Genomic DNA, 178,800 nt, shown 5'->3' with positions numbered 1-178,800 from the left:
CTTCAGCAATAGATGAAAAGGTTCAGATTGCTGCTTGACAGACATAGAAGAGTCCTCGCGTGCACGGAGCTGGCCATCTACCTCGTCGGCGGTTTCGGTGGCTGCCGCCGTTCTTTGCGACTCTTCTTGCCATACATCTTCGAGATCGGCGGAAAGTTCAGCCTCTTGTTCCTGAATGTTGGGGTCCATTTTGTCCGTGTTCATGAGGCCGGTGTAAGGATTAAGAGCACGCTTTGGAAGGGTTACGAAAAGTTTCAATTCCGATAAACGCCTAATCAATAGCTATTTTTGAGTAACCTGCAAGAGAAAGTGCAAAGTTTTCGAGAAAACTGGTTGACGGTTCAACTTATTTAGTGCCATACTGAATACAACGAAACAAATTGATGCATCAACTAAATGACTGATGCAAAAGAAAGGACTCGATCATGACTGCAACTGCAACTTCACCACTGACCGCCGGCGTTTGGAACCTGGATGCATCGCACTCCGAGGTTGGGTTCTCGGTTCGCCACGCAGGCATCTCCAAGGTCCGCGGCAACTTCACCGAATTCGACGCAACCCTGACCGTGGGCGAGACCTTGGCAGAATCCGGCGTTGAGGCAACCATCCAGATCGCTTCGGTCAGCACCAAGGATGCAAACCGCGATGGTCACCTGAAGAGCGCCGACTTCTTCGACGCTGAGCAGTTCCCAACCATGACCTTCAAGTCCACCGGCGTCCAGGGCGATGCAGGAGAGTTCGTCCTCGTCGGCGACCTGACCATCCGCGGCACCACCAAGCAGGTTGAACTGGACGCCGAGCTGGGCGGCCAGGCAGTTGACGCCTTCGGTGCAACCCGCGCAGGTTTCTACGCATCGACCACCATTTCCCGCAAGGAATTCGGCATCACCTGGAACGCAGCCCTCGAAGCCGGCGGCGTGCTGGTCAGCGACAAGGTCAAGATCGAAATCGACGCTTCCTTCGTACTGCCAACCGCAGAGTAATTTTCCTTTGACCGCCTGATGGGAGGCGGGCAGGACCGATACAAACAAAACCTCCAGACCTATGGTCTGGAGGTTTTGTTTTTGCATCGTTTTAAAGAGCGCGGAATTAGAAGCTCTCGTAAGAAGCGGCGCCGACCGAGAGGGAAATGATCACAAAGAAAATGAACAACAGCACCGTGATGCCAGCGAGGATCGTACCAATCCATCCGGTGACCTTGCCGACGGTGGCGGAGGTGTTGAATTCGCGCTCAGCGCGGTTGGCCTTCACGATGGCGATCGGTCCAAAGATCAGGCCGAGCATGAACAGTGAGAGGATGCCGAAGATCAGCGAGGTTTGCGCCAGCTGCGCGCCCTCGGGATTCATCATCGGATAGCCAGGGTAGCCGTAGCCCGGCTGCTGCTGGCCATACTGCTGACCATATTGCTGGTTCTGTCCCTGATACTGCGGTGCCTGATACGCAGGGTTCTGCCGATAAGAATCTTGGCGATCCGAAGAATAAGGATTGTTTGGTTCATTGTTTGGCGTCGACACCGGTTGGGTCCCATCGTTTGAAGGCCGTTGAAGATTCTGTTGAATCAACATTATCTGCCACAATCTCGCAGAAAGGTGAACTAAATGATGATTTTGTCTAGGGCTGGTCTGCGTATTTTCGGGCCCAGGCCGCATGTGCAGCGCAAGCGAGAATAACCAAGAGGATGCTGATGACCATGCCGATGCCGAAGATCTGGTTGTAGTCTGCGTTGGCGGCAAGATCGGCAGTCAGATAGGTCATTACCGAGGCGCCGAAAAACAGGGAAAAGACGAAGAATGAAACGGTGGTTGCTCGGGCCTCGGGAGCGATGTCGGTGGCCCATCCCTGCATTGATGAATGCATGATCGCGTTGGCAAATCCGAAGAGCAGGGCAGTGATGGTTAATGATGAGGGTGAGAAGAAAAAGGTTGAAGGGATGAAGCTGAATATCAGGATCGCCCCGCCGATGCCGATCAACCAAGTGCGGCTGAATTGCCCGACCAACCTGCGCATCAATCGCGCACCGATGATAATTCCCGCGGCAAGTGCGCAGCCGAGCACGCCAGCTAGTCCAATGCCTACTCCGGACTGTTGAAGTGCAGGGACTATATATTTGGGCAATCCCATGAGCAAGGCGCCCTCGATGAAGACAATGGCGTAGAGCCCAAGATTTCTCGGCCGCAGGGCAACCGAGAAATTAATTCCCTTCCTGCCATGGGCTGGTTCATCTACGCCGCGCAGCATGAGCAATGCAGTAACGGTTCCCAATGCGGGCAGTACAAAAACAATGCGCCAGTCCACCGTGGCTGCAAGGATGCCGGCGCTCAACGTCGCGAAGGTCGTGCCCAGCGAGGAATAGACTTGCAGATCCGAAAGGCCCTTAGCTTTTTCGACACCTGTCCTAGTGTCGCCCAAGAGGGTCAGCAGGGTTGGATACATTGCACCAAACATTAATCCACAAAGCGAGCGGGCCAGTAGCAAGGGGAGGAAGCTGATGAACATGACGCTTGCCAGGGAGCCGAGCAGCGCCCCGAGTAGTGAACTGCGCAGCACGAAGAGGCGCCCGAATCTGTCGCTGATCAAGCCCCACAGCGGTTGGCCGACGGCGTAGCACAGTGAATAGGCAGCGACCAGTTCCACCGCCTGCGCGAAGCTCAACTCGGTGCCAGCGACGAGCAGCAGCAACATCGGGGGCATGCAGTAGTGGTCGAAGAATGAAATGAAACCTATGAATCGCAGGGCTCGATCACTGATCATCCGGGTTTCTTGGCCCACTTTTTCCACCCGGCGTACTCCTGCGCGTCTTCGATAGGCAACGTATTCCAAACTTAGCTTAACGAAGCCTCGAACCATTCTGTCCTTGGCTCAAGGGGGAGCGGGCGGCTGATATAAAAACGCAGCCGGTTCCCCCGGAGGTTAAGGTGGGGAACCGGCTGCGATGATGAGGGCGGCTAGATGCCGCGCACCAGCAATACGTCCAGGGTGCGCGGACCGTGCACACCCTCAACGCGTTCAAGCTCGATATCGCTGGTCGCCGATGGACCGGAGATCCAGGTCAGCGGGCGGGTGACCGTCAGGCGAGGCATGGCCTCGGGCAGCAGCTGCACCACGGTGGACACCGGAACCACGCAGACATGATGGTCGGGAACCAGGGAGATGGCGCGGCGGCCCTGATCCGGTTCCCCGTCCAGGATGATCGTTCCGGACTCGGCGATGGACACCGCCGAGCTGGTGACTACGGCGCTGGTGGCGTCGAGTTCGGCAACGCTCAAGCGGGCGCCGGGGGCATCGGCAAGCTGGGCAACCTCGGATGGCAGGGCGGAGAGCCACTGCTGATTGAGGCCGTGCGGGTAGACCACGGAGGAGGCCTGCTCAAGCTTGGCCGCGACGGACTGCGGAATCTGGGCCTCGTCAATGACGTCGACCCCTGCCTTGTAGTCCACCAGACGGTCGACCAGCAGCTCGATCAGCGCGGCCTCATCGAGCTGGGAACTGGTACGGTAGCCGCGTGGAACTTCCGGTGCCTGCGGGGCGTCGGCCAGGGCCGAACGGATGCGTCCCAGGATTTCTTCTTTCGCGCTCACTTGGACTCCTTCTCTTCGCTCCACCAGTCGCGGAAGGACTGGGATGGAGGGGCGGGGATATCGCGGGACTGGGTCCAGCCCGCGGCGATGCCCGGCAGCTTCTTGATCTTCTTGTCCCTGCCCGATGCCAGGCGGCCCAGCGGCAGCGCCTTTTCCACCAGTTTCATGTTCTTGCCTCGGCCCAGCGCCCAGGATCCGCCCTTCATCAGCAGGTCCATCTGGGTGGGCAGCTTGTGCTTGCCGCGCTTGGAATCCACGTCCTCGCCGCGCAGGTGCACCAGGATCTCCGGGATGTTGATCTTCACCGGGCAGGCGTCATAGCAGGCGCCGCACAGCGAGGAGGCATAGGGAAGGGAGTTGTTCTCTTCCACCTCGATGCCAGTCATCAGCGGGGAGAGGATTGCGCCGATTGGGCCCGGGTAGGTGGAGCCGTAGGCGTGGCCGCCGGTGCGCTCGTAGACCGGGCACACGTTCATGCAGGCCGAGCAGCGGATGCAGTTCAGCGCGGAGCGGCCGAAGGAATCGGAGAGCACGCGGGAGCGTCCGTTGTCCAGCAGCACGATGTGCACGTTCTGCGGCCCGTCGTCCTCGGTGACACCGGTCCACATGGAGGTGTAGGGGTTCATGCGCTCGCCGGTGGAGGAACGCGGCAGCAGCTGCATCATCACCTCGATGTCATCGCTGTGCGGCAGCACCTTCTCGATGCCCATGACGGTGATCAGGGTTTCGGGCAGGGTTAGGCACATGCGGCCGTTGCCCTCAGACTCCACCACGCCCAGGGTGCCGGTGTCCGCCAGGGCGAAGTTCGCCCCGGAGATGGCGACCTTGGCCGAAAGGAATTTGGCGCGCAGGTGTTTGCGGGCGGCCTCTGCCAGCTTGGCCGGCTCATCGGTGAGCTCCGGGTCCACATCCTCCATTTGACTCAGGAAGATGTCGCGCACCTCGGTGCGGTTCTTGTGAATCGCGGGGACCAGGATGTGGCTGGGCTTGTCGTGGCCCAGCTGGACGATGAGCTCGGCAAGGTCGGTCTCGAAGGCTTCGATGCCCTGGGTTTCCAGGTACTCGTTGAGCCCGATCTCCTGGGTGGCCATGGACTTGACCTTCACGACCTCGGTGGATCCGGTTTCGCGGATCAAATCGCGCACGATGGTGTTGGCCTCATCGGCGTCGCGGGCCCAGTGGACTACGCCGCCGCGGGCGCTGAAGTTCTTCTCGAATTGAAGTAGCCGCTCTTCGAGGTTGAACATTGCGGAGTTCTTGATGGCGCTGCCGGCGTCACGCAGTTCTTCCCAGTCGGGAAGTTCGCCGACCACGCGCAGCCGCTTGTCGCGGATGGTGTGGGTTGCATGGCGCAGGTTCTTGCGCAGCTGGGTGTTGCCCAGTTCGCGGTGCGCGGCGGCCGGGAATGGTTCGGTTTCAACGAGGTTGCCAAGGCCTCCGGCTGGCATGCCGAGAAATACCTGAGTCACAGTGCCACCGTCTCTTCCATGGTGCTTGCAAGGATGTCTGCCAGGTGCAGGGTCTTGGGCTTGGCGCCGGTGCGGGACAGGCCGCCGCCGATGTGCATCAGGCAGGAGGCGTCGCCTCCGGCGCAGGCCGAGGCGCCGGTGGAGCAGATGTTGTTCATCTTGTCTTCCAGCATCGCGGAGGAGACGTCCGCGTTCTTGAGGGAGAAGGTGCCGCCGAAGCCGCAGCACTGGTCGGCATCCGGCAGCTCGTTGACGGTGATGCCGCCGACGGTCTTGAGCAGATCCAGCTGGCGGTCGCCGAGCTTGAGCAGACGCATGCCGTGGCAGGAGGGATGGTAGGTGATGGTCTCGGGGAAGTAGCTGCCCAGCTGCTCGGCGGCGTTGGTGATGCCCAAAACGTCCACCAGTAGCTGAGAGAGTTCGTAGGTGCGCTTCCCGACGGCGGTGGCGCGTTCCTTGAGCTCGGGCTTGCCCAAGCGGTCTGCCAGGAACGCGTGCTGGTGCTTGACCGAGGCGACGCAGGATCCGGACGGGGCCACGGCGAGGTCGTAGTCGTCGGTGTCGAAGGCCTTCACGTGGTTTTCAACCACCGGCAGCGCCTCGGGCATGTAGCCGGAGTTCATGTGCATCTGACCACAGCATGCTTGCCCCGCGGGGAAGATGACCTCATGGCCTAGGCGTTCCAGAATTTTGACGGTGGACTTGGCTGTTTGGGGGTACATGGCATCGACGATGCATGTGGCAAAGAGTGCAATGCGCATACTTATAACTCTTTCATGGTGTGGTCAGACCATACTACGTAGAAAAATTCCCAATAGCAAGACTTGTTTGTGATCGCTCTCACCTTGTACCGTTAGTGGTCGGACCACGTATGGTCAGACCATCACAAGTAAGGACGCCCACACCGTGTTTACCCCAACAACAGATCCCATAGCGGGCAGCGTCGCCGTTTCGGCGCTCGTTGCCCTGGTGCCTCTGCTCACCTTCTTCATCCTGCTGGCAGTCGTGAAAGTCAAGGCCCACTGGGCAGGACTCGGCTCGCTAGCGGTGGCAATCATCGTTGCAATCATCGGCTGGAAGATGCCGGTCGGCCTCGCGGTCAACTCGGGCGTGATGGGCATGGTCTTCGGAGCATTCCCGATCGTGTGGATCGTGGTCATGGCGATCTTCCTCTATCAGGTCACGGTGGTCTCGGGGCGCTTTGAGGATCTGCGAAGGGTATTCGACGTGATCGGCGGCGGCGATGTGCGCATCCAAACCGTGCTGATCGCCTTCTGCTTCGGCGGCCTGCTAGAAGCGCTGGCGGGATTCGGCGCACCGGTGGCGATCACCGCCACGATGCTGCTGTCCCTGGGGCTTTCGCCGCTGCGCGCCGCCTGCTCGGTGCTGATCGCCAACACCGCTCCGGTGGCCTTCGGCGCGATGGCCATCCCCATCACCACCGCCGGTGCGCTCACCGGCATCCCCGCCGCTGAAATCGGCGCGGTGGTCGGCCACCAGTCGCCGGTGCTGGCGCTGTTCGTCCCCACCATCCTGGTATTGGTCATCGACGGCTGGCGCGGCATGCGCCAGACGCTACCCGCGACGCTGATCATCGGCCTGGCTTTCGGCATCGCCCAGTGGTCCTGCGCCACCTACTTCTCCTATGAGCTCACCGACGTGGTCGCCTCCCTGGTGGGCCTTGCCACCGCGGTCATCCTGCTGCGCTTCTGGACTCCTAAGGGCGCCGAAGAGGCACGGGCCCGGGTGCTGACGCCGGAGGCCGCCGCGAAGCCCATCGACCACAGCAAGAAACTGAATCCTGCCAACACCTGGATGGCGCTATTCCCTTACCTGCTGGTAATCGTGGTCTTCGGGATTGCCAAGCTGTGGCGCTGGGGACTGGATGTTCCGGCATGGCTTGCCAGCACCGACATCAAGTTCGGCTGGCCGGGACTGCACGGGGTAGTGGTCAACGATGCGGGCGAAGCAATTTCCGCCACCATGTACAGCTTCTCCTGGCTTTCCTCGCCGGGCACGCTGCTGTTCATCACCGGTACCATCGTGGCGCTGGTCTACTCGCTGAACGACTCCAACGGCAAGTACAAGATGACCTTCGGGCAGGGTATGGCCCAGGTCGGCGCGACCATCTACAACATGCGCTGGGCGGCGCTGACCATCCTGTCGGTCCTCGGCCTTGCCTATGTCATGAACCTGTCCGGGCAGACCATCACCATCGGCACCTGGCTTGCCGGGGCCGGCGGAGCCTTCGCCTTCCTCTCGCCGATCCTCGGCTGGATCGGCACCGCGGTGACCGGCTCGGATACCTCGGCCAACGCACTGTTCGCCAAGCTGCAGCAGACCGCCGGCATCAACGCGGGCATCGACCCGACCCTGCTGGTGGCCGCCAACACCTCTGGCGGCGTCGTCGGCAAGCTGATCTCCCCGCAGAACCTCGCCATTGCCGCCACCGCGGTCAATATGGAGGGCAAGGAATCGGTGATCCTGAAGAAGGTTGCCGGCTGGTCCGTGGGCATGCTGCTGGTGCTGTGCTGCTTGGTGTACCTGCAGTCCACCCCGGTGCTCTCCTGGATGCTTCCCTAGCACGGCGACACGGTAAAATTGAGTTCCGATGCCTATAAACCCAGCTCCGCGTGCCTACCAGATCGTTCTTGAATCTGTAGAGGCTGATCTTCGCAACGGGAAGTTGTCCCTGGGGGATCAGCTGCCCGGTGAGCGGGCACTCGCGGAGCAGCATGGGATTTCGCGGGCCTCAGTGCGCGACGCTATCCGCATCCTGGACGTCATGGGCATCATCCGCACCTCCACCGGATCCGGACCGAATTCCGGGGCGGTGATTATCTCCAACCCCGCCTCGGGAATCTCGCAGGCGCTGCGGCTGCACGTGGCGGCCAAGGGCATCAACGTGCGGGAGATCGTGGAAGCCCGTGTGCTGCTGGAAACCTGGGCGGCGCAGATGAATCCACGCGATCCGATTTATGCGCAGCAGGTCATCGACCGTACCGCGGTGCTGATCATGCGCATGGACGACCCGCAGCTCTCACGCGATGCATTCCACCGCATCGACGCCGAGTTCCATGTGCTGCTGGCATCCATGGCCGGAAACTCGGTCGTCGAGGCAATGATGGAATCGCTGCGTCATTCGATCAGCGACTACGTCGCCGACTCGATTCCCAGCGATGAAGCCTGGCAGCCGGTGGTCAAGGTGCTGCGCCGCCAGCACAAGGCAATCCACCATGCGTTTGCCACCAACCAGCGAGAGCGGGCAGCCCAGCTGCTCGAAGAGCACATCAGCTGGTTCTACGCGCAGACGCGGTAGCCAAGATTAAGGCCCCATCATGTGAGGGGTCTTTCTTGGTTAATCGGCCCAGACCAGTGGTTCTTCGCCGCCGAAGCAGGTCTCGCATTCGCGGCAGGAATACTCTGGCATGCCCTCGTCGGGTATACAGCAACCTCCGATGACGTACTCGTCTTCGTCCGGTGGGAACGCCGGCATACCCCAAATGTACTTCTTCGGATTGCGGGCTCCGCACTGTGGACAGGCGATTAAGGTTCCCTGAAACTGCTTGAGCGTCGGCGCATGAAGAAGCTGGTGACAGTCATTGCAGAGTAGTCCGATATCATCCACATGCTCTTGGATGTCCCAGGTGCTGTCGGCTTGCTGATCGCGGAAGAAGTGAACTGAGGTGGCGTCGACTTCCCGTTGGCAGCCATCGCACATGCGGGTCTCATAGTCTTTGCGCTGAATTAGTGCCAAGGTGTGGATGGCGGTGGTGGCTTCGGTTTCCGAGTCCATGCGGCATGTCCCGGCAGTGAGCATCAACGGGCGAGGATCTTGGAGCAGTGTGCCCAGAGCGTCGAGGATGCTGATTCCGTCGGCAGGCTTGAGCCATTGGGAAGCACGGGGCAGGTGCGCTCCGGTGAGCTCTTCAACGTCGTTCAGGGAGATCGGTACGGTGAACAGCACATCGCGGGCAACATCAATCTCCCGGTTCTCATGCGAGTTGACACTCTCTAAGCAGGCCACCATCGGTGGAGTGGTGGCTAAAACTGTAAGGATCTTGGTCCCAGCAGGAAGGATGGTCTTGATGTTCCACTTGCGCTGGCCCATCTTGCCTTCATCGAGGAACCAGGCTGCTTCAATAGGGTCTGATTCCCAACTGAAGTAGATCCGTTGCCCTTCTGAGATTTCAAAGGGAAGTTCGAAGTCGGATGCGCTAAGAGTCCGGTGCACCGCCAGCGGAAGCTGACTGCCGAAGTGCTGTTCCTGGGCTTCTAGCTGCTTGATCTGCTCAATGAGTTCTTTCCGACTCAAACTTGAACCCCAAGACTTGTCCTGTGAGGAAGTCAGTTGGCAAAAACGGGCGATCAGCTGCGAACGGTCGAAAGAGCGGTAGTCAGTCATTGGGCCCGACCTCCTGTGCGGTGTGCTGGATGATGCATAGAAGATATCGTGTGCATCCGACGATTTGGCGCGCGCTAGCCCAAACAACTTCGGGGCCCGAAGTGTGCGTCTGGATCGTTCGACTCGTGCAATTTAGGTCCTTTGCAAATTCCGGTTCCAACTCATCGATGTTCGGGAAACGTTTTTCTGCGGAAAGGCATTGTTCCCAGTCAGCTACATGCTCGCTACTGGGTGCCAGGTCTTGCACTGCAACGGGCTGAATACAGGTTCGTTAATGCGATCGTTTGCGCAGTTGGGTTTCGGGATGGTGCACGCAGTGAATGAGCGACCATACATCGGAAAACGGGATTCTGGCATGCTCAGCGCGCACAGATATGTCTGAGGTATTCCACGATAATGTGACGTGATGCCACCTCGGCAATTGTGCAAGTGGTTCTTGCACAATTACGGCGAGGTTGATGTTCCTTGGCATGATCTATCACGTGCATGAAGGCGGCGACCGTGGAGGAAGAGGCTGCGCCCGGGCGGGCTCTCTACATGGGGGAAGAGAATCCGCCCGGGTTTTTCATCTTGGTGCGCCGCCCGCTAGAGGACGCTGCGGGCTAGGGCCGCCAGCAGGTCCTTGGCCCGGCGGTCGCGGTCCTCTGACTGCATTTCGTTTATCAACAGTGAGAATCCGAGGTTCTTCTGCGGCCACGCGCCGTGCAGCCCGCCGCCGGCTCCCGAATGCCCGAAGGCTGGCGCCACCGGCCCGTAGGTGCCCAGCGGGTCGGCGAGCTCGAAGCCCAGACCAAAGCGCAGCGGCCTGTCGTTGACGGCGTCGACCCCTTCGGAGAAGGTACTGGTGCTTTGCTGCAGCGTCGCCCGGGAGACGATCGGTTCCTCGGGACTGACCAACAGGGAATAGAGCTTGGCCATCGCGTCCGCGCTGCCGATGCCGCCGCCGGCTGCCATCTGCGCCCGACGCATCGGCACCGAGTTGAAGGGATCTTCTCCCGCCAGCAGGGTGTCGCCGTACATGCGCTCAACGATCTTGCGGCGTTCCGGGTCGGTCAGGAACGTGGAGATCGTGTAGTTCTGTGCACGGAAGATCGTGGCCAACCGGTGATCTTCGGTTTCCGGCAAGCCGAGGAACAGGTCCAGTGAGTAAGGTTCGGCCAGCAGCTCGCGTACCAGCTGGCCGGGCTGCTTTCCGGTCACCCGGAAGAACAGCTCCGCCACGAGGTATCCGTAGGTGATCGCATGGTAGGCCACCTGGGTCCCTGGTTCCCACAGCGGCGCCTGGGCCGCCAAGATCTGAGCCACCACGCGGTTGTTGTAACGGTCTTCACCGGCAGGTGCTGGGTCGGGGTAGACCAGACCCACGCTGTGCGAGAGCACCTGGGCCACGGTGACCCGTTCCTTGCCAGCGGCAGCGAACTCGGGCCAGTAGGCGCACACCGGGGCCTGCGGATCCAGCAGCCCGCGCTCAATCAGGATCGCGGCGATGACCGCCATGATCCCTTTGGTTCCGGAGAAGAGCACTGCCAGGGTGGAGCTGTCCCAGGCATGGGCGGTGTCGGTGCCCTGCGCCGGTTCCCCTCCAGCCGGCACGCTCATCCCGCCGTAGCACTGTAGCAGCGGCAGCCCCTCGCGGTAGACGCAGAAAGCCATGCCGCCGGCGCCCGCCTGCACATGGTCGGCGAAGATGCCGCGGATCCGAGCGAAGTCTTCCTCTGGCACAGCAGAGCTGGCGCGGGCGGTGATCGTTGATGCGGTAGTCATGAGCGTGCTTCCTAGAAAGAGGGGATATGGGCGAGCAGCTGCTGGGTGTACTCGTGCTTCGGGTTCTCCAACACGTCATCGGTGTGGCCGTAGTCCACGATCTTGCCCTGCTGCAGCACCGCGATGCGCTGGGAGATGTGCCGGGCCAGTGCGATGTTGTGCGTGACGAACAGCAGCGACATCTGGCGTTCGGCCTGGATGGTGCGCAGCAGATCCAGGATCGAGGCCTGCACCGACACGTCCAGGGCGCTGGTGATTTCATCGCAGACCAGCAGGGAGGGTGCGTTGACCAGTGCGCGGGCGATGGCGGCGCGCTGGCGTTCGCCGCCGCTCAGGTCCCCTGGGCGGCGGTCCATATAGGACTTGCCCAGCCTCACCTGATCCAGGGCCTCGAGGACGCGGTCGCGGCGGTGCGACTTGCTGCGCACCCCGGCCATGATCAGCGGAACCTCCACCGACTCTAAGATGGTGCGCCGCGGATTCAGCGAGGAGAACGGGGATTGGAAGATGTATTGGATGTGCTGACGCTGCGAGGCAGAACGCCGGCGGGTTCCGTTGGCCAGGGGCACACCGTCCAGGCTCACCGTCCCTGTGTAGTCGTCGTTCAACCCTGCGACGCAGCGTGAGAGCGTGGTTTTCCCAGAGCCGGATTCGCCCAGCAGCATCATCGACTCGCCCGGATCCAGGCTCAGGTTGATGCCGTTGAGGATCCGCGCCTCACCATAGCGCAGCGCCAGATTCTCCACCTGCAGCAGCGGGGGAGCATCGGCGGGCTGCTTGAGCTCCTGGCGGATCTGGTGCGCCTGCACCTGAACCTGCTCCGAGGTGATGGCCTGCACCTGGCCCACCTGGTGACAGCCCGCCAGGTCCGGGACTGCATCCAGCAGGGCCCGGGTGTACTCGTGCTGCGGGTTATAGAGCACCGCGCGGGCTTCACCGCGCTCCACGATGCGTCCGCGCAGCATCACCGCCACTTCGTCGGCCAGCTCCGCGACCACCGCCAGGTCGTGGGTGATATAGAGGCCCGCGACCTGATGGCGTTCGGACAGCTCCTTGATGGTTTCCAGCACCAGCGCCTGGGTGCTGACATCCAGTCCGGTGGTGGGTTCGTCGAGCACGATCACCGAGGGCCTGCAGGCAAAGGCCATGGCAATGCCCACGCGCTGCTGCTGGCCGCCGGAGAGCTGGTGCGGGTAGCGGCGCTGGTAGGTTGGATCATTCTTCAACCCGACCTCGGCCAGGACCTGGGTGACCCTTTCGCGGCGTTCCTCGGCGCTGTCGCCGTAGCCGTGGATCTGCAGCACCTCCAGGATCTGCGCCCCGATGCGCTGGGCCGGATTCAACGACAACGCAGGATCCTGCGGCACATAGGCGATGTGCCGCCCGCGCAGTGCGCGCAGTTCCTGCTCCGGCATCTCAAGCACGTTCTGGGTGCCGCTGCGTCCCAGGGTGATGGCACCGGTGCCGCGGGCCAGACCCTTCCTGAAATGCCCCATGCAGGCAAGCCCTGCAGTGGTTTTGCCGGAGCCGGACTCGCCGACCAGGGCCAGGATCTTTCCCGGCTGCAGGTCGAAGTCCACGTCGAAGAGCACCTGGCGGCCCTGGTCGGTGAAGATATCAAGACCCCGCACGCTCAGTGCCGAGGTGATGACGCTTGATTCGGTGGTGGTGGCAGTCATGTTAGTTCCCCACGTTGATGTTGGCGGAGGCGCGTGCCAGCGAGTCGGTGAGCAGGTTGGTTCCCACGGTGAGCACCGCGATGGCTAGCACCGGCAGGATCACTCCCCAGGGCTGGATGACCAGGGCGATGCGGTTCTCGTTGATCATCAGGCCCCAGTCGGCGTTCGGCGGCTGCATGCCCATGCCCAGGAATGACAGCGCGGCGACGAAGCCGATGGAGTAGGTCATGCGCAGCCCCAGCTCCACCATCAGCGGGCCGGTGATATTCGGCAGCACCTCGGTGAGCAGGATCTTCCAGCGCGGCACCGCGTACATTTCACTGGCCCGGATGTAGTCCTCGGTGATCACCGAGACCGCGGCGGAACGGGTCACACGGGCCACGCGCGGGGCGTGGGTGATGCCGATGACCAGCACCAGCACCCAGCCCTGCGGGCCGAGCACGGTGATCGCCAGCATTGCGAAGACCAGCTGCGGCAGGGCCAGCAGCACGTCGTTGCCGCGCATCAGCAACCCGTCGATCCGGCCCCCGGAGTAGGCGGCGACCAGACCCAGCGCCACGCCCAGCACCATGCCGATCGCGGTGGCCAGCGCCGCATACACCAGCAGCTTCAGCCCGCCGGCAAGGAAGCGGGAGAACACGTCGCGGCCCAGGTTGTCGGTGCCGAACAGCCCCGTGGAGGTAAACGGGCGGCCGGTGAACTCGGTGCTGGTGGCACCCGTCAGCCAGGGCAGCAGCAGCGGCCCGAACAGCGCGATGACCAGCACGATCACGGTCAGCGCCAGGCCGACCTTCGCCTGCCTTTGGCGCAGGGTGCGCACCAGCAGGTTGGGCTTCTTCTGTACCTTTGCGGGTACTTCAAGTACTTCCACCGCTGCATTCATGCCGCACTCTCCGTCCGTAGCTTCGGGTTGGTTGCCATGCCCACCAGGTCGGCTAGCAGGTTGACCACCACATAGGCGGCGGCGATGATGATCGAGATCGCCTGGACCACCTGCACATCGCGGTTGGTCACCGCGTCCACCAGCGCCTGCCCGATGCCGGGGTAGCGGAAGAGGAATTCGATGACCACCACGCCGCCGGCCATCCAGGCCAGCTGGATGGCGATGACCTGGGCCACCGGACCCAGCGCATGCGGGATGGCGTGACGGGTGATGACCTGGCGTTCGGGCACGCCCTTGAGCCTTGCCATTTCCACATACCCCGAATCGAGCACCTCAAGCATCGTGGCGCGCATCATGCGGATGATGTAGGGGATGACCACCAGTGCCAGGGTGAGCGTGGGCAGCACCAACTGCAGCGGATAGTTCCAGACCGCCTCTCCCGGGGGCGCCATGGTCACCGAGGGCAGCAGCTTGAAGACCGTGGTGGACAACAGCGCAATCAGCACCACGCCGATCACGAATTCCGGCAGCGAGGCGAGCACCAGCGAAATGCCGGTGGCCGCGCGGTCAAAGCCCCTGTCGCGGCGCAGCGCCGAATACGTGCCGACGATGATGCCCACGGGGATGGCGATCAGCGCCGCCAGGAGCAGCAGCACCAGCGAGGCGGAGATCCGTTCGCCCAACAGCGCCGACACCGGGCCGCCCGTCGCCGCGGAAATGCCCAGGTTTCCGGTGAAGATCCCGCCGAGCCAGGTCAGGTAGCGCTGCCACCACGGGTCGTTGAGGTTCATCTGTTCGCGCAGCGCCGCCAGCCGTTCCTCGGTGGCCTGCTGGCCCAGGATCGCCTGGGCCGGGTCGCCGGGCAGCAGTAGGGTTGCAAAGAACACCAGCAGCGAGACCACCAGCAGTATCCCCAGGCTGACCAGCAGCCTGCGCAGGATCATTCGAGACATCATTGGGACACTCCAATCCACGCGCGGCGGAACTCGAACCCCGACAGCGCCAGTCCGGTCTTGTTCGGGACCAGCCCCGCCACATATTTCTGATAGGCGTCGGCCTGGTCGGGGAAGCCCCAGATGATGTAGCCGCCCTGCTCGTATTCAATTTCCTGGGCCCGGGCAATCAGCTGGTTGCGCTTGGCCTCGTCGACCTCTTGGGTTGCCTGCTGCACCAGGGCCGCAAACTCCTCGTTGTCCCAGTGGGTTTCGTTAAAGGGGCTGTCGGCCAGGGAGCTGGAATTGACCTGGGGCAGGAAGTTGCGGGTGTACCAGAAGTCCTGGGCGAAGTTCCATTTCAGGTAGTTGTCGCCGAAGAAGGTAGTGCTTTCCACCTGCTTGATCTTCACCCTGATGCCCGCCGAGGCCGCCTGGTGGGCGAAGACCTGGGCGGCCTCCACGGCACCTGCCTGGATGGGGGCGGTGACCAGCTCGATGTCCAGCCCCTGAGGGTAGCCGGCCTCCGACAACAGCGCCTTGGCCTGGGCAAGGTCCTGGGTGCGCTGCGGCAGCGCGGCGGCGAAGCCCGGGTCGAAGGGCGCGTAGAGGTCGTTGCCCACGGTGCCGTGCCCGCTGAGCACCTGTTGAATCATCTGATCGCGGTCCACTGCCAGCCGGAAAGCCTGGCGCACCCGCACGTCGTCGAAGGGCTTCTGATCGATGCGCATGGTGAAAGGCATCCAGGCCCCGGTGGGAGACTTGAGTATTGAAATGCGCGGATCTGCGCCGATGACCTCCAGCAGCGCCAGCGGGATCTGCCCGATGGCGTCCACCTGGCTGGAGAGCAGCGAGTTGATCAGCGCGTCCTGGTCGGTGAAGTTCAGGATGACCAGTTCGTCCAAATACGGCTCGTTCTCCCGCCAGTAGTCGTTGTTGCGCACGAACACTGACTGGCGCCCCGCATCGAAGCTCTTGGCCTTGAACGGGCCGGTGCCCACCGGGTGCTTCACATCGAAGTCCTTCGGAACGATGCCCAGCGCGTACTGTCCCAGCGAATCGTCGAAGGTCGCCGAGGCGGTGTTGAGCCGGAACTCCACGGTGCGTGGGCCCAGGGCCACCACCCTGTCCAGGATCGTGAGAGATGCCGCGCCGCTCTTGGGGTCCTTCGGGTTGGTGATGCGTGCGAAGGTCGCCACCACATCCTGCGCGGTGAGCGGAGACCCGTCGTGGAACTTCACCCCTTCGCGCAGCCGCGCGGTCCACACCGTGGCATCGGCATTCGGCGTGACCTCCACCGCCAGCAGCGGCTTCAGCTCGAAGTTCTCATCGCGGTAGAGCAGCGACTCGTAGAGATTGACCACGCGGGCGATGTCGGTGGTGCTCACCGGGGAATGCGGATCCAGGGAGTCGGCGGCCCCGCCGCCGGTCAGCCCCACCCGCAGCGTGCCGCCGCGACGCGGGGCCCCGGTCGGCGCTTCGAGCACGGAGGCTCCCGCGCTGGAACAGGCGGAGAGCAGCAGGCCGAGGCCCAGTGCCATGCCGCCGCCCAGGACCGCACGGCGGCTGGGCAACCCGAATGGTTCAGTGCTCAATGTTCTCTACTTTCCTAGGCGGGTGCTGCTAACTGGCGATGGCCCGGCCGCTCCACTCGGGGCGGTGCTGGGAGTACCCGGCGATGGCCTGCGCGATGTCTTCTGGAAACGGCGAGGTGGAGCTGGAGGACTGGTCTACATGCAGGGTCATGACCTCTTCGGTGGCGATCAGCTCTTCCCCGCGGTACATCTCGTGGCACAGGTGCAGCTTCTTCGCCCCGTGCCCGGCGATGGTGGAGCGGATGCGCAGTTCCTGGCCCAGCGAGGCTTCTAAGAGGTAGCGCACGTGCGCCTCCACTGTGTACAGCGAGCTGCCCGAGGCTTCCCGGTAGGCGGCGTCCATGCCCAGCTGATCCATGACCGCGGTGGTGGCGTCGCCGAAGGCCAGCACGTAGTAGGCCTCGGACATGTGCCCGTTGTAGTCGATCCATTCGGGCAGCACCTGCGCCCGATAGTCGCTCAGTTCCACGGTGTTCACGGCTGGCCCACCGAGGTGCTGCGGATGGAATCAACAATCTTGCGGATCGCGATGATCGCCTTGTCGCGCTCGGCCACCAGGTCATTGATGCTGCGCGTACCTGATTCGCGCTCGCAGCCTGCCACTACGTCGTTGCGCAGCGTATCGGTCAGCTCTGGGGCCTCAAGCCGGGTCCACGGGGACTTCAGCGAGGGGCCGAAGTGGTCCAGCATGTGGGCCATGCCGCCGGGTCCGCCGGCCAGGTGGAAGGTGAGCATCGGGCCCTGCAGTGCCCAGCGCAGCCCCGGGCCCTCGGTGATGGAGGCGTCGATCTGCTCCACGGTGGCCTCGCCGTTGTCGATCATGTGCAGCGCCTCGCGCCATAGGGCTTCCTGCAGCCGGTTGGCGATGAAGCCGGGGACCTCGCGGTCCATGGTGATCACCGACTTGCCGATGTATTCGTACCAGCCCGAGGCCCACTTGGTGGCTTCCGGATCGGTGCCCTCGCCCCCGACCACCTCGACCAGCGGGATCAGATAGGGAGGGTTGAAGGGGTGGCCGACCACCAGTCGGGTGGGGTCCTGCGCCTCGACAGCCATCTCGGTCATCGAGTAGCCGGAGGTGGAGGAGCCGATGATGACGTCATCCGCGCTGGCGGCGGCCAGCTGGGCCAGCAGGTCGCGCTTGAGCTCCAGGTTCTCCGGGGCGCTTTCCTGCACGAATCCAACCCCTGCCACGGCTTCGGCCAGATCGGTGTGCACGGTGAAGTTGTGCGGATCGGCCCCCGGTTCAAGGCCCAGTTCGGTCAGTGCGGGCCAGGCGGTGTCGATCAGCACCTGGAGGCGGTCCTTGGCATCCGGGGCCGGGTCCCAGACCTTGACCTTCAGGCCGCGGGCCAGGAAGTAGGCGGCCCAGCCGCCGCCGATGGTGCCGGCGCCGATGCAGGCGACGGTGCTGATGGAGTCGTACTGTGGGTAGTTGCTCATCGGTGGATTACCTTTCCAGCTTCAGGATTTCGCGGGCTTCATCAGGCGTGGCGACACTGTGGCCCAGGGAGTTGACGATGTCGAGGGCGCGCTCGGTCAGCTGCGCGTTGGTGGCCAACACGCCCTTGGACAGGTAGAGGTTGTCTTCCAGGCCCACGCGCACGTGTCCGCCCAGGGCCACGGACTGCTCGACCCACTCCAACTGGTGGCGGCCGATGGCGAAGGAGGTGAATTCCGCTCGCTCGGGAAGCATTTGCACCATGGCCTTGAGCAGGCCGGCGTTCACCGGGGCGCCGTAGGGGATGCCCATGCACAGCTGGTACAGCGGCGGCGGGTCCAGCAATCCTTCTTCGGCCATGACGTTGGCGAACCAGAGGTTGCCGGTGTCGAAGATTTCAAGTTCGGGCTTTACTCCCAGATCGCGGATGCGGGCCGCTCCTTCGCGCAGCATGTCCGGGGTGCTGATGTACAGCTGCGAGCCTTCGCCGAAGTTCAGGGAACCGCAGTCAAGGGTGCATACCTCAGGGCGGATCTTCTCCACATGGCTCAACCGTTCCAGGCCGGAGACCAGGTCGGTGCCTTCCACGTGGGTGGTGGGGTTCGCTGGGTCGATGAACAGGTCCCCGCCCATGCCTGCGGTCAGGTTGATGACCGGGTCCACATCCGATTCGGCGACGATCCGCACCACTTCTTCGTAGTACGCGTCTTCGCGGGATCCCTGGCCGGTCTTCGGGTCTCGGACATGGATGTGTACCACCGATGCGCCGGCGCGGGCCGCCTCGATGGCGTTGGCGGCGATCTGCTCGGGGGTCACCGGGACGTGCTCGCTTTTGCCAACGGTGTCTCCGGCTCCGGTCAGTGCACAGGTGACGATGACCTTTCGGCTCATGAACCTTCTCCTTGCTGAGTTGAAATATTGCGGTCGATATAGCGGCAGATGTGTTCGTACATTGCCGAAACGCTGAGCAGTCCGGTGAGCACCTTGATGCCCATCCCGTCGATCAGCGCCGTGAGTTCGGTAGTGAGAATGTCGAGATCCTCGGCGACGATGTGGCCGCTGGCCTGACCTGCAGCGATGGTGTCTCGCACGGTTTTTCCCCAGCGCTGGTAGCCGGGGGTGTAGGGGCTCAGGCCTTCTTCGCCGACGGCGAGCTTCACCCAGGTCTGCATCCAGATGGACCATTCGGCTCGTCCCTGTTCGCCGTTGGGCAGCTGCAGTTCGATGAGCCGCTTGAGCCGGAGCACCGGGTGGGAAATGCCTTCCAACTCGGCGACCTGTCGGTCATAGGCAAGCTTTATGGAGTAGCGCAGCACCTCGGCGAATAGTTCCTGTTTGCTGGCGAAGTAGTAGTGCACGGTGGGTGTGCTCAGCGAGCAGCGCCGGGCAATGTCGGCGATCCGCACCGAGTCGAAGCCGCGCTCGGCGAAAAGCCACCAGGCGCTTTCCACCAGGGTGCGGCGGCGCATTGCATGCCGATCGTTGCCCTCATTGCGCGCCGGCAGGAGGTTGTCCGCTGGGGCCGCGCTGGTGGAGGGGCCCGCATTGGAACCGGTCATCAGCCAGCTGGCAGTCACGCCGGTGACCGTGGCCAATTGGATGATTTCCAGCGTGGTGAACTTCCTGGTTCCGCGTAAGGACTTGGAAAGTTTGCTTTCCTCGATGTCGGTGAGGCGTGAGATTTCCCGCTGCACCAACCCCGAGTTCATGATGGCCATGCGTGCCCGAGCTGCTATCTCGGCCACGACGGTCTGGGTGTTCGACATGACATTCACGCTAAGCAGAACTTGCGATAAGTGCAATCATTTTTGATTGGAACTCAGAAAATTGCGATAGTGCAAAATCTTGTGAACCGTGTCACTGGCGAGCGCGGGAAGGGTTTGACGGGGTTGGTATCTCTCGCAGATTGCTTAAGTTGACTCTTGATAAATAGCTAGTGATATATCACGAAGATATTATTATCGATGATGTTCGGCTGCGCTGAAATGGGCTCTGGTGCCCGGAGGAGCCGGCGAAAAATTTACTGGACAGGGTGCAGGGTAGCTTCGGCTTAACACGCAACTACCGCACCGCCGATGGGCAGTTCAGAACCCAGGGCGGTGCGGTAGTTAAAGGCAGTTCGAGCGATGTGCAGCTAGTTGTATTCGACCACGGTGACGGCTGTGGTGACGGGGACCGGATTGGCGAAGAGATCGAGCACCGGGCAGTGTGCATCCACCGCCTGGCGCAGCTCGTCATAGCGCTGCGGGGACTCGGGGCCGGTGATCTGCACGTCAAGGTCCACCGAGGTGAATCCCGGGCGGATTGACGCGTCGATTCCGAACAGCCCGCGTACATCCAGGTGGCCATCGGCAGCGATCTTCACATCGTCCACCTGGATGCCCAGCTGCTGCGCGTAGAGGCGGTAGACCACCACCTGGCAGGAGATCAACGCGCCCAGCGCATATTCGACGGGGCTTGCCGCCAGGTCGTCGCCGCCCAGCGCGGCGGGTTCATCCACGGTGAAGGTGTGCTTTCCCGCGCGGATATTGCTCGCCACGGCGCCGAAGCCTTCGCCTTGGACGGTGAAGGTCAGCTTGGCGTTCTCAGCGGATGCGGAAATCCTCTCGCCCCAGCCGGTTCCGGCGGATTGCAGGCGGGCGGTGCGGACTTCGGCCTCGGACAGGGTTGAAGCTGGCGTAGACATGGGGGATTCATCCCCTTTCTGGCGCAGGGGGCGCCATTCTCTTACGGACCTGGCCTTCAGGTCCGTCGAATCTTCACCTGGGGCACCCCGCACAATGACGTAAGGAGGGTTGCCGTCCAATCAGCCAGGGCCTGAACGATTGGAACTCGTGATTCAGTGCTTCATTTCTAACGGTTCGCCCGGATGGCTGTAAACCCTGCGCTTCATGTTTCGTCACAGCCTGCACGCCTGTCCCGTCGATAGAATGGGGGCGAACTCTGCGGCGGCGAAGCGCCGGAGCCGATCAACGAAAATGTGAGCATGGAATATCAGCTGACTCCAGTAGCCGCCCAAACCCTGGTGACCGAGGCCGAATACAACCAGGGCTGGATGATCGCGAATTCCGGCCAGGTGTCCATCGCGGATAAGAAGCGCACCGTGGGCCGCACGGTGGTTTCCGGATGGGTGATCCAGGCGTTCGTCACGCTGCAGCTGGACCTGGTGGATTCAAGCGTGCGCTTCGCCAGCCACTGCGACGCACACCCCGATGACTATTCATGCCATGACGTGGCGGCCCTGCTCGTGGAAGCCACACAGCTGGGGGACGGTGGATTCGTCGTTTCGGATGTTCCGACGGCGGCGCCCACCTGGAGCAAGCCGCAGCTGCCGCAGTGGGCTAGGACGCTGACCCGCCTGATGCCGGAGATCAAGGACGAGGTCGATGAGTACGCGGTGGAGGAAGAACCGCTGGGGCTGATCCTGAAGATGACCAGTTCCAAGGCCTATGGCGGACGGAATACCCTGCAGCTCGGCGCCCGTCCGGCGCGCCCCGGAAGCCGCAGCCCCTGGGTGCAGACCGGTGTGTCCTGGCGCGCTCTGCCCTTCGACCTGCGATTTTCCAAGGAGCAGCGGCGCGCGGTCAACGAGTTGAAGATGCTCTCCGAACGCCAGCAGTACCTGAACTACGGGCACGTGTGGGATGTCCAGGATTGGCTGAACCTGAACACGCTGCCGGGCAGGGACCTGCGCGAAGCCTTCGAGGCGATGCGTGATGCCGGTGTGGCCATCGTCAACGGCAATTCGCAGGCGCGCAACGAGGTTGTCTTTGAACAGGAACCCGCCACGGCATTCCTGAATTTTCACAAGGACAACAACCACGTCACCATCGAGCCGACCCTGCAGGCGCCGGACGGGCAAACGGTGAATGTGCTGGCCCTGGGCGAGCCGCCGACGCTGCTTGCCTACTCCTCGGGCCACCTGGAACGCACCAAAAAACTGCGCCTTGCCGCCTTCAAGGAATCTCCTTCCGCACAGATCAACAACTTCATCAGTTCCGGGCCCATGGCGGTGCCGCTGTCCGAGCTTCACACCTTTGAAGACGAATACCTGCCGATGATGCGCCACATGGCGCCGCTGCGCAGCACGGACTCCAGCTACAAGATTCCGCGTGAACCGCGGCCGGTCCTGTATCTCGACCTTGCGATGCGTCACCGTGAGGACGCGAAGAACGCGGCACTGACCTCAAGTTTCACGTGGAACTACCCGCCCAAGGCGCCGCGTCAGCACGCGGTGGAGCTGGAAATTATCGACAGCGTGGATGCGAAGCTGGGCGGCGAACATCCGCTGGGCAAACCCACGGCCAAGGGCGTGTACCCGGACCGCAACCTCACCCAGAGCGAAACCATCGACTTCCTGCTCTACACGCTGCCCATGCTTGAAGAGCATCCCGATGTCCACGTGCTCGACGGCGGCACGCTGCCCGACTACAGGCTGAACGCGGAACCGGCCAAGGTCAAGGTGCAGGTCGGCGAGGGCGGCAGCGACTGGTTCGACCTGTCGGTAGACGTCGCCATCGACGGGGCGAGCATTCCGTTCGCCCAGCTGTTGGCCGCGCTCACCGCGGGGGAGGACTACCTAGTGCTGGATGACTACACGGTCATCCCGATCGCCGGGGAGGAATTCACCGCACTGCGCCAACTGGTGCAGGAAGCGGGGGAGCTGGGCACCGTCGGCGCCAACAGCATCAGGATACACAAGTTGAGCATCGACTGGTGGCAGGAGCTGGTGGACCTCGGCATAATCGAGGCCCAGGAAAACCAATGGCTTGAAGCCATGCGGAAGCTGACCAGCACCGACGCGCTCACAGTCCCTGCCCTGCCCGAAAGCTTCACCGCGCGGCTGCGCCCCTACCAGGAGCACGGCACCGGATGGCTGAACTTCCTGCGCACCCACAACCTTGGCGGTGTGCTGGCAGATGATATGGGTCTGGGCAAGACGGTGCAGCTGCTGGCCTGCCTGGAACAGGCCCGCTTGGAAAATCCCGAACAGAAGTTCCTGGTTTTGGCGCCGACCTCCGTGGTGGGCAACTGGGGCAACGAGGCCGCCCGCTTCGCCCCGCAGATGCGGGTGCGTTCAATCACCGCCACCGCCAAGAAGGCGGGGGCAGGCATCATCGAACAGATGGGTGACGCGCAGCTGGTGGTCACCAGCTACACGATCTTCCGACTGGCCTTCGAGGAGTTTGAACGGGCGGGATTCTCCGTGATGATTCTGGATGAGGCTCAGCAGATCAAGAACCATGCGTCCAAGGGGTACAAGCAGGCGCGCCAGATCGAGGTACCCTGCAAGCTGGTGGTCACCGGCACGCCCATGGAAAACAACCTGATGGAGCTGTGGGCGCTGGTGTCGCTGGCCGCCCCCGGACTGCTGGGCGGGCAGAAGGCGTTCAAGGAGAATTACGACAAGCCGATCGCCGAAGGCGACGCGGCACGGCTGACGCGCCTGAAGAAACGGCTGCGGCCCTTCGTGCTGCGCCGCACCAAGGAGCAGGTGGTCCCGGAACTCCCCGCCAAGACCGAGCAGGTGCTGGAGGTGGAGCTGGAACCGGCGCATCGCAAGGCCTATGACCGCCGCTTCCAGCGGGTGCGCCAGGAAGTCCTTGGCCTGGTGGAAGACGTCGACTCGAACCGCTTCAAGATCCTGCAGTCATTGACCCTGCTGCGCCAGCTGGCGCTGGACCCGTCGCTGGTGGATGAGGGGCATGGCCCCAGCGCCAAGCTCGAGTTGCTGCGCGAGATGATCATCGACGCGGTGGCGGAGGGGCACAAGGTACTGATCTTCAGCCAGTTCACCAGCTTCCTGAGCAAGGCGCGGGAGGTGGCCGAGGAGCTGGGCATCGAGCACGGCTACCTTGACGGCGGCACCTCCGGACCCAAGCGCAAGGCGTTGATCGACGGGTTCAGCGGCGGGGAATTCCCGCTGTTCTTCATCTCGCTGAAGTCCGGCGGGTTCGGCATCAACCTCACCGCCGCGGACTACTGCATCCTGCTGGATCCGTGGTGGAACCCCGCCGCGGAGGCTCAGGCCATCGACCGCGCGCACCGCATCGGGCAGGAGAATCCGGTGTATGTCTACCGGCTGGTCGCCAAGGACACCATTGAATCGAAGGTGCTGGCGCTGCAGGCCAAGAAGACAGCCCTGTTCAACGATGTGCTGGGCGAAGACGGAGAGGCGGGTGCCTCCACCGTGCTCGGGGCCGAGGATTTCCTGGCGCTGATGGAGTAGTCGGGGCCAAGGATGTTCACTGGGTGCAGCTCAGCCGAGGACCAACGTAATAAGGAGAATGACCGGCAAAGTCAGCAGCGTGCTGAGCAAGATGATCTCGCGCGGCACATCAACTGGAAGTTTGAACTGCTGAGAAAACAGCAGGACGTTCTGGGCGGTGGGCAGGGCGGCCATCATCACCACGCCGAGCAGATCCACTCCCTGAAGATGGAAAAGCACCGACCCCGCGACCCACGCAATGGCCGGGGCAACAAAAAGTTTGAACGCGGTGCCAACATAGACCTCAGCTCTTATCGAGGGGTTGGCAAGTGGCTTTTGCCCGTAGAGAGCTAGGCCGAAGGCCACCAGGAGCAACGGGACGGATGCGTCACCCAGCATCTGCAGCGGAGCATGCAGCACCCCAGGAAGCCGCCATCCCGCAAATGAGAACAGGGCACCCAGAAACGCCATTGTGGTCAATGGATTGGCAATCGAGCGAAGGATGGTCCGTCCAATGTTCCCCTGCGAATCGGCCCCTTGACGTCGTTTGGCGATGAGCGCAAAGAGGCACAAATAGAACGGGGCGATCAAGAGCAGCTGGGCCAGGAGCACCGAAACGACCGGGACCGTGCTGCCCACCGCATAGAGCGCCAGCGGAACGCCGATATTTCCAGCGTTGACGTAGCTTGTGGACATTGCCGCCGAAGGCAGGTTCGACCACCGAGTTTTGAATGCCAACCGTGAGACCAAGGCATACAACCCAGCGGTCAGGACAGCAACGAGCAAAGCTATGGGGGTGAAGACGCCCGCAACCTGCCGCAGGTCGGTTTCCGAAAGCAGGATGAACATCAACGCCGGGTTGGTGAGGTAATAAATCAGGGGGGTCATGCCCCTGGCTAATGCGTCGCGTTTGGAGGGCAGTAGAACAGCTGCTGCGAGGCCGGCTCCAATCAATAGCAGGATGATGGCGAATCCCTGCAATACGCCTTGCATGTAGTCTCCAAAGGTTGCCGTCAGGCAGTGTTAAGTGAACCGTGGGGCTCACGTAATGTGAGCCCCACGGTGGTTCTGCACCTGTCAGATGCTGGATCGGGCCGAAAGGTCAGCGCACCAGGGCAGGGCTCTTGGAATCAAATTCCCACCCTGGGATCAGGTACTGCATGGAGACCGCGTCGTCTCGCGAACCCAAACCATGTTCCTTGTACAGCTCGTGGGCCTCGTTCACTCGGTCCATGTTCAGCGTGACGCCTAGACCGGCGGCCTCTGGAACCTTCACTTCGCCATCCACAATCTTCGGAGCGTTCTGCGTCAGATCCTGACCGTCCTGCCAAATCCAGTGGGTGTCCAGTGCGGTGATTTTTCCCGGAGCCGCGGCACCTGCCTGGGTGAACATGGCCAGTGAAATATCGAAGTGGTTGTTCGAATGCGATCCCCAGGTCAGGCCGAACTCGTTGCACAACTGGGCCACGCGCACCGAGCCGGACATGGTCCAGAAGTGCGGGTCAGCCAAGGGAATGTCAACGGCATTGGTGCGCACCGCGTGCGCCATTTCGCGCCAGTCGGTGGCAATCATGTTGGTAGCGGTCTGCAGTCCGGTGGCCCGGCGGAATTCGCTCATGACCTCGCGGCCGGAGAAACGACCTTCGGGGCCGCACGGATCCTCCGCATAGGCCACGATGCCATTCATGCGTTTGCCCAGGCGGATTGCGTCCTCAAGTAGCCAGCCGCCATTAGGGTCCAAGGTGATGCGGGCTTCGGGGAAGCGCTGCTTCAATGTGGTGACAGCATCAACTTCTAGGTCGCCTGCCTGCACGCCGCCCTTGAGCTTGAAGTCCTTGAACCCGTAGCGGGCCTGTGCGGCTTCGGCCAGACGAACGACACCATCGGGGGTCATGGCCTCTTCGCGGCGTACACGTTCCCAGTCATCTGCACCCTGCGGTTCGCGCAGGTAGGGTAGGTCTGTGCGATCGGGGTTGCCAACGTAGAAGAGGTAACCGAGCATCGGCACCGCGTCACGCTGCTGGCCATCGCCAAGCAGTTCGGCCACCGGCACGCCCAGGAATTGTCCGTGCAGGTCTAGGAGCGCGGATTCCAGGGCGGTGACGGCGTGCACTGTAGTGCGCAGATCAAAGGTCTGCGCGCCTCGACCACCCGCATCGCGGTCTGCGAAACGGGAGGACACCTTACGCAGCAGCGAACGGTAGGTCGCTACCGGAGCTCCGGTAATCAGGGCTCCGGCTTCTTCAATGGTTGAACGAATGGCTTCGCCGCCGGGCACCTCACCGAGTCCCGTGCGGCCGTCGCTGTCGGTGAGAACGGCGATATTTCGGGTGAAGAACGGGCCGTGGGCGCCGGAGAGGTTCAGCAGCATAGAATCATGCCCTGCAACCGGGATGACCTGAACCTTTGTGATAGTCGGCTGTGCACTCATGAGTTATTCTCCTGCAATCTTTAAGGTGCCGTCGACGCGCCGGGTGAGGTTCCATTCGTTGGCATCGGCAATCGGCCGGGGCAGCAGCTGCTGCGGGAAGTTCTGGTAGGCGACCGGACGCAGGAATCTTTCGATGGCAAGAGAGCCGACGGAAGTGGTCTGCGGTGCCGACGTGGCTGGGAACGGGCCTCCGTGGATCATGGCATGCCCCACTTCGACTCCGGTGGGCCACCCATTGATCAGGATGCGTCCGACCTTTAATTCCAGGGTAGGGATTACTTCAGCCGCGAGGGCATAATCGGACTCCGTCAACTGCAGCGTCGCAGTGAGCTGTCCCTCGAGCGCTGCCAGCGCCGAGCTGAGTTCCTGGGCGCTGGAGTAGCGGATGACCAGCGATGCAGCTCCGAAGATTTCTTCCTGAAGCAGCGGATTGGCCAGGAGATTTTCCACGTCGGTGGCGAAGATGCTGGGTGCCGGAGCATTTTCCCCTGCTCCCTGTTCACCACGGCCCAGCAGCTGCACGCCGTCTTGAGCGCTCAGCTGGTTGACCCCGTTGACCCAGGATTTGTAGATGCCGGGCGTCAACATGGTCTGACCGTTGGTCCCTGGTGCCAACCCATTGATGGCGGAGGCCAAGGCGTCGCCGGCGGCACCGCGGGGGACGAAAACCAAACCAGGTGCGGTGCACAGCTGGCCAGAAGAGCCGGTCACTGAAGCGATATAGGCCTGCGCCTGAGCCTGCGGGTCGTCAAGCGCTCCCTCGAAGAAGATCACCGGATTGATGGATGACATTTCGGCATAAACCGGGATTGGTTCTGGACGATTGGCTGCCGTTTCCATCAATGCCACGCCGCCGGCCCGCGAACCGGTGAAGCCTACGGCCTTGATCGATGGGTCGCTCACCAATGCCTGGCCGATGGACGAACCCGGACCGTAGATCAGTGAGAAGACGCCTGGATGCAGGCCTAGATCGGTGATTGCCTGTGTGATGGCGCGTCCAACGATCTCGCTGGTCCCCGGGTGCGCATTGTGCGCTTTGAACACCACAGGGCAACCTGCTGCCAAGGCGCTGGCAGTGTCGCCGCCCGCCGTGGAGAAGGCCAGCGGGAAGTTCGACGCTCCGAAAACTGCCACCGGACCCAGGGGAAGTTTGCGCTGTCGGATATCGACGCGTGGGGCTGGAACTCGCTGCGGCAGTGCCGGATCGATGCGTGCACCGTGGTAGTCGCCCTGACGCACCACCTGCGCGAAGAGGCGCAGCTGATTCGCTGTTCGGGCGGTTTCTCCATTCAAGCGTGCCTCGGGCAGTCCTGTCTCGGCCATTGCGCGAGCGACCAGCGGCTCCCGAACTGCCTCGATATTCTGCGCGATGGCTTCCAGAAAGTCCGCGCGGAGCTGCGGTTCCACAGCACGGAACGAGGCAAATGCTTCGTTTGCCGCTGCGGTGGCAGTGCGCAACTGATCGCCGTCGATGAGGCTGTAGACCGGTTCAAGAGGCTCATTGGTCGCCGGGTTGACTGCGAAAGTTTCTCGACCGGTACCCTGGGTGCTGACACCCGCGATGATGGATTGTCCATTTAGTGTTGTGCTGGTGGTGTTCAAGTGTTCTCCCAATTTGCGGTGGTTAGACTCGGGGTCGACGAACTAGATGCTGGCGCCGGCCGGAACGACTCCGGCGGTCTTGATCAGCGCAGCGAGATCGGAGAGGTCCGACTCGGTCATGTCCTGCAGTGGTGTGCGTACCGAACCGCAGTCTCGGCCGATGGCCTTCATGCCGCCCTTGACGATAGAGACTCCGTACCCCTTAACCCGGTCGCGGATCTCGATGTAGGGAAGCACAAAGCGGTTGAGCTTTTCATTGACCGCTGCACGGTCGAGGTTGCGGACGTCCTTGTAGAATTCCAGAGCAAACTCGGGGGCGAAGTTATACATTGCCGATGAATAGGTGCTCATGCCCAGCTGAAGCAGTGGCAAGGCGAAGGTTTCTGCGGTGGGAAGTCCGCCCAGGTAGAACAGGCGATCGCCGTTCTTGGCGTAGACCTTCGTATTGTGCTCGATGTCGCCGATGGCGTCCTTGAAACCAATGAAATTTTCATGTTCATCAGCCAATCGAGCCACCGTATCGGCAGAGTAGACAGCGTTGGCACGGTTGTACACGATGATGCCGACATCGGTGGCGCGTGCGACGGCTGAGGCATGCTGATACAGGCCTTCTTGATCGCATTCGGTCAGGTAAGGGGGCAGGAGCAGCAGCCCCTCGGCCCCGGCTTCCTGAGCATTGCGGGCGTTTTCAATTGCCTGCGCCGTGGAGCCGCCTGCAGAAGCAAGTACTGGAACGCGGTCTCCTGCCTCCTCTACTGCCATGCGCACAACGTTCAGTGACTCTTCGGCGGTAAGCGAAAAACCTTCACCGGTTCCTCCAGCAGCAAACAATCCTGCCACGTCAAAACTTGACTGCCAATCCAGGTGCTTGCGGTAGGTGTCTTCGTCTACCTGCATCTGCGCGTCGAATGCGGTGACCGGGAAAGAAAGCAACCCGTCCTTGAGCTTGTCGGCAAGTTCAGTTGGGGTGTACTGAGTCATGAGAAATCCTTAGTGAAATCTGCACAGGTGCAGGATGAGTTCCGATGACTACACACTAGAAAATCTACTTATGCCTGTCTAAGCCTTTTATTGTATTGATTGATACCTTTGGTGCATTGATGGGGTGACGTGAGCGGATTAGTCCGGCTGACTGGCCTTAATGATCTGAATGAGTCGGGCTAGCGCAGGATTACGCGACTTCCGATTCCATATTGCATGCAACTGCACCGGATGCTCGATAGGGCCGCTCAGCCGCAGATAGCTGACTCCCTCCACACCTAGAACCTTGGCGCTTTCGGGGACGAAGGCAATGCCGCGTCCCGCCGCGACCAAAGAGATCATTGTCAGAATTTGGCTTACCGTGTGCCGTACGTTGTTGTGTTCAATGGGGATTTGGCGGACTACCAGGTCGTAGAAGTAGCGGGCCTTGGTGGGTGAATGCATGACCAGCGGTTCATCAGCCAGATCGGAGACCTGCAGGTCGCGTTGAAGAGATTCAAGGCGATGGCCGCTGGGAACCGCCACGAATAGGCCTTCGGAGAGAAGGAGGACTGATTCAAAGAGATTCTCATCGAAGGGCGGACGTGCAAGGCCGATGTCCAGATCGCCGTCGATCAGTGCAGTAATTTGCTCGTTCGTCACCAATTCGGTCAGTTCAAGATGAACGTTGGGGAGCTTGGTGCCGATCTGCTCCAGAAAAGGACCCAACATGCTAAAGCCTGTGGCGGCGGTAAAGCCGATGCGCAAGGCACCGAGCTGCCCGCTGGCAATGAGGCGCGCATTTTCCGGGGCTCGCTCGGCGGCGATAACCAGGCGTCGTGCTTCGAGGAGGAATGCCTCGCCGGCTGCTGTGAGGGTAACGCTTCGATTATCGCGTTCCAGTAGTTCAACGCCAACAATGCGTTCGAGTTTTTGAATCTGACGACTCAGCGGCGGCTGAGTCATATTCAGCCTTTCGGCGGCGCGGCCAAAATGCAGTTCTTCGGCTACCGCGACAAAGCTGCGGGCCTGATCCAAAGTGAACACGTATTACCTTCCGGGCATGATGCCATATAAATAAGGTCTTGGACATGTATCGTACCGAGTTTCTAGTGTTGAGCATGCCTAGCTTGGTGACCCCATTCACATCCTTATGAGATGTGGATCACAAGCAAATTCACAACACTCAGGAGCCACTCCCGTGAAAACTCGCATCCTTCGACGGACGATGTTGTCCGTTTCCGCTGTAGCCGCTACTTTGTCCCTCGCCGCCTGTGGCGGCAATCTCGGCGGTGGATCCGCCGAGGGTTCGTTCCCCAACGGCCCCGTCACCATGACCGTCGGCCAGGCGCCCGGTGGCTCGACGGACCTCATCGCCCGTTCCGTGGCTGAGGGAATGTCGGAATCTCTGGGTGTAGCCATGCCTGTGGAGAACAAACCGGGCGCTAACGGCGCGGTGGCTACCAAAGAAGTCGAAGGCAAACCCGCGGACGGACAAAACCTTGTTCTCTTGAACGCGTCGCTGATCACGATTACCCCCATGACTGTACCGGAAGATGAAGCAGTCACCCTCGATGATCTTGATGTGCTGATGGGGCTATCTCAAGACGACTACGTCATGGTCGCGAGCAAGGATTCGGGCCTCAAGTCCTTTGACGATGTCAAGAATAGTAAAGAAAAATTGTCATTCGGCACCACTGGCGTCGGCACCGGTTCCCAACTGGCACAAGCCTTGGTGCTGGCCCAAGCCGATTTGGATGGAACTTTCGTTCCGTTCGATTCAGGGTCTCCCGCGTTGACTGCAGCGATGGGTAATCAGGTCCAGGTGACTACGGTACAGCTTGGCGAAGCAAAGCCACAGATTGACGCTGGAACCGTGGTTCCACTGATGGTCTTTTCTGACAAGCGCAACGAGTTCATGCCTGATGTGCAGACTGCCAAGGAAGCTGGCTATGACGCACCGGTCGCCCAGTATCGTGCGGTAGCCGCGCCCAAGGGGCTGAGCGAAGACGTCAAGAACAAACTCGTTGATTCCATCGAAGCCGCGGTAAAGACGGAACAGTATCTGGCAATGAATGAGAAGAGCCTGCTGACTCCGCACGAAATTTCAGGCGAGGAAGTCGTTACCGAATGGAACGGACTCGCAAAGAAATATGAAGACCTCACCAACGAATACGACATTGACATGGGTGGCGAGTAGCGACACCGAACTGCCGGATACGGATTAATTGTCAAAGGAATACGTCATGGAAACGAAGAGCACACAGCCTTTTTCAATCAATGAGCAACGTGAAGCTGAGACCCCAGAGGAGCTGGTGGCGCAGTGGGAGGCAGAAGCGCCAGAAAAAGCCGGACCAGTTGCGAATTTGATGTCTTCGCTGGTGATTCTAGGTCTGGGAATTTTCGGCATGGTGCTCTCGCTGAAGCTGGGTCTTGGAACCCCTGACCAGCCGGATTCGGGAACTTGGCCATTCGTCATATCGCTGATTGCCTCGGTCATGGCGGTGGTGCAGTTATTGGTCGGCCGCCGCGGCGGGCAGGACGGTGAACGATTCAGCGTCTTGAGCTGGTACTCGCTGGTCGGTTTTGGAACCTTGATTCTTATGGTGGTCTTGACGCCGTTGATCGGGTTCGAGATTCCCTCGCTGTTGCTGTGCTTCATCTGGATGCGCTGGCTCGGAGGCGAGACCTGGCGTTCGGCAGTGGTGTATTCGGTGATGGTGGTTGTCGTCTTCTACCTCCTGTTCATCCTTGCTTTCGGCACATCGATTCCCCGGCTCTTTTAGCCGTAAATAAAGGTTTATCCTCATGGATTTTTTTGCTCCGGTTTTGGACGGTTTCGGAACCGTTCTTGACCCTATGAATCTTCTGTTTTGCCTGCTGGGTGTTGTCGTGGGCATGCTAATCGGCGTATTGCCCGGACTTGGGCCTGCAGCTACCATTGCCATCCTCTTGCCGATGACCTATGGCGTAGAACCGGTGACTGCGATCATCATGCTCGCGGGTATTTTCTACGGCGCGCAGTACGGCGGCACCATTACCTCGGTGCTGCTGCGATTGCCCGGCGAGGCCAGTTCGGTGGTGACCGTTTTTGACGGCTATGTGATGGCCAAGCAAGGAAGGGCCGGCACCGCGCTGGGTATTGCGGCCATTGGCTCCTTCGCCGGTGCCACTATTTCCATCATCGGTCTGACATTCCTGGCTCCACTGGTAGCTAGTTTTGCCCTGGATTTTGGTCCTCCGGAATACACCGCACTGGCGATGCTGGGCATCTTGTTGGTGGCAACGATATCCGGTGGATCGAGAATTAAGGCGATCATCGCCGCAGCGGTCGGTCTATTTTTGGCGACCATGGGGCGCGACGGTTTCACCGGTGTTGAGCGCTTCACCTTCGGCAACTTATCCTTGGCGGACGGCATTGATTTTGTGCCAATAGCAATGGGCCTTTTCGGCGTCGGTGAAATCCTTTACAATCTTGAAGAACGCCACCGGGCGTCCGCCGAACCGGTCAAGGTCAGCAAGGTGTGGCCCTCCGGAAAAGAGATTAAGCAAGCAACCCCAGCGATGGCCCGCGGTTCGATCCTCGGATTCTTCCTCGGTATTCTTCCCGGCGGCGGTGCGACCATCGCATCACTGGCGTCCTATGGGGTTGAGAAGAAGACCGCAAAGGATCCATCGCGCTTCGGAAAAGGTGCCATTGAAGGTGTGGCTGGCCCCGAAACTGCAAACAACGCGGCTGCGACCAGCTCATTCATTCCTCTGTTGACGCTTGGCATCCCGGCCAACGCCACCATGGCGATTATTTTTGGCGCATTGCTGATTCAAGGAGTCACTCCAGGACCGCAGCTGATCAACGATGATCCTGAGTTGTTCTGGGGCGTGGTCAATTCGATGTACGTCGGCAACATCCTGTTGCTCTTGATGTCGATTCCATTGGTTGGCGTTTTCATCCGCATTCTGCGCATCCGTGCTGCGATTCTTGCACCGATTACCGCACTGATTACGATGCTCGGCGCCTACACCATTCGCAACTCGATGTTCGACGTATTGATGGTCGTGATTTTTGGTGCCATTGGGTACCTGATGAAGAAGTTTGGTTTCGAACCGGGGCCAATGGTTTTGGCTTTCGTGCTGGGCAGCCTGTTGGAGTCCAACCTCAGGCGTTCTCTGTTGGTGCTCAATGGGGATCTAGGCGGGTTCGTCGATCGTCCAATTACAGCAGTACTGCTAGTCGTTTTTGTTGTCGTTGCGCTGTGGCCGATCATCAAGTCCGCGGTCGACCGCCGAAAGAAGGCTCCAGCAACTTCGGACAATGAAATGGATAAGGAGAAAGTATGAGCATCATCGTCGGATACGTTCCTACGGACGTAGGTAGAGCTGCACTTCATGCTGCGATTGCCGAGGCTCAGCTGCGCAGCGACAAGCTATTGATCGTCAACTCGTCGCGTGAGGGTGCCTTGGTGGACAAGAACACGGCATCGGCTCAAGACTGGGTAGAAGTCGAACAGGCTGTTGCTCAAGCTGGAATTCAGTCTGAGGTCGTCGAATCTACTTATCGCGACGATCTAGCGGAAGAGTTTTTACGATTGGCGGTGGAGCATGATGCTTCGCTGATCGTCATCGGACTGCGCCACCGGACCCAGGTTGGTAAATTCATCATGGGTTCACATGCACAACGGATCCTGCTTCAAGCCGACCGTCCAGTGCTGGCTGTCAAGGCAGGCCAAGGGTAGGAGAACTGTAAACAAGGCAGGCTGCCTAGGATATCTTTCCGGATATTCTCGGCGGCCTGTTTTGTGCGTCTGGGAGTAATTCCTAAAGTGCATCCACCCCTCATAATCATCCGTGATCTTCTTCACTTTCGGGTGGGCTTGGCATGATTGAGATGGGCCATTCCCTGTTTTCCCTAGACAAATCAGGGGGTGTTCCAACACTCTCCAACTCATGCATGTTGGGCATCATGATATGCCCGGGAAGTCTTGGACGTAGGGGTTGAATCAAAACTACTGTGATCACTGGCACAGAAGTAAGTGATCTGTGCCAGTGTCCCGGCGCGGAGCGGTGACACCCTAGTTTTGAAGAATAGATCGGAACCGCCTCATGCCTTTGGTTGTTGTTGGCCTCTCAGTGATCGTGCTGTTGGTCCTTATGATGAAGTTCAAGCTCAATGGCTTCATATCCCTACTCGTAGTTTCAGTGCTTGTTGCGTTTTGGGCTGTCGCCACCGGAAGCTTTTCCGTGGACGGGCAGAGCGCTGGCCTTGGATCTATACCAGAAGTGATCAAAGACGGTATCGGCAGCCAGATGGGCGGTACCGCGATCGTCGTAGGCTTAGGCGCAATGATCGGCCGTGTGATGGGTGATGCCGGCGCCGCGCAGCGCATCGCAGGCAAGATCCTCGGGGTGTTCGGTGAGCGTGGCGTTCAGTGGGCCATGATCGTGTCGGCCATGCTCATTGGCGTCACAATGTTCTACGAGGTAGCTTTCGTAATTTTGGTTCCCGTGGCATTTACCTTGGTTCGTGCGACTAAGGTGAATTTGCTTTGGGTTGGGCTGCCGATGTCGATTTCGTTGTCCACGATGCATTCCTTTTTGCCTCCGCATCCTGGGCCTACGGCCGTCGCCGGGCTGTATGAAGCATCGGTCGGCCTGACGCTAGCCTATGGTCTGCTGGTTGCAGTGCCGGTGGGTGCGGCTTTGGCTATGATCTGGCCGCGCCTTCCGTTCGTGCGCCGCATTAATCCGACCATGCCTCAGGGCGTTTTGGCTGAACGTGAGTTTGCCGAATCTGAACTGCCTTCGGGGATTCTCTCATTTTTGGTTGCGGCGTTGCCGATCATCTTCATTGCCGGATCTGAAATTACGTTGATGTCGATCGGCGAATCCGAAGGCCTTGGTTATCAGGCGCTCAAGTTCATCGGATCCCCGGAGATCGCATTGTTGGCAGCTCTGATTGTTGCCACCATTGCTTTTGGCCCAATGCACGGGCGCACGATGTCGCAGGTAGGCAAGTCGATGAGCGAGGGAGCTCGTGCGATGGCCATGATCATGCTGGTCATCGGCGCTGGCGGCGTGTTCAAAGAAGTACTGGTTTCCGCGGGCATTTCGGACTACATTGCGCAGGCGGCCGGCAGTTGGAATCTGAATCCAATCATTTTGGCCTGGTTGATTGCTGTAATTCTTCGCATTGCGTTGGGTTCGGCAACGGTGGCGGTATCTACTGCGGCTGGTATTGCGGCGCCGTTGGTGGCGGCATCTGGCATCTCTCCAGAGCTGATGGTATTGGCTACATCCTGTGGTTCCTTGGCTTTCAGCCATGTCAATGATCCTGGTTTCTGGATGTTCAAGGAGTATTTCAACCTCAATGTAGGTCAGGCGTTGGCGGTGCGCACGTCATATACGACGGTGCTATCTGTGCTCGGGCTAGGTGGAGTCTTGCTGCTGAGTTTGTTCATCGGATAGGTGGCACATGGTGTCGATCGGGGCGGAAAGATTCCGCCCCGATTTTTCGTGCATGCAGACCAAGAAAACACTTGTTCTACAAGTTTCTAACTTGTACTATAAGTAATGAAGGACATGAACCATCCGCACAATCGAAGGATCCTTTCGTGAGCTACATTCCCGACAGCATTCGCCATGTCAAGTTCTCTACGGCACGCCTGCCATTGGCAACTCCCATCTCTGACGCGAAGGTGTTCACCGGCCGTCAGAAGCCTATGACCGAAGTAGTCTTTCTTTTCGCCGAGATCACCACCGAGCAGGGCTTTGAGGGACTGGGATTCTCTTACTCAAAGCGCGGAGGCGGTCCGGCCCAATACGCACATGTGAAGGAAATTGGCGAGAACATCATCGGCGAGGATCCCAGCGATATTGCAAAGCTGTACACGAAGTTGCTTTGGGCGGGCGCTTCAGTGGGACGTTCCGGTGTTGCTACTCAAGCTCTGGCTGCCATTGACAATGCCCTCTACGACCTGAAGGCAAGGCGTGCAGGACTGCCACTGGCGAAGTTCTTGGGCTCGCACCGCGATTCGGTGCGCACCTATAACACCTCCGGAGGATTCCTGAATGCCTCCATTGAAGAGGTCAAGGACCGAGCCACTCAGTCCATCGAAGAAGGCATCGGCGGCATCAAGATCAAGGTGGGGCTGCCGGACAGCGCCGAGGACCTGCGCCGCGTAGCAGCGGTACGAGAACATATCGGCCCAGATGTCCCGCTCATGGTGGATGCCAATCAGCAGTGGGATAGGGCCACGGCCCTGCGTATGGGGCGTCGTTTAGAGGAATTCGATCTGGTCTGGATCGAAGAACCACTGGACGCCTATGACGCAGAAGGCCACGCTCAATTGGCGTCCGCCTTGGATACTCCTATCGCTACCGGCGAGATGTTGGCATCGGTGGCCGAACACGAGCGGCTAATTCAGGCTCGTGCCTGCGACATCATTCAGCCAGACGCTCCGCGCGTTGGCGGAATCACCCAATTTATGCGTCTGGCGACCTTGGCAGACCAAGCGGGATTGGATTTGGCCCCGCACTTCGCAATGGAAATTCACCTTCATCTGGCCGCTACCTATCCTCGTGAACCATGGGTGGAGCACTTTGACTGGCTGGATCCATTGTTCAATGAACGTCTGGAGACCGAAGGCGGACGCATGCTGCTGCCGAACCGTCCTGGACTCGGATTCTCGCTGAGTGATCAGGCGCGTGCCTGGACTACCGAATCCGTCGAATTCGGGCGAGCCTAGCCTGAAAAGAAGATGCGTTGGTGCTCACCGGGAACGAGGCACCAACGCATATTCTTATAACTATGCAACAAACTAAGACGAATCTGACCACTGCGCTGGTCGACTTCCTGCGCGAACAGATTAGCTCGGGCGAGATTGCACCAGGGGACAAGCTGCCCAGCGAAAACTCGCTGATGACAAGCCGCTCGGTGTCGCGCACAGTGGTTCGCGAGGCGATCTTGAGGCTTCAGGCTGAGGGCTTGGTGCACACCCGCCGAGGAGCTGGCAGCTTCGCGTTGACTCCGCCGCGCGATGACAGCGAGTCTCCATCGGGGCATGTGCCCCGTACCTTGCAGGAACGCAGGCACCTGCTGGAATTCCGTATGGGCTTCGAATCTCAGTCAGCGGCGAAGGCGGCGGAAAACCTGCCTCCGGGGGCCCTTGCGGATATGGATTTTGCCCTCAATGCCTTTCGAGCTTCGGGCGGAAACGCATCTGAAACGATGAACTGCGACTACGAGTTCCACCTTGCGGTGGCCCGAGCCAGCGGCAACCCCTACGCGGTTCAGACTTTGCAGTCCTTCGGTCCGGCTATGATCGCCATGCCTCGCCAGAGGTTCGACATGCCAACCGATGAGCTGTCGCCGAGGCTGGCCCGTGTCGCAGAGGAACACGAAGCAATTCGAGAAGCAATAGCGACAGGCGACCAGGTGTTGGCGGCGGCATTCATGCGTGCACACCTGTCCAATTCAATTCGACGCCTGGAACACGAATCGGGTCTGACCCCAAAGACCTTTGGTTAAACTAAGAATGCTTCAAGCAATCGCTGGTGCAGAACGATTGCTTGAAGCATTCAGCCGCTCATCGCTAAATAGGTGTGACCAGCGTGCGGTCGGCTAGATACGAGCGCAAATTAGCAAGTGTCAGGCTGGCCATGTCTGCACGGGTTTCAACTGTGCCGCTGCCAAGGTGAGGCAGGAGGACTACGTTATCCAGTTCCAACAGCCCAGCAGGGATATGCGGCTCGTGGGCAAAAACGTCAAGACCGGCTCCCGCAATGACGCCTCGCTGCAAGGCCTTGATTAGTGCAGGTTCGTCGATCACCGAACCGCGCGCAATATTGATGATGAAACCGTCCGGGCCTACGGCTTTCAGCACTTCTGCATCCACCAACCCCGCGGTTTCAGGACCACCTGCCGCAGCGACGATGAGCACATCGGTGGCCTCAGCCAGCTCAACGGCTGAAGCATGATAAGCAAAGCCGCTCGAATTTTTGGGAGCTCGCGAGTGATAGTGGATCTCGCAGCCGAAGCCTAAGAGGCGTGAGGCGATGGCTTGGCCAATGCGGCCCAACCCCAAGATGCCCACCTTCCTTCCCGAGGCTCTAGTGGTCAACTTGAAGTTCTCACCGGCAGCCCACGAACCTGCACGGACGAATCTCTCTGCATCGCTGAGCCGGCGCAGGGTGTTGAGGTAGAGACCCAACGCGGTGTCGGCGACGCAATCGGTGAGCACATCCGGGGTATTACTCATCGGGATGCCGCGTTCCTGGGCCTGGGCGACATCTGTTGCATCGTAGCCAACGCCGAAATTAATGATAGCTTCCAAATTCGGCAGCGCTTGCATCAGTTCGGAGTCCACTCCGATTTTTCCTGAACAGACGGCGATGCGAATCTGATCGCCGACTTCATTCAAGAATTTTTGGCGCTGCTCTGCCAGCGGAAGGACGCGAGCGTTGAATTCATCGTCCAAGACGTGAGCGACTGCTGGATTGACGGGGCCGACGCGCAGGATCTGGTCTCCGGCTATGGGAATCTTATTGCTCATATCTGAATGGTAGGAAGTCGAATCAATTCACGTCCAACACGCAGATTGAATCATTCAATGCTGTCCGGGTATTGACTCACTTAATGTCTGTGAACCGCGAGGAAATCGGCTGACGTCAACGTTCAATGAGTATAGAGTCGCGCAACGATGTTCACAGTTCATCTATCGCATTTGAACTATCCACTAACGATGCGAGCTCAGAGGATCTCTTCGAAGCTGTGGTTCAACCGGTGAAGCAGCTGGCTGAAGTCCTTCAGCTCGGACTCTTCCCATTCGCTGAGGTGATGGCGGAGCTCTTGGCGCAGGGTGTTGCCGCTGCTGCGCCATTTCTCGCGGGCCTCGTCGGTGGCGGACACCAGCTGGGCCCGTCCGTCGCGTGGATCGGGGGTTCGTGAAACGAGGTTCAGCGATTCAAGATGCTGCACCAGTCGTGAAATGGTCGCCTTGTCCAGGCGGAGCCGTTCGGCCAGCGCGCCCTGCTGCTGGCCTTCTTCACGGATGACCACTGCCAGCAGACGGTAGCCGGGGTCCTGGAGATCTGGATGAATGATCTTGGCTCGGCGAATGAGCATTTGTCTGGCGCGCAAAAGCAAAGCGGTGAATTCTTCTTCTACGCTCTGCATCAGTTGGTCGTCGTGCATGCTTTCCATTCTAGTGAGGAATCAAGAATTCTTAGTCGTTAACGACGTTATTGTGCACGTACGTTCAACGGCATTTCGGAATTTTTCGGATACGTGAAAAACAGCTGTCTCGAATCGGCGAGGAGCCGATTCGAGACAGCTGTGGGTGAGGGCTGTTTAGACGTGGATGACGAACTGGGCCAGGATAACCGCGCCGGCGAAGCTGGCGGTGAAGGTAATCATCGCAACGATGACGATCTTCCAGTTCAATGACTTCAGTGCATTGACGTCGCGTCCCAGGTTCAGGCCCAGCAGGGCGATGGAGCCCAGACCGACGAACAGCGCATCGAGGTGTTCGGTCAGCGTGGTGACCAGGGGAGCCGTAGGCATGAAGGGTGCGGAGACCAGTGTGCCAAGGGCCAGAACCCATACGCTGGGTGGAACCGAAGGGATCAGCTTGGAGATCAGGAACGCAATGGCGGTCAGCGCACCGAGGATGAGCACACCGTAGATCTCGTTGGTGCCAGCATGCTTGGTGCCCAGCGCGTTGAGGAAGAAGCCTGCAACAAGGCTTGCGGCGAAGGCGATGATCCACGCCGAAGGCTTCATCCGCACCGCAGGGTCGACGGTTACGCCGTCCACGTTCAAAGTCTTGGTGGTCTTCTTGCTTGCCTTGGTCGGCTTGATGGAACCATCGGAGGCCAGCTTGAGGCCGTCGTCGTTGCGGCGGAAGAGGCGCGACCAGAACTTGTAGAGGCGCTGCGAAAGCGGCAGCGACAGGAAGACACCGGCGTAGAAGCCTACGAGGTTGGTCACCAGGTTCGACAGCGCTGCCAGCGCCATGATCTCACCGGCCTGGTCAGGGTAGATCACCGACAGGGCGGCGACGCCGCCGAGCATCATTGAGCCGGAACCCAGGCCGAGGCCAAGGGCCAGGGCGCGGGCGTCGAAGATGCCCATGCCACCCATGAGGCCTGCGAGCAGGGAGATGAAGACCGCGCCGAAGACGCTGCCCAGCAGCCATACGGAGAAGACGCCGCGGTAGATCGGCGACTTTACACCGAAGCGCTGCAGTGCGTAGGCAAGGTAGGACTCGCGGTCGATGGCCCAGGTGGCGCCGATGGCCATCTTGCCCATGCCCAAGGCCACGCCGACCGGCAGCGCCAGGATTACGGTGCCGAAGATGTGGCCGACTTCCTGCAGAACGATCGCCGGGCCGATGTTGGTCAACTCGGAGAGTGCCGGGCCGACGCTGACGCCCAGGGCTGCCAGGAAGAGCACGATGCTGACATCGAGCAGTACGGAGGACACCGCACGGCTCTGCCCGGAGATCGGCTTGATCTTCTGCACGCCGATCACTGCGCCCATCAATACCGCCCAAAGCACCGGCATCAGGACGATGGCGGCGTTGCCCAGCGGAATCTTGTGGGTGCCGAGCAAAATCGCTACGGCGCAGATACCGGTGGAAAGGAGGATCATCGATCCCCACTGCCAAGCATTGGGGGTGAAGAGCTGAGTCTTCGCCTGCTTGATTTCACCTCCGGCGGGTGCAGCGGTCGATGCTGTTGAATCTTGAGCCATGGCGTCATTCCCTGGGTAGCTATTGCCGGGAAGAGACCCCCGACACATGTTTTGGTATACAGAAAAATGTAAGGGGCATCACCCGATAATGCAATACGTGAGCGAAAACTAAATAATGGCATGTCAGACACTTTTTAGGCGCACCCCCCTTGGTATTCCGCAAATTATGTCTTTGAGTTGGGATCCTTAATGACAGCTTCACGACTTCACATCGTGTAAGGCGCGGAAAGTGCAGAAAAATTTTTGGCCCCGTGCAGGTGCTTGGCTGGAGAATGGAGTCGGGCGGAAGGTGTTAACGATCGAATCAACGGAAGGGCGAGAACATATGGCGCAGCACGGGATACTCGCGGTGGACGGCGGACAGAGCGAACTGCGGCTGCGGGTCAGCGGTGCCGGGCCCGAGCCGCTGATCCTGCCCGGCGTAATGACCAGCCGGCCGGTGCTGCCTCAACTTGCTGCGGCGATCGAAACGGCGGTTGAGCGCTGTGGGCAGAGCTTTGAGGGAATCGCGATCGGGACCACCGGGCTCACCGCCGTCGAACACGACGCCGCGGCCCTGAAGCGGCTGCTGAAACCGGGAGTGTGCCAGCGGATCTACCTTGCCCACGATTCGGTATCCAGTTATCTCGGGGCCCTCGGCGAGCGACACGGGGTCGTCATCGCGGCCGGAACCGGTGTCGTGGTGCTCGGGGTGGGCGCACGGCGGGTGGCCCGGGTCGACGGCTGGGGCAACATCATGGGTGATGCCGGCAGCGGCTACTGGATCGGCCAGAAGGCATTGGACGCAGTGATGCGCGCCCATGACGGACGAGGTCCAAACACGGCGCTGACGAGGATCGTCGAGCAGCGCTGGCCGGATCTGGAACAGGCATACATTCAGCTGCAATCCGATCCCGACCGCATCGCTGTCGTCGCCTCCTTCGCCCAGCAGGTGGCGCAGCTTGCCGACCGGGACGCGGTCAGCGCACGGATCATCGAGCAGGCGGCCGGAGAGCTGGCCCACAGCACTGCCACCGCCCTGAAGCGCTGCAGCCTGGACGGGGTGCGGCCGGCGCAGGTCGCCTGCCTCGGGGGAGTGCTGCAGGGAGCAGCGATGCGCCGGGCCTATCGCAACGCCCTGGAACGGCTGGCACCCCAGGCCGTCATCGTCGCCTCCCGCGGGCAGGGGTTGGACGGAATTGAACTGATGCCGCAGCTGCCCGACGGCCACCCGTTGCACCAAATGATCTCCCAAGCGTGACCCACCAGCTAGGTGCTACCGATAAATAGGTGACAGAATGGTTGCAGAAGTAATCGCGCATCAAAGGAGTTACCGTGAGCTACCGGGTCGGTCCCGCAGATCAGCTGCCAGAAGGAGAAGGACTGCTGGTCGAGGCGAAGGACAGTGGGGCCGGTGAGGACATCGCCGTATTCCACGCCGAAGACGGCAACTTCTACGCACTGCAGGACGAATGCACCCACGAGGTAGCCTCGCTCTCCGAAGGCTGGGTTGAAGGCTGCGAAATCGAATGCCCAATGCACGCCGCCAGCTTCGATCTGCGCAGCGGCAAGGCGATGTGCCTTCCTGCCACGGTGGACGCGCGCACCTACAAAGTCAGCGTCGTGGATGGCAACCTGGAACTCGACGTCTAAATGCCGTCGGTACATATCATCGGGGCAGGGGTCGCCGGACACACCCTGGCCAGGGAACTGGTGCGCCAGAATTACACAGGAACCATCACGATCTCCGACGCCCAGGGGCTGCCCTATGACAGGCCGCCGCTGAGTAAGTCCCTGCAGGTCGAGCCCTTCGCTCCGGTCTCCTGGTATCAGGAGCACCGCATCAACCTGATTCAGGAAGAGATTACCGAGCTGCCGACGCCGGAGGCCGAGGATGACTACATCGTGCTTGCCACCGGTACCACCCCGCGCCAACTGCAGGTTCCCGGGGCCCACTTCGCCCGCACCCTGCACACCGCCGCGGATGCTGTGGCGTTGTCCCAGGAACTGGATACCGGCATGTTCGGCCAGCGCGTGCTGATCATCGGCGCGGGACTGGTGGGCGCAGAATTCGCCTCCACCGCCAAGATGCTCGGAGCCCAGGTCACCCTGGTCTCCAGCTCCAATGCGCCACTGGCTTCCATCATGGGCATCGACCTGGCGCAGCAGCTGCATGCCGAACATGCGGTCCACGGCATCAGAACCCTCACCGGCGCCGTCACCGAGCTGGGCCCGAACCACGCGATGGTTTCCGGCCAGCGGCTGGAGGCGGAGATCATCGTGGCGGCCATCGGTGTGGACCCGGAAACCGCGCTCGCCGAACGTGCGGGACTGCGCTGCGATGACGGGATCATCGTCGACGCGCTACAGCGCTGCCTGGGCCGGAAACAGATCCTCGCCATCGGCGACGCTGCCCGTGTGGAGGGCCAACGCCGCGCCGTGCACTGGGAGGCTGCCATGGAAGACGCTGCCATCGCCGCGGCGACGATCCTGGGCGCCGATGCCCCTGCGCATACCGTGCCGTGGTTCTGGTCGGACCGCCACGAGGCCCATGTGGAAAGTGTGGGAGATTTCTCCGCGGTGGATTCGGTGGTCAAACGCTACAATCGGCGTGGAAAAATCCAGGTGGTCTTCGGCCTAGATGCCGGGGGAGAGCTGGTGGCCGCATCGATGATCGACGGCGGGCTCATGGCCAAGGCAGTGAAGAAGCTGATCGCCAAGGGTAAGACCCCGCCGCGCGAGCAACTTGAAGATCCAGGGGTCACCGCCCGCGAGTTGGGAAGGTAGCGGCCAATGAGCGCAGCAACACCCGAAGTACCTGCAGCGCTGCAGGTTCCCACCCGCCGGGTGGGCGCAGCGTGGATCACCGCGCTGGTCATCGTCCACATCGGCATCAATATCGGCTTCTTCGCTCCCATCCAGGTGCTGCTCGGGCTGCATGCGCAGCAGCTGGACGCCAGCCAGAAGAACGCGATCCTTTCGCTGGTCACCGGTGTCGGTGCGGCGGTCTCGCTGGTAGCCAACCCGCTGTTCGGCGCCCTCAGCGACCGTAGCACCTCCAAATTCGGCCGGCGCATCCCTTGGGTATTCTTCGGTACCATCTGCGCAGCGCTGGCGCTGCTGCTGATGTCCACCGCGCAGACTGTCAGCATGCTGGTGCTCGGTTGGGCGCTGATGCAGGCTGCGGGCAATGCCGCCCTGGCGGCGATCTTTGCCGCGATCCCCGACAAGGTTCCGGTGGATCAGCGCGGCATGGTCGGCGGCCTGGTGGCCCTGGGCCAGACCATGGGCGCACTGGTCGGTGCCGTCATCGGTATGGTTGCGGCGCAGAATCTGGTCTTCGGCTACGCCATCGTGGCCACCGCGGTGGCGCTGTGTTCCATTCCCTATGTGATGATGCGCCAAGATGTTCCGCTGCCCAAGGGTGCGCTTGAACCTCTGACAGTCCTTGATTTCCTGAAGAGCTTTTGGATCAATCCGCTCAAGCACAAGGACTTCGGCTGGGCCTGGCTGACGCGCTTCATGCTGTATCTGGGCTGCCAGCTGTGCCTTGTCTACCTGCTGTACTTCCTGCAGGACGCCGTGCGCTACCCCGATCCAGCGCAGGGAGTTTTGATCCTGACGGCGGTATATGCGATTTGCGTTATATTTTCTTCGGTGATTTCAGGCAAGCTTTCCGATAAGGACGGCAAGCGCAAAAAGTACGTCATCATCTCCTCTCTCATCGTTGCGGCAGCGGCGCTGACCATGTCCGTGGCAAGCACCTTCCCGATGGCTATCGCCGCGGCGGCGCTGCTGGGCATCGGGTTCGGCTCGTATCTGGCGGTCGACTTGGCACTGCTGACCCAGGTGCTCCCGTTCGCTGATTCCCGCGGCAAGGACCTTGGCATGATCAATATCGCCAACTCGCTGCCGCAGGTGGTTGCCCCGCTGATCGCCTGGCTCTCGGTAACCTGGTTTGGCGGCTACCCGACGCTATTCATTACCTCGGCGGTCATCTCATTGATCGGTGCGGTGTTGGTGCGCCTGATCAAGAACGTTCCCTAGTCATGGACACCATCACCTGGCTGATCGATGACGCACCCTTTGTGGTGACCTACGTGTTCTTCTTCCTCGGCGCGTTCGTCCGCGGCAATACCACCTACTGGCTGGGGCGCGGCATCGCCAAGGGGGTAGAGCACACGCGCTTTGAGCGCCACCTGCGCGGTGCCGTATATCAGCGCGCCCAGCGATTCATCGCCCGTTGGGGAATGCTTGCGGTGCCGTTGAGCTTCCTCACCGTGGGTATCCAATCTGCGGTGAATGCCTCGGCGGGCATGAGTCGAATGCCGCTGCGCCGCTACCTTCCAGCGGTGACCGTAGGGGCTCTGGCCTGGGCTTTGATCTACACGACCATCGGTATGGCGGTCTTTTATGCATGGATCGCCCTTGACTGGCCGTGGATTGTTGCAGGAGTCATCGTCATCGCCGTGGTTCTCTGGTTCATCCTGCGCGCACGAAAGCGCACACCTCAGCCGTAGATGCGGCCGGCGGCACCGTAAGATGTTCCCAAGCATGAAGTACTGCTGAAAGCAGGTGTATCTGGATGCTGAACAGCACCAATTCCCGTGACGCCACCACGGCGCAGCTTGACGAGCTTGATCGAAGGCTGCTGCAGCTGCTGTCAAAGAACTCGCGGCGAACCAATAATTCACTGGCCGAAGAACTCGGCATTGCCGCCTCAACCTGTCTTGCACGCCTGAATGCCCTGCGGGATTCCGGGGTGATCTCCCGTTTCACCATCGAAGTGGATCCTCAGGTGCTCGGACAGGAGCTTGAGGCGTTGATCTTCGTGCGCATCAGGCCCGGAGCAAGGCACCTGATGTCGAACTTCGCGGATGAAATACGCAGCAAGCCGGGGGTCCGCCAGCTGTTCTTCCTCGGTGGCGCAGACGACTTCGTGCTCCACGTGGCGGTACGCAATTCCTCCGACGTGCGCCAATTCGTTCTGGACAACCTCTCGGCCAACCCAGCGGTAGCCACCACCCAGACCTCGCTCGTTTTCGAGCACAGCCACGGCACCGGCGATTTCTAAGCATCCAAAGGCACCGCGGAATTGGTGTGGTGGTGCTGGTCCAATGAAACGAAAGTGACAGGACCGAACTCGGCTCATTCGAATAAAACTGCTAAACTTGTTGTTCTTCTCTATATAGAGGATGATGCGCCGGCATGTTCAAGACACGAACACGGCTGATAGCCGATCGGCCGGCTGCCCCATTCTTGACTTTGATGTTAGGGGGTCGAGAAGACAATGAATATGGAAGCAACGATGATCACTGCCCTGATCACCCTGCTGGTGTTGACGCTCGTGACCGTAGTGATGGTCCGTAAGTACAACCGAACTCATCGAGCCGAGGTCCGCGCCCGATTGCTGAAGAAGGCAGAAAAATACGATATTGAGGCGCCCGAGAAGCTTGATACCGATCAGCTGACAGCGCAGGTTCGTGCAGCAAAGCAGGAACAGAAACAGCGCAATTTGAAAACTGCATAGTTTCAAAAATTTGTACAAAGCGGAGGTAGCAATACCTCCGCTTTGTACTGTTAAGCCCGAGTATTGGGCAGGCTTCACCGCTGAGATGCAAATCACTGTTGGCAGTGGGTCATTCTAGGAGTACTGTTTTCCATTCGTAGGGCTGTTCTACATGATGTAGACAGATGGCTTAAGCGATATGAAGACCAAATGAACAAACTCCGCAGGAAACATAAATTCCATGTTTCCGGATCAAATGTTGTGGCGCGACCGGCCCGCACCGTCGCCGTTGGATTCGCAGCAACGATCCTCTTGGGCGGATTACTCCTCGCATCCCCGCTGTCCTCAAGCACCGGTGAATTCACTTCCTTGATCGACGCGATCTTCACCGCAACCTCGGCGGTCTGCGTAACGGGCCTCGCGGTGCTCGATACGGCAACCCAATTCAGCGTCTTCGGCAAGGTAGTCATCATCGTGCTGATTCAGCTCGGCGGGCTTGGGATCATGCTGGTGGCATCGCTCTTCTCCCTGAGCATTCTGGGCAAGCTCAGCCTGAAGGTAAAGCTCACGACCCAGTCCGAGGCCAAGGCGGTCGAGGGGCAGGACGTCAAAAACGCGTCACTGTCCATCGTGAAGGTCACCTTCCTGATCGAGGGGATCATCGCACTGCTGCTCACCCTGCGCTTTTTCTTCGGCTACGACTACTCGGTGGGCAAGGCGCTGTCCTATGGTGCGTTCCATGCGATTTCAGCGTTCAACAACGCTGGCTTCGCACTGTTCTCCGACAACCTCATGGGCTTTGCCGCCGACCCATGGATCTGCCTTCCGATCAGCGCAGCAATCATTCTGGGCGGACTGGGCTTCCCTGTCATCTTGCAAATCCGACGCTATGCGCGCAACCGGCTGAAATGGTCGATGAACACCAAGATCGTATTGGCGGGCACCGCGGCCCTGCTGCTGGTGGGCACCGTGTTCATCACCGCGATGGAATGGGCCAACCCAGACACTCTGGGCCCGATGCCGGTGCAGGAAAAGGTGCTTGCAGGCTTCTTCCAATCGGTGCAGACCCGTACCGCCGGATTCAATTCGATCGATATCGGCGGCATGCACGCGGCGACATGGCTCGGCATGGACGTGCTGATGTTCGTCGGCGCCGGACCGGCAGGTACCGGCGGCGGCATTAAGATCACCACCTTCGCAGTGCTGCTGTTTATTCTCTTCACCGAGCTGCGCGGCGAATCGGCGGTCAACATCTTCGGCAAACGCCTCTCGCGGTCCGTGCACCGTCAGGCGATTTCGGTGGTGCTCATGGCGGTTGCCGCGGTCTTCACCGGCACCATGATCCTGCTGGTCGTCACCGACTTCACACTGGATGAATGCCTGTTTGAAGCGGTGTCGGCATTCGCGACGGTCGGCCTGTCCACCGGCATCACCCCTGATATTCCCCCAACAGGGGAGTGGGTGCTGATTGCGCTGATGTATCTGGGACGCGTGGGCGTCCTCTCCCTTGGCTCGGCACTCGCCCTGCGCGACAAGAAAGCAGTTTTCGAACTTCCAAAGGAAAGGCCAGCAATTGGTTAACTTCACCTCCGGCCGTAATACGGCTAAGAAAATCGCCCAGGCGGACTCCGTGGCGGTGATTGGGCTTGGGCGCTTCGGAGCATCGCTGGCCCTGGAACTGATGGACTCCGGCACCAATGTGCTGGGTATTGACCTGGACTCGGAGATTGTCCAGGAGCTCAACGGCGAACTGACTCAGGTGGTCCGCGCCGACGCAACCAAGCGCGAGGCGCTTGAGCAGCTGTCGATCAATGAGTTCGACCGCGTGGTCGTCGCCATCGGCACGCACCTGCAGGCCTCGATCCTCGCCTGTTCCAAGCTGCTAAGCATGGGGGTTCCAAATGTCTGGGCCAAGGCGCTGGATGACCAGCATGGCCTGATCCTTGAACAGCTGGGGGTGCACCACATCATCTACCCGGAAAAGGAGATGGGCAAACGCGTGGCCCACCTGGTTCGCGGCGCGATGATGGACTACCTGGAAATCGACAGCGGCTTTGCCATGGTGAAGATGAACTCTCCGAAGGTGCTGCACGGACTGCGCCTGGGCGACAGCAAGCTGCGCAAACACTATGGCGTGACGGTAGCGGCGAGGGCCAACGCGGAAGGCAAATGGCAGAACGCTGATGCCGATACCGTGCTGAAGCCTGGGGATCGCATTTTGGTGCTCGGTCCGATCGAGGACACCGAGGCCTTTGGCCAGCTGCCCGAATAGCGGTTCCACGGTGAGCTGAAGCTATGCTCCAGCTCACTGAAAACCTCGATTTTTCCCCGGAATCATGCGGATTGCATCACATGTCACTGTGTGGTTGTCGACAAAACGGCGCTTTCTCTACAAGTTGTCAAAAACCTGCGCTTTACTGGAAGTACGGTGATTGAAACAGCGAAGGAGAAGCGGTAATGGGAACCATCCCACTGGGCGAAGATATTTTGTTGGCACGACATGGTGCGAACATTGTGAAGCTGCGCCAGAACCGCAAGCAGCGCACCACCATCGCCTACCTGCGCGACGGTGAAACCGACTCCGCATCGAATGTCATTACCCTGACTTCCGTCACCACCCCGGCTGCAAACATCAGCCGCTCTGCTGAAAAGTACTTGAACGACGAAGCTGAGATCAGCCGCGCTGAAGTACGTTCATTGGTAAAGATTTCATTGGGCTTCAGCGCAGTTCTGGGAACCATCTTCGGAGGCCTGCTCTTGGCCCTCTACAAGATCGGTGGACCCGAAGCGATGAACTCGCTGGCAAATCTGCCAATGCAGTAATACAGAATTTCACCGTGAAAGACGAGGTCCTATGGACCTCGTCTTTCGCTTTAATCCAGACATTTCTTCCTTAGCGAAATCTTGCTAAACAATCCCTTGTCAAGTCTCGTATTTCAGAATACCGAGGAATAGTATTACGGCAACCGAACGGATTGGAGCACATCATGCGCTTTGTTATGGAAGTCAATTTCGAGACTGAAAATATGCAGCTTAAGCCACTTGAAGAGCTGCAGAAAATCTTGCGTGATTGGTCTGAAAAAATCACCATGTATCCGATTACCGCCGGTGCGCAGGAAGATGTATTTGACTCCGATAACGAAGAAGTTGGGGAGTGGGCCATCCTCGAAGATTAGCCCGAAGAACCCCGGGATCCGTCAAGGATCCCGGGGTTCTCTGCGTGGGCGATGCGTCCTATGCGGCGCTGCCTGCCGCCAGCAGGCCTGAAACCATGGCGCGCAGCCCGCGCTGGAAAGAATCGTCGCTGGTGTTGCGGCCGGTGGCGCGTTGGTCGGCTACCGCCTGCGTGAAGTTCGGGGTGGCATCCTTGTGGTCCTTGGTTTCAAAGATGTCATGGGGTGCCGCGGTGTCCATGGCGGAGCCGAAGATGAAGGATTCAAGCGCGACGATGCTTGGGATGATGACCTCGTCGTCCATCCCGTAGTCGCGCAGCGCCTCGGCCACGCGCTCATACATGTTCAAGGTTCGCGGAGAATCTGCCACCGGCAGCACGGCGATCACCGGGATTAGCGGGATGTGCCGGGCGAAGGTGTCGCGGTAGCTGGTGGCCCACTGCACCAGCGCCTGCTCGATGTCCAGGGTGTCGAAGACCGTGGCGTCGATCTCCGCCATGACCAGTTCCTGGATCCACTGCAGCAGGTCGTGCTTTGAGGACACGTGGTTGTACAGTGCCGAGGCGGCGACCCCCAGGGACTTGGCTAGGCGGCTCATGGTCAACGCCTCGTAGCCGTCGGTGGAGACCAGGCTCAGTGCGTGCTCGGTGATTCGGTCCTTATTTAGGACTGCTTTCCGGGGTCGTCCAGCACGCCGCTGCGCCTGTTCGCTCATTATTTACCACCTAGCTGACGTGGGTTGCTTCACAAGATCAAGTTCGTACCCTATGCTATAGGAAAGATAAATGAACGAAATTCATTTTGTTGTTCAGGGAGAGTAGAAATGAAACATCTGGAACGCGACGTCGTTGTCATCGGTGCCGGCCCATCGGGTCTGACCGCAGCCTACGAGCTGAGCAAGGCAGGCAAGTCCGTGGCGGTGCTTGAGGCCCGTGACCGCGTTGGCGGCCGCACCTGGACCGAGCAGATGAACGGCGCCACCATCGAAATCGGCGGCCAGTGGATCAGCCCGGATCAGACCGGCCTGTACTCGCTGATCGAAGAGCTGGGCATCGAGACCTTCGAACGCTACAAGCAGGGCAAGAGCGTCTACCGCACCGAAGCCGGCGAAGCCATCATCTACGAGGGCGACGACTTCCCAGTGGCAGAATCCACCGTGGCTGAGATGAACAAGCTGATCGAGCTGATGAACCAGCTGGCAGCACAGATGAACCCGGACAAGCCATGGGACCACCCGCGCGCTGCAGAGCTGGACACCATCTCCTTCCACCACTTCCTGCGCAACAACTCGGATGACGAGACCGCCTGCAACAACATCGGCCTGTTCATCGCCGGCGGCATGCTCACCAAGCCAGCCCACGCTTTCTCCGCACTGCAGGCTGTCCTCATGGCATCCTCCGCAGGTTCCTTCGACAATCTGGTTGACGAAGACTTCATCCTTGACCGCCGCATGAAGACCTCCATGCAGGGCGTCTCCATCGCAGTCTCCGAGCGCCTGCCGGAAGAAACCCTGTTCCTGAACAACCCGGTGCTGAAGCTGGAATGGAGCGACGAAGGCGTCGTCGCCCACGGCGCAGACGTCACCGTCAAGGCCAAGAAGGTTGTGCTGGCGGTGCCGCCAAACCTGTACAGCCGCATCAGCTACTTCCCGCCGCTGCCTCGCTGGCAGCAGGTCACCCACCAGCACCAGTCCATGGGCCTGGTCATCAAGGTGCACGCGGTCTACGAGACCCCGTTCTGGCGTGAAGAGGGCCTGTCCGGCACCTGCTTCGGCCCGAACCACCTGGTTCAGGAAATCTACGACAACACCTTCGACGGCGAATCCACCGGCACCCTGGTCGGCTTCATCTCCGATGTCGAGGCAGACAAGGTCTGGTCGCTGGACACCGACGAAGAGCGCAAGGAAGTTGTGCTCAAGGCCATGGCCGAATTCCTGGGCGAGAAGACCCTGGATCCAAAGGTCTTCTACCTTTCGGACTTCGGCTCCGAAGAGTGGACCCGCGGCGCCTACGCCACCAGCTACGACCTGGGCGGCCTGCACCGCTTCGGCCCGACCCAGAACGACAACGTCGGCCCGATCTACTTCAGCTCCTCGGATCTGGCAGGCGAAGGCTTCCAGCACGTGGACGGCGCAGTGCGCATGGGCCGCCGTTCGGCAGCACGCATCCTGGCTGAACTGGACGGCACCAGCTACGACGAGTCCTACGACGGTGTCGCAACCCTGACCGAAAAGGCCAACGCCTAAGTTATGAAACTGCTCGTAGGTTATACCGCCGACGAACGCGGCGCCGAGGCCATTGAATTGGCCAGCGCAGTGGTGGCCGGAACCAAGAACGCATCTTTGCAGATCGCGATCGTGCTTCCGGCCGCCGCACCCTTCAGCGCCATCTACCCGGGCGGGGACCATGGATATGAATCCATCCTCTCCGCCCAGGTGGATGCCTGGGCCGCCGAAGCGCTGGCGCTGGTTCCTGCTGGAATCAACGCCTCCGTGGTGGCCCGCTCGGTGTCATCCATCGCTGAAGGCCTGATCGAACTCGGTCAGGAATTCGAAGCCCACGGCATCGTCCTTGGTGGACGCAAACGCCACATGGGCGGCTTCTTCATGCCAGGAAACATCACCAATGCGCTGCTGCACTCCTCGCCGCTGGCGGTGTTCATGTCCTCGCCGACCTCGCTGCAGTCGCTGCGCAGCGCCGGTTCGCAGATCACCCGGCTCACCTGCTTCGTGGGCGACCGCCCCGGAGCGCGTGCAGTCATCGACCTGTCGGCCCGCATCGCAGAGGCTCGCAAGGTCAAGCTGCGCGTGGCAACGCTGGTCTCCCACAGGGAGATCGCCAATGCTGAGGCAGACCTGGAGGCCCACGTGGACAGCACGCGCCAGTACCTGGCGCAGCTAACCAATGAGCTGGGGATCGAGGCAGAGATCGACGTCGTCGCCGGCGGCACCATCGACGCTGCGTCCTCCCAGCTGTCATGGCAGCCAGGAGACCTGGCGCTGCTCGGATCTTCCCGCCTGGCGGCCAACCGGCGCCTGTTCATCGGCCCCAAGGCCCAGCGCATCCTGAGCAATCTGAATGTGCCGATCGGCGTCATTCCCACCCTAGAATCGACCCGGTAGAAAGAACTGGTCAAAATTCGTACCCTCGCGATTTTGTTAACCGCGCACACTCCATTCCTAACGCTCCCGCCCACCTGACCACCGTCAGCGTGGTGCGGGCTGCGTTGGCTCAGCGTTGAGCCGCACTAGCCAAAAGGTTTCTTACTATGTCACAAGAATTGAGGCAGGATAACCCTCCCGAACGCAACGATTCGGGACTGCATGAAAAGGGTCTGTCCAAGGGCACCGTCGGTGTCATGGGCCTAGTCGTCATCGGTATCTCCTGCATTGCCCCGGCCTACACTCTCACCGCCGGCCTGGGAGCCACCGTGGCAGAGGTGGGCACCAGCCTACCGGCCATTCTGATCGCCGGCTTTATTCCGATGCTGCTCGTAGCCCTTGGCTACCGCGAGCTGAACAATGCCATGCCGGACTCCGGCACCTCCTTCACCTGGGCAACCCGCGCCTTCGGCCCGATGATCGGCTGGATGGGCGGCTGGGGCCTGATCGCCGCAACGGTGATCGTGCTTTCAAACCTGGCGGCGGTGGCGGTGGACTTCTTCTACATCCTCATCGCCCAGCTCACCGGGCAGCAGTGGATTGCAGATCTGACGGACAACCTGTGGATCAACATCCCCACCACCCTGGTCTTCATCGCGGTGGCGGCCTACATCTCCTACCGTGGCATGAACGCCACCAAGGTCTTCCAGTATGTGCTGGTCGGCTTCCAGGTGGGCGTGCTGCTGCTCTTTGCGATCATGGCCTTCACCTCCAGCGCACCGTTCGACCGCACCCCGATCACCCTTGAGATGTTCAACCCTGCGGGCGTCGAGTCCTTCACCGCCTTCGCCGCCGGCATCTCGCTGTCGATCTTCGTGTTCTGGGGCTGGGACGTCACCCTGACCATGAACGAAGAAACCACCGATCCGAACAAGGTCCCCGGCCGCGGAGCGACCTGGACCGTGCTGATCATCATCGCCCTGTACCTGGCAGTCGCCACCGGCGTGATCTACTGGGCCGGCGTGGGCACCACCGGCCTGGGCGCAGGAAACCCGGAGAACCAGGAATCCATCTTCGCCGTGCTGTCCGGCCCGGTGATGGGTCCGCTGGCCATCTTGATGTCCCTGGCGATCCTTTCCTCCTCTGCCGCCTCGCTGCAGTCGACGATGGTTTCACCTGCCCGCACACTGCTGGCCATGGGCTACTACAAGGCGCTGCCATCGAGCTTCGCCAAGATCTCCCCGCGCTACATGTCCCCGTCGGTGGCAACCTTCGCCTCCGCTGCAGCTGCCGCGATCTTCTACGTGGTCACCCGGCTGATCTCCGAGAACGCGCTGTGGGACACCATCACGGCGCTGGGCCTGATGATCTGCTTCTACTACGGTCTGACCGCGCTGGCCTGCGTCTGGTACTTCCGCGACGAGCTGTTCTCCAGCTTCCGCAATATCATCTTCAAGTTCCTCGCCCCGCTGATCGGCGGCGTGATCCTGCTGGTGATGTTCTTCGCTACCGCCATTGAGTCGATGAACCCGGACTACGGTTCCGGCTCTAGCATCGGCGGGGTGGGCATGGTATTCATCCTGGGCATCGGCGTGCTGCTGCTCGGCGTGATCATCATGCTGTACATGCGCTTCAAGCACCCTGCCTTCTTCAAGGGAGAGACCATCAAGACCGGAAAGAATCAGGCCCAGAAGAACCTGATCGTCTAGGACTTTCCTGCCAAAAGTCACGCAGCATCATTGAACCACCCAAAGTCCGCTTTGGGTGGTTCAATTGTGTCTATGACAAAACCATCAGTCCTGTTCATTTGCTCCCGCAATGCTGGCAAGTCTCAGATGGCAGCCGCCCTGATGGACTTCGTCTCCGAGGGCGCGGTGCAAAGCTACTCCGCCGGCACCAATCCTGGTTCGGAGATCAACCACGGGGCCGTTGCCTCGCTGGCGGCCAGCGGCGCAGACATGGCCGAGGGCACGCCCAAGCCCATCGATGCAAAGCTAGCCCACGAGGTGGACCGCGTGATCATCCTCGGCACCGACGCGAACCCGCAGTTCGATCCTCAGATCGCCACCGAACGCTGGGTCACCTATGAACCCAGCGAAGACGGCGTCACCGGGGCCGAACGCATGAACATGATCCGCGATGAGATCGCCGACCGCGTGCGCGGCCTCTTCCACGAACTTACGGAGTAGTTATTTCCCTGCACGAGACGAGGCAAACGGCCACCGCGTGGTGGCTTCCGGGAATCTGTTTGATCCTCACCGGCTGGTGCGCCAACCAGTACGTGTCGTTGATCAGCTGGTATCAGCAGCACCGCGAACTGAGCGAATTCGAAGCAATGCTGGTGATGGGAAGCTACCTGCTGGGGATGATCCCGGCACTGGCCTACGGCGGGCCGCTGGCCGACCGCTTTGGCCGCAAGCCCTTCACCCTGGCGGCCCTCGGCTTTTCCATCCTCGGATCGCTCGCCCTGATGACGGGACTGTTCGCCGAGGCTGGACTCTATGCGGGCCGCGTCTTCACCGGCCTGGGCATGGGACTGGCCATGGTTGCCGTCACCAGCTGGGTCAAGGTCATCAGCCTGGGACCTGCCGGAGCGACACGGGCGGCGCTGTGCACCTCCGCAGGCTTCGCCATCGGCCCGGCAATTTCAGGTGCCATCGTCGGCGGGACACAGAGCCCCGAAGTTGCCTACGCCGTGCACGCGCTGGCCACCCTTGCCTGGCTGCTGTTGATGCTCACCGCGAAGGAAGACCGCCCGCTCCCAGCGACGCAGCTGTCCAAAGATTCTGCGCCGGTGCAGCAGCAGATGCACACCAGCGCAGCCAACATGAAACGATTCACGCGACTGGTGCTTCCGGCCGCCCCATGGGTCTTCGGCATGGCGGCCACCGGCTTCGCCGTGGTTCCGGCGCTCAGCTCGCCTCCGGGCCAGTCGACCTTGCTCTACACCACCACGGCGGTGGTGGTCACCATGGGCATGGGCGCAGGGATTCAGCCGCTGATCAAACGTTTCAACGATGTCAGCCGGATCATGTTGCTGATGGTAGGTCTTGCGGTGGCGCTACTGGCGCTGTTGAGCATGATTGCCGTAGCACTGACAGGATCGTTGGTCTTGGGTGCCGTGGCATTCGTGCTTTCTGGCTCGGCCAACGGCATCCTCTTGGTTGCCGGGCTCAGCCAGGTATTGGATCTGGCAGGGCCGGCGGACATCGGCAAGCTGACGGGTCGCTTCTACATGTGCTGCTTCATCGGTTTTACCTTCCCCACCTTCTTTGCGTTGTGGCGCATGGTGGCCGACCCTGTGTGGTTCATCGTCCTGCTAGTCCTGCTGTGCTCTGCATCGATGATTCAGGTGTACCGAGCCCGCAAGTATCTTCCGGGCAAGAATCTTGAGGCGGTCATCACCGCATAGTGTTTCCTGACTGAAATGTCTTTATCGGCAATAAATGAATTCTGGCTCCGTTGCTGTGCAACGGAGCCAGAATCACATCATCATCACTCGCACCTTGAAGAAGGTAATAACTACTCTAGGCACGCAAGCTATGTGCTGGCTTGGTCGCTCCCCAATAGCGGCATAGAGATATCGGGGCAGAGCCTGGTAGGCCGACTTTTACGTGTCTAGAGCAGACAACTTAGGCACGATCGCTCCCTCGGTACATATGACAAGAATAGAAATTAGTGCTTGTCGCCGCCGAGCTTCTTGAGCAATTCGGTGGTGCGGTAGGGAATGACATCGCGCAGGATCATCGAGGTTGAGGTGCGGGTGATGCCGGGGCAGAGACGGATCTCTTCGCTGACTCGGTACAGGTCGTCGGGGTCGGTGGCGGCTACACGAAGCAGCAGATCTGTGTCGCCTGCCGGGGCGACGCATTCAAGCACCTCAGGGATCTGGCGCAGGCCGGCAATGGCTTCGTTCAATCGGGCCTGGTCAAGTTCTGCGCTGACAAATGCGCTGACGCCGCGGCCCATGGAGGCAGGAAGAATCCTTGCGGTGTTAGAACGCAGTGCACCCGAATTGGCCAGCCGCTCAAGACGAGTCTGGACGGTGCCGCGTGCAAGACCGAGCTGCTGGGCCAGCATCATGATGGGCACTCGCGGGTCGGCATCTAGTGCCAAGAGGATACGTCGATCGGTTTCGTCGAGCTGATACGTATCCGAAGTCATGTGTGAAGTCTCCTGTGACGGCGTGTGCGCGATGAACGCGAGTTCCAGTACTAAACTTTAGTCAAAATGACCAGTAGAGCCCAACTGTATTGCACGGACTGACCGGTTTTGTTGCAATCTCACCGGCCGACAGCGGCAAATTCGTCGTGACGGCCAGAAGAAGCGAGTTTTCCACAAATCGTTCCGAAATGAATTAAACAGTGGCAAACGACAGTAATCTAAATTCATGAGGTTTCTACGGTTGGAAGACGTCGCAGAAGAGTTGAACGTGAAGCTCCCGCAAGTTCGGGCGCTGGTCAAAAGCGGCGAGCTCAAAGCGATCCAGATCGGCGGCCGTGGAATGTGGCGCGTTGAACGCGAGGCCTTGGAAGAATACATTCAGGGGCGCTATGCCCAAGCCCGCGAAGATCTGGCTCAGGGTTCCGACCTTGACTAGTTCTAATTGATCTTTGCGAGGCAGAGGAAAATAATGTCGAAGTCTCTGGGTCTGAGTCCTGCCATCAGTATGGTCAGTTGTGGACTGCTTGCTTCGCTCGTGCTTTCTTCCTGTGCATTAAGCTCTCACTCGGAGTCAACTTCTCAATCCAAGGAGCAGTCGGTGTTCTCGGGAACGGGCGATGCCTATTGGATCAACGTCGAAGACCCTGCCTCGGTAGTGGGCGACGCTGACTATGTTTTCGTCGCCAAGGTCGTTTCACAGGGGGACGCCGAATACGACGGGCAGGTAACCCTTGAGACGTCAACGGGAACGTCGACTATTGCTGCTCCCTTTACCAACTACACGATCTTGGTGCAGCAGAATCTCAAGGGAAGTCTGTTGACCAACGATTCTGTGCCGGTGCAGATCTCCGGCGGGTTCAGCAGGGAACTGAACACAACGGTGACGCCTGACGACACCATGCTTCCTGAGGTGGGCCGCAGCTACGTCTTCAACGCAATCGCTCAACCGGATGGATCTCTTTTGGTGCAGGGCGGAAATTCGGTGGTACCTGTCGATGATGGTTACGCAGTCGTGGACAGCTACGTCGAAGCCGTAAAAAATCAGATTCCCACCCCGCGTGAGCGATTTTCATCGAAATTTGAACAGGACTAGCCGTCCCATCAAAATCAGCTCAGTCAGCGAGGTGGGAATCGAAAAGAGCTACCCTTCTTCGCTGAGCTGGGCGACAAAGATTTTGAGTGCATCGCGGACCAGCGGAGCATGACCCCGGTAATTCTTGGCGAAGCGCTCGTCGGCGACATACATGTCCGCCAGGCCCAAAACATACATTTTCAGTTCTTCCGGGTCACCCGAGGAAGCGGGAGTGCCGGGAACGCTGCGCAGCCATTGAACATGACGGGCCGCAAGTTCCTGGGCGATGGTATCCCCGGGAGCGGCTCCGCTGTCGCCGGCGGCGGACCAATCGTGATTGAGTTCCTTGACGAGCTCCATGAAGTTCGAACGTTCCGCAGCGGTTTTGGAGCGCCACCAGTCATTTGATTTCTTGTAGGCCTCGGCGCCCCAGCGCTCGGTGACCTCATCTTTGTATTGATCGTTAAAGCCTTCAAAGGCTGAATCGAGATTCATTGTTTCTCCCGTTGCTAGTACGTCGATGGTGTGGTGAAGGGCGTTGATCTGTCGATCAAGTTTTTCCCGCTGCCGTTGTAGATCTTGAACGTGCGTTTCAAGTGCCCGCGCCTGATCTTGCTTGGAATCGAGAACCTCCCCGATGGTGTCCAGCGCTAAACCCAGTTGCCTCAGAAGGAGTATTCGTTGAAGCCTGATGAGTTCTTCCTGTCCGTAAAAGCGGTAGCCGTTCTGGGCGACATATGCCGGGGGCAGGAGGCCTATATGGTCGTAGTGCCTCAAGGTCCTGCTGGTGACGCCGGCCGCCTTCGCGACCTCAGCAATGCTGAAGGCTTCATCATCGTGGTGCACCGCAGACAAGTTCTTCATGACATTCACGCTAATGGTTGACGTTGCGTCAAGGTCAATGGGTCATTCATGGTGTTCCAAGTCACGATGGGCAGAGCATTCAGCAAAATGGCCGGTTATGACGGATTGTTTCAGTAGAAATTAGTCGGATTGATCAATGCTGGGAGTGCCAATTGCACACTATGACTAATTTGATATTTACTGGATCTAGTTAAAGCCGCGGCGGCTATCGCCGAAAGCGGCTTTCACCGACAGGATGCTTGACCAAAGTTATCTCGTATCGTGTTCGAGGGCATCGACCATCCGCATCGACGCTGAGGTGAGAAGCGAACGGCCCGTATGCATTCCACAGGGTATGGAATGGATACGGGCCGTTCGCTGCTTTAAGGTCGGCCTACGCGATGAAACACCAGTTGAATGTCCGTGGTCGACGCCTAGGCTCTGACAGAATGAGCGCGTAGGAACACAAAGGAGCAACTTTGAGATCGACTGCACGCGTCTGGCAAAACTGGTGGATGCAACTCGTTGCAGGTCTATTGATGACGGTAGTGATTGTCCTGCCGTGGTTGTGGATCGGCAAGGATGACAGCGCCATCTTCCCGCATGCCTCCAACGACATGCTGGGTCTGCTGGTGGTGTTCTCGGTGCTGACGCTGCTCTCGGCATATTTTGTGCGCAGGATGGGGCGCGGGGTTACCAAGTTCGCAGTGATGACCGATCTTGGAGTGGTTTTGGCGCTGCTGGGATTCGTACTCCAGGGGCTCTATGCATTTAACCCGCAGATTTTCTCCGGTAAGATTTCGGCCTCGTCGGAACATCAACTGTGGGTTGTCGGCAGCATCTTTGTGGTGTGCCAGGTCCTGTATTACCTCATTGCAAAACTTCCGCTGCTCGCCGCGGTGCCATTGGTAGCGCTGTTGACCACAGCTATCAGTTATTGGCTGCAGATCATCGCATCGTTGATCGGGGCGGTGGGGGAGTATGCCGCCTACCTGAGCTATGCGGGACCGGTGGTTCTGGGTTTGGTGCTTGGGTCCTTGGGATTCCTGCGGGCCGCAAATTTGCTGATCTGGCTGTTGGCTCTGGCGATCCAATGGATTATGCCTGCCGTATTCACCGCCTTGGCGGGGCTGGGTTCCTCCAAAAAGGCTGGCTTCGGTGCGGGGCTTGAAAGCTTCACCGATCAGGTGGCGTCGAACCTGAGCTTCAGCGGACTGCAGGGGCCGTCTTTGGCGACCCTGGCTGTGGCCATGCTCAGCAGCGTTGTCCTGCTGATCGTGCACAAGGTTAAAAGGCGCAGCCACTGAAATTGCCGGCGGTCCACCGCATGGCATGATGGCAAGTGAGATGTACCCAAGGGCAAGGGGATGCGACGTGGAGCCAAAAGACACCGGGACCAGTGCCGATGCGCAGCTGATCGCAAACAGCTTGGCAGACTACGGCCAAGGAAATCCCATCAAGTCCGGTAAATACGCCGCCAAGCGCATCTTTTCCGGCGAGAAGGCGCAGATCACCGAGATTGCCTTCGACGCCGGCGTGGAGCTTGCCGACCATATGGCGCGCACGCCGATTCTCGTCAACGTGATCGAAGGAGAAGTTGATTTCCGGGTCGGCGGCGACACCCATCGGTTGAGTACGGGCGGGTCCGTATTCGTTGAAGCAAACGTCATGCATGCTGTCCTGGCGCGGCAGCGGGCGCGCATTACCGTCACCTTCCTCAGCTCCTAGTGCTGTCCCGCTGCGGTGCGAGTCGAGCGGAGGGGCATCGCTGCGAAGCTGAATAGACTGGTGACTATGAGTGAACTTCGCGAACGTGATCCCGGCGAGCTGGTACAGCCGATTATCCTGCGCATCGACAAGGAGGATCCGTCCACCGAGGACGAGGGGCTCAGCGCCGTGGCGCGGGCGGCGGTCATCGCCTACCTCAAAGACCCGCACCTTCCCGACTGGCAGACCTGGGCGGAGCAGGCATTTGCCAAGTCCGTGCGCCGCGCTAATCCGAAGATGTTCGCCAAGGTGCTGGAACTGTTCCCCGAGGCGATGGTCAGCGAGGTCGGCAAGGCGCAGGCAGTCGGCCTGCCCCCGCTGCCGGCCGATGATCTGCCAAAGTTGATTGCCAAGCTGCAGGTCTCCGGAACGCAGTTGCCCAAAAGCGATGAGGTCCTGAATTCGGTCATCAATATCGCCCTCAATGATTCACTTGAAATGTCTACGGGCAAGGCGGCGGCGCAGGGTGCCCATGCGCTGTTCGCCTGGTTGACCCAGGCCGACCCGGCGCGGATCGAGCAGTGGCTCTCGGCGCATGCACCGGTGGGGATTCGGCACCTGTCCAAGGGTGAATTCCAGCAGCTCGCTTCACGCGCGGCAGGTCCCGTGATCCAAGATGCCGGACGCACGGAGATCGAGCCGGGGTCGATGACCGCCTTTGTTTTCGAGTCGGTTCTGTAGTTTCTACGCCGTTCGCCCCGTTCTGTCTGTAATTACAGACGTACAATGCGTCAAGCGCTGGTAAACACCCTGGTGATCTGTTGTTCTGGAAGTATGGATGAATCTTCCAATCAAACGAACGTCAAGGTCGACCGCAAGGCTCCGCAGTGGGATGGACGAATCGACGGCACCGAGGACGTGCATCTGCGCTGGCACCAGCAGGTCCAATCCGGAGCCGAAGCGGGACTCGAGGGCAGTGTTGCGCTGCTGGGCTTCGCCTCGGATGCCGGGGTGCTGCGCAACAAAGGCCGGGTGGGTGCCGCTGAAGGCCCCTCGGCGCTGCGCAAGGCGCTGGCCCCCTTGGCCATTCACGAGCAGCGCAAGCTCATAGACCTCGGCGACATCGTGGTGACGGGCGATGAATTGGAGCAGGGCCAGGCGCGGCTCGCTGCAGCGGTGGATGCTGCGCTGAGCGGTGGAAGCCTTCCGATCATCCTCGGCGGCGGACATGAAACCGCCTTTGGCACCGGCAGCGGGATCTACCATTTCTATGACCAGAATCCCGATGTGCGCGTGGGCATCCTCAACCTTGATGCGCACTTTGACCTGCGCCGCGCCGACCGCCGCAGCAGCGGCACCCCCTTCCTGAACCTGGCTGAGAACCTGCAGAACACCGGCCGCGGATTCCACTATGCGGTGCTGGGCATCAGCGAACCGAACAATACCAAGGTGCTGTTCAACGCGGCCGATGCGCTCGGCGCAAAGTACCTTCTCGACGAGGATTGCAGCGAGCAGGGTGCGGCGGAGTTTGTTGCAGACTTCCTCGAAGGCATCGACGTACTCTATTTGACCATCGACCTGGACGTGCTGCCTGCCAGCGTGGCACCAGGGGTCAGCGCCCCGGCGGGCCTAGGCGTGCCGATGAAGATCATCTCGCAGGTCTGCAAGCAGGTGGCATCCAGCGGAAAGCTCAAGGTCGCCGACGTGGTGGAGCTCAATCCCAAATACGACGTCGATTCACGCACTGCACGCAGCGCTGCTCGGTTGATCTACGCACTGGCAACCACAAAGTCGACCCCTGCGAATTGAAAGTTTGACCCCACAAACATTATCCTGTGATGAGACGAAACCATTCGTCTCATTGCGGGATTTTGTTTTAAGGGCAGTTGATTGGGAACGCGGGAACGAAGAACTTGGCGGGCGCTGGCGGCCGCCGCATCCATTCTGGTGCTGGGGCTGGCGGGCTGTTCCACCGCGCCAGAACCTGCGCAGCAGGACGGCGCGGACGAACGGCCGGTGGTGTTGACCACCTTTACGGTGCTGGCTGACATCGCCGAGAACGTTGCGGGAGATCACCTGCGCGTCGAATCGCTAACCAAACTGGGCGCCGAAATCCACGGCTATGAGCCCACCCCGGATGACCTGCGCCGCGCGGCGGACGCGGATCTGATCATCGACAACGGGCTGAACCTCGAAGCCTGGTTCGCCCAGTTCACCGCCGACAGCTCAGCTCCCCACGTCACCGTCAGCGGAGACGTCGACGTCATCGACATCGCCGAAGAAGAGGGCGCGGGAAAGCCCAACCCGCACGCTTGGATGAGCCCCTTGAACGTGCAGAAGTACGTGGCGCGAATGGCGGACGCCTTCAGCGAATTGGATCCGGCCCACGCACAGGACTACCGCTCCAACGCCCGGACCTATCAACAGCAGCTGCAGGCGGTGCATGATGAACTCACCGCGAAGCTAGAAAAGATCCCGGCAGCCCAGCGGGTGCTGGTCAGCTGCGAGGGCGCGTTCAGCTACCTCGCCCGGGACGTGGGCCTGAAGGAAAAATACCTCTGGGCCGTCAACGCCGAATCGCAGGCCACCCCGCGCAAGGTCGCCTCGGCCATCGACTACGTGCGCGAGCATCAGGTGCCGGCCGTGTTCTGCGAATCCACAGTCTCCGACGCCGCCATGCAGCGCGTGGTCGAATCCACCGACGCACACTACGGCGGGACGCTGTACGTCGACTCGCTGTCCGCGCCCGACGGGCCGGTGCCGACCTACCTCGACTTGATCACCAAAGATACCGAACTGATCGCCAACGCCTTGACGGGAGACCCACGATGAATGCAGCAAGTTCCGCCACCCGGGCGGTGGACGTCACCGGGGTCTCGGTGCACTACGGCAGCGTCTGCGCGCTGGAAGACGCCACCGTGCAGTTGGGCCGTGGCAAGGTCTGCGGCCTGGTGGGCATGAATGGTTCGGGCAAATCCACGCTCTTCAAAACCATCATGGGCCAGATCAAACCCGATTCCGGACAGGTGCTGGTCAACGGGCGCAGCCCTGCCCAGGCACGCAAGGACAAGCTGATCGGCTACGTACCGCAGGCCGAGGCGGTGGACTGGGACTTCCCGATCTCGGTGCGCGAGGTGGTGATGACGGGCCGCTACGGCCACATGGGATTCACCCGCCGGGTGCGGGCGGCAGACAAGCGGGCGGTAGACAAGGCGCTGGAACGCGTGGAACTCACCGACTTTGCCGACCGGCAGATCGGACAGCTCTCCGGCGGACAAAAGAAGCGCGCGTTCGTTGCCCGCGCTATCGCGCAGGAGGCATCCATCATGCTGCTCGACGAGCCCTTCGCCGGGGTGGACAAACGCAGCGAGGGCACCATCACCAGGCTGCTGCGCGAGGTAGCCGATGCCGGGGGCAGCGTGCTGGTCTCCACCCACGACCTGCACGCACTTCCCGAACTGGCCGATGAGGCGATCCTGCTGATGCGACGGGTGCTGATGCACGGCTCCCCGGAAGAAATCCTGAAACCCGAAAACCTTGCCCTGGCATTTGGGCTCGACCCGATGAACCGAGGCGCACTGTGAATCTGTTCGAACTGCTCGCCGAGCCGCTGAGCTACACCTTCATGGTCCGCGCGCTCGCCGTGACGATCATCGCTGCGGTGCTGTGTGCGCTGCTGTCCTGTTGGCTGGTGCTGATCGGCTGGTCGCTGATGGGAGATGCGGTCTCCCATGCAGTGCTGCCCGGGGTGGTACTTGCCTACATCGTCGGTGCACCCTTCGCCCTGGGCGCCCTGGTCTTCGGGTTCCTGGCGGTGGCTCTGATCGGCGGGGTGCGCGACACCTCCAGGTTGAAGGAGGACGCGGCCATCGGCATCGTATTTACCACGCTGTTCTCCTTCGGGCTCGTGCTGATCTCCATCACCCCCAGCCAGGTGGATCTGAACCACATCATTTTCGGCAACCTGCTGGGCGTCTCTGCAGCCGACCTGTGGCAGGTGCTGGCACTGGGCGCGATCACCTTCACCATCTTGATGCTCAAGCGCAAGGACTTCACCCTCTACGCCTTCGACCCGACCCACGCGCACGCCCTCGGGGTGAACCCGCGGCTGCTTGGCGCGTTGCTGCTGGACCTGCTGGCCATGACCTCGGTGGTGGCGCTGCAGGCGGTGGGCGTCATCCTGGTGGTGGCGATGCTGATCATCCCGGGTGCCACCGCCTACCTGCTCACCGACAAGTTCTCCTCCATGCTGGTGATCGCCCCGGTGCTGGCGGCCCTGGGCGGCGTGGTCGGCGTGTATATCAGTTACTACCTGGATGCCTCAACCGGCGGCGTGGTGGTGCTGGCTCAGGGGATCATCTTCGCGTTCGTGTACTTCTTCAGCCCGCGCCACGGGTTGATCGCCGCACGGCTGGCGGCCAAGAACCGGCGCAAGGCGGTAGCCGTAGCAAACTAGGGTGTCCCACCCCCTTTAACCGCCGGCCAATTGAGCGTAGGATGTGTGCCACGCGTGGGCAAGCTGGGGAGCACACCCACGCAGGTTGCTCCACCGGCGCCGCACGGTTCGCCGGTGGACAGCTCGAAGGTTGGGCCCGGTGGTGCGCTTGCCTCGCCGACCAAGGAACTACCGCAGACGGCCTCGGGATCGACTTCACCATGCTCGCCCTGCGCAATGTCAGGTTGCTTGCTGGAACTAGCGGCGAGGCAATTCTCGTGTTCAACCTGCAGGTGCGAGCCGGTGGACATCCTTGAAACCTGCGTCGGCATCCGCTCCTTCAAATGCCTGGGCTGGATCCTCGACGAGGAGGGGCGGCCTACGGGAGAAGTCGTCGCCTAAGCTGCGCTCGCCGTGCCGGTGCTATGGACTGTTCTTCCGAATGGCCGCCCGCAGGCAGAAGAATGTTAGGGCCGTGCTGAGCACCGCAAAGACTGCAGTCATCCAGGCGATCGACTGCGGAGGCGTGGTAATGAGGTGGCCCGAGGCGCCGCGCCACAGCTGAACATGCTGTCCTACCTGCAGTTCCCCGCCCGTGGCGCACAGTGGGAACGACTCGGTGACTTCCCGCCCTTCAAACATGTAGTCAACCGTGTATTCGCGGGCTTTGACGCAGCGTCCGAGATCGACATCGGTTGACTCTGCGGTCACCGTGGCCTCGTAGGGCGCCCGATCTTCCGCAAGGGATGAGACGATGACTCCGACGCAAGCAAGGGTCACCAAGAGCGCACCGCCTCCGAGCAATGCCAAGACGATGCGCGCTAGCGGCCCATTGCCCCGACGCAGCGACGGGTGATTAGCAGATTGTGCCGACATAGGGCTCCTCGGATCCGGTGGTGGAATTCGCAAGCTGCAGTCATCAACGCTACAGCCCGGGTACGGACGTGAAGAAGTCCGGCAGGCCGAACCCTGCAGGGGTTCCGTCCACCGGACCTTCTCGGGAAGCTGCTAGACGGCCAACTTGCGGCGGATGAAGCCGGAGGCCTGATCCACGAGAATGATCAGCAGCAGCACGATGATGATCAGCGTGAGCATCGTGTCGAACTGGAATGACTTGATCGCCTGGTTGATCAGCAGGCCTATGCCTCCGGCGCCGACCAAGCCGAGGACCAGCGACGAACGCACGTTCACGTCGAAGCGGTACAGCAGCAGGCCGACGAACTGCGGGATCACCAGCGGCAGCGAGCCGTGGGCGATCTGCTGCAGCCGGGACGCGCCGGCGGTGGCCAAGGCCTCCTGCGGACCCTGATCGGTCTCTTCCAAAGACTCGGCCCAGAGCTTGCCCATCACACCGGTGTTGTGACAGATCAGCGCCAGCACGCCGGCGAAGGGGCCCAGCCCCACCGCGGTGACGAAGATCAGGGCGAAGACGATGTCCGGCACCGCGCGGAAGAATGAAAGGATTGCCCGCGATGCCTGATAGGCCAGCGGGTGCGGGGTGGTGGTGCGGGAGGCGAATACCGCCAATAGCAGGGCACTGGGGATGGACAGCGTGGTGCCCAGCAGGCCGATCCACAGGGTGACAAGGGTTGCCTCAAGACCCGGCTTGATCACCGTTTCCCAGTCGAGGTTCGGCGGGAAGGCATCGGCCATGAAGGCAGCCATGCCCTGCCAGCCCTCGACCAGCAGGGCGGGGTCGAAGTCGGTGCCGGCAAATGCCAGGAGATGCAGCACCACGATGATGACCGCGGCGCTGATCCACATCATGCGCTTGCGCCCGCGGTGCGGGTCGATTGGCACCTCAAGCCGGGTGGCGGTGGAGGATACAGCTGCGGTGCTTGTGGCCGTTTCGCCGATTCGTGGCTGGGAGAGCACGCTCATGCCGCGTTCCTTTCGGGGGAGTACAGGGTGTTCAGGACCTGGTCGGTCAACTGGGAGACCGGGGCGTCAAAGGTGATCCGCCCGTGCAGCAGTCCGATCGCACGGTCAGCGTGGCGGATGGCAAGGTCGGGCTGGTGCAGCACCGCGGCGACCGCCAGGTTTTCCTCGTGGGCCAGCTGCGCCAGCAGCTCCATCACGTTCTCGGCAGCCAGCGGGTCAAGGGCGGAGACCGGCTCGTCCGCCAGCAGCACCGTGGCCCGCTGACATAGGGCCCGGGCAATGGCCACACGCTGCTGTTGACCGCCGGAGAGCCGCCCCACCTTCTCCAGCGCACGCTCCGCCAGGCCCACCCGCTCCAGGCATGCCATGGCTTCCTCGCGCAGATCGCGGGAGAAGAACAGCGGGGAGATCGAGCCGAGTCCGTTCACCCGGGCCAGCCCTCCGGTGCAGACATTGTCCAGCGCCGTGCGCCGCGGGACCAGATGGATCTTCTGGAACACCATCGCCGCCTTGGAACGGGCAAGGCTCAGCTGTCGGCCGGCGAGCCCTGCCAGTTCAGTGCCGTCGAGCTCGATGCGCCCGGCATCCGGTTCGGTCAACCCCGCCACGCATTTGAGCGTGGTCGACTTGCCCGAACCATTGGCGCCAAGGAAGGCGACCAGTTCGCCGCGGTTGACCTGGAAATCCACGTCGTCCAGCACCTTGCGGCCGTTGAAGGACTTGGCTAGGGAGCTGACGCTCAATGCTGCGTTCTGCATTAGACGTCCTTTTCGGTCAGGCCCATTTCACTGGCCAGGTCGAAGAGCGGCTTGTAGGTGTCCTTGGAGACTTCCAGCAGCTTTCCCGCCGGAGAGACATCCAGGAACTCGCCGACCTGGGTGATGTCCTCCTTGGGCAGGTTCAGCAGCGCCTGCTTCACCGCTTCCTTCAACTCAGGATCGGCGTCTTGGCGGACGGTGATCGGATCATTCGGGATGGGCTCGGAGGTCCAGATCTGTCGGAAGTCCTCCTGCTTGAAGCTGCCCTCGGCCTGTGCGGTGGCGAGGGTCTGCGAGTTGATCTGGGCTGCATCCACCGTGCCGTTGCTCAGCGCCAGCAGCGCCTCCGGGTGCCCGCCGGCATAGTTGATGTTCACCTCGGCCTCCGGAACCCCGGCGGTCTTCAACGCGTAGCGCGGCAGCACATCGCCGGAAGTTGAGCCGACGCCGCCCAGGGCTAGATCCTTGCCGCGCAGGTCTTCGACGCTCTTGATCCCTGAATCCTTGGGGACCCAGATGCCGGCGGTGTAGGTGCTCAGCTTGCCGTCCGCCGTGCCGAAGGAGACCAGCGGTTCGGCTCCCGCCTGTTCGCTGGCGAACACGTAGCCCACCGGGCCGAACTGGCCCAGGTCCAGCTTGCCGTTGCGCATGGCGAGCACCTCGGCCGAGTAGTCCTCGACCACCTGGACCTCGACCTCGCAGTTCAGCTCACGCTCAAGGGCGTCGGCCAGCACCCCATAGGCAGGCTCCAGCTTGGCTGGGGCCTCAAATGGTTCGATGCCGAACTTGACCGGGCCGTCGGCGCAGTAGGAGGGTTTGGCCTCGGCTTCGGTGCTGCCGTTGGCATCGGTGGCGCCGCAGGCAGTCACGGCCAGTAGGCCGAGGGACAGGGCTGCCAGGGGAAGTGTGCGGGAAAGCTTCATTGCGAGTTACTCCAAAAAGTGTGAAGGGCTACTTGACCAGCGGGCTCAGCTGGCGGGAATCGGTCAGGCGATGAGCGATATTTCGCTGCGCCAGACCGAAGGACAATGTCATTCCGACACCGGCGGTCACCGAGACAATGGTGACGCCGTCAGCAACATCGGCGACAAGCAGCGGCCCCACCGCGCTGGAGGCATAAACGCCCTGCCAGCGTTCGGCGATTTCCAACTGCCCGGCACCCAAAATTTCTTCAATTTCCTCAAGCAGATCGGTAGAGGTGCGCTCGTTCAGGAACGGAGTCTGGGTCAGGTCGTAGGTGTGCGAATCTCCCACCAGCAGCGAACCGTCCGGACGCTGGGTGAACATGATGTTGGCCTCGGCCGCAAGCAGCTGCGGGGAACGGGCGGCGACTTCCTGACGCAGCCTGTCCGCCGAGGGCACCCCGGTGAACGCTTCATAGCGCAGCATCGAGGTGGCGGTCAGAATTGCGGGGGACACTTTCAGCTCCTCCTGAACTGCGGAGCGGGCCATCTGCAGCGCGCAGCGTTTGATCTGATGCTCGGCCGCAAGCTGTGGGAACAGGTAGTCCACGTCGTGTCCGACGCACACGAACACCTGGTTCGCGGCAATCTCTCCGCGGCTCGTGCGCACTACCGCGCGGCTTGCCTCGCCGGCGTCGAATCCCAGGGCGCTGGTGTTGAACAGCACGCGGCCCCCGGGCTGGGCATCGATCCACGCGGCGAGTTTGGACACCGTGGTGCGCGGGTCCACCCGCAGGTCATCGCGCAGCAGGGCACCGCCGAGGATGCCATGCGTATCGGTGCGTCCAAGCTCTGCCGCCACCTGTTCTGCGCTGAGCATTTTCACCTGGCCAGCTTCGCGCTCGCCGGACAGCTCCAAGAGCACCTGCATCTCGGTGTCGGTGGCGGCGACGACCACCGCGCCGGATTCAACGGCCCAAAAGCCTGCACGCCGTGCGTAGTCAAGCCACAGTGGACGACCGTCCTGGGCAATCCGATAGAGCTCGCCGCTCTGCGCGGTAATGCAGCAGTGTCCGAAGTTGCGGACCGAGGCTCCGACCGCTTGGTGGTCGCGCTCGATGACCGTCACCGTGTAGCCGGCGTCCAGTGCGCGGGCCGCGTGGGCCAGGCCGACGATGCCCGCACCGACGATGACTACATCGGCAGATCCGATGGTTTCCGGCAGCTTGCTCAAGTTGTTTTCGTTCATCACGGAATCGATCTTCCGCGGGGCCGACCGCCAATTTCAAGCCAAAATGGTACTTGTTTGTACAAGTTTGGCTAAAGTTCAGATTGCGGAATTTCCGTTCACCAAAGCTTCATTTCCAGGCCTTCTAAACCCCTATGATCGGGGAATTTCCACTTGTATGATCAAGTTGTGTCTCAGATCAAGAATCAACCAAAGCATCAGGTGCTGGCCGAGGAATTGCGGACCCACATCGCCTCCGGCCGCTGGGCGGAGGGAGCTGCGCTGCCCAGTGAAGCGGAACTCTGTCTGCAATCCAACGCTTCGCGTGGAACAGTCCGCCACGCACTTGCCACCCTGCGCGCCGAAGGGCTGATTGCCGGCGGACAGGGCAAGCCGCCCGTGGTGGCGCATGCTGTGAAGTCGCAGTCTTTCTCCACATTCATGTCCTTCACCGAATGGGCGCAGTCGATGGGGCAGGAACCGGGGCAGCGCACCATCGAGCTGGCCAAGCGCCCTGCAGATGCGCAGGTGGCGGGTCATCTGCACGTCGATGAGGCGAGCATGGTGGTGCAGGTGCTGCGTTTACGACTGCTCGACGGCACCCCGGCAATGATCGAGCGCAGCAGTTTTGAAGCTGAAGCAGGTCGGCTGCTCTTCGACTTCGATACCGACTCAGGCTCGATCTTCAGGTATCTGCGTGAGCAGGGGGTAGACCTCGCCCGCGGGCGGCACATCATCGACGCGGTGGCCGCCGACGCCAAGGACAGCGAATTGCTCGGGATCGCCGAAGGCACCCCGCTGCTGCGCGAGCGCCGCATTACCTCCACCAGCACCGGTGAGGTCGTGGAATATTCCGATGACCGCTACCTGCCGCAGTTGGCAAATTTCACCATAGAAAACACCAGCGAGCACCGGGCAGCACTTTCGCGCGTGCCCAGCGCCGTTGCCTAAAGAAAACATTTCAACTACGAAGGAGCGCATCATGATTGAACTTGTTGCCTGCGATATGGCGGGAACCACCATCGACGAACATGCGGACGTCTATCGTGCGCTGGCCAACTCGGTGAAGGAAACCGGGGTTGAGGTCAGCGAGGAAAACCTGCAATTGTGGATGGGCGCCGAAAAGCGCGAAGCCATCACCAACCTGATCCTGCTTGGCGGAGGTGCCGCGGATGACAAGCTGGTGGATGCAACCTTCGACCGTTTCCGCGAACTGCTGCTCTCCTACTATGCGGCCAACCCGCCTGTAGCGCTGCCAGGAGTGCTCGAAGCCTTTGAAAGGCTGCGGAAGCAGGGTATCAAGATCGCGTTGACCACAGGTTTTTCCCGCGATGTGGCGAGCGTCTTATTGGCCGAGCTGGGCTGGAAAACCGGTGAGGGTGAACTGCTAGATGCCGTGGTGACGGCCGACGAAGTCGCTGCGGGTCGTCCCGCCCCCTATATGATCCACCGTGCCATGGAACTGACCGGGGTGCGCGATGTCGCCCGGGTGATTGCTGCCGGAGATACCGTGAACGATCTTCAGGCAGCCGCCAACGCGGGGGTCAAGGCCGTGGGCGTGCTCACCGGAAAGCTTGGACGCGAAGACCTTGAGTCTTTTGAACATGACGTGATCCTCGACGGCGTGCGCCAGCTGCCCGAGTACATCTCTCACCTGTCAGTGAAGGCCTAGTTTGGTTTTCGACCCTGATCGGCCTGAAAGCATTGCTCGACCCCGCCTTCACTACACGGGCGGGGTCGAGCTGTGACTTGGTTCGGCTGAATCATTAAGGCTAGTTGGCTGCTGAAACCCACACGGAGCTCGTGGCTCGAATCCCTAGTCGCAGGGGTTCTGCAGAAGCATCCGCCTGGATCTCCAGAGTGTCGGAGAACGGATCGCCAGCGGTGATCTGCAGCTGCGCGCCTACGGTGATGCCGTGTTCAAGGAAGTACTGTAGCAGCTCGGAGTCGTCGTCCGAGATCCTTTCGACCACAACGCGTGAACCGTCTTTCACGTTGGCCAGTTGGATGGCCTGCGGTATCGCCACCTCGCCGGCGGCGGTGGGGATGGGGTCGCCGTGGGGATCGCGGGTTGGGTGCTCCAAGAGGTCGTCGATGCGCGCAATCATGAAGTCGGAGACTGCATGTTCAAGCTGTTCGGCCTCGTCATGCACCTGCTCCCAGCCGTAGCCGAGCATCTGTACTAGGAATGTTTCGATCAGGCGATGCCTGCGCACCATAGCAACGGCATATTCGCGCCCCTGATCCGTAAGGCTGACAGCACCATAGGGGGCGTGGTCCAGCAGACCCTGCTGGCGCAGCTTGGTTAGGGCGCCGGAGACGGTGGAGAGCTTCATCCCCGATTTGCTCGCGATTACGCTGGCGGTGACAGGCTCGTCAGACCACTCGTTGAGGCCGTAGATGATCTTGAGATAGTTTTGCGCGCTGTCTGAAAGCTGGTTTACCGACACGCTATCCATGATAGTCAACCGGGTCGCGGCCCGTGTGCAGGGCCCAGGAGCCCCGCCGAATTAAATCTGACTTATTATTCATCAAACATTCCCTGAGCTTAAGGCGGCCTTGTAAAGCGAGGTTTTTCCAAAAGTCTGAGATTTCCATAGACCATCATGCAGGCGTTTCGTTTGACACCGCGGAGGGCGTGGGGAAAACTATGTAATCGATTCCATGGAATCGATTACATAGTGAAGCAAAGGGGCTTTTCTAACGATGAATGCCATCACGATCAAAGACGTGGCCAAGGCCGCTGGCGTATCTTCCGCCACCGCCTCGCGCGTGCTTTCTGGTCACCCGGCAACCTCGCCAGCTTCCCGCAAAAAGGTTGAAGCCGCCGCCAATGAACTTGGATTCGTCCCCAACGCCCAGGCCCGCTCCCTGCGCTCCACCAAAACCGACACCATTGCGCTGCTGATCTCGGATGTGCGCAACCCCTACTTCTCAGACCTCGCCCACGCGGTCGAACAGCAGGCGCATGCCGAAGGCATCATGACCTTCATCGGCAACGCGAACGAAGACTCAGCCCAGCAGGACGACTTCCTGGCCGCCATGCTCTCACGCCGCGTCGACGGGCTGATCATGGTCCCGCAGGGCCTGACCGAAGACGCCGAACGCCCCAGCGACATGCTGCGGCGGCTGATCGACTCCGGCACCCCGGTGGTCTTCGTCGACCGTAGCCTGGCCGGAGTCCAGGTTCCGTCGATCACCGCATCCAGTACCGAGGCATTGAACGAAGCCATCGCGACGCTCAAGGGCCTCGGTCACCGGGCCATCGCCTTTATCGGCGGCCCGGCCCACGCCTCCACCGCCCGCGAACGCCACCGAGCCTTCGACGCCGCGCTGGAGGCCAACGCCCTCGAAGTTGATGCGAGCCTGCACTTCACCGGCGACTTCAAATCCGGCTCGGGCGCCCGCGCCGCCCGCTGGCTGATCGAACACCCTGCGCAGCCCACGGCGGTGATTATCGCCGATGCACCCATGGCCATCGGCGCACTGACCGTCTGGCGCGAAGCAGGAATCACGGTGGGCGAACAGCTTTCGGTGATCACCTTCGACGAGGTGGACGCGATGCTCATGCATGACCCGCCGATCTCCACCATCAGCCACGATTTATCCGGCATGGGCCGGGCGGCGGTCGCAGCACTGCGCGCGGTCATGGCCGGGCAGCCACCGGAACCCGAAGAATTCATCAGCCACTTCACCCAGCGAGAATCCCTGGCGCCGGCACGCACCGGTGCAGCTGTGGACTGAGACGTTCAAAGTGTAGAAAATCGAGTACACAGCCAACTAACACACCATGTCACCGCCCGACTCGGGCGTGCAGAGCAAAGGAGAGCAGCATGCAGCAGCCCCAGGTCACCATCGTCGGTTCCAGCAACGTCGACATCACCGCGCTGATGAACCGGCTGCCTTCTCCGGGCGAAACCGTGCTGGCTGACTCCTATCAACTCACGTCCGGAGGCAAGGGCGCCAACCAGGCCCTGGCAGCAGCCCTGGCGGGGGCGCGTACCGAATTCATCGGCGCGGTCGGACGGGATCTGAACGCACAGATCGCCCTGGAGCAGTTGGACGCCGCCGGCGTAGTACTTGAACGCGTGGCGCGGGTCGAGGCAAACACCGGGGTGGCGATCATCCAGGTGGACGCCGCCGCGGAGAACTGCATTGCGGTGGTCTCCGGGGCCAACGCGGGCGTGGACGCCAAGGCGGTGCGGGATGCCGGGGCGCTGCACGGCATTCTAGTGCTGCAGGGAGAGATCCCAGCCTCCGGCATCGCGGCCGCCATCGATGCAGCGGAGGAGCGCGTGGTGCTCAACCTGGCTCCGGTCATCGAACTTCAGCGCCAATACCTGCTGGCGGCCAATCCGCTGGTGGCCAACGAGCACGAGGCGGCGCTGATCCTTGCCCAACTGGACGGCGCACAGCATCCGATCGACGAGCCAGAGGAGACGATCGCCGCGAAGCTGCTGGCCCACGGCATTGCCTCGGTGGTCATCACCCTCGGCGCCAACGGCTGCCTGGTGGCCGAGGGCGATCAGGTGCAGCAGCTGCCGGCGGTGAAGGTCGCGGCGGTAGATACCACCGGTGCGGGAGATGCCTTCACCGGAGCCCTGGCGGCACGGCTGGCGGCAGGGGACGGCCTAGAACAGGCGGCTGAATTCGCCGGAAAGTTTGCTGCGATGTCGGTGCAGGGCCACGGAGCCCAGGCATCCTATCCGCGCAGCCTTGACACTATCTAAAGAAGGACCGCACCACAGTGCTTAAAACCGACATCCTCAACGCACCGCTGCTGGCGCAGCTGGCCACCCTGGGGCACACCGACACGGTGATCATCGCCGACTACGGGCTGCCGCTGCCTGCTCGGACGCCAGTCGTCGACCTTGCCCTGGTCAAAGGGCAGTTGAGCTTCACCGCGGTGCTTGAGGTGCTGACCCGCAACCTGGTCATCGAGCACAGCACCCTGGCCTCTGAGGCTCAGGGCACCGAGGTGCAGACCTGGTGCGAACAGGCGGGACTGGCCCCGGAGTTCATCAGCCACGAAGCGCTGAAGCGGGAGATCTCCAACGCGAAACTCGTGGTGCGCACCGGAGAAGCCACCGCCTACGCCAATGTGATCCTGCGCAGCGGCGTGCCCTTCTAACCAGCGAATTAACTACATGATGCCTTGAACTGCGGCGCACCGCAGTTCAAGGCATCATGGCTTTAATGACTAGTTCTTCTTCAACTTCTTGGTGGGATCAAACTGCAGGAAGAACGAGGCCACAACCGCCAGGAGCAACAGGATTACTGCGAACCAGAGCCCTGCCAGCGGGTTGCCGGAGGCAGTCTCGGCAAAGCCCATGACGGTTGGTCCGAAGAATCCGCCGGTAATGCCCACGGTGTTCATCAGCGCCAGGCCGGTGGCCAGGGTGAGGCCGCCAAGCCGGTTTCCCGGGACCGAGAACATGATCGGCTGGACCACGAACCAGAACAAACCTGCCAGGGCGAAGCCCACCATGCCGAGCACCGGGCCGCCGATGACGCCGACGACGGTGCCCACCGTCATGGCCAGCAGGCCGACGGTGACAGCGCGTTTGGTGCGGTTCGGGGTTTTGGTGACCCGAGGGGTGATGAACAGCGCGCCCAAAGCGCCGAAGAACCAGGGAATGGCGGCCAACGAACCGATCAGCCAGGTAGCCATTGTGGTTTCCGAAGCCTTGGCGATAATGCTCGGCAGGAAGTAGGTGACCGAATAGAGCGAAATCTGGTGGGCAAGGTTGATGTAGATCGCGAACATCACCGTGCGATCCTTGAAAATGCCGATGAAGGAACGGGTTCCGGAGGCCGCCAACGATTCGGCTTCCTCGCGGGCCAGGCGCTCGGTGATCTCTGTGGCTTCCGCAGCGGTGAGCCACTTGGCATCCTGCGGCTTATTCGGCAGCATCAGCAGGATGACGGGGGAGAGCAGCACCGCAGGAATTGCCTCGATGATGAACATCCACTGCCAGCCGTACAGCCCACCCACGCCATCGAGCTGCAACAGCAGACCGCCCAGCGGACCGCCGATGATGCTGGCGATGCAGGCACCGACCAGGAAGTAGCCATTGGCGCGTGCGCGCATGTCCCGGCCGAACCAATAGGTCAGGTACAGCATGACGCCAGGGAAGAGACCGGCTTCGGCGGCGCCTAGCAGGATGCGCAGAATATAGAAGCTTGCCTCGTTGTTCACAAGCGCCATGCAACCGGAGATGATGCCCCAGGTGATCATGATGCGGAAGATCCATGCCCGGGCGCCGACCTTGTGCATGATCATATTGCTTGGAATTTCCAGAGCGGCGTAGGCCAGGAAGAACAGCCCGGCGCCCAGGCCGTAGGCGGCGGCCGACAGCCCGAGGTCGGCTTCGAGCCGGTCCTTGGCCATGGAGATATTCGTGCGGTCAAGGAAGGAAATGACGTAGACCAGCATGAGCAGCGGCATGAGCCGGCGCATGATTTTGGTGTTGACGGCCGCAACGCTGCGAGCGGATGTTGCCGAGGTATTGAGGGTGTTCATTGGTGACTCCATTGTCGAAGAAGTTTTAGACCAAGAGTGAGAGCGGCTGCTCGAGGTTTCGTTGAATAGCCGCGAGCAGCTGTGCCGCGACGGCCCCGTCCATGACGCGGTGATCGGCGGATAGGGTGCAGGTCATCACGGTGGCTACCTGCAGCTGACCGTCTCTGGCTACCGGGCGCTGCGTTGCGGCGCCGACCGCCAGGATGCCTGCCTGCGGCGGATTGAGGATGGCAGTGAACTGCTGGGTGCCGAACATTCCCAGATTGCTGACGGTAAATGAACCGCCGGCAAGCTCCGCAGGGCTGAGGTTGTTGCTCTTGGCACGGGCGGAAAAATCCGCCACGGTGCTGCTGACGGTGCCCAAAGACATGGCCTGCGCCCCGCGCAGCACCGGGGTCACCAGTCCTGTGTCGGTGGCGATGGCCACTGAAATATCGGCGGTGGAGAACTGGGTGATGGAGTCCTCATTCCAGCAGGCGTTGGCTGCCGGCACCTCGATCAGGGCGTGGGCAACAGCCTTGAGAATCAGGTCGTTGACGGTGATCCTTGCAGGGCTGGCCGCCTTGAGCTGCTGACGCAGAGCTAGCAGCGCATCCACCTCAATGTCCTGAGACAGATAGAAATGCGGCACGGTGCTCTTCGACTCGCTCAATCGGCGGGCTATCGCCTTGCGCATCCTGGTGAGTTCAACCCGAGTTGCTCCGGCTGGAAGTTCTGCCGCGGCGGAAGCTGCGACCGATGCAGGGCCGGCGACAGCCAGCTGAACTGGTGCCGGTGAAGACACGGGCGCCGCGGCGGCGATGGCCTTTTCAACATCGCTGCGCACAATGCGGCCCGAGGGGCCGCTGCCTTGCAGCTGCGCCAGATCGATCTGGTGTTCGCGGGCCATACGACGGGCCAGCGGGGAGCTGAAGGTCCGCTGGACCGCGACGGGAGCTGCTGCTTCCGGCGTGATGGTCACTGGTTGAGCACCGAGCCCGGCCTGGGCGAGCGCCGCAGCCACCTGTTCTTCGGAGTCTGTTTCCTGGGTCAACACGGCGATGGGTGCGCCCACCGCTACGTCCTCTCCTGCTGCAACCAACAGCTGGGCCAGGATGCCGGAAGCCTCCGACTCGTAGTCCACGGTGGCTTTTTCGGTTTCGATTTCGGCCAGCGGCTCGCCTGCCTGAACGGTGTCGCCTGGCTGCTTATGCCAAGCGGCGAGCAGCGCACTTGATGCATCGGCAATGATGGCGGGCATGGTGATGACAGATGCCATGAAAATCTTTGTCCTTTGGTGCTAGTTGCTGGTGCGGCCCAGATTCGCCGCGGCTCGGGCGAAGCCCTGGCTGATCTCTTCGACGCCCGCAAACGCGGCGCGTTCAAGCACCTTGGAGATGCTCGGGGAGGCTTCGGCGCCGGTGACACGCTGCACCGGCTGATCCAGGTAGTCGAAGAAGCGGCGCTGGATTTCATCGGCAAGCCAGGCCCCGTACCCTGTTCCCACCGAGCCCTGTTCGACGATCATCACGTTGTTGGTCTTCTTGATCGATGCTTCGAGGCACTGCCAGTCGATGCTAGCCCGATCCAGCCAACGCAGGTCGATGACCTCGGCATCCAGCTGCGCAGATTGAGCCGCCTGCAGGGTCGGTTCGACCATTGCCAGATAGGTCAAGACCGTCAGCTCGGTGCCGGTGCGGCGAACCGCCGCCTTGCCTAGGGGAAGCCGGTAGGAAAAGTCCTCGCTGGGTCCAACTCCGGAGGAACCGTAGAGGTCCACATGCTCCAAGACGAGCACCGGGTCTTCCAGATCCAGAGCGGTGTTCATCAGGCCCACATAGTCATATGGGGTGGAGGCTGCGACGATACGCCACCCCGGCTGCGTAGCGAAAATACCCGCCGGGTCCATGGAATGCTGGGAGCCATAGCCGGTGCCCATTGCCACCTTTGAACGCAGCACCAGAGGCATGTTTCCCTGGCCACCGAACATATGGCGTGCCTTGCCGATCTGGTTGAACAACTGGTCCGCCGCTACCCACATGAAGTCCGCGTACATGAACTCCACCACCGGGCGCAGCCGGCCGTCCATGGCCATGCCTCCGGCAAGGCCGGTGAATGCGTTCTCGCTGATCGGGGTGCCGAGCACTCGCCCCGGGTGCTTGTCCACGAGCCCCTTGGTGGCGCCGTTGGTGCCGCCCTTGAGCCGGTGGACGTCTTCACCCATGACCACGATGCGCTCATCGGCCGCCATAGCTGAGTCCATGACACCTGCCACCGCGTCGATGAACTTCAGTACGGTCAGCTCGCCGCCGAACTCTTCCTGCTCAACGGAGTCGATTCCCGAAAGTTCCAAGGCCTCTGAACGGATGCCCACGTCGACAAAGCTTGGATCCGGCCAGAGTTCGGGGCGGATGCGCCGCTGGCCTGCGCGGGCTCCCGGTTCCTGCTCGGTCAGGGCCGCGGCGGCCGCCTTGCAGGCGTCCTGGATGCGACCGGTCATGGCCTGAATCTCTTCGGAGGTCATGATGCCGCGCTCCATCAGCATCTTCGCGGTGCGGGAGATGGGGTCGCGGTCCTTCCACAACTTTTCCTCGTCCTTGCTGCGATAGCCGAAGGCGCTGCCGGGGAAGGGGCCATTCTGGTGGAAGTAGCGGTAGACCTCGGCTTCGATGACCACCGGGCCTTGGCCCGCGCGCAGCTGTTCGGCCGCTTCCTGCATGGTCAGGTAGACGGCCAGAGGATCCATCCCGTCGACCCGGTAGGAAGTGATGCCAAAGCCCGGCCCCCTAGCCGAAAGCCTGGTTTCTGCGGTGACGTCGGCGATATGGGTGGAGACCGCATAGAGGTTGTTTTCGATGAAGAAGACCATTGGCAGTTTCCACGCGGCGGCCAGATTCATCGTTTCCAGGGTGGATCCAATGTTGGAAGCACCGTCCCCGAAATAGCTGATGCTCAGATCGCTGCCCGAGGAATCGGCGCAGTGGCCCTGGACGAAAGCGTTGCCAGCTGCCAGCGGCACGCCGCCACCGACGATGGCGTTGGTGCCCAGTGCCCCCGCTTCCATCCACTGCAGGTGCATGGAGCCGCCGCGGCCGCCGCTGAATCCGGTCTTGAGGCCGAGGACTTCGGCCAGGGTGCGTTCCAGCAGCTGCGCAATGTCATCGCCGAGTTCGGCGGCTGGATCCATGCGGTTGCCTTCGGCACTGCACAGGAAGGCTAGTGCCTTGGCGAGGAATTGGTGGTGTCCTCGGTGGGTGCCGTTCACCGCGTCGCTAGAGCGCAGGTCGATCGCAGAACCGACGGCGGCGCCTTCCTGACCGATGCTTGAGTGGGCAGGGCCGTGAACCAGGCCTTCGCCTGCCAACTCCAGCACCGTTTGTTCGAAGGAGCGGATGATCTGCATCTGCAACAGCATTGTTTCCAATAGCCGTGGGTCCGCTGTAAGCCAGTCCTCGTCGGTGGAGGCGATCTGCACCCATGGTGCGGCGGGGGCAAGAGGGGAGCGTTCACTCATGGTCGGTAATTCCTCGCTGAAGGTTGTTGAGCGCATCACCGATGACGGTGATCCGTGTCATTGAACGAGTGTAAACAGAAAATTGGATCCAATCAACCAATAAAAGTGAACAAATTCTCAAAATTGAGCTATTGTTGGATCCAATCAATGGATTCTGTGGAACTGAAATGAGAGAGCAGAGGCGGGACATGAACCGTGAAAATGTCATGGCAGTCACCGGAGGAGCCTCCGGAATTGGCTTTGCCTCGGCGTCCAAGTGGGTTGAGCAAGGAGGAAGCGCAGTCTTGTTGGACTACGACCTTGCCGCCGCACAGCGTGCCAGCCAGGACCTCGGCCCGGCGGCGCGGGCCCTTTACATCGATGTCGCCGATGCTCAGTCAGTAGTTCAGGCCTTCGCCGACCTCGCCGCCAAGGAACAGCGCATCGATGCCCTGGTGAATTCGGCGGGCATTGCACGTCCTGCACCCTCCTCGGAAATGACCGAGGATGAGTTCGGTTCCGTGATGGATATTCATGTCAATGGAACTTTCCGCGTCTGTCAGGCGGCCCGGAAGCTGCTGAGCGCCAGCGGACGCGGAAGTATCGTGAATCTCGCCTCGGTCGCAGCCATTGCCGGTATGCCAGGACGTGCAAATTACACCGCCGCAAAGTCAGCGATCGCCGGACTGACACGCACCCTGGCCGTTGAATGGGCGCCCGAGGGTATTCGCGTGAACGCGGTAGGCCCAGGTTATGTGCGCACCCCGTTTACCGATGTGTTGATCGGGCAAGGAAAGCTGCGGACCGACGGAATTGAAGCAAGAACGCCACTGGGCCGCTTCGCACAGCCGGAAGAGATTGCCAATGTGATCCACTTCTTGGCCACTACTGACTCGTCTTATGTCACCGGCCACCTGTTGATGGCCGACGGCGGACTGACCGTACAAGGAGACTGGTACTAAATGAGCGCAACAATCAACTACGATTTCAACGGCAGCAATGCCCTGGTTACCGGAGCCTCAGGCGGTATTGGCAGTGAACTGGTTGCGCTGCTGTTGCACGCCGGGGCACGGGTCGTCGCCCAGGATCTAAACATGGATGCCCTTCAAAGGATGGCTCAGAAACTGGATTGCCCCGAAGGGCAGCTGACGTTGCTTGCAGGGGATGCCAGCGACCCGGAGATGATTCAGGAGTCAGTTGCACTTGCTGCCGGGGAAGGTCAGCTGGACATGCTTTTTCCTGTGGCGGGAATCTACCCGCAGTCGGCGGTGGCCGACACCAGCGATGAACAGTGGCGTCGAGTTCAGCAGATCAATCTCGACGCGGTGTTTTCCCTGATGCGTGAGGCGCTGACCCGCATGGGCCTGGGCGGGACAATTACCGCATTCGCTTCGCTCGCGGGGCACCGCGGCAGCAAGGAACACGCCGCCTATGCTGCGAGCAAGGCGGGATTGATCGCCCTGGTGCGTTCCTTGGCGCATGAGGTCGGCCCGAAAGGGGTCAGGGTCAACGCCGTATCTCCCGGAACCATCGCCACATCCATGGTGAGAGACCTGGTGGCCCAGCGTGGAGACACCATGTTGGAGTCAACTCCACTGCAGCGTTTCGGGCAACCTGGTGAAGTTGCTTCCGTGGCGGCGTTCCTTGCCAGCGATGCAGCTTCATTTGTCACCGGAGAAGTAGTGCACGTGAACGGCGGGCTGTTCATGGCCGGCTAATGCCTGTCTAAGCATCCGTCCACCACCGCTGTCTTTAGAATGGATCCATGACCAAGAATTCTGCGCCAACAACCGGCCGCGCGGCAGTGAGCCAACAGATCGCCGACCAGCTGCGCAGCGAAATTCTCGCGGGGATCAGGGTTCCCGGGGAACGCATCCGCCAAGAACTCTTGGCCGAAGACTTTGGTGTGAGCCGCCTGCCGATCCGCGAAGCCCTGCGCATCGTTGAATCCGATGGACTGGTGACCCTCGTGGCTAATACAGGCGCCTGGGTCTCAAGTCTTGATCTCGCGGAGTGCACGGAAACCTACTTGATCCGCGAGCAGCTTGAACCGCTGCTGCTGCGCCACTCGGTGGTGAATTTCAGCGATGAGCTCATCGAGCGGCTGGTTGATCTGGAAGCCCAGATCGAACAGGCAGGAAACGTGGAAGACTACCTAGATCTAGACCGGAAATTCCATCGCCTGAGCTACAGCGCAGCACAAATGCCTCAATTGGCGGCTATGGCGACCCGCATGTGGAACACCACGCACCACTATCGGCGCGCCTACACCCGATTGATCGGGTGGGAGGGCTTGCAGATGACGCATTTCGAGCACAAGCTGTTGGTCGAGGCCTTCAGGCACCGGGATGCAGATGAAGCAGGACGGTTGATGTACGGGCACCTGCGCCGTACCCGTCTGGAGCTCAGCCGCCACCCGGAACTCTTTGAAACCACTGAACCAAAGAACCGCAGGAAATAATCAATTGGTCTTCGTGGCGTAGGGTCTTGAGTGTGGGACAAAAACGAAACAGACTTGCACAGGTCGCCCCGGAAGCGGCCCTGCTGCTGGGTGCCGGACGTGCCATCCTCCTGCAGCTGGCAGACCCGCAGGTAGGCCGGGCGATCGCTGAACACTCAGATTTTGCCGCCAACCCACTATCTCGGTTGATTCACACGCTCGGCTATATCTATGCGCTGAGCAACGGCAGCGACGAGCAGCAACGCGCCATCATCGAACATGTCAACAGGGCCCACGCTCCGGTGCATGGAACCAGAAACAAAACATCGAATGAGCCGGCATATTCGGCCTTCGATCCGAACCTTCAGCTATGGGTGGCAGCGACGCTCTTTGACTCGGCCCGTGCTCTCGGCGCGCAGGTTCTGCCGTGGTGGCAGGAGGTAGCGGGTGATCAGCTTTATCGGGAGTATGCCAGGCTTGGCGATGCGCTTCAGATGCCGACCGAGTACTGGCCGGAGCATGAGAAAGCCTTCAATTCCTACTTTGCCCAACGACTGACAACGCTGAACGTGAACGAGTCGGTCAAGTCGCAGGCCACAGAACTGTTTCGGGGACAACATGCACCGTGGTGGATTCGGCTTCCACTGCCGTTGATGAGGGACGTAACTATCGCTCAGCTTCCGCCGCGGGTGCGCGAACTCTTCGGTTACGAGATCACTGCTTCGGTGCGCCGCCGCAATGCTGCGGTAATTTTTTCGGCCCGCGCGGCAACTCGTATTCTTCCGAGGTTCATCCGCCACGCTCCGGCCAGGATGATATTGAAGTATGTCCAGAAAATGTCTGCTGATTCTGCTGACAGTTAATAATCAAATTCCTTGGGCATATTCCTTCTAGGGGGAATCATGCGCGGCACGAACACCAAAACGAAGATCGCCAGGATCATGAGCGAGCCGCCGAAAATCATGGCAGGCAAGAATCCTGCCATGATCTGAATGACGAATCCAACGCAACCTGCCATGAGTAGACCGGCCCCGACTCCTACAAAACGAACCACACGGTGGCCCAGAAACACCGTGGTGGGCTTGAGCCGCTGCCCAAAGAAATGACGGTGCACGAGTACCGGCAAGAGTAGAGCCAGGATCAGCAGGAATGAAAAGATCAGTAGCACCAGATAGGTTACGTGCTCGGCAAAGCTCAACTCCCTGAACCTGCTTTGAAAGGGGAGGGAAATCAAGAACGCTGCCAGAATCTGAATTCCCGTCTGCATGACCCGGATCTCTTGAAGGATTTCATTCCACTGCCGGTGCGGTGCCCCTGGCGATGTATCTGGTCTGGTTCGTGCGGACACGTGGATCTCCCGGTAGAGCTGGGTCAATTGCAGTCCGGAAATTACCGACTGATGCTAATCACGATTTTGCCACTTTAGCTTTCGATATTCACGGAAGCACTACGTCGAAGGTCGCTCATCCCAAGAATTGGCAACGGAGCAACTATTCACATTGATAGAACACATATTCGAGTTTAAGTAGTACACTGGTTTCACATTCGAATACATTCGGTGGTGAAGTGTTCACTATGCCAAGGTCGCGACCATCCCAATGTATTGCCAAGGTCTGCAAGATTGGAGGGCGGGATGAGTGCATTGAATGAGAATCCAAATCCGGACTGGACTAGGAAAACTCCGCGCGTGGGAACTTCGTGGGTGTGGGCGCTGCCCAGCACCGGAATTCAGTGGTGCGACTGCGGCGAGGGTCATGAACTGACCCGGGAAACACTCTGGAGCATTGCCCACGAGCTACGCATGCAGCGCTGCTTAGAACTGACCTACGGGGAGCTCATGGAACTGGCCATGGCGGTATGGCGTCATGAAACGGTGTGCGCGTTTTTTCAGGAGGCTTTGAACCGCGCAATTATCGATGTCTATGGCCGCTATGACCGGCACTATCCCATTGGGGCCGCCTTAGACATCGTTGGATACCTATCGAAAAATTGGCAGGGCTGCCCGGAGAATGATTTTCAAGCTTAGTCGTTTAAAGTAGACCAGCCCCATCGATGATGGAGCTGGCGTTGGTAGTGCTAATTAGTGGCCGGTGACCTGCGCGAAGGGCGGGGTCTGGACGTCCTCAGCAATTGCTACGGCTGGATCGTCACCGAGGTGGATGATTTTATTCTCTGTATCGACGTGCACCACGCTGGGTACATAGCTTCGTGCTTCGGCGTCTTCCATCTGCGCATAGCTGATCAGAATGACCAGGTCGCCTGGATGCACCAGGTGCGCCGCAGCGCCGTTGATGCCGATGACGCCGCTGCCTGGCTCTCCTGCGATGGTGTAGGTCTCCAGGCGGGCGCCGTTGGTGATGTCGACGATGCTGACCAGTTCACCGGGCAGGATGTCCGAGGCTGCAAGCAGGTCGGAGTCCACCGTCACCGATCCTACGTAGTGCAGATCTGCCTGGGTGACAGTGGCCCGGTGGATCTTTGATTTGAACATGGTGCGTTGCATGGCGTCAGACGTCCTTGGGTGATGCGTAGTCTTTCGAACAACAAGTGTACGCTTCGACTTTGTCGGTTAGGCAAGATGGTGGGAGCTATCACTCCCACAGCTGGTCGACGGATGAAGCGACAGTTGCATTTGAGGTAGTTTGGCCCTGAGGACTCGGATGCTGGAGTCGATTTGTAAGTTTCGCAGAGGCGTTTTGTAATTATTCAATGTGTTTAGTAGGGCAGAATCGCTGTAAATAAAGGCCTTCATTGGTGTCGCTTGTAATTCTTGGACTGAGACCTAATAAATATTGGCTGAAGTAGTCGGCAAAAAGAACGTCCCCGAAGAACCGGTGGGATCTTCGGGGACGCGTGACGACGCCTTGCGGCGACCTGCACTACAGGTTATGCAGGCAGGTGAGCTTCGAGAGCCTTGTGGACCGAGCCGTCAGCCAGCAGATCGTAGGCTGCTTCCAGTTCGGCGGAAAGGAAACGGTCCTGTCCTGGGCCGGCAACCTTGCTGCGCAGTACTTCAAGCACCGCACCGGTAGCTGGGCCTGGCTTCAATGGGGCACGCAGGTCTAGGGCGCGGCCGGCAATCAGCATTTCCACTGCAAGGATGCGGCGGAGGTTCGCAACGGCGGTGCGCAACTTGCGCGCAGCGTGCCAACCCAGGGAAACGTGGTCTTCCTGCATTGCGGAAGAAGGGATGGAATCAACGCTGGCAGGAACTGCCAGGCGCTTGTTCTCTGCCACCAGACCGGCCTGGGTGTACTGGGCGATCATCATGCCCGAGTCAACGCCTGGATCGTCGGCTAAGAAGGCTGGCAGATCGCGGGAGCGGGCTGGGTCCAGCATGCGGTCGGTGCGGCGCTCGGCAATGGAGCCGAGGTCTGCCACTGCGATAGCCAGGAAGTCCAGCACGTAGGCTACCGGTGCACCGTGGAAGTTGCCGTTGGAGGTGACTTCACCGCTTGGCAGTACTACCGGGTTGTCGATGGCAGCTGCCAGTTCACGGGTGGCGACCAAGCGGGCGTGGGTGATGGTGTCGCGGGCGGCGCCGGCAACCTGTGGGGAGCAGCGCAGCGAGTAGGCGTCCTGTACGCGGCCGTCGCCCTCGCGGTGCGATGCAACGATAGGGGAGCCTGCCAGGAAAGCGAACATGTTCTGTGCGCTGCGGCCCTGGCCTGGGTGTGGACGCAGTGGCTCGTGCAGTTCCGAGCGGAATACCTGGTCGGTACCCAGCTGAGCTTCAACGCTCATAGCCGCGGTGGCATCCGCGATGTCCAGCAGTTCGTCCAGGTCTGCCAGTGCCATGACCAGTTGGCCGAGCATGCCGTCGGTGCCGTTGACCAGCGCCAGACCTTCCTTTTCGGCAAGCTCGATTGGGGTCAGGCCGGCTTCTGCGAAGAGCTCTGGAACCGGGCGGATGTTGCCGGCGGCGTCGGTGGCTTCGCCTTCGCCCATCAGTACCAGTGCGCAGTGCGACAGGGGAGCGAGGTCGCCCGAGCAGCCCAGCGAACCGTATTCGCGAACAACCGGGGTGATGCCTGCGTTGAGCATGCCGACCATGGTTTCGAGTACTACCGGGCGAACGCCGGCGCGGCCCGAAGCAAGGGTCTTAGCGCGCAGGAACATCAGTGCGCGAACTACTTCACGCTCTACCGGCTCACCCATGCCTGCGGCGTGGGATCGGATCAGTGAACGCTGCAGCTTGGCGCGGTCTTCAGGAGCAATGTGGCGGGTTGCCAGTGCGCCGAAGCCGGTGGAGATGCCGTAGACAGGGGTCTCGGCCGATGCTAGCGCGTCGATGTGGGCGCGGACCGCTGCAAGCTCGGTGAGCACTGCAGGATCGATGCTGATAGGTGCGTTGTGGCGGGCGACGGCGATGACGTCTTCCGCGGTGGCGCCAGAAAGGCTCAGGGTTACTTCGGTTGCAAGCTGTGTAGGCATGATCATCCGTTCAATGGGTCAAGTTCTCTTGAATTCAATTGTTCGGCAGTCGCGAAGTTAATGCTTGCCGATTCTCGGTGATCTGTCTGAGATCCCAGACTTGCCTTGCCCGAAGTGCAATGAAAGTGGCTAGAAAGTCAGTGGAACACCCTGGAGTGAGCCCTCTCCAAGGGTGTTGTTCTCGCCGGTGTCGCTGACCTGGGTATCGTCGCTGCGCCATGCAACGGTGTTGCCCATTCCGGAGACCTTGACGTCGCGCACGGATTTGACCGCAACGATATTCCCGGTGCCGCTGATATCAAGGGACTTCATGTGGTTTGAAACGATCATATTTCCGGTGCCGGTAATGGTGACATCGCGGCAGTCACCGATGAGGAAGAGGGTCTTGCCGTTTTCGGCGATGGTGTCACTGCCGGTGCATTTGGTCTTGGTCGCGTGCTTCAAGATCGTTTCAAACGACTGTTGGAAGCTGTCGCCTCCGGCAGTTTCCTTCGGAACGTTGCCGCTTGGGGTGGCGGTCCCGTCAGCGTCCTTCGGGCTTGGGGTCACGGTCGCGATGATAGACGGTGCGGTGCTTGAGCTCTGCTCTTCGGGCGCCTGTTCGATCGTGACGCAGCTTGCCAACGGAAGCACGAGCAGACCAGCTGCCAGCGGGAGGATCAAACGGGCTGATTTGGTCTTTTTCATGCTTTTCCTTACGCAGATCTGGAGAAGTGCTACTACCTCCATGGTGGCTGATCTGCGGGGCAAATTCATCTTGAGTCCGCTCTTTTTAGGGTGTGAAGTTCGAAACTCCCAAGTTTCGGCCCGCCGCAGGCGCAAAGACTCCACTGCTTTCTGAAGGTTTTAAATATGCAAAGTATTTGTGGCGTATTTGGCGTATCCTAGGTGAACCACGAGGGAATAGTGGTACTGAAAACAGCGCAACGGGAGGTTGAATGGGAAGGTACTTCGCCCCTACTTACTAGCGTTGCCCCTTCACGGCGGGCGACCCTAAACAAGGAGAAGCTATGCCGCACAAGAAGCATGGGGGAGTCGGGCTGATTATCGGCGGAGCGATAATCGCAATGCTGTTCCTCGCATTCATCTACGTCGTACCGCACAGCAGTCCAAGCGATGCTACGCCGTTGTGGATCGGTGCCATCTGGGCCATGCTTGCCATGTGCTGGGGATTGTTTAGATTCGTGGCAGGGCCAAGCAAGCTTGATCATCTGCACGGTGGAACCGATGCAGATCTCTAGATAAGCCAGAGAAAAATACGAGACCGAAGGACCGCAATTGCGGTCCTTCGGCGCGTGATCCTGAGAGTTTCCCGACCGGAATCGGGGTGGGCTGTAGAAGCTTTCGTGTAGTTGATAGCGTCCGAAGTACTCAACCAATTCGGAGGGGAAACATGTCGAAGACATCAACAACACCAGCTAAGAAGACCGCGCGAGAAAATGCAGAGCACGGTTTCATCGCCAGCGCGGTGCTGCGCGATGCACTGCAATCGGTGCTGGTAAACCTGCTTGACCTGCAGTTGGTAGGAAAACAGATCCACTGGAACGTCGTTGGACCGAACTTCCGCGACCTGCACCAGAATCTTGATGAGATCGTGGACATCGCCCGGCGTGGATCCGACGAAATCGCCGAGCGCATGCGGGCGCTGCATGCCACCCCGGATGGGCTGGCGGCCACTGTCGCCAAATACAGCAAGATCGAACAGCCGATCAATACCGAAATCCTCACCACCGACGCGGTGGACATGGTCGTCAAGGCCCTGCAGTCCACGGTCGCGGTGATGCGCGAGGTGCATGACCCGGTTGATGAAGCAGATCCGACGACGGCGGATATTCTCCATGAGTACATCGCCGCCCTGGAGCAGCAGGCCTGGTTCATCAGTGCAGAAACCCGCAAGCCCTAAACTGCACGGTTAAATACTTCTGGGCTGGTAGAACCGTGTGGGGTTCTACCAGCCCAGTCGTTGAGCCCGGCGAGGGGCAGCTGTTACTTTGCTTCGGCAGCGGTGCGCAGCAATGGGATGACGACGCCGCGCTCTTCGGCAACCTCAACGGCGCGCTCGTAGCCTGCATCCACGTGGCGGATGACGCCCATGCCTGGGTCGTTGGTCAGCAGTGCCTCAAGCTTGGCTGCTGCCAGCTCGGAGCCGTCGGCCAGCGAAACCTGGCCGGCGTGGATCGAGCGGCCCATGCCTACGCCGCCGCCGTGGTGGATCGAAACCCACGAAGCGCCGGAGCTGGTAGCGGTCAGTGCGTTCAGCAGTGGCCAGTCAGCGACCGCATCCGAGCCGTCCTTCATGGACTCGGTCTCGCGGTATGGCGAAGCAACGGAGCCGGAGTCGAGGTGGTCGCGGCCGATCACGATCGGGGCGGAAACCTTGCCCTCGGCAACCAGCTTGTTGAACAGCAGGCCAGCCTTGTGGCGTTCGCCGTAGCCCAACCAGCAGATGCGTGCCGGCAGGCCCTCGAACTCGACCTTCTCAGCTGCTGCATCCAACCAGCGGTGCAGGTGTTCGTTCTCTGGGAACAGTTCCTTCAGGGCCTCGTCGGTGACGCGGATGTCCTCTGGATCGCCGGAAAGTGCAACCCAGCGGAATGGGCCAAGGCCCTCGCAGAACAGCGGGCGGATGTAGGCAGGAACGAAGCCTGGGAATTCGAAGGCGCGGGTGTAGCCGCCCTTGCGGGCCTCGTCGCGGATCGAGTTTCCGTAGTCAAAGACCTCGGCGCCGGCATCCTGGAACTCAACCATTGCCTGGACCTGAGCTGCCATGGCTGCCTGGGCCTTCTTGGTGAAGCCGATGGGATCTGCCTTGGCTTCTGCGTCCCACTGTTCCATGGTGTATTCGGTCGGCAGGTAGCTCAGTGGATCGTGGGCCGAGGTCTGGTCGGTGACGATGTCGATGGTGAACTCGCCGGCCTGGTGGCGCTTGAGCAGTGCCGGGAAGACCTCTGCGGCGTTGCCGACGTAGCCTACGGACAGTGCGCGGCCTTCGGCCTTGGCTGCCAGTACCTTTTCCAGTGCCTTGTCCAGATCCAGCTCCACCTCGTCCAGGTAGCGCTTGGAAACGCGGCGGCGCAGGCGGGACTCGTTCACGTCCACGATCAGTACGGCGCCGCCGTTGAGGGTGACGGACAGTGGCTGGGCGCCGCCCATGCCGCCGCAGCCGCCGGTCAGGGTCAGGGTGCCGGCCAGGGTGCCGTTGAAGCGCTTCTTAGCAACCGCTGCGAAGGTTTCGTAGGTGCCCTGCAGGATGCCCTGGGTGCCGATGTAGATCCACGAGCCAGCGGTCATCTGGCCGTACATCATCAGGCCTTCGGCCTCAAGCTTGCGGAAGTGCTCCCAGTTGGCCCAGTCGCCGACCAGGTTCGAGTTGGCGATCAGTACGCGCGGTGCCCACTTGTTGGTCTTGAAAACGCCAACCGGCTTGCCGGACTGCACCAGCAGGGTTTCGTTCTCTTCCAGGTTCTTCAGGGTGTCGACGATGGCGTCGAAGGCTTCCCAGGAGCGGGCTGCCTTGCCGGTGCCGCCGTAGACGACCAGGGAGTCTGGGTGCTCTGCAACCTCAGGGTCGAGGTTGTTCATCAGCATGCGCAGTGGGGCTTCGGTGGCCCAGGACTTGGCGGTCAGTTCGGTGCCGCGTGGTGCGCGGACAACTCGTGGTTCGTGGCTCATCTTTGATCCTTCGATGTAACGTGGCTTGCTTGATATCCATCATTCGCCATGATCGAGGGTCGCGGTACGCCAAAACCTCTAGTGCTGTCCGGTATCTCAGACTTACCCGCGGCGTCCGTGGACGCGGGCGGTCAATTGGGCGGCGGTGGCACGGATCGGGGCGATCAACTGCTCCCACTTCTCCTCCGGGATGCGGTCGGACAGGAAGGTGACAGCCACGGCGGCCACAGGCCAGCCGTTCGCGTCCTTGATGTCCACCGCGAGCGAATTGAAATCGGCCGTGACGTCCCCGCGTTCCACCGCATAACCGCGCTGCGCGGTTTGATCCAATTCGCGGCGCAGGTGCGAATAACTGGAAATCGCGGTGTGCGCATCACGGCTGGTGAAGCTGGCCGAGCTCGGATACAGGGCTCGGACCTGGCTCTTGGGCAGCGAAGCCAAAATGGCGCGGCCCGAAGCGGTTAGGTGCGATGGGAGGCGTACGCCGACGTCGGTGACCAGCGAAGGGCGGCCCTTCGCGCGCTCTTCCACAATGTAGAGCACGTCGGCACCGTGAAGCACCGCAAGGTGGGCGCTTTCGCCGATCTTATCCACCAACTGCGCAATCAGCGGCGCACCCAGGCGCGCCATCGGCTCCTGGCGGGTGTAGGCGCTGGAAAGTTCGAATGCCGAGACGCCCAAGCCGTAGGCCTTGTCTTCGGGATAGTGGGCGATGAATCCGTGCTCCAGCATCACATTCAGCAGCTGGTAAACGCTGGAACGCGGTAGGTCCAGCAGGGTGGCGATCATCGCTGCAGGGGTCGGGGTTTTGCGGCTGGCCAAAAGGCGCAGAATTTTCAGGGTATTGTCCGCCGCGGGAACCTTACTGCTCATGGACCCTCCTAGGAACGTGACGATCGGTCGATCAAGCATTCACGAGGTACTCGCGACCGCGATACTTCTGATGCATCAACTGATCATAGCGCCACAACCGCCGCTAGTGGTGCGTGGCCAGCGCCCCGTTGAGCTCTTCGAGGCGCGGAGGATTGGCTCCGGTGCGCTGTACCGTGAGGCCTGCTGAGGCAGTGGCAATCTGCAGCGCAGTCTCCAAGTCAGCCTCGTGCATGGCCCCGTTGTTGAGCAGCGCTTCATGCAGTGGACCTGCGGCGATTGCATGCAACAGGCCGGAGGTGAAGGCATCTCCAGCCCCCACGGTGTCGGCCACTGGGACCGCCAGTGATGGCACGGAAACTTCGTGGCGATCGGTGCGCAATTCCGCCCCCTGGACCCCGAAGGTCATGACCGCCAGCTTCGCCCCGAAATTCAAAATGTGTTCTAGGACTCGTGCGGTGTCCCAGCCCGGGTAGAGCCACAGCGCATCCTCGTGGCTGAGCTTCACTACGTGGCTAAGTGCATAGAACTTCTCGAGGCGGGAGATCACGATGCGACGCTTCTCTGCCAGCGCAGGTCTCAGGTTTGGATCGAAGCTGCGCAGCTGCTGCGCCGGTGAGGAGGCGAAGAGCTCCTGAATTTTGCTGGCGCTTTGCTTGCTGAATGCGGCAATGGATCCGGTGTGCAGGAATTGGGCATCCGTGGGCGCCAGGGCGTCCAGGGACCAGTTCAGATCGAATTCGTAGGTGGCGTCCCCATATTCGGTCAGGTTCACCGTGGCGCTGCCGGTGGGGCCGTCACTGACGCAGCGTTGGGCCAAATGGACGTTGGAATCCCTGAGATGCTCAATGATCCGGCGGCCATTCTCGTCATCTCCGATACCGGTCTGCAAGGTGACGTCATGGCCAAGTCGGCCCAGGCCTACTGCCACATTGAGTGGGGATCCGCCTGGATGAGCCACCGAATTAACGATGTCGACTAGTGCTTCGCCTACAACCTGAAATGTTGACATGCCACGATCCTACGTAGCGATGCCTAAAAAGTCCTGTTAGCAGATCTACTCGCAGGTAATTAGTGGCGTTTTCCACATTTATCTATGGCGGTGAGCGTCCAGTGTCCTCAATGATGCCTGCCCGCTCGCTGTGGCCGCCGCGACCGGATGAGCTCCCTCTGCATGCTGTGCAGGCTTCTGCTTGAAGGGGTGCTGCGTCGATATAATTCAAAGAGGGAAGGAGTTTGAACTGCCTGAACTAAAGATAGGTTCGCTTACTACCACCATGGATTCACTCTTTGACGACAGTGCCCTGCCACGCGAACCGGTGCAACTGCGGCCCGGCGCCTGGCACCTGCCGAACTGGTTGAACGAGCACGCACAGGCATGGATGGTGCGCAGATTCTTCGCTTGGGGGCAGGGACCCGTGCCACCACATCAGACATTGATCAACGAGCACCCGATGAGCGTGCAGAGCCTGTGCCTCGGCTGGCACTGGACCCCCGGCGGCTACTCCCGCACGGCCAACGACATCAATGGGGCGCCCGTGGCACCGATGGAACAGTGGCTCGTTGATCTGGGAAAACGAGCAGTACTCGATGCAACCGGCGATGCGCAGAAGGCCGCGGCCTATGCTCCGGATGCAGCAATCGTGAACTACTACGACGCGGATGCCACCATGGGCATGCATCAGGACGCCGACGAGAAGATCAATGCCCCTGTGGTTTCCCTGTCCATCGGAGATTCGGCCAATTTCAGGTTGGGCAACAATGAACACCGCAATCAGCCGTGGCAGGACATCCGCCTAGCTTCGGGGGACCTATTTGTCTTCGACGGGGCTTCGCGCTTCGCCTACCACGCGGTGACGAAAATCTTCCCCGCAACAGCTCCGGCACAACTACCGCTGGGAGCAGGGCGGATCAATATCACGCTGCGCGAGACGGGGATGAGCTAGCTGCCGGTGAGCAGCACGGTGGCATGCAGCGCGTAGTGGTCGGAGTCTCCTGCGGCAATGCGTTCCATGGAAGCTTCGCTGGCTCCGCGGGTGAGCACATTGTCGATGCTGAGCATGGGGAACGGGGTGCGTGGCCAGGTCATCGGCAGTCCCCACGCGGTGTAGGGGACCTGATCCAACTGGCGAGCCACGGGCTCGAAGTGCCTATCGGTGTTGGCTGCATTGAAGTCACCGGCGGCGATGATCCGCGGCGATCCGTCGTTGGCAAGATAGGTGCCCAGTGCGGCGAGCATTGCATCGCGTTCTGAGTGCGCCATGGGACGAGCCGAGGCTGCATGGACTGCATAGAGACGTACCGGTCCACCATCGGCTTCAACATCAATGCGCAGCGCACGGTTCCAGCCCAATCCAAGGTCTAGCGGCTGCGGGTTGGACAGCCGGTACTTGCTCCACACTCCCACGGTGCTGACCGAATAGAAGTATGGGTGGCTCTTGCGCAATGCCTTGGTGACCTGCTCGATCTGTCCCGAGCCGAGCTCTTGGAGGGTGATTACCTGGGCTCCGGAATCGGCAAGGGTCTGCGCCGACTGTACGGCATCCTGATGGACGTTTTGCGTGGCAACGCTCAACGCTTCGGGGGATTCAACCCGTTGGGCGGGCACTGCGGCGGGACCGAAGAGCACACCCCAAACAATGACCGGTACCAACAATGTGATGAAGGTACCACGTCCGCCGCAGCCGATCGCCAAAAGCAACAGGATCGGAATGCCTAAACCAAGCCACGGGGCGAGGTTGTCGATCACCAGGCCCAGGCCGGCGATGTCAGGGATTTGCTGGTGAAACGCCATCAGCGCAGCAAGGCAAAGGCTGGCGAGGATGACAAACAACCGCGCCATGATTCGAGCTGCCGACAGTCGGCCATTTGATGTTTTGGACATTGGAATTCAACAGTGCCACAGAATTCTGTGGGATTGATGATTTTGCGGTGCGAGCCTGCCTACTACGATGGAATCAGGCGTCGATGAAGCCGTGAAACCACCTGACTTCCAAGGGACAACTACTTGACTACTTCCTTGCCCAGCAAATACCTTTCCGGCACCCCGCTGCTGCTGGCCATCATTGCGCTGGCAATGGGCGGCTTCGGCATCGGCGTCACCGAATTTTCAATGATGGGCCTGCTGCAGGAAGGCGCTACCGACCTCGGCGTGACTAATTCGCAAATGGGCCTGATGATCAGCGCCTACGCGATCGGTGTGGTGATCGGCGCGCCGGTGCTGACCGCACTCGCCGCCAAGATGCCGAGAAAACGTGCGGTGCTGCTGTTGATGGCATTCTTCACCGTAGCCAACCTGTCTTCGGCCTTCGCGCCCGACTATGGCACCATGCTTGTCACTCGTTTCCTTGCCGGCTTGCCGCATGGAGCCTACTTCGGCCTGGCCGGTGTGCTGGCAGGCAGTTTGGTACCCGCAAGCATGAGGGGCCGCGCCATCGCCTGGGTCATGCTCGGCCTGTCGGTGGCGAACGTTGCAGGCGTACCGCTGGTGACCAAGCTGGGGCAGATGGTCGGCTGGCGTTCGATGTTCGTCTCGGTGGCGGCGGTGGGACTGCTGACATTGATCCTTATTGCCGTGTTTGTGCCGTGGCATAGGGCAGAACCGGGTGCCAGCATGCGCCGAGAACTCTCGGCATTGAAGAACGTGCAGGTCTGGATGGCCATGGCTACCGGCATTGTCGGCTTCGGCGGCTTCTTTGCCGTCTATTCCTACATCTCTCCGACACTGACCGATGAGACTGGACTGGACATTTCCGCGGTGCCGTTCGCACTGGGTCTCTATGGTTTGGGTATGGTGGCAGGTTCCCTGATCGGCGGCCGATTGGCCGACTGGTCGGTATTCGGTGCGATCAAGCTGAGCAACTTCATCATGATCATCGCCATGCTGATTTTCGCGGCCGTGACCAGCTGGGTCGTGCCGACGCTGATTATGGTCTTCATCCTGGGCTCGGTAGGTTCCCTGCTTGTTCCGAGCCTGCAGACGCTGCTGATGGACTCTGCACCGCATGCGCAGTCTCTTGCTGCGTCGTTGAACCACTCGGCACTGAACGTTGCCAACGCAGTGGGTGCGGCGCTGGGTGCCGCGGTTATTTCTGCGGGCTTTGGCTACAGGGCACCGTCGATTGTCGGGGCAATCCTTGCGGCCTTGGGGCTGTTGCTTGCCTGGCTGACCCAGCTGCGGGCAAAGAAAATTGGCCTGCTCGTGGGCCGCGACGCAATCGCGGCTCAGGAACAGGCCAACCTCCGGTAGTTAGGCGCGTACCGCCGTGATGTTGAACATCCAGGTGACGCCGAATTTGTCGGTCAACTGACCGAAGGAATCTCCCCACGGTGCGGTAGCCAGCGGCATGTCGATACGACTGTCGGCTTCCAGTGCATCCCACCACTGGCGTAGTCGTGCTGCATCGGCCTCATCGTCGCCGTCGCTGCTCAAAGCGACGGTTCCGTTGGCTGTTACGTTCATTTCCGGCGGAGTATCCGAGGCCATCAGGTGAATGCCGCGCTCGATGAACAGCGAGGAGTGCATGATCAGGTCGGTGGTTGCAGGGTTGTCATCATTCATGCCTTCTTTGAAGGTCAACAAAGATAGCTCTCCACCAAGGGCAGAGTTGTAGAACTCCATGGCCTCGCGGGCATCGCCGGCGAAACGAAGATAAGGGGTCAATCCAATGCTCATAGGGTTCGCGCCTTTCATCCAGTGGGTGGGACCGATCGATCCACGTGCCACATTCTGCCATCAGCGACCGACAAAGTGAATAGAAGGACGTGATCAGCGTCTCTGGAGGTCGATTTGGTGTTTCTGCATTCCCTCCGGTAGAGTTTTATTTCGGTTCAGAGGTCGAAAAGATCGAAGAAACCACCCTTCATTTGGGGGTATGGCGCAGTTGGTAGCGCGTCTGCATGGCATGCAGAAGGTCAGGGGTTCGAATCCCCTTACCTCCACCAAATGGAAAAATCCTGGAACTCATACGAGTTTCAGGATTTTTCTTTTTCGAAACTTTTCTGGCCTACCCCGCCGCAACAAGCCGTCAAATAAGCTTAGCCATCTGGGCAGTACTTCGCCCCGACCAACTAGCCGGGGCGAGGGTATTGATATTCGGTTATGCTGCGAGGCTGACCTTCGAAGCGACCACTTTGTTTTGTGCGGTGCTTTCCTTCGCACCACGGATGACGAAAGCTACGCAGATCAGTGCGAGGACCCCGGCGAGGGTATTGAGCATAACTCCGAATCCAGCGAATGGACCGGCGGCGCCATGGCCGAGAGCGAAGACCGAGAAGTCCCACAGGCCGTGGAGGACCATTGCCCAGATGAGCGAGCCGGTGGTGCGGCGCAGGATGTACAAGACCGTGCCGGCGAGGAATGCGAAGAATACTTGCTGGATTGTCGAAGTAAGGTTCTGACCGGACAAGGCATTTTCGAGATGCATCAGGGCGAACACGGCGGAACTGAAGAACCAGACCCAGCCCTCCGACAGCCGGCTGCGCAAGCCGACGATGAGCAGTCCTCGGGTGGCCATCTCTTCGACGAAGCCAACCAAGAGTAAAACGATCGAGGCGGCAAAGAAGCCTAGGTCGTAGGAGGCCCAGTCCACGCTGACGAGGTTGATCAACAGTGCAGCAGCCATGAGTGCAGGGATGAAGATCGGCCAGCGCACACTGTGCCGCTGTTCGAAGAGCGCCGGACGCCACCAACCCAGGCAGGTTGCGGTGACTGCCAGAAACAGGGCGGCGACGATCAACGAGACACCCGCGCCGAGGAAGAGGTTCAGGCCGCTCACTCCCAGGTCTGGGTAGGCGATGCCCGATGCATGCTGCACGGCGCTGACGAGAATGTCGTAGCCGGCAAAGACTGCGAGGCCGATCCAGATGCGGGGCCGGACGCGAAGGGCGCCGGATGCGGTGGTTGGGGCAGATGCTGGGGTGAGTGATTTGGTGTTCATGTATCTAGTATCTGGAAACTGTAAAGTGCCCAGAAGCACCCAAGGTCTACGGCTACCCCCTACTTTGGTATATACAGTTTCTGGGTGTGGGGGAGCTTAAATTAGAGGTGCGCGTCGTGGACGAGCAGCGCCAATTGAACCCTGTTGTCAACAAGGAGCTTTGCCATGATTCGCCCGACGTGGGCCTTTACCGTGGGGATCGAGAGGTAGAGCTCGGCGGCGATTTCGGCGTTTGACAGTCCCCGTTCAACTGCTTGCGCCACCTGGAGCTCACGCTCGGTCAACTGGGTGATCTGGGCACGAGCGGTATTTTTAGCCTGGTCATCAAGCGAACGTTCGCTGGAGGTTGCGGTGGCAATGAGGGTCTTTGCGACCTGTGGGGACAGTGCGGGTGTGCCGGCGGCGACATTCTTAATTGCCGTGAGTAGCTGTGCAGGTGGCGTGTCCTTCAGCAAGAACCCTGCAGCCCCGGTGCGAAGACCGCGCAGCACCATGTCATCGGTGTCGAAAGTGGTCAACAGGATGATGTGCGGCGGCTGGCGTAGCTTGAGGATTTCTTCCGTGGCCGCCAGCCCGTCCAACACCGGCATGCGGATATCCATGAGGACCACGTCCGGCGGATCCTGCGCGACCGTTGCCACAGCCTCCGCCCCATCGGCCGCCTGGGCGATGATCTGCACCCCTGGATCGGAGCCGAGGATCATGGCAAGTCCTGCACGCACCAGCGGATCGTCATCGACAATGATGATCCTCAGCGCTGCTGGCTGGGTGGAACTCGTATCGGTCATGCCTCCCATGGTAACCACGCGGCGATCTCGAACTCTCCATCGGCGGTGGTTCCGTAGTTTACCTTGCCCGAAAGCAGCTCAACCCGTTCCCGGAGGGCGACAAGTCCGAGACCAGAGCCCGGCAAATGTACCGCTGCATCCTCCGGCGCAGCGCCGTTGGTGACGCGCAGCGCCAAGCCTTCGCCGGCTTCACCCGCGATGGACACGACTACGGGAGCTCCCTGTGCGTGTTTGCGGGCATTGGTCAGGGCTTCGCGCACGATGCGATAGGCGGCTTGAGAGACAGCTAGCGGGGGAGCTCCTTCTACCGCCTCGATGAGCTTGATCTGACTTCCCGTGGCGCGGGACTCGTCCACGAGTTGCGGGACGTTGCTCAGCAACGGTTGCGGGGGTGCCACAGACGCTTGGTCGCCTGAGGATGGTTGGCGCAGCACCCCGAGCACTTCTCGCAATTCGCTTAGTGCAAGGCGTGCATTGTCCGCAATGGTCTGCAGGGCCACGGCCTGTTCGGCCTCGGGCATGTTGCCCCTGAAGGACAATGCCGAAGAGTGCAAGGCAATCAGTGAAATGCGGTGTGCAAGAACATCGTGCATGTCGTGGGCGATGCGGTTGCGCTCGCTCACCCGTGCTGCCTCGGCGCGGGCTTCCTGCTCTCGTTCGGCCTGCTCGGCTCGTTCGCGAAGTCCGTCTAGAATTGCTCGGCGCTGACCGATGGCCACGCCGACGGCCACGACCACCGCGAGAACGAGCGTAAATATGACTGCACGATTCCACCAGGGGAGAAGAGAAGAGCTGGAGGGATAGATCGAGCCGAGAAACAGCATTGTGATGACATTGACCGAGCCGACCAGTGAGATTTCACGCCACTTTCTTCGGGTGGCAACAGAAGCGACCGCAAGCAGCGCCGGACCAATGGCGGCGGTGGAGATGATGACTAGTAGGCCTGCAGCTACGGAGACGAGCACTGGACTGCGCCGCACATACGCGAGCACGAAAACCAGTGATGCGATGCCAAGGGCAGGGTCGATGATCGAGAACCATGTATGCTGCAGTTCAGTGATGTCCTCGCCCTGTGCCAGCACAAGTGAACCCCAGATGACAAGGCTGACGAGAACTGCGGGTATCACGCGCCACGCGGTACCCAGGATGGTTCGATCCGCCGGGGTGCCCGTTGCTTCGTTGCTCGACATGAATCCAAGTGTAGGCACTGGATGCAAAGTATCGCGGCGATCGATCGCTGGAATCCACTAATGTGCCATAGACTTGGACTCTTTAGCTGCAGCGACCACTATGTAGTTGGCTGGTTCAACAGCGAGGGAAGGATGACATCTTGGCGAACGCAGTAGCAACGAGCGGCCGAATTCCAACGTCCAGCGCCTTATTCATGGGGCTGGTGCTGGTTTCTGCGTTGGCCTTGCCGGACTGGAGCGGCGGGTCAGTCGCCCGCCCGATGTGGATGATGTGCCTGCCGATGATTTTCGGCATCGCGGGTGCGGTGATGGCATGGCGCAAGAATTCCTTGGCCGGGGTGCTGATTTCTGCGGTCCTAGGATTTGCCGCGCTGCCGGTGCTCTATGTAGTTACTGTCCTTCTTGAAGGGGCTTAGGATTCGACGTCAATAAGGCGTTTGGCTTTTTGGGCGTGGTGCACCGCTGGCCGGCTAGTGAACCCAGGCCTTGAGGATGATGAAGACGATGCCGAAGGACGCGGTGGTCAGCGCGCCGAGGGCGCGGGCCCAGATGGGGCTTCCGCGTCGCAGGAAGGCCACATAGCCGAGGAACGCAAGAATGACGGTTCCCGACCACAGCGCGATCTCATTTGCCACGTCGTCTGGAATGAGACGGGTGGTCCCGAGCAAAAGGATTAGTACTGGAATTGCCGCCGAGGTGAGCATGCCGAAGGAGTGCTTCAGCGAGCGGCGCAGCGCCGTGCCGACGCTGATGTGCGCCTCGCCCTGCGCGCCGAGTTCGGCAACTGTGCCTGCATAAACATGTGCGGCCCAGAAGACCAGCACCGTCACCACCACGGTGACCAACGCGATGACTGAAGATTCCCCGTGAACCGCAGACAGGGCGATCAAGCCGCTGACGAGGATGGTTCCGTAAACTGCGGCTTCGGTGCCGAATCCAGGACGCAGGACTCGGTGTGCGCGAAGCATCGGGTGGTCATCGATTGGCTTGGTGCTCATGAAATTATTTTAAGTCATGACTGATGATGACAGCACCGAACATCGTCGGCGTCACAATTGCGGCGAATGCTAACTTTTGGGACCTGAGGTTTCACTACCCCCATGGTCTCTGGACAGCAGGCTAACTGCCGTCGATACACTGATGGCATGACGCTAGAAACGGGCGTGTACGAGATCATTACCGCCACCGGCAGCATTTATGAGCTCAGTGTCGGCCAAAGCAGCACGCTGCGCCGGCTTCCCGGTGCGCGGCCAATGCACCGCAGTATGGACGGTGCTCGGATACAGTCGCTGCGCCGCGACGAGGAACGGGTCACTGTGCTCTCCGTGGAGCAGCTGAAAATTGGACGATCCGCGCAGTTCATTCTGGACCTTCGGCAAGATGGGGTTCCAACCTTCCGCTTCACCTCGGAAGTCTTGGAGATCTCCCGCATTGGCGACCGGCGCAGCGATTTCTATGTCATCTAACTACAATGACGGCATTACTTGTCGTCGTGGGTGACGCCGACGTGCGCCAGCGTGGCGTTCTGATTATGCGATACGTAAACGCGCAGCTTGGCGCGGTCGTCTTGGCTCATTTCGCGCAGGGCATCCTCGGCGCTCTCGCTTTCTGCATCCATGGCCTGGGCGATGAGCTTTGAGTACTTCGAGGTGTTCTCCTGCTGCTTCCAACGCGATTCTTCGCTGAGCTTGGAGATCAGCTCCGCGCGGTCCGAGGATTCAAAATCCATGCCGGTGAACGCCGACACCTGATCAGCGTCCAAGGTGAAGACCGAACGGCGTGATTCTTCATAGGCCGTGGTGACCGACTGCGCAGGAGTGTCTTGTGCAGTGTCCTTCGCGGAGTTTTGGGTCTCGGCGTTGTCGGCCTGCTGCGTCGGGGAGGCTGTGACGGTGACGGTTGCCGTCGGCTCTGCGCTGTTGCTTCCCGCAGCGCAGCCCTGAAGTGCTAGCGCAAGTCCGATGCCGAGTGCCGGGATAACCAGTCGTTTCATGTTGCTCCAATCCTGAGGTGTGAGGTTGTTTAGCGTTCAATTGAAACGGTATACCATTTGGCTCGAGGTGTTTATATCAGCATTTGTTGAGGTTTGGTTGCTACCAACCACAGCGCAACAGCTCTTTCAGCGTGGCTTCAGCTACCGGGAACTAGCATGTGATCATGAGGATTTTGCTGGTTGATGATGAGGTGCGTCTAGCCGACGGCATACGCCGAGGGCTTGAGGCCGAGGGCATGGTGGTCGACGTTGCCCACAATGGGGTCGACGGGCTTCGGCTTGCAAGGAACGCAGACTACGACGTGATCGTGCTGGACGTGATGATGCCGCAAATGAGCGGCTATCGCGTCTGCCACGCCCTGCGCGCCGACGAAATTTGGACCCCGGTGCTCTTCCTCACCGCCAAAGACGGTGAATGGGATGAGGTCGAAGGCCTAGACACCGGGGCGGACGACTGGCTGACCAAACCCTTCTCCTATCCGGTACTTGTAGCGAGGCTGCGGGCGCTGACCCGGCGTCAGGCGCGCGAACGGCCGACGGTGCTGCAGGCAGGCGACCTGCGTCTGGACCCCGCCGCCCGACAGGTCTTCCGCGGGGAGGAAAACATTCAACTCACCGCCAGGGAACTGGCGGTGTTCGACTTCCTCATGCGCCGCACCGGGGAAGTGGTGACCAAGCGTGAAATCATCGCCAATGTCTGGGGAGACGACTTTGACGGGGAAGAGAACATCGTCGAGGTCTACATCGGCCACCTGCGTTCCAAGGTGGACAGGCCTTTTGACCGCGATGCCATCCAAACCGTGCGCGGCACCGGATACCGGCTCGCAGGAAACGGCGGCTAGGCATGGCTATGAGAATCACCCGCTCCATCCGTGCCAGGGTTACCGCCACCGCGGTGCTCATCGTCGCTATAGTCCTCGGCGTTTCTGGCTTCGCGGCATCCTGGATCATTTCGACCACCCTGCACGAGCAGGTGGAAAACTCGCTGAGCCAGGACTTGGAGAACCTCGGGGACCAGGTGGAAGAGAACCCGAACACCCTTGATTCCTATGACGAGGGAATGCTCGCCCGGCTCGACGGTTCAAGCACGATCATCAACGACGACGAGGCAGCCGACCTGCCCCAGGTCAGCGCTCGCACCCGCGTGATCGTCGACGGCGAGGCCTACCTCGCGGACTCAGCAGAGACCGACGCCGGCACATTGACGGTGGCAAGGCCGCTGGACCAGGTCGAGGAAGCGGTCTCAACCACCAATACACTGCTGGTCATTGGTATCCCGCTGGTGGTGCTGCTGATCTTCCTCGTTGTCTGGGTGGTGACCGGCAGGGCACTGGCCCCGGTGGAAACGCTGCGCCAACAGGTCGATGCCATCGGACCTCAGGACCTGACCCGGCGGGTTGACTCGGGGGCCGATGAGCTCGGCGCCCTGGCCGCAACCATGAACCACATGCTCGACAGGTTGGAGCGGGCGCAGAAAACCCAGAACCAGTTCGTCAGCGACGCCTCCCATGAGCTGCGCTCGCCGCTGGCCACCATCCGCCAGCATGCGGAGCTGGCATCCCGCTACCCCGAGGCCACCTCGCTGGAAACGCTGAGCGACACGGTGCTGCAGGAGGGTACAAGGATGCAGCAGCTGGTGGAGGGCCTGCTGCTGCTCGCCAAGCTGGACGAGGGCCAGCGCTACACCAGTGAGCTGCTGGACGTGGATGACCTGCTGTTTCAGGAGGCGCGGCGCCTGCGTCAGCTGGGGCTGGCGGTGGATTCCTCGGAGGTGCATCCGGCACGCTTCAACGGCAACGCGCAGCTGCTGACCACGGTAGTGCGCAACCTGGGCGACAACGCCGCCAGGCATGCCTCGGGCGGCATCCTGCTGTCCTTGTCGGCGGAGGAGGGGAAGAACCTGAAACTCACGGTTCAAGACGACGGCAGCGGTGTGCCCGAGGAACAGCGGGAGGCGATCTTTGAACGCTTCGCCCGCCTGGATGAATCGCGCACCAGGGATTCGGGCGGCAGCGGACTGGGCCTTGCCATCACAAAGCGGATCATCGATTCCTACGGCGGGACGATCAGCGTGGATGATTCCCCACTGGGCGGCGCCAGATTTACCGTGGTGCTTCCGGGAAGCTGAAAAATCCTTCAGGAAGCTTCAGAATGCCTTCAGCACCCTTTGGGCACAGTAGAAGTATGAACAACGAAGAACAGACCCCAGTCCCAGCCAAGAACCGCAACCACCGCAAGGTTCCGGCACTGTCAACAGCGGCAGCCATCGCACTGATCGCCGTGGGCGGCAGCGCTTATGCAGCAAGTTCCATGGACGGCAACGGCTCAAAGCAGCCGACCGCCGCCACGAGCAGCCAGCAGGCCGGCGGCGAGAACGACGATGACCGCGACGACAAAGATCAGGATGATGACCGCGACGAGCAGCAGGAAACCGGCGGCTACGCAGATGCCAGCACCGAGGCGCTGCGCACCGCGGCGCAGGCAGCCCTAAACCACGCCAACGCCCAGTCCGTCACCTCCATCGAGGTTGAACGCTCAGGCTACGAGGTAGAGGTGCAGTTCGCCAACCACGACGAACAGGACCTTTTCGTTGCGGCCGACGGAAGCATCACCGCCTCCGAGGTGGAGAAGGCGGAAGCCGAGGACAAGAACGACCCGGCCCTCGATGTGAACCGTTTGGAAGCGATCAAGGCCGCGGCGCTCACCGCCGCCAACACCCCATCGGCAACCCTTGATTCCATCTCCACCAGCGATGATGCACCAGAAGCCTATGAGGTTGAACTGCGCACCGCAGGCAACCAGGAAGCGGAGATCAACCTCGACTCGGCACTGAAGCAGGTGAACACCGAGGACTAGTCAGAGCCCAACCACCTTGCCCCAAGCGAAGAACCAGCCCAGATGGGCTGGTTCTTCGGCGTCGGCGGGTTATTTAGAGCGAACGGCAGAACTCGGAATGGATCGCCAACTGCAGGCTTGGCTCCCGCTCGGAGGGCAGCGAATCAAGGAACAGTTCACCCTCGGCCTGCCAGCTGAACCCCGGTCGGTCCAGCGCGAGGGACAGCGCCTGTTCGGCGAAGGGCAGCTGCTCGGTGACGAGCTCGCCCAACAGCCAGGCAGGAGTTGAATCGTCCTGAATGAATGAGCGCAGCCGTTCCACTTCGTCGGGGTTGAGATCGGCCCCGAGATACAGGAGTTGGTTCAGTTCGGCGATCTGGCTGTAGAAGCTCAGGCCTGCCAGCGGGTGGCTGTGCAGCATGACGTCTCTTTGCCCTATTAACTCGGAGTCAAGGATTGACGCGCGCAGCATCTTTTCGGTGGCTTCACGCTGGTCGGACGGGACATTGTCAGCCGCGGGGGCGAGCTGGGCATCGACATAGGCATCGACCAGTTGAAGGATCGGAGCGTACAGCGTGTGTCCGCCGTGGGCGGCCACGAAATACTCGTGGATTCTCTGCGATCGCTCCAGGGCGATCTGTCGGTAGGCGGGATTGCGGTGGGAGAATTCGGGATGCTGCATCGACTGCTGGCGCACCAGCTCGACCAGCTGGCTGCCGGAGGCTGCAGGCAGCACCGACAGCGAACCGCTGGGGGTCCACACGCCGGCGCCTGGAACCTCGGTGATGCGCGCAGACATGAAGCCCCCGGCTGCCAACTCCGGATCTGAAAGCCCACCGGGCAGGGTCGGCATGAGCGTGTATTCCAGATCGGAGAAGCAGCATTTGATGCGCAGTGCATCGGCCTCATGGTCCTGTTGCAGGATCTCGAAGAACGCTTGGAAGCCCTCGTCCATCGCCTGCAGCAGCACCGCATCCCGCTGGTTGACCTGCTGGTCGGCGGCGAAGCGTTGCGCCATGGTCGCGTCGTTGTCGAAGCGGAAGTTGAAGACAAACTGGTCCACCACCGCCTGGAGATCGATATGCCCCTGCTGCAGCGCATCCTCATGCAGCTGCGCAAAGCGGGTCAGGTGATCCTGGAAGATCGGTCCCGTCGCATACTGCACCAGCTGAGATTTCAGGGTGCCGTAGTGGTCCAGGGCTGCGGCGAGGCCGTTCGTGGTCGTCATGATCTAGATCATAATTCAGGCCCGGGTCCTAACCCTAAAGCACAGCACACCGCCGCAGCCTCGAGGGGAGGCTGCTGCGGTGAACGGGCGGATTTACTGGTCTGGATCGCCGATGTGGCCGGCTGCGGTGGCGTCGAGGACGCGCTCGACGAAGGCCGAATACTCGCCCATGTAGTGGCGCAGGAAATCGGCGGTGCCCTGGTTGTTCACCGTGCCGTCAGCCTCGAAGTCCTCCGGCTTGAACTGCAGGTAGACCTCGGGGGAGTTCAGCTGCGGCGCATCCAGGAAGCTGAGCACACCGCGCATGCTCGACTGCATCACCGCCGTGCCGATGGCGCCGATGGAAGCACCGACGATGCCGGTTGGCTTGCGGGCGAAGGAATTGGTCCCCCAGGGGCGCGAACCCCAGTCGATGGCGTTCTTCAGGGCTCCGGGGATTGAACGGTTGTATTCCGGGGAGATGAAGAGCAAACCGTCGGAAGCTTCGATCGCCTTCTTCAACGCCACGCCCTCCGGCGGGAAGTCGGAGTCGTAGTCGTAGCTGTAGAGCGGCAGATCCTTGATGGGGATTTCGGTGAAGGACAACGTGTCAGGCGCCAACTTGATCAACGCCTTGGACAGGGTGCGGTTGATGGAGTTCGTGGCTAGCGAACCAACAAAGTAGCCGATGTTGTATGCCATGGGGCAAGTCCAACACCAATCGGGCACCGCGTAAAGAACTTTTGGTTAAATCATCCATATGCCGCTGCGGTTCGGATAGAGTCCGGAGGAGAAACCTCCGTGCGCCCGGCGCCATGAAACCTGAAGGCAGAGCATCATGAACCAGCAGCTGAGAAAATTTCTGCCCGGAACCGGCGGCCTGCTCCTGGCTGCCGCAGCCCTGATGCTGTCCGGCTGCAGTGGTGCGACCACCGAGGGGAGCAAGGCCGTGGCGGCGGCGCCGGCCCGCGACCTCTCAACCGGCGGAAACTGCACCGAAGGGGAAAACATCGTCATCGCAGCCGATGAAGCAACGCCGGTGATAGAAGGCCAGTGTGGAACGGTGCAGATCAGCGGCAACGGGGTGCGGGGCAATATTGCCCAGGCCGACACCGTGGAATTGACCGGCTCCAACGCGACGATTCTCGGTACGCAATGGGGAACTGCGGACGTTAAAGGTGAAGGCGTCACCCTCAACGTGGATGAGCTGGCCAAGCTGGAATCGCAGGCCAAGGGAACCCACCTGACCGGCAAACGTGTTGACGAGGTGATCCTCGGCGCCGATGACGCCAGCGTCAATGCTGTTGATGCCAAGGTGCTGAAGATCGACGGAAATAATGCCACGGTGCTGCTGGATGAAATTTCCGAAGCCTTTGAGGTGCATGGCGATCACAACACCGTCAACTGGTCATCGGGCCTTGAAGCCCCCAGCGTGGATACCGGTTCGGGAAATACCTATACCTTCTAGCCCTGGTAGCCCAGCCTTGTGCTGATTTTTTGGGCGGCCGAGAGCGTATGCCGGCAGAGCTCTTCAAGTTCTTCGCTGCCGATGCGGTAGAACGGGGCCGCGGTCATGGCGCAGGCGACCAGTTCACCGCGATGGTCGAACACCCCTGCAGCCACTCCGACTTCTTCCAAGGAGGTTTCTCCGTAGTTCACGGCATAGCCTCGTTCGCGGACCAGGTCGAGGCGGGCCCGATATTCATCTCTATCGATGTCGGGAAGCTCAATCTCACCATCGGCCAGCAGCTGCGTCAGGCGTTCGGGCAGCTCATAGGAGAGGAAGACTTGTACCGAGGCGCTCAGGCCGGTTCGGTATCGCGAACCCATGACCGAGGTGTGCTTGACCAGTCGTAGGGAGGGGAGTTGTTCCACCGATACCGATTCGCTGCCATCCCAGATATTCAGTACTGCGGTTTCCCCGGTTGCTTCCCGCAGTTCCTGCAGGATCGGGTATGCGACCTGTCGGACGTCCAAGTTGGCAAGCAGTGGACCCGCGATGGCGATGAGGCCCACGCCCAGCCGGTATTTACGTGTCTGTTCATCGCGGTCCACCACCTGTTCCTGCTCCAAGGTGGCAAGGATGCGGGAAACACTGGACTTGTGCAGGCCGACCTGATCGGCGATCTCGGTGACGCCGACCAGGGGGCGCTCCACGGTGAAACAACGAAGTACATCCAGTACGTTGACGATCACCGAGGTGCCTCGTGATTCGCTGCGCAGTTCCGTCATTTCCCCTCCTGAGTTGCTCCTATCCTACCGGTCAGTCAAGCGGTTTGCGGCTGGTTTCCACCGAGCAGGCCACCGCTACCAGCGAAATGACCGCCGCGCACATCAGGTACCAGCCAGGTGCAAGAACATTGCCGCTGGCTGCGATCAGCAGGGTGGCGACAAAGGGAGCGGTGCCTCCAAACAGCGCGTTCGACAGGTTGAATGAGACGGCGAAACCTGAATAGCGCACCTTCGTCGGGAACATTTCGGCCAGGTAGCTGGGCAGTGTGCCGTCGTTGAGCGAGAGCATCGCACCGAGCAGGATCTGCACCAGGACGATGACCAGGAAACTTCCGGAATCCAGGGCCATAAAGGCTGGAACGGTGAACAACACGAACAAGATGGATGCGGTGATCAGCACCTTCTTGCGTCCGAAGCGGTCGGAGAGTGCGCCGGTGAGGAAAATGAATCCAATATAGGTCAGCAGGGCGATCGTCGTCGCCAGGTAGGACCGGGTTGCGTCCAGTCCGAGCTCTTCGGCAAGGTAGGTCGGCATGTAGGAGAGGATGACGTAAAAACCGACGGCATTGAGTAGGACCGCTCCGGCCGCCAACACCAATTGGCGCCAATGATCTTTCAACAGCGAGCCCACGGGAGAGCTTTCCGGCGCCGCGGCCTTCGATGCCTCGCGAAACGTCGGAGAATCTTCGAGCTTGGTGCGGATGTAGCGGCCGATCAGCCCCAGGGGCGCCGCCAAGAGGAACGGCAGCCGCCAGCCCCAGCTTTCCAGTGCCTCGGATGAGAGCAGGCCGGTCAGCGCCGCGGCCATCAACGATCCGAAGAGCAATCCCGCGGCGGTGCTGGCGGGCACGACGGCTGCATACCTGCCGCGCCGATTGGCCGGAGCATATTCGACAAGGAAAGCTGACGCCCCCGCATATTCGCCGGCGGCCGAGAAACCTTGGACGATGCGCAGCGCCAAGAGCAGCAGCGGTGCGCCGAAGCCGATGGCGGCGTAGCCGGGGAGCAAGGCAATGCAGAAGGTTGCGCCGCTCATCAAGAGGATCGACCAGGATAAAGCTTCCCTTCGGCCAATCTTGTCGCCAAGATATCCCCAGATGAATCCCCCGACGGGTCGGACCAGGAAGGAAATGGCGAAAACACCAAAGGTCATCAGCAACCCGGCCTGCGGATCATCGCTGGGGAAGAATACAGCTGCGATGGTCACCGCAAGGTATCCGTAGGCCGCGTAGTCAAACCATTCCACAAAGTTGCCGATGAAGCTGGCGGCGACGACCTTGCGCCGCGTCTGCGGGTCGATGGACTGAGGCTTTTGGGAGCTTGAAGGCCTTGGCATCGCGGTGCTGGTGGAACTGTCATGCGGGGAGTTGGTGGGATGTGTCATTGGGAATCCGCCTCTATGGGGCAGCGGCAGGAATCAGTATCCTTCGTGTAGCCGCTGGGTCGATAATTGGTTCCGGTACGCCGGTGTCCGGCGTCTGGTTCTTGACGCAGCCCCCGTGCTTGCTGCGTTTCACGCGGTGGTTGTCTGCGGGGCGGAGCATGGGCCCCGCCCCGAAGGTGATCGACAGGGCTTAGGCGCTTATGATGTTGTTTTCCGGGCCGAAGCCGAACTTGGTGATGTTCTCGACCTCGCCATTTTCGTGAAGCACGAGAATATCGTGCTCTCGGTAGCCGCCGGCACCTGCTTCGCCGTCGGGCACGGTGATCATTGGCTCCATCGAAACGACCATGCCGGGCTCTAGAACCGTGTCGATATCCTCGCGCAGTTCCAGACCGGCTTCACGACCGTAGTAGTGCGACAGAACGCCAAAGGAATGACCGTAGCCGAAGGTGCGGTTTGGCAGCAGTCCGTGCGAAATGTAGATTTCGTTCAGTTCTGCGGCGATGTCTTTGCAGACGGCTCCCGGCTTGATCAGCTCCAGTCCGCGTCGGTGGACTTCGACATTCACATTCCACAGGTCTAGGCTGCGGGCATCCGGCTCACCGAGGAATAGTGTGCGTTCCAATGCGGTGTAATAACCAGAGGTCATCGGGAAGCAGTTCAGCGAGAGGATATCCCCGCGCTCCAACTTTCGGGTGGTGGCCCAGTTGTGGGCTCCATCGGTGTTAATGCCTGACTGGAACCAGACCCAGGTATCGCGTACCTCGCGGTGCGGGAAGGTCCGGGCGATCTCGTGAACCATTGCTTCGGTGCCGATCAGTGCCACCTCGTACTCGCTGATGCCTTCGCGGATCGCCGCCTTGATGGCCTCCCCGCCCAGATCTGCGATGCGGGCTCCGTGCTTGATAACCTCGATCTCCTTGGGTGACTTGATCATGCGCTGGCGCATGGCATCTTGCGAGATGTCCACCAGGGCTGCGCCCTGAAAGCTGTCGGCGATCATTTGACGGGTGAGCCCTGGGAGGAAGTCGTCTTCCACGCCGATGCGGGAGGCCCTGACGCCATCGCGCTTGAGCGCTTCGCGCAGACCATAGAAGAAGTTATCGCGCCGCCAGTCGGTATAGACGATGTTCTCGCCATAACTCGTGCGCCATGGCATGCCGGCGTCAATGTTCGCGGTGACGGTGGTCGAGTTGGACTGCGTGACCACCAGGGCGTAATTGCGGCCGAACGTGGTGTAGAGGAAATCTGAGTAGTACTTGATGCCGTGGTAACTGGTCAGGATGACGGCATCAAGTGATTTGGACGCCATGATCTTCCGTAGACCGGTCAGCCGGCGCTCGAACTCTGCGTCTGAGAAGGTCAACTGCTGCTTGGATCCGTTGTGGAGGGTCTTCAAACGTTCCAGTTCGGAAACGCTCGTCGCGATGTTTGAGGTAGTCATGGGGTGCCTCCTGCTGTGAATTGATGTGTTGAGTGGTGGCGGCACCGTCTGGTTGACAGCGGAAGTTTATCGACGGCGCCGGGGAATCGAACAACAAGTTGCGTTCTGTGCAACTGTGTTGCATTCACATTATTTGTGTCCCGCATCACTGTCAAGGTTTGGGTGTGAAGATTCTTTTGACCCACAGGGCCTCGGTCGATTCGATGTTTCTTGTCGTGTAGGAATGGCCAATTTCGTGTCAGGGTGCAGGAAATTCACGCTGGTGACTGGGCTGATGAGCAGTTGGCTCAGTTGGGTCGGTCCTCGCGTGGCAGTATCACCAGCCATCTGGCACAGTGCTATTTAGCAGTTCACTGAAAGGAAAGAAGAATCATGAGCGAACAGGTTCGGCACGTCTTGACCCTGCAATGCCCAGAAGGCATGGGAATCGTGCACGCTGTGACCGGATTTTTGGTCAAGCACCAGCGCACCATCGTTGAACTGAAGCAGTATGACGATATGACAGCCGTCAGGCTCTTCCTGCGTGTAGATTTCGCCGGCGATCCCGAACCGGATCTGCTCGACGCCCTGCGCGAGGAATTCATCGAGGTCGCAGCGAAGTATGACATGGACTGGCAGCTGCGTGAGCGCGGCGAAAAGACAAAGGTGCTGATCATGGTTTCCAAGTTCGACCACTGCCTGAACGACCTGCTCTTCCGCAAGCACACCGGGGATCTGCCCATCGAGGTGGTTGCCGTGGTCTCCAACCATCCCGACCACCGATCGCTGGTCGAGTGGTACGGCATCGACTTCCACCATATTCCCGTCACCAAGGAAACCAAGCCCGAGGCGGAAGCTCAGCTGCTGGAAGTCATCGACGATACCGGCGCCGAACTGGTGGTATTGGCCCGCTACATGCAGGTGCTCTCCGACCACCTCGCCACCGAGCTGACCGGCAAGACCATCAACATCCACCACTCATTCCTACCCTCCTTCAAGGGTGCCAAGCCCTACCACCAGGCCTGGGAACGCGGAGTGAAGACCGTGGGCGCCACCGCCCACTACGTCAACTCGGAGCTTGACGAGGGACCGATCATCGCTCAGCAGGTGGTGGAGGTGGATCATACCTATGGCCCGAAAGAACTGACGGCAGCTGGCCGCGACTCCGAATGCAAGGCCCTGTCCGATGCCGTGCGCTGGCACTGCGAGGGGCGCGTGTTCCTCTACGGAAACCGCACTGTGGTGCTGCGCTAGCGGTCATGGGAACGCAAAAGCTGCGGCGCCGGTTCAAGGGAACCGGCGCCGCAGCTTTGTGCTTGGCGGCTACTTCTTCAGCGACAGTGCGTCGCTGATGGTGAAGAACAGGTCGGTCTGATCGCTCAGGCCCACCACGTTGGCTGCGCCCGGACCGTAGGCCGAGATGCGCAGCTGGGTACCGGTGTGGCCCTGGTCGTCCTGGGTCTCGCCGGTGCCGTAGAGGATCGCCATTTCGCCGCCGTCGGCGGTGACCAGTTTGCTGGTGAAGGCGGGGGACTCGGTGTCCGGGGCAACGATCTGACTGGTGTGCGCGTGGTCGGCGGTGACGATCACCAGGGTCTGACCGTCCTGTTTGGCGAAGGCGAGGGCTTCCTGTACCGCCTCGTCCAGGTCGACGGTTTCACCGATTTGACCGCAGGGGTTCGCTGCGTGGTCCTGCTTGTCGATGGAGGCGCCCTCGACTTGCAGGAAGAAGCCCTGCTCATCACCCTTGAGCAGGTCGATGGCCTTGGAGGTCATGGTCTTCAAATCCGGTGCCTTGGTGAAGTCGCGTTCGGGGTTCTCGGTGCACTTCTGGGCAGGCTTTTTAATGCCGCCCTTGGTGGCAAGATCGCCCTTCCAGCGCACCTCCATGTTGCCCGGTGCAAACAGTCCCAGCAGCGGCGCATCCTGATTGGCCGCCTGGGCAGCTTGCAGGGATGCGGTGTCCTCAAGGATGCTGAAGCCGCGAGCCTCTGCCTGCTCGCGCAGGGTCTTGTCCTTGTATTCTCCGGCCTTCGCCTTTTCAGCGAAGGTCTCGGCCCCGCCGCCGAAGACGAGGTCTGGGCGGGTTGCCAGCATCTGCTCGGTGATCGACCCGGCGCCGCCGTTCTCCAGTGCGTTCTGCGCGCAGGTTTCGCTGGTGGTCTCGGGGCCGTAGCACTTGCGTTCGGCGACGTGCGAATACTGCACCGCCGGGGTGGCGTCCTGGATTTCGGAGGTGGTGACGATGCCGGTGGCAAGGTCCTTGGCCTTGGCAAGCTCCAGCAGGCTTTCCTGCTTTTCGCCCTTGATGTTCACCGAGACGGCGCCGTTGTAGGTCTTGGTGCCGGTGGCCCAGGCGCTGCCGGAGGCCGCAGAATCGGTGACGTAGTCCGGGGTGCCGTCCTTGAGCAGCGAATAGTGAGTGTACTGTCCGGTCATCGGCAGCGCGTCGATGCCTTCGAAGAAGCCGCCCGCGCCCTTGGCCACGTTGCGGGCGGCGGTGATTTCCGAATCTCCCATGCCGTCGCCGATCAGCAGGATGACGTTCTTGGCCCCGGAGTCTTTGATCGCGTCGCGGACCGACTGCGTGGTGTCCTGGGTCAGGCGGCGGGCCCCGCCGTTGTCCCAGAGCTCTCCGGTTGCCGCCCGCTGCAGTAGCGGGGCCGATTCGGCGGCAGGCTGTGCTGCGTTGGAGGAAGCGGAGCAGCCGGTCATTGCTGCAATGCCGAGGCCCAACACCATGGTAATGGGCGCGATCTTCTTGATACCGGTGAACATGTTTATCCCTTGGGTGGTGATGATGATTGTGCACCGCCTGAGGCGGTGCGTTCGATAAACATGTTGCGTGGAGCAACTAACCAGTGCGTAAGCGCAAGGTTAAGCAGCCGTAAACACTATGGAAATATCCATGTCAGATATTCTTTTGTGGTGTTCCAGGTCACTGGCAAGTGCGGGCAGACGCCCTTGAAGGCGGCCCGCCCGCACACCGCACCCATCAGCGCGGCTACAGGGCCTTGAACTGTCCCTCGGCGTCCACCGATTCAACGCCGTCAACATGCTTGAGCTCCTCCACCTTCTCCTCCGGGGCCCGGCCGATGACCTGACCCAGGGTGGAGAGGACCTGCTGCACCTGCAGCCCGGTGTGCTCAAGCGAGGTGACCACCGACGAGATTTGTTCAATATGGGTGTGGGAAACGGTGACTATCCACGTCTGTTCGTGTTCCATAGGTTCATTGTTGCGCATCCTCCGAGAGTGGTGCACGGGTCAGTCCCGCGCCGACGTCCACCGAGAACTGCGGGAGGCGGCGCGACTCCTGCACCAACTGAGCCCACAGCTCACGCCCGCGGTACCCGGTGGCCTGGGCCAGCAGCGCCGCCACCCCGGCAACATGCGGGGTAGCCATGGAGGTCCCCGAAATGGTGTTGTAGCGTTCGGCACCTGGCCAAGCGGAATAGATGTTCACCCCTGGGCCTGCAATATCCACCTGGCCGCCGCGGCCCGGGATGGTGCGGGCGGAGAAATCCGCGACCTTCAACGCGGAATCAAGTGCACCCACCGCCATGATGTAGGGACTGTTGGCGGGTGCGCCCACAAAGCCAGGATCATTGGCTGAACGCTTGGCGTTGTTTCCCGCCGCGGCGACGATCAGCGTTCCCTTCTCCAGGGCGCGGCGCCCGGCGGTGACATAGGGCGGATGCACCGTGCGGACATCCGCCCCCAGCGACATCGAGATGACATGGCATTGGTTTTCCAGGGCCCAGTCGATGCCTGCAAGGATGCTTGAGTCGGAACCGGAACCCGAGGAGCCCAGCACCTTGCCGGCGAAGATATCGGCCTCGGAGGCGACGCCGTAGCCGCGCCCGCCGGACACCTCACGCGGACCGCAGGAGGTGCCGATGCAGTGCGTGCCGTGGCCATGGCCGTCGCTGGCATCCTCGCCCTGAACGAATGACTTGGTGGTCACCGTGCGTCCGGCGAAGTCGGGGTGCTGTGCATCAAAACCGGTATCAAGCACCGCCACCTTGATGTCCTTGCCGGTGAACTGGTTATGCGCCGCAGCCACCGCCTGCAGGCCCCAGGTGAACTCCTGAGTGTCGGCAAAGCTGTCCGGATCCTCGGCGACCGGTTCGGTGAGTGCGTAGTAGCGCAGCTCGGGAACCACCCGCGCGGGAAGGTTCCGGTCGGTGCAGCGGGCCTGGAACTCGGCCAGCTGCTCCTCTTCGCTGCCCACCACGGCAATGCCCAGATTCGGGAAGTACTGCGTGGTGTCGTAGCCCTGGCTGCTCAACAGGCTGGGCACCATATCCTGCAGCGAGGCGATGCCCATCCCGCGCGGTGCGTCGGCCGAAACGTCGTCGAACACCAGCACATAACGGCCGGGAATCTGGCTGACTGGTTGAAGGTTTTCTGTAAACACCGTGCACTCCTTCGTCGCTGTGGGCCGCTAATAACGTCGGGCTGTAACCGGTGCGGCCCGGTTGCCAACACTCTACGCACGGTCCCCGACAAGATGCGGGGAGCAACGCGGTGAGAAAAGCTCGGTCATACCGTTGCCCGGCGGTGCGCTCCATGTGAGGATCAAGAGAGGCACAGCTACGAAAGGCTTTAGGATGAATCCCGAATCGATCGTCGTCATCGGCGCCGGCCTGGCCGCCGCCACCTGCGTCACCGAACTGCGCTCCCGCGGCTATACCGGCTCGCTGCACCTGATCGGCGACGAGCAGGCGCTGCCCTATGAACGCCCGCCGCTGTCCAAGGGCTATCTGCAGGGCCACGACTCGCTGGAAAGCTTCACCGTCAACCCTGCCTCCTGGTATGCGGAAAACAATGTTGATGTGCGCCTTGATACCCGCGCCATCAGCATTGATGCCAAGCACCAGCAGGTGGCGCTCGCCGACGGCTCCACCCTGGGCTATGACGCCCTGGTGCTTGCCACCGGGGCCCGCTCTAATATCGGCGGTGCGGAGCCGATCGCCGGGCACGACCTGCCCGGCGTGCACACCCTGCGCAGCCTGAAGGACGCGGATGCGCTGAAGTCGGCGATCACCCACGACACCCAGCTGGCCATCGTCGGCTCGGGATGGATCGGCATGGAGGTGGCGGCCAGCGCCCGCTCGCTGGGTGCGCGGGTCACCGTATACTCCCCCGATGAGGTACCGCTGTCCAAGGTGTTCGGCGAAGGCTTCGGCCACTACCTGCTGGAGCTGCACAAGAGCCACGGGGTGGATGTGCGCACCGGCACCAGGGTGCAGGGGATCGAAATGGGGGAGCGCGGCCTGCAGGTCATCTCCGATGCGGGAAGCATCCACGCGGACCTGGTGCTGCTGGCCATCGGCGCGGTGCCGAATGTGGAGCTGGCGGAAACCGCAGGGCTTGAAGTGGACCGCGGGGTGGTGGTCGACGCCTCGCTGCGCAGCTCGGATGCTCGGATCCTGGCCATCGGAGACGTGGCCCAGGCATTCAACATGAAGCTGCGCCGCCAGCTGCGTGTGGAGCACTGGGACAATGCGATCCGCCAGGGCAAGCTGGCGGCCGCCACGCTGACCGGCGCGGATGAGGCCTACGACTGGCTGCCCTACTTCTTCACCGATCAATACGACCTGGGCATGGAGTACGTGGGGGACGCGGCCCCGGGAGACCGGGCGGTGCGCCGCGGCGAGGGAAGCGAGTTCATCATCTTCTGGCTGCGCGAGGGCAGGGTGAGCGCGGCGGCGAACGTGAACATCTGGGACGTCAACGACACCCTGCGCGCACTAGTGGGCCGCGAAATTTCCGCCCAGCGGCTGGGCGATGCAAACATCGAGCTGAGCGAGCTCTAGGCATGGCGCAGCCCAGGGAAGCAAGGCTGGGGATTGACGGGGTCCAGGTGGGCCAGGCAGACCTGCTGGGCAGCGGCTGCACCGTGGTGCTGCTGCCCGAGGGCACCATCGCCTCCGCCGAGGTGCGCGGCGGGGCACCGGCCAGCCGCGAACTCGACGTGCTCAACCCGTTGATGAGCGTGCAGCAGATCGACGCGGCGGTGCTCACCGGCGGCTCCGCCTTCGGCCTGGCGTGCGCCGACGGGGTCATGCAGTTCCTTGAAGAGCTGGGTCGCGGGGTGCCCACGCCCTCCGGCCGGGTGCCGATCGTGCCCACCCTGTCGCTGTTCGACCTGGCCGAAGGCGCGGCGCGGCCCACCGCCGCCGACGGCTATTGGGCCGCCAAGGCCGCCTGGGAATACGAGGACTCGGCCCAGCGCGTGCTCACCGGCACGGTGGGCGCCGGATCCGGGGCCAAGGCAGGACGCTGGCGCGGCCCCGGAGCCTACCCCGGCGGGCTGGTCTATGCGGAGCGCAGCTTGGGCGAGCTGGTGGTCGGCGCACTGTGCGCGGTCAACGCCTTCGGCGATGTGCTGGCGGTTGGAGCTACCCCGAGCATCGAGCCCGCCGGGGTGTTCGCCGCCCTGGATGCGGCGAGCAGGGATGCCGGGAACGAACCGCCGCGCACTCACACCACCATCGGGGTGCTGATCACCAATGCAAAACTGGACAAGGTCGGCTGCCACATCCTGGCCCAGGGCGGGCACGACGGGTTGGCCAGGGCGGTGCATCCTCCGCATACCAGGCTCGACGGGGACGCGTTCATCGCGGCGGCCACGGGGCAGGTCGCGGCGGATGTGGACACGGTGCGGATGCTGGGAATGCTGGCTGTGAGCGAGGCAATTGTTTCGGCCGCCCCGGCGCAGTAACTTAGGAGGTACCAACCATTAAAGGGGAGCGCTCATGGGCACCATAGTTGTCGGAATTGAACCGGGCCAACCCCGGTCGGTACTAGTCACCGCAGCATCCTTCGCCAAGGACCTGAACGCCGCGGTGCAGGTGATCTACGCTGATTCCGGCCGCTTCGTCACCGAACGGCTGCCGGAGCAGAACGTGCTGGGCACCAGCGAAGCAACCTTCCCCCAGGAACTGGCGGACCTGGTTGAGTCGACGCTTGGGGGCGTTGCCTACGAACTGCACAATGTGCCGGGCGATCCTGCCAAGGTGCTGGCGGCGGTGGCCAAGGAGGTCGACGCGTCGATGATCGTGATCGGCACCCGCCGCCCGGGCTTGCGCAGCAAGCTCGCCGAGTTCATCGACGGCTCCATCGCAGTGGCCCTGGCCCACAAGCAGAGCTGCCCACTGCTGGTAGTTCCGCAGCAGATTATCAACCTTCCAGGGGAGTAAGCATGGTGGATTTGGCGATCGTCGGTTCGGGCTCTGGCAACTCACTGCTCACACCATTCTGGGATGACAAACAGGTGGCGATCGCCGAATCCGGCATCTTTGGCGGAACCTGCCTGAACGTGGGCTGCATCCCCACCAAGATGTTCGTGCGTCCGGCCCAGCTGGCCCGTACCACCGAGGAAGCCGCCCGGCTGAACGTCACGCTGCCCGTGGGCATCGCGGATTTCCAGGCCATCAGGGACAGGATCTTCTCCCGCATCGACCCGATCTCCGCCGGCGGCAGGGACTACCGGCGGCAGGCGAAGAACGTCAGGCTGCTGGGGCACGTGCAGCTGCTTGACGAGCACACGCTGCAAACCGAAGACGGCGAGCAGATCCATGCGCAGCAGATCGTACTGGCCGCCGGCTCCCGGCCGGTGCTGCCGCCCATCGAAGGCATCGACCTGCCGGGGGTGCACACCTCTGACACCATCATGCGCATCGATCAGCCGCGGCGCCTGGCGGTGATCGGAGCGGGCTTCATCGCCTGCGAATTCGCCTCCATCTTCTCCGGCCTGGGCACCGAGGTCATCCAGCTGGTGCGCGGCCAAAGGCTGCTGAAATACCTGGACGAAGAGATCTGCGAGGCCTTTAACGAACAGGCCGGCTGGCCGGTGCAATTCGGCGCGTCGCTCGAGCGCATCACCCGTGAAGGCGAGGAGCTGACGGTGCACACGGGCGCCGGGGCGTTTACCGTCGATGCGGTGCTGGTGGCCACCGGTCGCACCCCGAACACCGAATTCACCGCACCGGCGGGCCTGGACCTGGACGAGGGCAGGCGGCTGAAGGTGGATGAGTACCAACGGGTGCTGCGCGGCGGGAAGCCCGTGGAGGGCCTCTACGCGCTGGGCGATGTCAGCAGCGAGCACCAGCTGAAGCACGCCGCGAACTATCAGGCGCGCGTGGTCGCCCATAACCTTGAGCACCCCCAGAAGCTGCGGCCCAACAGCCAGCGCGCCATCCCCGCGGCGATCTTCACCCACCCTGAAATCGCCTACGTGGGCCTGACCGAGGCCGAGGCAAGGGACGCAGTGGGGGAGCACCTGACGGTGAAAACCCAGAAGTTCGGCGACACCGCCTACGGCTGGGCCATGGAGGATTCCGAAGGGTTGTTCAAGGTTCTGGCGGATCGGCGCGACGGCAGGATTCTCGGCGCCCACGTGATCGGCTACGAGGCGGCCAACCTGATCCAGCCGTTGATCACCGCCATGAACCTGGGCATTGACGCCCACAGAATGGCCCGCGGCCAGTACTGGATCCACCCGGCGCTGATGGAGGTCGCGGAGAATGCCCTGCTGGGCCTCGACGTCCCGGATTCGGGGCAGCTCTAAAGCTCGAAGTACAGCTCACGGTGCACCTTGCACCCGGGGTTGAACAGCGCCTGACACTCGGGGCAGCTGTGCGCCTGTAGGTAGTCGGAGGCGCGCAGCTGATTTCCGCACACACCGCAGAGCACCGCCGGCTCCTCATCGCGGGCCGCCGGCCACACCTGCGGGGCGCGGCCGGTGAGCTCCTGATGGCACTGGAAGCACGGGTAGTAGCGTTCGCAGCAGGCGCACCTGATGGCGATCACGTCGACGAGCTGGTGATAGTGCCTGCACCGGGTCTGCGTGTCCACCTCAACGCCGAACACCTGAATGCCGGCCACCAGCACGGGCCGATCAGCCACGCAGCATGACCTTCAAGGACGTGCGGGCTTCCATCGCCGCGTAGCCCTGAGCCACCTGGGCCAACGGCAGCACCGAATCGAAGACCTTGCCGGGGTTCACATGGCCTTCAAGCACACCCGGCAGCAGGCGTTCAATGTAGCCGCGCACCGGGGCCACGCCGCCGGTCAGTGTGACATTCGGGCCGAAGAACTGGCGGCCCACCGGACCTGTCTGATACTGCGGGACGCCCACCCGGGAGATGACGCCGCCGGGGCGGACGATGCCGATGGCCTGTTCGAAGGCGGGCATGAGCCCCACCGCCTCCAGGACCTTCGGCGCTCCGTAGCCGGTGAGTTCCCTGACCTTGGCAATGCCTTCCTCTCCGCGTTCGGAGACCACCTCGGTGGCGCCGAACTCGCGGCCCAATTCGGTGCGGGCCTCGTGGCGGCCCATCAGGATGATGCGTTCGGCGCCCAGCTGCTGAGCGGAGAGCACCGCGAGCAGGCCCACCGCGCCGTCGCCGATCACCGCCACGGTATCCCCGGCGCCCACCTGCGCCTTGGCCGCCGCGTGAAAGCCGGTGGCATAGACATCGGAGAGGGTTAGCAGGCTCGGCAGTAGCGCATCATCCACCTGCGCGTCCACCTTGACCAGGGTGCCGTCGGCCAGCGGGACGCGGATCGCCTCCGCCTGGCAGGCGGCGTCGCGGGAATTCGACGAACCCCACCAACCCAAACGCAGGCAGGAGGTGTACAGGCCCTCGCGGCAGAATTCGCACTCGCCGCAGCTGATCGTGAACGGGGCGATGACAAAGTCTCCGGGAGCCACCGTGGACACCTCGGAGCCCACCTCGGTGACCCGTCCGACGAACTCGTGGCCAATCGGCCGCCCGGTGATTTCAGGGCCGTGATAGGAATGCAGGTCCGAGCCGCAGATGCAGCTGGCGGTGATCTCAACCAACGCGTCGGTGGGCTCGATCAGAACCGGATCGGGAACCTCGCGCAGTTCTACTTTCTGGTTTCCGAGCATGTAGTTTGCACGCATAACATCCCTCACGTTGGCATGGTTCAATGTTCCAAGCCTAAGATGTGGGCATGTTCCTTTCAAACCTCCGCGAAGCCGGGGGCATCCCCGCCGCCGGCGGGCAGATCGCCTCCGGCGTGCTCTTCCGTTCGGCCGCACCCCTGCAGATCAACGACGAGCTGACCAACTGGGTGGATGACGCCCACATCACCAGCATCTACGATCTGCGCAGTTCCCAGGAAACCGGCTACATGCCCGGCTTCCCCCGTTCCCTCGGCTCTGCAACCCGCACGCACATGCCGCTGCTGGAAGGCGCCCTGGGGCAGCTTGCCACCCTCGAAGACATCTACCTGCCGCTGGTCTCCCAGCACGCCGACACCTGGGTGGAACTGGCACGCGGCATCCTCGCCTCCGAGGCCTCGCTGGTGCACTGCACCGCCGGAAAGGACCGTACCGGCGTGGGCATCGCCATGGTGCTGCTGGCGGTCGGGGCAGACCACGACGCGGTGATGGAAGACTATGCGGCATCCACCCCGGCCCTGTCGGGGGACTGGCTGAGCACCATGAACGCGCAGATGGGCAAGCACGGCGTACCGATGACCGAGGATATGCGCACACTGATGGTGGGCACCTCGGTGGCGGGACTCGACCTGGCGCTGGACGTCGCCCGGGCGGAGGGCTCCATCGCCGACTATCTGCTGAAGAACGGGCTGAAGCCGGCAGAACTTGAGGCATTGGGCCAGAAATTGGTGGTGAGTTGAGCTTTCAACCTCCCGGCGCACGTGCCTTGGCCACCATCACCGACGCCAAGGTGTTCGACCTGTTGGGGGCAGGCGCCGCCACTCGCACCGAAATCTCCCGCCAGCTGGGGATTTCAAAACCCACTGCCTCCCAGGCGATCCTGCGCCTGCAGGACTTCGGGCTGGTCTCCGAGGGGCAGAGCAGCGCCCAGGGAAAGCGCGGTCGCATTCCCGAACTCTACGCGCTGCGCCAGGACTACGGACACGTCCTTGCAGTTGAACTCAGCGCGCAGCACCTGCTGATCCAGGCCGAGGACCTGGCCGGCAATGTGCTTGAGTCATTGCACGCCCCCATTGATTCGCACACCAGCGAGCAGCAGCTACTGGCTACCGCCTCGGGTCTGCTCACGCAGCTTGAGTCCGCCGTGCGCTCGCCGCGCCTCGCCGTCGGCATCAGCCAGGCGGCCCCGGTGCTGCACGACGGGCAGGGCAACGTCCGCGTGATCGGCACGCCGATCTTTGCCGCCTCGGCCGCAGATATTGCAGGCCTCTTTGACCCGAAGGTCACGCTGCTTGATAACGACGTGAACTGGATGGCGGTGGCCGAGTACCAGCAGCGTCGGGGCTCGATGCTGCTGGTCTATGTGGGTGCGGGCATTGGCGCTGCGCTGGTGGTCGACGGCGAGCTGCACCGCGGACGCCACGGTGTGGCCGGAGAGTTGGAGAACCAGATGCTCGGCGGCATCACCCTGCTTGAACACCTTGAGCGCGAGGGGCTGGTGGGCCAGCGCGTGCTCTTTGAAAGGCTCGTCGACCCCGCGGTGCGCAGGACCCTGGTGGAACCGCTGGGGCAGGTGCTGGGCAACCTGGTGGGATTCCTCGACCCGGACGCAGTGGTGGTGACAGGTCCGGGAGCCAGCGCCGAGCTGAGCGAAGAACTCGCGGTGGTCATCACCCGCACGGTGCCGTTGGTGCCGTCGCAGGTGGAGCATTCGGTGCACGGCGGAGACGGCGCCCTGGCCGGTGCGATGGCAGGTGCGCGGCGCAGCGCGTTGCAGGCGCTGTGGAGCAGCTACCGCGAGGCCTAGAAACAGGAATATTCTGCCGGTCTTCACGTTGACCGGCACCTGTGATCTAGATATCGTAAAGTGTCCTTAATATTTTGATCGGAGTACTGATGTCGTTTGCCGCGATTGGCCTGGATATGGGTGGATCATCCATCAAGTACGGTGTTGTGTCCACCGACGGCACGCTGATTGAGAAGACCTTCAGCCAGGCTCCGACGCCCGCAGGCGCCCGCCCGCAGGAAGTCGCGTTGGCGATGAAGCAGATTATTGAGGATCTGAAGCAGGTCACCGGCAGCGATCTTGCAGGGGTCCCGGTGGGCGTGACCGTTCCAGGAATCGTGATCGACGGCGTGGTGCACTCCGCTGCAAATATTGATGCGTCCTGGCTGGGCCTGGACGCCAAAAGCCTGCTCGCCGAAACCCTGGGCTGCGAGGTCAGCGTGCTGAACGACGCCGACGCCGCCGGCATGGCGGAGGTTTTCGCTGGAGCCGGCAGCAGGGACGGAGCACCGATCATGGGCAGCACCTTGGTGCTCACCCTGGGCACCGGCATCGGCTCGGGCATGTTCCGCGACGGCATCCTGTTCCCCAACGTCGAGTTCGGGCACCTGCAGCTTGACGGTGCGGAAGCCGAAAAGAAAGCAGCCGCACGCGTGATCCGCGAAGAGAACCTCAGCTGGGAGCAGTACGGGCAGCGTCTGCAGCGCTACCTGTCCCACGTGGAGTTCTTGTGCAGCCCCGATCTGATTGTCATCGGGGGCGCAATCTCCCAGGAGTATGAGCAGTTCCTGCCGCAGCTGAAGCTGCGGGCCAAGGTCGTCCCCGCCCACTACAACAATGCCGCCGGCGTGCTCGGCGCGGCGCACCGGGCGATGAACCACTAGTCGCAAGCCATTTACCAACCATAGGAGGAGCTCTGATGGAATTCTTCGCCCTGGGCGGCCTCGAACTAACGGTTCTTGTGTTGTGGCTGTTGGGGGTTCTCTGCGAGTCGATTGCCTTCGCCCGGAGCCCGGGAAAGGCAGCCGCAGTCAAACTTTTTTTGGTCATTGTCCTTCCGCTGGTAGGCACCGTCATCGGACTTGCCACCGGCGTACGCCTGATCCTCGCCGCCCGCCGCCAACGAACGAATAATTCCTAAGGTTTTCATGCACCAGATTGACCCGCAGGCTGACATTAAACTTGTCGCAGTGGATATGGACGGCACGTTCCTCGACGGCGACGGGCAGATCCCGGATGCTGCCTGGGAAATCATTGCGCAGCTTCAGGAACGCGGCGTGGCATTTGTGCCCGCTTCGGGCCGGCAGTTCGAAACCCTGCGGACCCAGTTCGCCCGGTTGGGGGACATCCCGATCATCGCCGAAAACGGCACGGTGGTCATGCAGGGGGATCGCGAACTCTATTCAAATGTCATCGATCCCGCGTCGGTGGCGGAAATGGTCGATACGGTCCGCGAGCAGACCGCCCTAGATGCAGGCGTGGTATTGTGTGGACGGCGCACCGCCTATGTTGAACGCAGCGACGGGGCCTTCGCCCGGGCTATCGCACCTTACTACCGCGCGGTGCAGGTGCTCGAGAACCTTCACCGGGTGGACGACGATATTATCAAGATGGCTGTCAACGTCGGCACCGGTCAGGTGCAGGCCATGGCCCAGGCTCTGAAATTGCCGCTGCAGGTGGTGATTTCCGGAAGCCACTGGGTGGATGCCATGAATCATTCGGTGCACAAGGGACTTGCGCTCGAACGCCTGCAGGAATCGTTGGGTGTGAGCCCGGAGCAGACGGTCGTCTTCGGCGACTATCCAAATGATCTTGAAATGCTGGGCCGCGCTCACTACTCCTTTGCGATGGCCAATGCCCACCCGCTGGTGGCCGACGCGGCGAACTTCAGGGCCCCGGCAAACACGGAACACGGCGTGCTGCAAGTCCTTGGCGCCTATCTGGGCTCTAGTGCTCGGCACTAGGATCTGTTAGCGTTGCTGTACTTCGGAATATCACAACAAAGGGAATGAACATCATGCTGATCGTCAGCGATTACTCACCGGTAATCCACGCACTGACTTCGCTCTAGCCTGCATTTCGGGCTCGCTGCGTCGGTGCATCACAACTGACCATCAGGAGCCTTTATGTTTACTTCCCATCAATCCTCCGTCGTTTTCAATCACCTCACTTTGCGCTGGCCGGACGGCAGCAGTGTTCTAAGTGATATCACCGCGGCGTTCAGCCCCGGAACCACCGGACTGATCGGTGCCAACGGCACGGGAAAATCAACTCTGCTTAAGTTGATCAGCGGTGAGGTGAAACCTACCAGCGGCACCGTTGAAACCACCGGGCACGTTGGATATCTCCCGCAGGAACTGTCATGGCACCTCGATGCCACCGTGGCTGACGTTCTGGGTATTTCAACACAGTTGTCCGCCCTCCACCGCATTGAAGCCGGAAGCACCGACCAAGCAGACTACGACGCCTTGGGCGAGCAATGGGACATTCAATCCAGAGCCGAGACGGCCCTGGGGCATGTCGGGTTGTCGGAAATCGCCATGGACCGACGCGCGGGAACGCTGTCCGGTGGAGAACTCATGCTCGTTGCCCTTGCCGGACTGCAGCTTGCCGAACATCAAATAGTGCTCCTGGATGAACCGACGAACAATCTTGACGCCCGGGCTCGCCACTTACTTTATGACGCGCTGAAACGGTGGAAGGGCACGCTGATCGTTGCAAGCCACGATCTGGCATTGCTTGACCTGATGGACCAGACCGCCGACCTGCACCACGGAGAACTGCGTATTTTTGGCGGCGGCTACAGTGCCTATCAGGAGTACCTACAGCAGGAACAGGCAGCGGCCGAACGCGTCCTACGCACCGCGCAGCAGAAGCAGAAGATCGAGGAGAAGCAGCGGGTCGAAGCACAGACGAAACTTGCACGTCGCCGTCGCTACGCCGACAAGGATTTTGAGAACAAGCGCAAGCCCAAGGTAATCATGCAGCAGCGCAAGTCCGAGGCTCAGGTCTCGGCAGGCAAACTGCGCGGCATGCATGATGAAAAAGTGTCCGAGGCCGCCACCGCCGCACAGCAAGCCAAGGAAGCGATCCGCGATGACAGGCTGGTCCGTATCGACCTTCCAGATCCGATGGTTTCGACCAATAAACGCCTGCTGGAACTGCGCAATGCAGAGACGAGCATCGGTGAATTGCGCGGCCCGCAGCGCATGGCGCTCACCGGTGCCAATGGCGTGGGTAAGAGTCGTATGATCTCAGAGCTAATCGACGGTGGGCAGAAGGCGACGGGGCCAAATCTACGAGCCCAAACGCAGCGCATCGGGTACCTGCCGCAGCGTCTGTCGTTTGCCGATGAGCAAGAAAGTGCTTTGGATTTCGTGCAACGGTCGGCGCCCGGGCGTCCACGGCAGCAGGTTCAGGCGCAGCTTGCACGCTTCCTCTTGCGGGGGAGCGCGACCAATCGAAAACTAGGGGACTTATCAGGCGGTGAGAGGTTCCGGGTCAAGCTTGCAAGCCTATTGCTCGCGGAGCCTGCACATCAGCTGTTGATATTGGACGAACCAACGAACAACCTCGACGTGCAGACGGTGGACGCTCTGGTCTCCGCGATGTCGAGCTACCGAGGCGGGCTGCTGGTCGTCAGCCACGACGAACGCTTTCTGGAACGCCTGAATATTCAGATCTGGGCCGAGCTGGGTGCCGAAGGCCTGAATCTGATTCATTAGACGGTGAGGTAGTTCCATCGGTATAACAAGGCAACGGGGCCTGGAACGAACAGAATTTTCGTTCATTCCAAGCCCCGTTGGTTGTGGAAGATGGTTAGCGTAGGTAGTGTCCCAGGCCCGCCAGCGCAGCTCGAACACCGGTGGCCAGCGACAGCTCATAGTCCGGCAGGAAGTGCGGGGAGTGGTTGACCGGTGGAGGAGTGTCGCCCGGGATGAAGCCGCCGAAAAACCAGTACACGTAGGGGACGCCGATTTCATCGCCCAGTGCGCCGAAGTCTTCCGAACCCATGGCAGGCGGGATCTCTACCACCTTGTCCTCGCCCAACTCGGCCGCGAGCACCTGATGCACCACCGCAGTCTGCTCCGGGTCGTTGTGCAGCCTCGGGAAGGAGTTGAAGATTTCAATCTCCGGCTTCGGAGCATTGGAGGCCATGGCCTCCGCGTTGACGATGCGGTCGATGCCTTCGATCACGTGGCTGCGGACATCCTCGGTGAAGGTGCGCACGTTCAAGGTGAATTCAGCCTTCGCCGGGATGATGTTCTCCTTCAGCCCCGCGTGGAAGGATCCGCAGGTCACCACCGCGGGGGACTGCGGTGCCAATTCACGGGAAACCAGTGTCTGCAGCCTGGTGATGGTGTGGGCGCCGAGCACGATCGGATCGATGGAATCCTGCGGCTGGGAACCGTGGGACTGCTTGCCCTTCAGGGTGACCTTGAAGGAGTCGGCCATGGCCATGGCGGCTCCCGGGGTCAGCCCAATGGAGCCGGCGGCAAAGGGGAAGACATGCTGGCCGAGGATGATGTCCGGGCGCGGTGCCTTGTCCCATAAGCCGTCGGCCAGCATGGCCTTGGAACCAGCGGCGGTTTCCTCGCCCGGCTGGAAGAGCCACACGATGGTGCCCTTCCAGGAATCGGTCTGCTCGGCCAGCCGTGCAGCCGCGGTCAGTGCCGCGGTGACGTGGGTGTCGTGTCCGCAACCGTGCATGACCGGCACGTCGGTTCCGTCGGCCAGGGTGCCGCGCTGGGTGGAGGCGTAGTCTGCGCCGGTGTCTTCCTCGATCGGCAGACCGTCCGAGTCTGCGCGGAACCCGACGACCGCACCCTCGCCGTTGCGCTGGATGCCCACCACGCCGGTGCCGCCGCAGATGAAGTTTTCGATGCCCAGCTCATCCAGCTTTCCCTGGATATAGGCTGCTGTGTTGTGCTCCTGCATGGACAGCTCGGGGTGTGCATGCAGGTGCTTGTACATCTGATGCATGACCTCGGTCTGTTCCTCGGTCAGGATCGTTTCCAGGACTGTTGATTCTGTGCTCACTCTTACTCCTTTAGACTTCGGCGGTGTCATGGTTTGCGCGGCGGTCGCGGACCAGCCACGAAACAATGATTGAGAACAGTACTACCAGTGCAGTACCGAAAAGCGCTAGTGACGGGAACATTGGGATGATGACGAAGTACATCAGCAGCGACAGGGCGATGGCGACGATGGTGGCGCGCAACTGCTTCATGGCCACGATTGCCTGGACCAGTACGGCGCCCATCATCGATGGCAGGATGTAGAGTCGGGCCACTTCGATCACATCTTCGGGAATGATGGAGACCAGCCAGGTGCCCAGGATGCCGACGAAGATCAGCAGGCTGGTTAGGTGGACCGTGGCTGCGCCGCAGATGGCCATGACGCTGGCGATATCACCGCGGCGGGTGCCTGGTTTGGCGTTGATTGAAGACTGGGCAACGATGGCAGCCGGCAGCAGCTTATTTGAAATATTGCCGATCATGAATGCCTGATACATGGCCGCTGAACCGAGAATCGGATAGTAAGTCAGTGGTTCGACAAACCAGAACACACCGAAGGTGGCGGCCACCGCAGCGAAAGCTACGAAGATCATGGTCGGGGTGATGTCCAGGCCTGCGAAAAATACTAGATAGATCGGGCCAAGTAAGGAGAAGATCAGGCCGATGATCATGGTGGTGGAGCCGTAGCGGGTGGTCTGCTTCTCAAAGCGGGCCATCGAGGCATCGGCGCTGGTCAAGGTTTCGGTGCTCATGACATGTGTCCTTATCTCTGCCTTAGGCGGTGTACATGAAATAGCCGGAAGTAATGGCAATGAGGATGGAGAAGCCCAGCGCCCATTCCTTGAGCCATTTGGCGTTCAACAACTTGGAGAGCAAGAGGAAGAACGCCATGGAAGCCGCGGAAATCAGCACTAGAAGCATGTGGATGGTTGACTTGGGAATTTCGGCAACTGTCAGCATGCTGAAAGCACCAAGGAGGGCGGCTGCGGGAATCAGAGCAAGTGCTGCCGGATTGCGCTTGGCCAGAGATTTGCTGCCGCGCTTGAGTACCGGGGTAAGCAGCAGGGTGCAGAGCATCCACATGCCGCCGGACAGGCTCATGGCCATGAATGCCACGGCGAAGACCTGCTGGGTGTAGTCGTCACCGCCCAAGCTCGCTCCCATCGATTGGGCCGCCAGATTGGCGCTGGCGGTTTCCGTGGAGGCTGAGCCAATCAGGCCGATGCGTACGAGCACCGCGGGAGTGCCGAACAGCGCCAGCAGGGCGATGGCCACCAGTACTACCGACAGGGAGGGGCCAATCGATGCTACGGCTCCCGCACGGTAGGCTTCCTTGACTTCACGTAGCGGCATGTCGATATGCGGGGCGGCGGCGCGTGCGGCGCGGATGTAGAGGAAGGTCTGCACGAAGATGACGGCGAAGACGCCCAACGCGCAGAACCAGAGGAACGGTGAGTTTGCTACGGCCCAGATATCGGTGGATGACGGGTCGCCAGCGGCCAGTGGAAGGTACATGGGAAGCTCCTTAGCTATCGCACCACTAGTGTGATGCGGATCTCATGAATTCAAGGCTCCGCCGATCGGGCGCGCTAGGCAAGGAATGGAGGATTTGGCCATAAATGTGGCTAAATCCCCCAAAAGACGCATTTTTGGCGGACCCTATTCCGAATCTCGCCAGCAGGAGCCCAAGATTGTGACAGACATCGCAGTTACGCCTTGAAAGGTTTAGCCATGAATGAGATCCAGCAGCTGTCAGCAGTGCAGCTCACCGAAAAAATCCGCAGCAAAGAACTCTCGGCCCGCGAGGCGCTGGCAAGCCACATCAACGCCATCCAAGAGCTCAACGGAGCCATCAATGCAGTGGTCACTACGGACTTTGAGCGTGCGCAGCAGTTGGCGATGGCTGCCGACGAGGCCACCGCCCGAGGCGATGCGACCGGTCTGCTGCACGGTCTGCCGATGACGCACAAAGACACCTTCAACACCGCCGGGCTGCGCTCCACCCAGGGCTCGCTGGCCCTGGCTGACAACGTGCCGGCCAAGGATGACCTGCAAATTGCCCGCCTGGGCACCGCAGGCGCAATCCGCACCGGCAAGACCAATGTGCCGGAATTCGGGGCAGGTTCACACACCTTCAACGAGGTCTTCGGCACCACCACCAACCCTTACGCCCCCGACCGCTCGGCCGGAGGCTCCTCCGGCGGCGTCGCGGCGGTCATCGCCTCGCGCATCCAGGCGCTGGGCGACGGGTCGGACATGGGAGGCAGCCTGCGCATCCCGGCCAGCTTCTGCAATGTGATCGGCTTCCGCCCCTCCTATGGGGTGATCCCTCTGGAGGCCGCCTCCAACGCTTACTCCTGGCTTGCGCGTTCGGGCCCGATGGCCCGCACGGTTCAGGATATAGCCCTGTTCATGCAGGCCACCGCTGGCGATGCACAGCTGCCTACGCCCAATACGCTGCGCGGGGAGGACTTTGCACAGCTGGCTCCGAACCTGAAGGGCGTGCGCATCGGCTACAGCTTCGACTTCGGCATCGGTGTTCCGGTGGAGCCGGAAGTTATTGAGGTGCTTCGCGGTCAGCTGGCGGTCTTCGAGGCGGCCGGCGCGATCCTGGAAGAGGCGAGCATCGACTTCCGCGACGCAGACGAGGTCTTCGGCAATGTGCGCGCCTTCGACTTTGCCACCAACCTCGCGGGGCTGGTCGAGGCCCAGGGCGAGCTGATCAAGCCGGAGGTCCGCTGGAACGTGAAGAAGGGGCTGGACCTTGACGGGGCGGCGATGATTTCAACCATGGCGGCGCGCACCCGGCTGGAGCATGCGGTGCAGGACTTCTATTCGCGCTACGACCTGTTCCTCTCCCCGGCCACCCAGGTGCTGCCCTTCGACGCTTCCTGGCGCTGGCCGGAAAACATCGCCGGCACCCAGGCTGAAACCTACCTGGACTGGATGCGTTCGGCCTGCCTGCTCTCGGCCACCAGCCTCCCGGTCATCGCCATGCCGGCAGGCTTCACCGACTCCGGGCTGCCGGTGGGCTGGCAGCTGGCGGCCAACCACTACCAGGACGCCGCCCTGCTGAACTGGGCCGCCGGCTACGAGCAGCTGACCAACTTCGCTGCCACCGCCCCGCAGCTGGCCATCGACCCGTCCTCGGTGAACTCGACCCGCGTCCAGACCGTCAGCGCCTAAGGCAGAAGGAGAATCCCATGAGCACCACCGGACCCCTGACCGGCTACACGGTCATTGACCTGTCCCGCGCCCTGGCCGGGCCCCACGCAACCATGATGCTTGCAGACCTCGGAGCACGGGTGATCAAGGTGGAGAACGTGAACGGGGGAGACGACACCCGCGGCTGGGGACCTCCCTTCGTCGGACCGGGGGACGACCGCCAGTCAACCTATTTCCTCTCCTGCAACCGCAATAAACAATCGATTTCCCTTGATTTGAAGAGCGACGACGGGGCGGCAACCCTCGCAGCAATGCTTGAAAAGGCCGACGTGCTGGTGGAGAACTTCCGCCCCGGGGTACTCGACAGGCTGGGTTTCGACGCGCAGAAGCTGCGGGAGCTGAACCCGTCGCTGGTCATCCTGTCCATCTCAGGATTCGGCCATGACGGCCCGGAAGCCTGGCGCAGCGGCTACGACCAGATCCTGCAGGGCGAGGCGGGGCTGATGTCGCTGACCGGCTCGGGGCCCGAGGACCCGCAGAAGGTGGGCGTGCCCATCGGCGATTTGCTGGCCGGAATGTACGGCGCCTACGGCGTGCTGGCGGCCCTGCTGGAGCGCGAGAACACCGGGCGCGGGCAGCACGTGCGCACCTCGCTGCTCGCTGCCATCGTCGGCGTGCACGCCTTCCAGGGCACCCGGCAAACCATCGCCGGACAGGTCCCGCACGCCCAGGGCAACCACCATCCGTCCATCGCCCCCTATGGCCTGTTCCGCAGCGCCGACGGGTTCGTCCAGATCAGCGTCGGCAGTCCCAAGCTGTGGGATGCACTGGTCGAAAAGTTCAAGCTGCCCACCGAGGGCTATGAAACCAACGAACTTCGTGTGCAGCGCCGTGATGAGCTGATTGCGGTGATCGAGGAAAAGTTCACGCAGCTTTCCACCAAGGAACTGCTTGCGCAGCTTGGCCAGGCGGGCATTCCGGCGGGCATCGTGCGCACCATGGACGAGGTGTACCAGTGGGAGCAGGTGCACTCCCAGCACCTCGCACTGCAGGTACAGCACCCGCTGCTGGGGCAGATCACCCTGCCCGGGGCCCCGCTGCGCTTCTTCGATGATCAGCAGGAGGTCACCCGCACCGAACATGCAGCGCCTCCGCTGCTGAACCAGGATGAGGCGGCGATCCGTCAATGGCTGGGACAGGACGTGGGCCAGGCGGTGGGCAAGGCATGAGCGCGCCGCAGGCACAGCGCATCAGCGCCCGGGCCATGATCGAGACGGTGCTCGACGCGGGCAGCTTCATCAGCTGGGACGCGCCGGTGGACTATTCATTCGCCGATTCCGAGTACCGCGGGCAGCTGGAGCGCGCCGCCGCGCGCAGCGGCGCCGACGAAGCGGTGCTCACCGGGGAGGGGCGGATCAACGGCCAGCAGGTGGCGGTGGTGCTCTCCGAGTTCGACTTTCTTGCAGGGTCCATCGGCAAGGACACCGCGGCCCGGATCGTCGCAGCCTTTGAACGCGCCACCGACAGGCGGCTTCCGGTGCTGGCGTCCCCCGCCTCCGGCGGCACCCGGATGCAGGAAGGCACCCCGGCCTTCGTCTCCATGGTGCACATCACCGCGGCGGTCCGCGCCCACACCGAGGCCTCGCTGCCCTATCTGGTGTACCTGCGCCACCCCACCACCGGGGGAGTCATGGCCTCCTGGGGCTCGCTGGGCCACATCACCATCGCCCAGCCTGGGGCGCTGCTGGGGTTCCTCGGGCCGCGGGTCTACGAAACCATCTACCACCAGCCCTTCCCCGAGGGGGTGCAGGTGGCGGAGAACCTGCAGCGCCACGGCATCATCGACGCGGTGGTGCCCATCGACCAGCTGGCGCAGATCGTCAGCCGGGCGCTGAACATCCTTCGCCCTGCGGAGCCTGCGGCACACGCGCCGGAGTATCCACAGGTGCCGGAGCAGGTGCTCGACGAGCAGCAGGTGTGGGCCGCGATCACCGCCACCCGGCAGCCCCGTCGCCCCTCGGTGCGCCATGTCGTCAAGTACGCCGCCAGCGACGCACTGCAGCTTTCGGGGACTAGCGAGGGGGAGAACGACCCGCGCATGTACCTCGCGCTGGCCCGCTTCGCCGGTCAGCCCGCGGTAATCGTCGGGCAGGATCGCACCCGGGCCGACGATGCGCGCACCGCCGAACCCATGGGCCCCGCCTTCCTGCGCGAGGCCCGTCGCGGGGCGCAGCTGGCGCAGAACCTGGGCATCGCCCTGGTGACGGTGATCGACACCGAGGGGGCAGCGCTGAGCCGGGAGGCGGAAGAGGGAGGCATGGCCGGGCAGATCGCCCGCTCCATCGATGCACTGGTGGGGCTGCAGGTGCCCAGCGTTTCGCTGCTGCTGGGCCAGGGCACCGGCGGCGGAGCGCTGGCGCTGCTGCCAGCTGACATTTCCATTGCAGCCGCCAGTTCATGGCTCTCCCCGCTGCCCCCGGAAGGCGCCAGCGCCATCATGTATCGGGACATCGAGCATGCACCGCTACTGGCCCATGCTCAACAAACCGACGCATTCTCCCTGCGACGTGCGGGGATCGTCCAAGTCATCGTGCCCGAAGAGTACGATGTGAGCACGGCGCCGCGGCGCTTCTCCCAGGAGGTGGGGCAGGTGCTGGGCACCGCCCTGCAGGAACTGTCTCAGGTAGATCGAGGCTCGCTGCGCGGCCTGCGGGCAGCCCGCTACGCGGCCATGGGTGAACACCGGATGGCGGCCACCGGCTAGGACAACAGTGAAGGAGCACCCGGGCAGTGGACAAGGAACTTAGCGACGCCCAGCGCCAGATCATCGCAGCGCTGCAGGTAGACGGTCGTGCCACCTGGCGCAAGATTGCCACGGTGCTGGACATGCCCGAACGGTCGGTGGCGCGCCACGGGGCCTGGCTGCTGGAGAACGGGCTGGTGACGGTCGCGGCCATCAGGCATCGCGAGCATTCAATGCTGATCGCGAGCACCTGCGCCCCGGGCACCGGAAGGATCGCCAGCGAGGCCCTCTCGGCGCGCGAAGACACCAGCTTTTCCTACCAGGTCACCGGCAGGGAAGATCTGATCGTCGAGCTGCACTACGACGGGGACGTCACCGACGTGCTCTCCTTGCAGCTGCCCTCCACCCCCGGGGTCTCCTCCATGGTGGTGTACCCGATCCTCAAGTACTTCAGGACCATCCGCGGATGGAGGCTGGGTTCGCTGAGCCCCGCGCAGGAGCAGGCGCTGCGCAAGGATCCGGACCGCACCTCGTGGAAGGCCGAACCCGATCTGAGCCCCAAGGATTCCCAGATCATTGCCGCGCTGAAGGAAGACGGCCGGGCAAGCATCGAATCCATCGCGCGGCGCGTGGGGATGAGCGAAACCTCGGTGACTCGGCGCATCGACTGGCTGTTGAACAGCGCGCAGATTTCCATCCGCGCCCTGGTGGAGCCGGGGGATGTGGGGCTGCCGGTGGAAGCGATCCTGTGGGTGTCCACCACGCCAAGCCAGATTGAACCACTGGGCCGGCGTCTGGCCGCCCGCCCAGAGGTCCGCTATGCGGCGGCAGTGGCGGGCGACTGTCAGCTGGTGGTGGATGTGACGGTGGCGAACCAGGCGGAGCTGTATAAATTCATTTCGGATAGTGCCTGGGGCGACACCATGCTGCAGGTGAAGACCTCGTTGGTCGTCCAGGCCCGCAAGCGCGGTGGAAAGTTGCTGGCCATCTGATTTTTGATGGGTGCGGACGAATTTCGGCAGTCTAGGCGAGCTGTCCGAGCCGCTGATTAATTTAAATGAATATCAATCTGAAATCTCAGATCCGCATAAAAATTCGTCCGGTATTTCAGCTGTCAAAGGCTTGCTGAATGTTAATAATTACGTAGTTAAATTGCGCGCAGGGTTTGCCTAGAGGACGGAATTGGCAAACGGGAAATGAACTTTTGTTGAGTTCAGGAAAATTAACTGTAACATCCTGATTTTCGTTGTTATCGGCGTCAAAAATGGCATAGTCTCACGGTTATCGAGTGACAACGACGTGACTCGACATGTTAACGACCAGTTAACACCGCAAGTGTGAGAGGAAGAATGGCAACCGTGAGCGACGGGTTGACCAAGGGCAAGAGCCAGGCAATAGCAACTCCAGAAAGTGCATGGAGAAAACGCAAAGATGCTTGGGAACACTTGGGGTATGTATTAAGCGAAATCACCTCCGAATTCAAAGATGAAAAGCGGTGTGAAGACTATGAAATAGAGGCTGGCAGGCTGCTGGCGCAGCTGGCGAGCATCGAACCATATTGGGCGAATCCGGGACTGCACTTCTTCAACGAAGTCGACCGGCTGATGACCGAGGGATACTATGACGATGCAATGCGTCTGGTGCACCGGGCCAATCAGTCCTTCAGAACCCAGACCCAGTTCTTCGAGCCTGAGGGCCGGGACACCACCGACTACGGACATCATGACAGCACCGTCGTGGAAGGCGTGAGCTATGGACCGAACGGGCTGATCATTCCGCAGGTGGAGATCCTGCTGGTGGACAATGGGCCGGCCGAAGAAATCGAGCGTTTCAAAGAAGAAATCCTCGAACAGCGTCAGCGCACGGACCCGTTCCACTACAACTTCGTCGCGGTGCCGAGCATTGAAGATGCACTGGCGGCCATCGTGATCAACCCGGGCATCCAGTCGGTGGTGCTCAGCGCCCGCTACGACGTGAAAAGCCGGCGAAAATTCAGCGGTGGCCTGCAGTCATTCATCGACGGACGAACCGAGGGCTACTTCGGTTCGGCCCAGCAGATCCAGGGACTGCTGGACATGGAGCATATCTTGGGCGAACTTCGCCCGGAGATTCCCGTCTACCTGATTGCAGGCGTCGCGCTCGAGTCGATTGCCCACGAAATCACCGGACGCTTCCGTCGCATCTTCTCGCGCAACGACCGCATGGACCTGCATCTGTCGATCCTCGCCGAGATCACCGACCGCTACCACACGCCGTTCTTCAACGCCCTGCAGAAGTATGCAAAGCGTCCCGGCGGCGTGTTCCATGCGATGCCGATTTCCCGCGCCGGTTCGGTGCAGAACTCGCCCTGGGCCAGGGATTTGGTGGACTTCTACGGCAAGAACCTGCTCCTGGCCGAAACCTCTGCCACCTCGGGCGGGCTCGACTCGCTGCTGGATCCGAAGAGCTCCATCAAGATGGCCCACGAACTGGCTGCACGCGCCTTCCAGAGCCACCGCACCTACTTCGTCACCAACGGCACCTCCACCGCCAACAAGATCGTGCACCAGTCGATCCTGGCTCCGGGGGATATCGTGCTGGTGGACCGCAACTGCCATAAGTCGCACCACTATTCGCTGGTGCTTGCGGGCGCGAATGTCAGCTACCTTGAGGCCTACCCGCTGAACGAGCACGCCATGTACGGCGCGGTGTCCCTGGAGGAGATCAAGGGCCGGTTGCTGCAGCTGCGCCGCGAGGGCCTGCTGCACAAGGTCAAGATGATCACGCTGACCAACTGCACCTTCGACGGCATCATCTACGATCCGCGCCGGGTCATGGAAGAGTGCCTGGCGATCAAGCCGGACCTGGTGTTCCTCTGGGACGAAGCATGGTTCGCCTTCGCAGGCTTCCACCCGATCTACCGTCAGCGCACCGGCATGACCGCCGCGGCGAAGATGGAGGAGGAGCTGGGCACCGAGGAATACGAGCAGCGCTACCGGGTGCAGAAGTCGGCCTTGCCGCAGCCAGGCACCCTGGACTCCCCGGAGAACGACGAGGTATGGCTGCACACCAGGCTGATCCCGGATCCCGCCACCACGCGATTGCGCGTGTACTCCACGCAGTCCACGCACAAGACGCTGACCTCGCTGCGTCAGGGATCGATGATCCACGTTTTCGACCAGGACTACGCGCTGCGCAATGCCAACGCATTCCGCGAGGCGTACATGACGCACACCTCCACCTCGCCGAACTATCAGATCCTTGCATCCCTTGATATCGGACGGCGTCAGGCGGAACTGGAAGGCTACGCGCTGGTGCAGCGCCAGGTGGACCTGGCGCAGTCGATCGCCCGTGCGATGACCCGCAACAAGCTGCTGAGCAAGTACTTCAGGATCCTGGACACCTCCGACCTGATCCCGCAGAAGTTCAGGGCCACCAGTTCGCCGAATCCGGTGCGCGACGGCCTGGCTGTCTGGGACGAGTCATGGCAGCAGGACGAGCTGGTGCTGGATCCTTCGCGCCTGACCCTGGACATCAGCCGCACCGGCGTGGACGGGGACACCTTCAAGCACACCTACCTGATGGACGGGCACTCGATCCAGGTCAACAAGACCAGCCGCACCTCGGTGCTGCTGATGACCAATATCGGCACCAACCGTTCGGCGGTGGCGCACCTGATCGAGGTGCTGGTGAAGATCGCCGAGGAGCTTGAGCGCAAGCGCCGCATCGAGGGCAGCTGCGTGGTGCGCGCCCCGGGAGCTGGCCGCATCCCCCTGCCTGACTTCAGCTACTTCGCCGAGGAGTTCGCCACCGGCGGCGGCAGCGGGGACATGCGCAAGGCCTACTACCTGACCTATCAGGATCCAGCCTCGGAGTTCCTGACCTCCTCGCAGATTCGTGAACGGATTGTGGGCGGTGGACGGGTGGTTTCCGCGGTCTTCGTCACCCCGTACCCGCCGGGCTTCCCGGTGCTGGTGCCGGGGCAGGTGATCACCCTGGACATCCTGAACTACATGGATATCCTCGATACCCGCGAGATCCACGGCTACCACGCGGACAAGGGCTACCAGGTCTTTACGAACACCGCGCTGAAGTCGCTGGCCCCAAGCCCCGTCGGCTAGCCGACAGACGCACAAGGACCGTCGGCTGCTCCCAAAAGGGAAGCAATCGACGGTCCTTGGCCGTAGCTGCTGTGCTTGCTTACTGCTACGCAGCCAGGTGCCGTGAAATTGCTTCGAAGGCACGCAGGGTGGGGAACAGCTTTGACGCATCCTGGGGCAGCGGCCAGCTGGAAAGCTTGACGCCCACCAGTTTGGTCGCAGGATCCATGTAGATCATCTGGCCATGGATGCCCAACGCTACGGCGACGTTGGTCTGGCCGTTCGGGAACCAGATCTGGTTGCGGTAGCGGCCGCCGGGCATCATGTTGTCGCCGGGCGACTTGGCGAATGCATCGAAGAGCTCCTGGCTCTGAGCGAAGGTGTCATCCACCCACTCCGTGGACACTACCTGCTTGCCGGTCAGTGCACGGCCCCCGTTGACGTAGATGTGACCGAAGCGTGCCAGGTCGCGCAGCGTGGCGTTCAGCCCGCCGTCGAACATGCCCGTGCCGAACTGGTCCACACCCATCACCAGGTCCTGCTGGGCGCCGATCTTTGCCCAGACATACTCGGAGAGCAGCTCGCGCATCGGGGCGCCGCCGGCGGATTCTGCAATCCAGCCGAGCACGTCGGTCTCGCAGGAGCGGTACTCGAAGACCCCACCATGCGGGCCCTTGGCCTTGAGCGTGAGCAGGAAGTCGTACATGCCCACCTGGCCGATGGCACCGCGGGCCGGTGCCCAGCCGATGGCTTCTTCCAGCAGGCGCACCTCGGCGTTCGGGTCGAGGTATTCCTCGGAGAACTTGATGCCCGATCGCATGTCGAGGATGTCCCGGACCTTGGCGCCGGCATAGCCGCTTTGACGCAGGGCCGGAACATAGGTAGAGGCAAGCTCGTCGACATTGAGCTTGCCCGCATCCTGCAGCGCACCGATGACCGTGCCGACCAGGGTCTTGCTGACCGACATCAGCAGGTGGTCGGTCGTGGAGGTCATGGTGTTGTTGTATTTTTCCCAGAGGATCCTGCCATTGTGCATGACAAGGAATCCATCGGTGTTGGTGGCGTGCAAAACGCCGCGCACCGTCTGCGACGGGTCGGTGTAGTTTGCCTTGGCAACCTCTAGCTTTCCCAATTCAGCTTCGGAAATATGCAGCTTAACAATCGGTCCATCACCCCGGGAAACCTTGGCGGTGGGATGGATGCGCGCAATGTTTTGGAAAGAGCGCTGGATGTTTTCTGGATACTGCCAATTTGCGATGGTCAACGGACCCTGCGAAGCCGTGCTCGCAGGGTCCGTGCCCTCGACGGTGATACCGCTAGTTGTCGTCGTCTGACTCGGCGGGAGGGACGTCGATACCGCGGTAGTGGGATCTGATGGAAGAGATGAGGTGTTTGGCATCAATGGAGAGTCTGGTTTTCTTCTTACCCGTGAACTGTAACTTGGCCTTGGTGACAAGGATCCCAAGATCGGCCCCCTTCCAACGGTAGTCTTCTACGCCGTAGATTCGTAGGAAGAACGCCTCTTTGTGATTCTGTAACTGATGCCAGTCTAGAGCAGGTCGGACGAACTGAAGTTTGCCCTTCGAATCCAGAACGTAGTTGCCGGTGCGTGGAGCATGGGTGATGTACTGGACAATGTCATCGGTTTCCTTGATGATCATGTGGCTCCAGACGTCGGCACCGGACATCTCTTCCCAGCGCTCGTTGATCTCGTCGACGTCGATAATGAAGTCGACATCGAGGTATTCGAGCAGGTGGAAAAGGAACAACGGAATATCGGCGTAGGCGCCGGCGGTCACGTTGGTGATGGCGCTGGCTCCGGAGATGCGTGGGTTCAGTTCACCCAGGTAGACGTCATCGGTGTCGGTATCAACCAGCACGTCAACCTCGAAAAAGCCGCGGTAACCGGTCTTCTGCAGGCCGTCGCCGACGCGGCGAACCAGTTCGGTGGCGCGGTGGCGCTGCGAATCGGTGAGTACATCCGGGTGCATTTCATTGCCGCACCAGCCGCCCTTGTACGGGGTCAATTCCTTGTAGCCGGCAAGCTCGGTCAGGATCGGGCCGACCACGGTGCCGTTGCGGGTGAGCACAGCTTCAACTGCCACCGGGCGGTTGTTGATGCGCTTCATGACCTTGATGTCTTCATCAATAATGTGCTTGGAATACTGGTTCCAAGTTTCTTCAGATGTGATGAAGAACGTAGTTTTTCCCGAGTCGCCATAGGGGGTCTGCACCACGAGGTCGCTGCCGAGGTTGGCCTTGTCTGCCAGCTTCTGCAGTTCCTTGTAGGTCGAAGCGCGGCCGAGGATGTTCGGCACCGATGGAGCTCCGGCTTCGTTGCCCAGCTGGGTGGTGACGATCTTTGAATCAAGCTCGTTGCGCAGTTCGGCCGAAGGCAGGATCAGGTCGTAGCCCAATTCCTCGCAGATTGCTTCGGTTTCCTCGTCAAAGAAGACCATGGCAATCTTCGGGCGTGGACCGCCCGGGGTGCGGCGGGCGTCTATGTATTCGCGGACTTCTGCGTTCTCCAGCAGCCAGTTGTTGATTTCCTCGGCGCTCTGGAATTCGATGTACGGCTTCTCGCCTGGTGTGAATACGCGCGGGTGGTGTCCATCCCAACCGTCGTAATAGGTGATGTAGCTGAATTTGCGGACCCAACGGTCAAGACCCAGCAGGTTCACCGGAGTGGCGCCAAAAAAATAAATTGGGGTTTGGTTGGTGCGGAAGAAATGGCGAATTTCGCTCATATTCTTCAGTGGCCTTCCGAAAGGCAAAACCACGGGCGCCTGATCAAATGAATCCTCTTCAATATATGCAGCATCCATAGCTACATTTGCACTCAGTTCTTCAACTGCCTGAATTTGACTGCGTAATTTGGAGAGCTCGCTTGGCTTAGGAATACGTGGACGTGAAACCGAGACTGAGGCTTCTGAAATATTGGCCATGGTGCAGGTGGATCCTTTGGTGACGGTCAATAGACAGTTTGTTGCTGAAAAGCTTTTACAAGAACTATTTTATGATCGAATTTGCCGGTAAATCCAACGCGGACTTGCTGAAAACAAATGGTGAACAATTTGTTACTAATGTGAACTGGTGACTTTGTCGTAGTCAGATATGCTATGGAAAAACTATACTCAAAAGTAACATCGTAAAAATGGGTCATTTTTCATTTGTGGAATATTTATTATTAAGTCAGTTACTGCATTTTATCGGCCAACGGTTGACAAAAAACTTGTTTCTTCAAATTTAAAACCTGCTTTTTCAAGCACCTCGCTGCGCACCTTGCGTCCGGTGAGCACCACGCGGGCGTTGTTGCCCATGACGGCGGCCCCGAGCTTGGGAAGCAGCGAACCGGTGGGAAGACCCGGCATTCCTGCCAGCGAACGCAGCTGCGCCATGATTTCTTCATTGCGCAACGGGTTCGGCGCCGTGGCGTGGACGATGCCGTCGGGGATGTGCGGCTGCTCCAAGCCCAGTAGGCAGCGGATCACGCGTAGCCAATCTTCCATGCCGATCCAGCTGAACCACTGCTTGCCATGGCCGAGCTTGCCGCCCAGTCCGATATTGGTCAGCAGGTTCAGCGGGCCAAGCAACGGTGCATCCGGGTGCATCACCAGTGAGGTGCGCAGGATGTAGCTGTGTTTGGCATTGACCTTCGCATCGGTGAATGCCTGCTCCCAGGCCGAGGCGACGCCTGTCATTTCCGGCAGCGCCCGTTCGCCGGTGGGAATAGGGGAGGACTCTGTCAGCTCCGCCTCTCCCGCATCTCCGAAGATTGCGGTGGTGCTCGACTGGATCCAGGTCTTCAATTCTTCGCGCTTAGCCACAGCCTCGGCCAGGGTTTGGGTGGTGAGCACCCGGGAGTTTGTCAGCTCGGCAATATTTTCCGGGGTATTTCGCTTGTCCACGCGTTCGCCGGCAAGGTTGACCAGATGCACCGGGCGGTCGCTGTGGAATGCGCCGATCCAGGTGCCCTGGTGGATTCCGTCCCAGATGAACTGTTCGGTGGGGAAGTAGTCTTCGCGGGTGCGTGAAAGCACCGCCACCGATGCGCCGCGGCAGACCAGATCCGCCGCGAGGTTGCGGCCGAGGAAGCCGCGACCGCCGGCGATCACCACATGGGCGTCCAACTTGATGTGCGCGGTATGTGCGACCATCCGGTACAGGCGGGCCACGGCGACGGTGAAATCGTGGCACAGCGTATTGCCCACGGTGAACTTGAAGGCGGTGGTGCCAGGACCATGGATCTCAATGGTGAAGTGGAGGATGCAGCCGCCCTCGGCTTCGTCCACGCGCCAGCGCAGCACCATGCGTCCAGCGGGCTGCGGCTGGGTGAACTCGACCATGCGGGCGTCCTGATTGCGGCGGGTGATCGAACCGGCAGGGGCTGTGTTCTGGTGCAGCATGCCGAAGATCTTCCCCGGAGGCAGCAGGTCAACCTTGGTGCCCACCCCGCGCTGGTCGTCATGCACGCGGAATGAGAAGACCTTCATCCATGTCCCGGTCTGTGCCAGGTTGCCCACGATGGAATAGGCGGCATCTGCTTCGGCTGCCAAGAACTGGGACTCTGTACGCTGCCAATGTGCAAACTTCTTCATGCGGCTCATGGAGAATCCCCCTCGGTAAGTTTCTGAAACAAGCTTCCGCGAACTTACCCCCAAGCTACTATGTTGGGCGCTTCTGAGACGTAAGGCACAGGCGCCCGAAGAAAGTGTTACGAAACTGTGTCCCGAATTACTGCCAAGTCATACTCCAACCCGGTGGAGGAATATCCGGGAACACCTCGATAGCCTGAGGTTTTTAGGCCAACAGGTGAAGGGGAACGTAGGTGGATAGGGCGCCGCTATTAATTCTCTGGGATCTAGATCAAACATTGCTGAACCCTGCCGGTTTTGGCAGGCGTGCCATGCATGCAGCCTTCGCCCAACTCTTTGATGACCCGGCCCCGGAAGGTATCAGTTTCTCGGGACGTACCGACAAGGCGATCCTGCGCGAACATATTCAGCGTGCGGCGCCCGGTAGCGAACATCTACAGGCCGAACTGCAGCGGCTTTCCTGCGACTATGCACGGTCCCATGCGCGGGACTTCGCCGCGCAGGGCGGGGTGGCGCTTCCCGGCGCCATCGAAGCCTTGGCCCTTTTCGCGCGGCAGCAACATCTGATCCAGTCGGTGCTCACCGGCAACTTGCGAACCATCGGAGAAATCAAGATCGAGCAGATCGGTGCCGCGGACTACCTGGACCTGGACATCGCGGCCTATGGAGATGAGCACGAGGTGCGCGCAGAACTTGTCACCGCTGCGGTGACTGCGGCGCAGACAAAATACAACTGCCAGATTCCGGCCGAAAAGGTGGTGCTCATCGGCGACACTCCGCTGGATGTGCAGGCGGCCAAGGCTGTGGGGGCTAGGGTGCTGGGCGTAGCCACCGGTGATTTCGACGCCCATGAACTTTCGGCGGCGGGTGCTGACGCGGTCTTCGACTCGCTGACCCCGGCGCAGCAGCTGCTCGATGCGCTGGAGGCATAGCAAAGCTCCCGCCGCCGATAACGGCGACGGGAGCTGAACTTTCGCAGTGCTGGGTGGCGCTAGACGGTGACCTTGGCACCGACCTCCTGCTCCATCTCGGTGAATTCTTCCTGGATGGTGTCGTTCTCCTTGTAGGTGGCACGGGAGACCAACCAGGCGACCAGCAGGTTCAGCGCGAAGCCCGGAACGATCTCGTACATGGCATCCGACAGGACATCGATGTTGCCCCAAACGAACACGACCACGGCACCGGTGATCATGCCGGCGAAAGCGCCGACGGCGCTCAGCTTGCGCCAGTACAGGCTCAGCAACACGATCGGACCGAAGGCGGCGCCGAAGCCAGCCCAGGCGAAGGCGACCAGGTCGAGGATGGAGGAGTTCGGGTTTAGTGCCAGCAGCAGTGCGATCACGGCGATGGTCAGCACGCCGGTGCGGCTGAGTGTAATCAGCAACTTCGGCGAAGCCTTGCGACCGGAGATGTTGTACAGATCTTCGATCAGTGCCGAGGAGCAGACGATCAGCTGCGAAGACATGGTGGACATGATGGCCGCCAGCACGGCTGCAAGAACCAGGCCTGCAACGAATGGGTGGAAGAAGGTCTGGCTCAGCAGCAGGAACACTGTCTCGCTGCGGGACTCGCCCAGCGGCGCATCGGCAAAGTAGGCGATGCCGATCAGTGCGGTGCAGATCGCGCCGGCGGTGGTCAGGAACATCCAAGAGATGCCGATGCGGCGGGCGCTCTTGGCTTCTGCAGGGGTGCGCAGTGCCATGAAGCGCACGATGATGTGCGGCTGGCCGAAGTAGCCGAAGCCCCAGGCGGCGGTGGAGAAGATCGCGACGATGGCAAGGAAGGCGCTGTTGGTCTCGAAGGAGGAGAACAGGTTGAAGGCCTCCGGGTTCACCTCGCGGATGCGCTCGCCCAGGGTGGAGATGTCGCCCACCTGGGTGATGGCCACGATGGGCACGGCGATCAGCGCGGCGAACATCAAGATGCCCTGGACCATATCGGTCAGCGAGGCGCCGAGGAAGCCGCCGAACAGGGTGTAGAGCAGGGTGATGCCAGCGACGAAGATCAGGCCCGCCATGTAGTGCCAGCCGAAGGTCGACTCGAAGAACTTGCCTGCGGCAACCATGCCGGAGGAGACGTAGAAGGTGAAGAACACCAGGATGATCAGCGCCGAGGCGATGCGCAGCAGGTGCGAGTTGTCCTTCAGGCGCTTTTCAAAGAAGGAGGGCACGGTGATCGCGTTCTGTGCGATCGCGGTGTAGGAGCGCAGGCGCGGTGCGACGAACTTCCAGTTCATCCAGGCGCCGATGATCAGGCCGATGGCGATCCATGCTTCGTGCATGCCGCCGAGGTAGATGGCGCCCGGCAGGCCCATGAGCAGCCAGCCGGACATGTCGGAGGCGCCGGCCGACAGGGCTGCGACCCATGGCTTCAGGCCGCGGTCCGCCAGCATGTAGTCGTCGATGTTGTTGGTGCGCCGGTAGGCGATATAGCCGATGCCGAGCATCGCACACATGTATATGGCGATCGCAATGATCTGAAAAGTCTGTGCTGACATTTTTCCTCGTAACCGATTGTGCCCGTCGGAGTGATGAACCAAGCGGGGCGCGGGTCTTGTGGTGCGAGTCACCACTATTGCATTATTTTTCGGGTTTGTCGTGGACCTAACAGCCCGCCGTTACCTTTTTGTGACCTAACTAATGCTTGGGGAGAATTTTCGCCGCATCGCTCATTCCCGGCTGCTGGTGCAGCATGGATCGCACCGCCTGAATGGCGGGGGATTGGGCCGATGAATGGCGCATGGCGGTGAAGATGGTGCGCACCGGGGCGCCGGGCAGCTCCACCGCGCGCAGCACGCTGGGATCGTTGCGCAGCACCAGGTCCGGCAGCAGCGCCACCGCATTGCCGGACTCCACCAGCTGGGCGTGGGCCTGCAGATCGGCGGTTTCATAGCGCAGGTCGGGTTCGAATCCTGCGAGCCTTGCCGACTGCTCGGCGAAATGCCGGCTGGCGGCCCCGGTCGGCTCCACGACCCATGGCAGGTTGGCCGCGTGCTCCAGCGCGGTGACGCGGTCGAACTCTGCGTTGCCTGCCCCGCCCCTGACCGGCAGGGCCAGCCTGATGGAATCATGGGTCAGCACTCGTCGGTCGAGGTTTTCATAGTGCGGGGCCGCATGCCCCGGGTACTGTTCGGCCACCACCAGATCGAAGTTGCGGCTGGAGGTTTCATGCAGCGCCTCCTCCGGTTCCTGCTGGCTCATCTCCACCCGCAGGTTCGGGTAGGTGGCGCGCAGTTCACGCAGCACCGGGGGCATGATGGCAAGCATTGCCGTTTGAAATACGGCAAGACGCACGGTGCCGGCCACCGTGGACAGCGTGGCCGCCAGCGCGGCCTCGGCGCGCTCCATGGAGTCGAGCAGCTCCTCGGTGTGCGCCACCAGCACCTGGGCCTGCGGGGTCAGCTGCAGGGTTCGTCCGGTGCGGCGCAGCAGCTCCACCCCCGCCTCCGTTTCCAGCTGGCTCAGCTGCTGGGAGACGGAAGAGGGGGAGTAGCTGAGCACGTCCGCCACCTCGGCGATCGTGCCGCGGATGCTCAGTTCCCGCAGGAGCCTCAATCGTCGCAGTTCAAGCATGGGTTCCAGCCTTATTTCGGGGTTGTGGCAGCAGTTTCAGAATACATTAGGAAAACCGAACAAAATTCTTCGGTTTTGTTCACTTTTGCTTAACACATAAAAGGGTCATACTCAATGTTGCACACAGCTTCGCGTGGCGCAGGATCCCTGTGGGGGATTGGCCGCCAGCACAGCCCAAAACGACCTGAGCGTTCGGTGCCGAACCCCCAATGTACGAACTGCATCGAAGGGACCACTAAGTGTCTTCCATCAACACCCAGCACATCGTGCCGCCGGCAGTGGACGCCGCCGGCAACGCCCTGACCACCCCGGCGGAACTTGCCGACGACGTCATCAAGCTGGTTCGCCGCTGGCTCACCGAGGCAGCGCAATTCCCCGCCGACGCCTCCGCGGCCCGCCTGGCCGGCGTGCTGAAGGACCCCAACGGCCTTGACTTCACCGTCGGGTTCGTCGACGGCGTGATCCGCCCCGAGGATCTGAACGTCGCCGCCGCGAACCTGAAGGCACTGGCGCCCAAGGTTCCGTCCTTCCTGCCGTGGTACATGCGCAAGGCTGTGGGCGTGGGCGGCTTCATGGCGCCGATCGTGCCCCAGGTCGTCGTGCCGATCGCCCGCAAGGTGCTGCGCGAGATGGTCGGCCACCTGATCATCGATGCCTCCGACGCCAAGCTGGGCGGCGCGATCTCAAAGATCAAGCGCGAGGGCGTCAACCTGAACGTGAACCTGCTCGGCGAGGCCATCCTGGGCCAGGGCGAGGCGGCCCGCCGCCTGGAAGGCACCACCAAGCTGCTGGCCCGCGAGGACGTGGATTACGTGTCCATCAAGGTCTCTTCCACCGTGGCACCGCACAACCACTGGGCCTTCGACGAGGCGGTGGAGCACATCGTCGAGAAGCTCAAGCCGCTCTACGAGCTGGCCAACAAGGGGCCTAAGAAGAAGTTCATCAACCTGGACATGGAAGAGTACAAGGACCTGGAGCTGACCATCGCGGTCTTCACCAAGATCCTTGCCATGCCAGAGTTCAAGAACCTGTCAGCCGGCATCGTGCTGCAGGCCTACCTGCCCGACGCCCTGGGCGCCATGATCCAGCTGCAGGAATTCTCCGCGGACCGCGTGGCCGACGGCGGCGCACCGATTAAGGTGCGCGTGGTGAAGGGCGCGAACCTGCCGATGGAAACCATGGAGGCGGACATCCACGGCTGGCCGCTGGCCACCTGGCACTCCAAGCAGGATTCCGACACCAGCTACAAGATGGTCATCGACTACTCGCTGCGCCCGGAGCACGTGAAGAACGTGCGCATCGGCGTGGCGGGCCACAACCTGTTCGACGTGGCGCTGGCATGGCTGCTGGCCAAGTCCCGCAACGTCACCGAGGGCATCGAATTCGAGATGCTGCTGGGCATGGCCACCGGCCAGGCCGAGGCCGTGCGCCGCGAGGTCGGTGACCTGCTGCTCTACACCCCGGTAGTGCACCCGGAAGAATTCGACGTGGCCATCGCCTACCTGATCCGCCGCCTCGAAGAGGGCGCCAGCCAGGAAAACTTCATGTCCGCGGTCTTCGAACTGGAGAAGAACGAGGCATTGTTCCAGCGCGAGAAGAACCGCTTCCTGGCCTCCCTGGAAGCTATGACCGATCAGGTTCCCGGCCCGCACCGCGTACAGAACCGCCAGGTCGAGGACGCCGAGCTGGCGGGCAAGATCGAGGCACTGAACAACGGCACCGGCTCCTTCTTCAACACCCCGGACACCGATCCGGACCTGAAGAACAACCGCGAATGGGGCCGGGCGATCCTGTCCAAGATGCAGGGATCTTCCCTGGGCAAGGACCTGGTCTCCTCCTACACCATCACCTCCTCCGGCGAGCTGGATGAAGCCATCGCCATGGGCGTGGACGCCGCAGCCGACTGGCAGGCACTGGGCTCCGCCAAGCGCGCCGAGATCCTTCACCGCGCAGGTCAGCTCTTCGAAGAGCGCCGCGCCACCCTGCTGGAGGTGCTCGGTTCCGAGTGCGGCAAGACCATCGACCAGGGCGACGTCGAGGTTTCCGAGGCCATCGACTTTGCCCACTACTACGCGGGCCTGGGCCGCGAACTGGATACCGTCGACGGTGCCACCTTCGTTCCTTCCAAGCTGACGGTGGTCACCCCGCCATGGAACTTCCCGATGGCCATCCCTGCAGGTTCCACCCTCTCCGCCCTTGCTTCCGGGTCCGCCGTGATCATCAAGCCTGCAAGCCAGGCGGCCCGCGTGGGTGCGGTCATGGTGCAGTGCCTGTGGGATGCGGGTGTGCCAAAGGACGTCCTGCAGCTGGTTTTCGTCGGCGAGCGCGAGCTGGGCACCCAGCTGGTCTCCGACCCGCGCGTCGACCGACTGATCCTCACCGGCGGCTACGAGACCGCTGAACTGTTCCGCTCCTTCCGCAAGGACCTGCCGCTGCTGGCAGAAACCTCCGGCAAGAACGCGATCATCGTGACCCCGCATGCAGACCTCGACCTTGCGGCCAAGGACGTGGTGCAGTCGGCCTTCGGCCATGCGGGCCAGAAGTGCTCGGCCTCCTCGCTGGTGGTGCTGGTCGGCTCCGTGGCTGATTCCCGCCGCTTCAACAACCAGCTGATCGACGCGGTCAAGTCGCTACGCGTGGGCTACCCATGGAACCCGGAGTCCCAGATGGGCCCGCTGATCGGCGAGCCTGGCGAGAAGCTCAAGCGCGGTTTGACCACCCTGGGCGCCGGCGAGCGCTGGGCCCTGGAGCCAAAGCAGCTCGATGATTCGGGCAAGCTGTACTCCCCGGGCGTGCGCTACGGTGTGAAGCGCGGCAGCGAGTACCACCTGACCGAGTACTTCGGCCCGATCCTGGGCGTGATGACCGCTGCAACCCTCGAAGAGGCTGTTGAACTGGTCAACGAGATCGACTATGGCCTGACCTCCGGCCTGCACTCGCTGGATCAGGACGAGCTGGGCTACTGGCTGGAGAACATCCAGGCCGGCAACATCTACGTGAACCGCGGCATCACCGGCGCCATCGTGCAGCGTCAGCCGTTCGGCGGCTGGAAGAAGTCCGCCATCGGCGCCGGCACCAAGGCCGGCGGCCCGAACTACCTGGTGGGCATGGGATCCTGGACCGATGCACCGGTGGCCAAGACCGAGCAGCTGAACACCTTCGACAATCGTCTGCTGAATGCCGCAGAGCTGAACGACATTGATGCAGCGTGGCTGAAGTCCGCCCTGGGCAGCGACAAGCTGTGGTGGAACAACGAGTTCAACCTGGCCAAGGACCGCTCCAGACTACTCGCCGAACGCAACGTGTTCCGCTACCGTCCGGTGGACGTGACCGTGCGTTTCGAGGAAGCAAGCAGCGGCCACGGCGTGGCCGAGGCGCTGCGTGTGCTGGCGGCCGGTGTGACCGCCGGTTCCCGTGTTGTCTTCTCTGCGGATGTCGATCTGCCGCGCGGTGTGCGCAACCTGCTGGCAGAGCACTCGGTCACCGTGGTGAAGGAAGATGCCGCGGCGTTCGCCAAGCGTGCAGCCAAGCTGGCGGCCAAGACCGGACCGCAGTCTTCGGCCCGCATCCGCCTGATCGGCGGGTCGGTCTCCGAGGTGGCCGAGGCCACCAACGGCAAGCCGGATGTTGCGATCTACGGTTCGAACGTGACCGGCGCCGGCCGCGTTGAGCTGCTGCCGTTCCTGCATGAGCAGGCAGTGTCCATCACCGCTCACCGCTTCGGCACCCCGAACCACCTGAGCGACGAACTGATCTAGTTCACTGCGAACTCACACGCCGCACCCGGTGCTCCCTCGAAAGAAGGGGGTACCGGGTGCGGCGTTCTTTGTGCCATAAGATAACAGTCAACGCGCCCAGAATCTTGGGCGCAGTTTCGGGGCAGCCGTCTAGAGAGATTCCTGTGACAGACAACGATTTTGAGTACAACGAATTCACCGTGGCATTTATGGGCCGGGTGCCGGATGCTGCGCAGCGAGTTCGAGAGGTGCTGGCACCGACGGGACTGATAGGCATCGTTGAAGGTCCGCACTATCAGCAGCGCAGCACCTCTGCGCAGCTGATCCTTGCAGGCCCCGAGGAAGGTACGGTGTTTGTCGCCGATGAGCAGGGAGCCGTGGCGCCGCGCACCATCGCCGAGGTGATCGATGCTCAGATCATCGCAGGTCTGCGCCCCACGGTGGCGTTCATGAATGAGGAATGCGTCTTCGGGGCTCCGCTGCCGGCGGGGCAGACCGAGGAGAACTTCCAAACCTGGGCGGTCTTCGCTGGGACTGGATTGCGCCCGGAGCACATGGTGATCGCCACCGCCAAGGACAAGGGAGCAACCTTCAACTACTGGGAGGCCGATGGCTGCGGCTTCGTCCGCTACACGGGCGAGCGGCGCTACCACCGCTTCTCCTTCCCGCCCGAGGCGGGCGTGGTGACCGGTTTGATCCCAGCGTTCGAAGACTTCAGCCTGGTGGTATTCGCCCAAGGCCTACGACTGGAATTCGAATTCAGCGACCGGATGGTTCTGCTGGAGTCCTTCCCGACGGGAAGCGAGGCGGCGCGCTGGCAGCAGGTCCTGTGGGATGACTGGTTTGATCTCACGGAGGAGACCTTCACCCAGCTGGGTCAGGCGACGGGCAACCCCCGGGCGGCCGCAGAGCTGCAGCGCCGGCTGCACACGGATTCCGGCATCGACGGGCTGCGGGAACTACTGCGGCATCTGGGGATCAGCCGCACCGTCATGGACTACGCGGTCTCTGGCCAGGCACCGCAGGGCGCCCGGATCTTTGAGCCCAAGGGGACCCTGGACCGGGTTCGCATCATCCGCAGCGAAATTGCACAGCGCACCGGGCAGAAGCCTTCTTTCGGCGCTGGTTTGCGCCTGCTCAACTCCGCGGGCTAGGTAAGCATTATTGAAACTGGAAGCAAACCTACACCGCTGGCTGGTACCCGCGCTGCGTAATGTGCAGCTCCAGCAGCTCGACGAATGCTTGGCTGGCCGCGCTGCGATAGGCATCCTGTCTGCGCAGCAGGGCCACGGTGCGGGCGGGAAAGGGCGGGTCCAGCGGCACCGGGGCCAGCAGCCTGCCTTCCTCGGCTACCGCGTCAGGTAGCACCGTTGCCAATGAGGTGTGTTCGACGATCTGCGTCAGGGCCTGCAGCGAGTTCGCTTTCACGCTGATGCGAGGGGAGATCCCCAGCTTGGCCAGACAGCTGTCGATGTAGTTGCGGGTCGCGAAGTCGCCGGTGAGCAGGGCCAGTGAATGCTTGCCCAGCGCCGCCGCCGGCAGCGGGTGGGGGAGCGCCGCTGCGTGTTCCTTGGATGCGACGAGCCCCAAGTTCTCTGTGTACATCCCGGTGGCCTCAACGCCTGACAGGTGCTGCACCTGGGCGAAGGCGATGCCCAGGTCCAGTTCGTCGGAGAGCAGGCCGGATTCAATGCGCTCCTGGCTGTCCTCGGTAATTGTCACGGTCAACCCCGGATGTAATTCGTGAAGCTTCCCGATCAGTGGGCCCATCAGGTATGTGGTGAAGGTGGGCGTGATCCCCAGCCTCAGGTGACCCCGGGATAGATCTTTGACATCCAACAGTGCTCGGCGCGCAGATTGAACATCTCGCAGCGCATGGCGGACCTGTTCAACATAGACGGCGCCGGCGTCCGTGAGCCGGATGTTCCTCCCGCTGCGGTCGATGAGCTGTGCCCCGAGGTGCTTCTCCAGCTGCTTGATCTGATGCGACAGCGTGGGTTGTGATATGCGCAACTCTTCTGCGGCCCTGGTGAAGTTTCCTTCATCGGCCACCGCCAGCAAATACCTGATATGTCGCAGTTCTACACCGGTCATGGAATAACTATAGATCAGAACTATCGATTTCATTCTTTTTAGCTCTTGGACACTATGAGTGCTGGTTGGGCACCATTGATTCAACCCGCTAGCGAGGGATCATCACCACCGATTCGAAAGGAATGAGAATGGACAATCTCAATGACGGCCTTGCCCGTTTCCAACGAGATGTATTTCCGGCGAAGGCCGATCTGTTCGCGCATCTTGCCTCGAATCATCACCCGCACACCTTGTTCATCGGCTGTTCCGATGCACGGGTGGTTCCGGAGCTGATTACCGGAACCGAGCCCGGAGACCTTTTTGTGATCCGCACGGCTGGAAACCTCGTCCCTGCCTATAGCCCGGAGGCTGACGGGGTTGCCGCAAGCATTGAATATGCGGTGGCAGTGCTCGGCATCAAGGACGTTGTGATCTGCGGGCACTCGGCCTGTGGGGCCATGACGGCACTGGCCGAAGGAATCGACCTCAGCCTGGCACCCGCGGTATCCAATTGGCTGCGCCACGCAGATGCTTCCCAGGCGAGAACACCCATCCGCGGCGATGTTCCACGGCTGGTCAAAGAAAACGTTCTGGCCCAGTTGGCAAACCTGGCAACCCACCCCTCGGTGGCCAAGGCACTGGCAGCGGGGGAACTGAACCTCCACGGCTGGGTCTATGACATTGGCAGCGGTTCGGTAGAACAACTGCAGGGCACCGGCCACCAGAGCACGGCAGCACTTTAGTTTTGGGCGGAAAGTTTTCGCTGACCGCCTGGCACCACTCCAACCCTCCGCGGCGACCAGCCGCGGCCATGATGAGAAAAGGAAAAAAACCATGACTCACGCACAGTTCAGCCAGTCAGCTCGCGAAGCTCTGACCGAGCGCGCAGTAGACGCCAAGATCTCCAAGAACCTGAGCTGGAAGCAGATTGCTGAAGCTTCCGGTCTATCCACGGCATTCACCACCGCAGCGATCCTCGGCCAGCACCCGCTGCCTGCCGAAGCCGCCGACGCAGTGGTCGCGCTACTGGGGCTGGAAGAGGCAGACTCCAGGCTCCTGCAGGTCATCCCGACTCGTGGATCCATGCCTAACCGCATCCCAACCGACCCAACCATGTACCGCTTCTATGAGATGCTGCAGGTCTACGGTACGACCCTCAAGGCTCTGGTACACGAGGAATTCGGCGACGGCATCATCTCCGCGATCAACTTCAAGCTGGATGTCAAGAAGGTCGCTGATCCAGAGGGCGGCGAGCGCGCCGTCATCACCCTGGACGGCAAATACCTGCCAACCAAGCCTTTCTAACCACCAGGCTCCGATCAACCTGGCTCAGCTCACCGTGTGACAAGAGAACTCAAGGTCGTTGCGCGTTCCCCAATGCGGGGCGCACAACGACCTTGAGTTCTTAATTACTGCTGCAACTGGGAAGGGGGTTTCTTAGTTCCTGACCTGCTTGGCCCGCCGACGTTGGACCAAGAAATCAGCTAAGGCGGCGCAGAGCGCTGGCACCACGTAGCGAGCAACGCTGATGATCATGAATACAGCAAAGGTGCCGGTGGCCGAACGGGCCGCACTCAACGCGAGGAAACCCATGGCGACGGTGAGCACCAGACCCGTGATCCAGCCGGCAAGCTTGCGGCGGGCCAGGACGAACCATCCGGTCATGGTGATGAGGGGGACAAGAATTCCCCAGACCGTGAAGTACACCGAGTATGTACCGGTGACATCCAATGCCGAGACGAGGAACCAGTCCGCATACTGCACGGATCCCAACACCGGGAGCTTGAGCAGTACATCAAGAATGAGCGAGAGGGCAATGAGCCCAATGCCGAAGATCTTGACGTCTTTGGGCAGTTTCAGCAGCCAAAAACTTGCCAGGGTCAAAGCCCGGACCACCCACAGGGCAATAACCGACAGGGCGCTGGCATCAAAGATATAGCTGCTGGTCGCAAGCAGCGTGGAGACGGTCAGGCCAACGATGGCTGCGAGCCAGACGATAATTTGTCGGGCGGACAGATTTAAGATGGGTTTCTCTTCGCTCACCTGCATAATCTTAGCCATGGTGGCTGTGCACAGTCTGTTGCCCAGCCACCACCGAGCTTAAACCTCTAGTTTCAATGCCTTGCGCAGGGTCAGCGTTCCGCCGGTATGCATTACCGCGCGGCGGTAGATCCGCTCGGAGAACAACAGCACCGCCCAGCAGGCGGCAAGAAGGATGGCCAAGGACAGCAGAGGCTCCCACAGCGCCACATCACCCGAGAGCAGCCGAATGGGCATAGCCACCGAGGAAACGATAGGGACGTAGGAAGCTATGACCAAGAAGCTTCCCTTGGCATAGATGCCAATGAACAATACCGCCAACAAGGCACCGACTACCGGTCCGGTGGACTGCTGAAGGTCCTCTGTGCGGGTAGCCAACGCACCCAGCGCAGCCCAGATCCCCGCCAAAACCAAGAATCCGCCGAGGAAAAAGACCACAAACCAACCTGCTACCTGAGCCACCACGCCAAGGAACGGGATCTCGCCGGGAGCCAGATAGGCAACCAGTAAACCCGCGCTGATAAACAGCAGCAGCTGCACCATAGCGAGGATGACGTTGCCAATGATCTTTCCCGCCAGGAGCTGACGCAGTCGAATGGTGCTGGCAAGAATTTCAACAACCCGGTTCTGCTTCTCCTCAATCACCGAGTTGGCAATAGGCATGCCGAATAACAAGGCCGCCATGTAGAAGAGGAAGGAGAACAAAAAGGCCATGGCCCGCACCATTGCCGTGCGTTCGCTGTCGCCCTCCAATTGGGTTACCTTCAGCTCATCGGCAGTAGGCAGCTGCGAAGAATCGATCCCTGCCTGGGAGAGTAGTTGGTCCGTGAGTAGTGACGTCATGGAAGACGAGATCAGATCCTGAAGTTGTGCATCCACCTCATCGAAACCCGTCAGGGTGAAGTCCTTCCCGCCGTTGCCGGAGGACAGGGTCGCATCAACTTCCTGCGCACTCAATTGCTGCTCTGCAGTAGCGGCATCGGTCTGGGAAATCGTCAGACTCACATCATCTGGGTGTTCATCTTGAGCTCCCTGAAGCACCTGATAACTGAGCTCATCGGTGGCGACGACGGAGTACTCGGTGTTCCTATTGGCGAAGAAGGCCGAGGCGGCGATTGACCCAACGATCAGCAAGAGCGTGACAAGGGTGGAGATGACGAAGGCTTTGTCCTTTACCTTGGTCTCCACCTCACGCAGGGCAACAACTAGCCACGGTGCAGTGACGGCGCTCATTTAATGATCTCCCGGTAGATATCGGCAAGGGCAGGACGATGAATCGCAAACTCTGTCACGGTGCCCAGGCCCAGCGCCTTGGCCAACACCCGCTGTGAATCGGCCACCGAATCGAAATTCACCAGCGCCTGAGAACCTGACAGGTCGATGACGCTGACACCCGGCTCTTCGCGCAGCCAGCCGGCATCCGCACCCAGGCTCAGCTTATGCCGCGAGGCTTGGGAAGCCCTCAAATCATCGGCTGAGGAATCCGCCAGAATCTTCCCATCCTGGATAATAACTAGGTGGTCAACCAGTACATCCAAGAGATCCAGCTGATGCGAGGAAAACAAGACGGGGACGCCGCGAGCCGCGTAGTCGCGCAGGATGGAACTCATAGCGTCAACCGCCAGGGGATCCAAGCCGCTGAAGGGCTCATCAAGAATCAACACGTCTGGTTCGTGAAGCAACGATGCGGCCACCTGCACACGCTGCTGATTGCCGAGGGACAGCGATTCAAGCTTCGACTTGGCCCTGTCATCAAGGCCGAACCGAGCGAGCAGATCCATGGCACGTTGCCGAGTATCAGCACGCGAAATTCCATGAAGCTGGCCTAGGTACAGCAGCTGGTCGATCACCGGCTGCTTGGGGTATAGGCCGCGTTCCTCCGGCATATAACCAAAATTCGGACGAGTGTCCCCGGCCAGTACAGTGCCGTTCAGGCTCACGCTTCCGGAACTTGCCGAAAGCAACCCCATGATGATGCGCATGGTGGTGGTCTTGCCTGCGCCATTGGCTCCGACGAAACCCGTCAGTGCACCGCTGGGCACGGTAAAACTCACATCGTCTAAGACCAACCGCTCAGAAAATGATCGACTGACGTGGTGGACCTCTAGCATGTGAACCCTCTCGCTGATCAGTTCGGGGCAGACGCGGAATCCGCGAACCTCATAATCCCAAGCCTAGAAAATTCGGGCCGCGCAAGACTCACTCTTGAGAATGAAACTATTGAATGAGCCCCAGACGATGAGCAAAGAGCACCGCCTGCACACGGTCGCGCAGGTGTAGTTTTGCCAGAAGATTCGACAGGTGGGTCTTGACGGTCGCCTCGGAAAGCGAGAGCACCGCAGCGATCTCCTGATTGTTCTTCCCCTTGGCGAGCTCGGTGAGGACCTGTAACTCTCGCCCAGTCAAAGATTCAAGCAACTGGCGCTCGCCGGACGGCTCGTTGGTGGATTCTAGGGTGCCGGTCCGGTGGCGGATCAGTTTCATGGTCATCTCGGGGGAGAGCAGGGCATGGCCGGCAGCAACCTGCTTGATGGCGTTGATTAAGAATTCAGGTTCTGTATTCTTCAGAATGAAACCGCTGGCACCCGCATCAAGCGCATCAATCAAGTAGTCGTCCCTGTCAAAGGTCGTCAGTACAACAACCTTTGTTGCGCTGTCTGCAGTGATTTGCGCGGTGGCGGCTATGCCGTCGAGCTGCGGCATTTGAATATCCATGAGCGCAATGGTGGGTGCGTGGGCCAAGACCTGCTTGACGCCTTCTGCACCGTTGGCGGCGGTACCCACGACCTGAATGTCGGGATCTGTCTCAAGGATTAGTGCCAAAGAAGAAACGATCAATGGTTGATCATCGCAGATCACCACGGAAATAGAGGTCATGATTCAACCTTAGTAGGCGAATCGGTAGCGACGTGGAGCCTTGCTCGTGTGCGCCAGCCGCGCGGAATGCGCGGTCCTATTTCGACGAACCCATGGTGTAGGTTGGCGCGCTCGCGAATACCTCGCAGCCCGTAGCCGCTGCCAGAACTGTCGGCACGGCTGCTGCCTTCATCCGTCACCTCTGCTTCAACCCATGGACCCTGCTCATCAGCGCCCGAGCGTAGTGACAAGGTGGCGCGCCTGGCTGTTGAATGCCTGCGGACATTGGCAAGGGCCTCGCCGCAGATTCGGTAGAGGGCGAGTGAAATGCCGGGTGCCAATGAGTCAACGAATCCATCGATGTGCTCGGAACGAGAGATGGTAATTGACAGGCCCATCGCCTCATTCTCTGCGACCAGCGAGGGCAGCATGGCCATGGATGGTTCAGGATGCCGGTTGTCTGGAACGGCGGATTCCGGCAGAACTTCGGAGCCTCTTTCCCGCAGCACGCCTAGCAGCGCCCTAGTCTCACCGACGGCGCTGCGAGCAGAACTTTCAATGCCCTTCATCAGTTCGCTGGCCTTGTCCGGGTCCCGTTGCTGCACCATGCGCGCCGCGGCAGCCTGCACTCCCACCGAGGCAATGTGATGGGCAATGACGTCGTGTAGTTCGCGGGCGATGCGCAGCCGTTCCTCGTTGACGGCCCGGTCGGCTAGCTGTTCGGCCTGATTGGCGATGCGTTCGGACTGGGCCTTGACGACCTCATTGGCGTAGGAATTGGACCAGCTGATCAATCCCAGCGATATCGAACCGCCAAAATACAGCAGGTTCGTGGCGAAGGTATATGCGGCGAAGGCGGCGTCCGGCGAGATGAATCCGGCAGGATTCTCAACAATGGCCTTGCCCGCCTCTTCGAGCAGGTCGCTGGTGAACAGGCTGATCAGAATCCACACCGTCATCGACAACAGAACGATGCTCAGCGTGGTCCACAGCGCCTTGCGGTTTTTGGACCAAGAGACGGCCGTGTATAGGCCCAAGAAGTAGGCGATCTGCGCCGTGAGCTGCATCGTGACCGAATAGGCAGGGGAGGTGCCGCTGATCATAAATGCTGCGGAACCGATAAGCATCATGGTGATGGGCCAGCGGCGGCGGAACATCAACGGCAAGATCAGTGAAGCCAACACTGCATAGGCTGAAAGGCGGTCAACTGCCTTGTCCTGTTCCGTAACCGAGAGGACCATTTCGTAACTGAGCAAGGCGAAGGCGAGGAAGCCCAGAGTGAGCAGGACGTCTCGGCGCAGGGCGGCCGGAGATGGGCTGGGGCGTTCCCAGTCGCTTGGGGGAAGTGCAGGCAACAGCCGATGCATGAAGGAGGTCAGCCAGCGCATCCTTGCTCCTTGCTATGTGGTGCTGTGATAGTTTGCTTCGACTCTACCGGGCAGAGGAGTACGAGGCATGGCTCTAAAGGATTACGACAAAGGTCTACTCATGATCCGGTGGACTAGTGATCTAAGTTACTAGCTAGTAATGTGATGGTATGCACATGATCTTTCGAGTCCTGATGGTGTACCTGCGTAGCAAAAAAGCTCCTCGTTTAACGATGTTTGACACAGGTTCTTTGAGCATGAGGGCCACCCTGACAGATGTCGACTTTGCCCGGCATATCAACAACGGCATGTATTTCTCCATCTTTGATCTGGGCCGGTTCGACCTGATGTTCCGTTCAGGTGTCTGGGACGTGATGCGCAAGAACAAATGGACCCCGGTGGTCCAGACCGAAACGATCACCTTCCGCAAGTCGGTGGAGCTTGGGAAGAAATTTTCGCAAGAGACCCGCCTATTGGGCATGGACGAGAAGTGCATCTACTTCGAACAGCGCATCGTGGTCAATGGAGAAATTTATGCCCGCGCATACATAGCCACCCGAATGACCTCGCGCAAGGGCGCTGTATCCAACGAGGAGATCCTGAAGGCGGTCGGACTAGAGCTGCCTGAAGACCGAGTCGTTCCACAATGGCTGATTGACTGGCGTGAAAACGGCGCACTGCCGGGAAGCCGCAAGCCGGCACCCCACAACTGGATTGGGTAGTGTGGCATTCCGCCGATGCAGAACGGCGGGGAGCTGAAGGTAGCAGACCCCACCGTTCAATGGTTTCGAGGTGATATTTCGCTATGAAGCAGCGGCGTTGCCATGCTTAGCTTCGTCGACAAAGGCGGCAATCAACGCGGGGTCTTTGACCCCACGAGCGCTTTCCACGCCAGAAGAAACATCCGCTCCGGACGCCTGGGATTGAGCCAGGGCCTCCACAACATTCTGGGCGCTCAAACCACCGGCAACCAGCCAACGGCGACCAGCTGCAAGTTCGCGCACCGCAGTGTAGTCCCAGCTCTCGCCGCTGCCAGGTACGGCCGCATCGATGAGCAGGAAATCTTCTCCCCAGTCGCCAAACTCGGAAGCTTCTGCGTCCATGCGTACGGCACGGATAGCGTGGAAACCGGCAGCCTTGACTGCCTGAACATCTTCTGGGGTGCGCTTGCCATGCAACTGGATCCACCCGACCCGAGCTTCTGAAGCCAGGGCGATGGCCTGCTCTACCGGCTCGGAACGGAATACCGCGACGGTGGCAACATTCTCAGGTACGCCGGCAACGAGCTCTGCGGCGCGCTGAGGAGAAACCTCTCGCGGACTATGCGTGAGAACGAAGCCCAAAGCATCAGCACCATGCTCCACGGCTACCGCGACGTCGGCTTCGGTGGACAGGCCGCAGACCTTGACGAAAGGTTTGGCGCTCACTGTGCAGACCCGCCCACTGAAAGATCGCTGTCGGAAGCCGCAGCGAGGTGGGTTGGGGTGTAGCCGCCCGGAGCATTGGCACGGATGGCAATCAGGTCCTGGGCATGCTGCCACAGCTTGCGGTCTTCTTCACTCACCGGGACCCATGGCGTGACCGGAACGGCGGTACCGGTCTCATCGCGGGTCACCATAACCGTCAGGCAATAGGTAGTGGTGTTCATCTCTCGGGTCTTTGGGTTGCCCGAACGGACGTGCACCGAGATGTGCATGCCCTTATTGCCGGTGTAGACCAAGCGGGCTTCGACCTCGACCAAATCTCCGATGAACAGCGGGCGGTAGAAGCGCACGCCGCCGGAGAACACAGCGACGGTGTCCCTGCCGCAGTAGCGGGAAGCACACAGCGAGGCCGCCTCGTCGATCCATTTCATGACGATGCCGCCATGGACCTTGCCGCCCCAGTTAACGTCTGTAGGGGCCGCAAGGAATCGAAGCGTCACCTGCTCGGCGGTGCCCTGATCCGAGTACACCTGGTCCTTCATCGCCGCCACGATCTGATTGCGGATGTCGATGCGGGCGATGGCGTGCTCGTGCAGTTCCTCCTGGCGAGGAGTGCTCGGCACGAATTCCGGCACGTTGGTGGGATTTCCGTGCTCGTCCACCGCTACGAAGATCACCAGGCAGGTGCTGGAGACTGTCGGCCTGCCGTCTCGAGGGTCGGAGAAGGACACTTCGGTGCGGATATGCATTGAGGTGCGCCCGGTGTAGACCACGGAGGCGGTGACTTCGACCAGGTCGCCGGAGTGAATTGGATCTTCAAAGTGGATGTTGCCTACGTAGGCGGTCACGCAATAGCTGGCCGACCATCCCACTGCGGCGGCATAGGCCGCCTTATCCACCCATTCCAACACCGTTCCCGCGGAGACGGTTCCGGCTACCCCAACATCGGTCGGGGCGGCAAGGAATCGCAAGGTCACAGATTGCGGGCGGGAAGTTGGATCCTGGCGTGTCATGCGTACAAGTGTGACTGATCCGAATCATCAGCGGCAATCTGTGACATCCGGCGGGCGATGTTGATGCTGGCCTAGGATAAAGATTGTGCGTAGGGTCTTTGGTTTATTTTCGGCGTCCACCGGGTTGGTGGTTTTGCTCAGTCTGGTATCGGCATTAAGTACCGCCGGGCTGGCCGTGTTGGTTGGACGGGCCATCGACCTGTTGTCGTCGAATGCCCCTTTGGATACCGCATGGTACTGGGAAGCAGGCGGCGAACTTGTCACCGTGGCACTCTGCGCGCTGCTGATCCCAATGGTCATTGCACACACCAGCCAAGCCATGACCACATATCAGCGCGACAGGCTTCTGCACCACTACCTGTCCATCGGTCCACTGTCGGTGCGCCGTGTGGGTGAAGGCGAACTGGTGCACACCGCCATGGACATGGTGGACCGATCGGTCAAGTACCGCAGTGCCTTTATGGGGCCGGCGATCGCCGCGGTGGCAACGCCGGTGCTGGTGTTGCTTTTCATCGCCCTGGTACTGGATCCGGTCTCGGCTGGTCTGTTGCTCATTCCCACATCGTTGGTTCCGGTCATTGTGATTGGTTTCCAACGACGCTTCAGCGGATCCTCCGGCGAATACCGTCGGGCACAGGGAATCCTCACGGCGACATTCCTCGATGCACTGCGTTCCCTGGGAATGCTCAAGTTCAACGGCGGCGGAAGTTGGATGGGCCAGCGGATCGCGGCAGCTTCCGAGCGGGTGCGCCTGCAGGTCATGAAGCTACTTGCCCGCAATCAATTGGTGTTGCTGGTGATCGATGCATCCTTTGCCGTGCTGCTGATTTCCAGTGCTGCGGCGCTGGCATGGTGGCGCTCAGGTACCGGTGCCATGTCCACGGGCGAAGCTGTCTGCCTCGTGATCCTCAGCTTCCTGATGCTTGCCCCCGTGAATTATGTTGGCAGCTTCTTCTACATCGGAATGACAGGCAAGGCAGCAGAACAAAAGATCGCAGAGATCAGCTCCCTGCCATTCCACCAGTCGGTGGCGAACCCGCTGGATGTAGACCTGCGCAACCGCGGATTGGTACTGGATAATGTCTGCGCCAGCTACGACGGCGAACACCGGGCACTTCATCAGATCTCGACGCAATTTCCCGCAGGGTCGCGCACTGCAATTATTGGAGCCTCCGGCAGCGGCAAGACGACACTTCTGCGTGTTCTTCAAGGACAGCTGGAGGCAAGCGAAGGAACCATCAGCGACGGGCGGATGGGCATGGGGCCAGCCACGCTGAAGGGCACCACCGCCGTCGTTGAGCAGCATGCGACGCTCTTCTCGCTCTCGTTGCGCGAGAACCTTCAGCTCGCAGCACCCAAGGTCAGCGATGAACAGATGATTCACGCCCTGCAGCGGGCAGGCTTAAGTTCGTGGTTGGGGGAGAACCCGACGGAACGCCTAGGCGAAAAGCTCGGAGAATCCGGTGCGCGGCTTTCCGGGGGACAGGCTCAGCGCCTAGCCATCGCACGTGCACTATTGGCCGACCGACCATTGCTGCTGCTCGATGAACCAACCAGCGCGCTTGATGTTCAGACTGAGGAAGAGGTACTCACGACCCTGCGCACCTTGGACAGCTCGGTCACTGTCATTACCGTGACCCACCGACTTGGATTGCTCCGCGACTATGACCGAGTCATCGTGATGGATCAAGGACAAATCATTCAGGATGGAGAACTCAACGACTTGTTGGAAACACCGGGCTACTTGAACAACGCCATGAGAGATTTCCAGAAGCGAGCCCAGGAACTTCAAAACTCCTCAACGGTGGGGGAGGAAAAATGAGCCAGCATCCTACAGAAACCCAGAGCCCGGAACCCAGCGGAATGGCGACCATCGGGTGGTTGATCCGCAATACCTCGGATCTGCTTCCCCCATTGCTCGTTGCCTGTATCCTCTCCTGCCTGACCCGCTGTGCATCATTAGGCATCTACCTGGTTGCGACGGTCGGCATTGCCAAGACGGCCAATATTTCGGTCCTTGAATCATTGACGGGGCTGTCATGGACCTGGCTGATTCTCCTCATGATCGTCTTGGGGTTGTTCAAGGGCGCTTTGCGCTACGGTGAACAGTACGTTGGCCATAAGGTGGCGTTCCTGTCTCTATCCAGGCTGCGCAATAAGATCTTTGCCGCCGCCGAGTACCAGGCACCATTCGACGCGCGCAGCAAGAATTCTGGTGGATTGCTGGCGGTAGCCACACGGGATGTCGACCGCGTTGAAGTCTTCTTTGCCCACACCTTGCCGCCGGCGGTAGCTGCTATTGTCATCAGCTCCGCGGTGACCTGGTGGACCTGGTTGAATTTCGGTGAAACCCCTGCATTGCTGTTGCTGACCGCCTACGTCTTAGTCGGCCTGGTCATTCCTGCGCTGGGAGTCAAAGGATTGCGCAGCGCCGCCAGCGACGGGGCTCGGGTGAGGGGGATACAGAATCAGATTCTCACCGAAACATTGGCGGGAATCGATGTGGTTCATGGCTATGCCAGTGGCAAGGCAATGCAGGAGCGATTCAATAACGCAGCCCGTCCCGTCAAAGCCAAGACTCTACGCGCAGGAAAGCTGACAGGCCTTAGATCAGCCCTGACCCAAATCGTGGTGTGGGGCAGCCTGCTGGGCCTTGTGATCATCATGTCCGCACGCGGAGAATTGCCTGCGCTGTTAATCCTTGCTGCGATTGCCGTTCCATCCTTCGAGGCTGTCCGTACCGTGGACGGATTCATTATTGGCCTGCAGGATTCGTTGGCAAGCGCCAAACGACTGTATTCGGTGACCCTGGGGCAGCCACAGGTTAAGGATCCAGCGCAGCCACAGCCGCTGCCGGAAACCGGTACCTTAGCGATCACTAACTTGGGCGCTGCCTACCAAGGCGTCAAAGTATTGGAGAACTTGGGGCTTAATCTCGAACCGGGCAAAATTGTGGCGTTGGTGGGTGACAGCGGATCGGGTAAATCCACTGTCGCCTCCGCACTGGTCCGAGCCATACCCAGCACGGGAAAAATCACCTTTGGCGCAGTGAACCTGAACGAGGCTGCCTCTGCCGAGGTCCGTTCGAGAATCATCCTTGTGTCGCAGGAAGCCGTCATGATTCGCGGATCCATCCGCGACAACCTCCTGCTGGGGCTCAAAGACATCAGCGACGAAGAGCTCATGACTGTGCTTGCCGAACTGGGCTTGAAATCTTGGCTCGACGGGCAAAAACAGGGACTGGAGACGCGCCTGGGGGATCGCTCGACCCGACTTTCAGGCGGACAGCGACAACGCCTAGCCTTGGCTCGTGCCTTGGTCAGGAAGCCTGCGGTGCTGATACTTGATGAATCCACGAGCGCGTTGGATACACAGAGCGAGCAGATGGTCCTGGCCGCGATTAATCGACGGTGCGCTGAGGGCATGGCTGTGCTGATGATCAGCCACCGCATTTCGATTCTGGGAACCGCATCTGAAGTTATTGTGCTGCGTGAGGGAAAAGTTGCCGAAACGGGCGATCCGGGAGTGTTGTTGGCGGACAGCGAATCACTATTTTCACGCATGGCGATTCGCGAAGCAGACAAAATTCTTCCTGCTTAGAATTAGGCTCTCAGAACGAAGCTGATTAGGCATTTACCGATGGCGTATTTGCCTACGAGTTCGGTAGTTGACCATGCGGGTGTGTTCGGCTCACCTAGTTGTGAATTATTGGCGTTGATAAGTCAAAGATCCCTGACAGTGCACCGACTTGGCGATAAGCTCGGCTCATGATGCGTACAGTTGTTCTTTCGTTTCTGGCGTTGCTTGTCGTCGGGTTTGTCACTACCGCGGTGCTCGCGGGCGTTTCGGGTGAGTGGGTTTGGTGGATCCTAGTCATCCTTACCGGCGTTCTGGTGGTGGTCGGCATCCATGATCTGACGCAGAAACGGCATTCAATTCTGCGCAACTTCCCAATCGTGGGACACGCCCGTTACTTCTTTGAATTCATCCGTCCGGAAATTCAGCAGTACTTTATTGAGCGCAATACCGACGGTAAACCTTTCGACCGTGACACCCGTTCAATGATCTATGCTCGGGCCAAGGGAGCCGACAGCCACAAGGCATTCGGCACCGAGCTGGACGTCAGCGTAGTGGGTCACGAATACCTGCTGCATTCAACGGCACCTGTCGCGCCACCTGAGGGCCAACACCGGGTTCGCATCGGCTCCAGCCAATGCACCCAGCCCTATGAGGCATCACTGATGAACATCTCTTCCATGAGCTTTGGGGCACTGTCGTCCAACGCGGTGCGCGCCATGAACAAGGGTGCTGCCATGGGCGAGTTCATGCAGGAGACCGGCGAAGGCGGTTTGACCAAGTATCACTTGGAGAGCGGCGCCGATATTTTCTGGGAAATCGGTTCGGGCTACTTCGGCTGCCGGACTCCCGAAGGCCATTTCAATCCAGAGAAATTTGCTCAGAAGGCAACTCGACCAGAGGTCAAGGGCATCACCATCAAGATCTCCCAGGGCGCCAAGCCCGGTCTGGGAGGCGTTCTACCGGCGGCAAAGATTACCCCTGAGATCGCCGAGGCACGAGACGTGCCCATGGGGCAGGACTGTATCTCGCCGGCGAGCCATTCGGAATTTTCCACTCCGCGTGAACTGATGCAGTTTGTAGCCACGCTGCGCGAACTCAGCGGTGGAAAGCCAATTGGTATCAAATTCTGTGTTGGTTCGCGCACCGACATCATGGCGATCTGCAAGGCAATGATTGATACCGGGACGCTGGTTGACTTCATTACAGTTGACGGTGCCGAAGGCGGCACGGGTGCAGCGCCGATTGAATACGAAGACCACGTGGGTACGCCGCTGTCCGAGGGCCTAATGCTGGTTCACACCATTCTGGTCGGCACGGGTCTTCGCCACGAAGTGAAGCTGGCGGCGGCGGGTAAGATCGCTAGCGGCTCAGACATTATCAAACGCCTGATCCAGGGTGCAGACTTCACCTTCTCCGCCCGTTCGATGATGATGGCCACCGGTTGCATCCAGGCTCAGCAGTGCCACACCAACCATTGCCCCGTAGGCGTTGCCACACAGAACCCACGGTTGTCACGGGCGCTGAACGTTGAAGACAAGGGGCACCGCGTCTACAACTACCACAAGCTCACCGTGACCGAGGCCGGACAGCTGATGGCATCCATGGGTCTGACAGGTCCGCATCAGCTCAACACCCGTATGTTGCGCCGCCGCGTGAATCTGCAATCCACCCGCTCCTATGCGGAATTGTTCCACTGGCTTGGCCCCAATGAACTTCTGGAGAATGCGCCCGACTCTTGGGCGGCGGACTGGGAGAACGCGGATCCGGATCACTTTGGCGAGTACGCGCCGATCCACTATGGCAAGCCTCGCTCGGTGGACATTGCCAACCCTCGTGAATACCGCGAGCCGGAGGATGCAGTGGCCGCACCGCGCATCGAGCCTCATAACTCGACCAAGGTGCACCCGGTGCATTCAAATGTGACCAGACCCGAGGGTATTCCGGGTTCTAAATAGAAGTTATGCGTCTGCTGGGTCCATGAGGCCCAGCAGCGCTTCTGTGTTGACCTCGTTTAGCTGCTTCGGAGACCATTGTGGGTTGCGGTCCTTGTCGATCACCTGCGCGCGGATGCCTTCGGCCAGATCCGGCTGGTGCATCAGGTGACCGGCAAGCCGAAGTTCGCGGTCCAGCGCCGTACGCAGGTTATCTGCTTCGCGTGCGGCGCGTACGGCGTAGAACGCGGAACTGACGCTGGTGGGGGAGTTCTGCGCAATGAGCTCGGCAGCCTGCTGCGCGCCGGGATGAACCATCTCGTTGAGCCGTGATACGACTTCTTCGGGTGTATCAGCGCTGAACGCATGGTCGACCCATCCCTGATCTAGTTCAAGCCGATAGGATTCCGGCGCAGCATGCAGAACTTCAATGGCAGATGCCATGTCTGCAGCGTTCAGCCCGTTGAACTCGTCGATGTGATCGAGAATGTTCTGTGCAAAATCTTCGGTAACCACGACATCTGCAAAGCCTAGATAGACGGCATCGGCTCCGGTGAAGGAATTTGCTGTCATGGCGAAGTATTCGCCGAAGTGTCCAGGCATGTTTGCCAGCAGGTGGCTTCCTCCGACATCAGGGGTGTACCCGATTTTTGCCTCTGGCATACCCATGCGAGCGTCGGCGGTGACAAGGCGCACCGGAGCGTGGCTGGCCAATCCGATGCCGCCGCCCATGGTGATGCCATGTGCCATGGTGACCAGAGGCTTGGGGTAGCGGGCGATCAACAGGTCGGTCTGGAACTCGTTTGACAGTAGATTCAAGAAGTCTTCGTGTCGATCGGTGGTGACCGCCTTGTGGAAGTCGGCAATGTCCCCGCCAGCGCAGAAGCCGCGTGCTCCGGTGCCGGTGAGCAGCACAATACTGATCTTTGGGTCTTCGGCCCATGCGGCCAGCACACGGTGCAATTCCAAGAGCATCTCTAGGTTCAAAGCGTTCAGCTTGGCCGGTCGGTTGAGCTCAACATGGCCAATGGAGCCGTACACGGTGGAGAGAATCAAGGAATCGGTGGAGGTAGTCAAGGATCGAAAGCCTTTGCCTGAGCTTGCCAGCATTGAGCTGGGCGGTGAAAGAGCGGTCTGAAGCAACAATACCTTGCAGATACCGGCAGGAAGTTAAGCGGTATTGACGTCCTTGTAACTTCCGAAATAACGCGAGTTTTGATCCAAGGAATGCAGGGGGCGAAAGTGAAACTAATCCGTCCTTGGGAATCTACTGAGCGAGCACCTGAGCCAGGCGATCGAGGACTAGGTCGGCCTTCGGCTTCTTGGAGTTTTCGGGCTTCAGCGCAAAGATTGAGCGCGCCAAACGAATTTCCGGGGCGTCAACAATGCGGATGCCTTCTGGCATGTTCGCCATGGCTAGATCTGGGACTAGCGCTGCACCGAGCCCGGATGCAACAAGGCTCAGAGATGCATTGAAGTCATCGCAGTAAGCGGCGACCTGTGGGTGGATGTTGTAGGAGGCGAAGAGTCGGGAAATCAAGGTCGCATCCGAGGTGCCGGGGTGGTGGAAGATCCATGGCCATTCTGCCAGCTGGTCGACTGTCAGCTGCGAGTCTTCGGCGATCGGCCACGAAGCGGGGATGACTACGCGGAACTGATCATCTCCTAGCCAGGTGCGTTCAAGAGACGCGGGCCAAGAAAGGCCGCCGGGTCCCACCTGGAATATGAGTGCAAGATCCAGATCGCCGCCGGTGCCGAGCCCTGCCACGGTCTGCTGGGGTTCACCGATCCAAAGCTTCAGGTTGATGCCCAGTGAATTCCAGTCGTCGGCCTTGAGAATCTGGGGGAGCGCAAAGGTCGCCAACGACGGGAAAATCCCGAGTTTGATTTCTTCATTCTCAGCGGAGTCCGTAGAAATCGTAGCGACGTCGGCCATGAGTGCGTCCAGGTCGGTGAGTACACGCTTGGCGTGACGCACCATGCGCATGGCACCCGCAGTTGGCGTGATGGAGCGAGCGCCGCGAACAAAAAGCGTGGTGCCTGTGCTGCGCTCCAGTGCTGTCATCTGCTGGGAGACGGCGCTGGCGGTATAACCTAGCCGTGTGGCGGCGGTGGCAAATGATCGGTGGGCCACAACTTCAAGCAGGGTGCGCAAATGAACTGGATTAATCACATCTAAATTCTAAGGCTTCTAGCGATAGATTTTCTTAGGCAGTGAATCTAGTCTTCATCCTCATCGTCTTCGGAATCTTCATCTTCCTCGTCGTTGCTGTCCTCGTTGAACTCATTGTCGAGTTCATCAGCCGTTTCTAGGTCGTCGTCGTAGAGATAATTGCGCTTTGCGAGCGGATCGATGTTGCGCATGGTCTCCGGCATGTCGCTGGAGCCTTCATAGGCTTGGGAATCTCGGCCATCGTCTGGCTCATAGATGTCGTTGCCGTATTCAGGTGCGAAGTCGGTTGGTTCAAAGTCCCGCGTCATGGCGTGCTCCTTCGGTGTAGACGAGGCTCTGCCGGAAGTCGGGCACATACCTCGTGACTTCTGTTGCCCCCAGCCTAGAACCGTATTGACTTGAACAAAAGACTTGAATTCGCGTGTCGCGGGTGGTTCTTTTAGTGGTCGTGTTCTGCGTAGTGTTCCAGGAGCGGGGAAGCCCGGTAGGCAAGGTGAGAATGCAGGGCGAACGTCGTTTCCGAGCGAGTGACTCCCTTAACGCGAAGGATCTGACGCAGCACCGACTGCAATTGATGGGTGTCGGTGGCAATCAGCCTGACCCAGAGATCTCCCCGTCCGGAAGTTTCATGGATTTCTAGGACATTCGGGATCTGGCGCAACGCGGTGACAACAGCATCAAGTTCGCGGTGATTGACTTCAAGCGTCACAAAGGCCAGAACGTCATAACCGAGTGATCCAAGGTCAATGTCCCGTCCTCCGTCGCGCAAGATTTCGGAGCGCTGCAGGCGGCGAAGGCGGGACTGTGCGGTGTTGCGCGCAACTCCCACTTCATCAGCTAATTCAGAAACCTGAATCCTCGGATCTCGAATCAATGCCAAGAGAATTTTCAGATCGACTTCGTCCAACCGAACCATTTGCGCACTCCCAATACCAGCCAAGGTCAGAAAATTGACCATAATGCTCAAATCCTACCAATTAATGTCTCTAGATGAGATTCCAAAGAGGATATTAGTGAGTGAACGGGCTGCAGCAGTAGACAAACGCTTACAGAACGCTCAAATAACCGGTGGGACTTCAAAAGGTCCCACCGGTAAGAACTTTCATCATCGAGTCGCCAGCATTTCGTGGGAGCAGAACTGTGTCTGTCATCAGTGAACTACGCATGCGCCCGGCCGTCACCCACGAACTCTCGTGGAACCCCGGAATCACAGCGCGCCTAGTACTGACGGTAATCGTCAGCTTTATGCTGCTGGTGGGCGCAAACCTTGCCACTCCGTTATACCCCCACCTGCAGACTGAACTGAATCTGGGCGCGATGGGGACAACCATCGCCTTCTCCAGCTACGTCTGCTCGCTGATGCTCTTCTTGCTGACGGTGGGACATTGGTCGGATCACATCGGACGCCGTGCTGCCTTAGTCCTGGCAGTCGTAGTTTCCATGGCTGGAACCTTCGTCTTCGGCTATGCCTCGAACCTCACGGAACTGTGCATCGGACGCGGCCTTCAAGGTGCAGGCGTGGCGCTGGCTACCGGTGCCACAGCAGCGGCACTGCGTGAACTGCTTCCCACCAAACCGGCCTGGGCGTCCCGCTTCACCCTCTTGGCTTCCTCGGGCGGGGTGGCATTCGGACCATTCCTTGGAGGGCTGCTTGCATCCTTGCCCGGTGGGCGCACCACGGTTTTCATGACGCAGGTAGTCCTGCTGTTTTTGGTATTGATTCCACTGGGAACCTTGCAGGCGCGACCTGCCATTGGTATCCCGACCGCCGGCCAGCGCAGCAAGGCGCTGGCCCCACGGCGCATTGGCATTCCACGTGAGGCACGCATGCACTTCTGGATGGCGGCGCTGGTCGGTTTCCTCAGTTTTGCGGTCTTCGGCTTCGTCTTGTCACTGGCACCTGGCTACATGGCCAATGCTTTCAACCTGAATGCGCTGTGGGCCATTGGACTAATTGCCGGACTGCCGCTCGGAGTTTCGGCCCTGTCCCAGGTGGTGGTCCGCGGCGGTAATTACCTGTTGCCAGTGGGGCTGATCCTCTTGGGTGCCGGTACCGTCAGCCTGAGCTTCAGCGCAACTCAAGGCTCTTTGCCGGCAGCGTTGATTTCTTTGGTGGTGCTCGGCCTGGGACAGGGAGTTGCCTTCCGCACCGCGTTCGCCATGTGCGTTGATGCGGTGAGCACGGAACTTCACGCTCAAACGGTTTCTGCAATCTACCTGGTGACCTACCTGGGCAGCGCGGTTCCCGTGATTGCCCTCGGCTGGGCGGTGGGACGCTTCGGGGAAGCACCGAGCATCTTCATCTTCTCCATCCTTTGTGCACTTGCCGGTGCGCTGCTGGCTAGCTGGGCCATCTTCTGGCTCAAGCAGAGCCGCTACTTCCTGCGGGCAGAATAGAAACCGACAACACTTCGAAAACAACAATGATCCGTCTCGGCTTTCCCGCAGGGGAAGAGCTGAGACGGATCATTGTGCATCCTGGCTTCGATACCAAAATCGGGCAGTACTTAGCCGACCAGTCCAGCAGCCTGGGCGGTGATGATGACAGAATCAAGCCGCGTTTGTGCATCGGTGGGGTAGTGCACGGTGATTAATTCATCAGCCTGCGCGGTCTGCGCAAAGCGCTCAAGATATTCGGCAACTTGAGCCCCGGTGCCCACCGCCGTGTATCGCATCATGTCAAGAATCTGCGCGGCCTGTGGGGTATCCATCAGCATGTCTACCTCAGCCTCGGTGAATTCCTTCTGTGCCCCTCGGCCGAGGAAACTCGCGACACGGTGCCGACGGGCAACTTCGAAGAGCTCGTGTGCTCGTTCGCTGGTTTCCGCGGCTGCCACACCGACACCTGCAATGACATAAGGCTCGGCCAGCTGTTCGGATGGAGTGAATTCTTCGCGGTACAGCTTGATTGCCTGATGCAGTGCATCGGGGGCGAAATGCGAGGCGAAGGAATACGGAAGACCCAGCTGGGCAGCAAGTTTTGCTCCGAAGAGCGAAGAGCCCAAGATATACAGCGGAACATTGGTGCCTGCGCCGGGAATCGCTTGCACCGTCGGGATGCGCGAGTTGCCTGCCAGGTAGCCCTGCAGCTCCAGTACATCTTGCGGGAAGGTGTCGGCCGCGGCGGGATCGCGGCGCAGCGCACGTAGGGTGTTCATGTCGGTGCCCGGTGCACGGCCAAGACCCAGATCGATGCGATCCCCGAAGATTTCCGCCAGGGTGCCGAATTGTTCGGCAATGACCAAGGGGGAATGGTTGGGCAACATGATGCCGCCCGAGCCGAGTCGGATGCGCTCGGTGTGGTGAGCGATGTGGCTGATCAGGATCGAGGTGGCACTGGAAGCGATGGTCGGCATGTTGTGGTGCTCGGCGTACCACACACGTTCATAGCCATTGCGTTCAGCTGTTTGCGCCAGTCTGACCGAGGATTTGAATGAGTCTGCAATTGAGCCTCCGGGGGTAACCGGGGCGAGGTCCAAAATCGATAGCTTCACACTATTTTCAACTGGACTAATTTGAGTTCTATTCCTTGCGCACGCAAATAGTAGTGTGATTAAAAAACAGCGGGTGGCTATCCATTTAGGATAGCCACCCACTGTTATTAAAAGTCAGGCGTTAGTGCCAAAGACCTTCGATTAGAGAGCGCGAATGTCTGCAGCCTGCAGGCCCTTTGGACCCTCAACTACTTCGAATTCAACCTTCTGGCCCTCATCCAGGGTGCGGAAGCCCTGGGTCTGGATAGCGGTGAAGTGTGCGAACACGTCTGGGTCGCCGCTGTCCGGAGCGATGAAGCCGAAGCCCTTTTCAGCGTTAAACCACTTGACGATTCCGGTTGCCATATTCTTATTTGGTCCTTTCAGACGTATCTCGCCGACTAATTAATGAGGCGATCTTGGTTGTATCTACGCAGATTCGGTGATGTTTCCATCAAATGATTCTGCGAAGCAGCCAAGTCATTCACTTCACGTCTAGAAGGGCTCGCGCCAACCAAAATGGTCCGACATTCACAAACTTCTAAAGGGTACTTCGCGAATTACTTTGGAACTACACAGCCTAGCCTACGTGGTCACAGGCAACATTTGAATAACCTGAGCGCAAATAATCAAAAATTTGAGATATTGATTCGAAATGTTTACCTAGCTGCAGGTTTGATGACTCGATAGACCACAATGGCAGCGATGATTGACAGCACCGCAGCAATGGATGCTGTGTACATAACACCGTGGTCAAATGCGCTTGCCGCAGATTCCAACAGTGCCGTGGCAGATGCTGGATCAAGGGTGCTTGCCACCTGAGCTGCACCACCCAAGGTCTCCGTAGCCTGCGCCGCCTGAGCGGTAGATAAGGTTGAGGGAGTCACCAGATTGGAGCTGTACACGGTGTTCAAGATCGTGCCCAGCGCGGCGGTGCCCAGTACGGTGCCAACTTCATAGGCAGTCTCGGAAATTGCCGAGGCGGCGCCCGCCTTGGATGCGGGTACTGCCGACAGCGCCATGTCATTGGACAACGTCTCGGTCATGCCGATACCAGTGCCAAGTACACAGAAGGCAACCATGAGCAGTGCAACGCTTGGATTGCTACCGGCAACGAGCACCAGGGTGTAGGCAAGGGCGGAGAATAGCAGGCCAACCATCATGACATTCGGTGAACCGAACTTTTTGGACAGTCCTACCGCAAGCAGGCCGAAGGCCATGGACAACAACATGCCGGGAGTCATGAGCAGGCCCGCCTGCATGGGGGAGTAGCCGGCAATGAGCTGCAGGTGCTGGGACACGAAGTAGATGAAGCCGATCAGCGAGAAGATGCCAATCAGGTTCACCAACAGTGAGCCGGAGAACTTTGCGTTGTTGAATAGGCGAACGTCGATCATTGGGATTTTGGCACCAAGCTGACGGCGCACAAAGGTAATGCCGCAGGTGACTGACACGGCAATTGCGATCATCAAAGCCCACCATGGAACGGTGGAAAACGACTTGATGGCAAAGGTGAACGGAAGCAGGGTTAAAACGATCAAGACAATGGAGATCGGATCGACCTTGCCCGGGTTAGGATCCTTGGACTCTGGAACCAGGATCAGTCCACCGATCAACAATGGAAGCAGCATGGGAACAGCAAGCAGGAAGACCGAACCCCACCAGAAGTTGTCCAGCAGCACGCCGCCTACCAGCGGGCCAAGCACTGCACCGCCGGAGAAGGCCGCGGCCCAAATGGCGATAGCGGTACGGCGCTCGGTGTCGTCGGTGAAGATGTTGCGGATCAACGACAGTGTTGCAGGCATCAGCATGGCGCCGAAGACGCCGAGCAGTGCGCGCGAGGCGATCAGCTGATTCGGGTCGGTGGCGAAGGAAGCGAAGGCCGAGATGGCCGCAAATCCGGAGGCGCCGATCAACAGCAGCCGGCGGCGGCCGAAGCGGTCGCCCAGGGAGCCGAAGGGGACGAGCAGGCCTGCGAGGATCAGCGGGTAGATATCGATGATCCACAATTGCTGGGTGCCGGTGGGTCCAAGCGCCTCGGAGATGGCTGGTACTGCAAAGGTGAGGACCGTGTTGTCCACGGAAATCAGCAGTACTGGGAAAAGGAGCACAACCAAGGCCGCCCAACGTCGCGGCTTGGACAGCGTTGATGTCTGGTCGGTGAGTAGTGAGCTCATGAGTATCATCCTGTGTTCTTAAGTGATGTAGTCCCAGTAAGTGACCGGGACAAACATAACTATACCGTCCAGACGGTATAGTTACAATCTTTGGGTATGGTTGTACTCATCACTAGTTCGCCATCGAATACTGAATGGAGCTCCATGGCACGGCCCCCGGCAGCACGCACCAAAGTTTTAGACGCATATATCTCACTGTTATGTGAAGAGGGCGAACGTGCTGCAACCATGGAAGCTACCGCCGTGCGAGCTGGGGTCTCCAAGGGCGGATTGCTCTATCACTTTGCTTCCAAAGAAGCCTTGGCCGGCGCCGTCGTGGCGCTCAGTGAAGAACTGATCCTGGCGGACCTACAAGACATGAACAACGCCGAAGAAGGCGCCTCCGCATACTTCATTCGCACCAGCGCTCAGGTGAATACCGAGCTTGACCGACTGCTGCTTGCCTTGCAGCGTCTAGCCCAGTCCGGTGTGGAATCGGCTAACGCCCAGTTGGAGAGCATTTCCGAGCGCTGGTTGGCGGCATTGATGGATGAGGTAGGGGACAAAGACATTGCCCATCTGATCATGCTGATCAGCGAGGGCTTGTACGCGTTTACCGGCATGCCGGGCACCTGGTACCAGCGAAACTTTGAAGGTAACCTCTCCCAGTTACTAGAGTTGGTTCCGCAACTGAAAAAGTTGGGCCAACGCAACCAATAGTCTTTGAGGTAATAGTCCATGTCGAGTACCAGCCCGAAAACTTCCATGAAGGGGCGAGTGGGGGCGCTTCTCGGCATCCTGCTGTTGGCACTGTCGTTGCGGGCAGCTGTGGTTTCAGTGCCTCCACTGCTTGCGCGGATTCAATCCGATATTCAGTTCTCCGAATTCACCATTGGTCTTCTGGCGACCCTTGCCCCTATCGTCTTCGCAGTCTCCGGTCTGCTGACACCACGCCTGATCCGCGGCTTTGGACTCGAACGCACCCTGATACTGTCCATCGGACTAGCCATCGTTGGACAGGTATCCCGCATCTTTATGCCGGAAGTCTATTCATTCCTTGGAATGTCCATCGTTGCCTTGGCAGGATACGGCATCGGCAACGTGGTGCTGCCGCCATTGGTGAAGAAATATTTCCCCGACCACATCGGCATTGTTACCAGCGGCTATGTGACCATGCTGGCCATCGGCACCTGGATGGCTCCGCAATTCTCAGTACCGCTGGCCAACGTCACCGACTGGAAAATTTCGATTGGCTCCTGGGCCGTTCTTTCGACCATCGTGCTGATCCCATGGATCCTACAGATTGTCGCTGATCGCAAGGTCGATCGTCCCGACCAACCAAACCTTGCTTCAGCCGCTGTCCAACCGCTGGTGAAGATCAACCCCTGGAAATCTAAGGTCGCCTGGGGCCTTGCCATCTTCCTGGCAGGCAACTCGGCGCAGACCTATGTGTACTTCACCTGGCTGCCGCCGTATCTTCAGGCCCGCGGTCTCGACGAACTGACCGCTGGCAATATGCTGGCGCTCTTTGCAATCCTCGGACTCCCAGTTTCGCTGTTGGTGCCGTTGTGGGTTCCCCGGTTGAAGAACCCGATTTTCGCGGTGCTGGTCTTCACCGTCTTCTGGGTGACAGGACATTTGGGCATTTACCTGTCGCCAACCAACGGCACGGCGTTCTGGGTTGCCATGGCGGGTCTGGGGCAGGGCACATTCGCCATTGCGCTGCTGATGATGAACCTGCGTTCCCGCACCACCTACGGCTCCGGAGTGCTCTCGGGGTTTGCCCAGGGACTGGGCTACGCGGGGGCAGGTATTGTTCCGATGCTCTTTGGAGTGGTTCAGAAGGCTACCGACTCGTGGGGCGTTGCCTTCTCCATGCTCGGCATCTGCGTCGTGGTCATGCTGATTGGTGCTGTGATCATCAACCCGCCGACGACCATCGAAGACACAGCACCCGGCGTCGAAGAAGCAGGGAAGCTGGAACGCTTGAGCTGACCGCTAGAAGTGTCGACGCGGCCCGTCATTGGCCGGTGGGCTTGGAGGATTCTGACGATGCCAATGTCCAGCGGCCAGCGGGACACTCCATCCGAAGCGAATTGAGGAGATGCGCAGGGCGAAGGTAAATCCTGCGATGCAAATGCCCACTGCAATATTTAGAATTCCCGCGTTCCAGGCAAGGGCTGTGACCGTGGCGCCGACGATCGCGGGCACTGCATAAACATCTCTTGGGTTGAATAGGTCCGGAGTGACGTTGGCGATGACGTCACGCATCATGCCGCCACCCACACCGGTGATGACGCCTAGCAATACCGAAGACACCGGGTTGAAGTCATTCTCCAGCGCCTTTAGGGTTCCGGTCATGCAGAACAAGCCAAGCCCCGCCGCGTCAAAGATCAGGACCAAGCGGTGCAGCTTCTGAACTGCTGGGGTAAAGGCATAGACGCACAGCGCGGCAAGAATTGGAGGGATGAAATAGATCGGGTGCACAAAAGAAGCCGGAGACTGGTTCAGAATCAAATCTCGGACCACTCCGCCGCCCAGACCACAGACGCCACCAAGAAACGCAGAGCCCAACATATCGAATCCTCGTCGAGCCGCCATGAGCGAGCCGGATACGGCGAAGAAGAAAATACCAACAAGTTCAACAATGGTCAGCATTCACGGGCTTTCAGTCAAAGTTCAACGGCGAACAGAGCAACGATTAATTATGCCGTGGGAATCAGTTCAAATAACAATCGAGGCGAGCTTGACCAAGGTGTTGTGGTTGCGGGTCGTGATGATCTGTTTGCGTGCCTGTGTTGTATGCAATTTCGCCAAAGGGTCCGTGGTGCTTTGTCCTTTGCGGACGATCCAGCACAGAGAACGCCCATTCACCGCCAAGGGGGCATCCGGTGCCGCTTGGCGCGCCAACGAATATAGTTCTTCGGCCTTTGACGTCGTTTCGCATAGTGTCAAATATCCGTGATGTTCTGACACCGGTTCTGGAATGGCCAAAGGGAACTTGCCGCCGAGCGCAACAATTTCCTCGCGAGAGAAAACCAGGGTGGGTATTGCCCTGCCGTAATGAGCTTCAAGAAGTTGGTTGCAGCGTTCCTGTACTTCCAGCACTGTTTCATTACCCGGGTCCAGGACTACATTTCCGCTGGCAAGCAATGTGCGTACCTGCGTGTAGCCGGCAGCAATAAGCAAGGCGCTCAAGTCTTTCATTAGCACTTTGACGCCGCCGACATTGACCCCGCGAAGAAACACCACAACTTTTGACATGGGTTAATCCAAACTCATCGACTTTGTGCTTGTCGAGGGTCGTATGCCAAGACAAAGCTGGTTAGGATCAAATTATGCCTACGAAACTGCCCTTTGGATCTTGGCCGTCGACGATTACAGCTCATGATGTTGCCGCTGGCACAAAACCGCTGGGCGGAGCCTGCTTCTACAACGATCGCATCATTGTCCAAGAAGGCCGGCCAGATGAAGGCGGGCGCAATACCCTGATGTCCTATTCACTAGATCTGGGGCAACAAGGGGAACAGCTGATCGGACAGCCCTATAACGTGCGCTCGCGCGTCCATGAGTACGGCGGCTCAAGCTGGAGTCTGATCACTGGCCAGCTGCAAGACGGAATCGTCTTCTCCAACTTCGCTGACCAGCGCGTCTACCTGCAGCAGTTTGGTCAGGTGGCACCGATTGCCCTGACCCCCGACTCAATGGTGGAATCCGATCCGGTATTGCGTTTTGCGGAGTTCGTCCAAGGCCCGGACCGTACGGTACTGGCGATCATGGAGGACCTCAGGGGTACTCCAACACGGCACATAGTTCAAATCCCACTGGATGGGACAGCGGCCGAGGATGCCACTGCCATCCGCGTGCTGACGGCACCTGCACGCTTTGTCGCCGCACCCCGCCTAAGCCCCGATCGCAGCAAGCTTTCATGGATCAGCTGGGAACACCCGAACATGCCCTGGGACGGGACACTTCTCCACCTGGCCGAGTTTACCGACAACGGCCAACTGGAAGATGTCATCATCGCGGGTGCTGGCGATGTTTCGATCATGCAGCCGGAATGGGTGGATGAGGATCGGCTTGCGTTCATCAGCGATAAGTCAGGCTGGTGGAACCCCTACATCTATCAAGTCAGTTCATCTCGAACTACCAGGCTGGTAGACCGCGCAGCAGAATTTGCTGGACCACTATGGCAGGTGGGCACCAACTGGTATCTCGTAGAAAACCAGCACACCCTGCTGTGCTCCTACGGCACGGGAACCACCAAGCTCGCGCGCGTCCATGCACTAACCGGGGGAGTGGAGGACCTCAACCTGCCCTTCAGCCGAATCAGACCATTGCAGGTGAAGGATGGATGGCTGCTTGCCGGAACCTCATCCATGACCCAGGGCGAACAGATCACCCTGATCAATCTAAATACCTTGGAACACCGGGCAATCTCCAACTCAATTCAGCAGCTGCCCGATCCATCCATGCTTCCCTCGGTTGAAGAATTCGAATGCAGCAATGAGGCTGGGCAAACAGTGCACGCGCTGCTGTACAGGCCACATCAGGACGGATATGCCGGCCTCGATGGGGAGCTGCCGCCTTTCGTCACCTTTGTTCACGGCGGACCTACAGCCCAAGCAGCAGCAACGCTGAACGCAGCAGTCGCTTACTACACCTCCCGCGGAATCGGCGTGGTAGACGTCAACTACGGCGGCTCCACCGGCTACGGGCGTGAGTACCGCAACCGCCTGCGTGGGGCATGGGGCGTGGTTGACGTTGCCGACACGGTGGCAGTCATCAAGTCGTTGATTGCCCGTAAGATCGCTGATCCGCAGCGCATCGGAATCGAAGGCGGCAGTGCAGGCGGATGGACCGTACTTTGCTCACTGACATTCTCCAACGTATTCACCGCAGGCATCAGTCGTTATGGAGTATCAGACCTCGTTGGGCTCGTTCAAGATACGCACGACTTCGAGTCCCAATACATGTTTTCTTTGGTTGGGCCGTACCCTGAGGCTGCGGAACTGTATGAAAAACGTGCGCCGATCAACCACGTCTCAAAGATCTCTTGCCCGGTGCTGTTATTGCAGGGAGATGAGGACAGGGTCGTTCCGCCGGCACAGTCTGAGGTCGTTGCCAACGCGCTCGCCGAGCGCGGAATCCCGCATGTGTACATTCTCTTTGAGGGAGAACAGCACGGTTTCAGAAAGTTGGAGAACATTGTCAAGGCGTTGGAAAGCTCGCTGGCGTTCTATGCGCAGATCTTCGAGTTCGAGGCAGACGTACCAGCGATTGAACTCTTGTGAGGAATTACTTTCAAGAGAGCTCTTCAAACTATCAAGGAGCGCGAGGACGCTAAGAGGATAAATGAGTAGAGGCCTCATTGAAAGCAGAGATGTGCCGTTGGAGAGACTGCTCGGCTGAAGTCGGCGAGTGCGAGGAACCGACCGTCATCCACCGACGAGCGGAACCGAAGTAGAGCTTAATGTACCGAATGGGCCGCTAAAGGTGGCTTGTGCCGAGACAGTTCCGGTGACTTCGCCGGCAAAACGAACCGATGTCCCGCCTTCTGTGACTGCGTAAGTGAAGGTGTAGACGTTGCCGCTATGGTTTTGATCGATGAGGGTTCCACCAGTCATCGTCGGATTCTCGATCATACCGTTGGCAGTGGCCGTGGCGGTGATGACTAGGGTAGTCCCTGCTGGAAAGGGAACAACTTCATAGGCTGGTGCTGGGCCGATGAGAAACGTTTCGACACCGCGATTGGTTTGTCCATCTTGTCCGAAGGCACCGATAAATACGTCGGTTGGCTCAACGGAGGACGACGCTGATGCTAATGGAACAGCCGTAGCCGCAGCTATTACCGGTACTGCCCACGCAGCACCCTTAACGACGGCGCGGCGGTTGATTCCAGAATTGATATTATTCATATATTAGCTCCCAGATTACGGTCATTTTCTTTATCAAGGAATATCATCGATCGGATTAATTAATCAATGGGTGATGAGAAGCTCGAGGGTGCTTTGTCGGCAGTCAAGCATTATGGCGTGGAATTTGGATTGGCAATATCCATTCGTTTCGACGAAATTGATCGCTTGGGTCCATGTTGAAAATGGCCGTGGCCGATGGTTGAAGGCTGCAGAAGAGCAATTGACGCTGCCGTGCTTCGTTCATGCGATCCCAGCGTGCACCTGATCTACAAGCTGGGGCAGGGATTACTTCTGAGTCCAGTGCGCTGGGCATC

173 protein-coding genes, 1 tRNA gene and 1 riboswitch are annotated in these 178,800 nt (G+C 60.6%); of the genes, 87 read left to right on the top strand and 87 right to left on the bottom strand.

Annotation, left to right across the window (positions count from 1 at the left end; translation table 11 throughout):
• Nucleotides 1-204 (bottom strand): hypothetical protein (locus tag RUH64_RS03785; RefSeq protein WP_313811408.1); only part of this gene is annotated, 204 nt, incomplete at its 3' end.
• Nucleotides 205-425: 221 nt separating this feature from the next.
• On the opposite strand from RUH64_RS03785, the gene RUH64_RS03780 reads away from it, so the two are divergent.
• Nucleotides 426-983 (top strand): YceI family protein, encoded by a 558-nt coding sequence (locus RUH64_RS03780; RefSeq protein WP_313811406.1) that lies wholly within the window; start codon nt 426-428, stop codon nt 981-983.
• A gap of 106 nt (nt 984-1,089) precedes the next feature.
• Here the strand turns inward: RUH64_RS03780 and RUH64_RS03775 are convergent, their stop codons facing one another.
• From RUH64_RS03775 to RUH64_RS03755, 5 genes are all read right to left on the bottom strand, one after another.
• Entirely contained in the window at nt 1,090-1,515 is a 426-nt protein-coding gene (locus RUH64_RS03775) for a DUF4190 domain-containing protein (protein ID WP_313811405.1), read from the bottom strand.
• Between the two features lie 97 nt (nt 1,516-1,612).
• Entirely contained in the window at nt 1,613-2,752 is a 1,140-nt protein-coding gene (locus RUH64_RS03770; RefSeq protein ID WP_396275976.1) for an MFS transporter, read from the bottom strand.
• Nucleotides 2,753-2,946: 194 nt separating this feature from the next.
• On the bottom strand, nt 2,947-3,579 hold the full coding sequence (locus RUH64_RS03765; protein ID WP_313811403.1) for an LUD domain-containing protein: 633 nt from the start codon (nt 3,577-3,579) through the stop codon (nt 2,947-2,949).
• Nucleotides 3,576-5,027, bottom strand: coding sequence for a LutB/LldF family L-lactate oxidation iron-sulfur protein (locus RUH64_RS03760; RefSeq protein ID WP_313811425.1), 1,452 nt, complete (start codon nt 5,025-5,027; stop codon nt 3,576-3,578). The genes RUH64_RS03765 and RUH64_RS03760 overlap by 4 nt, the downstream gene beginning before the upstream one ends.
• 17 nt (nt 5,028-5,044) lie before the next feature.
• Nucleotides 5,045-5,809: a (Fe-S)-binding protein gene (locus RUH64_RS03755; RefSeq protein WP_313811402.1), complete on the bottom strand. Its 765-nt coding sequence runs from the start codon at nt 5,807-5,809 to the stop codon at nt 5,045-5,047.
• A gap of 145 nt (nt 5,810-5,954) precedes the next feature.
• Between RUH64_RS03755 and RUH64_RS03750 the strand changes: the two genes are divergently transcribed.
• On the top strand, nt 5,955-7,631 hold the full coding sequence (locus RUH64_RS03750; protein WP_313811401.1) for an L-lactate permease: 1,677 nt from the start codon (nt 5,955-5,957) through the stop codon (nt 7,629-7,631).
• A gap of 28 nt (nt 7,632-7,659) precedes the next feature.
• Nucleotides 7,660-8,367, top strand: a complete 708-nt coding sequence (locus tag RUH64_RS03745; protein WP_313811400.1) for an FCD domain-containing protein — start codon at nt 7,660-7,662, stop codon at nt 8,365-8,367.
• Between the two features lie 39 nt (nt 8,368-8,406).
• On the opposite strand, the gene RUH64_RS03740 is transcribed toward RUH64_RS03745, so the two are convergent.
• The 11 genes from RUH64_RS03740 to RUH64_RS03690 form a co-directional block, all read right to left on the bottom strand.
• The gene (locus RUH64_RS03740) at nt 8,407-9,453 is read right to left on the bottom strand and encodes a hypothetical protein (protein WP_313811399.1); all 1,047 of its coding nucleotides are present in this window, start codon (nt 9,451-9,453) and stop codon (nt 8,407-8,409) included.
• A 585-nt stretch (nt 9,454-10,038) separates the two neighbouring features.
• Nucleotides 10,039-11,217: a serine hydrolase domain-containing protein gene (locus tag RUH64_RS03735; protein ID WP_313811398.1), complete on the bottom strand. Its 1,179-nt coding sequence runs from the start codon at nt 11,215-11,217 to the stop codon at nt 10,039-10,041.
• Between the two features lie 11 nt (nt 11,218-11,228).
• Entirely contained in the window at nt 11,229-12,896 is a 1,668-nt protein-coding gene (locus RUH64_RS03730) for an ABC transporter ATP-binding protein (RefSeq protein WP_313811397.1), read from the bottom strand.
• Between the two features lies 1 nt (nt 12,897).
• A complete protein-coding gene (locus RUH64_RS03725; protein WP_313811396.1) occupies nt 12,898-13,779 on the bottom strand; it encodes an ABC transporter permease in 882 nt (293 codons plus the stop codon).
• Entirely contained in the window at nt 13,776-14,732 is a 957-nt protein-coding gene (locus tag RUH64_RS03720; RefSeq protein WP_313811423.1) for an ABC transporter permease, read from the bottom strand. The genes RUH64_RS03725 and RUH64_RS03720 overlap by 4 nt, the downstream gene beginning before the upstream one ends.
• A complete protein-coding gene (locus tag RUH64_RS03715) occupies nt 14,732-16,252 on the bottom strand; it encodes an ABC transporter substrate-binding protein (RefSeq protein WP_396275980.1) in 1,521 nt (506 codons plus the stop codon). The genes RUH64_RS03720 and RUH64_RS03715 overlap by 1 nt, the downstream gene beginning before the upstream one ends.
• Nucleotides 16,253-16,334: 82 nt before the next feature.
• Entirely contained in the window at nt 16,335-16,784 is a 450-nt protein-coding gene (locus tag RUH64_RS03710) for a thioesterase family protein (protein ID WP_313811392.1), read from the bottom strand.
• Nucleotides 16,781-17,749 (bottom strand): 3-hydroxyacyl-CoA dehydrogenase NAD-binding domain-containing protein, encoded by a 969-nt coding sequence (locus RUH64_RS03705; RefSeq protein ID WP_313811390.1) that lies wholly within the window; start codon nt 17,747-17,749, stop codon nt 16,781-16,783. Before RUH64_RS03705 ends, RUH64_RS03710 begins: the two co-directional genes overlap by 4 nt.
• 7 nt (nt 17,750-17,756) lie before the next feature.
• Entirely contained in the window at nt 17,757-18,638 is an 882-nt protein-coding gene (locus RUH64_RS03700; RefSeq protein WP_313811388.1) for a 3-keto-5-aminohexanoate cleavage protein, read from the bottom strand.
• A complete protein-coding gene (locus tag RUH64_RS03695; protein WP_313811387.1) occupies nt 18,635-19,513 on the bottom strand; it encodes a TetR/AcrR family transcriptional regulator in 879 nt (292 codons plus the stop codon). Before RUH64_RS03695 ends, RUH64_RS03700 begins: the two co-directional genes overlap by 4 nt.
• A 368-nt stretch (nt 19,514-19,881) precedes the next feature.
• Nucleotides 19,882-20,433 (bottom strand): OsmC family protein, encoded by a 552-nt coding sequence (locus RUH64_RS03690; protein ID WP_313811385.1) that lies wholly within the window; start codon nt 20,431-20,433, stop codon nt 19,882-19,884.
• Nucleotides 20,434-20,465: 32 nt separating this feature from the next.
• Nucleotides 20,466-20,587: riboswitch (SAM riboswitch) on the bottom strand.
• A gap of 146 nt (nt 20,588-20,733) precedes the next feature.
• Here RUH64_RS03690 and RUH64_RS03685 point away from each other — a divergent pair.
• A complete protein-coding gene (locus RUH64_RS03685; RefSeq protein WP_313811383.1) occupies nt 20,734-23,976 on the top strand; it encodes an SNF2-related protein in 3,243 nt (1,080 codons plus the stop codon).
• Nucleotides 23,977-24,006: 30 nt separating this feature from the next.
• On the opposite strand, the gene RUH64_RS03680 is transcribed toward RUH64_RS03685, so the two are convergent.
• The 5 genes from RUH64_RS03680 to RUH64_RS03660 all read right to left on the bottom strand — a co-directional run bounded on the left by RUH64_RS03680 (nt 24,007) and on the right by RUH64_RS03660 (nt 29,995).
• The gene (locus RUH64_RS03680) at nt 24,007-24,948 is read right to left on the bottom strand and encodes an AEC family transporter (protein WP_313811381.1); all 942 of its coding nucleotides are present in this window, start codon (nt 24,946-24,948) and stop codon (nt 24,007-24,009) included.
• A 109-nt stretch (nt 24,949-25,057) separates the two neighbouring features.
• Entirely contained in the window at nt 25,058-26,386 is a 1,329-nt protein-coding gene (locus tag RUH64_RS03675) for an enolase C-terminal domain-like protein (RefSeq protein WP_313811380.1), read from the bottom strand.
• A 3-nt stretch (nt 26,387-26,389) separates the two neighbouring features.
• A complete protein-coding gene (locus tag RUH64_RS03670) occupies nt 26,390-27,988 on the bottom strand; it encodes an aldehyde dehydrogenase (NADP(+)) (RefSeq protein ID WP_313811378.1) in 1,599 nt (532 codons plus the stop codon).
• Nucleotides 27,989-28,030: 42 nt separating this feature from the next.
• Nucleotides 28,031-28,969 (bottom strand): 5-dehydro-4-deoxyglucarate dehydratase, encoded by a 939-nt coding sequence (gene kdgD, locus RUH64_RS03665; RefSeq protein ID WP_313811377.1) that lies wholly within the window; start codon nt 28,967-28,969, stop codon nt 28,031-28,033.
• A 138-nt stretch (nt 28,970-29,107) separates the two neighbouring features.
• The gene (locus tag RUH64_RS03660; protein WP_313811376.1) at nt 29,108-29,995 is read right to left on the bottom strand and encodes a LysR family transcriptional regulator; all 888 of its coding nucleotides are present in this window, start codon (nt 29,993-29,995) and stop codon (nt 29,108-29,110) included.
• Between the two features lie 154 nt (nt 29,996-30,149).
• Between RUH64_RS03660 and RUH64_RS03655 the strand changes: the two genes are divergently transcribed.
• The 7 genes from RUH64_RS03655 (at nt 30,150) to RUH64_RS03625 (ending at nt 37,472) form a co-directional block, all read left to right on the top strand.
• Nucleotides 30,150-31,148, top strand: a complete 999-nt coding sequence (locus RUH64_RS03655; RefSeq protein WP_396275975.1) for a Bug family tripartite tricarboxylate transporter substrate binding protein — start codon at nt 30,150-30,152, stop codon at nt 31,146-31,148.
• A 46-nt stretch (nt 31,149-31,194) separates the two neighbouring features.
• Entirely contained in the window at nt 31,195-31,734 is a 540-nt protein-coding gene (locus RUH64_RS03650) for a tripartite tricarboxylate transporter TctB family protein (RefSeq protein ID WP_313811374.1), read from the top strand.
• Between the two features lie 22 nt (nt 31,735-31,756).
• A complete protein-coding gene (locus RUH64_RS03645) occupies nt 31,757-33,286 on the top strand; it encodes a tripartite tricarboxylate transporter permease (protein ID WP_313811373.1) in 1,530 nt (509 codons plus the stop codon).
• Nucleotides 33,283-33,681, top strand: coding sequence for a universal stress protein (locus RUH64_RS03640; protein ID WP_313811371.1), 399 nt, complete (start codon nt 33,283-33,285; stop codon nt 33,679-33,681). The genes RUH64_RS03645 and RUH64_RS03640 overlap by 4 nt, the downstream gene beginning before the upstream one ends.
• A gap of 367 nt (nt 33,682-34,048) precedes the next feature.
• The gene (locus tag RUH64_RS03635; protein WP_313811369.1) at nt 34,049-35,410 is read left to right on the top strand and encodes a gluconate:H+ symporter; all 1,362 of its coding nucleotides are present in this window, start codon (nt 34,049-34,051) and stop codon (nt 35,408-35,410) included.
• 146 nt (nt 35,411-35,556) lie between these two features.
• On the top strand, nt 35,557-36,690 hold the full coding sequence (locus RUH64_RS03630; RefSeq protein ID WP_313811367.1) for an L-talarate/galactarate dehydratase: 1,134 nt from the start codon (nt 35,557-35,559) through the stop codon (nt 36,688-36,690).
• A gap of 62 nt (nt 36,691-36,752) precedes the next feature.
• Nucleotides 36,753-37,472, top strand: a complete 720-nt coding sequence (locus RUH64_RS03625) for a FadR/GntR family transcriptional regulator (RefSeq protein WP_313811365.1) — start codon at nt 36,753-36,755, stop codon at nt 37,470-37,472.
• A 64-nt stretch (nt 37,473-37,536) separates the two neighbouring features.
• On the opposite strand, the gene RUH64_RS03620 is transcribed toward RUH64_RS03625, so the two are convergent.
• From RUH64_RS03620 to RUH64_RS03610, 3 genes are all read right to left on the bottom strand, one after another.
• Nucleotides 37,537-38,496 carry a 2-hydroxyacid dehydrogenase gene (locus tag RUH64_RS03620; RefSeq protein ID WP_313811363.1) on the bottom strand — a complete coding sequence of 320 codons (960 nt, stop codon included), beginning with the start codon at nt 38,494-38,496 and terminating at the stop codon, nt 37,537-37,539.
• A gap of 197 nt (nt 38,497-38,693) precedes the next feature.
• Nucleotides 38,694-39,137, bottom strand: coding sequence for a MarR family transcriptional regulator (locus RUH64_RS03615; RefSeq protein ID WP_313811362.1), 444 nt, complete (start codon nt 39,135-39,137; stop codon nt 38,694-38,696).
• Nucleotides 39,138-39,293: 156 nt separating this feature from the next.
• On the bottom strand, nt 39,294-40,697 hold the full coding sequence (locus RUH64_RS03610; RefSeq protein ID WP_313811361.1) for a DUF3100 domain-containing protein: 1,404 nt from the start codon (nt 40,695-40,697) through the stop codon (nt 39,294-39,296).
• Nucleotides 40,698-40,986: 289 nt separating this feature from the next.
• Here RUH64_RS03610 and RUH64_RS03605 point away from each other — a divergent pair, with 289 nt between their 5' ends.
• The 11 genes from RUH64_RS03605 to RUH64_RS03555 all read left to right on the top strand — a co-directional run bounded on the left by RUH64_RS03605 (nt 40,987) and on the right by RUH64_RS03555 (nt 49,361).
• The gene (locus RUH64_RS03605) at nt 40,987-41,937 is read left to right on the top strand and encodes a BadF/BadG/BcrA/BcrD ATPase family protein (protein WP_313811360.1); all 951 of its coding nucleotides are present in this window, start codon (nt 40,987-40,989) and stop codon (nt 41,935-41,937) included.
• Nucleotides 41,938-42,011: 74 nt separating this feature from the next.
• The gene (locus RUH64_RS03600; protein WP_313811358.1) at nt 42,012-42,329 is read left to right on the top strand and encodes a bifunctional 3-phenylpropionate/cinnamic acid dioxygenase ferredoxin subunit; all 318 of its coding nucleotides are present in this window, start codon (nt 42,012-42,014) and stop codon (nt 42,327-42,329) included.
• On the top strand, nt 42,330-43,463 hold the full coding sequence (locus tag RUH64_RS03595) for an FAD-dependent oxidoreductase (RefSeq protein WP_313811356.1): 1,134 nt from the start codon (nt 42,330-42,332) through the stop codon (nt 43,461-43,463).
• A gap of 6 nt (nt 43,464-43,469) precedes the next feature.
• Entirely contained in the window at nt 43,470-44,723 is a 1,254-nt protein-coding gene (locus RUH64_RS03590; RefSeq protein WP_313811354.1) for an MFS transporter, read from the top strand.
• Between the two features lie 2 nt (nt 44,724-44,725).
• Nucleotides 44,726-45,196 carry a VTT domain-containing protein gene (locus tag RUH64_RS03585; protein WP_313811352.1) on the top strand — a complete coding sequence of 157 codons (471 nt, stop codon included), beginning with the start codon at nt 44,726-44,728 and terminating at the stop codon, nt 45,194-45,196.
• A gap of 65 nt (nt 45,197-45,261) precedes the next feature.
• Nucleotides 45,262-45,750, top strand: a complete 489-nt coding sequence (locus tag RUH64_RS03580) for an Lrp/AsnC family transcriptional regulator (protein WP_313811350.1) — start codon at nt 45,262-45,264, stop codon at nt 45,748-45,750.
• 234 nt (nt 45,751-45,984) lie between these two features.
• Entirely contained in the window at nt 45,985-46,206 is a 222-nt protein-coding gene (locus RUH64_RS03575) for a hypothetical protein (RefSeq protein ID WP_313811348.1), read from the top strand.
• A gap of 189 nt (nt 46,207-46,395) precedes the next feature.
• Nucleotides 46,396-47,766, top strand: coding sequence for a potassium transporter TrkG (locus tag RUH64_RS03570; RefSeq protein WP_313811347.1), 1,371 nt, complete (start codon nt 46,396-46,398; stop codon nt 47,764-47,766).
• Nucleotides 47,759-48,457, top strand: a complete 699-nt coding sequence (locus RUH64_RS03565; protein ID WP_313811346.1) for a TrkA family potassium uptake protein — start codon at nt 47,759-47,761, stop codon at nt 48,455-48,457. The genes RUH64_RS03570 and RUH64_RS03565 overlap by 8 nt, the downstream gene beginning before the upstream one ends.
• A 185-nt stretch (nt 48,458-48,642) precedes the next feature.
• Nucleotides 48,643-49,008, top strand: a complete 366-nt coding sequence (locus RUH64_RS03560) for a hypothetical protein (protein ID WP_313811345.1) — start codon at nt 48,643-48,645, stop codon at nt 49,006-49,008.
• A gap of 164 nt (nt 49,009-49,172) precedes the next feature.
• A complete protein-coding gene (locus RUH64_RS03555; RefSeq protein ID WP_313811344.1) occupies nt 49,173-49,361 on the top strand; it encodes a hypothetical protein in 189 nt (62 codons plus the stop codon).
• 58 nt (nt 49,362-49,419) lie between these two features.
• Here RUH64_RS03555 and RUH64_RS03550 read toward each other — a convergent pair whose 3' ends face one another.
• The gene (locus RUH64_RS03550; protein ID WP_313811343.1) at nt 49,420-50,073 is read right to left on the bottom strand and encodes a TetR/AcrR family transcriptional regulator; all 654 of its coding nucleotides are present in this window, start codon (nt 50,071-50,073) and stop codon (nt 49,420-49,422) included.
• A 108-nt stretch (nt 50,074-50,181) separates the two neighbouring features.
• Between RUH64_RS03550 and RUH64_RS03545 the strand changes: the two genes are divergently transcribed.
• From RUH64_RS03545 to RUH64_RS03525, 5 genes are all read left to right on the top strand, one after another.
• A complete protein-coding gene (locus tag RUH64_RS03545; RefSeq protein ID WP_313811341.1) occupies nt 50,182-51,603 on the top strand; it encodes an NAD(P)/FAD-dependent oxidoreductase in 1,422 nt (473 codons plus the stop codon).
• A gap of 3 nt (nt 51,604-51,606) precedes the next feature.
• On the top strand, nt 51,607-52,479 hold the full coding sequence (locus RUH64_RS03540; RefSeq protein WP_313811339.1) for a universal stress protein: 873 nt from the start codon (nt 51,607-51,609) through the stop codon (nt 52,477-52,479).
• A gap of 146 nt (nt 52,480-52,625) precedes the next feature.
• Entirely contained in the window at nt 52,626-54,167 is a 1,542-nt protein-coding gene (locus RUH64_RS03535) for an APC family permease (protein ID WP_313811338.1), read from the top strand.
• Between the two features lie 72 nt (nt 54,168-54,239).
• Nucleotides 54,240-54,647 (top strand): low molecular weight phosphatase family protein, encoded by a 408-nt coding sequence (locus RUH64_RS03530; RefSeq protein WP_313811336.1) that lies wholly within the window; start codon nt 54,240-54,242, stop codon nt 54,645-54,647.
• Nucleotides 54,648-54,706: 59 nt separating this feature from the next.
• A complete protein-coding gene (locus RUH64_RS03525; protein WP_313811335.1) occupies nt 54,707-55,870 on the top strand; it encodes an MFS transporter in 1,164 nt (387 codons plus the stop codon).
• A gap of 263 nt (nt 55,871-56,133) precedes the next feature.
• On the opposite strand, the gene RUH64_RS03520 is transcribed toward RUH64_RS03525, so the two are convergent.
• The gene (locus RUH64_RS03520) at nt 56,134-56,622 is read right to left on the bottom strand and encodes an Lrp/AsnC family transcriptional regulator (RefSeq protein ID WP_313811333.1); all 489 of its coding nucleotides are present in this window, start codon (nt 56,620-56,622) and stop codon (nt 56,134-56,136) included.
• Nucleotides 56,623-56,848: 226 nt separating this feature from the next.
• Here RUH64_RS03520 and RUH64_RS03515 point away from each other — a divergent pair, with 226 nt between their 5' ends.
• Both RUH64_RS03515 and RUH64_RS03510 read left to right on the top strand, forming a co-directional pair.
• Nucleotides 56,849-57,058: a helix-turn-helix domain-containing protein gene (locus tag RUH64_RS03515; protein WP_313811331.1), complete on the top strand. Its 210-nt coding sequence runs from the start codon at nt 56,849-56,851 to the stop codon at nt 57,056-57,058.
• Nucleotides 57,059-57,220: 162 nt separating this feature from the next.
• Nucleotides 57,221-57,715 (top strand): hypothetical protein, encoded by a 495-nt coding sequence (locus tag RUH64_RS03510; protein WP_313811330.1) that lies wholly within the window; start codon nt 57,221-57,223, stop codon nt 57,713-57,715.
• Between the two features lie 48 nt (nt 57,716-57,763).
• Here RUH64_RS03510 and RUH64_RS03505 read toward each other — a convergent pair whose 3' ends face one another.
• A complete protein-coding gene (locus tag RUH64_RS03505) occupies nt 57,764-58,558 on the bottom strand; it encodes a MerR family transcriptional regulator (protein ID WP_313811329.1) in 795 nt (264 codons plus the stop codon).
• A 458-nt stretch (nt 58,559-59,016) separates the two neighbouring features.
• Between RUH64_RS03505 and RUH64_RS03500 the strand changes: the two genes are divergently transcribed.
• The 8 genes from RUH64_RS03500 to RUH64_RS03465 all read left to right on the top strand — a co-directional run bounded on the left by RUH64_RS03500 (nt 59,017) and on the right by RUH64_RS03465 (nt 64,996).
• On the top strand, nt 59,017-59,844 hold the full coding sequence (locus RUH64_RS03500) for a hypothetical protein (RefSeq protein ID WP_313811328.1): 828 nt from the start codon (nt 59,017-59,019) through the stop codon (nt 59,842-59,844).
• Nucleotides 59,845-59,911: 67 nt separating this feature from the next.
• Nucleotides 59,912-60,265: a cupin domain-containing protein gene (locus RUH64_RS03495; protein ID WP_313811326.1), complete on the top strand. Its 354-nt coding sequence runs from the start codon at nt 59,912-59,914 to the stop codon at nt 60,263-60,265.
• A 66-nt stretch (nt 60,266-60,331) separates the two neighbouring features.
• Nucleotides 60,332-60,985, top strand: a complete 654-nt coding sequence (locus RUH64_RS03490) for a peptidyl-tRNA hydrolase (RefSeq protein ID WP_313811325.1) — start codon at nt 60,332-60,334, stop codon at nt 60,983-60,985.
• A 93-nt stretch (nt 60,986-61,078) separates the two neighbouring features.
• A complete protein-coding gene (hutG, locus tag RUH64_RS03485; protein WP_313811324.1) occupies nt 61,079-62,053 on the top strand; it encodes a formimidoylglutamase in 975 nt (324 codons plus the stop codon).
• Nucleotides 62,054-62,134: 81 nt separating this feature from the next.
• Nucleotides 62,135-63,076, top strand: coding sequence for a metal ABC transporter substrate-binding protein (locus RUH64_RS03480; protein WP_396275974.1), 942 nt, complete (start codon nt 62,135-62,137; stop codon nt 63,074-63,076).
• A complete protein-coding gene (locus tag RUH64_RS03475) occupies nt 63,073-63,828 on the top strand; it encodes a metal ABC transporter ATP-binding protein (RefSeq protein WP_313811322.1) in 756 nt (251 codons plus the stop codon). The genes RUH64_RS03480 and RUH64_RS03475 overlap by 4 nt, the downstream gene beginning before the upstream one ends.
• A gap of 41 nt (nt 63,829-63,869) precedes the next feature.
• Nucleotides 63,870-64,700, top strand: coding sequence for a metal ABC transporter permease (locus tag RUH64_RS03470; RefSeq protein ID WP_396275979.1), 831 nt, complete (start codon nt 63,870-63,872; stop codon nt 64,698-64,700).
• 41 nt (nt 64,701-64,741) lie between these two features.
• On the top strand, nt 64,742-64,996 hold the full coding sequence (locus tag RUH64_RS03465; RefSeq protein ID WP_313811318.1) for a hypothetical protein: 255 nt from the start codon (nt 64,742-64,744) through the stop codon (nt 64,994-64,996).
• A gap of 106 nt (nt 64,997-65,102) precedes the next feature.
• On the opposite strand, the gene RUH64_RS03460 is transcribed toward RUH64_RS03465, so the two are convergent.
• The 5 genes from RUH64_RS03460 to RUH64_RS03440 form a co-directional block, all read right to left on the bottom strand.
• Nucleotides 65,103-65,555, bottom strand: coding sequence for a hypothetical protein (locus tag RUH64_RS03460; RefSeq protein ID WP_313811317.1), 453 nt, complete (start codon nt 65,553-65,555; stop codon nt 65,103-65,105).
• A gap of 132 nt (nt 65,556-65,687) precedes the next feature.
• Nucleotides 65,688-66,560, bottom strand: a complete 873-nt coding sequence (phnE, locus tag RUH64_RS03455) for a phosphonate ABC transporter, permease protein PhnE (protein ID WP_313811315.1) — start codon at nt 66,558-66,560, stop codon at nt 65,688-65,690.
• A complete protein-coding gene (locus RUH64_RS03450; protein WP_313811314.1) occupies nt 66,557-67,318 on the bottom strand; it encodes a phosphonate ABC transporter ATP-binding protein in 762 nt (253 codons plus the stop codon). Before RUH64_RS03450 ends, phnE begins: the two co-directional genes overlap by 4 nt.
• Nucleotides 67,318-68,241 carry a phosphate/phosphite/phosphonate ABC transporter substrate-binding protein gene (locus RUH64_RS03445; RefSeq protein WP_313811312.1) on the bottom strand — a complete coding sequence of 308 codons (924 nt, stop codon included), beginning with the start codon at nt 68,239-68,241 and terminating at the stop codon, nt 67,318-67,320. The genes RUH64_RS03450 and RUH64_RS03445 overlap by 1 nt, the downstream gene beginning before the upstream one ends.
• 28 nt (nt 68,242-68,269) lie before the next feature.
• Nucleotides 68,270-69,469: a TIGR03364 family FAD-dependent oxidoreductase gene (locus RUH64_RS03440; protein ID WP_313811311.1), complete on the bottom strand. Its 1,200-nt coding sequence runs from the start codon at nt 69,467-69,469 to the stop codon at nt 68,270-68,272.
• A 168-nt stretch (nt 69,470-69,637) separates the two neighbouring features.
• Between RUH64_RS03440 and RUH64_RS03435 the strand changes: the two genes are divergently transcribed.
• Both RUH64_RS03435 and RUH64_RS03430 read left to right on the top strand, forming a co-directional pair.
• On the top strand, nt 69,638-70,399 hold the full coding sequence (locus tag RUH64_RS03435) for a GntR family transcriptional regulator (RefSeq protein ID WP_313811310.1): 762 nt from the start codon (nt 69,638-69,640) through the stop codon (nt 70,397-70,399).
• A 31-nt stretch (nt 70,400-70,430) separates the two neighbouring features.
• Nucleotides 70,431-71,120 (top strand): phosphonatase-like hydrolase, encoded by a 690-nt coding sequence (locus RUH64_RS03430; RefSeq protein WP_313811308.1) that lies wholly within the window; start codon nt 70,431-70,433, stop codon nt 71,118-71,120.
• Nucleotides 71,121-71,220: 100 nt separating this feature from the next.
• On the opposite strand, the gene RUH64_RS03425 is transcribed toward RUH64_RS03430, so the two are convergent.
• Complete coding sequence (locus tag RUH64_RS03425; protein WP_313811306.1) at nt 71,221-71,898, bottom strand: metal-dependent transcriptional regulator; 678 nt, start codon at nt 71,896-71,898, stop codon at nt 71,221-71,223.
• A 256-nt stretch (nt 71,899-72,154) separates the two neighbouring features.
• Here RUH64_RS03425 and RUH64_RS03420 point away from each other — a divergent pair, with 256 nt between their 5' ends.
• From RUH64_RS03420 to rbsD, 3 genes are all read left to right on the top strand, one after another.
• A complete protein-coding gene (locus RUH64_RS03420; RefSeq protein WP_313811304.1) occupies nt 72,155-73,192 on the top strand; it encodes a LacI family DNA-binding transcriptional regulator in 1,038 nt (345 codons plus the stop codon).
• 89 nt (nt 73,193-73,281) lie between these two features.
• A complete protein-coding gene (locus RUH64_RS03415) occupies nt 73,282-74,178 on the top strand; it encodes a ribokinase (protein WP_313811302.1) in 897 nt (298 codons plus the stop codon).
• 17 nt (nt 74,179-74,195) lie between these two features.
• Complete coding sequence (gene rbsD, locus RUH64_RS03410) at nt 74,196-74,579, top strand: D-ribose pyranase (RefSeq protein ID WP_313811300.1); 384 nt, start codon at nt 74,196-74,198, stop codon at nt 74,577-74,579.
• A gap of 69 nt (nt 74,580-74,648) precedes the next feature.
• Here rbsD and RUH64_RS03405 read toward each other — a convergent pair whose 3' ends face one another.
• The 3 genes from RUH64_RS03405 to RUH64_RS03395 are packed head-to-tail and all read right to left on the bottom strand — an operon-like array spanning nt 74,649 to nt 79,464.
• Nucleotides 74,649-75,971 carry an MFS transporter gene (locus RUH64_RS03405; protein ID WP_313811298.1) on the bottom strand — a complete coding sequence of 441 codons (1,323 nt, stop codon included), beginning with the start codon at nt 75,969-75,971 and terminating at the stop codon, nt 74,649-74,651.
• Between the two features lie 25 nt (nt 75,972-75,996).
• Nucleotides 75,997-77,229 (bottom strand): dihydrolipoamide acetyltransferase family protein, encoded by a 1,233-nt coding sequence (locus tag RUH64_RS03400; protein WP_313811297.1) that lies wholly within the window; start codon nt 77,227-77,229, stop codon nt 75,997-75,999.
• Nucleotides 77,230-77,250: 21 nt separating this feature from the next.
• Nucleotides 77,251-79,464: a thiamine pyrophosphate-dependent enzyme gene (locus tag RUH64_RS03395; RefSeq protein WP_313811296.1), complete on the bottom strand. Its 2,214-nt coding sequence runs from the start codon at nt 79,462-79,464 to the stop codon at nt 77,251-77,253.
• 188 nt (nt 79,465-79,652) lie between these two features.
• On the opposite strand from RUH64_RS03395, the gene RUH64_RS03390 reads away from it, so the two are divergent.
• The 4 genes from RUH64_RS03390 to RUH64_RS03375 are packed head-to-tail and all read left to right on the top strand — an operon-like array spanning nt 79,653 to nt 82,746.
• Nucleotides 79,653-80,405 carry an SDR family NAD(P)-dependent oxidoreductase gene (locus tag RUH64_RS03390; RefSeq protein WP_313811295.1) on the top strand — a complete coding sequence of 251 codons (753 nt, stop codon included), beginning with the start codon at nt 79,653-79,655 and terminating at the stop codon, nt 80,403-80,405.
• Complete coding sequence (locus RUH64_RS03385; RefSeq protein ID WP_313811294.1) at nt 80,406-81,161, top strand: SDR family NAD(P)-dependent oxidoreductase; 756 nt, start codon at nt 80,406-80,408, stop codon at nt 81,159-81,161.
• Between the two features lie 47 nt (nt 81,162-81,208).
• Nucleotides 81,209-81,904, top strand: a complete 696-nt coding sequence (locus RUH64_RS03380) for a GntR family transcriptional regulator (RefSeq protein ID WP_313811292.1) — start codon at nt 81,209-81,211, stop codon at nt 81,902-81,904.
• A 32-nt stretch (nt 81,905-81,936) separates the two neighbouring features.
• Nucleotides 81,937-82,746, top strand: coding sequence for an oxygenase MpaB family protein (locus tag RUH64_RS03375; RefSeq protein ID WP_313811290.1), 810 nt, complete (start codon nt 81,937-81,939; stop codon nt 82,744-82,746).
• Here RUH64_RS03375 and RUH64_RS03370 read toward each other — a convergent pair.
• A complete protein-coding gene (locus tag RUH64_RS03370; RefSeq protein WP_313811289.1) occupies nt 82,743-83,231 on the bottom strand; it encodes a DUF6328 family protein in 489 nt (162 codons plus the stop codon). The genes RUH64_RS03375 and RUH64_RS03370 overlap by 4 nt on opposite strands.
• Nucleotides 83,232-83,516: 285 nt before the next feature.
• Between RUH64_RS03370 and RUH64_RS03365 the strand changes: the two genes are divergently transcribed.
• Nucleotides 83,517-83,909 carry a hypothetical protein gene (locus RUH64_RS03365; RefSeq protein ID WP_313811288.1) on the top strand — a complete coding sequence of 131 codons (393 nt, stop codon included), beginning with the start codon at nt 83,517-83,519 and terminating at the stop codon, nt 83,907-83,909.
• Nucleotides 83,910-83,963: 54 nt separating this feature from the next.
• Here RUH64_RS03365 and panD read toward each other — a convergent pair whose 3' ends face one another.
• The 3 genes from panD to RUH64_RS03350 all read right to left on the bottom strand — a co-directional run bounded on the left by panD (nt 83,964) and on the right by RUH64_RS03350 (nt 87,004).
• Nucleotides 83,964-84,386, bottom strand: coding sequence for an aspartate 1-decarboxylase (panD, locus tag RUH64_RS03360; RefSeq protein WP_313811286.1), 423 nt, complete (start codon nt 84,384-84,386; stop codon nt 83,964-83,966).
• A gap of 383 nt (nt 84,387-84,769) precedes the next feature.
• The gene (gene hutH / locus RUH64_RS03355; RefSeq protein ID WP_396275973.1) at nt 84,770-86,323 is read right to left on the bottom strand and encodes a histidine ammonia-lyase; all 1,554 of its coding nucleotides are present in this window, start codon (nt 86,321-86,323) and stop codon (nt 84,770-84,772) included.
• A gap of 123 nt (nt 86,324-86,446) precedes the next feature.
• A complete protein-coding gene (locus RUH64_RS03350) occupies nt 86,447-87,004 on the bottom strand; it encodes a DUF3060 domain-containing protein (RefSeq protein WP_313811283.1) in 558 nt (185 codons plus the stop codon).
• Nucleotides 87,005-87,327: 323 nt separating this feature from the next.
• Between RUH64_RS03350 and RUH64_RS03345 the strand changes: the two genes are divergently transcribed.
• On the top strand, nt 87,328-87,558 hold the full coding sequence (locus tag RUH64_RS03345; RefSeq protein ID WP_313811281.1) for a hypothetical protein: 231 nt from the start codon (nt 87,328-87,330) through the stop codon (nt 87,556-87,558).
• A gap of 152 nt (nt 87,559-87,710) precedes the next feature.
• Nucleotides 87,711-88,220 (top strand): DNA starvation/stationary phase protection protein, encoded by a 510-nt coding sequence (locus tag RUH64_RS03340; protein ID WP_313811280.1) that lies wholly within the window; start codon nt 87,711-87,713, stop codon nt 88,218-88,220.
• An 83-nt stretch (nt 88,221-88,303) separates the two neighbouring features.
• On the opposite strand, the gene hutU is transcribed toward RUH64_RS03340, so the two are convergent.
• The 3 genes from hutU to RUH64_RS03325 all read right to left on the bottom strand — a co-directional run bounded on the left by hutU (nt 88,304) and on the right by RUH64_RS03325 (nt 91,871).
• Entirely contained in the window at nt 88,304-89,989 is a 1,686-nt protein-coding gene (gene hutU / locus RUH64_RS03335) for a urocanate hydratase (RefSeq protein WP_313811279.1), read from the bottom strand.
• A gap of 102 nt (nt 89,990-90,091) precedes the next feature.
• On the bottom strand, nt 90,092-90,862 hold the full coding sequence (locus RUH64_RS03330; protein WP_313811278.1) for an IclR family transcriptional regulator: 771 nt from the start codon (nt 90,860-90,862) through the stop codon (nt 90,092-90,094).
• Between the two features lie 103 nt (nt 90,863-90,965).
• A complete protein-coding gene (locus RUH64_RS03325; RefSeq protein WP_313811277.1) occupies nt 90,966-91,871 on the bottom strand; it encodes a carbohydrate kinase in 906 nt (301 codons plus the stop codon).
• 265 nt (nt 91,872-92,136) lie between these two features.
• Between RUH64_RS03325 and RUH64_RS03320 the strand changes: the two genes are divergently transcribed.
• Nucleotides 92,137-92,805, top strand: coding sequence for an alpha-ketoglutarate-dependent dioxygenase AlkB (locus RUH64_RS03320; protein ID WP_313811276.1), 669 nt, complete (start codon nt 92,137-92,139; stop codon nt 92,803-92,805).
• Here RUH64_RS03320 and RUH64_RS03315 read toward each other — a convergent pair.
• On the bottom strand, nt 92,802-93,743 hold the full coding sequence (locus RUH64_RS03315) for an endonuclease/exonuclease/phosphatase family protein (RefSeq protein WP_313811275.1): 942 nt from the start codon (nt 93,741-93,743) through the stop codon (nt 92,802-92,804). The genes RUH64_RS03320 and RUH64_RS03315 overlap by 4 nt on opposite strands.
• Before the next feature lie 192 nt (nt 93,744-93,935).
• Here RUH64_RS03315 and RUH64_RS03310 point away from each other — a divergent pair, with 192 nt between their 5' ends.
• Nucleotides 93,936-95,108 carry an MFS transporter gene (locus RUH64_RS03310; protein WP_396275978.1) on the top strand — a complete coding sequence of 391 codons (1,173 nt, stop codon included), beginning with the start codon at nt 93,936-93,938 and terminating at the stop codon, nt 95,106-95,108.
• On the opposite strand, the gene RUH64_RS03305 is transcribed toward RUH64_RS03310, so the two are convergent.
• Nucleotides 95,109-95,534, bottom strand: coding sequence for a VOC family protein (locus RUH64_RS03305; protein ID WP_313811272.1), 426 nt, complete (start codon nt 95,532-95,534; stop codon nt 95,109-95,111). It abuts the gene before it with no gap.
• A 193-nt stretch (nt 95,535-95,727) separates the two neighbouring features.
• Between RUH64_RS03305 and RUH64_RS03300 the strand changes: the two genes are divergently transcribed.
• A tRNA-Ala gene (locus RUH64_RS03300) sits at nt 95,728-95,803 on the top strand.
• A gap of 155 nt (nt 95,804-95,958) precedes the next feature.
• Here RUH64_RS03300 and RUH64_RS03295 read toward each other — a convergent pair.
• The 3 genes from RUH64_RS03295 to RUH64_RS03285 form a co-directional block, all read right to left on the bottom strand.
• Nucleotides 95,959-96,798 (bottom strand): CPBP family intramembrane glutamic endopeptidase, encoded by an 840-nt coding sequence (locus RUH64_RS03295; protein WP_313811271.1) that lies wholly within the window; start codon nt 96,796-96,798, stop codon nt 95,959-95,961.
• A 101-nt stretch (nt 96,799-96,899) separates the two neighbouring features.
• Nucleotides 96,900-97,586 carry a response regulator transcription factor gene (locus RUH64_RS03290; protein ID WP_313811270.1) on the bottom strand — a complete coding sequence of 229 codons (687 nt, stop codon included), beginning with the start codon at nt 97,584-97,586 and terminating at the stop codon, nt 96,900-96,902.
• Complete coding sequence (locus tag RUH64_RS03285; protein WP_313811269.1) at nt 97,583-98,776, bottom strand: histidine kinase; 1,194 nt, start codon at nt 98,774-98,776, stop codon at nt 97,583-97,585. The genes RUH64_RS03290 and RUH64_RS03285 overlap by 4 nt, the downstream gene beginning before the upstream one ends.
• Before the next feature lie 140 nt (nt 98,777-98,916).
• Between RUH64_RS03285 and RUH64_RS03280 the strand changes: the two genes are divergently transcribed.
• Nucleotides 98,917-99,192: a hypothetical protein gene (locus tag RUH64_RS03280; RefSeq protein WP_313811267.1), complete on the top strand. Its 276-nt coding sequence runs from the start codon at nt 98,917-98,919 to the stop codon at nt 99,190-99,192.
• 54 nt (nt 99,193-99,246) lie between these two features.
• On the opposite strand, the gene RUH64_RS03275 is transcribed toward RUH64_RS03280, so the two are convergent.
• On the bottom strand, nt 99,247-99,774 hold the full coding sequence (locus RUH64_RS03275) for a hypothetical protein (protein WP_313811265.1): 528 nt from the start codon (nt 99,772-99,774) through the stop codon (nt 99,247-99,249).
• A 147-nt stretch (nt 99,775-99,921) separates the two neighbouring features.
• Here RUH64_RS03275 and RUH64_RS03270 point away from each other — a divergent pair, with 147 nt between their 5' ends.
• Nucleotides 99,922-100,242, top strand: a complete 321-nt coding sequence (locus RUH64_RS03270) for a hypothetical protein (protein WP_313811263.1) — start codon at nt 99,922-99,924, stop codon at nt 100,240-100,242.
• A 14-nt stretch (nt 100,243-100,256) separates the two neighbouring features.
• Here the strand turns inward: RUH64_RS03270 and RUH64_RS03265 are convergent, their stop codons facing one another.
• Nucleotides 100,257-100,769: a hypothetical protein gene (locus RUH64_RS03265; RefSeq protein ID WP_313811262.1), complete on the bottom strand. Its 513-nt coding sequence runs from the start codon at nt 100,767-100,769 to the stop codon at nt 100,257-100,259.
• 164 nt (nt 100,770-100,933) lie between these two features.
• Here RUH64_RS03265 and RUH64_RS03260 point away from each other — a divergent pair, with 164 nt between their 5' ends.
• From RUH64_RS03260 to RUH64_RS03250, 3 genes are read left to right on the top strand one after another with little or no spacing between them, the layout of a single operon-like run.
• A complete protein-coding gene (locus RUH64_RS03260; protein ID WP_313811260.1) occupies nt 100,934-101,611 on the top strand; it encodes a response regulator transcription factor in 678 nt (225 codons plus the stop codon).
• A gap of 2 nt (nt 101,612-101,613) precedes the next feature.
• Nucleotides 101,614-102,897 (top strand): HAMP domain-containing sensor histidine kinase, encoded by a 1,284-nt coding sequence (locus RUH64_RS03255; RefSeq protein WP_313811258.1) that lies wholly within the window; start codon nt 101,614-101,616, stop codon nt 102,895-102,897.
• A gap of 56 nt (nt 102,898-102,953) precedes the next feature.
• The gene (locus RUH64_RS03250) at nt 102,954-103,625 is read left to right on the top strand and encodes a hypothetical protein (protein ID WP_313811257.1); all 672 of its coding nucleotides are present in this window, start codon (nt 102,954-102,956) and stop codon (nt 103,623-103,625) included.
• Between the two features lie 73 nt (nt 103,626-103,698).
• On the opposite strand, the gene RUH64_RS03245 is transcribed toward RUH64_RS03250, so the two are convergent.
• Entirely contained in the window at nt 103,699-104,832 is a 1,134-nt protein-coding gene (locus RUH64_RS03245; protein ID WP_313811255.1) for a hypothetical protein, read from the bottom strand.
• Between the two features lie 93 nt (nt 104,833-104,925).
• A complete protein-coding gene (locus RUH64_RS03240) occupies nt 104,926-105,513 on the bottom strand; it encodes an NADPH-dependent FMN reductase (protein ID WP_313811253.1) in 588 nt (195 codons plus the stop codon).
• A 136-nt stretch (nt 105,514-105,649) separates the two neighbouring features.
• Here RUH64_RS03240 and RUH64_RS03235 point away from each other — a divergent pair, with 136 nt between their 5' ends.
• Nucleotides 105,650-106,279, top strand: a complete 630-nt coding sequence (locus RUH64_RS03235; protein WP_313811251.1) for a hypothetical protein — start codon at nt 105,650-105,652, stop codon at nt 106,277-106,279.
• On the opposite strand, the gene RUH64_RS03230 is transcribed toward RUH64_RS03235, so the two are convergent.
• The 3 genes from RUH64_RS03230 to RUH64_RS03220 form a co-directional block, all read right to left on the bottom strand.
• Entirely contained in the window at nt 106,276-107,043 is a 768-nt protein-coding gene (locus RUH64_RS03230) for an IclR family transcriptional regulator (protein WP_313811250.1), read from the bottom strand. The genes RUH64_RS03235 and RUH64_RS03230 overlap by 4 nt on opposite strands.
• A gap of 31 nt (nt 107,044-107,074) precedes the next feature.
• Nucleotides 107,075-108,379 (bottom strand): MFS transporter, encoded by a 1,305-nt coding sequence (locus RUH64_RS03225; RefSeq protein ID WP_313811418.1) that lies wholly within the window; start codon nt 108,377-108,379, stop codon nt 107,075-107,077.
• Between the two features lie 238 nt (nt 108,380-108,617).
• Nucleotides 108,618-109,871 carry a M24 family metallopeptidase gene (locus tag RUH64_RS03220; protein ID WP_313811248.1) on the bottom strand — a complete coding sequence of 418 codons (1,254 nt, stop codon included), beginning with the start codon at nt 109,869-109,871 and terminating at the stop codon, nt 108,618-108,620.
• 372 nt (nt 109,872-110,243) lie between these two features.
• Between RUH64_RS03220 and purU the strand changes: the two genes are divergently transcribed.
• Nucleotides 110,244-111,104 carry a formyltetrahydrofolate deformylase gene (purU, locus tag RUH64_RS03215; RefSeq protein ID WP_313811247.1) on the top strand — a complete coding sequence of 287 codons (861 nt, stop codon included), beginning with the start codon at nt 110,244-110,246 and terminating at the stop codon, nt 111,102-111,104.
• A 69-nt stretch (nt 111,105-111,173) separates the two neighbouring features.
• Here purU and phoA read toward each other — a convergent pair whose 3' ends face one another.
• From phoA to RUH64_RS03200, 3 genes are all read right to left on the bottom strand, one after another.
• Complete coding sequence (phoA, locus tag RUH64_RS03210) at nt 111,174-112,628, bottom strand: alkaline phosphatase (protein ID WP_313811245.1); 1,455 nt, start codon at nt 112,626-112,628, stop codon at nt 111,174-111,176.
• A 226-nt stretch (nt 112,629-112,854) separates the two neighbouring features.
• The gene (locus RUH64_RS03205) at nt 112,855-113,076 is read right to left on the bottom strand and encodes a hypothetical protein (RefSeq protein ID WP_313811243.1); all 222 of its coding nucleotides are present in this window, start codon (nt 113,074-113,076) and stop codon (nt 112,855-112,857) included.
• 4 nt (nt 113,077-113,080) lie between these two features.
• Entirely contained in the window at nt 113,081-114,268 is a 1,188-nt protein-coding gene (locus RUH64_RS03200; protein WP_313811242.1) for a S8 family serine peptidase, read from the bottom strand.
• 193 nt (nt 114,269-114,461) lie between these two features.
• Here RUH64_RS03200 and RUH64_RS03195 point away from each other — a divergent pair, with 193 nt between their 5' ends.
• Genes RUH64_RS03195 through RUH64_RS03180 form a run of 4 tightly spaced genes read left to right on the top strand, consistent with a single transcriptional unit; the run spans nt 114,462 to nt 118,426 of the window.
• Complete coding sequence (locus RUH64_RS03195) at nt 114,462-115,670, top strand: FAD-dependent oxidoreductase (RefSeq protein ID WP_313811240.1); 1,209 nt, start codon at nt 114,462-114,464, stop codon at nt 115,668-115,670.
• A gap of 2 nt (nt 115,671-115,672) precedes the next feature.
• Nucleotides 115,673-116,578, top strand: a complete 906-nt coding sequence (locus tag RUH64_RS03190; protein WP_313811238.1) for a P1 family peptidase — start codon at nt 115,673-115,675, stop codon at nt 116,576-116,578.
• Between the two features lie 34 nt (nt 116,579-116,612).
• Nucleotides 116,613-117,056: a universal stress protein gene (locus RUH64_RS03185; RefSeq protein ID WP_313811236.1), complete on the top strand. Its 444-nt coding sequence runs from the start codon at nt 116,613-116,615 to the stop codon at nt 117,054-117,056.
• A gap of 2 nt (nt 117,057-117,058) precedes the next feature.
• Nucleotides 117,059-118,426, top strand: a complete 1,368-nt coding sequence (locus RUH64_RS03180; protein ID WP_313811235.1) for a mycothione reductase — start codon at nt 117,059-117,061, stop codon at nt 118,424-118,426.
• Here the strand turns inward: RUH64_RS03180 and RUH64_RS03175 are convergent.
• Nucleotides 118,423-118,764 (bottom strand): CHY zinc finger protein, encoded by a 342-nt coding sequence (locus tag RUH64_RS03175; RefSeq protein WP_313811234.1) that lies wholly within the window; start codon nt 118,762-118,764, stop codon nt 118,423-118,425. The two genes, RUH64_RS03180 and RUH64_RS03175, sit on opposite strands and share 4 nt — an antisense overlap.
• Complete coding sequence (locus RUH64_RS03170; RefSeq protein ID WP_313811233.1) at nt 118,757-119,788, bottom strand: alcohol dehydrogenase catalytic domain-containing protein; 1,032 nt, start codon at nt 119,786-119,788, stop codon at nt 118,757-118,759. The genes RUH64_RS03175 and RUH64_RS03170 overlap by 8 nt, the downstream gene beginning before the upstream one ends.
• A 50-nt stretch (nt 119,789-119,838) precedes the next feature.
• Between RUH64_RS03170 and RUH64_RS03165 the strand changes: the two genes are divergently transcribed.
• The 6 genes from RUH64_RS03165 to RUH64_RS03140 all read left to right on the top strand — a co-directional run bounded on the left by RUH64_RS03165 (nt 119,839) and on the right by RUH64_RS03140 (nt 125,299).
• Nucleotides 119,839-120,528: a tyrosine-protein phosphatase gene (locus tag RUH64_RS03165; RefSeq protein ID WP_313811230.1), complete on the top strand. Its 690-nt coding sequence runs from the start codon at nt 119,839-119,841 to the stop codon at nt 120,526-120,528.
• Nucleotides 120,525-121,595, top strand: a complete 1,071-nt coding sequence (locus RUH64_RS03160; protein ID WP_313811229.1) for an ROK family transcriptional regulator — start codon at nt 120,525-120,527, stop codon at nt 121,593-121,595. The genes RUH64_RS03165 and RUH64_RS03160 overlap by 4 nt, the downstream gene beginning before the upstream one ends.
• Before the next feature lie 89 nt (nt 121,596-121,684).
• Entirely contained in the window at nt 121,685-122,458 is a 774-nt protein-coding gene (gene ppgK, locus RUH64_RS03155) for a polyphosphate--glucose phosphotransferase (RefSeq protein ID WP_313811227.1), read from the top strand.
• Between the two features lie 35 nt (nt 122,459-122,493).
• Complete coding sequence (locus RUH64_RS03150; protein ID WP_313811226.1) at nt 122,494-122,715, top strand: hypothetical protein; 222 nt, start codon at nt 122,494-122,496, stop codon at nt 122,713-122,715.
• A gap of 7 nt (nt 122,716-122,722) precedes the next feature.
• Entirely contained in the window at nt 122,723-123,538 is an 816-nt protein-coding gene (locus RUH64_RS03145; RefSeq protein WP_313811225.1) for an HAD family hydrolase, read from the top strand.
• A 162-nt stretch (nt 123,539-123,700) separates the two neighbouring features.
• Nucleotides 123,701-125,299 carry an ABC-F family ATP-binding cassette domain-containing protein gene (locus RUH64_RS03140; RefSeq protein WP_313811224.1) on the top strand — a complete coding sequence of 533 codons (1,599 nt, stop codon included), beginning with the start codon at nt 123,701-123,703 and terminating at the stop codon, nt 125,297-125,299.
• Between the two features lie 94 nt (nt 125,300-125,393).
• Here RUH64_RS03140 and RUH64_RS03135 read toward each other — a convergent pair whose 3' ends face one another.
• The 3 genes from RUH64_RS03135 to RUH64_RS03125 all read right to left on the bottom strand — a co-directional run bounded on the left by RUH64_RS03135 (nt 125,394) and on the right by RUH64_RS03125 (nt 128,107).
• Nucleotides 125,394-126,557 carry an amidohydrolase gene (locus tag RUH64_RS03135; RefSeq protein ID WP_313811417.1) on the bottom strand — a complete coding sequence of 388 codons (1,164 nt, stop codon included), beginning with the start codon at nt 126,555-126,557 and terminating at the stop codon, nt 125,394-125,396.
• 67 nt (nt 126,558-126,624) lie between these two features.
• Nucleotides 126,625-127,344 (bottom strand): hypothetical protein, encoded by a 720-nt coding sequence (locus RUH64_RS03130; protein WP_313811223.1) that lies wholly within the window; start codon nt 127,342-127,344, stop codon nt 126,625-126,627.
• Between the two features lie 22 nt (nt 127,345-127,366).
• A complete protein-coding gene (locus RUH64_RS03125; protein ID WP_313811222.1) occupies nt 127,367-128,107 on the bottom strand; it encodes a DUF5058 family protein in 741 nt (246 codons plus the stop codon).
• Between the two features lie 216 nt (nt 128,108-128,323).
• Here RUH64_RS03125 and RUH64_RS03120 point away from each other — a divergent pair, with 216 nt between their 5' ends.
• The 5 genes from RUH64_RS03120 (at nt 128,324) to RUH64_RS03100 (ending at nt 136,600) form a co-directional block, all read left to right on the top strand.
• Nucleotides 128,324-129,778: an amidase family protein gene (locus tag RUH64_RS03120; RefSeq protein ID WP_313811221.1), complete on the top strand. Its 1,455-nt coding sequence runs from the start codon at nt 128,324-128,326 to the stop codon at nt 129,776-129,778.
• A gap of 17 nt (nt 129,779-129,795) precedes the next feature.
• The gene (locus tag RUH64_RS03115; RefSeq protein WP_313811219.1) at nt 129,796-130,986 is read left to right on the top strand and encodes a CoA transferase; all 1,191 of its coding nucleotides are present in this window, start codon (nt 129,796-129,798) and stop codon (nt 130,984-130,986) included.
• The gene (locus tag RUH64_RS03110; RefSeq protein WP_313811217.1) at nt 130,983-132,521 is read left to right on the top strand and encodes a carboxyl transferase domain-containing protein; all 1,539 of its coding nucleotides are present in this window, start codon (nt 130,983-130,985) and stop codon (nt 132,519-132,521) included. The genes RUH64_RS03115 and RUH64_RS03110 overlap by 4 nt, the downstream gene beginning before the upstream one ends.
• A 26-nt stretch (nt 132,522-132,547) precedes the next feature.
• Nucleotides 132,548-133,492 carry an AsnC family transcriptional regulator gene (locus tag RUH64_RS03105; RefSeq protein WP_313811215.1) on the top strand — a complete coding sequence of 315 codons (945 nt, stop codon included), beginning with the start codon at nt 132,548-132,550 and terminating at the stop codon, nt 133,490-133,492.
• A 357-nt stretch (nt 133,493-133,849) separates the two neighbouring features.
• On the top strand, nt 133,850-136,600 hold the full coding sequence (locus RUH64_RS03100) for an ornithine decarboxylase (protein WP_313811214.1): 2,751 nt from the start codon (nt 133,850-133,852) through the stop codon (nt 136,598-136,600).
• An 85-nt stretch (nt 136,601-136,685) separates the two neighbouring features.
• On the opposite strand, the gene RUH64_RS03095 is transcribed toward RUH64_RS03100, so the two are convergent.
• From RUH64_RS03095 to RUH64_RS03085, 3 genes are all read right to left on the bottom strand, one after another.
• Complete coding sequence (locus RUH64_RS03095; protein WP_313811212.1) at nt 136,686-137,843, bottom strand: serine hydrolase; 1,158 nt, start codon at nt 137,841-137,843, stop codon at nt 136,686-136,688.
• Between the two features lie 52 nt (nt 137,844-137,895).
• On the bottom strand, nt 137,896-139,326 hold the full coding sequence (locus RUH64_RS03090) for a biotin carboxylase (protein WP_313811211.1): 1,431 nt from the start codon (nt 139,324-139,326) through the stop codon (nt 137,896-137,898).
• A 459-nt stretch (nt 139,327-139,785) separates the two neighbouring features.
• Entirely contained in the window at nt 139,786-141,186 is a 1,401-nt protein-coding gene (locus RUH64_RS03085) for an NAD-dependent epimerase/dehydratase family protein (protein WP_313811210.1), read from the bottom strand.
• Nucleotides 141,187-141,407: 221 nt separating this feature from the next.
• On the opposite strand from RUH64_RS03085, the gene RUH64_RS03080 reads away from it, so the two are divergent.
• Nucleotides 141,408-142,106 carry an HAD family hydrolase gene (locus RUH64_RS03080; protein WP_313811209.1) on the top strand — a complete coding sequence of 233 codons (699 nt, stop codon included), beginning with the start codon at nt 141,408-141,410 and terminating at the stop codon, nt 142,104-142,106.
• A gap of 59 nt (nt 142,107-142,165) precedes the next feature.
• On the opposite strand, the gene putP is transcribed toward RUH64_RS03080, so the two are convergent.
• Both putP and RUH64_RS03070 read right to left on the bottom strand, forming a co-directional pair.
• Complete coding sequence (putP, locus tag RUH64_RS03075; RefSeq protein WP_313811207.1) at nt 142,166-143,671, bottom strand: sodium/proline symporter PutP; 1,506 nt, start codon at nt 143,669-143,671, stop codon at nt 142,166-142,168.
• Nucleotides 143,672-143,810: 139 nt separating this feature from the next.
• Nucleotides 143,811-144,746, bottom strand: coding sequence for a LysR family transcriptional regulator (locus tag RUH64_RS03070; protein WP_313811205.1), 936 nt, complete (start codon nt 144,744-144,746; stop codon nt 143,811-143,813).
• Between the two features lie 239 nt (nt 144,747-144,985).
• Between RUH64_RS03070 and RUH64_RS03065 the strand changes: the two genes are divergently transcribed.
• Both RUH64_RS03065 and RUH64_RS03060 read left to right on the top strand, forming a co-directional pair.
• Nucleotides 144,986-148,504 (top strand): bifunctional proline dehydrogenase/L-glutamate gamma-semialdehyde dehydrogenase, encoded by a 3,519-nt coding sequence (locus RUH64_RS03065; RefSeq protein ID WP_396275972.1) that lies wholly within the window; start codon nt 144,986-144,988, stop codon nt 148,502-148,504.
• A gap of 143 nt (nt 148,505-148,647) precedes the next feature.
• Nucleotides 148,648-149,637 carry a hypothetical protein gene (locus RUH64_RS03060; protein WP_313811204.1) on the top strand — a complete coding sequence of 330 codons (990 nt, stop codon included), beginning with the start codon at nt 148,648-148,650 and terminating at the stop codon, nt 149,635-149,637.
• Nucleotides 149,638-149,665: 28 nt separating this feature from the next.
• Here the strand turns inward: RUH64_RS03060 and cynR are convergent, their stop codons facing one another.
• Complete coding sequence (gene cynR, locus RUH64_RS03055; protein ID WP_313811203.1) at nt 149,666-150,577, bottom strand: transcriptional regulator CynR; 912 nt, start codon at nt 150,575-150,577, stop codon at nt 149,666-149,668.
• A gap of 128 nt (nt 150,578-150,705) precedes the next feature.
• Between cynR and RUH64_RS03050 the strand changes: the two genes are divergently transcribed.
• Together RUH64_RS03050 and cynS are read left to right on the top strand one after the other, a co-directional pair.
• Nucleotides 150,706-151,299, top strand: a complete 594-nt coding sequence (locus RUH64_RS03050) for a carbonic anhydrase (RefSeq protein ID WP_313811202.1) — start codon at nt 150,706-150,708, stop codon at nt 151,297-151,299.
• A gap of 91 nt (nt 151,300-151,390) precedes the next feature.
• Entirely contained in the window at nt 151,391-151,861 is a 471-nt protein-coding gene (cynS, locus tag RUH64_RS03045) for a cyanase (RefSeq protein ID WP_313811201.1), read from the top strand.
• A gap of 132 nt (nt 151,862-151,993) precedes the next feature.
• On the opposite strand, the gene RUH64_RS03040 is transcribed toward cynS, so the two are convergent.
• From RUH64_RS03040 to RUH64_RS03020, 5 genes are all read right to left on the bottom strand, one after another.
• On the bottom strand, nt 151,994-152,599 hold the full coding sequence (locus tag RUH64_RS03040) for a hypothetical protein (RefSeq protein WP_313811200.1): 606 nt from the start codon (nt 152,597-152,599) through the stop codon (nt 151,994-151,996).
• Nucleotides 152,600-152,656: 57 nt separating this feature from the next.
• Nucleotides 152,657-153,829, bottom strand: a complete 1,173-nt coding sequence (locus RUH64_RS03035; RefSeq protein WP_313811198.1) for an ABC transporter permease — start codon at nt 153,827-153,829, stop codon at nt 152,657-152,659.
• Nucleotides 153,826-154,707 (bottom strand): ATP-binding cassette domain-containing protein, encoded by an 882-nt coding sequence (locus tag RUH64_RS03030; protein ID WP_313811196.1) that lies wholly within the window; start codon nt 154,705-154,707, stop codon nt 153,826-153,828. Before RUH64_RS03030 ends, RUH64_RS03035 begins: the two co-directional genes overlap by 4 nt.
• 106 nt (nt 154,708-154,813) lie before the next feature.
• On the bottom strand, nt 154,814-155,473 hold the full coding sequence (locus tag RUH64_RS03025) for a response regulator transcription factor (protein WP_313811194.1): 660 nt from the start codon (nt 155,471-155,473) through the stop codon (nt 154,814-154,816).
• Nucleotides 155,470-156,840, bottom strand: a complete 1,371-nt coding sequence (locus RUH64_RS03020) for a histidine kinase (protein ID WP_313811193.1) — start codon at nt 156,838-156,840, stop codon at nt 155,470-155,472. Before RUH64_RS03020 ends, RUH64_RS03025 begins: the two co-directional genes overlap by 4 nt.
• A gap of 236 nt (nt 156,841-157,076) precedes the next feature.
• Between RUH64_RS03020 and RUH64_RS03015 the strand changes: the two genes are divergently transcribed.
• The gene (locus RUH64_RS03015) at nt 157,077-157,541 is read left to right on the top strand and encodes an acyl-CoA thioesterase (RefSeq protein ID WP_313811191.1); all 465 of its coding nucleotides are present in this window, start codon (nt 157,077-157,079) and stop codon (nt 157,539-157,541) included.
• Nucleotides 157,542-157,622: 81 nt separating this feature from the next.
• Here the strand turns inward: RUH64_RS03015 and RUH64_RS03010 are convergent, their stop codons facing one another.
• Together RUH64_RS03010 and RUH64_RS03005 are read right to left on the bottom strand one after the other, a co-directional pair.
• Entirely contained in the window at nt 157,623-158,246 is a 624-nt protein-coding gene (locus RUH64_RS03010) for a phosphoribosylanthranilate isomerase (protein ID WP_313811190.1), read from the bottom strand.
• On the bottom strand, nt 158,243-159,256 hold the full coding sequence (locus tag RUH64_RS03005; protein ID WP_313811189.1) for an acyl-CoA thioesterase: 1,014 nt from the start codon (nt 159,254-159,256) through the stop codon (nt 158,243-158,245). The genes RUH64_RS03010 and RUH64_RS03005 overlap by 4 nt, the downstream gene beginning before the upstream one ends.
• 85 nt (nt 159,257-159,341) lie before the next feature.
• Here RUH64_RS03005 and RUH64_RS03000 point away from each other — a divergent pair, with 85 nt between their 5' ends.
• From RUH64_RS03000 to RUH64_RS02990, 3 genes are all read left to right on the top strand, one after another.
• On the top strand, nt 159,342-161,078 hold the full coding sequence (locus RUH64_RS03000; protein WP_313811187.1) for an ATP-binding cassette domain-containing protein: 1,737 nt from the start codon (nt 159,342-159,344) through the stop codon (nt 161,076-161,078).
• Nucleotides 161,075-162,856 carry an ABC transporter ATP-binding protein gene (locus tag RUH64_RS02995; protein WP_313811185.1) on the top strand — a complete coding sequence of 594 codons (1,782 nt, stop codon included), beginning with the start codon at nt 161,075-161,077 and terminating at the stop codon, nt 162,854-162,856. Before RUH64_RS03000 ends, RUH64_RS02995 begins: the two co-directional genes overlap by 4 nt.
• Nucleotides 162,857-163,023: 167 nt before the next feature.
• Entirely contained in the window at nt 163,024-164,790 is a 1,767-nt protein-coding gene (locus tag RUH64_RS02990; protein WP_313811184.1) for an FMN-binding glutamate synthase family protein, read from the top strand.
• Nucleotides 164,791-164,793: 3 nt separating this feature from the next.
• Here RUH64_RS02990 and RUH64_RS02985 read toward each other — a convergent pair whose 3' ends face one another.
• From RUH64_RS02985 to RUH64_RS02970, 4 genes are all read right to left on the bottom strand, one after another.
• Nucleotides 164,794-165,843, bottom strand: a complete 1,050-nt coding sequence (locus tag RUH64_RS02985) for an enoyl-CoA hydratase/isomerase family protein (RefSeq protein WP_313811182.1) — start codon at nt 165,841-165,843, stop codon at nt 164,794-164,796.
• Nucleotides 165,844-166,033: 190 nt separating this feature from the next.
• Nucleotides 166,034-166,939, bottom strand: coding sequence for a LysR family transcriptional regulator (locus RUH64_RS02980; protein ID WP_313811181.1), 906 nt, complete (start codon nt 166,937-166,939; stop codon nt 166,034-166,036).
• Between the two features lie 47 nt (nt 166,940-166,986).
• Nucleotides 166,987-167,247, bottom strand: a complete 261-nt coding sequence (locus tag RUH64_RS02975) for a hypothetical protein (protein WP_313811179.1) — start codon at nt 167,245-167,247, stop codon at nt 166,987-166,989.
• A 131-nt stretch (nt 167,248-167,378) separates the two neighbouring features.
• Nucleotides 167,379-167,855, bottom strand: coding sequence for an Lrp/AsnC family transcriptional regulator (locus RUH64_RS02970; RefSeq protein WP_313811177.1), 477 nt, complete (start codon nt 167,853-167,855; stop codon nt 167,379-167,381).
• Between the two features lie 224 nt (nt 167,856-168,079).
• Here RUH64_RS02970 and RUH64_RS02965 point away from each other — a divergent pair, with 224 nt between their 5' ends.
• Nucleotides 168,080-169,336, top strand: a complete 1,257-nt coding sequence (locus tag RUH64_RS02965; protein ID WP_313811175.1) for an MFS transporter — start codon at nt 168,080-168,082, stop codon at nt 169,334-169,336.
• Between the two features lie 110 nt (nt 169,337-169,446).
• On the opposite strand, the gene RUH64_RS02960 is transcribed toward RUH64_RS02965, so the two are convergent.
• The 3 genes from RUH64_RS02960 to RUH64_RS02950 all read right to left on the bottom strand — a co-directional run bounded on the left by RUH64_RS02960 (nt 169,447) and on the right by RUH64_RS02950 (nt 172,589).
• On the bottom strand, nt 169,447-170,433 hold the full coding sequence (locus tag RUH64_RS02960) for an LLM class flavin-dependent oxidoreductase (protein ID WP_313811174.1): 987 nt from the start codon (nt 170,431-170,433) through the stop codon (nt 169,447-169,449).
• Between the two features lie 141 nt (nt 170,434-170,574).
• Entirely contained in the window at nt 170,575-170,778 is a 204-nt protein-coding gene (locus RUH64_RS02955) for a cold-shock protein (RefSeq protein ID WP_028268826.1), read from the bottom strand.
• 293 nt (nt 170,779-171,071) lie between these two features.
• Nucleotides 171,072-172,589: an MFS transporter gene (locus tag RUH64_RS02950; RefSeq protein WP_313811170.1), complete on the bottom strand. Its 1,518-nt coding sequence runs from the start codon at nt 172,587-172,589 to the stop codon at nt 171,072-171,074.
• A gap of 144 nt (nt 172,590-172,733) precedes the next feature.
• Between RUH64_RS02950 and RUH64_RS02945 the strand changes: the two genes are divergently transcribed.
• Both RUH64_RS02945 and RUH64_RS02940 read left to right on the top strand, forming a co-directional pair.
• Nucleotides 172,734-173,288, top strand: a complete 555-nt coding sequence (locus RUH64_RS02945; protein WP_313811169.1) for a helix-turn-helix domain-containing protein — start codon at nt 172,734-172,736, stop codon at nt 173,286-173,288.
• An 18-nt stretch (nt 173,289-173,306) separates the two neighbouring features.
• Nucleotides 173,307-174,563 carry an MFS transporter gene (locus tag RUH64_RS02940; RefSeq protein ID WP_313811167.1) on the top strand — a complete coding sequence of 419 codons (1,257 nt, stop codon included), beginning with the start codon at nt 173,307-173,309 and terminating at the stop codon, nt 174,561-174,563.
• Between the two features lie 3 nt (nt 174,564-174,566).
• On the opposite strand, the gene RUH64_RS02935 is transcribed toward RUH64_RS02940, so the two are convergent.
• Together RUH64_RS02935 and RUH64_RS02930 are read right to left on the bottom strand one after the other, a co-directional pair.
• Nucleotides 174,567-175,226, bottom strand: coding sequence for a trimeric intracellular cation channel family protein (locus tag RUH64_RS02935; RefSeq protein WP_313811165.1), 660 nt, complete (start codon nt 175,224-175,226; stop codon nt 174,567-174,569).
• A 66-nt stretch (nt 175,227-175,292) separates the two neighbouring features.
• Nucleotides 175,293-175,832 (bottom strand): DUF1697 domain-containing protein, encoded by a 540-nt coding sequence (locus RUH64_RS02930; RefSeq protein ID WP_313811163.1) that lies wholly within the window; start codon nt 175,830-175,832, stop codon nt 175,293-175,295.
• 74 nt (nt 175,833-175,906) lie between these two features.
• On the opposite strand from RUH64_RS02930, the gene RUH64_RS02925 reads away from it, so the two are divergent.
• Nucleotides 175,907-177,862, top strand: coding sequence for a prolyl oligopeptidase family serine peptidase (locus tag RUH64_RS02925; protein ID WP_313811161.1), 1,956 nt, complete (start codon nt 175,907-175,909; stop codon nt 177,860-177,862).
• Between the two features lie 144 nt (nt 177,863-178,006).
• Here the strand turns inward: RUH64_RS02925 and RUH64_RS02920 are convergent, their stop codons facing one another.
• The gene (locus RUH64_RS02920) at nt 178,007-178,486 is read right to left on the bottom strand and encodes a hypothetical protein (protein WP_313811159.1); all 480 of its coding nucleotides are present in this window, start codon (nt 178,484-178,486) and stop codon (nt 178,007-178,009) included.
• Between the last annotated feature and the right edge of the window lie 314 nt (nt 178,487-178,800).

It is taken from the genome of Glutamicibacter sp. (genome assembly GCF_032154645.1).
GTDB lineage: Bacteria > Actinomycetota > Actinomycetes > Actinomycetales > Micrococcaceae > Glutamicibacter.
The sequence above is the reverse complement of the archived record's forward strand: the minus strand, read 5'-3'. Positions and strand labels throughout refer to the sequence as shown.

Bases quoted from the DNA above. Each gene is read 5' to 3' on its own strand.
- RUH64_RS02990 (WP_313811184.1), top strand. From the start codon at position 163,024: ATGATGCGTACAGTTGTTCTTTCGTTTCTGGCGTTGCTTGTCGTCGGG.
- RUH64_RS03635 (WP_313811369.1), top strand. From the start codon at position 34,049: ATGCCTTTGGTTGTTGTTGGCCTCTCAGTGATCGTGCTGTTGGTCCTT.
- RUH64_RS03290 (WP_313811270.1), bottom strand. From the start codon at position 97,586: ATGACCGATACGAGTTCCACCCAGCCAGCAGCGCTGAGGATCATCATT.
- RUH64_RS03380 (WP_313811292.1), top strand. From the start codon at position 81,209: ATGACCAAGAATTCTGCGCCAACAACCGGCCGCGCGGCAGTGAGCCAA.
- RUH64_RS02945 (WP_313811169.1), top strand. From the start codon at position 172,734: ATGGCACGGCCCCCGGCAGCACGCACCAAAGTTTTAGACGCATATATC.
- RUH64_RS03265 (WP_313811262.1), bottom strand. From the start codon at position 100,769: ATGAAACGACTGGTTATCCCGGCACTCGGCATCGGACTTGCGCTAGCA.
- RUH64_RS03715 (WP_396275980.1), bottom strand. From the start codon at position 16,252: ATGGCACTGGGCCTCGGCCTGCTGCTCTCCGCCTGTTCCAGCGCGGGA.
- RUH64_RS03035 (WP_313811198.1), bottom strand. From the start codon at position 153,829: ATGAGCGCCGTCACTGCACCGTGGCTAGTTGTTGCCCTGCGTGAGGTG.
- RUH64_RS03515 (WP_313811331.1), top strand. From the start codon at position 56,849: ATGAGGTTTCTACGGTTGGAAGACGTCGCAGAAGAGTTGAACGTGAAG.
- RUH64_RS03740 (WP_313811399.1), bottom strand. From the start codon at position 9,453: ATGACTGACTACCGCTCTTTCGACCGTTCGCAGCTGATCGCCCGTTTT.
- RUH64_RS03185 (WP_313811236.1), top strand. From the start codon at position 116,613: ATGGGCACCATAGTTGTCGGAATTGAACCGGGCCAACCCCGGTCGGTA.
- RUH64_RS03145 (WP_313811225.1), top strand. From the start codon at position 122,723: ATGCACCAGATTGACCCGCAGGCTGACATTAAACTTGTCGCAGTGGAT.
- RUH64_RS03755 (WP_313811402.1), bottom strand. From the start codon at position 5,809: ATGCGCATTGCACTCTTTGCCACATGCATCGTCGATGCCATGTACCCC.
- RUH64_RS03135 (WP_313811417.1), bottom strand. From the start codon at position 126,557: ATGCATCAGATGTACAAGCACCTGCATGCACACCCCGAGCTGTCCATG.
- RUH64_RS03050 (WP_313811202.1), top strand. From the start codon at position 150,706: ATGGACAATCTCAATGACGGCCTTGCCCGTTTCCAACGAGATGTATTT.
- RUH64_RS03720 (WP_313811423.1), bottom strand. From the start codon at position 14,732: ATGTCTCGAATGATCCTGCGCAGGCTGCTGGTCAGCCTGGGGATACTG.
- RUH64_RS03690 (WP_313811385.1), bottom strand. From the start codon at position 20,433: ATGTCTACGCCAGCTTCAACCCTGTCCGAGGCCGAAGTCCGCACCGCC.
- RUH64_RS03615 (WP_313811362.1), bottom strand. From the start codon at position 39,137: ATGCACGACGACCAACTGATGCAGAGCGTAGAAGAAGAATTCACCGCT.
- RUH64_RS03130 (WP_313811223.1), bottom strand. From the start codon at position 127,344: ATGAGCACCGAAACCTTGACCAGCGCCGATGCCTCGATGGCCCGCTTT.
- RUH64_RS03190 (WP_313811238.1), top strand. From the start codon at position 115,673: ATGGCGCAGCCCAGGGAAGCAAGGCTGGGGATTGACGGGGTCCAGGTG.
- RUH64_RS03465 (WP_313811318.1), top strand. From the start codon at position 64,742: ATGTGTGCCACGCGTGGGCAAGCTGGGGAGCACACCCACGCAGGTTGC.
- RUH64_RS03650 (WP_313811374.1), top strand. From the start codon at position 31,195: ATGGAAACGAAGAGCACACAGCCTTTTTCAATCAATGAGCAACGTGAA.
- RUH64_RS03235 (WP_313811251.1), top strand. From the start codon at position 105,650: ATGAACCAGCAGCTGAGAAAATTTCTGCCCGGAACCGGCGGCCTGCTC.
- kdgD (WP_313811377.1), bottom strand. From the start codon at position 28,969: ATGACTCAGTACACCCCAACTGAACTTGCCGACAAGCTCAAGGACGGG.
- RUH64_RS03110 (WP_313811217.1), top strand. From the start codon at position 130,983: ATGAGCGCGCCGCAGGCACAGCGCATCAGCGCCCGGGCCATGATCGAG.
- RUH64_RS03420 (WP_313811304.1), top strand. From the start codon at position 72,155: ATGAATGCCATCACGATCAAAGACGTGGCCAAGGCCGCTGGCGTATCT.
- RUH64_RS03365 (WP_313811288.1), top strand. From the start codon at position 83,517: ATGAGTGCATTGAATGAGAATCCAAATCCGGACTGGACTAGGAAAACT.
- RUH64_RS03260 (WP_313811260.1), top strand. From the start codon at position 100,934: ATGAGGATTTTGCTGGTTGATGATGAGGTGCGTCTAGCCGACGGCATA.
- RUH64_RS03705 (WP_313811390.1), bottom strand. From the start codon at position 17,749: ATGAGCAACTACCCACAGTACGACTCCATCAGCACCGTCGCCTGCATC.
- RUH64_RS03460 (WP_313811317.1), bottom strand. From the start codon at position 65,555: ATGTCGGCACAATCTGCTAATCACCCGTCGCTGCGTCGGGGCAATGGG.
- RUH64_RS03560 (WP_313811345.1), top strand. From the start codon at position 48,643: ATGGGAACCATCCCACTGGGCGAAGATATTTTGTTGGCACGACATGGT.
- RUH64_RS03320 (WP_313811276.1), top strand. From the start codon at position 92,137: ATGGATTCACTCTTTGACGACAGTGCCCTGCCACGCGAACCGGTGCAA.
- RUH64_RS02975 (WP_313811179.1), bottom strand. From the start codon at position 167,247: ATGACGCGGGACTTTGAACCAACCGACTTCGCACCTGAATACGGCAAC.
- RUH64_RS03015 (WP_313811191.1), top strand. From the start codon at position 157,077: ATGAGGGCCACCCTGACAGATGTCGACTTTGCCCGGCATATCAACAAC.
- RUH64_RS03285 (WP_313811269.1), bottom strand. From the start codon at position 98,776: ATGTCGAGCAACGAAGCAACGGGCACCCCGGCGGATCGAACCATCCTG.
- RUH64_RS03745 (WP_313811400.1), top strand. From the start codon at position 7,660: ATGCCTATAAACCCAGCTCCGCGTGCCTACCAGATCGTTCTTGAATCT.
- RUH64_RS03725 (WP_313811396.1), bottom strand. From the start codon at position 13,779: ATGAATGCAGCGGTGGAAGTACTTGAAGTACCCGCAAAGGTACAGAAG.
- RUH64_RS02925 (WP_313811161.1), top strand. From the start codon at position 175,907: ATGCCTACGAAACTGCCCTTTGGATCTTGGCCGTCGACGATTACAGCT.
- RUH64_RS03450 (WP_313811314.1), bottom strand. From the start codon at position 67,318: ATGCAGAACGCAGCATTGAGCGTCAGCTCCCTAGCCAAGTCCTTCAAC.
- purU (WP_313811247.1), top strand. From the start codon at position 110,244: ATGAGCGAACAGGTTCGGCACGTCTTGACCCTGCAATGCCCAGAAGGC.
- RUH64_RS03085 (WP_313811210.1), bottom strand. From the start codon at position 141,186: ATGAGCCGCATGAAGAAGTTTGCACATTGGCAGCGTACAGAGTCCCAG.
- RUH64_RS03760 (WP_313811425.1), bottom strand. From the start codon at position 5,027: ATGCCAGCCGGAGGCCTTGGCAACCTCGTTGAAACCGAACCATTCCCG.
- RUH64_RS03520 (WP_313811333.1), bottom strand. From the start codon at position 56,622: ATGACTTCGGATACGTATCAGCTCGACGAAACCGATCGACGTATCCTC.
- RUH64_RS03250 (WP_313811257.1), top strand. From the start codon at position 102,954: ATGAACAACGAAGAACAGACCCCAGTCCCAGCCAAGAACCGCAACCAC.
- RUH64_RS03315 (WP_313811275.1), bottom strand. From the start codon at position 93,743: ATGTCCAAAACATCAAATGGCCGACTGTCGGCAGCTCGAATCATGGCG.
- RUH64_RS03545 (WP_313811341.1), top strand. From the start codon at position 50,182: ATGAAACATCTGGAACGCGACGTCGTTGTCATCGGTGCCGGCCCATCG.
- RUH64_RS03150 (WP_313811226.1), top strand. From the start codon at position 122,494: ATGGAATTCTTCGCCCTGGGCGGCCTCGAACTAACGGTTCTTGTGTTG.
- RUH64_RS02920 (WP_313811159.1), bottom strand. From the start codon at position 178,486: ATGAATAATATCAATTCTGGAATCAACCGCCGCGCCGTCGTTAAGGGT.
- RUH64_RS03535 (WP_313811338.1), top strand. From the start codon at position 52,626: ATGTCACAAGAATTGAGGCAGGATAACCCTCCCGAACGCAACGATTCG.
- RUH64_RS03245 (WP_313811255.1), bottom strand. From the start codon at position 104,832: ATGACGACCACGAACGGCCTCGCCGCAGCCCTGGACCACTACGGCACC.
- RUH64_RS03400 (WP_313811297.1), bottom strand. From the start codon at position 77,229: ATGGCATCTGTCATCACCATGCCCGCCATCATTGCCGATGCATCAAGT.
- RUH64_RS02950 (WP_313811170.1), bottom strand. From the start codon at position 172,589: ATGAGCTCACTACTCACCGACCAGACATCAACGCTGTCCAAGCCGCGA.
- RUH64_RS03505 (WP_313811329.1), bottom strand. From the start codon at position 58,558: ATGAAGAACTTGTCTGCGGTGCACCACGATGATGAAGCCTTCAGCATT.
- RUH64_RS03090 (WP_313811211.1), bottom strand. From the start codon at position 139,326: ATGAGCGAAATTCGCCATTTCTTCCGCACCAACCAAACCCCAATTTAT.
- RUH64_RS03490 (WP_313811325.1), top strand. From the start codon at position 60,332: ATGAGTGAACTTCGCGAACGTGATCCCGGCGAGCTGGTACAGCCGATT.
- cynR (WP_313811203.1), bottom strand. From the start codon at position 150,577: ATGACCGGTGTAGAACTGCGACATATCAGGTATTTGCTGGCGGTGGCC.
- RUH64_RS03475 (WP_313811322.1), top strand. From the start codon at position 63,073: ATGAATGCAGCAAGTTCCGCCACCCGGGCGGTGGACGTCACCGGGGTC.
- RUH64_RS03585 (WP_313811352.1), top strand. From the start codon at position 44,726: ATGGACACCATCACCTGGCTGATCGATGACGCACCCTTTGTGGTGACC.
- RUH64_RS03680 (WP_313811381.1), bottom strand. From the start codon at position 24,948: ATGCAAGGCGTATTGCAGGGATTCGCCATCATCCTGCTATTGATTGGA.
- hutH (WP_396275973.1), bottom strand. From the start codon at position 86,323: ATGATCATGCCTACACAGCTTGCAACCGAAGTAACCCTGAGCCTTTCT.
- RUH64_RS03730 (WP_313811397.1), bottom strand. From the start codon at position 12,896: ATGACTGCCACCACCACCGAATCAAGCGTCATCACCTCGGCACTGAGC.
- RUH64_RS03430 (WP_313811308.1), top strand. From the start codon at position 70,431: ATGATTGAACTTGTTGCCTGCGATATGGCGGGAACCACCATCGACGAA.
- RUH64_RS03440 (WP_313811311.1), bottom strand. From the start codon at position 69,469: ATGAACGAAAACAACTTGAGCAAGCTGCCGGAAACCATCGGATCTGCC.
- RUH64_RS03310 (WP_396275978.1), top strand. From the start codon at position 93,936: ATGGGCGGCTTCGGCATCGGCGTCACCGAATTTTCAATGATGGGCCTG.
- RUH64_RS03165 (WP_313811230.1), top strand. From the start codon at position 119,839: ATGTTCCTTTCAAACCTCCGCGAAGCCGGGGGCATCCCCGCCGCCGGC.
- RUH64_RS03405 (WP_313811298.1), bottom strand. From the start codon at position 75,971: ATGAACACCCTCAATACCTCGGCAACATCCGCTCGCAGCGTTGCGGCC.
- RUH64_RS03100 (WP_313811214.1), top strand. From the start codon at position 133,850: ATGGCAACCGTGAGCGACGGGTTGACCAAGGGCAAGAGCCAGGCAATA.
- RUH64_RS03120 (WP_313811221.1), top strand. From the start codon at position 128,324: ATGAATGAGATCCAGCAGCTGTCAGCAGTGCAGCTCACCGAAAAAATC.
- RUH64_RS03230 (WP_313811250.1), bottom strand. From the start codon at position 107,043: ATGACGGAACTGCGCAGCGAATCACGAGGCACCTCGGTGATCGTCAAC.
- RUH64_RS03330 (WP_313811278.1), bottom strand. From the start codon at position 90,862: ATGAGCAGTAAGGTTCCCGCGGCGGACAATACCCTGAAAATTCTGCGC.
- hutG (WP_313811324.1), top strand. From the start codon at position 61,079: ATGGATGAATCTTCCAATCAAACGAACGTCAAGGTCGACCGCAAGGCT.
- RUH64_RS03595 (WP_313811356.1), top strand. From the start codon at position 42,330: ATGCCGTCGGTACATATCATCGGGGCAGGGGTCGCCGGACACACCCTG.
- RUH64_RS03270 (WP_313811263.1), top strand. From the start codon at position 99,922: ATGACGCTAGAAACGGGCGTGTACGAGATCATTACCGCCACCGGCAGC.
- RUH64_RS03780 (WP_313811406.1), top strand. From the start codon at position 426: ATGACTGCAACTGCAACTTCACCACTGACCGCCGGCGTTTGGAACCTG.
- RUH64_RS03030 (WP_313811196.1), bottom strand. From the start codon at position 154,707: ATGCTAGAGGTCCACCACGTCAGTCGATCATTTTCTGAGCGGTTGGTC.
- RUH64_RS03550 (WP_313811343.1), bottom strand. From the start codon at position 50,073: ATGAGCGAACAGGCGCAGCGGCGTGCTGGACGACCCCGGAAAGCAGTC.
- RUH64_RS03540 (WP_313811339.1), top strand. From the start codon at position 51,607: ATGAAACTGCTCGTAGGTTATACCGCCGACGAACGCGGCGCCGAGGCC.
- RUH64_RS03580 (WP_313811350.1), top strand. From the start codon at position 45,262: ATGCTGAACAGCACCAATTCCCGTGACGCCACCACGGCGCAGCTTGAC.
- putP (WP_313811207.1), bottom strand. From the start codon at position 143,671: ATGTCAGCACAGACTTTTCAGATCATTGCGATCGCCATATACATGTGT.
- RUH64_RS02970 (WP_313811177.1), bottom strand. From the start codon at position 167,855: ATGGTTCGGTTGGACGAAGTCGATCTGAAAATTCTCTTGGCATTGATT.
- RUH64_RS03305 (WP_313811272.1), bottom strand. From the start codon at position 95,534: ATGAGCATTGGATTGACCCCTTATCTTCGTTTCGCCGGCGATGCCCGC.
- panD (WP_313811286.1), bottom strand. From the start codon at position 84,386: ATGCAACGCACCATGTTCAAATCAAAGATCCACCGGGCCACTGTCACC.
- phnE (WP_313811315.1), bottom strand. From the start codon at position 66,560: ATGAGCGTGCTCTCCCAGCCACGAATCGGCGAAACGGCCACAAGCACC.
- RUH64_RS03195 (WP_313811240.1), top strand. From the start codon at position 114,462: ATGAATCCCGAATCGATCGTCGTCATCGGCGCCGGCCTGGCCGCCGCC.
- RUH64_RS03395 (WP_313811296.1), bottom strand. From the start codon at position 79,464: ATGAGTGAACGCTCCCCTCTTGCCCCCGCCGCACCATGGGTGCAGATC.
- cynS (WP_313811201.1), top strand. From the start codon at position 151,391: ATGACTCACGCACAGTTCAGCCAGTCAGCTCGCGAAGCTCTGACCGAG.
- RUH64_RS02995 (WP_313811185.1), top strand. From the start codon at position 161,075: ATGAGCCAGCATCCTACAGAAACCCAGAGCCCGGAACCCAGCGGAATG.
- RUH64_RS03610 (WP_313811361.1), bottom strand. From the start codon at position 40,697: ATGGCTCAAGATTCAACAGCATCGACCGCTGCACCCGCCGGAGGTGAA.
- RUH64_RS03675 (WP_313811380.1), bottom strand. From the start codon at position 26,386: ATGAGTGCACAGCCGACTATCACAAAGGTTCAGGTCATCCCGGTTGCA.
- RUH64_RS03020 (WP_313811193.1), bottom strand. From the start codon at position 156,840: ATGCGCTGGCTGACCTCCTTCATGCATCGGCTGTTGCCTGCACTTCCC.
- RUH64_RS03735 (WP_313811398.1), bottom strand. From the start codon at position 11,217: ATGACTACCGCATCAACGATCACCGCCCGCGCCAGCTCTGCTGTGCCA.
- RUH64_RS03470 (WP_396275979.1), top strand. From the start codon at position 63,870: ATGGTCCGCGCGCTCGCCGTGACGATCATCGCTGCGGTGCTGTGTGCG.
- phoA (WP_313811245.1), bottom strand. From the start codon at position 112,628: ATGTTCACCGGTATCAAGAAGATCGCGCCCATTACCATGGTGTTGGGC.
- RUH64_RS03025 (WP_313811194.1), bottom strand. From the start codon at position 155,473: ATGACCTCTATTTCCGTGGTGATCTGCGATGATCAACCATTGATCGTT.
- RUH64_RS03575 (WP_313811348.1), top strand. From the start codon at position 45,985: ATGATCACTGCCCTGATCACCCTGCTGGTGTTGACGCTCGTGACCGTA.
- RUH64_RS02935 (WP_313811165.1), bottom strand. From the start codon at position 175,226: ATGCTGACCATTGTTGAACTTGTTGGTATTTTCTTCTTCGCCGTATCC.
- RUH64_RS03180 (WP_313811235.1), top strand. From the start codon at position 117,059: ATGGTGGATTTGGCGATCGTCGGTTCGGGCTCTGGCAACTCACTGCTC.
- RUH64_RS03220 (WP_313811248.1), bottom strand. From the start codon at position 109,871: ATGACTACCTCAAACATCGCGACGAGCGTTTCCGAACTGGAACGTTTG.
- RUH64_RS03645 (WP_313811373.1), top strand. From the start codon at position 31,757: ATGGATTTTTTTGCTCCGGTTTTGGACGGTTTCGGAACCGTTCTTGAC.
- RUH64_RS03170 (WP_313811233.1), bottom strand. From the start codon at position 119,788: ATGCGTGCAAACTACATGCTCGGAAACCAGAAAGTAGAACTGCGCGAG.
- hutU (WP_313811279.1), bottom strand. From the start codon at position 89,989: ATGAGCCACGAACCACGAGTTGTCCGCGCACCACGCGGCACCGAACTG.
- RUH64_RS03350 (WP_313811283.1), bottom strand. From the start codon at position 87,004: ATGAAAAAGACCAAATCAGCCCGTTTGATCCTCCCGCTGGCAGCTGGT.
- RUH64_RS02940 (WP_313811167.1), top strand. From the start codon at position 173,307: ATGTCGAGTACCAGCCCGAAAACTTCCATGAAGGGGCGAGTGGGGGCG.
- RUH64_RS03115 (WP_313811219.1), top strand. From the start codon at position 129,796: ATGAGCACCACCGGACCCCTGACCGGCTACACGGTCATTGACCTGTCC.
- RUH64_RS03685 (WP_313811383.1), top strand. From the start codon at position 20,734: ATGGAATATCAGCTGACTCCAGTAGCCGCCCAAACCCTGGTGACCGAG.
- RUH64_RS03255 (WP_313811258.1), top strand. From the start codon at position 101,614: ATGGCTATGAGAATCACCCGCTCCATCCGTGCCAGGGTTACCGCCACC.
- RUH64_RS03770 (WP_396275976.1), bottom strand. From the start codon at position 2,752: ATGATCAGTGATCGAGCCCTGCGATTCATAGGTTTCATTTCATTCTTC.
- RUH64_RS03625 (WP_313811365.1), top strand. From the start codon at position 36,753: ATGCAACAAACTAAGACGAATCTGACCACTGCGCTGGTCGACTTCCTG.
- RUH64_RS03295 (WP_313811271.1), bottom strand. From the start codon at position 96,798: ATGAACACCAAATCACTCACCCCAGCATCTGCCCCAACCACCGCATCC.
- RUH64_RS03620 (WP_313811363.1), bottom strand. From the start codon at position 38,496: ATGAGCAATAAGATTCCCATAGCCGGAGACCAGATCCTGCGCGTCGGC.
- RUH64_RS03530 (WP_313811336.1), top strand. From the start codon at position 54,240: ATGACAAAACCATCAGTCCTGTTCATTTGCTCCCGCAATGCTGGCAAG.
- RUH64_RS03570 (WP_313811347.1), top strand. From the start codon at position 46,396: ATGAACAAACTCCGCAGGAAACATAAATTCCATGTTTCCGGATCAAAT.
- RUH64_RS03445 (WP_313811312.1), bottom strand. From the start codon at position 68,241: ATGAAGCTTTCCCGCACACTTCCCCTGGCAGCCCTGTCCCTCGGCCTA.
- RUH64_RS03125 (WP_313811222.1), bottom strand. From the start codon at position 128,107: ATGTACCTTCCACTGGCCGCTGGCGACCCGTCATCCACCGATATCTGG.
- RUH64_RS03345 (WP_313811281.1), top strand. From the start codon at position 87,328: ATGCCGCACAAGAAGCATGGGGGAGTCGGGCTGATTATCGGCGGAGCG.
- RUH64_RS03325 (WP_313811277.1), bottom strand. From the start codon at position 91,871: ATGTCAACATTTCAGGTTGTAGGCGAAGCACTAGTCGACATCGTTAAT.
- RUH64_RS03555 (WP_313811344.1), top strand. From the start codon at position 49,173: ATGCGCTTTGTTATGGAAGTCAATTTCGAGACTGAAAATATGCAGCTT.
- RUH64_RS03275 (WP_313811265.1), bottom strand. From the start codon at position 99,774: ATGAGCACCAAGCCAATCGATGACCACCCGATGCTTCGCGCACACCGA.
- RUH64_RS03390 (WP_313811295.1), top strand. From the start codon at position 79,653: ATGAACCGTGAAAATGTCATGGCAGTCACCGGAGGAGCCTCCGGAATT.
- RUH64_RS03205 (WP_313811243.1), bottom strand. From the start codon at position 113,076: ATGGAACACGAACAGACGTGGATAGTCACCGTTTCCCACACCCATATT.
- RUH64_RS03695 (WP_313811387.1), bottom strand. From the start codon at position 19,513: ATGTCGAACACCCAGACCGTCGTGGCCGAGATAGCAGCTCGGGCACGC.
- RUH64_RS03700 (WP_313811388.1), bottom strand. From the start codon at position 18,638: ATGAGCCGAAAGGTCATCGTCACCTGTGCACTGACCGGAGCCGGAGAC.
- RUH64_RS03070 (WP_313811205.1), bottom strand. From the start codon at position 144,746: ATGCTTGAACTGCGACGATTGAGGCTCCTGCGGGAACTGAGCATCCGC.
- RUH64_RS03590 (WP_313811354.1), top strand. From the start codon at position 43,470: ATGAGCGCAGCAACACCCGAAGTACCTGCAGCGCTGCAGGTTCCCACC.
- RUH64_RS02930 (WP_313811163.1), bottom strand. From the start codon at position 175,832: ATGTCAAAAGTTGTGGTGTTTCTTCGCGGGGTCAATGTCGGCGGCGTC.
- RUH64_RS03005 (WP_313811189.1), bottom strand. From the start codon at position 159,256: ATGACACGCCAGGATCCAACTTCCCGCCCGCAATCTGTGACCTTGCGA.
- ppgK (WP_313811227.1), top strand. From the start codon at position 121,685: ATGTCGTTTGCCGCGATTGGCCTGGATATGGGTGGATCATCCATCAAG.
- RUH64_RS03415 (WP_313811302.1), top strand. From the start codon at position 73,282: ATGCAGCAGCCCCAGGTCACCATCGTCGGTTCCAGCAACGTCGACATC.
- RUH64_RS03340 (WP_313811280.1), top strand. From the start codon at position 87,711: ATGTCGAAGACATCAACAACACCAGCTAAGAAGACCGCGCGAGAAAAT.
- RUH64_RS03640 (WP_313811371.1), top strand. From the start codon at position 33,283: ATGAGCATCATCGTCGGATACGTTCCTACGGACGTAGGTAGAGCTGCA.
- RUH64_RS03240 (WP_313811253.1), bottom strand. From the start codon at position 105,513: ATGGCATACAACATCGGCTACTTTGTTGGTTCGCTAGCCACGAACTCC.
- RUH64_RS02955 (WP_028268826.1), bottom strand. From the start codon at position 170,778: ATGGCAACCGGAATCGTCAAGTGGTTTAACGCTGAAAAGGGCTTCGGC.
- RUH64_RS03225 (WP_313811418.1), bottom strand. From the start codon at position 108,379: ATGCCAAGGCCTTCAAGCTCCCAAAAGCCTCAGTCCATCGACCCGCAG.
- RUH64_RS03140 (WP_313811224.1), top strand. From the start codon at position 123,701: ATGTTTACTTCCCATCAATCCTCCGTCGTTTTCAATCACCTCACTTTG.
- RUH64_RS03385 (WP_313811294.1), top strand. From the start codon at position 80,406: ATGAGCGCAACAATCAACTACGATTTCAACGGCAGCAATGCCCTGGTT.